At 59.1% G+C, this 223,468-nt stretch carries 237 protein-coding genes, 7 tRNA genes and 4 pseudogenes (1 of these 248 cut by a window edge); 135 read left to right on the top strand and 113 right to left on the bottom strand.

Annotation, left to right across the window (positions count from 1 at the left end):
* Window positions 1–846: the 5' end (the start) of an AAA domain-containing protein gene (locus OOF89_RS01880; RefSeq protein ID WP_266077945.1), read on the bottom strand. It extends 1,803 nt beyond the left edge of the window; the window shows 846 of its 2,649 coding nt (coding positions 1–846); the start codon lies at window positions 844–846; its stop codon lies beyond the left edge, outside the window.
* A gap of 197 nt (window positions 847–1,043) precedes the next feature.
* On the opposite strand from OOF89_RS01880, the gene OOF89_RS01875 reads away from it, so the two are divergent.
* Both OOF89_RS01875 and OOF89_RS01870 read left to right on the top strand, forming a co-directional pair.
* The gene (locus OOF89_RS01875; protein WP_266077943.1) at window positions 1,044–1,607 is read left to right on the top strand and encodes a hypothetical protein; all 564 of its coding nucleotides are present in this window, start codon (window positions 1,044–1,046) and stop codon (window positions 1,605–1,607) included.
* A gap of 189 nt (window positions 1,608–1,796) precedes the next feature.
* Window positions 1,797–1,985, top strand: a complete 189-nt coding sequence (locus tag OOF89_RS01870; protein WP_266077941.1) for a hypothetical protein — start codon at window positions 1,797–1,799, stop codon at window positions 1,983–1,985.
* A 33-nt stretch (window positions 1,986–2,018) separates the two neighbouring features.
* Here OOF89_RS01870 and OOF89_RS01865 read toward each other — a convergent pair whose 3' ends face one another.
* Window positions 2,019–2,975: a zinc-dependent metalloprotease gene (locus tag OOF89_RS01865; protein WP_266077939.1), complete on the bottom strand. Its 957-nt coding sequence runs from the start codon at window positions 2,973–2,975 to the stop codon at window positions 2,019–2,021.
* 46 nt (window positions 2,976–3,021) lie between these two features.
* Window positions 3,022–3,213 carry a hypothetical protein gene (locus OOF89_RS01860; RefSeq protein WP_266077938.1) on the bottom strand — a complete coding sequence of 64 codons (192 nt, stop codon included), beginning with the start codon at window positions 3,211–3,213 and terminating at the stop codon, window positions 3,022–3,024.
* A 111-nt stretch (window positions 3,214–3,324) separates the two neighbouring features.
* Here OOF89_RS01860 and OOF89_RS01855 point away from each other — a divergent pair, with 111 nt between their 5' ends.
* From OOF89_RS01855 to purF, 4 genes are all read left to right on the top strand, one after another.
* Entirely contained in the window at window positions 3,325–4,392 is a 1,068-nt protein-coding gene (locus OOF89_RS01855; protein WP_266077936.1) for a M20/M25/M40 family metallo-hydrolase, read from the top strand.
* Window positions 4,393–4,464: 72 nt separating this feature from the next.
* Window positions 4,465–4,647, top strand: a complete 183-nt coding sequence (locus tag OOF89_RS01850; RefSeq protein WP_049970133.1) for an LSM domain-containing protein — start codon at window positions 4,465–4,467, stop codon at window positions 4,645–4,647.
* On the top strand, window positions 4,644–4,820 hold the full coding sequence (locus OOF89_RS01845) for a 50S ribosomal protein L37e (protein WP_227775825.1): 177 nt from the start codon (window positions 4,644–4,646) through the stop codon (window positions 4,818–4,820). The genes OOF89_RS01850 and OOF89_RS01845 overlap by 4 nt, the downstream gene beginning before the upstream one ends.
* Window positions 4,821–4,978: 158 nt before the next feature.
* Entirely contained in the window at window positions 4,979–6,442 is a 1,464-nt protein-coding gene (gene purF, locus OOF89_RS01840) for an amidophosphoribosyltransferase (RefSeq protein ID WP_266077931.1), read from the top strand.
* 38 nt (window positions 6,443–6,480) lie between these two features.
* On the opposite strand, the gene OOF89_RS01835 is transcribed toward purF, so the two are convergent.
* The 4 genes from OOF89_RS01835 to OOF89_RS01820 all read right to left on the bottom strand — a co-directional run bounded on the left by OOF89_RS01835 (window position 6,481) and on the right by OOF89_RS01820 (window position 8,160).
* The gene (locus tag OOF89_RS01835) at window positions 6,481–6,786 is read right to left on the bottom strand and encodes a hypothetical protein (RefSeq protein ID WP_266077929.1); all 306 of its coding nucleotides are present in this window, start codon (window positions 6,784–6,786) and stop codon (window positions 6,481–6,483) included.
* Between the two features lie 397 nt (window positions 6,787–7,183).
* Entirely contained in the window at window positions 7,184–7,360 is a 177-nt protein-coding gene (locus tag OOF89_RS01830) for a hypothetical protein (protein ID WP_266077928.1), read from the bottom strand.
* 66 nt (window positions 7,361–7,426) lie between these two features.
* Window positions 7,427–7,987, bottom strand: coding sequence for a DUF420 domain-containing protein (locus OOF89_RS01825; RefSeq protein WP_266077927.1), 561 nt, complete (start codon window positions 7,985–7,987; stop codon window positions 7,427–7,429).
* Between the two features lie 32 nt (window positions 7,988–8,019).
* Window positions 8,020–8,160 (bottom strand): FmdB family zinc ribbon protein, encoded by a 141-nt coding sequence (locus tag OOF89_RS01820; protein ID WP_266077925.1) that lies wholly within the window; start codon window positions 8,158–8,160, stop codon window positions 8,020–8,022.
* A gap of 141 nt (window positions 8,161–8,301) precedes the next feature.
* Between OOF89_RS01820 and OOF89_RS01815 the strand changes: the two genes are divergently transcribed.
* Window positions 8,302–8,386, top strand: a tRNA-Leu gene (locus OOF89_RS01815).
* Between the two features lie 143 nt (window positions 8,387–8,529).
* Here the strand turns inward: OOF89_RS01815 and OOF89_RS01810 are convergent.
* From OOF89_RS01810 to OOF89_RS01795, 4 genes and pseudogenes are all read right to left on the bottom strand, one after another.
* Entirely contained in the window at window positions 8,530–8,865 is a 336-nt protein-coding gene (locus tag OOF89_RS01810) for a DsrE family protein (RefSeq protein ID WP_266077923.1), read from the bottom strand.
* A 52-nt stretch (window positions 8,866–8,917) separates the two neighbouring features.
* On the bottom strand, window positions 8,918–9,319 hold the full coding sequence (locus OOF89_RS01805; RefSeq protein WP_266077921.1) for an acyl-CoA thioesterase: 402 nt from the start codon (window positions 9,317–9,319) through the stop codon (window positions 8,918–8,920).
* 394 nt (window positions 9,320–9,713) lie between these two features.
* A pseudogene (locus OOF89_RS24595) lies at window positions 9,714–10,064 on the bottom strand (VOC family protein).
* A gap of 51 nt (window positions 10,065–10,115) precedes the next feature.
* Window positions 10,116–10,319: a TOBE domain-containing protein gene (locus OOF89_RS01795; protein WP_266077917.1), complete on the bottom strand. Its 204-nt coding sequence runs from the start codon at window positions 10,317–10,319 to the stop codon at window positions 10,116–10,118.
* Between the two features lie 131 nt (window positions 10,320–10,450).
* Here OOF89_RS01795 and OOF89_RS01790 point away from each other — a divergent pair, with 131 nt between their 5' ends.
* The 5 genes from OOF89_RS01790 (at window position 10,451) to OOF89_RS01770 (ending at window position 14,654) form a co-directional block, all read left to right on the top strand.
* Complete coding sequence (locus OOF89_RS01790) at window positions 10,451–10,960, top strand: helix-turn-helix domain-containing protein (protein ID WP_266077915.1); 510 nt, start codon at window positions 10,451–10,453, stop codon at window positions 10,958–10,960.
* Window positions 10,961–10,991: 31 nt separating this feature from the next.
* Window positions 10,992–12,188, top strand: a complete 1,197-nt coding sequence (locus OOF89_RS01785; RefSeq protein ID WP_266077913.1) for an alanine--tRNA ligase-related protein — start codon at window positions 10,992–10,994, stop codon at window positions 12,186–12,188.
* A 310-nt stretch (window positions 12,189–12,498) separates the two neighbouring features.
* Entirely contained in the window at window positions 12,499–13,623 is a 1,125-nt protein-coding gene (locus tag OOF89_RS01780) for an acyl-CoA dehydrogenase family protein (RefSeq protein WP_266077911.1), read from the top strand.
* Between the two features lie 61 nt (window positions 13,624–13,684).
* Complete coding sequence (locus OOF89_RS01775) at window positions 13,685–14,089, top strand: hypothetical protein (RefSeq protein WP_266077909.1); 405 nt, start codon at window positions 13,685–13,687, stop codon at window positions 14,087–14,089.
* A 46-nt stretch (window positions 14,090–14,135) separates the two neighbouring features.
* A complete protein-coding gene (locus tag OOF89_RS01770) occupies window positions 14,136–14,654 on the top strand; it encodes an HAD family hydrolase (RefSeq protein ID WP_266077907.1) in 519 nt (172 codons plus the stop codon).
* On the opposite strand, the gene OOF89_RS01765 is transcribed toward OOF89_RS01770, so the two are convergent.
* Together OOF89_RS01765 and OOF89_RS01760 are read right to left on the bottom strand one after the other, a co-directional pair.
* Window positions 14,651–15,301: a helix-turn-helix domain-containing protein gene (locus OOF89_RS01765; protein WP_266077905.1), complete on the bottom strand. Its 651-nt coding sequence runs from the start codon at window positions 15,299–15,301 to the stop codon at window positions 14,651–14,653. The genes OOF89_RS01770 and OOF89_RS01765 overlap by 4 nt on opposite strands.
* Before the next feature lie 249 nt (window positions 15,302–15,550).
* Window positions 15,551–15,793 carry a DUF5822 domain-containing protein gene (locus OOF89_RS01760; RefSeq protein WP_266077903.1) on the bottom strand — a complete coding sequence of 81 codons (243 nt, stop codon included), beginning with the start codon at window positions 15,791–15,793 and terminating at the stop codon, window positions 15,551–15,553.
* A 104-nt stretch (window positions 15,794–15,897) separates the two neighbouring features.
* Between OOF89_RS01760 and panB the strand changes: the two genes are divergently transcribed.
* Window positions 15,898–16,707 carry a 3-methyl-2-oxobutanoate hydroxymethyltransferase gene (gene panB, locus OOF89_RS01755; protein ID WP_266077901.1) on the top strand — a complete coding sequence of 270 codons (810 nt, stop codon included), beginning with the start codon at window positions 15,898–15,900 and terminating at the stop codon, window positions 16,705–16,707.
* An 8-nt stretch (window positions 16,708–16,715) separates the two neighbouring features.
* On the opposite strand, the gene OOF89_RS01750 is transcribed toward panB, so the two are convergent.
* Entirely contained in the window at window positions 16,716–17,492 is a 777-nt protein-coding gene (locus tag OOF89_RS01750; protein ID WP_266077899.1) for an alpha/beta fold hydrolase, read from the bottom strand.
* A gap of 174 nt (window positions 17,493–17,666) precedes the next feature.
* On the opposite strand from OOF89_RS01750, the gene OOF89_RS01745 reads away from it, so the two are divergent.
* Both OOF89_RS01745 and OOF89_RS01740 read left to right on the top strand, forming a co-directional pair.
* On the top strand, window positions 17,667–17,903 hold the full coding sequence (locus tag OOF89_RS01745) for a DUF7127 family protein (protein ID WP_266077897.1): 237 nt from the start codon (window positions 17,667–17,669) through the stop codon (window positions 17,901–17,903).
* Window positions 17,900–20,161, top strand: coding sequence for a CDC48 family AAA ATPase (locus OOF89_RS01740; RefSeq protein WP_266077895.1), 2,262 nt, complete (start codon window positions 17,900–17,902; stop codon window positions 20,159–20,161). Before OOF89_RS01745 ends, OOF89_RS01740 begins: the two co-directional genes overlap by 4 nt.
* Here the strand turns inward: OOF89_RS01740 and OOF89_RS24550 are convergent.
* The 4 genes and pseudogenes from OOF89_RS24550 to OOF89_RS01725 all read right to left on the bottom strand — a co-directional run.
* Window positions 20,157–20,332 (bottom strand): annotated as a pseudogene (locus OOF89_RS24550) (sodium:calcium antiporter); the annotation flags it as partial. The gene OOF89_RS01740 and the pseudogene OOF89_RS24550 overlap by 5 nt on opposite strands.
* A gap of 78 nt (window positions 20,333–20,410) precedes the next feature.
* Entirely contained in the window at window positions 20,411–21,241 is an 831-nt protein-coding gene (locus OOF89_RS01735; RefSeq protein ID WP_266077893.1) for a DNA replication complex subunit Gins51, read from the bottom strand.
* Window positions 21,238–22,410, bottom strand: coding sequence for a DNA primase small subunit PriS (priS, locus tag OOF89_RS01730; protein ID WP_266077891.1), 1,173 nt, complete (start codon window positions 22,408–22,410; stop codon window positions 21,238–21,240). Before priS ends, OOF89_RS01735 begins: the two co-directional genes overlap by 4 nt.
* A gap of 243 nt (window positions 22,411–22,653) precedes the next feature.
* The gene (locus OOF89_RS01725) at window positions 22,654–23,142 is read right to left on the bottom strand and encodes a GNAT family N-acetyltransferase (RefSeq protein WP_266077890.1); all 489 of its coding nucleotides are present in this window, start codon (window positions 23,140–23,142) and stop codon (window positions 22,654–22,656) included.
* A 104-nt stretch (window positions 23,143–23,246) separates the two neighbouring features.
* On the opposite strand from OOF89_RS01725, the gene OOF89_RS01720 reads away from it, so the two are divergent.
* From OOF89_RS01720 to OOF89_RS01710, 3 genes are all read left to right on the top strand, one after another.
* Window positions 23,247–23,657, top strand: coding sequence for an archease (locus tag OOF89_RS01720; RefSeq protein WP_266077889.1), 411 nt, complete (start codon window positions 23,247–23,249; stop codon window positions 23,655–23,657).
* A 79-nt stretch (window positions 23,658–23,736) separates the two neighbouring features.
* Complete coding sequence (locus tag OOF89_RS01715; protein WP_266077888.1) at window positions 23,737–25,194, top strand: RtcB family protein; 1,458 nt, start codon at window positions 23,737–23,739, stop codon at window positions 25,192–25,194.
* Between the two features lie 78 nt (window positions 25,195–25,272).
* Window positions 25,273–25,794 carry a hypothetical protein gene (locus tag OOF89_RS01710; protein WP_266077887.1) on the top strand — a complete coding sequence of 174 codons (522 nt, stop codon included), beginning with the start codon at window positions 25,273–25,275 and terminating at the stop codon, window positions 25,792–25,794.
* An 18-nt stretch (window positions 25,795–25,812) separates the two neighbouring features.
* Here OOF89_RS01710 and OOF89_RS01705 read toward each other — a convergent pair whose 3' ends face one another.
* Window positions 25,813–26,118 carry a hypothetical protein gene (locus tag OOF89_RS01705; RefSeq protein WP_266077886.1) on the bottom strand — a complete coding sequence of 102 codons (306 nt, stop codon included), beginning with the start codon at window positions 26,116–26,118 and terminating at the stop codon, window positions 25,813–25,815.
* A 97-nt stretch (window positions 26,119–26,215) separates the two neighbouring features.
* On the opposite strand from OOF89_RS01705, the gene OOF89_RS01700 reads away from it, so the two are divergent.
* Window positions 26,216–27,067: a translation initiation factor eIF-2B gene (locus OOF89_RS01700; protein WP_266077885.1), complete on the top strand. Its 852-nt coding sequence runs from the start codon at window positions 26,216–26,218 to the stop codon at window positions 27,065–27,067.
* Between the two features lie 13 nt (window positions 27,068–27,080).
* Here OOF89_RS01700 and OOF89_RS01695 read toward each other — a convergent pair whose 3' ends face one another.
* Window positions 27,081–28,181, bottom strand: coding sequence for a Gfo/Idh/MocA family protein (locus OOF89_RS01695; RefSeq protein WP_266077884.1), 1,101 nt, complete (start codon window positions 28,179–28,181; stop codon window positions 27,081–27,083).
* A 215-nt stretch (window positions 28,182–28,396) separates the two neighbouring features.
* On the opposite strand from OOF89_RS01695, the gene OOF89_RS01690 reads away from it, so the two are divergent.
* Both OOF89_RS01690 and OOF89_RS01685 read left to right on the top strand, forming a co-directional pair.
* A complete protein-coding gene (locus OOF89_RS01690) occupies window positions 28,397–28,579 on the top strand; it encodes an NUDIX domain-containing protein (protein WP_266079830.1) in 183 nt (60 codons plus the stop codon).
* Between the two features lie 21 nt (window positions 28,580–28,600).
* On the top strand, window positions 28,601–28,747 hold the full coding sequence (locus OOF89_RS01685) for a hypothetical protein (RefSeq protein WP_266077883.1): 147 nt from the start codon (window positions 28,601–28,603) through the stop codon (window positions 28,745–28,747).
* 4 nt (window positions 28,748–28,751) lie between these two features.
* On the opposite strand, the gene OOF89_RS01680 is transcribed toward OOF89_RS01685, so the two are convergent.
* Window positions 28,752–29,723, bottom strand: a complete 972-nt coding sequence (locus OOF89_RS01680) for a sugar phosphate isomerase/epimerase family protein (protein ID WP_266077882.1) — start codon at window positions 29,721–29,723, stop codon at window positions 28,752–28,754.
* A 77-nt stretch (window positions 29,724–29,800) separates the two neighbouring features.
* Between OOF89_RS01680 and OOF89_RS01675 the strand changes: the two genes are divergently transcribed.
* Window positions 29,801–30,811 (top strand): DUF2332 domain-containing protein, encoded by a 1,011-nt coding sequence (locus OOF89_RS01675; protein WP_266077881.1) that lies wholly within the window; start codon window positions 29,801–29,803, stop codon window positions 30,809–30,811.
* 1 nt (window position 30,812) lies between these two features.
* Here OOF89_RS01675 and OOF89_RS01670 read toward each other — a convergent pair whose 3' ends face one another.
* The 7 genes from OOF89_RS01670 to OOF89_RS01640 form a co-directional block, all read right to left on the bottom strand.
* Complete coding sequence (locus tag OOF89_RS01670; RefSeq protein ID WP_266077880.1) at window positions 30,813–31,880, bottom strand: Gfo/Idh/MocA family protein; 1,068 nt, start codon at window positions 31,878–31,880, stop codon at window positions 30,813–30,815.
* A 128-nt stretch (window positions 31,881–32,008) separates the two neighbouring features.
* Window positions 32,009–32,212, bottom strand: coding sequence for a hypothetical protein (locus OOF89_RS01665; RefSeq protein WP_266077879.1), 204 nt, complete (start codon window positions 32,210–32,212; stop codon window positions 32,009–32,011).
* A 1-nt stretch (window position 32,213) separates the two neighbouring features.
* Complete coding sequence (locus OOF89_RS01660; protein WP_266077878.1) at window positions 32,214–33,401, bottom strand: ABC transporter ATP-binding protein; 1,188 nt, start codon at window positions 33,399–33,401, stop codon at window positions 32,214–32,216.
* Between the two features lie 6 nt (window positions 33,402–33,407).
* On the bottom strand, window positions 33,408–34,349 hold the full coding sequence (locus OOF89_RS01655; protein ID WP_266077877.1) for a carbohydrate ABC transporter permease: 942 nt from the start codon (window positions 34,347–34,349) through the stop codon (window positions 33,408–33,410).
* Window positions 34,350–35,333, bottom strand: a complete 984-nt coding sequence (locus OOF89_RS01650) for a carbohydrate ABC transporter permease (RefSeq protein ID WP_266077876.1) — start codon at window positions 35,331–35,333, stop codon at window positions 34,350–34,352. It abuts the gene before it with no gap.
* Between the two features lie 12 nt (window positions 35,334–35,345).
* Window positions 35,346–36,812, bottom strand: a complete 1,467-nt coding sequence (locus OOF89_RS01645) for an extracellular solute-binding protein (protein ID WP_266077875.1) — start codon at window positions 36,810–36,812, stop codon at window positions 35,346–35,348.
* A gap of 239 nt (window positions 36,813–37,051) precedes the next feature.
* Window positions 37,052–38,038 (bottom strand): aldo/keto reductase, encoded by a 987-nt coding sequence (locus OOF89_RS01640; RefSeq protein ID WP_266077874.1) that lies wholly within the window; start codon window positions 38,036–38,038, stop codon window positions 37,052–37,054.
* 167 nt (window positions 38,039–38,205) lie between these two features.
* On the opposite strand from OOF89_RS01640, the gene OOF89_RS01635 reads away from it, so the two are divergent.
* Window positions 38,206–38,991, top strand: coding sequence for a hypothetical protein (locus tag OOF89_RS01635; RefSeq protein ID WP_266077873.1), 786 nt, complete (start codon window positions 38,206–38,208; stop codon window positions 38,989–38,991).
* A 35-nt stretch (window positions 38,992–39,026) separates the two neighbouring features.
* On the opposite strand, the gene trmB is transcribed toward OOF89_RS01635, so the two are convergent.
* Entirely contained in the window at window positions 39,027–40,088 is a 1,062-nt protein-coding gene (gene trmB / locus OOF89_RS01630) for an HTH-type sugar sensing transcriptional regulator TrmB (RefSeq protein ID WP_266077872.1), read from the bottom strand.
* Between the two features lie 126 nt (window positions 40,089–40,214).
* Entirely contained in the window at window positions 40,215–40,961 is a 747-nt protein-coding gene (locus OOF89_RS01625; RefSeq protein ID WP_266077871.1) for a proteasome assembly chaperone family protein, read from the bottom strand.
* A 130-nt stretch (window positions 40,962–41,091) separates the two neighbouring features.
* On the opposite strand from OOF89_RS01625, the gene OOF89_RS01620 reads away from it, so the two are divergent.
* Window positions 41,092–42,081, top strand: coding sequence for a mechanosensitive ion channel family protein (locus OOF89_RS01620; protein WP_266077870.1), 990 nt, complete (start codon window positions 41,092–41,094; stop codon window positions 42,079–42,081).
* A gap of 23 nt (window positions 42,082–42,104) precedes the next feature.
* Here the strand turns inward: OOF89_RS01620 and OOF89_RS01615 are convergent, their stop codons facing one another.
* Both OOF89_RS01615 and OOF89_RS01610 read right to left on the bottom strand, forming a co-directional pair.
* On the bottom strand, window positions 42,105–42,503 hold the full coding sequence (locus OOF89_RS01615; protein WP_266077869.1) for a universal stress protein: 399 nt from the start codon (window positions 42,501–42,503) through the stop codon (window positions 42,105–42,107).
* Between the two features lie 150 nt (window positions 42,504–42,653).
* The gene (locus tag OOF89_RS01610; protein WP_266079828.1) at window positions 42,654–44,009 is read right to left on the bottom strand and encodes a bifunctional metallophosphatase/5'-nucleotidase; all 1,356 of its coding nucleotides are present in this window, start codon (window positions 44,007–44,009) and stop codon (window positions 42,654–42,656) included.
* A gap of 77 nt (window positions 44,010–44,086) precedes the next feature.
* Here OOF89_RS01610 and OOF89_RS01605 point away from each other — a divergent pair, with 77 nt between their 5' ends.
* The 6 genes from OOF89_RS01605 to OOF89_RS01580 all read left to right on the top strand — a co-directional run bounded on the left by OOF89_RS01605 (window position 44,087) and on the right by OOF89_RS01580 (window position 47,256).
* Entirely contained in the window at window positions 44,087–44,326 is a 240-nt protein-coding gene (locus OOF89_RS01605) for a DUF5816 domain-containing protein (protein ID WP_266077868.1), read from the top strand.
* Between the two features lie 42 nt (window positions 44,327–44,368).
* The gene (locus OOF89_RS01600) at window positions 44,369–44,905 is read left to right on the top strand and encodes a hypothetical protein (RefSeq protein WP_266077867.1); all 537 of its coding nucleotides are present in this window, start codon (window positions 44,369–44,371) and stop codon (window positions 44,903–44,905) included.
* A gap of 113 nt (window positions 44,906–45,018) precedes the next feature.
* Window positions 45,019–45,336 carry a DUF7116 family protein gene (locus OOF89_RS01595; RefSeq protein ID WP_266077866.1) on the top strand — a complete coding sequence of 106 codons (318 nt, stop codon included), beginning with the start codon at window positions 45,019–45,021 and terminating at the stop codon, window positions 45,334–45,336.
* Between the two features lie 144 nt (window positions 45,337–45,480).
* Window positions 45,481–45,969 (top strand): DUF309 domain-containing protein, encoded by a 489-nt coding sequence (locus OOF89_RS01590; RefSeq protein ID WP_266077865.1) that lies wholly within the window; start codon window positions 45,481–45,483, stop codon window positions 45,967–45,969.
* A gap of 240 nt (window positions 45,970–46,209) precedes the next feature.
* The gene (locus tag OOF89_RS01585; RefSeq protein ID WP_266077864.1) at window positions 46,210–46,344 is read left to right on the top strand and encodes a hypothetical protein; all 135 of its coding nucleotides are present in this window, start codon (window positions 46,210–46,212) and stop codon (window positions 46,342–46,344) included.
* 105 nt (window positions 46,345–46,449) lie between these two features.
* A complete protein-coding gene (locus OOF89_RS01580) occupies window positions 46,450–47,256 on the top strand; it encodes a M14 family metallopeptidase (protein WP_266077863.1) in 807 nt (268 codons plus the stop codon).
* On the opposite strand, the gene OOF89_RS01575 is transcribed toward OOF89_RS01580, so the two are convergent.
* Window positions 47,257–47,706 (bottom strand): UPF0179 family protein, encoded by a 450-nt coding sequence (locus OOF89_RS01575; RefSeq protein ID WP_266077862.1) that lies wholly within the window; start codon window positions 47,704–47,706, stop codon window positions 47,257–47,259.
* 25 nt (window positions 47,707–47,731) lie between these two features.
* Entirely contained in the window at window positions 47,732–48,118 is a 387-nt protein-coding gene (locus OOF89_RS01570; RefSeq protein WP_266077861.1) for a DUF5820 family protein, read from the bottom strand.
* A 527-nt stretch (window positions 48,119–48,645) separates the two neighbouring features.
* On the opposite strand from OOF89_RS01570, the gene OOF89_RS01565 reads away from it, so the two are divergent.
* Genes OOF89_RS01565 through OOF89_RS01550 form a run of 4 tightly spaced genes read left to right on the top strand, consistent with a single transcriptional unit; the run spans window position 48,646 to window position 56,288 of the window.
* Window positions 48,646–50,718 (top strand): PrkA family serine protein kinase, encoded by a 2,073-nt coding sequence (locus OOF89_RS01565; RefSeq protein WP_266077860.1) that lies wholly within the window; start codon window positions 48,646–48,648, stop codon window positions 50,716–50,718.
* Window positions 50,719–50,722: 4 nt separating this feature from the next.
* Window positions 50,723–53,008 carry a PrkA family serine protein kinase gene (locus tag OOF89_RS01560; protein WP_266077859.1) on the top strand — a complete coding sequence of 762 codons (2,286 nt, stop codon included), beginning with the start codon at window positions 50,723–50,725 and terminating at the stop codon, window positions 53,006–53,008.
* Complete coding sequence (locus OOF89_RS01555; protein ID WP_266077858.1) at window positions 52,999–54,306, top strand: YeaH/YhbH family protein; 1,308 nt, start codon at window positions 52,999–53,001, stop codon at window positions 54,304–54,306. Before OOF89_RS01560 ends, OOF89_RS01555 begins: the two co-directional genes overlap by 10 nt.
* The gene (locus OOF89_RS01550; RefSeq protein WP_266077857.1) at window positions 54,303–56,288 is read left to right on the top strand and encodes a SpoVR family protein; all 1,986 of its coding nucleotides are present in this window, start codon (window positions 54,303–54,305) and stop codon (window positions 56,286–56,288) included. The genes OOF89_RS01555 and OOF89_RS01550 overlap by 4 nt, the downstream gene beginning before the upstream one ends.
* Window positions 56,289–56,295: 7 nt before the next feature.
* Here OOF89_RS01550 and OOF89_RS01545 read toward each other — a convergent pair whose 3' ends face one another.
* From OOF89_RS01545 to OOF89_RS01525, 5 genes are all read right to left on the bottom strand, one after another.
* Window positions 56,296–57,507, bottom strand: a complete 1,212-nt coding sequence (locus tag OOF89_RS01545; protein WP_266077856.1) for a DUF7504 family protein — start codon at window positions 57,505–57,507, stop codon at window positions 56,296–56,298.
* Between the two features lie 215 nt (window positions 57,508–57,722).
* The gene (locus OOF89_RS01540; RefSeq protein ID WP_266077855.1) at window positions 57,723–57,893 is read right to left on the bottom strand and encodes a hypothetical protein; all 171 of its coding nucleotides are present in this window, start codon (window positions 57,891–57,893) and stop codon (window positions 57,723–57,725) included.
* A gap of 89 nt (window positions 57,894–57,982) precedes the next feature.
* On the bottom strand, window positions 57,983–58,288 hold the full coding sequence (locus tag OOF89_RS01535; protein ID WP_266077854.1) for a hypothetical protein: 306 nt from the start codon (window positions 58,286–58,288) through the stop codon (window positions 57,983–57,985).
* Window positions 58,289–58,508: 220 nt separating this feature from the next.
* Window positions 58,509–58,583: transfer RNA gene (locus OOF89_RS01530), tRNA-Glu, on the bottom strand.
* A 118-nt stretch (window positions 58,584–58,701) separates the two neighbouring features.
* Window positions 58,702–60,666 carry a 3-hydroxyacyl-CoA dehydrogenase/enoyl-CoA hydratase family protein gene (locus tag OOF89_RS01525; protein WP_266077853.1) on the bottom strand — a complete coding sequence of 655 codons (1,965 nt, stop codon included), beginning with the start codon at window positions 60,664–60,666 and terminating at the stop codon, window positions 58,702–58,704.
* A gap of 115 nt (window positions 60,667–60,781) precedes the next feature.
* Here OOF89_RS01525 and OOF89_RS01520 point away from each other — a divergent pair, with 115 nt between their 5' ends.
* The 3 genes from OOF89_RS01520 (at window position 60,782) to OOF89_RS01510 (ending at window position 63,961) form a co-directional block, all read left to right on the top strand.
* On the top strand, window positions 60,782–61,936 hold the full coding sequence (locus OOF89_RS01520) for an acyl-CoA dehydrogenase family protein (RefSeq protein WP_266077852.1): 1,155 nt from the start codon (window positions 60,782–60,784) through the stop codon (window positions 61,934–61,936).
* Between the two features lie 70 nt (window positions 61,937–62,006).
* Window positions 62,007–62,372, top strand: a complete 366-nt coding sequence (locus OOF89_RS01515; RefSeq protein WP_266077851.1) for a DUF7344 domain-containing protein — start codon at window positions 62,007–62,009, stop codon at window positions 62,370–62,372.
* Window positions 62,373–62,614: 242 nt separating this feature from the next.
* The gene (locus OOF89_RS01510) at window positions 62,615–63,961 is read left to right on the top strand and encodes a S8 family peptidase (protein WP_266077850.1); all 1,347 of its coding nucleotides are present in this window, start codon (window positions 62,615–62,617) and stop codon (window positions 63,959–63,961) included.
* Between the two features lie 76 nt (window positions 63,962–64,037).
* Here OOF89_RS01510 and OOF89_RS01505 read toward each other — a convergent pair whose 3' ends face one another.
* The gene (locus OOF89_RS01505; RefSeq protein WP_266077849.1) at window positions 64,038–64,628 is read right to left on the bottom strand and encodes a DNA-3-methyladenine glycosylase family protein; all 591 of its coding nucleotides are present in this window, start codon (window positions 64,626–64,628) and stop codon (window positions 64,038–64,040) included.
* Window positions 64,629–64,703: 75 nt separating this feature from the next.
* Window positions 64,704–66,062: an ATP-grasp domain-containing protein gene (locus OOF89_RS01500; RefSeq protein ID WP_266077848.1), complete on the bottom strand. Its 1,359-nt coding sequence runs from the start codon at window positions 66,060–66,062 to the stop codon at window positions 64,704–64,706.
* Window positions 66,063–66,244: 182 nt separating this feature from the next.
* On the opposite strand from OOF89_RS01500, the gene OOF89_RS01495 reads away from it, so the two are divergent.
* The 5 genes from OOF89_RS01495 to OOF89_RS01475 all read left to right on the top strand — a co-directional run bounded on the left by OOF89_RS01495 (window position 66,245) and on the right by OOF89_RS01475 (window position 71,053).
* Entirely contained in the window at window positions 66,245–67,321 is a 1,077-nt protein-coding gene (locus OOF89_RS01495; RefSeq protein ID WP_266077847.1) for a succinylglutamate desuccinylase/aspartoacylase family protein, read from the top strand.
* A gap of 246 nt (window positions 67,322–67,567) precedes the next feature.
* Window positions 67,568–67,960, top strand: coding sequence for a succinate dehydrogenase, cytochrome b556 subunit (sdhC, locus tag OOF89_RS01490; RefSeq protein WP_266077846.1), 393 nt, complete (start codon window positions 67,568–67,570; stop codon window positions 67,958–67,960).
* On the top strand, window positions 67,960–68,325 hold the full coding sequence (locus OOF89_RS01485; protein WP_266077845.1) for a succinate dehydrogenase: 366 nt from the start codon (window positions 67,960–67,962) through the stop codon (window positions 68,323–68,325). The genes sdhC and OOF89_RS01485 overlap by 1 nt, the downstream gene beginning before the upstream one ends.
* Window positions 68,326–69,204 carry a succinate dehydrogenase/fumarate reductase iron-sulfur subunit gene (locus tag OOF89_RS01480; RefSeq protein WP_266077844.1) on the top strand — a complete coding sequence of 293 codons (879 nt, stop codon included), beginning with the start codon at window positions 68,326–68,328 and terminating at the stop codon, window positions 69,202–69,204.
* 16 nt (window positions 69,205–69,220) lie between these two features.
* Window positions 69,221–71,053 carry an FAD-binding protein gene (locus OOF89_RS01475; protein ID WP_266077843.1) on the top strand — a complete coding sequence of 611 codons (1,833 nt, stop codon included), beginning with the start codon at window positions 69,221–69,223 and terminating at the stop codon, window positions 71,051–71,053.
* A 339-nt stretch (window positions 71,054–71,392) separates the two neighbouring features.
* Here the strand turns inward: OOF89_RS01475 and OOF89_RS01470 are convergent, their stop codons facing one another.
* Together OOF89_RS01470 and OOF89_RS01465 are read right to left on the bottom strand one after the other, a co-directional pair.
* A complete protein-coding gene (locus OOF89_RS01470; protein ID WP_266077842.1) occupies window positions 71,393–71,593 on the bottom strand; it encodes a XapX domain-containing protein in 201 nt (66 codons plus the stop codon).
* A 42-nt stretch (window positions 71,594–71,635) separates the two neighbouring features.
* Window positions 71,636–71,815, bottom strand: a complete 180-nt coding sequence (locus OOF89_RS01465) for a DUF7556 family protein (protein ID WP_456071284.1) — start codon at window positions 71,813–71,815, stop codon at window positions 71,636–71,638.
* A 297-nt stretch (window positions 71,816–72,112) separates the two neighbouring features.
* Here OOF89_RS01465 and OOF89_RS01460 point away from each other — a divergent pair, with 297 nt between their 5' ends.
* Complete coding sequence (locus OOF89_RS01460; RefSeq protein WP_266077840.1) at window positions 72,113–73,147, top strand: DUF1616 domain-containing protein; 1,035 nt, start codon at window positions 72,113–72,115, stop codon at window positions 73,145–73,147.
* Entirely contained in the window at window positions 73,147–73,728 is a 582-nt protein-coding gene (locus tag OOF89_RS01455) for a metal-dependent hydrolase (RefSeq protein ID WP_266077839.1), read from the top strand. The genes OOF89_RS01460 and OOF89_RS01455 overlap by 1 nt, the downstream gene beginning before the upstream one ends.
* A 27-nt stretch (window positions 73,729–73,755) precedes the next feature.
* Here the strand turns inward: OOF89_RS01455 and OOF89_RS01450 are convergent, their stop codons facing one another.
* The 3 genes from OOF89_RS01450 to OOF89_RS01440 all read right to left on the bottom strand — a co-directional run bounded on the left by OOF89_RS01450 (window position 73,756) and on the right by OOF89_RS01440 (window position 76,667).
* A complete protein-coding gene (locus OOF89_RS01450) occupies window positions 73,756–73,941 on the bottom strand; it encodes a hypothetical protein (protein WP_266077838.1) in 186 nt (61 codons plus the stop codon).
* Window positions 73,942–74,052: 111 nt separating this feature from the next.
* Complete coding sequence (locus OOF89_RS01445) at window positions 74,053–75,069, bottom strand: lipid II:glycine glycyltransferase FemX (RefSeq protein WP_266077837.1); 1,017 nt, start codon at window positions 75,067–75,069, stop codon at window positions 74,053–74,055.
* The gene (locus OOF89_RS01440; RefSeq protein ID WP_266077836.1) at window positions 75,066–76,667 is read right to left on the bottom strand and encodes an alkaline phosphatase family protein; all 1,602 of its coding nucleotides are present in this window, start codon (window positions 76,665–76,667) and stop codon (window positions 75,066–75,068) included. The genes OOF89_RS01445 and OOF89_RS01440 overlap by 4 nt, the downstream gene beginning before the upstream one ends.
* 576 nt (window positions 76,668–77,243) lie before the next feature.
* Between OOF89_RS01440 and OOF89_RS01435 the strand changes: the two genes are divergently transcribed.
* Together OOF89_RS01435 and OOF89_RS01430 are read left to right on the top strand one after the other, a co-directional pair.
* Complete coding sequence (locus OOF89_RS01435; RefSeq protein WP_266077835.1) at window positions 77,244–78,677, top strand: hypothetical protein; 1,434 nt, start codon at window positions 77,244–77,246, stop codon at window positions 78,675–78,677.
* Window positions 78,674–78,883 carry a hypothetical protein gene (locus OOF89_RS01430; RefSeq protein ID WP_266077834.1) on the top strand — a complete coding sequence of 70 codons (210 nt, stop codon included), beginning with the start codon at window positions 78,674–78,676 and terminating at the stop codon, window positions 78,881–78,883. The genes OOF89_RS01435 and OOF89_RS01430 overlap by 4 nt, the downstream gene beginning before the upstream one ends.
* A 55-nt stretch (window positions 78,884–78,938) precedes the next feature.
* Here the strand turns inward: OOF89_RS01430 and OOF89_RS01425 are convergent, their stop codons facing one another.
* Complete coding sequence (locus tag OOF89_RS01425) at window positions 78,939–79,490, bottom strand: DUF7344 domain-containing protein (protein ID WP_266077833.1); 552 nt, start codon at window positions 79,488–79,490, stop codon at window positions 78,939–78,941.
* A 416-nt stretch (window positions 79,491–79,906) separates the two neighbouring features.
* On the opposite strand from OOF89_RS01425, the gene OOF89_RS01420 reads away from it, so the two are divergent.
* The 17 genes from OOF89_RS01420 to OOF89_RS01340 all read left to right on the top strand — a co-directional run bounded on the left by OOF89_RS01420 (window position 79,907) and on the right by OOF89_RS01340 (window position 96,628).
* On the top strand, window positions 79,907–80,485 hold the full coding sequence (locus OOF89_RS01420; protein ID WP_266077832.1) for an N-acetyltransferase: 579 nt from the start codon (window positions 79,907–79,909) through the stop codon (window positions 80,483–80,485).
* Window positions 80,482–81,558, top strand: a complete 1,077-nt coding sequence (locus OOF89_RS01415) for a DegT/DnrJ/EryC1/StrS family aminotransferase (protein ID WP_266077831.1) — start codon at window positions 80,482–80,484, stop codon at window positions 81,556–81,558. The genes OOF89_RS01420 and OOF89_RS01415 overlap by 4 nt, the downstream gene beginning before the upstream one ends.
* A complete protein-coding gene (locus OOF89_RS01410) occupies window positions 81,551–82,528 on the top strand; it encodes a Gfo/Idh/MocA family protein (RefSeq protein ID WP_266077830.1) in 978 nt (325 codons plus the stop codon). Before OOF89_RS01415 ends, OOF89_RS01410 begins: the two co-directional genes overlap by 8 nt.
* Window positions 82,525–83,880 carry a nucleotide sugar dehydrogenase gene (locus OOF89_RS01405; RefSeq protein ID WP_266077829.1) on the top strand — a complete coding sequence of 452 codons (1,356 nt, stop codon included), beginning with the start codon at window positions 82,525–82,527 and terminating at the stop codon, window positions 83,878–83,880. The genes OOF89_RS01410 and OOF89_RS01405 overlap by 4 nt, the downstream gene beginning before the upstream one ends.
* On the top strand, window positions 83,881–84,864 hold the full coding sequence (locus OOF89_RS01400) for a glycosyltransferase family 2 protein (protein ID WP_266077828.1): 984 nt from the start codon (window positions 83,881–83,883) through the stop codon (window positions 84,862–84,864).
* Window positions 84,861–85,922 carry a non-hydrolyzing UDP-N-acetylglucosamine 2-epimerase gene (gene wecB / locus OOF89_RS01395; protein ID WP_266077827.1) on the top strand — a complete coding sequence of 354 codons (1,062 nt, stop codon included), beginning with the start codon at window positions 84,861–84,863 and terminating at the stop codon, window positions 85,920–85,922. The genes OOF89_RS01400 and wecB overlap by 4 nt, the downstream gene beginning before the upstream one ends.
* Window positions 85,906–86,799 (top strand): polysaccharide deacetylase family protein, encoded by an 894-nt coding sequence (locus OOF89_RS01390; RefSeq protein ID WP_266077826.1) that lies wholly within the window; start codon window positions 85,906–85,908, stop codon window positions 86,797–86,799. Before wecB ends, OOF89_RS01390 begins: the two co-directional genes overlap by 17 nt.
* Window positions 86,800–86,888: 89 nt before the next feature.
* A complete protein-coding gene (locus tag OOF89_RS01385; protein WP_266077825.1) occupies window positions 86,889–87,962 on the top strand; it encodes a GNAT family N-acetyltransferase in 1,074 nt (357 codons plus the stop codon).
* The gene (locus tag OOF89_RS01380; protein ID WP_266077824.1) at window positions 87,959–89,032 is read left to right on the top strand and encodes a DUF354 domain-containing protein; all 1,074 of its coding nucleotides are present in this window, start codon (window positions 87,959–87,961) and stop codon (window positions 89,030–89,032) included. Before OOF89_RS01385 ends, OOF89_RS01380 begins: the two co-directional genes overlap by 4 nt.
* Window positions 89,033–89,181: 149 nt before the next feature.
* Window positions 89,182–90,105, top strand: a complete 924-nt coding sequence (locus OOF89_RS01375) for a glycosyltransferase family 4 protein (protein ID WP_407661620.1) — start codon at window positions 89,182–89,184, stop codon at window positions 90,103–90,105.
* The gene (locus tag OOF89_RS01370; protein WP_266077822.1) at window positions 90,105–91,157 is read left to right on the top strand and encodes a DUF354 domain-containing protein; all 1,053 of its coding nucleotides are present in this window, start codon (window positions 90,105–90,107) and stop codon (window positions 91,155–91,157) included. Before OOF89_RS01375 ends, OOF89_RS01370 begins: the two co-directional genes overlap by 1 nt.
* A 25-nt stretch (window positions 91,158–91,182) precedes the next feature.
* The gene (locus OOF89_RS01365) at window positions 91,183–92,979 is read left to right on the top strand and encodes a hypothetical protein (RefSeq protein WP_266077821.1); all 1,797 of its coding nucleotides are present in this window, start codon (window positions 91,183–91,185) and stop codon (window positions 92,977–92,979) included.
* A 357-nt stretch (window positions 92,980–93,336) separates the two neighbouring features.
* Window positions 93,337–93,540 carry a hypothetical protein gene (locus OOF89_RS01360; protein ID WP_266077820.1) on the top strand — a complete coding sequence of 68 codons (204 nt, stop codon included), beginning with the start codon at window positions 93,337–93,339 and terminating at the stop codon, window positions 93,538–93,540.
* Window positions 93,541–93,609: 69 nt separating this feature from the next.
* Window positions 93,610–95,196: an alkaline phosphatase family protein gene (locus tag OOF89_RS01355; RefSeq protein ID WP_266077819.1), complete on the top strand. Its 1,587-nt coding sequence runs from the start codon at window positions 93,610–93,612 to the stop codon at window positions 95,194–95,196.
* Window positions 95,193–96,146 (top strand): NAD-dependent epimerase/dehydratase family protein, encoded by a 954-nt coding sequence (locus OOF89_RS01350; RefSeq protein WP_266077818.1) that lies wholly within the window; start codon window positions 95,193–95,195, stop codon window positions 96,144–96,146. Before OOF89_RS01355 ends, OOF89_RS01350 begins: the two co-directional genes overlap by 4 nt.
* 109 nt (window positions 96,147–96,255) lie before the next feature.
* Window positions 96,256–96,340 (top strand) — tRNA-OTHER (locus tag OOF89_RS01345).
* Window positions 96,341–96,403: 63 nt separating this feature from the next.
* On the top strand, window positions 96,404–96,628 hold the full coding sequence (locus OOF89_RS01340) for a hypothetical protein (protein ID WP_266077817.1): 225 nt from the start codon (window positions 96,404–96,406) through the stop codon (window positions 96,626–96,628).
* Between the two features lie 133 nt (window positions 96,629–96,761).
* Here OOF89_RS01340 and OOF89_RS01335 read toward each other — a convergent pair whose 3' ends face one another.
* The 3 genes from OOF89_RS01335 to OOF89_RS01325 form a co-directional block, all read right to left on the bottom strand.
* Window positions 96,762–97,721, bottom strand: coding sequence for a polysaccharide deacetylase family protein (locus OOF89_RS01335; protein ID WP_266077816.1), 960 nt, complete (start codon window positions 97,719–97,721; stop codon window positions 96,762–96,764).
* An 88-nt stretch (window positions 97,722–97,809) separates the two neighbouring features.
* Entirely contained in the window at window positions 97,810–99,630 is a 1,821-nt protein-coding gene (gene glmS / locus OOF89_RS01330) for a glutamine--fructose-6-phosphate transaminase (isomerizing) (RefSeq protein ID WP_266077815.1), read from the bottom strand.
* 528 nt (window positions 99,631–100,158) lie between these two features.
* Complete coding sequence (locus tag OOF89_RS01325) at window positions 100,159–100,569, bottom strand: chemotaxis protein CheW (protein WP_266077814.1); 411 nt, start codon at window positions 100,567–100,569, stop codon at window positions 100,159–100,161.
* Between the two features lie 169 nt (window positions 100,570–100,738).
* Here OOF89_RS01325 and OOF89_RS01320 point away from each other — a divergent pair, with 169 nt between their 5' ends.
* The 3 genes from OOF89_RS01320 (at window position 100,739) to OOF89_RS01310 (ending at window position 102,169) form a co-directional block, all read left to right on the top strand.
* Entirely contained in the window at window positions 100,739–101,080 is a 342-nt protein-coding gene (locus OOF89_RS01320; protein WP_266077813.1) for an ArsR/SmtB family transcription factor, read from the top strand.
* Between the two features lie 18 nt (window positions 101,081–101,098).
* The gene (locus OOF89_RS24740; protein ID WP_456071283.1) at window positions 101,099–101,362 is read left to right on the top strand and encodes a DUF7521 family protein; all 264 of its coding nucleotides are present in this window, start codon (window positions 101,099–101,101) and stop codon (window positions 101,360–101,362) included.
* Window positions 101,363–101,539: 177 nt separating this feature from the next.
* Window positions 101,540–102,169, top strand: coding sequence for an archaellin/type IV pilin N-terminal domain-containing protein (locus OOF89_RS01310; RefSeq protein WP_266077811.1), 630 nt, complete (start codon window positions 101,540–101,542; stop codon window positions 102,167–102,169).
* Here the strand turns inward: OOF89_RS01310 and OOF89_RS24735 are convergent.
* A pseudogene (locus tag OOF89_RS24735) lies at window positions 102,145–102,507 on the bottom strand (DUF7500 family protein); the annotation flags it as partial. The gene OOF89_RS01310 and the pseudogene OOF89_RS24735 overlap by 25 nt on opposite strands.
* 148 nt (window positions 102,508–102,655) lie before the next feature.
* Between OOF89_RS24735 and OOF89_RS01305 the strand changes: the two are divergent.
* From OOF89_RS01305 to OOF89_RS01290, 4 genes are all read left to right on the top strand, one after another.
* On the top strand, window positions 102,656–102,877 hold the full coding sequence (locus tag OOF89_RS01305; protein WP_266077810.1) for a helix-turn-helix domain-containing protein: 222 nt from the start codon (window positions 102,656–102,658) through the stop codon (window positions 102,875–102,877).
* A 259-nt stretch (window positions 102,878–103,136) separates the two neighbouring features.
* Complete coding sequence (locus OOF89_RS01300) at window positions 103,137–103,307, top strand: hypothetical protein (RefSeq protein WP_266077809.1); 171 nt, start codon at window positions 103,137–103,139, stop codon at window positions 103,305–103,307.
* Window positions 103,308–103,347: 40 nt separating this feature from the next.
* Window positions 103,348–103,797 carry a thioredoxin-dependent thiol peroxidase gene (gene bcp, locus OOF89_RS01295; protein WP_266077808.1) on the top strand — a complete coding sequence of 150 codons (450 nt, stop codon included), beginning with the start codon at window positions 103,348–103,350 and terminating at the stop codon, window positions 103,795–103,797.
* On the top strand, window positions 103,794–104,093 hold the full coding sequence (locus OOF89_RS01290; protein WP_266077807.1) for a hypothetical protein: 300 nt from the start codon (window positions 103,794–103,796) through the stop codon (window positions 104,091–104,093). The genes bcp and OOF89_RS01290 overlap by 4 nt, the downstream gene beginning before the upstream one ends.
* 121 nt (window positions 104,094–104,214) lie before the next feature.
* Here the strand turns inward: OOF89_RS01290 and OOF89_RS01285 are convergent.
* The 5 genes and pseudogenes from OOF89_RS01285 to OOF89_RS01265 all read right to left on the bottom strand — a co-directional run.
* Window positions 104,215–104,474: pseudogene (locus OOF89_RS01285) on the bottom strand (macro domain-containing protein); the annotation flags it as partial.
* A 56-nt stretch (window positions 104,475–104,530) separates the two neighbouring features.
* On the bottom strand, window positions 104,531–104,923 hold the full coding sequence (locus tag OOF89_RS01280) for a hypothetical protein (protein WP_266077806.1): 393 nt from the start codon (window positions 104,921–104,923) through the stop codon (window positions 104,531–104,533).
* A 423-nt stretch (window positions 104,924–105,346) separates the two neighbouring features.
* Window positions 105,347–105,420: transfer RNA gene (locus tag OOF89_RS01275), tRNA-Thr, on the bottom strand.
* 17 nt (window positions 105,421–105,437) lie between these two features.
* Window positions 105,438–105,914, bottom strand: coding sequence for a GNAT family N-acetyltransferase (locus OOF89_RS01270; protein ID WP_266077805.1), 477 nt, complete (start codon window positions 105,912–105,914; stop codon window positions 105,438–105,440).
* Window positions 105,915–107,114, bottom strand: a complete 1,200-nt coding sequence (locus OOF89_RS01265) for a phosphoglycerate kinase (protein WP_266077804.1) — start codon at window positions 107,112–107,114, stop codon at window positions 105,915–105,917.
* A 210-nt stretch (window positions 107,115–107,324) separates the two neighbouring features.
* Here OOF89_RS01265 and OOF89_RS01260 point away from each other — a divergent pair, with 210 nt between their 5' ends.
* Genes OOF89_RS01260 through OOF89_RS01245 form a run of 4 tightly spaced genes read left to right on the top strand, consistent with a single transcriptional unit; the run spans window position 107,325 to window position 111,299 of the window.
* Complete coding sequence (locus OOF89_RS01260) at window positions 107,325–108,440, top strand: branched-chain amino acid ABC transporter permease (RefSeq protein WP_266077803.1); 1,116 nt, start codon at window positions 107,325–107,327, stop codon at window positions 108,438–108,440.
* The gene (locus tag OOF89_RS01255; RefSeq protein ID WP_266077802.1) at window positions 108,437–109,762 is read left to right on the top strand and encodes a branched-chain amino acid ABC transporter permease; all 1,326 of its coding nucleotides are present in this window, start codon (window positions 108,437–108,439) and stop codon (window positions 109,760–109,762) included. Before OOF89_RS01260 ends, OOF89_RS01255 begins: the two co-directional genes overlap by 4 nt.
* Window positions 109,759–110,592: an ABC transporter ATP-binding protein gene (locus tag OOF89_RS01250; protein ID WP_266077801.1), complete on the top strand. Its 834-nt coding sequence runs from the start codon at window positions 109,759–109,761 to the stop codon at window positions 110,590–110,592. Before OOF89_RS01255 ends, OOF89_RS01250 begins: the two co-directional genes overlap by 4 nt.
* On the top strand, window positions 110,592–111,299 hold the full coding sequence (locus OOF89_RS01245) for an ABC transporter ATP-binding protein (RefSeq protein ID WP_266077800.1): 708 nt from the start codon (window positions 110,592–110,594) through the stop codon (window positions 111,297–111,299). The genes OOF89_RS01250 and OOF89_RS01245 overlap by 1 nt, the downstream gene beginning before the upstream one ends.
* Before the next feature lie 174 nt (window positions 111,300–111,473).
* On the opposite strand, the gene sucD is transcribed toward OOF89_RS01245, so the two are convergent.
* Both sucD and sucC read right to left on the bottom strand, forming a co-directional pair.
* Entirely contained in the window at window positions 111,474–112,343 is an 870-nt protein-coding gene (gene sucD, locus OOF89_RS01240; protein WP_266077799.1) for a succinate--CoA ligase subunit alpha, read from the bottom strand.
* A complete protein-coding gene (sucC, locus tag OOF89_RS01235; protein ID WP_266077798.1) occupies window positions 112,340–113,482 on the bottom strand; it encodes an ADP-forming succinate--CoA ligase subunit beta in 1,143 nt (380 codons plus the stop codon). The genes sucD and sucC overlap by 4 nt, the downstream gene beginning before the upstream one ends.
* Before the next feature lie 109 nt (window positions 113,483–113,591).
* On the opposite strand from sucC, the gene OOF89_RS01230 reads away from it, so the two are divergent.
* From OOF89_RS01230 to OOF89_RS01210, 4 genes are all read left to right on the top strand, one after another.
* Window positions 113,592–114,878 (top strand): CDP-glycerol glycerophosphotransferase family protein, encoded by a 1,287-nt coding sequence (locus OOF89_RS01230; protein ID WP_266077797.1) that lies wholly within the window; start codon window positions 113,592–113,594, stop codon window positions 114,876–114,878.
* Between the two features lie 149 nt (window positions 114,879–115,027).
* Window positions 115,028–115,936: a glycerophosphodiester phosphodiesterase gene (locus OOF89_RS01225; RefSeq protein ID WP_266077796.1), complete on the top strand. Its 909-nt coding sequence runs from the start codon at window positions 115,028–115,030 to the stop codon at window positions 115,934–115,936.
* A 112-nt stretch (window positions 115,937–116,048) separates the two neighbouring features.
* Window positions 116,049–117,605, top strand: coding sequence for an HAD-IIA family hydrolase (locus OOF89_RS01215; RefSeq protein WP_303657565.1), 1,557 nt, complete (start codon window positions 116,049–116,051; stop codon window positions 117,603–117,605).
* Window positions 117,602–118,411 (top strand): sugar phosphate isomerase/epimerase family protein, encoded by an 810-nt coding sequence (locus tag OOF89_RS01210; RefSeq protein ID WP_266077795.1) that lies wholly within the window; start codon window positions 117,602–117,604, stop codon window positions 118,409–118,411. Before OOF89_RS01215 ends, OOF89_RS01210 begins: the two co-directional genes overlap by 4 nt.
* Here the strand turns inward: OOF89_RS01210 and OOF89_RS01205 are convergent.
* Window positions 118,399–118,548 carry a hypothetical protein gene (locus OOF89_RS01205; RefSeq protein ID WP_266077794.1) on the bottom strand — a complete coding sequence of 50 codons (150 nt, stop codon included), beginning with the start codon at window positions 118,546–118,548 and terminating at the stop codon, window positions 118,399–118,401. The genes OOF89_RS01210 and OOF89_RS01205 overlap by 13 nt on opposite strands.
* A gap of 83 nt (window positions 118,549–118,631) precedes the next feature.
* Between OOF89_RS01205 and OOF89_RS01200 the strand changes: the two genes are divergently transcribed.
* From OOF89_RS01200 to aroA, 8 genes are all read left to right on the top strand, one after another.
* On the top strand, window positions 118,632–119,588 hold the full coding sequence (locus tag OOF89_RS01200) for an NADPH:quinone reductase (protein WP_266077793.1): 957 nt from the start codon (window positions 118,632–118,634) through the stop codon (window positions 119,586–119,588).
* 185 nt (window positions 119,589–119,773) lie between these two features.
* Complete coding sequence (locus tag OOF89_RS01195) at window positions 119,774–120,478, top strand: SDR family oxidoreductase (protein ID WP_266077792.1); 705 nt, start codon at window positions 119,774–119,776, stop codon at window positions 120,476–120,478.
* 213 nt (window positions 120,479–120,691) lie between these two features.
* Window positions 120,692–121,996, top strand: a complete 1,305-nt coding sequence (locus tag OOF89_RS01190) for a sodium-dependent transporter (RefSeq protein ID WP_266077791.1) — start codon at window positions 120,692–120,694, stop codon at window positions 121,994–121,996.
* Window positions 121,997–122,278: 282 nt separating this feature from the next.
* Window positions 122,279–123,598 carry a sodium-dependent transporter gene (locus tag OOF89_RS01185; protein WP_266077790.1) on the top strand — a complete coding sequence of 440 codons (1,320 nt, stop codon included), beginning with the start codon at window positions 122,279–122,281 and terminating at the stop codon, window positions 123,596–123,598.
* A gap of 113 nt (window positions 123,599–123,711) precedes the next feature.
* Window positions 123,712–125,256, top strand: a complete 1,545-nt coding sequence (locus tag OOF89_RS01180) for an acyl-CoA carboxylase subunit beta (protein ID WP_407661619.1) — start codon at window positions 123,712–123,714, stop codon at window positions 125,254–125,256.
* Window positions 125,237–125,500 (top strand): acc operon protein, encoded by a 264-nt coding sequence (locus OOF89_RS01175; RefSeq protein ID WP_266077786.1) that lies wholly within the window; start codon window positions 125,237–125,239, stop codon window positions 125,498–125,500. Before OOF89_RS01180 ends, OOF89_RS01175 begins: the two co-directional genes overlap by 20 nt.
* Window positions 125,501–125,660: 160 nt before the next feature.
* Window positions 125,661–126,113, top strand: a complete 453-nt coding sequence (locus tag OOF89_RS01170; protein WP_266077784.1) for a universal stress protein — start codon at window positions 125,661–125,663, stop codon at window positions 126,111–126,113.
* 86 nt (window positions 126,114–126,199) lie between these two features.
* Entirely contained in the window at window positions 126,200–127,489 is a 1,290-nt protein-coding gene (gene aroA / locus OOF89_RS01165) for a 3-phosphoshikimate 1-carboxyvinyltransferase (protein ID WP_266077782.1), read from the top strand.
* 47 nt (window positions 127,490–127,536) lie between these two features.
* On the opposite strand, the gene OOF89_RS01160 is transcribed toward aroA, so the two are convergent.
* Window positions 127,537–127,929 (bottom strand): hypothetical protein, encoded by a 393-nt coding sequence (locus tag OOF89_RS01160; RefSeq protein ID WP_266077780.1) that lies wholly within the window; start codon window positions 127,927–127,929, stop codon window positions 127,537–127,539.
* A gap of 104 nt (window positions 127,930–128,033) precedes the next feature.
* On the opposite strand from OOF89_RS01160, the gene aroC reads away from it, so the two are divergent.
* The 4 genes from aroC (at window position 128,034) to OOF89_RS01140 (ending at window position 131,519) form a co-directional block, all read left to right on the top strand.
* Window positions 128,034–129,182 (top strand): chorismate synthase, encoded by a 1,149-nt coding sequence (gene aroC, locus OOF89_RS01155; RefSeq protein WP_266077779.1) that lies wholly within the window; start codon window positions 128,034–128,036, stop codon window positions 129,180–129,182.
* 43 nt (window positions 129,183–129,225) lie between these two features.
* Window positions 129,226–129,555, top strand: coding sequence for a HalOD1 output domain-containing protein (locus tag OOF89_RS01150; RefSeq protein WP_266077777.1), 330 nt, complete (start codon window positions 129,226–129,228; stop codon window positions 129,553–129,555).
* A 395-nt stretch (window positions 129,556–129,950) separates the two neighbouring features.
* A complete protein-coding gene (locus tag OOF89_RS01145) occupies window positions 129,951–130,856 on the top strand; it encodes a DUF7504 family protein (protein ID WP_266077776.1) in 906 nt (301 codons plus the stop codon).
* A 33-nt stretch (window positions 130,857–130,889) separates the two neighbouring features.
* A complete protein-coding gene (locus OOF89_RS01140) occupies window positions 130,890–131,519 on the top strand; it encodes a uracil-DNA glycosylase (protein ID WP_266077775.1) in 630 nt (209 codons plus the stop codon).
* 19 nt (window positions 131,520–131,538) lie between these two features.
* On the opposite strand, the gene OOF89_RS01135 is transcribed toward OOF89_RS01140, so the two are convergent.
* The gene (locus OOF89_RS01135) at window positions 131,539–131,739 is read right to left on the bottom strand and encodes a hypothetical protein (RefSeq protein WP_266077774.1); all 201 of its coding nucleotides are present in this window, start codon (window positions 131,737–131,739) and stop codon (window positions 131,539–131,541) included.
* 68 nt (window positions 131,740–131,807) lie between these two features.
* Here OOF89_RS01135 and OOF89_RS01130 point away from each other — a divergent pair, with 68 nt between their 5' ends.
* Window positions 131,808–132,575: a TIGR04282 family arsenosugar biosynthesis glycosyltransferase gene (locus OOF89_RS01130; protein ID WP_266077772.1), complete on the top strand. Its 768-nt coding sequence runs from the start codon at window positions 131,808–131,810 to the stop codon at window positions 132,573–132,575.
* 13 nt (window positions 132,576–132,588) lie between these two features.
* Here the strand turns inward: OOF89_RS01130 and arcD are convergent, their stop codons facing one another.
* A complete protein-coding gene (gene arcD / locus OOF89_RS01125) occupies window positions 132,589–134,034 on the bottom strand; it encodes an arginine/ornithine antiporter ArcD (protein ID WP_266077771.1) in 1,446 nt (481 codons plus the stop codon).
* Between the two features lie 146 nt (window positions 134,035–134,180).
* On the opposite strand from arcD, the gene OOF89_RS01120 reads away from it, so the two are divergent.
* Window positions 134,181–134,263: transfer RNA gene (locus OOF89_RS01120), tRNA-Ser, on the top strand.
* A 246-nt stretch (window positions 134,264–134,509) separates the two neighbouring features.
* On the opposite strand, the gene OOF89_RS01115 is transcribed toward OOF89_RS01120, so the two are convergent.
* Window positions 134,510–135,556, bottom strand: a complete 1,047-nt coding sequence (locus tag OOF89_RS01115) for a malectin domain-containing carbohydrate-binding protein (protein WP_266077770.1) — start codon at window positions 135,554–135,556, stop codon at window positions 134,510–134,512.
* Window positions 135,557–135,737: 181 nt separating this feature from the next.
* On the opposite strand from OOF89_RS01115, the gene OOF89_RS01110 reads away from it, so the two are divergent.
* On the top strand, window positions 135,738–136,397 hold the full coding sequence (locus OOF89_RS01110) for a helix-turn-helix domain-containing protein (RefSeq protein ID WP_266077768.1): 660 nt from the start codon (window positions 135,738–135,740) through the stop codon (window positions 136,395–136,397).
* Between the two features lie 48 nt (window positions 136,398–136,445).
* A complete protein-coding gene (locus OOF89_RS01105) occupies window positions 136,446–136,766 on the top strand; it encodes a DUF5785 family protein (protein WP_266077766.1) in 321 nt (106 codons plus the stop codon).
* On the opposite strand, the gene udk is transcribed toward OOF89_RS01105, so the two are convergent.
* A complete protein-coding gene (gene udk, locus OOF89_RS01100; protein WP_266077764.1) occupies window positions 136,767–137,519 on the bottom strand; it encodes a uridine kinase in 753 nt (250 codons plus the stop codon).
* A 197-nt stretch (window positions 137,520–137,716) separates the two neighbouring features.
* On the opposite strand from udk, the gene OOF89_RS01095 reads away from it, so the two are divergent.
* The 4 genes from OOF89_RS01095 (at window position 137,717) to OOF89_RS01080 (ending at window position 141,990) form a co-directional block, all read left to right on the top strand.
* On the top strand, window positions 137,717–138,475 hold the full coding sequence (locus OOF89_RS01095; protein WP_266077762.1) for a GTP cyclohydrolase III: 759 nt from the start codon (window positions 137,717–137,719) through the stop codon (window positions 138,473–138,475).
* Between the two features lie 79 nt (window positions 138,476–138,554).
* Window positions 138,555–139,115, top strand: coding sequence for a CBS domain-containing protein (locus tag OOF89_RS01090; RefSeq protein WP_407661575.1), 561 nt, complete (start codon window positions 138,555–138,557; stop codon window positions 139,113–139,115).
* 101 nt (window positions 139,116–139,216) lie between these two features.
* Window positions 139,217–140,551, top strand: coding sequence for an ABC transporter substrate-binding protein (locus tag OOF89_RS01085; protein WP_266077758.1), 1,335 nt, complete (start codon window positions 139,217–139,219; stop codon window positions 140,549–140,551).
* Between the two features lie 149 nt (window positions 140,552–140,700).
* Window positions 140,701–141,990, top strand: a complete 1,290-nt coding sequence (locus OOF89_RS01080) for an ABC transporter substrate-binding protein (protein ID WP_266077756.1) — start codon at window positions 140,701–140,703, stop codon at window positions 141,988–141,990.
* Here the strand turns inward: OOF89_RS01080 and OOF89_RS01075 are convergent.
* Together OOF89_RS01075 and OOF89_RS01070 are read right to left on the bottom strand one after the other, a co-directional pair.
* A complete protein-coding gene (locus OOF89_RS01075) occupies window positions 141,972–142,859 on the bottom strand; it encodes a right-handed parallel beta-helix repeat-containing protein (protein WP_266077754.1) in 888 nt (295 codons plus the stop codon). The two genes, OOF89_RS01080 and OOF89_RS01075, sit on opposite strands and share 19 nt — an antisense overlap.
* A gap of 153 nt (window positions 142,860–143,012) precedes the next feature.
* A tRNA-Val gene (locus tag OOF89_RS01070) sits at window positions 143,013–143,087 on the bottom strand.
* Window positions 143,088–143,181: 94 nt separating this feature from the next.
* On the opposite strand from OOF89_RS01070, the gene OOF89_RS01065 reads away from it, so the two are divergent.
* On the top strand, window positions 143,182–144,486 hold the full coding sequence (locus OOF89_RS01065) for a hypothetical protein (RefSeq protein WP_266077752.1): 1,305 nt from the start codon (window positions 143,182–143,184) through the stop codon (window positions 144,484–144,486).
* A 28-nt stretch (window positions 144,487–144,514) separates the two neighbouring features.
* Here OOF89_RS01065 and OOF89_RS01060 read toward each other — a convergent pair whose 3' ends face one another.
* Window positions 144,515–144,766 (bottom strand): DUF7553 family protein, encoded by a 252-nt coding sequence (locus tag OOF89_RS01060; RefSeq protein WP_266077750.1) that lies wholly within the window; start codon window positions 144,764–144,766, stop codon window positions 144,515–144,517.
* A gap of 112 nt (window positions 144,767–144,878) precedes the next feature.
* Here OOF89_RS01060 and OOF89_RS01055 point away from each other — a divergent pair, with 112 nt between their 5' ends.
* Both OOF89_RS01055 and OOF89_RS01050 read left to right on the top strand, forming a co-directional pair.
* Window positions 144,879–145,832, top strand: coding sequence for an MBL fold metallo-hydrolase (locus OOF89_RS01055; RefSeq protein ID WP_266077748.1), 954 nt, complete (start codon window positions 144,879–144,881; stop codon window positions 145,830–145,832).
* Window positions 145,829–147,538 (top strand): adenine deaminase C-terminal domain-containing protein, encoded by a 1,710-nt coding sequence (locus tag OOF89_RS01050; protein WP_266077746.1) that lies wholly within the window; start codon window positions 145,829–145,831, stop codon window positions 147,536–147,538. The genes OOF89_RS01055 and OOF89_RS01050 overlap by 4 nt, the downstream gene beginning before the upstream one ends.
* On the opposite strand, the gene OOF89_RS01045 is transcribed toward OOF89_RS01050, so the two are convergent.
* The 3 genes from OOF89_RS01045 to OOF89_RS01035 all read right to left on the bottom strand — a co-directional run bounded on the left by OOF89_RS01045 (window position 147,539) and on the right by OOF89_RS01035 (window position 148,846).
* A complete protein-coding gene (locus tag OOF89_RS01045; protein ID WP_266077744.1) occupies window positions 147,539–147,736 on the bottom strand; it encodes a hypothetical protein in 198 nt (65 codons plus the stop codon).
* Window positions 147,737–147,776: 40 nt separating this feature from the next.
* Complete coding sequence (locus OOF89_RS01040) at window positions 147,777–148,022, bottom strand: HalOD1 output domain-containing protein (protein WP_266077742.1); 246 nt, start codon at window positions 148,020–148,022, stop codon at window positions 147,777–147,779.
* 188 nt (window positions 148,023–148,210) lie between these two features.
* Complete coding sequence (locus OOF89_RS01035; protein WP_266077740.1) at window positions 148,211–148,846, bottom strand: helix-turn-helix domain-containing protein; 636 nt, start codon at window positions 148,844–148,846, stop codon at window positions 148,211–148,213.
* Between the two features lie 544 nt (window positions 148,847–149,390).
* On the opposite strand from OOF89_RS01035, the gene psmB reads away from it, so the two are divergent.
* Window positions 149,391–150,125 (top strand): archaeal proteasome endopeptidase complex subunit beta, encoded by a 735-nt coding sequence (gene psmB / locus OOF89_RS01030; RefSeq protein WP_266077738.1) that lies wholly within the window; start codon window positions 149,391–149,393, stop codon window positions 150,123–150,125.
* A 79-nt stretch (window positions 150,126–150,204) separates the two neighbouring features.
* Here the strand turns inward: psmB and OOF89_RS01025 are convergent, their stop codons facing one another.
* Window positions 150,205–151,728 (bottom strand): hypothetical protein, encoded by a 1,524-nt coding sequence (locus tag OOF89_RS01025; protein WP_266077736.1) that lies wholly within the window; start codon window positions 151,726–151,728, stop codon window positions 150,205–150,207.
* 221 nt (window positions 151,729–151,949) lie between these two features.
* Between OOF89_RS01025 and ligA the strand changes: the two genes are divergently transcribed.
* From ligA to OOF89_RS01010, 3 genes are all read left to right on the top strand, one after another.
* A complete protein-coding gene (gene ligA, locus OOF89_RS01020) occupies window positions 151,950–153,596 on the top strand; it encodes an ATP-dependent DNA ligase LigA (RefSeq protein WP_266077734.1) in 1,647 nt (548 codons plus the stop codon).
* A 154-nt stretch (window positions 153,597–153,750) separates the two neighbouring features.
* Window positions 153,751–154,500, top strand: coding sequence for an MBL fold metallo-hydrolase (locus OOF89_RS01015; protein WP_266077733.1), 750 nt, complete (start codon window positions 153,751–153,753; stop codon window positions 154,498–154,500).
* Window positions 154,501–154,591: 91 nt separating this feature from the next.
* Window positions 154,592–155,452: a zinc ribbon domain-containing protein gene (locus OOF89_RS01010; RefSeq protein ID WP_266077732.1), complete on the top strand. Its 861-nt coding sequence runs from the start codon at window positions 154,592–154,594 to the stop codon at window positions 155,450–155,452.
* Window positions 155,453–155,455: 3 nt separating this feature from the next.
* Here the strand turns inward: OOF89_RS01010 and OOF89_RS01005 are convergent, their stop codons facing one another.
* The 3 genes from OOF89_RS01005 to OOF89_RS00995 form a co-directional block, all read right to left on the bottom strand.
* Window positions 155,456–155,641 (bottom strand): hypothetical protein, encoded by a 186-nt coding sequence (locus tag OOF89_RS01005; RefSeq protein ID WP_266077731.1) that lies wholly within the window; start codon window positions 155,639–155,641, stop codon window positions 155,456–155,458.
* 86 nt (window positions 155,642–155,727) lie between these two features.
* Complete coding sequence (locus tag OOF89_RS01000) at window positions 155,728–156,816, bottom strand: DNA topoisomerase IV subunit A (protein ID WP_266077730.1); 1,089 nt, start codon at window positions 156,814–156,816, stop codon at window positions 155,728–155,730.
* Window positions 156,813–159,230: a DNA topoisomerase VI subunit B gene (locus OOF89_RS00995; protein ID WP_266077729.1), complete on the bottom strand. Its 2,418-nt coding sequence runs from the start codon at window positions 159,228–159,230 to the stop codon at window positions 156,813–156,815. The genes OOF89_RS01000 and OOF89_RS00995 overlap by 4 nt, the downstream gene beginning before the upstream one ends.
* Window positions 159,231–159,763: 533 nt before the next feature.
* On the opposite strand from OOF89_RS00995, the gene gyrB reads away from it, so the two are divergent.
* Complete coding sequence (gene gyrB / locus OOF89_RS00990) at window positions 159,764–161,680, top strand: DNA topoisomerase (ATP-hydrolyzing) subunit B (RefSeq protein WP_266077728.1); 1,917 nt, start codon at window positions 159,764–159,766, stop codon at window positions 161,678–161,680.
* Complete coding sequence (gene gyrA, locus OOF89_RS00985) at window positions 161,677–164,196, top strand: DNA gyrase subunit A (RefSeq protein WP_266077726.1); 2,520 nt, start codon at window positions 161,677–161,679, stop codon at window positions 164,194–164,196. The genes gyrB and gyrA overlap by 4 nt, the downstream gene beginning before the upstream one ends.
* Window positions 164,197–164,214: 18 nt before the next feature.
* On the opposite strand, the gene OOF89_RS00980 is transcribed toward gyrA, so the two are convergent.
* Both OOF89_RS00980 and rocF read right to left on the bottom strand, forming a co-directional pair.
* Complete coding sequence (locus tag OOF89_RS00980; protein ID WP_266077724.1) at window positions 164,215–164,373, bottom strand: hypothetical protein; 159 nt, start codon at window positions 164,371–164,373, stop codon at window positions 164,215–164,217.
* Window positions 164,374–164,494: 121 nt separating this feature from the next.
* A complete protein-coding gene (gene rocF / locus OOF89_RS00975) occupies window positions 164,495–165,415 on the bottom strand; it encodes an arginase (protein WP_266077722.1) in 921 nt (306 codons plus the stop codon).
* A 150-nt stretch (window positions 165,416–165,565) separates the two neighbouring features.
* Between rocF and OOF89_RS00970 the strand changes: the two genes are divergently transcribed.
* The 6 genes from OOF89_RS00970 to OOF89_RS00945 all read left to right on the top strand — a co-directional run bounded on the left by OOF89_RS00970 (window position 165,566) and on the right by OOF89_RS00945 (window position 169,457).
* The gene (locus OOF89_RS00970) at window positions 165,566–166,099 is read left to right on the top strand and encodes an Rrf2 family transcriptional regulator (protein WP_266077721.1); all 534 of its coding nucleotides are present in this window, start codon (window positions 165,566–165,568) and stop codon (window positions 166,097–166,099) included.
* 97 nt (window positions 166,100–166,196) lie between these two features.
* Window positions 166,197–167,588, top strand: coding sequence for a hypothetical protein (locus OOF89_RS00965; protein ID WP_266077720.1), 1,392 nt, complete (start codon window positions 166,197–166,199; stop codon window positions 167,586–167,588).
* A gap of 18 nt (window positions 167,589–167,606) precedes the next feature.
* The gene (locus OOF89_RS00960) at window positions 167,607–167,867 is read left to right on the top strand and encodes a C2H2-type zinc finger protein (protein ID WP_266077718.1); all 261 of its coding nucleotides are present in this window, start codon (window positions 167,607–167,609) and stop codon (window positions 167,865–167,867) included.
* A 75-nt stretch (window positions 167,868–167,942) separates the two neighbouring features.
* Window positions 167,943–168,419, top strand: a complete 477-nt coding sequence (locus OOF89_RS00955) for a GNAT family N-acetyltransferase (protein ID WP_266077716.1) — start codon at window positions 167,943–167,945, stop codon at window positions 168,417–168,419.
* 78 nt (window positions 168,420–168,497) lie between these two features.
* Window positions 168,498–168,875: a DUF555 domain-containing protein gene (locus OOF89_RS00950; protein WP_266077714.1), complete on the top strand. Its 378-nt coding sequence runs from the start codon at window positions 168,498–168,500 to the stop codon at window positions 168,873–168,875.
* A gap of 42 nt (window positions 168,876–168,917) precedes the next feature.
* On the top strand, window positions 168,918–169,457 hold the full coding sequence (locus OOF89_RS00945) for a CBS domain-containing protein (protein ID WP_266077712.1): 540 nt from the start codon (window positions 168,918–168,920) through the stop codon (window positions 169,455–169,457).
* A 103-nt stretch (window positions 169,458–169,560) separates the two neighbouring features.
* Here OOF89_RS00945 and OOF89_RS00940 read toward each other — a convergent pair whose 3' ends face one another.
* The 7 genes from OOF89_RS00940 to OOF89_RS00910 all read right to left on the bottom strand — a co-directional run bounded on the left by OOF89_RS00940 (window position 169,561) and on the right by OOF89_RS00910 (window position 176,088).
* A complete protein-coding gene (locus tag OOF89_RS00940) occupies window positions 169,561–169,761 on the bottom strand; it encodes a hypothetical protein (protein ID WP_266077710.1) in 201 nt (66 codons plus the stop codon).
* Between the two features lie 118 nt (window positions 169,762–169,879).
* The gene (gene purM, locus OOF89_RS00935) at window positions 169,880–170,854 is read right to left on the bottom strand and encodes a phosphoribosylformylglycinamidine cyclo-ligase (RefSeq protein ID WP_266077708.1); all 975 of its coding nucleotides are present in this window, start codon (window positions 170,852–170,854) and stop codon (window positions 169,880–169,882) included.
* A 74-nt stretch (window positions 170,855–170,928) separates the two neighbouring features.
* On the bottom strand, window positions 170,929–171,567 hold the full coding sequence (locus OOF89_RS00930) for a zinc metalloprotease (RefSeq protein WP_266079824.1): 639 nt from the start codon (window positions 171,565–171,567) through the stop codon (window positions 170,929–170,931).
* Complete coding sequence (locus OOF89_RS00925; RefSeq protein WP_266079822.1) at window positions 171,564–173,297, bottom strand: TraB/GumN family protein; 1,734 nt, start codon at window positions 173,295–173,297, stop codon at window positions 171,564–171,566. Before OOF89_RS00925 ends, OOF89_RS00930 begins: the two co-directional genes overlap by 4 nt.
* A gap of 408 nt (window positions 173,298–173,705) precedes the next feature.
* Window positions 173,706–174,011 (bottom strand): HalOD1 output domain-containing protein, encoded by a 306-nt coding sequence (locus OOF89_RS00920; protein WP_266077706.1) that lies wholly within the window; start codon window positions 174,009–174,011, stop codon window positions 173,706–173,708.
* An 81-nt stretch (window positions 174,012–174,092) separates the two neighbouring features.
* On the bottom strand, window positions 174,093–174,437 hold the full coding sequence (locus tag OOF89_RS00915) for a DUF7344 domain-containing protein (protein WP_266077705.1): 345 nt from the start codon (window positions 174,435–174,437) through the stop codon (window positions 174,093–174,095).
* A 46-nt stretch (window positions 174,438–174,483) separates the two neighbouring features.
* Entirely contained in the window at window positions 174,484–176,088 is a 1,605-nt protein-coding gene (locus tag OOF89_RS00910; RefSeq protein WP_266077703.1) for a bacterio-opsin activator domain-containing protein, read from the bottom strand.
* An 85-nt stretch (window positions 176,089–176,173) separates the two neighbouring features.
* On the opposite strand from OOF89_RS00910, the gene OOF89_RS00905 reads away from it, so the two are divergent.
* Window positions 176,174–176,653, top strand: a complete 480-nt coding sequence (locus OOF89_RS00905) for an acyl-CoA thioesterase (RefSeq protein WP_266077701.1) — start codon at window positions 176,174–176,176, stop codon at window positions 176,651–176,653.
* Window positions 176,654–176,657: 4 nt separating this feature from the next.
* On the opposite strand, the gene OOF89_RS00900 is transcribed toward OOF89_RS00905, so the two are convergent.
* Together OOF89_RS00900 and OOF89_RS00895 are read right to left on the bottom strand one after the other, a co-directional pair.
* Window positions 176,658–177,155, bottom strand: coding sequence for an NUDIX domain-containing protein (locus tag OOF89_RS00900; protein WP_266077699.1), 498 nt, complete (start codon window positions 177,153–177,155; stop codon window positions 176,658–176,660).
* Between the two features lie 37 nt (window positions 177,156–177,192).
* Entirely contained in the window at window positions 177,193–178,680 is a 1,488-nt protein-coding gene (locus OOF89_RS00895; RefSeq protein ID WP_266077698.1) for a DUF4397 domain-containing protein, read from the bottom strand.
* Window positions 178,681–178,869: 189 nt separating this feature from the next.
* Here OOF89_RS00895 and OOF89_RS00890 point away from each other — a divergent pair, with 189 nt between their 5' ends.
* Window positions 178,870–179,334, top strand: a complete 465-nt coding sequence (locus OOF89_RS00890) for a hypothetical protein (protein ID WP_266077696.1) — start codon at window positions 178,870–178,872, stop codon at window positions 179,332–179,334.
* Here OOF89_RS00890 and OOF89_RS00885 read toward each other — a convergent pair whose 3' ends face one another.
* Both OOF89_RS00885 and OOF89_RS00880 read right to left on the bottom strand, forming a co-directional pair.
* Window positions 179,335–179,715 carry an FAS1-like dehydratase domain-containing protein gene (locus tag OOF89_RS00885; protein WP_266077694.1) on the bottom strand — a complete coding sequence of 127 codons (381 nt, stop codon included), beginning with the start codon at window positions 179,713–179,715 and terminating at the stop codon, window positions 179,335–179,337.
* A 24-nt stretch (window positions 179,716–179,739) separates the two neighbouring features.
* Complete coding sequence (locus tag OOF89_RS00880) at window positions 179,740–180,546, bottom strand: extracellular solute-binding protein (RefSeq protein ID WP_266077692.1); 807 nt, start codon at window positions 180,544–180,546, stop codon at window positions 179,740–179,742.
* A gap of 123 nt (window positions 180,547–180,669) precedes the next feature.
* Here OOF89_RS00880 and OOF89_RS00875 point away from each other — a divergent pair, with 123 nt between their 5' ends.
* Window positions 180,670–182,307: a rhomboid family intramembrane serine protease gene (locus tag OOF89_RS00875; protein ID WP_266077690.1), complete on the top strand. Its 1,638-nt coding sequence runs from the start codon at window positions 180,670–180,672 to the stop codon at window positions 182,305–182,307.
* Here OOF89_RS00875 and OOF89_RS00870 read toward each other — a convergent pair.
* Window positions 182,304–182,981: an METTL5 family protein gene (locus OOF89_RS00870; RefSeq protein WP_266077688.1), complete on the bottom strand. Its 678-nt coding sequence runs from the start codon at window positions 182,979–182,981 to the stop codon at window positions 182,304–182,306. The two genes, OOF89_RS00875 and OOF89_RS00870, sit on opposite strands and share 4 nt — an antisense overlap.
* 66 nt (window positions 182,982–183,047) lie before the next feature.
* Window positions 183,048–183,446: an apurinic/apyrimidinic endonuclease family protein gene (locus OOF89_RS00865; protein ID WP_266077686.1), complete on the bottom strand. Its 399-nt coding sequence runs from the start codon at window positions 183,444–183,446 to the stop codon at window positions 183,048–183,050.
* A gap of 122 nt (window positions 183,447–183,568) precedes the next feature.
* On the opposite strand from OOF89_RS00865, the gene OOF89_RS00860 reads away from it, so the two are divergent.
* From OOF89_RS00860 to OOF89_RS00850, 3 genes are all read left to right on the top strand, one after another.
* Window positions 183,569–184,525, top strand: a complete 957-nt coding sequence (locus OOF89_RS00860; RefSeq protein ID WP_266077684.1) for a hypothetical protein — start codon at window positions 183,569–183,571, stop codon at window positions 184,523–184,525.
* A 49-nt stretch (window positions 184,526–184,574) separates the two neighbouring features.
* Window positions 184,575–185,483 carry a lipase family alpha/beta hydrolase gene (locus OOF89_RS00855; RefSeq protein ID WP_266077682.1) on the top strand — a complete coding sequence of 303 codons (909 nt, stop codon included), beginning with the start codon at window positions 184,575–184,577 and terminating at the stop codon, window positions 185,481–185,483.
* A gap of 76 nt (window positions 185,484–185,559) precedes the next feature.
* The gene (locus tag OOF89_RS00850; RefSeq protein ID WP_266077680.1) at window positions 185,560–185,952 is read left to right on the top strand and encodes a MaoC/PaaZ C-terminal domain-containing protein; all 393 of its coding nucleotides are present in this window, start codon (window positions 185,560–185,562) and stop codon (window positions 185,950–185,952) included.
* Between the two features lie 153 nt (window positions 185,953–186,105).
* On the opposite strand, the gene dph2 is transcribed toward OOF89_RS00850, so the two are convergent.
* Window positions 186,106–187,143, bottom strand: a complete 1,038-nt coding sequence (gene dph2, locus OOF89_RS00845) for a diphthamide biosynthesis enzyme Dph2 (protein WP_266077678.1) — start codon at window positions 187,141–187,143, stop codon at window positions 186,106–186,108.
* Window positions 187,144–187,873: 730 nt separating this feature from the next.
* Between dph2 and OOF89_RS00840 the strand changes: the two genes are divergently transcribed.
* Window positions 187,874–188,275 (top strand): YlbF family regulator, encoded by a 402-nt coding sequence (locus tag OOF89_RS00840; protein WP_266077676.1) that lies wholly within the window; start codon window positions 187,874–187,876, stop codon window positions 188,273–188,275.
* A 48-nt stretch (window positions 188,276–188,323) separates the two neighbouring features.
* Here OOF89_RS00840 and OOF89_RS00835 read toward each other — a convergent pair whose 3' ends face one another.
* The 5 genes from OOF89_RS00835 to OOF89_RS00815 form a co-directional block, all read right to left on the bottom strand.
* Complete coding sequence (locus OOF89_RS00835; protein WP_266077674.1) at window positions 188,324–189,295, bottom strand: Gfo/Idh/MocA family protein; 972 nt, start codon at window positions 189,293–189,295, stop codon at window positions 188,324–188,326.
* 62 nt (window positions 189,296–189,357) lie between these two features.
* Window positions 189,358–189,843, bottom strand: coding sequence for a TspO/MBR family protein (locus OOF89_RS00830; protein ID WP_266077672.1), 486 nt, complete (start codon window positions 189,841–189,843; stop codon window positions 189,358–189,360).
* A gap of 37 nt (window positions 189,844–189,880) precedes the next feature.
* Window positions 189,881–190,204 carry an EthD family reductase gene (locus OOF89_RS00825; RefSeq protein ID WP_266077670.1) on the bottom strand — a complete coding sequence of 108 codons (324 nt, stop codon included), beginning with the start codon at window positions 190,202–190,204 and terminating at the stop codon, window positions 189,881–189,883.
* 86 nt (window positions 190,205–190,290) lie between these two features.
* A complete protein-coding gene (locus OOF89_RS00820) occupies window positions 190,291–190,806 on the bottom strand; it encodes a GNAT family N-acetyltransferase (protein WP_266077668.1) in 516 nt (171 codons plus the stop codon).
* A gap of 321 nt (window positions 190,807–191,127) precedes the next feature.
* Window positions 191,128–191,769 (bottom strand): YbhB/YbcL family Raf kinase inhibitor-like protein, encoded by a 642-nt coding sequence (locus OOF89_RS00815; protein WP_266077666.1) that lies wholly within the window; start codon window positions 191,767–191,769, stop codon window positions 191,128–191,130.
* A gap of 146 nt (window positions 191,770–191,915) precedes the next feature.
* Between OOF89_RS00815 and OOF89_RS00810 the strand changes: the two genes are divergently transcribed.
* The 4 genes from OOF89_RS00810 (at window position 191,916) to OOF89_RS00795 (ending at window position 194,347) form a co-directional block, all read left to right on the top strand.
* Window positions 191,916–193,652 carry an ABC transporter substrate-binding protein gene (locus OOF89_RS00810; RefSeq protein WP_266077664.1) on the top strand — a complete coding sequence of 579 codons (1,737 nt, stop codon included), beginning with the start codon at window positions 191,916–191,918 and terminating at the stop codon, window positions 193,650–193,652.
* 86 nt (window positions 193,653–193,738) lie between these two features.
* Entirely contained in the window at window positions 193,739–193,903 is a 165-nt protein-coding gene (locus OOF89_RS00805; RefSeq protein WP_266077662.1) for an HEWD family protein, read from the top strand.
* Window position 193,904: 1 nt separating this feature from the next.
* Complete coding sequence (cutA, locus tag OOF89_RS00800) at window positions 193,905–194,210, top strand: divalent-cation tolerance protein CutA (protein WP_266077660.1); 306 nt, start codon at window positions 193,905–193,907, stop codon at window positions 194,208–194,210.
* Window positions 194,207–194,347, top strand: a complete 141-nt coding sequence (locus tag OOF89_RS00795) for a hypothetical protein (RefSeq protein ID WP_266077658.1) — start codon at window positions 194,207–194,209, stop codon at window positions 194,345–194,347. Before cutA ends, OOF89_RS00795 begins: the two co-directional genes overlap by 4 nt.
* Before the next feature lie 101 nt (window positions 194,348–194,448).
* Here OOF89_RS00795 and OOF89_RS00790 read toward each other — a convergent pair whose 3' ends face one another.
* From OOF89_RS00790 to OOF89_RS00770, 5 genes are all read right to left on the bottom strand, one after another.
* Complete coding sequence (locus tag OOF89_RS00790; protein WP_266077656.1) at window positions 194,449–195,126, bottom strand: HAD hydrolase family protein; 678 nt, start codon at window positions 195,124–195,126, stop codon at window positions 194,449–194,451.
* A 24-nt stretch (window positions 195,127–195,150) separates the two neighbouring features.
* The gene (locus tag OOF89_RS00785) at window positions 195,151–195,462 is read right to left on the bottom strand and encodes an arsenate reductase/protein-tyrosine-phosphatase family protein (RefSeq protein WP_266077654.1); all 312 of its coding nucleotides are present in this window, start codon (window positions 195,460–195,462) and stop codon (window positions 195,151–195,153) included.
* A gap of 145 nt (window positions 195,463–195,607) precedes the next feature.
* A complete protein-coding gene (locus OOF89_RS00780) occupies window positions 195,608–196,696 on the bottom strand; it encodes a hypothetical protein (protein ID WP_266077652.1) in 1,089 nt (362 codons plus the stop codon).
* Between the two features lies 1 nt (window position 196,697).
* Entirely contained in the window at window positions 196,698–198,248 is a 1,551-nt protein-coding gene (gene glpK / locus OOF89_RS00775; protein ID WP_266077650.1) for a glycerol kinase GlpK, read from the bottom strand.
* Window positions 198,249–198,555: 307 nt separating this feature from the next.
* Window positions 198,556–199,698 carry a Cdc6/Cdc18 family protein gene (locus OOF89_RS00770; protein WP_266077648.1) on the bottom strand — a complete coding sequence of 381 codons (1,143 nt, stop codon included), beginning with the start codon at window positions 199,696–199,698 and terminating at the stop codon, window positions 198,556–198,558.
* A gap of 186 nt (window positions 199,699–199,884) precedes the next feature.
* Here OOF89_RS00770 and glpA point away from each other — a divergent pair, with 186 nt between their 5' ends.
* The 4 genes from glpA to OOF89_RS00750 all read left to right on the top strand — a co-directional run bounded on the left by glpA (window position 199,885) and on the right by OOF89_RS00750 (window position 204,573).
* Window positions 199,885–201,555 (top strand): anaerobic glycerol-3-phosphate dehydrogenase subunit GlpA, encoded by a 1,671-nt coding sequence (gene glpA, locus OOF89_RS00765; protein WP_266077646.1) that lies wholly within the window; start codon window positions 199,885–199,887, stop codon window positions 201,553–201,555.
* On the top strand, window positions 201,545–202,825 hold the full coding sequence (gene glpB / locus OOF89_RS00760; protein WP_266077645.1) for a glycerol-3-phosphate dehydrogenase subunit GlpB: 1,281 nt from the start codon (window positions 201,545–201,547) through the stop codon (window positions 202,823–202,825). Before glpA ends, glpB begins: the two co-directional genes overlap by 11 nt.
* Window positions 202,822–204,117: an anaerobic glycerol-3-phosphate dehydrogenase subunit C gene (locus OOF89_RS00755; protein WP_407661574.1), complete on the top strand. Its 1,296-nt coding sequence runs from the start codon at window positions 202,822–202,824 to the stop codon at window positions 204,115–204,117. The genes glpB and OOF89_RS00755 overlap by 4 nt, the downstream gene beginning before the upstream one ends.
* Window positions 204,118–204,225: 108 nt before the next feature.
* Window positions 204,226–204,573, top strand: a complete 348-nt coding sequence (locus tag OOF89_RS00750) for a hypothetical protein (RefSeq protein WP_266077644.1) — start codon at window positions 204,226–204,228, stop codon at window positions 204,571–204,573.
* Here OOF89_RS00750 and OOF89_RS00745 read toward each other — a convergent pair.
* The 8 genes from OOF89_RS00745 to OOF89_RS00710 form a co-directional block, all read right to left on the bottom strand.
* Window positions 204,554–204,670 (bottom strand): rubrerythrin-like domain-containing protein, encoded by a 117-nt coding sequence (locus OOF89_RS00745; RefSeq protein WP_266077642.1) that lies wholly within the window; start codon window positions 204,668–204,670, stop codon window positions 204,554–204,556. The genes OOF89_RS00750 and OOF89_RS00745 overlap by 20 nt on opposite strands.
* A 94-nt stretch (window positions 204,671–204,764) precedes the next feature.
* Window positions 204,765–205,697: a DUF368 domain-containing protein gene (locus OOF89_RS00740; RefSeq protein WP_266079818.1), complete on the bottom strand. Its 933-nt coding sequence runs from the start codon at window positions 205,695–205,697 to the stop codon at window positions 204,765–204,767.
* Window positions 205,698–205,850: 153 nt separating this feature from the next.
* Window positions 205,851–208,910: an oligosaccharyl transferase, archaeosortase A system-associated gene (locus OOF89_RS00735; RefSeq protein ID WP_266077640.1), complete on the bottom strand. Its 3,060-nt coding sequence runs from the start codon at window positions 208,908–208,910 to the stop codon at window positions 205,851–205,853.
* Window positions 208,911–208,971: 61 nt separating this feature from the next.
* Entirely contained in the window at window positions 208,972–210,444 is a 1,473-nt protein-coding gene (locus OOF89_RS00730; protein WP_266077638.1) for an oligosaccharide flippase family protein, read from the bottom strand.
* A 19-nt stretch (window positions 210,445–210,463) separates the two neighbouring features.
* Window positions 210,464–211,780 (bottom strand): sulfatase-like hydrolase/transferase, encoded by a 1,317-nt coding sequence (locus tag OOF89_RS00725; RefSeq protein ID WP_266077636.1) that lies wholly within the window; start codon window positions 211,778–211,780, stop codon window positions 210,464–210,466.
* Window positions 211,780–212,352, bottom strand: coding sequence for a glycosyltransferase family 2 protein (locus OOF89_RS00720; RefSeq protein ID WP_266077635.1), 573 nt, complete (start codon window positions 212,350–212,352; stop codon window positions 211,780–211,782). Before OOF89_RS00720 ends, OOF89_RS00725 begins: the two co-directional genes overlap by 1 nt.
* 107 nt (window positions 212,353–212,459) lie before the next feature.
* Window positions 212,460–213,581: a glycosyltransferase gene (locus OOF89_RS00715; protein WP_266077634.1), complete on the bottom strand. Its 1,122-nt coding sequence runs from the start codon at window positions 213,579–213,581 to the stop codon at window positions 212,460–212,462.
* A gap of 96 nt (window positions 213,582–213,677) precedes the next feature.
* Window positions 213,678–214,820, bottom strand: coding sequence for a glycosyltransferase (locus OOF89_RS00710; protein ID WP_266077633.1), 1,143 nt, complete (start codon window positions 214,818–214,820; stop codon window positions 213,678–213,680).
* A 104-nt stretch (window positions 214,821–214,924) separates the two neighbouring features.
* Here OOF89_RS00710 and aglJ point away from each other — a divergent pair, with 104 nt between their 5' ends.
* Complete coding sequence (gene aglJ, locus OOF89_RS00705; RefSeq protein WP_266077632.1) at window positions 214,925–215,836, top strand: S-layer glycoprotein N-glycosyltransferase AglJ; 912 nt, start codon at window positions 214,925–214,927, stop codon at window positions 215,834–215,836.
* Window positions 215,837–215,857: 21 nt separating this feature from the next.
* Here aglJ and OOF89_RS00700 read toward each other — a convergent pair whose 3' ends face one another.
* Window positions 215,858–216,481: an RAD55 family ATPase gene (locus OOF89_RS00700; protein ID WP_266077631.1), complete on the bottom strand. Its 624-nt coding sequence runs from the start codon at window positions 216,479–216,481 to the stop codon at window positions 215,858–215,860.
* Window positions 216,482–216,504: 23 nt separating this feature from the next.
* A complete protein-coding gene (locus OOF89_RS00695; RefSeq protein ID WP_266077629.1) occupies window positions 216,505–217,143 on the bottom strand; it encodes a MinD/ParA family ATP-binding protein in 639 nt (212 codons plus the stop codon).
* Between the two features lie 82 nt (window positions 217,144–217,225).
* Here OOF89_RS00695 and pyrB point away from each other — a divergent pair, with 82 nt between their 5' ends.
* The 3 genes from pyrB to OOF89_RS00680 all read left to right on the top strand — a co-directional run bounded on the left by pyrB (window position 217,226) and on the right by OOF89_RS00680 (window position 219,440).
* A complete protein-coding gene (gene pyrB / locus OOF89_RS00690; RefSeq protein ID WP_266079816.1) occupies window positions 217,226–218,137 on the top strand; it encodes an aspartate carbamoyltransferase in 912 nt (303 codons plus the stop codon).
* The gene (gene pyrI, locus OOF89_RS00685; protein WP_266077627.1) at window positions 218,134–218,595 is read left to right on the top strand and encodes an aspartate carbamoyltransferase regulatory subunit; all 462 of its coding nucleotides are present in this window, start codon (window positions 218,134–218,136) and stop codon (window positions 218,593–218,595) included. Before pyrB ends, pyrI begins: the two co-directional genes overlap by 4 nt.
* A gap of 77 nt (window positions 218,596–218,672) precedes the next feature.
* Entirely contained in the window at window positions 218,673–219,440 is a 768-nt protein-coding gene (locus tag OOF89_RS00680; protein ID WP_266077625.1) for a hypothetical protein, read from the top strand.
* Here the strand turns inward: OOF89_RS00680 and OOF89_RS00675 are convergent.
* Together OOF89_RS00675 and OOF89_RS00670 are read right to left on the bottom strand one after the other, a co-directional pair.
* Window positions 219,437–220,066: a hypothetical protein gene (locus OOF89_RS00675; RefSeq protein WP_266077623.1), complete on the bottom strand. Its 630-nt coding sequence runs from the start codon at window positions 220,064–220,066 to the stop codon at window positions 219,437–219,439. The genes OOF89_RS00680 and OOF89_RS00675 overlap by 4 nt on opposite strands.
* Before the next feature lie 44 nt (window positions 220,067–220,110).
* Window positions 220,111–221,016, bottom strand: coding sequence for an FKBP-type peptidyl-prolyl cis-trans isomerase (locus OOF89_RS00670; protein ID WP_266077621.1), 906 nt, complete (start codon window positions 221,014–221,016; stop codon window positions 220,111–220,113).
* 94 nt (window positions 221,017–221,110) lie between these two features.
* Between OOF89_RS00670 and OOF89_RS00665 the strand changes: the two genes are divergently transcribed.
* Entirely contained in the window at window positions 221,111–221,875 is a 765-nt protein-coding gene (locus OOF89_RS00665; protein WP_266077619.1) for a helix-turn-helix transcriptional regulator, read from the top strand.
* Between the two features lie 50 nt (window positions 221,876–221,925).
* Complete coding sequence (locus OOF89_RS00660) at window positions 221,926–222,405, top strand: phosphopantetheine adenylyltransferase (RefSeq protein WP_266077617.1); 480 nt, start codon at window positions 221,926–221,928, stop codon at window positions 222,403–222,405.
* A gap of 36 nt (window positions 222,406–222,441) precedes the next feature.
* Here OOF89_RS00660 and OOF89_RS00655 read toward each other — a convergent pair whose 3' ends face one another.
* Entirely contained in the window at window positions 222,442–222,762 is a 321-nt protein-coding gene (locus OOF89_RS00655) for a transcription initiation factor IIB family protein (protein WP_266077615.1), read from the bottom strand.
* An 86-nt stretch (window positions 222,763–222,848) separates the two neighbouring features.
* Here OOF89_RS00655 and OOF89_RS00650 point away from each other — a divergent pair.
* Window positions 222,849–222,933, top strand: a tRNA-Leu gene (locus OOF89_RS00650).
* Window positions 222,934–223,468: the final 535 nt, after the last annotated feature.

Below are 223,468 nucleotides of genomic sequence, written 5' to 3'. Positions count from 1 at the left end.
CTTGGCGATGGAAAACTCCTTCGCGGGCGAGAGGTCACCCGTTTCCTCGGTCCGGTCCAAGGCGGAGTTTTTCGTATAGAGGAGGGTCCCCGTGTCCGCCGGAACGTCGCGTTCTTGCAGGAGCAGGGCGTAGCAAGCCGCCTGGATCTTGTCCTGGAACCGCGGGTCGCGGTTGGTGTTCTTCCCGGTTTTCAGTTCGACGGGCATCCCGCGCCTGAGGGCGTCGCATCGGCCTTTGATTCCGAACCGTTCGCTGATGAGGGTGTATTCGCTACGCCAGTCGTCCGTGTCGTCGAGCACGCCCTGTTCCAGCCAGCCTTCGATTGCACGAGCATTTTGGCGAACTTCGCCCGCGACTTCTTCCGCTTCACGCCCGAGCAGGCCGAGTTCCAACCCGGCTTCCTCGACGCGTTCGTCGATGGAATCGTCCAACTCGCGCCCGCGGAGCAGGTCACCGAACACCTCGTGGACGATCGTTCCCTTGACGACGGGGTAGTTCAGCGGGATTCCGGACAGTTTGTTCAGATAGTACATCCGCGGACACTGGACCCACGAGCGAACGTCGGTCACGTTCACCAGGAACGCGGGTTCGACTACGACGTAGGATTCCTTGCTCGTCGCGTAGGTCGTCTCGTCGTCGTACTCGGACTCCTCCGCATCCGTCACTAACAGTTCCATCCCCTCACGGAGGAGCTCGGCGCTCTCGGTCCATTTACCCCACAGCGTTACTGTCCGTGGCGCGTCGTCGTCCGGTTCGACGACCACTTCGGCAAGTTCTCGCTCACCGTACCGGGTAGTCACGGTTCGTACCTCGCCCGGGTCGGCGACAGTCCCCCGTATATTCACGAGATGTTGTATTGTCCGTCGCCGAAAAATTCTATCGATTACCACGTCGTGAGAGACGAACGGTGGACGACCGAACGGAGTGAACGAGGCACCAGCTAACGAATCAGGATCGAGGGAATATCCGACGATCGACTTCTATTCACTCCCGATCTCACTGAAGCGACACGTTAATCTCCTCGGCGTGTCACGGGGTACCCATGCGGGTTCGAGAGTGGCAGGAAATCCTACAGGACGTTATCGACCGCGACGTTGACCCGAGGGGGTGGCGGGCCGCGGGGGGGAGGCGAGCAAGCGGTGTCGGCGAGGACCTGTATCTCGGCCATCGGAAGGCGGGACTGTATCACCTGAAGACCTACGCGAAAAACCCCTATCAGGTTCGTGGGGTCGGTACCCGAGTCGCCAGAAAACTGGACGACGAAATCGGGAGCTATCTCCCGGAGAAGGACTCCCGCGAGGGCCGATTCGCGGTTCGAAATCCGACCGACGAACGACCGGAGGAAAAAGAAGCGAAAGCGCGTGCGAAACACCTCGAAGAAGTGCTCAAGGCGCACGCCGACGCGCCGACATCGGGTGCGGACCTCTTCGACGACGTGATGGAGGCGATCGAAAGCCCGGCGTTCGGACCGATGGACTTCGATGGCTACGACCGCCCCGAATCGGTCGGGAGCCTTTCGGAAACTTTCGAAGAGAGCGAAAAGTTACTGAATTCGGAACTGGAGGACCTCATCGACGAGGACGACGTGGGTCGCGGATTCCAGTAGCGGTCACATCCCGCGGGGGTTTAAGAACTTCCCAATCGCGCCCCTTTGTATGTGGGCAGCGAACCCGTCACGCGACACGCGGACGGCAGGCAGACGGCTAAGACGACGAGCATGGCGACTCGGCGCTAAACCGACCACGCGAAGTAGGTTCGCGACCGTCCGAAACCGGGTGCGCTGATGGTCGGACCGATGACCCGTCAGGATCGGTCGTCCGCGATGGCGCGTCTGAAAATCGCGATCGTCCTGTTAGTCGGTGCATCCGGCGGACTCATCGCGCTTCAGACCGGTGCAAGCGTGGTCGGTTTGGCCGCCGCTGTCGTGAGCGGTCTCGTCGTCGGCGTACTGTTGATGTGGTATCTGACGTGGATTACGCGATAAGTGACCACCGAGTCCGAAACTGAGCGTTCGCTCTTACGCCTCGATCCGCGTCAACCATCGTTCGGGATGATCGAGTTCGTCGTCGGTCGGCAGGTTCTCCGGTGACTCCCACACCCGTGTCGCGGTTTCGATGTCCGTGGTGGCGACGACACGTTCGAAGAACTCCTTGCCCCGTTCGTACTGCCGTCGCTTCATGCCGAGTCCGAGCACCCGCCGGACGAGTTTCGATATGGGGTTCATGCCTTTCCGCCGCGCTTCGATTTTCCGCCGCAGGTCCTCGTACTCGTCGTCGAACGCCTCGTCCATGAGGAGTTCGGCGTATCCCTCCACTGAAGTCATCGCGGCGTCGAGTTCGCGGAACGCTTCACGGTCCACTTCGCCGTGCGCCAACGCTTCGACGCCGGATTCCATCCGCGCTTCGAGATGGTCGGAGAGCCATGGGGCCGCGCCGAACTCCGCGGCGTGTGTCACTTCGTGGAAGGCGATCCAACGCCGGAACCGGTCGAAATCCACGTCCAACTTCCCCGCGATACGCTCGATGTTTGGGTGGACGAAGTAGAGCGCGTGGTCGTCCTCGCCATCCGCGAGTAAGAGTGGGTCGTACTGGCCGAGAACGTTGTTTCCGAGGAGGGCAAGCATGAACGACATGGTCCCAGTGTTGATGACGCGAGCGACGCCGGGGAGGATTGCCGGGCCGTGTTCCTCGATGGGTTCCATCACACGCTGGAACGTAGTGATATTCGCGTCTATCCAGTGGTGACGATTCTGGATTTCGATGGTGTCCGGCACGTCGAACGAAACGCCGGAAACGTCACGAACGCGAGCGCGGGCATCGCGTACGTCGTTCGCATAGCCCGTCTGCTCCACGGCCGAGAGGTCGATAGACCCGGGGTCCGTCGCCGACTTCGCGGCTTCAGCAACCGCGACCCAGTCGATGGGACCGTTTCCGGATGCGCCGGTGACGGCACGGACGCTACGATAGAGATTCACGGCGTTACGTTTGGTTCGCGCCGACAAAATCCTTCTGTCCGTCGTCCTACTCCCGACGTCGGTTTCGCAGGACTGCGAGCACGATGACCGCGAGAAGGATGAGAACGGGCCCGAGTTTTCCCGTAATCGGTGGCCGTTCCTCGCCGCCGTCGGTTCGCCCCCAGTCGAGTTGTGGTGATTCGCCGCCAGTGTTGAGTGTGACGTTCGGTTCGTGTAGGTGCAGTTCGAAGACCCCCATGTACTCCCCTTCAACCATCTGGCCCTTATCGATTCGGGATAAATGCAATCTCAACTATATTTTGTGACATCGTTCGAGGGGTTGAAGAGACGTCGGCGCGCGTCCATCGATATGAACGACGAACATCGCGCATTTCTAGAGACACTGCTCACGACGCCCAGTCCATCCGGATTCGAAACGCCGGGACAGCGCGTCTGGATAGACTACGTTTCCGAATTCGCCGACGACGTACGAACCGACGAGTACGGGAACGCCGTCGCTGTCGTAGACGGGGAGGGTCCGGAAATCGCTTTCGGGGGCCATGCCGACCAAATCGGTCTCATCGTTTCGGGGATCGACGAAAATGGATTCGTCCGCGTCGATAAGATCGGCGGCTCGGATAGAGCCGTGACGAAGGGTCAGCATGTCGAGGTTCACACCGACGATGGAATCGTTCGCGGTGTCGTTGGCCAGCGGGCGATTCATCTGCGCGACCCGGCGGACGACGAGTTCGAAGACATCGTGGACCAGCACGTCGATATCGGCGCGAAAAGTAAGGACGAGGCCGAAGAACTCGTCGATGTCGGCGACCCCATCGTTTTCTCCCCGACCATCGAGGACCTTCACGGCACGCGGCTGGCCGGACCGGGCATCGACAATCGCGTCGGGACGTGGGTCGCCGCGGAAGCGCTTCGGCGTGCGGCGGAGCGCGACACCGACGCGACGGTGTACGCCGTCAGCACGGTCCAGGAGGAGGTCGGACTCCAAGGTGCGAAGATGGTCGGATTCGACTTGGATCCCGACGCTATCGTCGCTGTGGACGTAACACACGCCATGGATAGCCCGGACGTGACGAGCGAAGAGCGGTTCAACGATATCGATATCGAACTCGGTGACGGACCCGTCGTCGCACGCGGCAGCACGAACCATCCCGAAGTCGTATCCGCAGTCCGTGAAGCAGGTCGCGAGACCGACATCCCGGTCCAACTGCAAGCGGCAGGAGTTCGAACCGGAACGGACGCAGACGCGTTCTACACTGCCCGTGGTGGAACACCATCCCTCAACATCGGTCTGCCGAACCGTTACATGCACACCCCCGTCGAAGTGATCGACACCGATGATTTGGAAGCGGCAGCCGACCTACTCGCCGAGTTTGCCGTACAGGCGAGCGGCCGCGATGGCTTCTCGGTTGACCTCTAACTTCCAGTCGAGCAGTACGTTTCCGACTCGCGTTCCGGTACGTTTATGAACGCAAACACTGGGTTTGTTGATATGAGCGGACGACCTCTCGACGTTCTCGAAGCGTCGCTGAACTCTGTCGTGACTGTGCAGCTAAAGGGTGGCGAAGAATACACCGGCACGCTTACCGGCTACGACCAACATATGAATCTCGTCATCGAAGACGAAGACACAACCATTATACGCGGCGATAACGTCGTTTCGATTAATCCATGACTGGCGCAGGAACCCCAAGCCAGGGCAAGAAGAACAAGACGACTCACGTGAAGTGCCGCCGCTGTGGCGAGAAATCGTACCACTCGCGAAAGAAGGAATGCTCGTCGTGCGGTTTCGGTAAGTCGAGCAAGCAGCGAAGCTACGAGTGGCAGAGCCGAGCAGGCGACAACTAAGCGTCTGCTGTTACATTTTCCCTCTTACCAGTTTTCCGGAGAGCCGTTGGCTCATTCATGGCCACCATATACACGTTCGTGTATATTTTTGAACGGTGGAATACCGAATACGACACGATAACGTGGGTTTTTACTACTGGCCCGCGCTATGGTCAACTATGTCAATAGGCCGGGACGGGAACCTCGAGGGGCCGACGGAGAAATGCGGCGTCGTCGGCGCGTCGCTCGCGGGTCGAGACGCGGCACGCCCCCTCTACTACTCGTTGTATGCCCTCCAACACCGTGGACAGGAATCCGCGGGAATCGTGACACACGACGGATTTCAACAACACGACCACGTTTCGATGGGTCTCGTCGGCGACGCCTTCGACGAGGAGGACATCGAAGAATTGACCGGTAGCGCCGGAATCGGTCACGTCCGGTACCCGACCGCCGGGAGCGTGGACAAGAGTTGTGCCCAGCCCTTTACCGTCTCGTTCAAGAGCGGGTCGCTCGCGCTCTCACACAACGGCAACCTCGTTAACTCCGGGGAGATTCGGGACGAACTCGCCGGGAAGGGACACGCTTTTACTTCGGACGGCGACACGGAAGTCATCGCGCACGATTTGGCGCGCAACCTGCTGGAGGAAGACCTCATCCGCGCCGTGAAGCGGACGATGAATCGAATTCACGGGTCGTACTCGCTGACCATCATGCACGACGACACCGTCCTCGGCGTGCGCGACCCGGAAGGTAATCGCCCGCTCGTTATCGGAAAAGTCGATGACGGCTACGTTATCGCCAGCGAATCGGCGGCTATCGATACCATCGACGGTGAACTCGTCCGCGACGTGCGACCCGGCGAACTCGTCGTCCTCAAAGACGATGGCGAGGGGTACGACACCTACCAACTCGTCGAACGCGAGCAAACCGCCCACTGCTTTTTCGAACACGTCTACTTCGCCCGACCGGACAGCGTCATCGACGGGAACCTCGTCTACGAAGTGCGGCGGGAACTCGGCCGAAAACTCTGGGAGGAAAGCGGTATCGAAACCGACGTCGTGATGCCAGTTCCCGACTCGGGTCGCGCCTTCGCGTCGGGGTACGCCGAGGCGGCACAGGAGGACGGCTCGGACGTGGAGTTCGCGGAAGGGATGATGAAAAACCGGTACGTCGGACGGACATTTATCATGCCGACGCAGGACGAACGGGAGCGCGCGGTCCGGCTCAAACTCAACCCGATCAAATCGACCGTCGAGGGTCGAACCGTGACCATTATCGACGACAGCATCGTCCGAGGGACGACCTCGACACAGCTCGTCCAACTGCTCAAAGACTGCGGGGCCGAGGAAGTTCACATGCGAATCGGCGCGCCGCCGATCGTCGCACCGTGTTATATGGGTATCAACATGGCCACCCGCGAGGAACTCATCGCCTCCGACAAATCCGTCGATGAGATTCGGGACGCCATCGCCGCAGACAGTCTCGCCTACCTCTCGAAGGAAGCCATCGCGGAGTCGCTCGCAGTCCAACAGGGTGACCTCTGTCTGGGCTGTGTAACCGGCGAATATCCCTACGACATCGAGGACGAGGAGACCGACCGCGACGTGTCGCGTCCGGTTATCGAGGGTGCGGGCGACTGAGAACGAGTTTTTAGAACGGTTTGTGAGCAGTGTGTCCCTCAGTTCGAGAGATAGAGCGGGACGACGACGAGATTGCTACGGGCCAGTCCTAATATCCCCGAGAGCCATTTCGGCGTAAAGTGGAGTTCGGCGACCGTAATCACCGTGGCCATAAGGACAAATCCGACGATAAGCACGAGAGCCGTAATCGCCATCGAGTTTTCGAACACCGCACTGATTCCCATTCCGAGTTGGGTGCAATACTGGAGCAAAGTCAGGGCACTGCCGACCAGTATACCGCCACCGAGCCAATATGGATTAACCGCGCTTTCCGGGACGTATTCCAGATAAAACGCCCATACCATCGCAAATCCCAACAAAGCCGAGAGAAAATGGTTGCCCACCTGACGACGAGTAATCACCGACATGGTTTCGATGCGGTGTTTGCTCCCTTTGCTGTATTCTACTTTGACCACTTCCTCGGCGGATGAAGGGCGAGAACGGAGCGAGTGAAACGAGCGGAGTTCGAAGGTTTCCGTTTGGAGTCGGCATCAGCTAGCGTCCCTGTAACCGTAGTTGAGAACGATACAAACTCAAACGAGGTGACTACAACTACCGACGCCAAACGAAGCCCTCAGTCGTCTCGAAAGACTCGTTTCACTCGTCTTTCTTCGACTCCTTCGCCCTTCATCCCCCGAGGCCCGCAGGTTAGTTGTGTAGATTTCGATCAAATAGAGACGCAGTCTGCTCCACGTTCCGAAATTACGCTTCGTCGTCCAACAGACGGTGAATATCGTCCTCGCTGAGGATGTCGAGGAGGCTACCGCCGTTGTCGTACTCCTCGCGCTGGCTCGGCGTGAGAAACGATTCGTCGCGCTCTTCCAGTCGCTCTTCTAACATCTCGTCCAAGTCGTCCTCGTCGTATCCCGGAATTGGCATAGGTGTCGTAGGTTGTGCTGGCGGAAATATCGTGTGGCCCGCTTGCACACCGTAAATCCTCGAAGCTCAGTAAAAGACGTAGAGGAGGGCGTAGACGACCACGCCGAGCGAGAACGAAATCAGCCAGAGCGTGGCCGCGACTCGCCCAACACGGGGATGGTTCGTTTGCGGAAGTTCACTGACTGGGTGTGAAATCGCCAGCAGGAGGACGTAGTAGAGCAGAGGGATGCAGACGATTGCCAGAAGCATATGAACCGCCAACACCGGCAGGTAGAGGAACTGATAGACGGTTTCGGGGCCACCGAAATCGGTCGGACCCTCCAACGTGACGCGGTAGAGGTAGAGACCGAGGAAGGCGACGAACAATACGACGCCGGTTAGCATCCCGGCGCGGTGTCGGTTGACGTTTCCGCGCCGGATGTCGTGCCACGCAGTGCCGATAACGCCGACCGCGATGAGACTGATGGTCGCGTTGACGTGCGGAATCGCTTCGAGAAACGAGTGAGGTGCGCGCGGAATCGACCCTTTTGGGACGATGCCGAGCACCGCGGCGAACACCAGTGCAAGCGACACCACCGTCAACAGCGCAGTCAGCGCCGGAACGTTGTTCCGAACTGTAGATTCCATACGCTCGCGTTAGGACTCTGGAGGCATACCAGTTACTTCACGATTCGATGGAGCGGTTCCGCCTCGCAGGATGGACAGGAATCGAGGGGTAAATCGAACGCTCGACCGCAATCCGCACAAACGTAGTCGATTCGGCTGTTTCGAAACCGATGGATGAGCCGTCGGAGGGGCATCTTTCGTTTTGACACGCTTCGCAATTATGAATGTAGTGGATCCACTCTGTCATATCTGTGGGACACCGTCCCGTCGCCGATGCAAATGAAAGGCCTTTTATTAGGCCACCAACTACGATTGAGTGCAGAAAGACGCAGCGAGCGTGGGTAGCCAAGCTAGGCCAACGGCGCAGCGTTGAGGGCGCTGTCCCGTAGGGGTCCGCCGGTTCAAATCCGGTCCCACGCATCGCAAGATGCAGGTGATCTCCTTCGAGGACATCACCCACGCACAATCCTACTGAAACAACATTTGCCAGCCTCGGCTGGTTTAATAGTTCGTAGTCGATACCGGTCAGCGATCGCGTGGTTGGTTTGAGACACGGACCGATGTTAGAGACGGATGTACGCATAGCCTCGCGATTGGAGGCGGGTCAGTTCGCCAATGCCCGATGAGACGGTTTCGACGCCCGCGATGAGATTCGACTCGTTCACTGCTGGGTTTCGAATCGCGTTACTGCAAACCTTGTACTCGACGTTCCAATCGATCAGTTTTCGGATATCGTCGGCAACGTCGGAATCACGTTCGAGCGTCGAAATGGCGTCGCCAGCGTCGAAGAGAACGGCGACAGTATTGATTTCGACCGTTTCGTCGGCGAGGAGGTTCTCGACCTTCGAAATCGAGCGGTTGGCTGCGTCAGACGTCGAAACGTGAAAGACGGTTTTCATGCGACTACGTCGCAGACGTAGAAAATAGCAGTTGTGGTTAGCGCAGTTGCCGTCAGCAGCCTCGGTGTGTTTCGATTCGGTCTCGCCACGTCGCCGGAATTGGACGTGGTTCGCCCGACTCCGGGTCGATGGAAACCTGGACGACTTCTGCGGTGGCGGCAACGTCATCTCCGGCCCGGATTTCGTGAACCATCGTGATACTGGATTCGCCGAGTTCCGAAACGCGCATGGCGACGGTCACCTCCTCTTCCAGGGAGATGGACCGTCGATAATCTATCTCCAGATGGGCGACGACGCCGCTGATATCGTCCATCGGGATGTCGACGACATCCCGAAAATACCGGAGTCGCGCCTGTTCCAGATAGGTGGCGTATACCGCGTTGTTCACGTGTCCCATCGTGTCGAAGTCGCGGTATCGGGTCTCGATCTCGGTTGTGTAGCCGAAGTGGTCCATGAAAACCGTAGCCGGAAGGGGGTAAATCCATCTGTCGATTCGGACCGGAAGTGACGGACGGGTTCGTCGGGTTTCAAATGGAACCCATCCCCCCGCACCGTTGCTGTTTTCTCGCCTGGGAGTCGAACGTTGCGGCACGACAGTTCGGTTGAGAATCCAAAAATCATGATCCCGTCGAACGGAATCGAGGGGCAACGATGCCTTCCAACCTCAGGAAAACATTTCTACTCGTCGAAACAGCCGCCATCGTAGTCGCCACGTTTGCATGCCGCGTCCTCATCGCCGTGTCGTTCCTATCGTGGTTCGCTATCGCAACTCCGCTACTGTATTTCGCGTGGCGACCGGTTCGAGCGGTCGAACGAATCGCGGACGCGATGGAAGAAGTGTGTTTTACTCACACCGACTTCGTTTCGTGGTCGAAGGTCTGCACTTCGACGGTTCGCCCTTCTGGGTCTTCGGCGAAAAAGTGGTAGATGTCGTAGTTCGGATTTGCGTCCGGTTTTTCCTGCGCCCATGCTTTTAGTTCGTCGTACAGCGAATCAACGCCCTCCCGGTCGTCGGTGACGAACGTGAGGATTCCGTCGGTGTCCGCCGATTCACGACTACAGAATCCAAAGAGCATGTTATCGAATTTGAGGATGGTGCAGTCGGTCTATTCGAGCCACACCTCGGCGCCGAGGCGGTCGGTATCGAACTCGACCGTGGTCTCACGATTTTCACTGGCCAAAAAGACGATGCCACTCATGACCGAGACGACACGACCTGGTGAAAAAGGTTTTCGTCCTCGTTCGACCACTCAGTCGGACCGAACCATCACGTCAGTCGCTTTGACCACTGCGGTCAGTTCCATCCCCTCCTCGATTTCGAGATTTTCGACCGATTCGCGGGTGATGACCGCGGTTATCGTGTCGTCGCCGACGTCGATCGTGACTTCGGCGGTTACGTCGCCGGTTTCGACTTCCACTACCTCTCCTGTCAATCGGTTTCGTGCGCTTAACATCCCACTCCCCCGGCAAGGGGACGACGACGCCGCGAATAAGCGTTCGGGGCGTTTGACGTATCCGGGCATTCGGGGACTTTGCTCCGGAATGCAAACGCGATATTGAAATGTTTCCCCTTCCTAACAGATGCATGGCCAAGTACTCGACCGGGAACTCCTCCGGCAGTGGTGGTGGCGGTTCCTGTGAACTCTGCGGCAAAGCGACCGACTCGCTGACAGAGGTGAGCGTGGCGGGCGCACGGCTGGAAGTTTGTGGGAACTGTGCGAGTCACAACGACGCTGCACAGCGAACCAAGACGGAATCGACCGAACCGAGCGAACAGGACCGAAAACGCCGAGCCGCCCAACGGACGGCGAAAATGGACGACGCACGCAAAGGTGATGCACGCCATTGGGAGGAAGAAGGGACGAACTACGACGACGACCCGCTACCGTATCTCGTTTCCAACTACGGCGATAACGTCGTCGAAGCACGACAGGACGCGGGTCTCCAGCGCGAGGAGCTCGCCGACGAACTCGGTATTCAAGAAAAGCATCTGCTCGCCGTCGAACAGAACCGCGCAAATCGTGCGGGCGTCGGCGGGTCGGTCATCGAGGCACTGGAAGATCGACTCGACGTGACGTTGTCCGAATCGGCGTAGCGTTTTTGTCCGCCCGTTTCGGAGAATCGGTATGACTCGCGCACCAGCGGAACCGTATCGAACGAGTTTCGAGACGACGGTCGAACGACGGGACGGGCGCGACGTGGTGCTCTCCGAGACGTATTTTTACGCCGAGAGCGGCGGCCAGCCCGCCGATAGGGGGACGATTGGGTCCACCCCGGTCGTAGACGTCCAGAAACGGGATGGAGCGGTCGTTCATACGCTTGCTACCGACTCCGACCCGGATTTCGATGCAGGTGACGCGGTCGTCGCCCACATCGACGAATCGTTTCGAACATACTGCATGCGAGCACACACGGCGAGCCATATCCTCTACGGTGCTGGCAGGCGTATTTTGGACGATCTCGGCTACGGTGGGTTCGATATCGGTACGGAGAAAATCCGTGTCGATTTCGAGACGACGACGGACATCGACGACGCCATTCTCGTCGAACTCGAACGCCTGACGAACCGTGCGGTCTGGGATTCGATTCCCGTGTCGTGGGAGGAAGTTGCCAAGGCAACTGCGATGAAACGGGACGACATCGCGTTCAACACGAAGACCGAGGAAGGCGTGTTGAGTGACTCGGACTCTGTTCGAGTCGTGGAAATCGACGGCTGGGACGTGGCGGCCTGTGGTGGCACTCACGTACGAAGCACGGACGAAATCGGTCCGGTGACCGTGCTCGAACGTTCGAACCCCGGCGAAGGGCTGACGCGCGTCGAGTTCGCCGTCGGCCCGTCCGCCATCCGGCAGCGAACCGATGAGAAACGCGCGGCGCTGGATGCGGCGCGAGTCGCCGGAACGAGCGTCGCGAGCCTATCCGCGGAAATCGATCGACTCACCGGCGAACTCGACGACATCGAAACGGAATTGCACGACGCGAAATCACGTCTCATCGATGCGAAAATAGACGACCTCGCGGACGAGACGACGTCCCGAAACGGTACCGAATGGCTGGTCGGTGCCATCGACGGAGTCGGTCCGAACGAACTCGCCGAGCGTGTTCGAGCGCTCTCGGGGCAGGTTGCGGATGTCGTTGCGCTCGCCGGCAGAGACGGGGCAACCTTCGTCGTGGTCGGCGCAGATGGCGGCGTGGAGGCAGGCACCGTGATAGACGAGGTAACTGAGACGTTCGGTGGTGGCGGCGGTGGCAGTTCGGCGTTCGCACAGGGGGGAGGGTTGTCGGCGGAACCGGAGGAGATCGTGACCTATCTGCGCGAGTAGCGTATGAGTGGCATCGATTCGGGACTTCCAACTGATCGAAGCGAAAGGTCCACTCGCCTCTCGTCTCGGAAAATCGTCTTCGACGGTAGCGACCAATCAGTAACGGTGCTGAAATTCCCTCAACGTTGTACTTTTGCCGTTTTTGACTGATGCCAATACGAAGTAAAACTTTGATTTCATGCAGTGCCACATCAACTGTCGGGAACAAGCAACACGACGGACTATCGACACCCGAAACGGATCGAAACGACGCCGAAACTGCACAATCGTGGAACGGGTATCTTTTTCCGCCGGCACACGAAGAACGCGTATGAACCTCTCCCCGGAACAACGGGCCATTCGAGACGTGGTTCGGGAGTTCGCTGTCGAGGAAATCCGGCCGACCGCGGCGGAGTGCGACGAGAAACAGGAGTTTCCCGAAGATGTGTGGGACGGACTCGCAGAACTCGATCTGACGGGTATGACGGTACCCGTTGAGTACGGCGGTATCGACGTGGACAAGATGACCTACAGTCTCGCCAACGAGCAGGTCGCCTACGGTTCACTGTCGGTTGCGACGGCACTGTCGGTTCACTGCCTCGCCACCTCGTGTCTCGCCGAGTTCGGCGACGAAGAACAGAAAGAACGGTGGCTTCCGGAAATGGCCGAAGGTCGCCCCGTCGGCGCGTTCGCACTCTCCGAACCCGAGGCCGGGTCGAACCCGGCCGAGATGTCCACCGAAGCACGGATGGAGGGCGACGAATACGTCATCAACGGCAAGAAGCAGTGGATTACGAACGGGAAGCGCGCGGACGTGATTATCCTGTTCGCCAAAACGGACCGAAACGATCCACGAAGCGTCACGCAGTTCGTGGTGCCGAAGGATGCGGGCGTCGAGGTCGGTAAGAAAGAGGACAAACTGGGTCTCCGTGCGAGTGACACGACCAGCCTCATCTTCGACGATGTGCGGATTCCCACCGAATACCAACTCACCGAGGAAGGTCGTGGCCTATCTGCGGCCTTCCACATCCTCACCGGTGGGCGTATCGGTATCGCCAGCCAGGCAGTCGGCCTTTCGCAGGCGGCACTCGACCAAGCGATCGATTACGCACACGAGCGAGAACAGTTCGGAAACCCCATCGCTGACATCCAAACTATTCGACACAAGTTCGCCGATATGCAGACGAAACTCCAAGCAGGACGTCTGCTGACCCGGGATGCGGCCCGTCTCGCTGATGCTGGCGAAGACCACGCGATGGCGGCGAGTATGGCGAAATATTTCGCCAGTGAATCCGCCGTCAAGATTACGAACGAAGCGGTCCAGATTCACGGTGGCTACGGATATACGACCGACTTCGACGTGGAGCGATTCTACCGCGATTCGAAGATAACGACCATTTACGAAGGTACCTCGGAGATCCAAAAGAAAGTCATCGCTCGGAATCTGCTCGGATAACCCCAGTAGCTTTATACCACATGACCGGGATGTGTGATTCGATACCCTCCCCTGTGATTCGATGACCATTTCCAACGATTCATCCCTCGTCTCGTTCGACGCAGATAGAGCGGTTTCCGCTCTTCGAGATGAAGCGGGCGATTCAGTTCATCTCTGCGTAGAATACGATACTGAAGATTTCAACACCCTCTATGCCGATCAGATGACGCTCGATCTGTACGACAGCGAGCGCGAAATGGTGGACCATTTCGAAGAAGTGCTCTCTTACGTCCACGTCGATTTCATGGAGAAAGACCTCTTCGAGGACGTGTTCCGAAGTGCGGGTGCGGTACGGTCGTTCGTAACGTTGATGGATTACGTGACGCTCATTCGAGTTCTCGTCGGCGAGGAAGGGTTGTTCTTCACCGTGAGTCCGAATTCCGACGTCACGACGCTGGTCGGGTTGGTCGAAGACGCAGTCGAGTAGTCCGCCGACCGAAGTCCCTTTGGCTCCAAACTCCCTACGCACCACCGTGACTGATGACGTTTCGGCGGTCGTCTACGACCTCGATGGGACGCTGGTGCAACTGCTCGTGAACTGGAAGACGGTGGCTCGGGACGTAACGGCGGAGCTAGCGACCCACGGCGTCGATGCGAGCGAGGCCGACCTCTGGGAGATGCTCGATCTGGCCGACGAGGCGAACGCTCGCGACGCGATAGAGGCGGTAATCGGCGAACACGAGCGCGACGGTGCGCGGCGTTCGATCCGTCTACCACATGCAAACGAACTGGTTTCCCGTGACGTCCCCGTCGGCGTCTGCTCGCTGAACTGCGAATCCGCGTGCCACGTCAGCCTCGAAACACACGGGCTCGCGGAGCACGTCGATGCAGTCGTCGGTCGTGACTCGGTTGCGACGCGAAAACCACATCCGGAACCGCTACGCGCAACGCTACGCGCGTTGGAGGCCGACGGAGATGCGATTTTTATCGGCGACTCTCCTCGAGACGAACTGACTGCGGAGCGAGCGGGAATCACTTTCGAGTACGTTTAGTTTCCCAGAACGAGCGTGTTCTTCACGAGGTTCTCGTGCCCACGACGAAGTCGTTCCGAGACGGACTGGTGTGTGACGCCGAGTTCGTCGGCGAGGGCCATCGCGGATGACTCCCGTGGAACCGAATAGTATCCTCGATCGTAGGCGAGTCGAAGCGTCCGCTGTTGGTTTTTGGTGAGGCCGAACTGACCGCTTTCCCCACCCGAGAACTCGTGGATGTTATCGATTTCGAGATCGATCCCGCGTGATTCACAGTAGTCGTAGGTCCGTGAGAGTGCGTCGTGATCGCCGAACAGTATCTGGAGGTTCCAAGTGTCCTCACTCCCCGTCGCCGCGAGAATCGCTCCCCGCTCTTCGAGGAGGATATGCGCCAACGCTTCGACGCCGGCGACCCACTCCAACTGATAAAGACATTCGGCGTCGAATTCAGCGATCAACTGGAAGTCGTTGACGCTTTCGTCGAGATCGAACGCGGATTCGACCGCCTCGGGGTCGGTCGTCTCGACCCAGACGAACGGCAATAGCCGGTTTCGACTGTGTGCAACGATTTGCTCGACGTCGAACCGAGCCGTCTCGAGCGCTTGAAGGGTCCGGTTCAGAGCGAATGTGTCGGCGGGAAACGTTACTTCAGCAATCGTCCCCGTCATGGCCCCTTCTCGGGGGTTCTCAGTAATACTTTTATTGGCCATATTCAAATAAATATCACAGATGACATCGAAACGATATCGATACGGGGTCGATAAACCGGATGCGGAGACGTGAAAACGCCACGAATCGAGTCCCTCATTCACCAACACATCTGGTCGATGTCGGTTCGATCCGCGCCGTGGTTTTCGCCTCACTTTCGGCGTCGGAGGTTCCGCTCTGTTTCATTCACTTCGACCGATCCGAGCGTATCAGTCCGTTTGCCGCCGTCGAGCGTAGAGAAACACACATATAGCGGTAACGAACCACACGATCGCACCGACGCGAACTGCGAAGGAGACGCGCGACGCCCACGTCGGTAAGGGGACGCCCGAAACGACGGCGATGAGCGCGACGATCGGCGCGCCGATGAGTATGGTCGTGACGAAGGTGACCTGCATCACCCACCCATAATCGACGCCATCCGGGTTGTATGTCTCGACTGGTTCGGGCACACGTTAACGCGGGAACCGGGTCGGCTTAAGAGTTATCAGGTTCGTTCTGGGTCGACTCATCACCGACCGGGCAGGTTAAGCCCCCCGAACGAAGAGACTGACGTATGCCAACGGTGAGGGATATCCGCGCCAAGGCGGGAACGGCGCCGATTACGATGCTGACGGCCTACGATGCGCCAACTGCGGCGATCGTTGACGACGCGGGCATCGACATGATACTCGTCGGGGATAGCATGGGGAACGCAGTGCTGGGATACGATTCGACGCTCCCGGTGACGGTGGATGAGGTCGCGAGTCGAACCGGGGCCGTCTCCCGTGGGGCCGAAGACGCGCTCGTCGTCGCCGACCTCCCGTTCTTGGGCTTCGGCTTCGACGAGAAGACCGCGGTCGAGAACGCCGGTCGGATGCTAAAGGAGGAGGGCGCGAACGCTGTCAAAATAGAGAGCGGAACGCACACTATCGAGTTGACCGAGACGCTGACACGGCTCGGAATACCGGTCATGGCACACCTCGGACTGACGCCACAGCACGTCAACGAACTGGGCTACGCCCGGCAAGGAACATCCCAGGAAGCAGCAGACGAGATGCTCGACCTTGCACGAAAACACGCGGAAGCGGGCGCGTTCTCGCTCGTCCTGGAACACGTCCCGGCGAACCTCGCGGCGACCATCACCGAGGAACTCGACATCCCGACCATCGGAATCGGTGCCGGGCCGCACACGGACGGACAGGTGCTCGTCATCAACGATGCGGTCGGGTTAGGTGAATGGAGTCCGTCGTTCGCCAAGCAGTTCGGCGACGTTCGAAGCGAGATGGAACGCGCAGTCGGAGCGTTCCGGGACGAAGTCGAGTCCGGTGAGTTCCCTGCGAGGGAACATTCGCACGTAGAAGAGGAATTAGACGGCGTGTACTGACGTTTAGATTATAGAACACCGTTCAAAAATCTCGTTAACATCCCGTTGAACGCGTCCGGGGTTTCGAGCATGGCGAGGTGTGCTGCATCTTCGATCTCTACGAACTGGCCGTCGCGAACGTTGTCGGCCAGATACTCGTGATACCATGGCGGCGTGAGCATGTCGTATTCGCCGACGGCGGCGAGCGTCGGGGCGGCGATTTCGTCCAGTCGGTCACGTACATCGAACGTGTGACAGGAGTGGAAATCCCGGCTAGTTATCCGCTGGCCGACGTCGTACATCGATTCCTTCGAGAGTTCGACGTACCGGTCGTCCGGGTCGTGAAAGAGACGGTCACCATCGTGGAGAAATTGGACGGCGCGGTCGAAATCCGAATCGAGCCACGTGAGCAAATCGTCCGACACGGAGAGTTTTGCACCGCTTCCAACGAGGGCGAGTGCGTCGGGGTCGAAGTCGCGTTCGATGACGAGATGGAGGACGACCGCGCCGCCGAGCGAGTTGCCGACGAGTGTTCGGGCACCGGTTTCCTCGGCGACTGCGAGTACGTCGTCCGCGTAGGCAGAGAGGGTGCTCCACCCGGGGTCTGCGTCTACATCCTCGGATTCGCCGTGGCCGCTCAAATCGATCGCGACGATGGGAATCGATGAAGAAAGACGGGACAGTTGTGCTTTCCAGAGTTCGTGGGTGCCACCGCTTCCGTGGACGAACAAGACGGGGTCACCATCACCCCCACGGTCCGCGATGCGATATGCCGTCGTTCGGTCGTGGTGAGTGACTGTTTTCATACTGGGTGTTGTTTACACGCACGAGGCATAAAGTTCCGGACGAAGGTAGCCGACGTCGACGGGAAACCGAATCGGAACCGCATTTCGACTGGATTCTCGAAAATCGCAGTACGGTAGTGTCTTCACTGGGGAAAGATTTATATAGATGTGTAACTAACCAAAGGTTAGCTAAAGATGACACTCGAACATCTCTCACAGCAAGGTATCGCCCGTCGATATAGCTACGACGACGGAGAGGTCATCGCCGCCGACTTCGGCACTGCGGACGTGTCCGTGGACGTGCTCGATGACGTGGCAATCGTCGTCGTAGCGCACGACGGCGAGCAGACTCAGTCGGAAGTCGAACTGCCGGCAGGCGAGGCGCAAGCGTTTATCAACAACGGCGTCCTCACTATCGAGGTGAGACGATGAAACTCACTGTCAAGCCGTTAAAGCAGAAGGACGCGGGTCGCGGACTCGCGGCGGTCGACCGACGCTCGATGGAGGAACTTGGCGTCGAGAACGGCGACTACATCGTCATCGAGGGTCGCGGTCAGGGACGTGCAGTCGCACGTGTCTGGCCCGGCTACCCCGAGGACGAGGGTCGTGGAATTATCCGTATCGACGGAAAACTCCGCCAGGAGGCTGGCGTCGGTATCGACGACAAAGTCACCATCGAGAAGGCCGACGTGAACCCCGCGAACAGGGTCACTATCGCGCTCCCACAGAACCTTCAGATTCGCGGCAACATCGCGCCCCACATCCGCGATAAGTTGAGTGGACAGGCCATCACGCAGGGGCAGGCGATTCCGTTCGGGTTCGGCTTGATGGGAATGGGATCCGGCCAGTCCATCCCGCTCAAAGTCGCCAGTACCGACCCTGACGGAACCGTCGTCGTCACCGACTCCACCGAAATCCAGATCAGCGAACGCCCCGCCGAGGAAATCGCTGCCGGAGGCAGTGCCGGTGGACAGGCCCGTCCCGACGTGACCTACGAGGACATCGGTGGTCTCGAGCGCGAACTCGAACAAGTTCGGGAGATGATAGAGCTCCCGATGCGACACCCCGAACTGTTCAGTCGCCTCGGCATCGACCCGCCGAAGGGTGTACTCCTCCATGGACCGCCCGGAACCGGGAAGACGCTCATGGCGAAGGCCGTCGCCAACGAAATCGACGCTTACTTCCGGACCATCTCGGGGCCGGAGATCATGTCGAAATATTACGGCGAATCCGAAGAGCAACTGCGAGAGGTGTTCGAGGAGGCGGAACAGAACTCCCCGGCCATCATCTTCATCGACGAAATCGACTCCATCGCGCCGAAACGCGAGGAGGCTGGCGGCGATGTGGAACGGCGCGTCGTCGCGCAACTCCTCTCGCTGATGGACGGCCTCGAAGAGCGCGGCGAGGTGACGGTTATCGCCGCGACGAACCGCGTCGATGCCGTCGACCCCGCGCTCCGCCGTGGTGGTCGCTTCGACCGCGAGATCGAAATCGGCGTCCCGGACCGCGACGGTCGCCTCGAAATCATGCAGGTCCATACGCGTGGAATGCCCCTCGCGGATAGCATCGATTTGGAGGAGTACGCCGACAACACCCACGGATTCGTCGGTGCCGACCTCGAATCGCTCGCTCGCGAATCCGCGATGAACGCACTCCGCCGCGTCCGTCCGGAACTCGACCTCGATTCGGAGGAGATCCCGGCGGACGTGTTGGAATCGCTGAAAGTCACGGAAGGGGACTTCAAGGAGGCACTGAAGGGCATCGAGCCCTCGGCGCTCCGCGAAGTGTTCGTGGAAGTCCCCGACGTGTCGTGGCAGGACGTGGGTGGACTGGAAGACACCAAAGAGCGCCTCCGCGAAACCATCCAATGGCCGCTCGACTATCCAGAAGTGTTCCAGTCGCTGGATATGCAGGCCGCAAAGGGTGTCCTGATGTACGGACCACCCGGAACCGGGAAGACGCTCATGGCGAAGGCCGTCGCCAACGAAAGCGACAGCAACTTCATCTCGATCAAGGGCCCCGAACTACTGTCGAAGTGGGTCGGTGAGTCCGAGAAAGGCGTCCGTGAAGTGTTCAGCAAGGCCCGCGAGAACGCCCCGACGGTGGTGTTCTTCGACGAAATCGACTCCATCGCCACGGAGCGCGGCCGCGACGGCGGTGGCGGATCGCAGGTCAGCGAGCGCGTCGTCTCGCAGTTGCTGACCGAACTGGACGGGCTCGAAGAGCTCGAAGACGTGGTGGTCATCGCTACCTCGAACCGCCCCGACCTCATCGATTCGGCGCTCCTGCGTCCGGGTCGTCTCGACCGACACGTTCACGTGCCGGTTCCTGACGAGGATGCTCGCCGGGCCATCTTCGAGGTTCACACCCGTCACAAGCCGTTGGCCGACGACGTTGACTTGGACGAGCTCGCGGAACAAACCGAAGGCTACGTCGGCGCCGACATCGAGGCCGTCTGCCGCGAAGCGGCGATGGCCGCGAGTCGGGAGTTCATCCAGAGCGTCTCGCCCGAGGATATCGGGGAAAGCGTCGGCAATGTCCGCATCACCGCGGAACACTTCGAGAACGCGCTGGTCGAGGTGACGCCGAGCGTCACCGAGGAAACCCGCGAACGTTACGCGGAGATCGAAAAACGGTTCGACAGCGCCGAACCCGAGACTCAGGAGCAGTTGGGACGGACGTTCCAATAGAGCCGTTTACGACGCTCGACAGCTCCGGAAAACTCGATCCGATAGCGACGATGGTGGCGCCTGTACGGTTGCGGGCAACCCGTAGTAGGCCGACAGGCGCTTGCTCGCGCGTTCCAGCGCGTCGCTCCCCTTCCAAACGACCGCCGTGCTCCCCACTGCAAGCACGACCAGTCACGCGCGTTCGGTGAGTATGGCTATCGGTTTTTAGCCAGCGGTCTTACAATCGAAGATTTGGTCGGAAAGCAGTTCCTAATCCAATTTCTCGGCCGCATCACGCTGGATGAGCGGTCCGGCGTTTTCGGCCGGGAGCGTCACCACGTCTTCGCTCGCGAGTTCGTACTCACGATCGTCCACACCGAGAATTTCGCCGACGTCGCGGGTAATTCGAACCGTCGTCCGTTCCTCGGAGAACGCCGGTTCAGGGTCGTTTTCCGCTCCTGCGACTGCGTCGCCGGTGCTCGTTTCGTCCGCGGTTGACGGTTCGTCCGTCGAGGATGTCGCGTCGTCTTCCCCTGGGTTTCCAGCGATTGCCGTCGCCTCCGCAGATGGACGAACAGCCTCCGACACCGAATCCGATTTCGCCGTCGTCGAATCGGTTGCGTCCGCCTGATTCGATGGGTCCGATGCAGTCGTGCCAGGGTCGGACGATGCCGTCGTGGATTCCGTCGTGTCGTCCGAACCCTCGTCGGATTCCGTACCGGACAACACGTCGAGCACGGTCGATTTGTTCGCCTCGATTCGGTGTACCAGGTCGGCGAACAGCGTTTGCTCCTCGTTCGTCAGTCCCTCCTCGTCGGCCGGGATTCCCGCCGCCGAGAGACTCGCGCGTTTGACGACCTTTCCGACTCGTCGTTCGTATATCGCTTCGACGACTTCCTCAGCCGTCTGAATCTCGTCGGTCAGTCGGTTGACCTCGGCGGAGTCGAACGGGTCGTCCGCCCGTTCGGCGGCCCGCTCTCGCTCCTCGCGTAGGTTACGGATGTAGCTCCCTACGTCTGCGTAGAAGGATTCCCGCAGATGTTGCAGGCTGTCCTTCGAACGCTCCTTGCTCTGGACGCTCCGGAGTTCGTCGAGGTTCATTCTTTCCCTTTTTCTGCCCGGCCACGCGCCATGAGAAATATGGCCACGTATTCGGGAGTTGATACATTGCCTTCCGGAAGCCTAAAGCTTTCGCCCCCGAGTTCGATTTCCACTTTCTCTTCCAATTCGACGGTCACGTCGTGTCTGGTGAACGTGTCCGGAACCGCGTCTCGAAGTGGGTCGAAATCGATCAGTTCGTCCCGCTCGATTCGAGTCACTTCCAGTCCGCTGCCTCCATGGAGGCTTCCGGGGAGTCGAATGAGTCGGTGGGTGTCCGTCGTCACCGGTTCGTCCACCGCTGCGGTTTCCGTCGAGAACACTTCCTCCGCAAGAACCCGTGCGAGTTGGTAGAACGCGGGGTGGACATCGACGTTCCCGCGTTCGACCTCTCGTCGATTGTTTTTCGCGGCATTGTAGGCACCCGTCGCTTTCCCCGACCCAATACCGTCGAATTCCTGTAAGCGGTCTATCGCGTCGGCTTCGTCCATCGCCAGGAGTTCGTCCACGAACGAACAGAGATGCTCGTGGACGCGGCCACCCCATCCACCGTCGGTCGGTAGGGTTCGTTTCTGCGTCGGATTTTTCAATCCGATTCCGGCGACTGCCTCCGATTCGACCACCGATTCGAATTCGACGTCCGTGGCCCGGATGTAATCCACAACCTCTCGGCGGGCTTCCCGGTCTAACTGCAGGATGGCTTCGTCTCGAACGTGGACGTGATAGCCTCGCCCCCCCGAAAAAACGACCGTCATGTCCTCGAATCCGAAATCCCGTTCGAGCAGATCCAGCAAGTCGAGTAGTTCCGTTTTCCCACGTGCCAGCATTTCGGCGTAGGGCGTGTCGGGAGTGACACCGGGGAGGTGGTCCGCGTCCAAGTCGAACACGAGATCGGCGTTCCGCCAGTCCTTTTCACCCATGGTTCCCGCGCTGGGATTTCTGTATCGTCCGGCGGAGAAATACACGTGGCGCGGCCGTTCGCTTTCGAGAAAACCGCCGAGCGTACCGAGGTCGAGGAGCGAGTTGTGGCGAACCATCGTCGTCCCTGGACCGGCAGTCCACGGAATGTAGCCCCACTCACGCTCGTCCGCGTTCGGCGGTAGTTCCGGCTGTACCGTCCGGTAGTGGTCGCGGAACCGGCCTCGAAGGTACGCTCGCGTCCGCTCTTCCATCGTCAGTTGATGAAACACCGAGCGGTTAAAGCGTTGTTTCTTCGGGTTACGGTTTCATTTCGATGCGGAAACCGCACGACTGGCGGAGGACGACGGCGATTCGTGGCGTTTTAACGAACTGCCACGTTCGAACCAGTCGGTCGAATCAATGAGGCGTCTCCTTCGAAAAGCGAAACCGAGCCAAAACCGATTGCTACGCGATTTACGTTAATGTCCTCGTCCAGTGATGTCCACGTCCGATCTTCATCCGCGCATGAAATCGGAAAGTCGCTTTGTGATGCTCTCTTCTTCGCCCAAGCGGAGATAATAGGCATCACCACCGTCTTCGTAGTAGTTGTCGATTCGTCGTTCGACGGCAAATCCGAGATGACGATAGAAATCGAGCGCGTTCTCGTTCGTACTTCGGGCATGGCAGGTGACGGTCGCGTGATTTTTTGCAACCCGTGCAACCAACCGCTCGCCGAATCCTTCGCCCCGAAAGTCCGGGGCAACCGCGAGAAAGAGAATGTAACCGTCCCGACGCACCGCGGCAAATCCGATGAGTCGCTCGCCTCCCTCTCCGTCCGTGAGATAGCAGTAGACTGTTGACCGCCGGTATGCGTCAGTAAAAAACCCTCGCCGCTGTTTCAGCACGCCTTCGGTTTGCCGGATCGCCTCCTTCAGCTGCCACGCTTCCTCAACGTAGCGATTGTCGCCCGGCGAGACGACGCGCGTGTCGATATTTACGCTCACTGGGAGGGAATAGCAGGCAGGTGAATATAATTCCACCGGCATAAGACGGGATTGACACGGCCGGTTTGGCAAGCCTGATACCGATAGCCACCGATAATCGAACAATGACCTACGTGCTTCGCGAGCACACCGCCGACATTGCAGTCGAGGCGACCGGTGATACCCTCGCTTCGGTCTTCGCCGCCGTCGCCGACGGGCTGGCCGCCGCGATGTGCGACGACATTCCGGCCGTCGGAGAGCGATTCGATCTCGAAGTTCGGGCCGAAAATAGGGAGGCGCTGCTGTTCGACTACCTCGATGAACTGATCTACGAGCGCGACGTTCGAAGCGTTCTTCCCGTCGAAAACGAAGCGAGCGTGCACGACGCCGACGGTGTGTGGACGCTCGCTGGAACCGCCCGTGGCGTCCCGCTTGACGGTCTCCGAGCGCGAGAAATCAAGGCCGTCACGTACTCCGAGATGTCGGTGGAGGAAACGCCGGCGGGGTGGCGCGCGTACGTCGTGTTCGATGTATAACGTCGGCGTGTGACTGGCACGGAGTTCATCCGCAGCCAAACCCCCAAACGTCTTCGGGGGGCAAAGCCAACGTTCGGGTATGGATACATACACTGCGGGGGACATCACGCTCGAACGGGTTCGAGAGTACGTCTGGGAGATCCCGAAGGAAGGAGCGATGGGCACGCCCGCACGGGTGTTCGCCAGCGAGGAGTTACTGGAACAGATCGCGGACGACAAGACGCTCGAACAGTTACGGAACACGACCCATCTACCGGGCGTCCAAAAGTACGCCCTCTGCATGCCGGACGGACACCAGGGATACGGCTTCCCGGTCGGCGGCGTCGCCGGAATCGACGCGGAAAACGGATGTATTTCACCGGGTGCGGTAGGGTACGACATCAACTGCGGAGTGAGAATGATGCGCACGAATCTCACCTACGAGGATGTCCGCGGGAAGGAAGAAGAGTTGGTGGACGCCCTTTTCGCGAACATCCCGTCCGGACTCGGTGGCGGTGGTGTCGTCGAGGGCGACATCGACGCCGTCAACGACGTTCTCGACCGAGGAATGGCGTGGGCACTGGACGAAGGCTACGCGACGGAGGCGGACCTTGCCCATTGCGAAGACGAGGGGGTCCGCCGAGAAAGCGACCCATCGGCGATCTCACAGAAGGCAAAGGACCGCGGGAAAAATCAGTTGGGGAGCCTCGGTAGCGGCAACCACTTCCTCGAAGTCCAGCGCGTGACCGACGTGTTCCGCGAGGATGTCGCCGACACCTATGGGCTGTCGGAAAACCAGATCGTGGTTCTCATTCACTGCGGGAGCAGAGGGTTGGGCCATCAGGTCTGTAACGATTACCTCCGGAAGATCGAGAAAGCCCATTCCGGCCTGCTGTCGAAACTCCCGGACAAGGAACTCGCCGCGGCCCCTGCCGGGAGCCAACTCGCCGAGGAGTACTATCAGGCGATGGGTGCAGCGATCAACTTCGCCTGGGTGAATCGTCAGCTCATCATGCACCGAACTCGGCAGGTGTTCGAGCGCGTCTTTGGGGAACCGTGGGAGGCGATGGAGATGGAACTACTGTACGACGTGGCGCACAACATCGCCAAAAAGGAGACGCACGACGTGGACGGGGAGGAAAAGGAACTGTTCGTCCACCGGAAGGGTGCGACTCGAGCCTTCCCCGCGGGCCATCCCGAGGTTCCAGGTGCGTATCTGGACGTCGGCCAGCCGATCATCATCCCCGGCAGCATGGGTGCTGGAAGCTACGTCCTCTGTGGCGGCGACGAGTCGATGAAGCTCAGCTTCGGTTCGACCGCTCATGGAGCGGGGAGAGTCATGAGCAGGACACAGGCGAAGAAGGACTACTGGGGCGGCGACGTACAGGACGAACTCGAGCAGGAACACATCTACGTCAAAGCCCAGAGTGGGGCGACGGTCGCGGAAGAGGCACCGAGCGTCTACAAGGACGTGGACGAGGTCGTGAAAGTGTCCGATGCCCTCGGAATCGGTGACAAAGTCGTCCGAACCTATCCCGTCTGTAACATCAAAGGATAACGAAAACGTCCTTTTCACTTATCAATATCTTTTGATACCTATCGCGACGAAGGAAGCGTATGCGACGGCGAGCGTTACTTGGCGCAGTGGGGACGAGCGCGACCGCAGGCTGTATTGGGAGCATCCTCGATTTGTCATCGAAGCGTCCTCCGCTTTTCCCTCGAACCGGATTCGATTCCGAATGGGTTGCCAGCGACGCTCGACACGAGTCTCGACGGCGAAATCACCGAAACACGTCCGGCAACAATCCGAGTGGCGTTCGAATGTACCGCCGACGACGCGCGGACGTTTCGGTTCGGCTATCCCTGCCCGTTCGCGGATACGGTCGGCGTCGAAGAAAACGGGTCGAGGCTCGTCCTCCAGTACGAAGCCAGTACCGCCGATAGAGATCGTGGCTGCTGGCAAACCGGAACGCTCGACGAACGAGGTGTGACCGAACGCCGAACGTTCGACCCCGGTAGCAGGGCGGTAGTAGAGTGGTCGGTTCTCAATTACGCCGAGAACGAGTCGTGTTTTCCGACGGGGCGCTATCGCTTTGAAGACGCGTACGGTGTCGATGGAAGAACGTACGAATGGGGATTTTGCCTCCGAGTAAGGTGAGTCCGCCGATCGAATCCGTCAGGTTCTGAAATCGAAGTTCGGTGCGTCTTCGGGTCGAAGTGGAACGTGTGGGTCGAGTTCTTCGCCATCCTCGAATTTGACGAAGTTGAGATAGTAGCATTCGCCACAACCGGCGTCTTCGGTCTCGCTCGCCCCACAGACGATTTCGACGCCATCCGCATTTTCGAACTCGTCGTAGGCGTTTGCGTACTCCCATCCATCCAACGGGTCGGCCGTCACGGACTTGTCGGCGAGGTTGGCGTCGCGCTCCAGCGTCGCGATAGCGCCGCAGTGGGGACAGTAGTAGCGGACGGGAACAGTCATGGTTGCTGGTTAGCGTCGAATAGACGTAAACTATGCGTCGGTCGTCCGGAGACACGAACCCAGAACAATCTTGTAGCCTGACGAACACCGTTAGCGCATGATAGACGAGACAGTCGAGGAGATACAGGAGATGCAAACACACAGCTCCTCGACCGTCGCGGTCAAGGCCGCCCGCGCGTTGGAGGACCTCCTCGACCGCGAGTTCGAGACGGTCGAGGAGTTCGAACGAGCGCTCGATCACAACAGCAACGCGCTCCGACGAGCGAATCCCTCCCATGCATCGCTCGTTACGACACAGCGAGCGATCGTGAAGATGGTCACCGACACCGAGAGCGAATCGGTCGAGGAGGTCAAAACGCAGATGGAGCAAGCCATCGACAGCGTGGTCGAACAGGTCGTCACCGCCAAACGGCGCGCCGCCGAGAACGCAGCCCCCCAGTTCGAAGACGGGATGACCTTCATGACTCACGACTACTCCTCGACGGTGTTGGAAGCGGTGGAGAACGCCGTCGCGACGGGTACGTATCTCACCGTCTACGTGATGGAGGCCCGTCCGCGCTACCTCGGTCGAAAGACCGCCCGTGTCCTCGGCGAAATCGATCAAGTCGATGCGACGCTCATCATCGACAGTGCCGCAGGCCATTACCTACCGGAGTGTGACCGTGTGTTCACGGGAATGGACTGCATCGTTGACGAAACCCTCTACAACCGCGTCGGCACCTTCCCGCTCGTCGCGACTGCGAACGAAGTAGACGTTCCCGTGACGACCATCGGCTCCAGCGCGAAAATTGTTGGCGAGGCGTTCCGCTTCGAGAACGACTTTCGCTCGGCGAGCGAAGTGATTCGGGAGCCAGCGGAAGGGTTTGCCGTGGAAAACCCTGCCTACGATGCGACACCGACCGATCTGCTCGATTCCGTCGTGACGGACGAGGGGACGTGGGAGTACTGACCCGTCGAACGGATTATTCTACACTCTCCCACTCGCCACGTTCGTCGCTTCGCTCGATAGCGTCGAGCGCCTTTTGAACCGCCAGACCGTCCGCGAAGTTCGGATGATACTCGTCCCCGTTTTCAACGGCAGAGAGGAACTCGTAGTTCTCGTGGACGAAGGTGTGCTCCCATCCGATGACGTGACCCGGCGGCCACCAGTGGTCGATGTAGGGATCGTCCTCGTCGGTGACGAGAATCGTCTCGTAGCCGCGATCACCCTCGCGTAGGAGTTCGAGTTCGTTGAGTCGTTCGAGCGAGAATTTTAGGCTTCCCTTCGAGCCGTGAATCTCGATTGAGTGGTCGTTTTTGTGCCCCGTCGCGAACCGCGAGGCTTCGAAGGTTCCCATGACGCCGCCCTCCAGTTCGGCCTGCGCGGAGTAGGCGTCGTCCACCGTGACGGGCTTGGTGTCGGCTCCCCCGTCGATCGGTCGTTCGTCCACGAAGGTTCGGAGATGACCCGAGACGCGTTCGATGTCGCCCACGAGGAAACGCGCGAGGTCGATGGTGTGCGCACCGAGGTCGCCGAGTGCGCCGCTGCCTGCCAACTCCTCGTCGTTGCGCCACGACCACGGCGCGTCGGGGTCAACCAGCCAATCTTGGAGATAGCGTCCGCTGAACTGGTGAATTTCGCCGAGTTCACCGTCCTCGATGAGTCCCTTCGCGTACTGGATGGCAGGAATGAACCGATAGTTGAACGCGGTTGCGGTCGGCACACCTGCTGACTCTGCGGCATCAGCCATCCGTTCCGCGTCCGAGAGGCTGGCCGCCAGCGGCTTCTCACAGAGGACTGGGACACCAGCTTCGAGCGCCGCGATGGAAGGGTCGGCGTGGACGAAGTTCGGCCCGAGGTTGTAGAACACGTCTACCTCGTCGATGACCTTCTCCCACTCCGTGCTCGTGGTCGCGAATCCGAGGCGGTCCGCAGCCTCTGTGAGCGCCTCCTCGTCGCGTCCGACGAGGACGTGACGTTCCACGTCCGGCGCGTCCGGGAAGAACATCGGCAGGCGAGCGAGTGCGTTCGCGTGAGCTTTCCCCATGAATCGATAGCCGAGGACACCGACTTTCAACGTCATATCTGATTTGGGGTTCTTCGTGGGGATGCTTAGTGTTTGATGGCTCCGGTGAAAAACGACAGCGGGGAGTAAGTGGTGTCGACACCAATCTACCGCAACCTACTTGATACGATCGTGACTCTTCTCACGTTTCACAACCTCCATGTCCGAAAACCACATTCCGCCAGCGGACTCGTCCGACGCGACGACGAACTACCCGTCGCACGTGGGACAAACTGGGAGCAGACGACCCGTTTTACTACCCGCTCGGCGGCAGTGTCGAGTTCGGCGAACACAGCGAGGACGCGCTCCGGCGCGAGTTCCACGAGGAGTTGGGCGTTTCACTGGAGAACGTCGCTTACTACGAAACGTACGAAGACGTATTCGCAAGTGGGAGCGTACGTTATTACGAGATCTGACGGGTCTACGAGGGTGAAATCGTGGCGCTATGGCCCCCCGAGCGGGACGGGTTTTCGGGCTACGAAGGCGAACGCGGAGAAGAAATAGACCGTGTCTGGAAACAGCCCTCCGTCATTTCGGACGGTGGCGAGACGTTCTACCTCGAAGCAACGCTCGCCGACCTATAAGGACTCATTCGGCCCAGTATGCTTCGCCGGGTTCGGTTCGGAACACGGCGCGGTTCAGCAGTTCGACCGCCTTTTCCAGCCCTTCCTTCGAGCTGGTCAGCGAATCCTCGTGTTCGATGGAGAGCGTGCCATCGTACTCTATCATTCGGAGCGCGCTCACGATGTCCTTCCAGTGTTCCTCGCCGTGACCGTAGCCGACGGAACGGAACAGCCACGAGCGGTTTGCCTCCTCGTCGTACGGCGTCGTGTCGAGAACTCCTTTGTAGCGGGCTTGGGACTCGTAGACTTTCGTGTCCTTCGCGTGGAAGTGATGGATTGCGTCGTGTTCGCCGAGGAATCGGATGGCTTCGACGACGTCGATGCCTTGCCAGTAGAGATGGCTCGGGTCGAAGTTCGTCCCGATTCGCTCGTTGGTCGCGTTGCGGAGTTCGAGCATTCCGGCGGGTTCGTGAATGAGCATGTTCGGGTGCATCTCGATGGCGATGTCTACGCCGTGGTCTGCGGCGTATTCGGCAACATCGCGCCAGTAGGGGATCGCGACCTCTTCCCACTGGTAGGTGAGCGCCTCGTCGTGCTCCGAGGGCCATGGAGCAGTGATCCAGTTCGGGACCTCGTCGTTCGGGCCGCCAGCGGGCAGTCCGGAGAAACAGGTAACCGTGTTGACGTCGAGCTGGTCGGCCAGTCGAATCGCCTCGCGGAGCTCCGTGTCGGCCTCGTCGGCCTGTTCGTCGTCCGGATGGAGCGGGTTGTTGTGAGTCGCCAGTGCACTGATGTGCATGCCGTGTTCCGACAGCAACGACTGGAGGTCCTCCTGTGCGTCGTCGTCGTCCAGATATTCGTCGCGCGGAAGGTGTGTATCGCCGGGATAGCCGCCGACGCCGGGTTCGATAGCGTCCACGCCGATATCATCGAGATACGCGAGCGCGTCTTCCAGCGATTCACCGTACAGTGGCGGAGTGTGAACGCCGATGTCCATAGCATGAACCATTACTTCGCTCGGGAATAAAATTTCGGTGGCAACGCTTACGCCGTCCGTCTTCGATCCCCCCTAATATGAGCCTCGCCGAGCAGTTCGAGTGGTTCGCCGACTGGTGTGTTGGAACGTCATCCCTGTACGAACGGATCGCGCGTGGAATCGCGAACGACCCCGAGGTGCTCACGCTCGCCGAGGAAATTCCGCCGAAGCGTGGCACGCCGAACATCCTGCTGGCCGCAGTTCACTGGCATCTGCTCGACGACGGTTCCCACCCGCTCGCCGACTACTACCCAAACCTCACCGACGACCCGAAAACGGACGATCCGTTTCCCGCGTTTCGCGATTTCTGCGTCGAATACGAGTCGGAACTCCTCCCGCTTCTGCGAAACCGGAGAACCCAGACGAACGCTGTCCGGCGCTGTACCGCGCTTTTTCCGGCGTTTTCCCATATCTCGAATGAAGTCGGTAACGAACCCCTCGCATTTGTGGAACTCGGCCCCAGCGCCGGTCTCAACCTCTGCTGGGACGAGTACACCTACGAGTACGGGGACGTGGGCACGTTCGGAACCGGGGAATGCGTCCTCGATGCCGAAGTCAGAAGTGAAAAAATACCGCCTGTCTCGGTCGATTTTCCTCCGGTCGCCTCCCGCATCGGCATCGACCTGAACCCACTCGATGTTCGCGATGAGGCCGACGTTCGTTGGCTTCGCGCCCTCATCTGGCCGGAACACGGGGACCGCCAACGACTGCTTCAGCGGGCCGCTAACGTCGCACGACAGCATCCCCCCGACCTCCGACAGGGTGACGCAATCGAGGACCTCCCTGCTGTGCTCATGGGGATTCCCGACGACGTGCCAGTCTGCGTCTTCGATACACAGATGCGCTACCAACTGCCCGACCCGGCACAGGATCGTCTCCGGGCGCGTATCGAGGCCGCCGCACAGGAGCGCACGCTTCATTGGTTGTCGGGACACGAAGCCACGGACGAGTGGGACAACGCGTTCACACTCGACTGGTTCGACGGCGAGGAGTATCGATCGCTGGCGGCCTACGAACAACACGGAAAATGGCTGCGATGGTTGCTGTAACTTACTCCAATTGCACTGCCGCCTCTTTTTCGGAGGAGCGATACACCGCGTCGATGACGCGTTGCACCGTCAGCGCCTGTTCGACGGTGTTCATTTTCGGTGCGACGCCGTCCCGCACCGCTTCGAAGAAGACACGTTGTTCCGCTTTGTGAGCGTCTTCTTGTCGCGTCCGGACGTTGGTGTCCGAGAAGTGGTCCGCGCCGACCATGCTCGTCTCGTATATCGTGAGCGAGTCGTCGCTTTTATCGAAGTTCGCCCCTGCGTTCGTTCCGCGAACGTGATATTTCTCACTCGATTCGCGGTTCGCGGCCCACGCGACTTCGAGCGCGATGGTCTTGCCGTTCTCACAGCGAATGAACGCGCTTACGGAGTCATCGACGGAGAACGTTCCGGATTCGGTGTCGTCGCCCCACATTTCGAGGTATGTGTAATCCTCCCGACTGCCAAATTGCGAGCGAACTTCACCGCTGACCTCCTTCACGTCCGGGAAATCGTGGAGATGCAGTGCGAGGTCGATGGCGTGAACACCGATGTCGATGAGCGCGCCCCCACCGGCCACGTCGCGGTTCGTGAACCACGAACCGCGGCCTGGAATCCCGCGGCGTCGGATGTAGTTCGCCTCGACGTGGCGCGTCTCGCCGAATCGACCTTCGTCTTGATAACCCTTGATGACCTCGACCGGATTCCGGAAGCGATTGTGGAAACCGACCATACAGAAGCCGTCGGCGTTCCGGGCTGCTTCCGCGATTCGCTCCGCGCTTTCCAACGTGTGTGCGAGCGGCTTCTCGAGAAGTACGTCGAGTCCCGCATCGAGTGCGGAGACGGCGTACTCCTCGTGGAACTTGTTCGGCGTCGTGACGATGACACAGTCGATATCTGATTCGTACAGTTCTTCGTAGCTCTCGAACGAACGGGTGTCGTACTTCTCGGCAAATCGCGCACGGGCGTCTGGATTTATATCCACTCCACCGACGATTTCGTGGCGCAAATCAGTGATTCTGTCCGCGTGATAATGTCCGATATTTCCGAGACCGACGAACCCGACTCGAACCGGCTCACTGGCACTCATACTAACGATTCACCTGTGAGACGGTGTTATTCTTTTCCTTTCCATCGCTCTGTCGGAGGGCGTTGGTACTTTCGTCTCGGAAACCTAACAGCAGGAGGACAGACGGTGGGAAATCACGGGGGGTCACGTCAGTACAACTGTTGTTTTTTCTCTTCTTGTTCGCGCTCGTACTCCTCGTCCGCTTTCTGCGCTCGCCGATTTTCGAGCAGTGTTCGGATGCCGGGGACGATTTTGTTCTTCAGATCGAGGGCGAACGAGACGATTCCGTAGGCCCAGAAGAAAAACAGGAGCGTTCCCGCCCCGAAGTACAGCAATCCGAACTCGACTCCCATCTCAGTCGTCCCCCTCCGCTTCGGTGCCGGTCGGACCGGCTTCGACGGACGCGAACTCCAATCCGTGGGCGATGGCGTCGCCGGTGTCGGTGTCGAAGAGGTGGATCCGCTCCCTGTCAAGGACGACCTCTACGTCCTGGTCGATGTCGATGTTTTCGTCGGGGTCAACGCTCATCAGGAGTTGATGCGCATCGTCAGCCTCGGCGTCCATTCCTGCTGTCTGCCCCTCGCCAGTGAGGATGTAGACGAAGATTTCGTCACCCATCGGTTCGAGCACGTCGGTTCGTGCCTTGATAGGCTGTGTCGGCTTCGCCACCTGGTCGGCATCCTCCACGAGATAGACGTCCTCGGGGCGAACACCCATGGTCAGCCGGTCGTCTACCGATATGCCGCTGAGCTGTCCGGTGTCGAACTCGACGTGATAGTCGGGCAGCTTCAATCCGTCCGCATCGACGACACCCTCCACGAAATTCATACTCGGCGAACCCATGAACCCCGCGACGAACAGGTTCTTCGGTTCGTTGTAGCACTCGAGTGGCGGTGCGAACTGCTGGAGTTCGCCTTTGTTGATGATGGCCACGCGGTCAGACATGGTCATCGCCTCGGCTTGGTCGTGCGTGACGTAGATGATGGTCGCGTCGAGCTCCTTGTGGAGTCGCTGAAGCTCGGTACGCATGTGGACACGTAGTTTGGCGTCGAGGTTCGCCAGCGGTTCGTCCATCAGGAACACGTCCGGTTCACGAACGATCGCACGAGCGATAGCGACGCGCTGGCGCTGGCCGCCCGACATCTCGTCCGGCATCCGGTCGAGCATCCCCTCGAGTTGGACGATTTCCGACGCGTTCTCGACCCGACGGTTGATCTCCTCTTTGTCGTAGCTTCGAAGCCGCAGGCCGAAACTGATGTTGTCGTACACGTCCATGTGCGGGAACAACGCGATGTTTTGGAACACCATCGCGATACCGCGGTCTTTCGGCGGGAGATTGGTTACCTCCCGGTCCGCGATGGATATCTTCCCCTCCGTGGGTATCGTGAGTCCCGCGATGGTTTCGAGGGTCGTGGATTTCCCGCACCCCGACGGACCGACGAGCGTGACGAACTCGCCGTCCTCGATTTCGAGGTTCATGTCGTCGACTGCCGTTACATCGTCGTACCGTTTCGAAACGTGTTCTAAGTTTACTTCACCCATTGTGTATCACTCCTTTAGCGCGCCAGCAGTGAGTCCGCTGACGATTTTTTCCTGTGCGATGACGACGAGGATGGCGATGGGCAGAACGCCCACGATGCTCGCTGCAGCCATCAAGTTGTAGAATTCGGCGTACTGGCCCTGGTAGCCGAGGATGCCCCACAGCAGTGGTGCCCAGTTCTCCGGTTTCCCGTTCGTCATCAGGAACGAGAAGAAGAACTCGTTGTACACCGAGATGAACGTCAGCACCCCTGCCGTCGCGACGCCCGGTGCCGACAGCGGTATAATGACCCGGAAGAGCGCGCCGAGTCGTGTCGTTCCCTCGATACGTGCGGCGTCCTCGAGCCCGTCCGGGATCTGGCCGTAGAACGTCGTCAGGATGAATATCGAGAGAGGCATGAACAGCGCGCTGAACGGGAGCACCATCGCTCCCGGTGTGTTGTACAGCATCGGACTACTGATGCCGAGTATCTCCACGTTTCCGGTGAATAGTCGGAACAGCGGTAGCAGGAACGCCGCCGGTGGGAAGTACGAGATGGCGAGGATGAGCAACATCAACACGCCTCGTCCCGGAAACGACAATCGCCCGAAGACGTAGCCTGCGAGGCTCGCCAGCACCAACACGATCGCCGTGGTGATGAGGGCGAGCACGAAGCTGTTGAACATGAAGATATGGAACGGTAACTGCTCGAATATCTCGATGAATACGCCGGGGTTGAACCCTTTCGGCACGAACCAGACGTTTATGATCGCCTCCCGCGGCGTCAGTGCGAGTACGAGGAGCCAGTAGAACGGGAACAGCGTGGTGAACAGGAAGAAGATGGTCACCACGTAGAACATGGCCTGATAGGTTCGCTCGGGGTTCTGAATCGACCCTTGCACCCAACGACGGAACGGTCCCTCGTTGGTGTCCGTCTGTCCTTCCGCCTGCGTTTGTTCTGCTTGTGCCATTTAGAACGCCCCCTGTGAGTCACGGAACTTCACGATGTAGATCGACACGACGATGCCGATGATGGCGGCCGTAACGAACGCGACTGCCGCTGCGGTGCCGTATCGCCGCGTGCTGAACGTCGTGACGACCAGACAGGACAGCGACGGAACCGTCGTACAACCGGAGACGGTTTCGATAAGCCCGTAAATTCGCATCGCCGCGATGGTGCGAAACAGCAGTGCAACGAGCACTGTCGGAAGCACGAGCGGGAGGGTGATCATCTTGAACTGTTGCCATTTCGATGCACCCGCGACTTTCGCGACGTCGTAGAGGCTCCGGTCGATGCTCTGAAGACCCGCGAGGATGAGCAAGGCCATGAACGCCGTCGTCTTCCAGATGTCGGCGATGACGATGATGCCGAGCGCGGAACTGCTGTTGGACAGCGGCGTGTTCGTCAGGCCGATCATATCGGTGAGGCTCGCACCGAATCCGATGCCGGGTTGGAACATCAGGTAGAAAATCATCCCCTGAATGACGATGGGAACCGCCCACGGGATGATGATCGCAACCCGAACCCAGCGCCGACCGCGGAAGTCCTGGTCGAGGACGAGCGCCTGTCCGAAGCCGATGACCGTTTCGATGGCGACGCTGACGATCGTGAAGATGAACGTCACGATGAGTGCGCTCTTGAACGGTTGACTGAAATCGATGAACGGCTGTGGCAGTGCCACCGTGTCCAATTTGCCGGTTAGCAGGGCGACGTAGTTCTGCAGGCCGACAAACTTACCGACCTGCGATGCGCCGCGGAGGCTGTCGGCTCTGAGGGACATCTCGAACGTGCTGATGAGCGGCCAGAAGGCAATGACGCCGAGCAACAACAGCGCGGGCGTCAACAGTAGATACGCGAACTGGGTCTCGCTCAGGTTTTCGATCCATCGAACCGCGCCAGCGTACGCCCCGGACTTCCCGCTTCGTCGCGTTTCCGTCGATTGTTCGGTTGACATACTTGTCCACCTCTACTTGTTGTACTCCTCGATTTCCGTGATCTGGCTGTTCAACGTTGACATCGCTTGTTGTGGGCTCTGTTGGCCCGCGTAGGCCGCGAAAACGCTCTGTGATATTTTTCCGGATTCCTGTGGCCAAACGACCGAGACGGGGCGCGGAAGTGCGTTCTGCCCTGCGACTTTCAGGGAGTCAACGTATCGTCCCATAATCGGAATGTTTCTCGCCCGTTTGGTTTCGAGGAGTTTCGGTTCCGGTGGAATCCACCCGATGATTTCGAACAGTTTGAGTTTGAAACTTTCCGTGGTCATCGCTTCGAGGACTTGTAACGTCTTGTCCCGCTTGTTGGTGTTCGGATTGATTGCGACGTTCCACCCACCGAGTGCGGACGCGACACCACCGAGACCCTGCTTGGCTTGGCTCTTTTTCACGCCGTACGGTATCGGCATCACGCCGAGGTCCTTCCCGAACCCACCCTCATCCTTCGGCGCGCCGTTGATGTTGATGGAGTAGGGCCAGTTGCGGTGCATGACCGCGTTTCCGTTGCTAAACGGCGCGCGCGAGGTTTCTTCCGTCCAGCTGAGGACCGCTCGCGGTGCGATATTGCCCGCATAATCGTTCAACGTGTTCGGGGCATCGTTACCGTGGATAAACGTCCGGATCATTCGTACCGAATCGAGGACGTTCTTCGAGTCCAGGGTCACCGGTCGGTTTCCGACCGGTCCGAGGAGGTTATCGACGCTCCCGAAATACGTGCCGCCCCAACTGCTGATGAACTCGTTGAAGTCACAGCAGGAAAGTCCCTCGTAGGCGCTCGCCTGGAACGTAAATCCGTAATCGATAGCATCGTTGTCTTGCTTTACTTTCTTCGTTACCTTCGAAAACTTCTTCCACGAGATTCCCTCGGTTGCCCAGTTTTCCGCATCCGGGCTGAATCCCGACTGCTTGACCAAATCCTTGCGATACTGTATCGTTCCGAAGTCCGAAAACAGCGGAATCGCATAGAGGTCGCCGTCGGTCGATTTGCCGGTGATAACGCTTCCTTGGAAATAGTCGTTGTTGACCTTCTTGAGTGCCTCACTCGACAGATGGTCGCTCAGGTTGAGCAATTGACGACGTGCGATGAACGGAATCGCCCATCCACTGTCGACCAGAAGGAGGTCGGGTTCCGAGAGGTTTGCCGACAACCATCGTTGATACTGCGATTGTCTGGCACCGGTCTGTTCGTTTCCTGCGAGAACTTCGAGTTTGATGTCCTCGTCCAGTCCCGCCTCGTGGAGTGCGTTCTCTATCGCGTCTTTGTTGGTTCTGACATCGTCGTCAGCCGCCCACTGCACGACGTTAGGGTTGCCGCTTGATCCTCGACTGGTACAGCCAGCGAGGCCAGCAGCAGCACCGGACGCGCCGACGGCTTTCACGAACTTCCGTCGTGAAACGCCGTCTCGCCGACGATTGTCATCACGCTCGCTAACACCCACCATGCTTTTATAGAACGGAAGGGCTCCATTTATAATTTTGGTGTAATTGACTACTCGCGTTGTTGTATTTTCTAATCACGAAATATCACTTTCGTGCGAATTGAGTATTGGGTGAGTAAAACTATTTATGGCCGATTGCGCTACATATTATTCGACAGTGTCGCAAAAATGGCACACCGACTGTTCGTTTTTCGAAACGATCGTTTCACGCAACGGGTCAGTCGATGACGATCGCAGCGTCCTCAGATATCCGCGATTTCACGCGACCAAACCGGTGATTTCGGCGATTCGAGACGTTCCAGTTCTTCGTTCGTGAGTGCTACATCGAGCGATTCGACGTTCTCTTCCAAGTGATCGATGGTTCGCGGGCCGATAATCGGCGAATCGACCACCGGTTTGTGGAGGAGCCATGCCAAGCTGAGTTGTGCTGGCGTCACGCCCTTTTCTTCGGCGATCGCACGCACTTCGCTCAACACGGCCCAGTTCTCGTCGGTGAACCGCGCCTCGGTGTGGGCGTCTTCGGCTGCTCGTCCGTCGGTCAGCTCCTCGCCACGGTCGTACTTGCCCGTCAGGAACCCTCCAGCGAGTGGTGACCACGGGATGACGCCGACGCCTTCCGACTCGCAGACCGGAAGAACGTTTTCTTCCTCGTGGCGATCGACGAGGTTGTACTCCGGTTGCATGCACGTAAATCGCTCGTAATCGCGGATGTCGCTCTCGTAAAGGGCCTTCGTGAACTGCCACCCCGCCATCGAACTCGCGCCGATGTAGCGAACCCGCCCCGTCTCAACGAGATAATCGAGCGCCGAAAGCGTCTCCTCTATCGGGGTTTCGTCGTCCCAGCGATGAATTTGATAGAGGTCGATATACTCCGTCCCGAGTCGGTCGAGACTGGCCTCCGCCTGGTCGAGGATGTGTTTTCGGGAGAGTCCCTGTCCGTTCGGATAGTCGCCCATCTTCCCGAACACCTTCGTCGCGATGACGAGTTCGTCGCGATTTCGACCCTCGATGGCTTTGCCGACGATTTCTTCGCTTTCCCCCGTCGAATAGACGTTTGCGGTGTCGAGGAAATTGATACCCATCCCCAACGCCTCGTCGAGCAGTTCGAGGCTCTTTGCCTCGTCGTTCATCATCCACGGCTGTTCGGTTCCGAAGTTCATACACCCGAGACAGAGGCGAGAGACTTCGAGGCCGGTATCGCCGAGTTTCGTGTACTCCATCTCCGTCATCGTTCGCTATTGTGTTCTTCGGATTCGGGTAAAGCGTTGTGGGCGATGGCCGTTTTGGGAAATAGAACGGGAACCCACACTACGACTCAGTCGTGTCACACTCATACAACCAAACCGATAGCTAGTCGCCCGAACACTGAAACGAGTCGCCGACAAACCACTCCGCAATGCTGACTCAACTCCGAAAGCCGGAGTACACGGGGGAGAATCGGTGCTGGCCCTGCACGGTCCTGAACGCCATTCTACTCCTCCTCGCGTGCGTAGTGATAGCAGTAGTACCGAAAAATCGTTCCCGGCGTCTCGGAGTCGCCGCAGCGCTCGGACTCGTCGGAGGGGCCGCAATCACCCTCCGTGGGTACTTCATTCCGGGGACGCCACGGATAGCTCCTCGTTTGCGTGATACCGTCGGGTTCGACTCTCGACGACCGACGGAACCCGGATCGATTGCAGGGGATTCCGATGCGGTGTCGGGCGAGTTCGTGATGGAAACGCTCCTCGATGCGGGTGTCATCCATGCAGTCGGAGAGAGCCTCCATCTGGACGAACCGTTTCGCCAGGAGTGGCGTTCGGAAATGACTCGCATCAGGGGTGACGACCTCGGAAAAGCAGTGCAAGACGTTACCCCCGACTCCGTGGATGTCGAACTCGTCGAGGACGGCGATTGGGTCGTCATCTCGGCAGGCGGACCGGAAACCGAACGATGGCTCTCGCGTTCTGTCGCAATCGCCGAAGTTGCGGGCGAACGGGCGTTGAGAGACCACGACATCGAACGAGACGTTCGAACGCAATCCGCGTCTGCTCTGCGGGCGTTCCTCTCCGACTGCCCGAACTGTGACGAACCGCTCGAAGAAACGACCGCCAGTCGATGTTGTGGAAGTGGCACGAGTCCCCTTTCCCCACCCGACGAAGTGCTTGCCTGTCCGGCTTGTCGTCAGTACGTCTTCACGTTCTAACCGATATCGTCACCGGCCGACGGCCCGCTGTCGAACTATCGTTCGTAGGCTGGGGGTTCGTCGGTACCGATTCGAATTTCGTGAGCCTCGATATCTTCGAGTGCAGCGACCTGCCCACCAACCGTCACGACACCGTTCTCCGTTTCGACCGACATACCGGCGACGCGCTCGCCCCCCTCAAACGAGAACCCGACGACCTTCCCACGAACGACACGTTCGTTGCCTCTCTCGATATCGCGGCCCTTGATGGTCGCGTAGAAGTCGCCCTCCATTCCCTGAATTTCCTTCACGCAGCGACGGATGGAGGCGTACCGACGGGGGAACGTTCTGCCGTCGCCGTCGGCCGAAAGGGTTCGCTCCGCAGTCGTCCAGAGGACGGTGCCGAAGAAACCGGAGACGAGAAAGCCGAGCGCCGAGCGGTTGAAAATGACGCCGTAGCGGTCGCGATCGTCGCGAAGGGCGTCCTGCGTGGCGTACATCGAATACTCACCATCCGCAACCGCGACGACGGGCGTCGTGATGCCGCGTCGTGCACGTGCCGTCGTCGCTACTGCTTCGTAATCGAACGCCTCGGGGTCGGGCGCCTCCGAGGCGGGCGTGACGAGCAGTTCGATGCTTACGCCGGAGTCGATCGCATCCTCGAGGTCGTCTTTGAACCGGACGAGAAGGTCCGGTGTGAGCGACAGCGCGATTTCGTACTCCGCGTTCTCGATGACGTCTTCGAGATAGCGGAGGATTGTCGAGCGCGATTTGACGAGGGAGACGGCTTCCGTATCCCGCGTCGGCGCGGTGTAACGCTCTTCGAGGTCGGTTATCATGTCGCTGAGCGACGATTGTACGTCGGAGAACGCCTCTTCGGGGTCGATTGCGATGACTTTCATCGGTCGGGACTCACGAAGTTCGACTAACCCCCGGTCGCTCAAACTCCGAACTGTATCGTACACCCGCGGTTGCGGGATGTCGGTATGGTCTGCGATTTGACTCGCAGTCAGTCGTCCGTGTTCGAGCACCGTCAGATAGGCGTCGATCTCGTACTCCCCGAGGTTGAACCGTTCTCCGACTCGTTCGAGCGTCAGATAGAGGTCGTCGGAGGCCATTACACAGAGCAAATCAACGGAGACCTATAGTACCACCTTTTCACGTCTAGCTTTGACGACGGTCGAGAGGCAGGGGCCGGTACGGTTCGTATCGGCCCCCTCCCGTCACCCTGTAAAAAGGTGGGATCACATGTACATTCTGTCGTCCGGTCTGTCGGCGTCGTTGGCCGCCTCGACGCGGGCCGCGAGTTCCGTGTAGTACTCGCTGACTTCGTCCGCGAAGGCTTCGAGAGGGCCGGTATCGACGGCCAGTTCGTACACGTCCGAGATGGCGTCGATGAGGCGCAACGCGGCCTCCACGTCCGGTGTTCGGGCGTGAACCGGGGTGACGAACACGCCGGTTTCGAGGTCGGAGTCGATACCACGCCCGACGAGGGTAGCGTTCGCCCCATCGAGGAATCCCCGTCCCATTCCCGGGACGTCGATTCCGTCGAGTCGGTTTCTTCGATAGCCCTCCGTCGCGATGTAGAACACGCGATGTTCCTCGGGACCGTGTGGCACCGGCACACCGGAGAGGACGGCGATTTCCTCGACGCCGTTCGCTCCCGTCCAGTCGAGAATCGCGTCCGCGAACGAATCCGCGGCCCACACGGGAACGAACAGTTCGCCGACGAGGATGGTCACGTCGAGATCCGGCCGAGAGAACAGTCTCGTGTGATGGCGTGGCTGGCCGTTTTCGAAGGGGGTGATGGTGGGCAGTTTCTCGGCGGTAATATGACCCGTTTGTTCGAGCGATAACTGTTCGACGAGATACTCGACTGCGGTCAGTCCGGCGAGACCGAACTCCGAAAATCCGGCGAGTAGGGTTACACTCGGCTCTTCGTCAGCGTTGATTTCGAACGACGCGCTGGGCGGATGCGATTCCCAAGACATACTACCTGTTCGACGTGCGGTGGCTTAGTTCGTACTCTCGTCGTTCGTCTTGCCTCGATTTCATCGCCGCGACGATACGTCAGCGGCCGAAATAGGGGGGTTTTACTAATCCGAGTGAGTGAAGAGATTCATGCCGACGCTCGAAGACCGTCTCGCCGGCTTTCTCCACTTTCTCGGAGGAATCGGCGGTTGGGAGGTGCTGGGACGGGGAACGGGAGATCCCGTCATCGTCACCGAGATCGTCCTCGCAGTGCTGTACATCCTCCTCGGGTGGTACGTCTCGCAGTTGGTCGTCGGCCTCATCGGACGACAGGTCGCCCGTCGGTTCCGGAGACCGAGCATCACGAAGACGATTCTTCGGGGCATCCGTGGCTTCGTTTTGTTCATCGCCGCCGCGGCTGCGGCGGCACAGCTTGGATTCAGAATGTCGAACATCCTCGTGTCGGTGACCGTGTTCTCCGCCGTGGTTGGTCTCGTTCTCGCACCCATCGTCGGGAGCGTTATCAACGGGCTGTTCGTCTTAGCCGACCAACCCTACGAGATCGGTGACCTGATAGAGCTCGTCGATAACGGCGCGCCGGATGGCGGTACACGAGGATACGTCGAAGACATCACGTTACGATACACGAAGATTTTCACCCTCCAGAACACGTTTCTCGTCATCCCAAACGCGACGATGCGCGAGCGCGACGTCATTAACTACTCCGCGGAGGACACGCGCTCCCGGCTTTCGCTCAAACTGCAGGTCACATACGAGGGCAACCTCGATGAAGCGCGAGCGATCATGGAACGGGCGGCCCGCGAGACACCCGAGGTCGTCGCAGGCGGACCGGACATCCGAATCGGGAGTGCCCGGTACCCGAGCGACCCGGTGGCACAAATCAGGGACTACGCCGACCACGGCGTGCTCCTCGAACTACGATATTGGGTGAAGGACCCGTACAACATGATGCGCGTTCGGTCGAAGATTCTGGAGCAGATTTGGACGGAAATCGAGGACGCGGATGTGGAAATCGCCTACCCTCACTCGCATCTGGTGTTCGACGACACGAGTGGAACGGCACGTGTTTCGGTCGAACCGGAACGAACACCCCACCCGGTCGAATTCGACGAACGGTAAGTGAGCTGACCGTCCGATAACAGTCAGTCGACCGTAATCAGTTCGCAGTCGATCTTTTCCCGGAGGAAGTTCTCGATGTTCGGGTCGTCAACCAGTCGGCGAATCGCTCGACGCCAGCGACCCATCTGTTTACGACCGATAACGACCACGTCGGCCCGCGCTGCGGCGACCTCCTCGAGAATCGTCTCCTCGACCAAAAACCCGTTTCTGACGACGTAACGTGCGTTTTTGATGCGACCAAACGTTTTCTCCACGGTTCGTTTGAGGTCGGTTCGCGTCGTTTCGCCCCCGCGGTGATACAGATTGATGTGGAGAATAGTGAGGTCCGCACCGCGCTCCTCGGCGATACTGATCGCTTCGGAGAGCGTCCGACGGGAGTGCTCCGAAAGCGGATACCGAACCGGAACGAGGACGCGAGTCATATCGTGAGGAACGGGTCGCGGCCGGGAGAACCTTACTATTCGGTTTGAGTCACTCGCTCACCGCTCGTGATACGTCACCGGGCATGGACGGAACGAAAGGGATGGACGGTATCCGATTTCCGCTTCGAACCGATCTCGGGCGGTCAATTCCTACTGGCGAGTGATGCGTCCCTCGATTTGCGGGTCGATGCCGAACTCTCGGGCGTAGTCGGCCAACACTTCGTATTGTATGTCGCCGGTTTCGACGCGATGTTCCTCGTTGAGTGTGGGAAATTCCTGGTTAGTGTACAGGAGATACTCGGTCGTGGCGACGGTGTACGTCGCGTCTTCGCGGACGGTGTCGCCCCCAACGGTTATCGATTCGACATCCCGTTCGGCCCGGTTCCAGACGAGTTCCGCTCCGCTGATGTGTGCGTGCCACCAGTCCGGTTCGCCGAACCCGATGGTGGCATCGTGAGCCTGTCGGAACACGTCGAACAGTTCCGCACCCGAGAGTTCCGCGACGGCGACGTCCTCCTGGAACGGGATGACGCTCACGAGGTCGGCGATGGTCACGTCGCCGACCAACGAATCGCCTTCGCGGATACCGCCGCTGTTCTGGAGGCCGATGTCCGCGTCGGTCGCCCAGCGATAGGCGTCCGCGACGAAGTTTCCGATGCGACTTTCACCGTGAAACGTCGTGGCCTCGGTACGCTCGATCGCGGTTTCGACGGTGCCGACGGTCGTGTCGAGTCCCGTCGTCAACATCGCGTCCCGCATCGCTTCCGTGATTTCGTCGTCCCGTGGTGCGTCCACGATTCGGTGGCGGCTGACGGTCGGTTCGGCACCGAGTTCGATTTCGAGGAGGACACGACCGTTCACACCGGGGCGAGTCACGAGCGTACCGTCGATCTGTTCGACTCGCTCGGAGTGAACGTGGCCCCCGAGGATAACGTCGATATCGAGTTCGGTTGCGAGTTCGCGGTCACCTTGTCCGAGATGGGAGAGGGCAACGATGTGATCGGCATCCAAATCGCGGAGTGTGGAGACGGCATTTCGGGCCGCTTTGAGCGGGTCGAGAAAGTCAAGGCCAGTCACGTTCGGATTCAGTGTCGGTGTTTTTGGCGTCGTCACGCCGAAGATGCCGACTCGTTTCCCGCCGAGTTCACGAATCACGTGCGAGGCGGTTCCAGCATCGACGGCGAATCGGGCACCGCTTTCACGGATGTTCGCGGTGAGCCACGTCTGCGGTGAGTTCCGAACCAGTTCGCGGGTTCGTTCGACACCGTAGTCGAAGTCGTGGTTTCCAAAGGTATCGAAGTCGGGTTCCACGGCGTCGAAGAAATCGAGCGCTTGCTTCCCCTCCGTTACGAGCGAAAGCGTTCCCGGTGCGGTGTTGTCGCCGGTTCCGACGACGAGCGTCGTATCGTCGCGGAGAGCGTCGATACAGCCGGCGAGTCGCCCGATATGGTCGGAATCGTCGTAGGCGTTTTCGAGATCCGAATAGTGGAGGAGACGGAGCGCCATCGGCGAGAAATCTCGGCCATGGCTCATGACTCCTTCGATGGACACCGATATACCGATGGGCCGATAATCGAACGTCGATGGACGAAACGACGACAGCGGACGACGAAACCGTGTACATCGACCGCTCCGAAGGAACTCGCGGATCGAACGGACCGTTTTTCGTCGTCTATCGCTCCCCCGACGGTGATCGACGGTACGGGTACTTCTGCGGGAACTGCGAGACGCTGGACAACGCGATGGATTCGATGGGGCGTATCGAATGCAATCAGTGTGGTAACCTCCGGAAGGCGACCGAGTGGGACGCTGCGCACGAATAGGTTGGGCAGTCTATTTAGGCACGTTCCGGCCCGAGTGCCGGCATGGGATCGACCGACCAGCGACTCGTGGCGGAACTGGAGAACAGGGTGGAGACACTACTGTTGGACGACGCTGTGCGATTGGTAGAGTTGCGACACGCCGATGAGGGACAGGGTATCCAGCGCGAGATGCTGGACGACTATCTGGACCAAATCGGCTACGGCATGGACGCGTTTCCGTCCTCGCTCGAGGATTTGTTGACCGAGTCGGAGTCGTGGCAGGGCGACAGGAAGATTTACCAACTGGACGGGGACCGAGTGAGTGTGTACCCCGCTCGATGGCACGACCGACTCCGTGATACGACAGATCTCCGTGAGTATCTCCGAGTCATCGATAGTGATGGGTTCGGAACCGACGACAGTTCTCGGGGGCAGATAACCGAGGATGGCGTCGCCGAGGAGTTGCTGTTGGACGTTGCCGTCGCCATCGGGGGGATGGACAGGGACGACGGCCGAGAACAACTCAAACAGCTTAGGGACGAGGGTGACGTGGCGGAGTATCCCTCGCAGCATGCGAACCCGTGGGTACAACTCACCTGACAGACACTCGTTTGTTCACGTTCGATGGTCCTTTCGAATTTTCCATATGTCCAGCTATGTCCGTCCAAACCCGCAAGAACATTTATTATGCGGTGCGTATTACGTTCAATTGGATGGCCCCTGTTAGCACACCACCCATGAAGGAGGCCAAGTCGATTTTCAACAACCTCGGTTACGAGGTCATTGATGATGGTGACGAATTCCGGGCCAGACGGAAGTGGCGAGAAGTACGGGTTACAGCATACGCGGACTCCATGAGCACGCCGAAACACGGCGAACTCCGGTGTTTCGTCGCGTGGAAAGAAAACGCAACACGTCTCAGTCGGCAGTTGCGCGATTCGAATTTGGAGTACGAATGGGCAGTCATCGCCGTTTTAGAGGGTGGCGATTATGAGGTCGCGAGAGCGCCACCCAGCAAAATAGCAGTGTAGACGGTTGTACCTCCCACGAGATTCGTACCCCTTTCCTTTTTTGACTATCTATAGAACTCCCAACGATACTAGCCACCTGAACGGTACTCGTAACGGGTTCGATACACCGTGGGAATTACGCCCTCTCGACCGGGATGTATAGCTATGGATGACCACACGCGCGACCCGACTGTCGGCCCGCCGCCCACTGACCGGAGTCCCGCCGGATGGTTGCCCCAGAAGGGGCTCTGGGAACACGGGACGCTCCGCAGGGCAGTGATTCACGGCGTCCGTCTGTTCAATTCCGGGGAGTTCCACGAAAGCCACGACTGTTTCGAGGACGAGTGGTACAACTACGGCAGTGGAACCACGGAGAGCGCGTTTTTACATGGAATGGTGCAAGTCGCTGCAGGTGCGTACAAACACTTCGATTTCGAGGACGACGACGGCATGCGTTCGCTCTTTCGAACGTCACTTCAGTATCTTCACGGCGTCCCGCGGGATTTCTATGGAGTCGGCGTGACGGACGTTCGGACGAGAATGACGAACGCGCTGTCGGACCCAACCGTACTACACGGATGGAAGATCCCGCTCGATGGGGCGGTCCCGACGGCGAGCGAGGAGGATTTCAGCTATGCGGAGGCGCTCGATTAGGACCGTTATCAGTCCCGGTCGTTTCTCCCGTGTCCATCGACGGGAACCGGTTCCGCACCGCTTTGAATCCTCTTGTGGTCTCCCTCGATTCGGAGAACTACCTCCCACGAAAGGTCGTCAGTGAATCGTCGTGGAGCGGAGAATCCGTCAGTTCGACGACCGCCTTCTCGGACATCAGCATCAACTGTGTTTCGGAGGACACGTTCGCATTCGACGCGCCCGAGGACGCAAGTGGTCGATATGACCGAAGACGGCTCGGAGGGCGACATGGGCGACGGTAGCTCCGATCGATCCGACTCGGCCGACTGCACTGACCGAGACAACGACGACGATAGCGACTGGAGTGACGGTGACTCGGACAGCGACGGCGCATAATCACCTCGTCTCAGATCGCTAATTCAGTCTCCCGAACGTGTCACCCTTTTTTGGCGGACCTGCGATTGTAAAGCGCTTTCAGGCTTCGACACCTGCCTTCGGTAAATGCGAATCGAGCAGTTAGGCGATGGAACGCCGGAGGTGGCCGTCGTCGCCGGAATTCACGGCGACGAACCGTGTGGCCCCCGCGCTGTCGAACAGTTGCTGGCGGAAGACCCGGACGTCGAACGACCGGTAAAATGTCTTATCGTGAACGAACCCGCGTTGGAACGCGGCGTTCGATACATCAACGAGGATTTGAACCGGGTGTTTCCGGGCGACCCGACCGCCGAGAACTACGAACGACGGTTGGCTCACGAACTGCTGGGCGAACTCCGGGACTGTACGGTGTTGTCGCTTCATTCGACGCAATCGTACGCCCGCCCGTTCGCTCTCGTGGACAGGGTGAACGCCGTTGCCCGTTCCATCTGTCCGTACCTTCCCGTCTCCGAACTGGTCGAAACCGACCGCTTTACGAAAGGCAAACTCATCTCGCACCCCCATACGTTGGAGGTCGAATGTGGATTACAGGGGACCGACGAGGCGGCCGAGAACGCCTACGACCTCGTTCGGGGTTTCCTCGCGGGAACCGGTGCGCTTCCGCTGCCGGACGGAGAAAACCCGGTGGAAGCGGGTCAACGTGACGAGGTTTCGGTCTATCGAATGGACCAGCCGGTGCTGAAAAACGGCGGCACGGAGTTCGAAGTGTTGGTCGAGAACTTCACGTCGGTGGACCGAGGTGAGCCCTTTGCCACGTCCGATGGAAGCCAGTTGGTGGCGGAAGAGTCGTTCATCCCGGTGTTGATGTCGGCGTATGGCTACGAGAACATGTTCGGTTACACGGCGGAACACATCGGCGTCTTGGGGAACTGATTACTCGTCCCGTTCCGCGAACTCGACCATCGTCAAATCGCGGTCCAATAGACAGTAGTCGTGAGGGGGGTCGCCGACGATTTTCGCGATTTGATACTCTTCGTCGAACGCCGCCCCAGCGGGTTCACAGAACTCGTGGCTAGGGCAATCGACGTGAGGACATGGCCCTTCGAGCTTCGCCTTACTCCCTGCGTAGGCGTTTCTCGCGGAGACGTTCGCACGAACCGTCGTGGGTTCGACTTCGACGGCGGTGACGCCATCGTCGTGGACGCCACACGGAAGCGTTTGTGCACCCTTTCGGACGCTCGTCACTTCGTATTTGACCCCCTTCGAGAGGTTGAGACACTGGTTTCTGTAGGGACAACCCTCACAGGCGCTCGCCTCACCGTGATAGACGAACTCCTGGCCGGATTCGGCGAGTCGGGTTCCGATGAGTGTGATGGTGGACATAGTCGGGCGTAGGGTTGGGGGTCGGTTAAGCCTCTCGTCCCGTCAACTCGTCGAGTTTGTCGAGGTACTCTTCACGTGGGATCTGATAGGCATCCCGATACTTGATTTCGCCCCGGTCGAACTCGTGGGCAAGTTCGACTGCGGCGGTCAGCGCCTCCTCGCGTGTCGAAAAGCGTGGCGTTCGCGGGAGCGTCACGTCCGGTTCGAGATAGAACGTGAGATACCACGAGTCAGTAGCTCGACGCTCCTGTGCCGGACGGTTCGGTGTCCCTTGCGTGAGATAGAGCGTTGGAAGGCACTCCGGAGGGAACTGTTTCGTGTCGAATACGTCCGGTCGATACGCGAGAATACATCGACCGTTGGGTTCATCGTTCCAGACGACCCACGACTCTGGAAGGGTTTCAAGCGCCACGTCCGGCGATTGGTCGTGGAAATGGGTAAGGCTTGTTAGTCGGAGATAGACCATGATATATAAAGGGTCGAAAAACAGTGCGTTCGTGGGAAGTGGGATTTTCGGTATTGAGACGCTAACGACCGTAACTTCGGTTGTTTTTGCTCATTAATACAAACCAAAAGAATCTTGCTCGTGGGCAACAGTTATATATTCCCTCGTCCTATCTATTAAACAGTATCGGGTGGTAGTTGCCCACACGATGCATGGTCTCGAATCACACACCTCGTCGATGAAATGCGCTGGAGATGCCGACTGGTTCCTGAGGTGGTGGATGGCACGCACATGAATTACCGACAGAGGCAGGAGTCTCTTTGGGCACGTTCGTCGTTGCCCGGTTTGCCCCGTGTGAGTGCCATCCCGGTGTTCCGACCGACACTACTTTGTGAGTGTGTGCCGACTACGTATTTCCCGCCGGTATCGGGCCGCCCGGTCGGTTTCTCTCACTTCCCCGGTCCATCTCATAGCCCCAAACAATGCGTGATACAATGAAAGGTGACATGGAAACGCTGGACGACCTCAGTCGAAGCTACCAGGAATCGATGCCGGAAGACCTCCGTGAAACGAAATCGTTCGACTGGTACCTACAAGAGGTGTACGAGCATCCGAAGATCGCTCGGAACGCCCACCAGCGCGTCGCCGATATGTTCGATTACTACGGCACCGAATACGACGAAGATACCGGTGTCGTCGAGTACCGACTCGCGTCCGAAGATCCCCTTCACGACGGGGAAAACACGTTTTACGGGCGCGAAATTCACCGAGCGATGCACGAGTTCGTAAACAAGGTAAAGAGCGGTGCCCGCGGACTCGGACCGGAAAAACGCATCAAACTGTTACTGGGTCCCGTCGGGTCTGGGAAATCCGACTTCGACCGACAGGTTCGCAAATATTTCGAGGATTACACGCTCCGTGACGAGGGGCGCATGTACACCTTCCGGTGGACGAACCTCTGTGACGTCATCGTAGATCAGGACCCTGCGGACGACGTGGTCCGCTCGCCGATGAACCAGGACCCGTTGGTCCTGCTCCCATACGAACAGCGCCAGACGGTCATCGACGACATCAACGAGGAGCTAGACGCTCCGTACACCATCAAAAACGAGCAGGCGCTGGACCCCGCGAGCGAGTTCTACATGGACGAACTGCTTGCGTACTACGACGACGACATCAAGCAGGTGCTCGAAAACCACATCGAAATCATTCGTCTCGTCGCCGACGAAAACAAGCGACAGGCAGTCGAGACGTTCGAGCCGAAGGACAAGAAAAACCAGGACGAGACCGAACTCACGGGTGACGTCAACTACTCGAAAATCGCCATCTACGGCGAAAGCGACCCGCGGGCGTTCGACTACTCCGGCGCGTTCTGTAACGCGAACCGGGGCATCTTCAGCGGCGAAGAACTGCTCAAACTCCAGCGGGAGTTCCTCTACGACTTCCTGCACGCGACGCAGGAACAGACTATCAAGCCGAAGAACAACCCGCGTATCGACATCGACCAGGTCATCGTCGGCCGGACGAACATGCCCGAGTACCGGGATAAGAAAGGCGACGAGAAGATGGAGGCGTTCAACGACCGAACGAAACGCATCGACTTCCCGTACGTCCTCGAGTACGAGTCGGAAGCCGATATCTACCGGAAGATGCTCCGGAACGCCGACGTGCCGGACGTGCATATCGAACCACACACCCTCGAAATGGCGGGCCTCTTCGGCGTGCTGACGCGCATCGAGGAACCCGACACCGAGATGGTGGACCTGCTCCAGAAGGCGAAAGCCTACAACGGCGAAACCGAGGACAGCGACGACATCGACGTGAAAAAGCTCCGCGAGGAGGCAGAGGAGAAAGCCGACATCGGCGAAGGGATGGAGGGCGTCTCGGCACGGTTCATCGGCGACGAAATCGCCGAGGCCATCATGAACTCCACCCATCGCAGCCGTGGGTTCCTCAGTCCGTTGTCGGTGTTCAACCACTTCGAGGAGAACTTGGAGAACCACGGTTCGATTCCGGAGGAGAACTTCGAGACGTACTACCGCTACCTCGAAGGTGTTCGCGGCGAGTACCGCGAGCGTGCCATCGAGGACGTGCGTCACGCACTCGCCTACGATATCGACGAAATCCAGCGGCAGGGCGAGAAGTACATGGACCACGTCATGGCGTACATCGACAACGCCACCGTCGAGGACGAACTGACCGGCCGCGAACAGGAACCGGACGAGAGCTTCCTCCGTGCCGTCGAGGAGAAGTTGGAAGTCCCCCGGGACCGCAAGGACGACTTCCGGCAGGAAGTGTCCAACTGGGTGTCGCGGCGTGCCCGCGAGGGGTCGCCGTTCAACCCACAGGACAACGACCGTCTCCGCCGAGCGTTGGAACGCAAACTGTGGGAGGACAAGAAACACAACATCAACTTCTCGGCGTTGGTGTCGGCCAACGAGATGGATAACGACGAACAGAACGCATGGGTAGACGCGCTGATGGAACAGGGCTACTCGCGTGAGGGCGCGAAGGAGGTGCTCGAATTCGCCGGGGCAGAAGTCGCCCGCGCCGAAATGGAGGAGTAACACAGTGTCCGAAGGAAGCGACTACATCACCGATGCCGACCACGAACTCCGCGAGACCTACGAGGAGCCGATGAGCCTCGCGGAATACGTAGACGCGGCGTTCGAAAACCCGACCATCGCCTCGCACGCGAGCAAGTACCTCTTGGAGGCCATCGAGTCGATGGGTACACGAACGGTCATCGAGGAGGGGGATGAGAAGGAACGCTACCGGTTCTTCGACGACCCGCACAACGGCGGCGAGCACGCAATCCTCGGCAACACCGAAGTGTTGAACGCGTTCGTGGACGACTTGCGTTCGATCGCCGCTCGTCGAGGGAAAGAGGAGAAGATTATCTGGTTCGCCGGACCGACGGCAACCGGAAAGTCCGAACTCAAACGGTGTCTAGTCAACGGGTTGCGCGAGTACTCGAAGACGCCGGAAGGCCGACGGTACACCATCGAGTGGAACATCGCCACCGCGACGGAGTCGCCGGGGCTCAGTTACGGCGACGACGTGACCGCGACGAGCGAGGAAAACTGGTACGCGAGTCCCGTACAGTCGCATCCACTGCTCGTCTTCCCGCCAGCGGTTCGCGAGGAGCTGCTCGAACAGTTGAACGGCGGACTCGACGACCACATCGACGTGCTCGTCGAGGGCAAACTCGACCCGTTCAGTCGGGAAGCGTACGATTATCTGGAGGAGCAGTATCGGCGCAACGGGGAGGAAGAACTGTTCTCGGCGATTACCGACCCGGCACATCTCCGGGTGAAAAACTACGTCGTAGACATCGGCGACGGTATCGGCGTCCTCCACTCGGAGGACAGTGGCAGACCGAAACAGCGGCTGGTCGGCAGTTGGATGCAGGGGATGCTGCAGGAACTCGACTCCCGCGGACGGAAGAACCCGCAGGCGTTCAGCTACGACGGCGTCCTCTCGCAGGGCAACGGCCTGCTGACCATCGTGGAAGATGCGGCCCAGCACGCAGACTTACTCCAGAAACTGCTCAACGTGCCGGACGAGAAGTCGGTGAAGTTGGACAAGGGCATCCAGATGGATATCGACACGCAGTTGGTCATCATCTCGAATCCCGACCTCGAAGCCCAGTTGAACCAGCACGCCGATGCCGGCGGAGCGGATCCGCTCCGGGCGCTGAAACGCCGACTCGACCGACGGGAGTTCGGCTACCTGACGAACCTCAGTTTGGAGGCCGAGCTCATCCGGCGTGAACTCACGAACGAGACTCCCGTGTGGCAGGCGGATACGTACGACGAACTCGAAGCGTGGATCCGAGAACCGATCTCGGTTCACGTCCGCGACGGTGACGCCGTCGCGGAACGCGAACTGTCGCCGCACGCGATCGAAGCCGCGGCGCTCTACAGCGTCGTGTCTCGCCTCGACGGGACCGACCTCCCCGCCGGACTCGACCTCGTGGACAAGGCGGTGCTGTACGACCGCGGATACTTGTTGGACGGCGACGAGCGCATCGACAAGGACGATTTCGACTTCGACGACGACGCGGCCGACGGGTCCGGCGGGATTCCGGTCACGTACACGCGAGATATTATCGCCGGATTGGTCAACGAAGTTCGCGACCGCCATCATCCCGAGTATCCCGTCGAACAGGTCATCATGCCACGGGACATCCTGAACGCGATGGCCGAAGGAATCGGGGACGCTCCGGTGTTCTCGACGGCCGAGCGCACTGAGTACGAGAACCGACTCGTGCCGGTGAAAAACTACATCTTCCAGCAACAGGAGAGCGACGTGCTCGATGCCATCATGCGCGACCGCCGGGTCGACGAGGAGACGGTCGCCGAATACATCGAACACGTCTACGCGTGGGCGACCGGCGAGGAGGTGGAAAACGACCGCGGTGAACGAATCGATCCCGACGGACTGAAAATGAAAGTGTTCGAGACGGAGCATCTCGGTCGATTCGGGCCGGACGCGTACGAAGTCGATCACGAGCCGGGCCCCGCGGTGGCCGAGTTCCGTCGGAACAAGGTCATCACCGCGCTGAACCGTCACGCCTGGGAGAGTCGTAACGACGAGTTCGAAGTGAGCGATATCGATCCGAAAGAGGTACCGATCATCAAGACAGTGCTCGCGAACAACGACTGGGACGACGTGCGCCGAGTGTACGAGGATTTCAACCCGAGCCAGTGGGAGAATCCACCGACGAACACCGAGACGGCCGAGGTGAAAGAGGAGACGATTCAGAACCTCCAAGAGCTGTTTGGCTATTCGGAGGCGTCGGCTGAACTGACGAGCCAACACGTCATGAATCAGGTGAGCTACAAATGGGATTGAGAGACGACCTCGAACGGTACCGTGAAGTCGGCGAAGATCGTCGGGAAGACCTCGCGGAGTTCATTCAGTACGGCGATCTCGGACAGAGTCTCCCCGACGAGATACACATTCCCATCAAAATCGTCGATTTGCCCGAGTTCCGTTACGACCAACGGGACAGGGGTGGCGTCGGCCAAGGCAATCCCGATGTGGGCGACCCGGTCGGTCAGCCCCAGCCCCAACCCGGCGACGACGGGGAAGAGGGTGAACCCGGCGACGAATCGGGCGATCACGACTACTACGAGATGGACCCCGAGGAGTTCGCCCAGGAACTGGACGACGAACTCGGCCTCGAACTCGAACCCAAGGGGAAGGAAGTCATCGAGGAAATCGAGGGCGACTTCACCGACATGACGAAGACCGGCCCCGACAGCACGCTCGATTTCGAACGGATGTTCAAGGAGGGGCTGAAACGCAAACTGGCGATGGACTTCGACCCCAACTACGTCCGCGAAGCGATGGGGGTGGAAAGCTGGGGGCCGGACGAGGTGTTCAACTGGGCCCGTGAAAAGAACATCACCGTCTCGAAACGGTGGGTCGAGGAGAACTACGACGCGCTGTCCGCCGAGGAGCGTACCAAGTGGGAGAGCATCGAAGAGATGGAGCGTCGGGTGACCCCGATGAGCACGGCCCAGAAGATTCGGGAACAAGGGATCCGCCACGTTCCATTCAGGCGGGAAGACGAACGCTATCGCTACCCCGAAATTATCGAAGAACGCGAGAAGAACGTCGTCGTCGTCAACATCCGCGACGTCTCCGGGTCGATGCGGGAAAAAAAGCGCGAACTGGTCGAACGCACGTTCACACCACTAGACTGGTATCTGACGGGCAAGTACGACAATGCCGAGTTCGTCTACATCGCCCACGATGCGGAGGCGTGGCGGGTCGAGCGAAACGAGTTCTTCGGCATTCGCTCGGGCGGCGGGACCAAAATCTCGTCGGCCTACGAACTCGCCGCCGCGATCCTCGAAGAGGAGTTCCCGTGGGCGGACTGGAACCGCTACGTGTTCGCGGCGGGTGACAGCGAGAACAGCCGAAACGACACCGAGGAGAACGTCGTTCCCATGATGGAGAATATTCCGGCGAACCTCCACGCCTACGTGGAGACACAACCGGAAGGAAAAGCCATCAACGCGACCCACGCGGAGGAAGTGGAGCGGCACTTCGCCGAGGCGGACAACGTGGCAGTCAGTTACGTCAACGGGCCGGAGGACGTGACCAAGGCGATTTACGAGATCCTGAGCACGGAGGCAGAATGAACGAACGAATCGAAACCAAGCGCGAGGCCGAGCGGGTGCGCGAGCCGGTCGTCGAAGCGCGAAAGCTCGCAAAAAAGCTCGGTCTCGACCCGTATCCCGTCAAGTACTGGATCATCGATTACGACGAGATGAACGAACTCATCGCGTACGATGGGTTCCAGGAGCGATACCCGCATTGGCGATGGGGGATGAAATACGACCGCCAGCAAAAGCAAGGCCAGTACGCGGGCGGTAAGGCGTTCGAAATCGTCATCAACGACGATCCAGCCCACGCCTTCCTTCAGGAGTCGAACAGTATCGCCGACCAGAAGGCGGTCATCACGCACGTCGAAGCCCACTCGGATTTCTTCGCCAACAACCGGTGGTACGGAATGTTCGCCGACGAACTCAACGCGGCGGCACTCCTCGAACGGCACGCGAATCGCGTTCGCTCCATCATGGCCGACCCGGAAATCGACAGGGAGGCGGTCGAAAAGTGGATCGACAACGTGCTCTGTCTTCAGGACAACATCGACCAACATCACGCATTCAAAAACCAGCACAGGACGAAAGAGGACGAGGAGCGTGAAACGGACGAAATCGCCGACCAGCTCGCGGAGATGAACCTCAGTGACGAGGTTCGGGACGAGGTATTCGACGAGGAGTGGCTCGAAGCACAGCGCGAAAAGCGTGCCGGAAAGCTCGAAGAACCGGAAAAGGACTTGCTCGCGTTCCTCCGCGACCACGGACGTGCCTACGATCCGGACGAGGGCAAAGCGGTCGAGATGGAGGATTGGCAGAAAGAAATCCTGGAGATGCTTCGAACCGAGTCGTACTACTTCGCGGCCCAGAAGACGACGAAAGTGATGAACGAGGGATGGGCCGCCTACTGGGAGTCGTTGATGATGGGCGAGGAGTCTTTCGCCGGAACCGACGAGTTCATCGAGTACGCGGACCACCAAGCACGCGTCCTCGGATCACCCGGTCTCAATCCCTACAAACTCGGCAAACAACTGTGGGAGTACATCGAGAACACGGAAAACCGACGGGAAGTCGTTCGAAAACTCCTGCGTGTGAAGGGAATCTCGTGGCGGAACTTCCACGATGTCGTCGATTTCGACGAAGTGAACGAACTGCTCGAACCACGACCGGAACTCGAAGTCGTGAACGCCGAGACGCTCGCCGACCTCGAATCGCTTGACTCCGCCAAAATCGACTCCGAAGGGTTGGAGCGTGCGAAAGCGGGCAAAATCGACGTGGACCGTCATCCGTGGAAGGTGCTCTCCTACGACGGATTGGCGGAGCGTCATTTCTCGCTCAACAAACTTCAGAACCGTGGGTTCCTCGAATCCATTAGCCAAGCCGACCTGGAGCAGTACGCTCGCTACCTGATGGACGACGAACGCTACGAGACCGTCGCGGAAGCCATGGCCGACGTTGACTACGCCGTCGGATGGAACCGAATGTACGAAGTCAGGGCCAGCCACAACGACGTGACGTTCCTCGATGGCTTCCTGACGAAGGAGTTCGTCACCGACAACAACTATTTCACCTACGAGTTCAGCCAGACGACCGGCGATTACCGCGTGACGAGTGCGCAGTACGAGGACGTGAAAAAGAAGTTGATGCTCCAGTTCACCAACTTCGGCAAGCCAACGATCGCGGTCTACGACGGTAACTACGACAACCGCAACGAGTTGCTGTTGGGACATCACTACAACGGCGTCATGCTCGACATCGGACAGGCCACACGAACGTTGGAACGCATCTACGACCTCTGGGGTCGCCCGGTGAACTTGAAGACCATCGTGAAGGAAGTGGACGAACGCGATGCTGAAATCGCCCGTCGTCGTGACCGCGAGCCGGAACCGGAAGAGAAAGGAAAACTCCTGCGCTACGACGGCGAGGAGTTCGAGATACACGATCTCCCGTGGAGCGACGTCGAGGACATCACCGCGACGGAAGTCGATTACAACACGAAACCGGACGAGTGGCTAGCCTGAGAACCGCTCAACTCGATTCGTACAACCGAATCTGGCCACCGTCCACGACCACTTCGTACTCCCCGTAGTTGAACATCGCGTAGACGGACGTTTCCTCGCGCTCGTCGAGTCGTTGCAGTGCGTCGATATCGATGATATCGGAGAGGACGGGTCGCAGCTCCGTCGGGTGGACGTCCAAAACGGCGCCGAGTGCACGGGCCAACATCACTACGACCGAATCCCGGGCGGTACCGTACACCGTCCAGTAGGTTTCGCTCGATTGGTCGTTCGGAACGTTCGTCGTCGGGAGCGCCGCAGTATCCGACATCGTCGGCTCCGTTTTGCGGACCGGGTCGCCGCCATTCACGATCCGGTTGTATCGTTCCAGATCGATGCTATCCTCGGCCGCGCTGACGGTTTCCCCGTCGAGTTCGACGACGCCCGCCTCGACCAATTTCGGGAGGTGGACGTGCCGAAGCGTGATGTGGACCCGTTCCCGCATCTCGCTGCTCGGCGTTCCCTCGACCTCCCACTCCGCGATCCGCTCCGCCACGGTCGCGACGGTCGCACGGTCGGCCACTTCGACCAGATATCGGCAGACTGAGCGCCGTCGAGAGGAGGTAAAGAGAGTCGAGAGTACGTCCGGCGAAACCGCTCGTTCAGGTTTCGTCTGGTCACCGACGACAGTGTCGAACAGCGGCCGAAAAATGGCAAGCGTCTCTTCGTCGTGTACGTCCGGATTCATGTAGAAATGTGCGGTCACGCCGAGTCGTCGGAGGGAATCGGTAAGCGAGTGAAGAAATCGAAACGCGGTCGTTCGATTCACGTAACGGAGCATCGCGGTAATGGAGTCGAAATAGAGCATCGACTGCTGGTCGTTCGCGGACCATTGGTCGAGAAAGAGGTAGACAGCAGTTTGGAGTCGTCCGAGACGTTCGGGGTTGGCTATCGAGACGATGTTTCGGTCGGTGTCCGAGCGAAGGACCTCTGCCTGAGGTGACGAACTGTACTTACCGACGGCGATAGCTCCGAACTCGGCCGGTTTTTCACCGACATGCGACTGCCAGCGCTCGAGCAGTTCCTCCGGTGGCCGCTCGTAGGAGAGGAACAACGCATTACACGTGGTCGGGTCGATGGGTGAACGTCGAGAGAGCCGTTTCGTGTCGGTCTCGTCATCGACAGCTGGGCAAAAAAGGAGCACGTTTCGCGCGGATGGAGTCGGGTCAGCGGTTGACTTCATGATATCGGTAGCATCGGTTTATTTCTTTTACTCCGGTGAAGGAGTTATCGTCAGACACTACAGGTGAAAGCGTTCCATAATAATAAAGATATCTACCAATCGAACTAAACTGTCGAGCTAGGGTCACTGCATTTTGACCATCTTTGTCCAATTCCCAACGTCTTTAATGGTTATACATTTCAGAACTATATTTGAACTTCTATCGAATGGTCTCATCATTTAGCCGGTTCGATGACGATATCGCCGTCCCGTTCCACGAATACGACTCTATCCCCTTCTTCGAGTTCGACACCCCGTTTCTCGAATATTTTGCGCACATCTTTGATGAGGCTAATTCGCCACCGTTGGGCGATTTTCGTCGTACCTAAGATTTCGTCGTCGGTCATTGGAGTTGGGTTCGAAATTGACGGAGTTATGGATTTGTAGCTATTTCACCGGGTGTGACGATATTGACGATAATCCCTTCGAACAGCTTCTACGCCTCATGGTTTCGTGACGGGTGGTTCGTGTATAGACCCTCGATTTCGACCCAAGTTACCTCGTCGCTCGGCTCGTCAACTGCAACGATTGGCGGGGACAGAAACACCGATTCGTTTCCCTCGCCCCCCACTGCAGTCCGTTCGGCCGGACTACTCATGCTCGACTGCGATTCGGGTTGAAAATGAGTCATGTTCGCTTCCGCGTACTGTCCCCGTTTATCAGTCTGCTCCGCCGTGCCAACACCGGAAAGAGCCAGTCCGACGACTGCCAGTGCGACGAGGAGCGTGGCAATGCGAGTCATCGATACCAAAGGAGCGACGAGAGGTCCCTTCAACCGGGGTTATCGTTTGCGTCGTTCAGGGGGAGAGTAATCGCCGTAATCGCAGCGAAACGAGGCGTGAAAACGAAGACGACGGGACCTATTGCAGCTTCCGTCGAACGAAAGTAACCCGGTTCCGTCACGACTCGAGGAGTGAGGAGCATCGCATAGCGGATGCTCTTCGATTCGTTCGTCGTAGAAATGCTCGGTAGGGGATTTGAACCCCTGTCCTCGGCTCGAAAGGCCAAGATGATTGGCCGGACTACACCAACCGAGCGTGCTGCGCTTCCTGCACTCACTGCTTTCTGCCGGACTAGTTTAAACCTTGCGTTATCGACCGACAGCGGGCGGATTTCACACGGTACACGGTGCCACTCACGGCGAGATGGGGGCGGTTACTTGCCCTCGAATTCGGGGTCGCGTTTGCCCATGAAGGCGGTGATGCCTTCCATCAGGTCATCCGTGCTCATCAGGTGGCCGAACGCTTGCGCCTCGATTTCGAGACCGGCGTCGGTGTCCTCCCAGCCTTTGAGCATCGCACGTTTCGTGTACTCCTGTGCGATCGGTGGTCCACCGGCGAGGCTGCTGGCGAGTTCGAGCGCGCGGTCGTCGAACTCGTCGTTCGGGACGACTTCGTTTACGAAACCGTAGTCGGCCATCGTTTCGGGGTCGAATCGCTCCGCGGTGAAGATGATCTCTTTCGCGCGACCCTCCCCGACGATGTGCTGGAGGCGTTGCGTGCCTCCCCATCCGGGGATGAGTCCGAGGTTGTGTTCGGGCTGGCCGAGTTCCGACCGTTCGCTTGCGATGCGAAGGTCGGCACAGGTCGCCAGTTCCATCCCGCCGCCGAGACAGTAGCCGTCGATTCCGGCGACGACCGGCATGGGGCAGGATTCGAGTTTGCCGAACGTCTCCTGACCTTTGCGCGAGAGATCGACTCCCTGAATCGGATCGCCACCGCCCGCGGCCATGCTTTGTACGTCCGCACCCGCGGAGAACGCCTTGTCACCCTCGCCGGTAATCAGGATGGCGCGCACCTCGTCGTCCTCGACGACCCGGTCGATGGCGACTGAAAGTTCGTCCAGCAGTTGCGCGCTGATGGTGTTCATCCGGTGGGGACGGTCGATGACGATGTTGCCCACCATGTCACCGGGCTTTTCGATCCGAACGGTTTCGAACTCGACGCTGTCCTCCCCGCTCCCCTCGTAGAACCCAACGTCAGCACGTTCCCGGAGGTACTCCGCCGGTTCGTAGCGTTCCGCACCCGTCTTCTCGTGGAGGTCTTCCAGGGTTTCGAGCAACACGTTCAGCCCGGCGTCGTCCGCCATCCGGGCGGGACCTTCGGGGAAGCCAGCGCCGAGCATTACTGCTTCGTCGATTTCATCCGCTGGCGCGACTTCATTGCCGACGAGTTTCGCAACCTCGTTGGCCATCACGGCCTGCAATCGATGGACGACCGCTTCGCTCCCGGCATCGGTCGGTACATCTGCGCCGCCGTCTTCGTAATCGTAGAACCCGTTACCGGTCTTCTTGCCGAGGTTCCCCTCCTCGACTTTCTCCGCGAGGAGTGGGCACGGTTCGTACGCGTCACCGAGCACCTCGTGCATGTATTCGAGGACGTGATAGCCGACATCGATTCCCACCTGATCGGCGAGTTCGAAGCTTCCCATCGGCAGGCCGATGTCGAACTTCGTCGCACTATCGACTTCCTCGATGGTCGCGTCGCCGGATTCGACCATCCATGCCGCTTCGTTCATCAAGGGAACGAGCACGCGGTTGACGATGAAACCGGGACTATCCTTGCGAACGCGCACTGGTGTTTTGCCCATCTCCTCGGCCAACTCCTCGGTGAGATCGAGGACGGTTTCGTTCGTGTATGCACCCGTGATGACTTCCACCAACTGCATCCGAACCGGCGGGTTGAAAAAGTGCATGCCACAGAACTGTTCGGGGCGGTTCGTCACTTCGGAGAGTTCGGTAATCGAGAGGCTGGACGTATTTGTGGCGAAAATCGCTCGATCGGGCGCGTACTCTTCGAGTTCCGAGTACACGTCTTTCTTTATATCCATCTTCTCCGGGACGGCCTCGATAACGAAGTCCGCGTCCGAGACGGCCTCTTCGAAGTCCACGATCGGCGTCACACGGTCGAGTGCGGCGTCGGCGTCGGCCTCACTAAGCTGGTCTTTCTCGGCGAGTTTACCGAGACTCCACTCGATTTGGTCGTAGCCGTTCTGGACGAACTCTTCTTTGATGTCGCGCAGGTAGACGTCGTACCCTGCGAGTGCGGCGACTTCCGCTATTCCGTGGCCCATGTTTCCGGCACCGAGAACCGCGACGGTGTTGATATCTTCGAGCTCCATGTACAAACCCTCAACATGAGGGTGTTTCAACGTTTCTCTCTCTGAATGAATAAACTGACCATGAGTTCATATCCGGTTACAAAACGATTTATCCGTGGCCCCGTAATTCGTTGCCATGGACTTCGAACTGACAAAAGAACAGCAGGCGATTCGAGACGAAGTGCGACGGTTCGCGGAGAACGAAGTCGCACCGATCGCCAAAGAGTACGATCAGGAAGAAAAATACCCGTGGGAAATCATCGACAAAGCGGCTGAGATGGGTCTGACCGGAGCGAACATTCCGATCGAGTACGGTGGCGCGGGATACTCGCCGCTCGAAGTCGCGATCATCGTCGAAGAACTGTTCGCCGTCGATGCAGGTATCGGCCTCTGTATTACCAGCACCGCCTTCGGTGGGGACGCCATCCGCGAGTTCGGAACGGAAGAACAGAAAGAGGAGTACCTCACCCCGGTCGCGGAAGGGGAGGCCGTCATGGGAACTGCCATCAGCGAACCCGACACCGGTTCCGACGTGTCGTCCGTCTCCACCTCCGCAGAGAAGGACGGCGACGAGTGGGTTATCAACGGCAACAAGATGTGGATCACGAACGGTTCCATCGGCGACTTCTTCGTCGTGATGTGCAAGACCGACCCAGAGGCCGAAGACCGCTACTCCGGCTTCTCCCAAATCATCGTGGAAGCGGACCGCGACGGATTCGAGGCCGACAAGATCACGGGTAAACTCGGGATTCGCGCGAGTGACACCGCTGAACTCATCTTCGACGACGTACGCGTTCCCGAGGAGAACCTCGTCGGAACACGCGGTATGGGCTTCCTCCAGCTTATGCAGTTCTTCGACGAAACCCGAACCGCAGTCGCCGCACAGGGAGTCGGTATCGCAAAGGGAGCCTGTGAACAGGCGCTCTCCTACGCCGAAGAGCGTGAGCAGTTCGGTCGCTCCATCAGTGATTTTCAAGCGATTCAGCACAAACTCGCCGACATGCACACGAAAACGGAGGCTGCACGCAACCTTACCTACAAATCCGCGTGGAGCGTGGCGAACGAGGGCGGTCAACTCACACAGCTCGCGTCGATGGCCAAGGAGTTCTCCTCCCGAATCGCGGTCGAATGCGCCGACGAAGCGGTACAGATTCACGGTGGAGCGGGCTACGTCAACGACTTCGACGCGGAGCGGTTCTACCGTGACGCAAAGATCACGCAGATTTACGAAGGAACCACCGAAATCCAGAAGAACATCATCGCACGCGAACTTCTCGGCAAAGGGTTCTGATCCGATCCGTTATCGGAACCTAATCACTTAGGCACTGCTCTTTTTGCGGTATGTGCCCAGTACACAGACAATGAGCTCTGACTCGCCAGACGTACCGAAAATGGGTGCGGAATCGAACGGCCTTGGGTCAGACGACCTCGACGCCCTCATGGAAGTTCTCGCCGACCATCGACGCCGCTATGCATTATACTATCTTCGGCGGCAGGACGATGCGGTGACGATCGGGGAACTGGCCCGGCAACTCACGGGTTGGGACTCGGACATGGATACGTCCGACGAAAAATACATCCTGGCCGAACTACACCACAAACATCTGCCGAAGATGGAGGAAGTCGGCGTCGTCGAACGCAGCGGCGACGAGATTCGATGTGGCGAGTCGGATATTCCATTCGACCAGTATCTCGACTTGGCGGGCGAGATAGAACGTCCACGGTAACGCTCACACACCGTTTCGTTCCCGACTCACATATCCTGCACCCGCTGCCGATTTCTCATCCTGTCGTCCGATCCCCATCGTCTCACCCCATCGATTTTCCTTTTAAAGTACACAATATCGAAGCGAATAGGATACAGCGTGGAAATAAATTTCCACCATTTTTGGAATTGTGCTATATCGATGGAGGAATATTTCTCTGCCTTCGATAACATTACCTATTTACGATTTTTTGGAAATGATGAATGCCAATCGATCACACGCGACGCTCTTTTCTCAAATCCGCGGGAGTAGCACTGAGCGGCCTTGCACTGACGACGCAGTCGGTTTCCGCGAGTTCGACCGAGAACAGATATATTATCGACCTTGCGGACGCCTCGGACGACGTACTTTCCGGGCTCACCGTCGTCCACCATCTCGACCAAATCGACATCGCAGTGGTTGAAGGGGAGGAAAGTCAGGTGAGCGGCACGCGCTACTCCAAAGACGTCGAGATGGAACTCGACCAAGCGGAAATCGAGAACAACGGCGACGGCGACGAACCCGGGCCACACAAGCTTTCGCAACTTCAGTGGGACAAGCAAGCGCAGAGGATTTCCGACGTTCACGGCACCACGCGCGGTGAGGGTACTCGCGTCTCGGTCATCGACTCCGGAGCCTTGGAAACACACCCGGACCTCGCTGGCGTCCTCAACACCGACCTCTCGAAGAACTTCACGGGCGACGGAGGCGACTACAACCCGATTATCAGCGACCACGGCACCCACGTCTCCGGTATCATCGCAGGGGACGACACGAACGGAACCGGAATCGTCGGCACCGCACCCGGAACCGACCTCGTCGCGCTTCGGGTGTTTACTGGGCCGTTCGCGACGTTCGGTGACATCATCGCGGCGATGGTGTTCAGCGCGGACATCGAATCCGACGTGGCTAATATGAGCTTGGGTGCCTACCCGCTTCCCATGGACGCCGATACTGCCTTGCTCCGGGACACCATCGAACGCGCAACCGACTACGCTAACGACCAAGGCACGCTCATGATCGCGGCGGCAGGCAACGACGGCGTGAACCTCGACACCGATGGCGACGTTATCAGCCTCCCGAACGAGGCGGACAACGTCATGAGCATCAGCGCGACCGGCCCGATCGGCTACCGCTGGAACGACCCGGGTAACGGCAAGTTCATTCGGAACTACCACGCGGCGTTCAACCACATCGACCAACCAACCACGACGCCCGCACCGTACACGAACTACGGATCCGAAGCTATCGACATCAGCGCCCCCGGCGGCAACTACGACCAGAACGCCTCGGATGACGAAAATTGGCAGTACGACCTCGTTCTCAGCACCGTCTTCGACTTCGGGGATGAATCGTTAGTCCCGAACTACGGCTGGAAAGCCGGAACGAGCATGGCTGCGCCGCAGGTATCGGCGACTGCTGCACTGGTCAAGAGTGTCAACCCGGACGCCACACCCGCACAAATCCGTAATCACCTCGAAGCGACCGCCGAGGACGTTGGGCAACCGACGTACAGCGGTGAAGGCCATCTCGACACCCATGCCGCGGTCGAGACCAAAATCGGAAACTGACCGTTCGATCGGCCAGTCGAACGTCGGTCAAACAACTCGATTCTTGGTGGTCGGACCCGACGACCTCGCTCGATACTCAGTTGGACTCGTACTCGGCCCAGATGTAGCGGGTCGCTACCGAACGATACGGACGCCACGCCTCGGCGATTTCGCGCATCTCCGCGCGAGTCAGCTCCTCGCCCTCGTTGTATAGCTGTTCGATACCGCGCCGAACCGCGAGGTCACCCAGCGGAAGGACGTCCCCCCGTTCGAGGACGAACAACAGATACATCCGTGCGGTCCAATCGCCGATCCCTTTGATTTCGGTCAGTCGGTCGATGACCTCCTCGTCGGAGCAGTCGGCGAGCCCGGACTTCGTGTAATCGTCGCGTTGGAAGGCGCGTGCAGCGTTCTTGATGTATTCGACCTTCGTGCGTGAAAGGCCCGCCTCCCTGAGTTTCTCCTCGCTCGCATCCAGCACGGTTTTCGGCGTCACCTCGTGGTCGAGTAGGTCGAATACCCGTTCTCGGACAGCGTTCGCGCTCGCCGTCGAGAGTTGTTGGTTGATGATGGAGATACAGAGCCGCTCGTATTCGCTCCAGTTCCGTTCGGTGTACGGATCGTGTCTCTCGAGCAAATCCGCCATTATCGGGTCGGTTCGAAGCGTGGACAGGGCATCGTCGTTCATGGCTGATGACATCGAAAACCGCGGTCAATCGTCGATAGGGACGAATCGAGAAAAGGTGTTGCGTTTTCGACGCCGTTACTCCTGTGTCTCTTCTTCCTCTTCCATCTCGACTTCGTCGTCGCCATCGACGCGACGACGGACGTCCACCTGATAATGTTTGAGGATGTCTCGCCCCAGGAGGACGGGGTAATCCATGTGACTCCGGTCTTCGATACTTGCAGTCACGGTGTGACGGTTGCCACCGACGCCGATGACGACGTCCACGACGGGGCGCGACTTGCTGGATTTTCGGCTTCCGGATTTTACCCGCGTCATGCTCTTTATCGGCCCTGCTCCGATCTTTGCCGCGAGTTTCGTGTCGATGCTCGTCCGGGTTGCCCCGGTGTCGGATTTCGCGACGATGGTTTCGGAACCGCTCGTTCCGCTCACGAGCACGTCCTCGGTGTAACCGATAACGATGGTTTCCGTCGGGTCGGGACTGGTACTGACGGGCTTGCACGACGGCACCGAATCATCAAGCGTTGCCGACAGTTCGTTGACCCGGTCGCGATCCACCTCGCCGCCCGCAGCCTCGATTGCGGTCTTCGCGATGTACGGGGCGGCGCTCCGTCCCGTGGCTTTGTACAGCCCCTTGAAGCCCGCGGTCGGGTTTACTTCCAGCACGTACCAGCCTTCGGATCCCTCGATGAGGTCAACACCGGCGTAGTCGAGACCGATAACCTCGGTCGCACGTCGAGCGATATCGACGACCTCGTCCGGCAGTTCGTGGGTCATGTCTTCGACGTCGCCGCCCAGCGCGACGTTCGTGCGCCAGTCGTTTTCGGGAGCGTAGCGATTCATCGCGCCAACGATCTGGTCTCCGACGACGTAGACGCGGAGGTCGCGGTGTCGCTCCCCATCCCGTTCGACGAGTTTCTGGAGGAACGCCTGTCGTTCACCCACTCGCGGGTTGACCATCTCGTCCGCACCGACCTTCCACGTTCCGCCCCCATGGGTTCCGATGGCCGTTTTGTACACCGCTTCCTCACCGAAATCGGGACGACCGTCGTTCAGTCGGTCCGGGTTGAGTGCGAGGAGCGCGTCCGGAACGGCGATACCCGCGTCGGCGAGCCTCGACGCTGTCGAAAACTTGTGAATCGCCGTCATCACTGCACACGGTCGATTGAGAACTGGGACGAGGGAATCGTAGATATTCGCTAAGCCGAGCGCCTCCGAGGGTTGCTCCGTGTTCGATAGGAGGAGACGGTTCGCGACGATGTCGATGTCCGGTTCAAGCGTGACCTCCCCGCCCCGAATCCCCACTGCCGTGTTCTCGTGGCGAAGCCATTCGGGCTCGTGGCCAAGGTCTTCGACAGCGTTGCAGATCGCCTTCGTTTCCTTGCTGTTATGTAAACTGAGTACCCCAACGCGAACAGGTGAGCCGTCAGAAGCCATTACAGTACATTTCGTTTCTCGGGTCTTAAAACGTTTCCAGTTGCGTTGAAGCGGAATCGTGGCTCGAACGTGAAAATATCAATCACCAAAAACCGAATCGGATCCCGACCGTCAACGGGGAGACCACGTTTCATCTATGGATACCTATCACCTTTTTACGTACCCGATTCCGAGAGACAGGCATGACCGGGACGGAGTCGGACGCGTTTACCTACAACGGTGGTATCGTAGAGCCGGGCGAGACACAGAACATCCGGTACGGAATCAGTGAGACGTATCTCGGCGACCCGGTACGCATTCCGGTGACGATAATCAACGGTGAGCATCCCGGACCAACGGTCTTTCTCTCGGCGGCGGCCCACGGCGACGAACTCAACGGAATCGAGGTCGTTCGCGAAGTCGCACACGATTGGAATCACGACGACCTCCACGGAACCATCGTCTGTCTCCCCGTCCTGAACGTTCCCGGGTTTCTCGCTCAACAGAGATACCTCCCCATCTACGACCGTGACTTGAACCGCTCGTTCCCGGGACGGGAAGATTCGACCAGTGCGAAACGGATGGCCGACCAGATTTATCGCAACTTCCTCGAACCGTGTGACCTCGGAATCGACTTTCACACCTCCACCCGTGGACGGACGAACATGCTCCACGTCCGCGCCGACATGGAAAACCCGGAGGTCGCTCGCCTCGCTCGTGCGTTCGGTTCGAACGTCATCATCTCCTCCAGCGGCCCGTCCGGCACGCTCCGACGGGAGGCCTCCGAGGCCGGTGCGCCGACAATCACCATCGAGATGGGCGAGGCACACCGGTTCCAGCGCCACTTCATCGACCGTGCGCTCGAAGGCGTGATGAGCGTCTTTGCGGAGTACAACATCCACCCCGACGACCCGGTGAAGTGGCCCGGCTGGCGGACGGTCATCGACGACGAGAAGGAAAAGACGTGGCTCCGCGCGGACGCGGGTGGTCTCGTGGAGATGCACTACGACCGGGGGTCGCTCGTCTACGAGGGGACGCCGATCTGTACCATCACGAACCCGTTCAAAACCGAAAACGAACACGTCGAAGCGCCCTTCACTGGTCTCCTCGTCGGTGTCCTCGAGAACCCGGTCGTGTATCCCGGCAACCCGCTTTGCCACATCGTCGAACTGAACGCGGATACCCGACGGGCACTGAAGCGTGACCGAGCGCACGCGGAAACCGAAGGGGACGTTCAGCCACCGGGATACGTCGGGACGCCGGAACCGACGGATCAGTAGTGCGACAGGGCTCACCATACCGATTTCTTTGTCGAAGAACGACGGGAGTAATCGTGCCGGTAGCAGAACTCCCCAGTTGTGACCTCTCTTTTCGTCTCCTAGCCTTCGAATCGACTGCGCGGAAAACAGAGAAATCGGCGGGAAATTCGTTGGTTACATTATTGTTCTCGAACTGTTCATTCTCCCGGCAAGACCGGCGGCAGGTAGTAACTTCTATTTGCCCCCGGTACCGACCATCCGACTGGAATGAGTCAATCGTACAACCGGGGCCTCGTCGAGGACTTCGGCCGATGGCGGGAATTTTCGGCCGGAATGTGGGCCTGGATTTTCCACAAATTCACCGGGTGGGTGCTTATCGGCTACCTGTTCACGCATATCGCCGTTCTGAGCACTGCCACTGCAGGTGCTGAAACATACACGTCCACTATCCAAGGCCTCGAAGGGCTTCTTCTCGTCCGAATTGGCGAAATCGGTCTGCTCGCCGTTGCTGTCTTCCATATCCTCAACGGCGTCAGACTGCTCTTCGTCGACCTCGGACTGGGACTCGAATCGCAGGACAAGAGCTTCTACGCCTCGCTCGTAGTGACGGCGATCATCGTGCTGGCGAGCGTCCCGACCTTCCTCGAGGGGGCGTTCTGATGGCGGAACGATACTCGTCGTTCCAGAGCGGGAGCATGACATGGTTCCTCCAACGAATTACTGCGGCGTTCCTCGTCGTGGTACTGGCGTTCCACTTTTTCATGCTCCACTTCTACCACCACGCGTACGAAGTCACATTCATGGGCACGCGGGCACGGATGTCACAGTGGGGCTACTTCCTCACAATGACGCTGTTCCTCATCACGGCGACGTTCCACGGCGTGAACGGCGTCTACGCTGCCCTCGTGAACCAGGGGCTGTCCGGTAGTCAGCAGACCGCCGTGAAGTGGGTGCTGGTGCTCGCTGGCGTCCTCCTCGCGGGACAGGGAACCTACGTCGCACTCGTCATGAACGGGATGATTTAAATGAGTACGCAAGTACCCGAAAAAACCGAATCCGAGACCGAAACCGAAACCGAAACGGAGCGCACAGAGACCCCCGGTGACCGACGGCGGGCCGAAAAACGTGCCCGACAGAAGGGTACCACCGAGGCGCAGGAGACGACCGAGACGGACGAAGAGTCGATTCACCTCAAAGTGTTCCGCTACGACCCCGAAATCGAGGGGAAGATGGAACCCCGTTTCGACGACTTCCACGTCCCCTTCACGAAGGGGATGACCGTTCTAGACGCGCTCATGTTGGCACGTGATCGTTTCGACACGACGTTGACGTTCCGACACTCCTGCCGACAGGCGATCTGTGGCAGTGACGCGTTGTTCATCAACGGCACCCAGCGACTGGGTTGTAAGACCCAGATCTCGGACTTGGAGGAGCCGGTTCGCGTCGAGCCGCTCCCACACGCCGAAGTCGTCAAGGACCTCGTCGTGGACATGGAGCACTTCTACGATCAGATGCACGCGGTCGAGCCGTACTTCCAGACGAACGAGGCTCCAAGCGACGAACTGCAGGAACAGCATCAGTCGCGCGAAAACCGCGAGAAAATCAAGATGTCCACCCGCTGTATCTGGTGCGGTGCCTGTATGTCTTCGTGTAACATCGCAGCAGGGGACAACGAGTATCTCGGACCGGCGGCGCTGAACAAGGCGTTCCGGTTCGCCATGGACAAGCGTGAAGGGGAGGATATGCGCGAACACCGCTTCGAAATCCTCGACCAAGAACACGGCGTCTGGCGCTGTCAGACCCAGTTCTCCTGTACGAACGTCTGTCCGAAGGACATCCCGCTGACCGAGCATATCCAGGAACTCAAACGGTCGGCAGTGAAGAACAACCTCAAGTTCTGGTAACCCTAATTTAGCTACAATGTACGAACACGACGTAATCGTCGTCGGTGCTGGCGGTGCGGGACTTCGTGCGGCCATCGCGGCCCACGAGGAGGGCGCGGACGTTGCCCTCGTCACGAAACTGCATCCCGTTCGAAGCCACACCGGCGCGGCGGAAGGTGGTATCAACGCGGCAATTCGAGACGGCGACTCGTGGGAGGACCACGCCTACGACACGATGAAGGGGTCCGACTATCTCGGCGACGCCCCGGCAATCGAAACGCTGTGTCAGGACAGTCCGAAAGAGACCATTCAACTCGAACACTGGGGGATGGCGTTCTCGCGCGAGGACGATGGAAGCGTTTCCCAGCGACCGTTCGGTGGACTCTCGTTCCCACGAACGACCTACGCGGGTGCGGAGACGGGTCACCACCTGCTCCACACGATGTACGAGCAGGTCGTCAAACGGGGCATTCAGGTGTACGACGAGTGGTACGTCACCCGTCTCGCCGTTACCAATCAGGACGACCCCGCGGAACGCGATTGCCACGGCGTCATCGCCTACGACATCAAGTCGGGCAAGATCGAAGGATTCACCGCGAAAAACGGCGTCATCTTGACGACCGGTGGTCTCGGACAGGTCTTCGACCACACGACGAACGCGGTGGCGAACACCGGCGACGGTGCCGCGATGGCCTACCGCGCTGGCGTTCCCCTGGAGGATATGGAGTTCATCCAGTTCCACCCGACGACGCTCCCCTCGACGGGGGTTCTCATCTCCGAGGGTGTGCGAGGGGAAGGTGGCATACTCTACAACAGCGAGGGAGAACGGTTCATGTTCGAACACGGCTACGCGAACAACGAGGGGGAACTCGCATCCCGCGACGTAGTGGCCCGTGCCGAACTGACCGAAGTGAACAACGGACGAGGAATCAACGACGAGTACGTTCACCTCGACATGCGCCATCTCGGCGAGGAGCGCATCATCGACCGCCTCGAGAACATCCTCCACCTCGCGGAGGACTTCGAGGGCGTCAACGCCCTCGAGGAACCGATGCCCGTCAAACCCGGCCAGCACTACGCCATGGGAGGCATCGAAACCGACGAGAACGGCGAAACCTGCATTTCAGGGCTCTACGCCGCGGGTGAGTGTGCCTGTGTGTCGGTTCACGGTGCGAACCGACTCGGCGGGAACGCGTTGCCGGAACTCATCGTCTTCGGTGCTCGTGCGGGACGACACGCAGCAGGTAAGGACCTCGGAACTCCCGAAATCACTACCGGGAAGACCGAGGACACCGAAATCGGCGAATTGGATACTCCCGTCGAACCCGGCGCTGTCGGCACGCCGGAGGACGCGGTCGCCGACGGTGGGACCACGATGGCACAACCATCCCAGACCGTCGAAACCGCGCTCGAGGCCGAGCGCGCTCGCGTCGAACGACTCCTCGAAAGGGACGAGGGCGTCCAGCAGGCCGAACTGCGCGCCAAACTCCAGAAATCGATGACGGCGAACGTCAACGTCTTCCGCAACGAAGAGGGCCTCAAACAGGCCCTGCGCGACATCCGTGAAGTGCGTGAGGAATACGAAAACGTGTATGTCAACGACCCGTCCCGTACGTTCAACACCGACCTCATCCACACGATCGAGATGCGCAACCTCATCGACCTCGCGGAGGCCATCACCCTCGGTGCGCTGGTTCGTGACGAGTTCCGTGGTGCCCACTGGCGACAGGAAAACCAGGAGCGCAGGGACGACGTGTGGCTGAAACACACGCTTCTCTCGTGGGAAGACGGCACGCCGGAACTCTGGTTCAAGCCGACCATCCTCGAAGGAGAAGACGGGGAGTACGAACCGAAGATCCGAAGCTACTGAACTCGGCGCGTTCTTTTCGTCTCGATCCAGTACGTAACTGTGGTTTTGAGAGGTGAGTGCCGATATCGGGGGTAAACACGCCTTCGACGTGAACATTAGGTCAAGTGGACGCTTCCTTTTCGAATCACGATAGCAGGTCGATCAAATCGCGGGACAAGGGCGCAGCGCGCCCTTGCCACCTTGCCTGGACAACGGGCGAGCGAAGAGCGAGCGATTGGAAGCGCGAGTGATGAATGCGGGCGTGGCTTTCGTCTAGCGACAGTACTCTCGGCATCACATCCCGGCTACAGTCCCGATGACGACCGAATGGCCCCGGACGAAAGTCCACCGTTCGAGTCGCTATCCGGAGATTCCGAGCTTGGTCAGGAGGTTCACCGTCCATCCCATCGTATCCACGATCTTGTACCCGAGATAGATGCCGATGATGCCCATGATGCCGGGAAGCTTCGGTGGAGCGGGTATCGGAACGCCGATCGAGTGAAACAGACCGCCGGTTATCACTCCGGTCAGGAGTGCGAGCGCAGTGATGGTCAGGTTCATCGTGGGTTCACTGCGAATAGAAGCGTGAAAAGTAGTTCGGAGTCACCGACACTGAGAGATCGTCCGCGATTCCGAAAGCGGCATGGAAATCCACGCGTCGTCGCGGGTCACGTCCGCGATGACTGCGAGTTCGTCACCGTCATCGTCCTCGTCGACGGCGAACATGACGTCATCGTCGGGGGCCTGTGCTTCGAAATCGTCGGCTGAGCGTGTCCAGTTCAGAGTAGATCACCGTAGTTCGACTCGACCTTCGGCGGGCAAGCTAATCGACTATCGAGCAGGATCCCCCTTTGTTATGACCTCCCTTCCACGTGACAGTGTTTGATTGACGCCGTGTTTCTCCGCCCATCGACCGATTCAACGAAACGAAGAATGCTGCGCAAACGATCGATGAAGGAGTACGCGCAGGATAACAAAGTACCATCCGAGAATACGCCAGTCACGGACTGATTTCATGGTGTCTGGAGAACCGACGACGAGACAGCATCGCGCGAAGATCGACACCGACTCGAGGCCGATATGAGCCACGGGACAAACGAGTCGTGGTGGTCGAAACTCACACGACCGGTACTCGAGTTTCCCCTCGACCTCGCGGGACTCGGAATCGCGGTCGGATTGGCCGCCTTCGCGCTCCTCCAACCGGTGGTTCGTGAGACCCCACTCGCAGTCGTTTTGGGCCTCCCCCTCGCACTGTTCGCACCGGGGTATGCTGTCGTTTCGCTCTTGTTTCCGGGAGAAGGACCACCGCGCACGTCGGACTGGAGTCGGCCCGATCATATTCGACGTGAAGGAATCTCGTGTACCGAACGAATGGCCCTCTCGTTTGGAGTCAGCCTCAGTCTCCTCCCACTGTTCGGGCTGACGTTCTCGCACCCCGACCTTTCGTTCGAACCGATCACCGTCATCACGGTTGTCGTCGGATTTACGCTCGTTATTGGCCTTTTTGCGGTGATTCGTCGATTCAAGGTCCCTGCTGACGATCGGTTTTCCGTCTCGATTCGGGGTGGCTTCTCCAGACTGTCCGGTGCCCTCTTCGACACCGAGACTGGGTTCGATGTCGTGTTGAACATCCTTCTCGCGCTGTCCGTCGTCGTCGCGATTTCAGCTGTGGGATACGCCTTCGCCGCACCGCAGGACGGTGAGGAGTTTTCCCAACTATCCCTGCTCACGAAGACGGACGACGGGGAGTTCGCTGCCGAGAACTATCCCGAATCGTTCACGCCGGGCGAAACGAAACCGGTGTACGTCTCGGTGACGAACCGGGAGGGTGAACGAGTCGAATACACCGTCGTCGTCTTGCTGCAGCGTGTCGAACAGCGACCGGATGGAAGTGCCCGTATCGTCGAACAACGGCAACAGGAACGATTCGAACACCGCGTTCCTGCGGGGGGTTCGTGGCGAACTCGGCACGAGATAGCGCCGACGATGGCCGGTGAAAACCTCCGTGTCACGTATCTCCTCTATAAGGGTGACCCACCGGCCGATCCGAGTATCGACACCGCCGACGAGCATGCATATTTCTGGACAACCGTCGGAACGAACGGCTCAGCATAATGTGGCCGTGGGAACACCTCGCGTTCGGCTATCTGACCTTCTCGGCATACAGCCGCCTTCGAAACGGAAGGCCGCCGCGAAGCGATGCGGTAGTCGTCCTCGGTGTCGCGACACAACTGCCCGACCTCGTCGACAAACCGCTCGCGTGGACGCTTTCCATCCTCCCGAGCGGACATTCGCTGGCGCATTCGCTTCTGACCGCGTTGCCGCTGTCGGCGGTCGCGCTGGTCCTCGCCCATCGCGCACGCCGGACCGACATCGGCGTCGCGTTCACCATCGGTTACCTCTCACACCTCGCTGGTGACGTGATTTACCCGGTTGCGGTCGGCAAGGAGACGTCTTTCGGCTTTTTGTTGTGGCCCCTCGTTTCGATTCCTCCCGACAGATCGACGTTCGGATTCGTCGCTCGCTTCCGGAAGTACTTCGAGAACTATCTGACGTATTTGAACGACCCCGAAATACAGAGCTATCTCGGCCTCGAACTCGGTCTTCTGCTCGGCGTCTTTTTCCTGTGGTTGCTCGACGGGATGCCGGGCATCCCGCGAAAGATCACCCGTCACGTGCCTGTAATCGGACGATAATAACTAGTATCCGAAGCAAACGGCTCGTTATTCGTTCGAAAACGTTGCATCGTCGTATCGACGAACGCCTTCGTTGCGGTCGGTCCGTTCCCCACAGGCGGAGCAGTTCGCTATTATCGAGCGTCCCGTTTTGTCCTGTGGGCCACTGCTTGTCAACCCGAGAACGGGGAGAACGAAGCCGACGACAAAAACCCCGATCTGACCGCCAGACATGACGCAGCTAGCGGCGAGTACCGGAGTATCCCGGCGGTGTCGAACTAGTCGTCCGTACCGAGTGTGATGGATAAAAGGAATGTCGGCGAACCGAAACGGTCGTTCAACCGGTTATCGGAACCGCTTGTATACGTCCGTCAGCAGGTTCATCATTCGTGTCCCGCGCTCCAAGCTATAGTAGCGCACGAGTTCGGGATTGAACTTCGCCTTGTAGCCACAGAGTCGGCGTTCGTTCGCGCCGACGAGGTCGTAGCGGGGGATTCCCTCGTCCATCGCATCGCGCATGATGGCCCAATCTACGAGGTCGTTGATCGGAACGTCGTGGTCGTGTTTCGCGCCGCCTTGCCAGCGGTAGATCCGTTCGTCGTCCGCTAGCGCTATCATTCCGCCCGCGAACTCGCCATCGACGTCACAGACGTAAGGCCGTACCGCACCGTCAGGGAGGCTCTGGTAGAGGTCGGCGACGAAATCGCCCGAGAGTCGGTACGGTTCGTCCTGTTCGTTGTGCCGAGCTTTGACCTGGCGGATGATTCGTCGGATGGCCTGTACGCCGCCCACGCGGATGTCGTACCGATCCTCGTCGGTTCGAGTGTTGCTTCTGGCATCGCTACTGAAACTCGACAGCACGTTCTCCTCGCCCGGTGTAAGGTCGACCTCGTAGGTGTGTCGTGGGAGTACCTCGAACTCGTTCCATTCGAACGGTCGAATGTCTTCGTACCGCCCGCCGGTTCGGACGTGGACGTACTTCGGACCGTACTGGCTGTCCAGCCAGTCGAGACAGCCGTCGATGAATCGGCGGTGTCTACGTTCCGCCTTTCGTCGTTTCAGCTTCTCCATGTTCAACAGGACCGGTCCGAGGTGTGGTAGCCAGAGGTTCGGCGGCGGGGAGAAGGCGGTCGTTACCCCACCCTTCGAAATCGTGAATGCGGGAAATAGGCCGACCGGTTCCTGTCCCTTGTAGCCGACGAGTGGATGAAGGGTCGCGCCGGTGTGCTCCGCCTGTACCCTGAGGGCATCCAGTCGGTGAAACACGTCGCCGTGTGGCGACCGCTCGACGTAATCGTTCCAGCGGTCCAAATCGTTCGCGCGCTCTACTCTGATGCCGTTTTTTTCGATGGTTACACTCATTCGAGATATCCGAGGTCCGCGAGTCGCGCTTCCACGCACTCGTCGTCGGTTTCGACCGTTTCGCCCGCTTCGTACGCGGGGTAGCTCTGCTCGCCTGCCGAATCTACGACCGGAAGGACGGATCCATCCATTCGGTCACTTGCGGGGACGCCGAGGGTCGCCAAAATCGTCGGTGCCACGTCGAAGAGGTGGGCATCCGCGCAGTCCGCCTCGACATCGATGCCCGACCCTGCGGCCGCGAAAATCCCGTTTAGCTTGTGATTCCACGGTTCCCGTGGCGCACCGAACTGTCGGCCGCGCAGCTGTGCGGAGAGGAACTGGTCGAAGTCTGTGGGAACACAGACCACGTCGACCGCGTCGTCGCTGTACGGCCCGTCGAAAAACGCCTCACGCGGCGCAACCGTGTCGAAGACGGGACGGCCGTCGGGGGTTCGAGCGGCCTGTAACTTCTCGACGAGTTCCGACCGAACCTCGTCGTACTCCTCGGGCGAAACGACCCCTTCGGGGTCACGTCCTTCGAGGTTGATTCGGACTCCGCATTCGATCCTGTCTCGCATATAAGCGACCGAGTTCGGGAAGTCGACCTGCTCGGTTGCGGCCCGGATGAAATCCTCCGGAACACGCTTTGCGACGAACTCCTCCAGACCCGCGCGGGAGAGGATGTCACCGATTCGTTGGCTCGTGATTCCGACTTTCGCGGCGAGAGCGAGGCCACGCTCCGCCACGCCCTGCTGTCGGGGTGAACTCTCTTCACCACGTTGGAGCTGGTTCCCTGCGATGGTTGACCACGAAGGCATTCCCTCGCCGCCGCGCACCGTTTTCACGTAGCCTTCGTCCCGAAGGAAATCGTTGACACGGAATTCATAGCCGTTGTATTCGCCGATTCCGTGGTCGCTAGCGACGATGACGGTCTCGGGGTCACAGTCACGCAGAATCGCGCCGACCTGTTCATCGACCGCCCGGTAAACGGAACGGATGATATCCTCGTCACCCGGATGTTCGTGGAACACCGTGTCCGTGCTCTGGAACTGGACGAACCCGAAGTCCGGGTCGAAGCGTCCTGCGAGATACCGAAAGGCTTCACCCCGCATACGCGTGAGTCGTCGATACCACTCGATGGATTCGCTCTCGGATAGGTTCCGCGGGGCATACACTCGATAGCCGCCGATTTCGTGTCGTACGTCGTCGAGCAATCCCTCCGGGTGACAGCGGGGATTCTCCGGCGCAGTATATCCCGGGAGTACCGCCCCGTCGATCGGCCGCGGTGGGTGTGTTACGGGAGCGTTGACGACGACACTCGAATAGCCGTGTTGGTCCAAGAGTTCCCAGATCGTGTGTTCACGGACTCGACTCGCGTTTACGACGTCCCAGTCGTAACCGTCGAAGTCGAGAAAGCCAAAGACACCGTGTTTACCGGGATTGACGCCGGTGTACAGCGAGGGCCACGCACTGGGTGTCCACGGTGGAATCTGTGATTCCAGCGGCCCGGATGACCCCTCGGCAAAAATAGACTCCAGGTGGGGAAGCTCGTCGTCCTCGAACAGTGGGTCGAGGACGGAGCGACACCCGGCGTCGATTCCGACGAGGAGCGTCTGCATCTGACAGTCCATGCTGTCAGCGAAAAATCCACCTGCGTCCTTTGTTATGCGTGGGTTTCTATCGAGGTAGACCGGTCGTACTATCGATACTCGAACGCCGGGGTGAACACGAGGCGGATGGTTCGAGAGCACACTACCAGTCGGTCACTCGCGGACGTTCGCTCGATTCGTCAGGGGGTTCCCGAACACACATCAATCGCATGGGCGCCCGTTTGTGGGTATCCGTGAGTTATCCTCGGCATTGATTCTCCGAGGAAAAATCGATACTTATATAAATTAGAAATATAACATTGAGTCCTAGATGATGCGTAGCGGGACGGACTGGAAGTAGTTTCGGAGAACCGTCCGTCCGGTCCTCTGCTGCGGCCTTGGACACGGCCGTACGTCACGCCTCCCGACGCAATTTTCTCACGAATTATCGAGTAAGAAAGGGCCAACCGAGGAGTAAGCCGCCATTTCCGAACGATATTCCGACGTTACTCGCGTTCGGATTCTCTACGTTCTACTTTTAAATTCTTCCTTTTGCATTGAGTTGGAATCGGAATCTACTTAAATCCGTAACGTCGCATTGAACCCATGGCACGCGACGAAGCGGCACGCGATTTACCGACCGATGGGCTTCTAAACCGACGTTCGTACCTGAAATTCGCAGGGGCCACAGCGGCGGCCTTTGCGGCGACGGGCACGAGCACTGGAAAGGAGTATCGGACGATTACCGTCCCCGCAGGACAGACCAAATCGATCACCGTCGGCGACGGCGAGACGTTCGAAAACGTCCTCATCGACATGACTGCCGACGGGGCTTCGGCACTCGTCAGAACGAGCGGTTCCGGATGGACGATCCGAAACGTCGGATTCAAAGGTATTCATCCCGGAGGCCACTACCTCCTGAACCCTGGTGTTTCGAGCACTGACGGCACGGGTCTGGTCGAGAACGTCTACATGGGCGATGGGCAAGTGGCAGGTTCGGACAGCGGTGGTGTCTGGGTCAACGCGAACCTCCCACATCGCGGAACGATCCAATTCCGTAACGTGCACGTTGCAGGGATGATCGACAACGGCCTGTACGGTTCGGGGCCCGGTGCACAGGGGTACGGTGGCAACCTCCACGTCGATTCCTCCTATTTCAAAGGAAACACGATCTCGAACGTGCGACTCAACGCGAAATCCCGACCGTGCAACGTCACGAACACCGTCGTCGATACGCGCGGGAACAAACCATGCCGTATCGGCTGTTCGTCCCCCGGTTCGACCACCACTCGCGCGGTCTGGTCGTGGTATGGTGAGACCCACGTACGCAACTGCGACATCGTTGGCCGTATCACCACCGCGAGAGGCGGTTCCGTGACGACAACTGACGTTCGAACCGGCGATCAGGCCGACCTGACGCCGCCGAAAGGCGTTCCGATGTCGGCGGAGCAAGCGGCGAGCGGTTCGGGTGGTAGTTCGGGCAACCGTAACCAAGCGATGAAGCAAAAGCAGAAACAGGCCGAGGGGCTTCCAAACGTCCTGAGTATTTCGAGCTCCGACGCCTCGACGACGACGAATTACGAGTTCGACGTGACGGGGACGGTTCGAAAATCCTCCGCGCGAGGTGCGTCGAAGAGCGACGAGGACACCATCCAGGACGGAGCCGTCTCCGGCGCGGTCGCTGGCGGTACGGATAGCTACCAGTTCGCCGGTACGCTGACGAAATTTGCGATCGACGGCAACGCAACGATCTATCTCAACGGAAAACGCGTCACTCCGGGCAAGCTCGGACTTCCGAAGACCCTCGTATTCGACGGCAGTCAAAGCGACGGTGCCAGCAAGTACTCGTTCGACGTGGGCGGGTCGGTCGCCAAAGACGACGACCTCGGCAGCGTCAACTCGTTCGATACCATCGACGGAACCCGAGTGACGGGCAAAGTCGTCGGCGGCAAGGACGCGTACCGCTTTTCGGGCGACTTGAAACGCATCGAAATCGAGGGCGGCGCGAAAGCGTGGGTTCGCGTGGGAGCAAACCAATGAACGGCTCCCTGTGGAAACAGCTCCCATCCGACCCCGACCTCGAGGGAGACCTCGGCTACGAAATAGACGAATGGGACGTGATTCGTGCGAAGAAAAACGGAACCGGTCGCCTCATGTTCCTCCCGAAGGACGAGGAACTCCTCCGCGACGACGCCTTCATCCTCGCGGGGTCGAACTCGGTCTGTAACGTCGAAGACCGAGTGTAAAAAACGTGGTTTTCTTTTCAGTTCGTTCCGCTGTAGAAGGGTTTCTCCCCCGTCGTCACTGTCCTTCGGCGCGCCGTAACTCCGGCGGCGTTCCTTTGACGGTTCGCCGCCGATAGTAGAAGTATTGGCCGATCGCCGAGAGTGCGTAGGCGACGAGAATTATCATCGCCGTCGCGATCCCCGGGAGAAGAACGAACGGATAGATTTCGAACCAGACGCCGAGTACGAGCAGGATACTTCCCAACGAGAGCGCGAGATAGTATCTGTCCCACGGAATTTCCGGGCGGGAGACGTCGCCAAGATAGGTATCCAGTTCCCGTGCGCGACGAGAAAGACTTACGACTCCGTCTTCGCGGTCGTACTCGATGATTCGAGCGTCATCTAGCTTCGGGAGATGCGTCTGATAGAGCGAGATGTAAACACGCTTTCGCTGGTCACTCGTCAGTTCTGTGGGCGTGGTATCGTTTTCCCACGCCGCAACTTGCTCGGTCAGGTCAGACAGTTCGACAGTTCCCCCTTCTCTTCGAAGGAAGTAGAGCGCGTATCGCCGACGCGGACTCTTGAGAACCTCGAACACCTGATCCTGCGAGAGTCCGGAGCTAGCCATCGTATGAAGACAGAGTTTGGCGACCGCTCATCGGAAACAATACACCCCCTTTCTGGTTCGTGACCACCCTGCAGTCACAGATGCCACCACCGCATATACCGGTTATCGCCCCTTCCTCACTTTGTTACCACGGTGCTGTTTCCGGGTAGTGTCGCCATACACTCCTCGAGCGAGTGTATACCACGCCATTTCGGCCGGATAATGTGAATTACGCCGATTCAAGTGACAGTGGAAGGGCTAGTCTCGAACTACCGTCGGCCAAGGTGTGTATAACAAAGAGGACAGGTAGGCATGGAGTCAATAATGCCTGTTCGCCGTCCTAACGGCCGAAACGGGCTATCCACGACCCAACCTATGAACTCACTACTAACCACTGACACGCCCTGCGACCCGTGTCCCCTCTGGGGTGGTCATCGGTGACCGAACCACGGAGTCGAGACCGGAGCGTCCACCCGGACGCAACTATCGGATACGCCTACGCGGATGATTCGGACGACCCTGTCATCGGCGAGGATGCAACTATCCGGTCGGGAACCGTCATTTACGACGACGTAACCATCGGTAACGGATTTACAACCGGCCACAGCGCGCTCGTCCGAGAAGGGACGAGCATCGGTGACGACGTCGTCGTCGGAACGAACACGGTTATCGACGGTCAAACGACGATCGGCTCCCGCGTGAGCCTGCAGACGAACGTCTACATACCGACGAACACCACGATAGACGATCAGGTGTTCGTCGGCCCGTCCGCGACGTTCACAAACGATTTGTATCCGATTCGACGGTCGTTCGAACTCGAAGGACCAACACTCGAAACCGACGTTTCGATCGGAGCAAACGCGACGCTCCTCCCCGGTGTCACGGTCGGCGAAGGTTCGTTCGTCGCCGCGGGTGCCGTCGTTACGGAGGACGTTCCACCCGGAATGCTTGCCGTCGGCGCACCCGCCGAACACCGTCCGCTTCCCGAATCGCTGAAAGGAGGGAACGACATTTGATTCCCATTGCCGACCCGAAACTGGGCGATGAGGAAATCGACGCGGCAGTCGACTGTCTCGAAAGCGGACAGTTGGCAGACGGTCCGGAAGTTCGGCAGTTCGAAGCCGAGTTCGCCGACTTCTGTCGCACCGAGTTCGGCGTCGCAGCGAGCAACGGGACGACTGCCCTCCACGCCGCGTTTGCGGCACTCGGAATCGGCCCCGGGGACCGGGTCGTCACCTCACCTTTCTCCTTCGTCGCCAGCGCGAACGCGATCCGGTTGGCCGGGGCAGAACCGGTGTTTGCGGACATCGACTCGGAAACGTACACGCTCGACCCGTACGCCACGGAGGAAGCGGTTCGGGAACACGAGGCGGACGCCATCCTCGCGGTTCACCTCTACGGGTTGCCCGCGAAGATGGACCATCTCCAAGATATCGCCGAAACGCACGACCTCGCACTCATCGAGGACGCCGCCCAAGCACACGGTGCGGCGTTCGATGGCAAACCCGCCGGATCGTTCGGCGACGCCGCCTGTTTTTCGTTTTATCCGACGAAGAACATGACGACCGGCGAAGGGGGAATGGTGACGACCGATCGTCGGGACGTCGCCGAACGCGCGACGAGTTTCATCAACCACGGTCGGACTGCCGGCGGTGGGTACGACCACGTTCGTCTCGGTCACAATTTCCGGATGACAAGTATGGCTGCGGCAATCGGTCGCGTCCAATTGTCGCGCCTGCCGAAGTACAACGAAATCCGTCGCGCAAATGCGGCGTATCTCACCGACCGACTTCGGGGTTCGGACGTGATCACACCGATCGAACCCGATGGCTGTCGACACGTGTATCACCAGTACACTGTACGGACGAACGACCGAGACGGTCTCAAACGCCACCTCGAATCGAAGGGTGTCGGAACCGGTGTATACTATCCGACGCCCATCCACGAACAACCAGCATACCAACACGTCGAGCACGACGCCCCCGTCTCGGAACGGGCCGCGGAAGAAGTGCTTTCCCTTCCCGTCCATCCGGGGTTGTCGGGTGACGACGTACGAACTATCGCATCTGCTATTACGAGCTATGAGTGAACCAGTCAACGCGGCAGTAATCGGCGTCGGAAGTATGGGTCGCCATCACGCCCGCGTCTACAGCGAGCTGCCGGAGGTAAACCTCGTCGGCATTCACGATGTGGACGAAACGCGAGCCGACGAGGTCGCTCGCAATCACGGGTCGCAAGCAGTCAGTATGGACGAAGCAATACGCGAGGCGGACGTCGCCTCCATCGCGGTTCCAACGCCCTACCATTACGAAATGGCGAAACAGTGCATCGACGGGGGCGTTCACATCCTCGTCGAAAAGCCGTTCGTCGCCGAACCGGAGGAAGGGCGGGATCTGCTCGCTCGTGCCGATACGGCAGACGTGATGATACAAGTCGGCCACATCGAGCGGTTCAACCCGGCGATTCGGACGCTTTCGGAAATCGTGTCCGAACTCGATATCATCGCGATCGACGCCCAGCGACTCGGTCCCCCACCGGAGGGGAGAGCCGTGGACGTGAGCGCGGTGATGGATCTGATGATTCACGATTTGGACGTCCTCCTCTCCATCGTGGACGACGATATCGCATCGGTCGCGGCAGTCGGAACGCAGGATAATCGGTACGCCAGCGCGAGCATCGAGTTCGAAGGCGGTATCGTCGCCGGTTTGACGGCAAGTCGAGTGACGCAGGAGAAAGTCCGAAAGCTTTCGATCACGGCACAGGAGTGCCGGGTAAACGTCGATTACACCAACCAATCCGTGGAGATTCACCGCCACTCCATGCCGGAGTACATCGAGGAAAACGGTGATCTTCGCTATCGCCACGAAAGCATCGTCGAGCGCCCGACCGTGGAAAACGGCGAACCGTTGAAAAACGAACTGCGGTCGTTCGTTCGCAGTGCGACCACCGGTTCGACCCCGGTCGTAACCGGCGAAGATGGCCTCCGCGTGTTGGAAGTTGCACGGGAAATCGACGGATTGGCCTCGGGACTGCGCGAACGGGAGGTGCATCTCGGGTGAGTCTGCGGGAAATTCAAACCCTCTACGGGAGCGATGCCTCGGTGGACGACCAACGAAGCGCGTTTCTGTCAGGCGAGATTCCGGTGGCAGTGTACGGACTCGGCAAGATGGGCCTCCCGCTCGCGGCGGTGTACGCAGAAACGTGTGGGAACGTCATCGGTGCGGATATCGACCCTGACGTGGTGGCGGCCATCAACCGGGGCGACTGCCACGTCAAGCGCGAACCCGGATTGGACGAACTCGTCTCCGAAACGGTCGAATCGGGGGCTCTCCGGGCAGTCGAATCGCCGGTCGAGGCGGCGGATCGGGCGTCGATTCACGTCGTTATCGTGCCGACGCCGATCACCGACGCGAACCAACCGGATCTCGCCATCCTCCAGTCGGTGATCGAATCCATCGCGGACGGTCTCGATCAGGGTGACCTCGTCGTGGTCGAATGTACGGTACCACCGGGAACGACCCGCGACGAACTGCTCCCGTTGTTGGAGCGAGAGAGTGATCTCTCACGCGAGGAGTTCGGGCTTGCTGTCTGTCCCGAGCGAACGTCCAGCGGGCGAGCGTTGCAGGACATTCGCGGCGCGTATCCGAAGGTGGTCGGTGGCATCGACGATGAAAGCACTCGGGTCGCGGAACTCGTTTACGGCGAACTAACTGACAACGACGTGATTTCGGTTCCGAACGCGACGACCGCGGAGGCGGTAAAAGTGTTCGAAGGCGTCTATCGCGACGTGAACATCGCGCTGGCGAACGAACTCGCCTCCATCGCCGATGACGCCGAAATCAGTATCAACGGCGCGATAGAGACGGCGAATACCCAACCGTTCTGTGATCTCCACAAACCAGGTCCGGGTGTCGGAGGGCACTGCATTCCCTACTATCCGTACTTCCTCATCGAGCAGTTCGAAGCGCCGTTCCCGCTCCTCCGTACCGCTCGCGAAGTGAACGATTCGATGCCGGGATTCACGGTCGAAAAGACCGTCGAGCTGCTGGCGGAGCACGGGAAAGCGGTCGCCGATTCGCGGATTCTCGTTCTCGGATTGACCTATCGTCCTGGCGTCGAGGAGACGCGGGCAACACCGGCACGGCCCATCTGTGCCGACCTGACCGAGCGCGGTGCCGACGTGTTCGCGGTTGATCCCATGCTGGACGACGCCGAGGGATTCGACGCGACGAAACTCGCGTTCGAGGACCTCGCCGAGCACGAGTTCGACGCCGCAGTGCTCGTCACCGACCACGACGAGTTCGCGGGTATCGACTGGGCCGGGTTCGACCCCATGGTGGTCGTCGATGGCCGTGATGCCCTCGACTTGTCGTGGACGGATCACCGCATCTACACCATCGGAGGCGACTGAATGTACGAGGGAAATACCGTCGCCGTCGTCATTCCGGCGTACAACGAGGAGGGACTCGTCGGGCGCGTCATCGATACCGTCCCGGATTTCGTCGATAGAGTGTATGCCATAGACGACTGTTCGACGGACGGAACGTGGGAGGAAATTCGTGCGCACGCCGGACGAACTGTCCCGATTACGGACGGCGGTGAGACGGATACCGCGTTCGACCAACGCGTCGTCCCGATTCGACATTCGGAGAATCGGGGCGTCGGTGCGGCCATCAAAACCGGCTACTGTCGCGCTCGTGAGGAAGATATCGACGTGACGGCAGTCATGGCCGGGGACGGCCAGATGGAGCCCGAAATGCTAGCCCGTGTCATTCAACCGATCGTCGATGGGCGTGCCGACTACACGAAAGGGAATCGCCTTTCGACGCCGGGATTCCGCGAAGGAATGTCGGCGTGGCGGAGTTTCGGCAACTGGCTCCTCACCTTCCTCACGAAGGTCGCCAGTGGCTATTGGGGAATGGTGGATCCCCAAAACGGCTACACCGCGATTTCCGAACGAGCGCTGTCGGAGCTAGCCATCGAGGACGTATACGACGATTACGGCTTCGCAAACGCGCTGCTGGTTCGTCTGAACGTCCACGACATGCGGGTCGCCGACGTGACCATGCCTGCGGTGTACGGTGACGAACAGAGCACGATTCGCTACTCGACGTTCGTCCCGAAACTTTCGGGACTACTATTGTGGGGCTTTCTCTGGCGACTGAAAGCAAAATACCTCGTTCGGGATTTCCACCCGCTCGCATTCCTGTACGGACTCGGCGCAGTGGGAACGGGTGCGGGCCTGCTCACCGTGCTTCGAAACCGTCGTGAAACGAGCGATGGCCTTTCGGCGACGCTCCTCGGTGGCCTCTGCCTCGTTCTTGCCATGACCTTCGATAGGCAGGCGAACGAAGAGCTGGAGATACGTGACGAATGGGAGGTGACTGACGAATGAAGGTCCTGACCGTCGTCGGTGCACGTCCACAGTTCGTGAAGGCCGCGGCAGTCTCGCGGGTGCTCAGGGACAGCCACGAAGAAGTGCTCGTCCACACCGGCCAACATTACGATGAAGAGATGTCCGAGGTGTTTTTCGAAGAACTGTCGATTCCACGCCCGGACTACAATCTCGGCGTCGGGTCGAACACTCACGGACGGCAAACCGCCGAGATGCTCGCCGGACTCGAAGCGCGAATCGAAGACGAAACCCCGGACGTAGTGCTGGTGTACGGCGACACCAACTCGACGCTCGCGGCAGCCATCGCGACGTCGAAGATGACTCCGCCACTTGCACACGTCGAGGCTGGAATGCGGAGTGGGAGCCCCATCCCGGAAGAAACCAACCGTGTGCTCACCGACCACGCCGGTGATCTCCTGCTCGCACCCTCGCTCGATGCGATGGAAAACCTCGAATCCGAGGGTATCACGGATGGGGTTCATTTCACGGGCGACGTGGGCTACGATGCCCTCCTGTGGGCACGGGAACGGGCGGACAAAAGCGTTCTCTCGGATTTCGGCGTAGTGGATGAGGAGTTCGTCCTCGCGACGGTTCACCGGGACACGAACACCGACGACCCGGACCGACTCGAAGCGATCGTCGATGCGCTGGCGGACGACCCGCGACGGGTCGTCCTTCCGGCCCATCCGCGAACGGTCGGCTGTCTCGAAGAGTTCGGCCTGTACGAACGCGCGGACCGCGAACTGACCCTGACCGACCCCGTCGGCTACCGGCAGTTCGTCGCCCTACTGGATTCGGCGGCGGTCGTGGCAACGGATTCCGGTGGTGTCCAGAAGGAGGCCTTCTTCCTCGATACTCCATGTGTCACCCTCCGCGAGAAAACCGAGTGGGTGGAGACGGTCGAAAGCGACTGGAACACGCTAGTCGGTGCTGACGGGGATGCGATCCGGCGCGCGATGCGAACGACGACGAAACCCGAGGAGAAGCCCACGCCGTACGGCGATGGGAACGCGGCAGAAACGATCGTGGAGGTGCTCGAAGATGCTACCGGAATATGAGTTCGAACTCTGTTTGACACACGACGTTGACCGACCGTACAAGGGATTACAGGCACCCTATTACGCGATCGCCGATAAAAACCCTCGACACCTCGGTGCGCTCCTGCCGGGCGTCAACCCGTGGTGGCAGTTCGAGGAGATCATGGACCTCGAAGATTCGTTGGGCGTTCGGTCCGCGTTCTACTTCCTGCAAGAGGAGTCGATTTTCCAGAAACGGCCGAACGAGTGGCTCACTCCACGCTACTGGATAGAGCATCTCGGTCGGTACGACCTGTTCGACACCGACATTCTGGACGTGCTTCACGAGTTGGACGACGGAGGGTGGGAAATCGGACTTCACGGATCGTATGACTCCTACGACGACCCGGAGGCGCTCCGCGAGCAGAAAGCCGCGCTCGAAGCCGCGTTGGGACATACGATTCGCGGCGGTCGTCAGCATCATCTCAACCGTGGCGACTCGACGTGGAGCCACCACCGCGATATCGGACTCGACTACGACGCGACGCTCGGGTCGAGCAGCGAATGTGGCTTCCAGCATGGCTACGAGGTGAAACGACCCTTCGACGACGATTTCCTCGTCTTCCCGTTGACGATGATGGACATCGCAGTGCCGAACCCGGGAACCGATTTCGATCGAGCGTGGGAACGGTGCGAAGAACTGCTGGACGAAGCCGCGGAAAACGATGCGGTCATGACGGCTCTTTGGCATCCCCGAATGTTCGCGGCTGAGTACCCCGGTCATCGCCGACTCTATCGCCAGCTCATCGAGGGCGCATTGGAACGTGGTGCCTGGGTCGGCCCGCCGGGTGACCTCGTCGATAGGATTGCGACTCCGTCGCGTACACCGACCGGCACGGCGGGCCTGCACGGGTCGTAGCCACTCCCTGCTTCGGGGTTGGGTCTCTCTTTTTCGAGACAGGCAGGGGATAACAAAGTGAAAACCAGCACTATCGACTGGCGAGACGAATGAGAGTCGAACGTCTAGACCTCGAAGAATGGGAAAACGAACTCCCCTCGAACGGGTTTGAGGTGTTTCACCTCCCCGAAGCGCTCGCCGTCATCGAGCGCCATACGGTAGGGGAGCTTCGCCTGTATGGGGGATTCAAAGGACAGCAAGCGATCGCCCTGCTTCCGGTCGTCGTCCGAAACGGACCGCTCGGGACGGCAGCGCTCTCGCCACCACCGGGGTTAGCGATACCGCGACTCGGGCCGATTTTGATGCCGACGAGTCCGAAACGACGAAAGCAGGAAAAAGTAAACCGGGAGTTCACCGAAACCGTCCTCGACCGGATCCGAGCCGACTACACCGAGCAGCTCGCTCAGGTCGGGTTCGATTCTCCGGTTGCACGGCGTGTGGGCGAACAGATGGAGTCGGGATTGACCCTGTTCCGCATGCTCTGTGGCACTGCCTACGGGGACCCGCGACCGTACGTTTGGGGGAATCTCGATGTCGAACCGTACTTCACATACCACTTGAACCTCGAATCGACGACGCCGGATGCGGTGAAAAAGTCGTTCAGCAAGAGCCTTCGACGGGAGATTCGGGACGCGGAAGAACTGGAGGTTACCGTTTCACGCGAGGGAATCGAGGGCGCGCGTGAGGTGTACAGGGATACCGTCGCACGCTACGATGAACAGAACGAAACCCTCGGCCTGTCGTGGGAGTACGTCCGTGACCTCTGGGAAGGACTCGACGACCACGCCCAGACGTACGTCGCCCGCGACTCGTCGGGGAACTATTTGAGTGGCATCACGGCGCTCTACTCCAACGACGCGGCGTACTTCTGGCAGGGTGGTGCACGGGCTGTCTACGAAGGGACGAGCGTGAACAGTCTCGTCCATTGGCACATCATCGAGGATATCGTCTCAGGGTCGCCGGTCGAATCGGTGACTACCTACGACCTGATGGGGGCGAACACGGAACGGCTCTGCCGATACAAAGCCAAGTTCGGTGCCGACCTCGTTCCGTACTATCTGGTGGAATCGAGTGGCAGAACGATGGACGTCGCAAAACGAGCATACCAGTTTGTCAGGGGATGAAGTACCTATTTTTCACCAACACGCCCGCGCACGTCCACCTCTATCGACACGCGGTGGAAACCCTGCGCGAGCGTGGACACGACGTGTTCATCCTCGGGCGCGATTACGGCTGTACTCGCGCCCTACTGGAGTATTACGACTTGCCACACGAAATCTACGGGAAGTGTGAGACGACGAAGTTCTCGTTGTTCCGCGAACTGCCCGAACAGTACTTCGAAATCTTCCGGCGTGCCCGTCGATATCGTCCGGACCTCATCTTCGGTGTCGGGTCGTACGCGGCCCACGCCGGAGCGTTCACACGAACCCCGGTCGTCGTCGTGGCGGATTCCGAACCGACGACCATCGACCACGTCGTCGCCCGCCCGTTCGTGGATACGTTCCTCACGCCACACACGTTCGGCAAGGATCTCGGCGAGAAACATTACGAGTTCCGCGGTTTCAAGGAACTCGCGTATCTTCATCCCGAGGTGTACGACCCCGACCCGATCATCCGGAATCGACTCGGCGTCGGGCCGGACGAGGAGTTCGTCATCGTCCGGTTCAACGCATTCGGGTCACACCACGACGTGGGGCATTCCGGATTCTCGCCCGCGAAACGACGGCAGCTCATCTCCGCGCTCTCCGAACAGGCGACGGTGTTCGTCTCGGACGAAGGGGGTAATCCGGCACCCGGCGACGCCCGGTCGTTCGACCTCCATCCGGCACTGCTTCACGACGCGCTGGCGGAAGCGTCCCTGTTGGTTGCGGATACACAGACGATGGTCACGGAGGCCGCATTGCTCGGAACGCCCGCGATTCGGTCGAACTCGTTCGTCGGCGAATCGGACATGGGAAACTTCCTCGAACTCGAACGCGAAGGGCTCATCCACAACTTCCGCGATTTCGAGGACGTGCTGGCAAAATCGCTGACGATTCTCGCGGACGATTCCGCGAAAGAACGGCTGTGTGAGAAACGGGACGCGTACCTCGCGGACAAGGTGAATCTGACCGACGTTATCGTAGACGTTGCCACGAAAGCCGTTCCGACGGCGAAACCGATAGAGCGGACGGTGGCGGTTTCGAGACGATGAGGGGGGACCCATCCCATCGGTACGACCGCCCTGTCGCGCTGGAACGTTCGATAAAGCGGTGGATAACAAAGCCGTTCTCGGGCGAGTCTCAGGACACTGTGACGAGGGGAGTTATTCAATCGAGCACCAGCACCGAATCTTCGCTACGAGTGCTAAACCTCGTGACGAATGCCGATGCCCGCTTTTTCAACGAGCAAATTCGCGTTCTCGGTGAGCACGGCGTTCGCGGGGAGACGCTCTCGCCGCCAGGAATGCACCGTGCCTATGACGAGTCGGTTACGCAGCGGTCACCGAGCGACTACTTGCGCTTTTTCCCGACCGTCTTCCGAAATTCGCTCGGGGAATACGATCTCATTCACGCGAATTACGGGTTGACAGCGCCGATGGCGCTCGCTCAACCTCGTTTGCCAGTCGTCCTTTCGCTGTGGGGGTCGGACCTCCTCGGCGAGTATGGCTGGCTGAGCAAACGCTGTGCCCGCCACTGTGATGCGGTTATCGTGATGTCCGACGAGATGGCTGGCGAACTCGACTGCGACTGCCACGTCATCCCCCACGGTATCAACCTGACCCGGTTCGCGCCGATGTCGAAATCGGATGCACGCAACGAGGTCGGATGGCGACAGGATGCCAAACACGTGCTGTTTCCGTACCCCCCGACTCGGGACGTGAAGGACTTCCCACGAGCGGAGCGAGTCGTCGCCGCGGCCGCGGAACGCATCGAAGGGACGGTCGAACTCCAGAGCGTTTTCGGCGTTCCACACGAGGAGATGGCGAACTACTACAACGCCGCGGACGTTCTCTTGCTCCCCTCGAAAAGCGAGGGGTCGCCGAACTCCGTCAAGGAGGCGATGGCCTGTAACCTGCCGGTCGTCACGACCGACGTCGGCGACGTCCGGGACCGTTTGTCGGCGGTTTCACCTTCGCGAGTCTGTGTCTCGGACGCCGAACTCGTGGCCGGACTGGTTGACGTACTTTCGGATCCTCGACGGTCGAACGGCCGTGAAAACGTCCGTGACATCAGTCTCGGACGAATGGGCGAACGAATCCGCGGCGTGTACGAAACCGTCCTCTGATGAAAGTCGTCATCACCATTCAGCACCCGGCGCACGTCCACTTCTTCCGTCACGTCATTAAAGCGTTGGAGGAAGATGACCACGACGTTCACGTCTTCGCTCGGGACAAGGACATCGCGCTCGTCCTGCTCGATCACTACGACATCGAGCACACCGTCCTCGCCGGAAAGGCGAACTCCCTCTCCGGGCTGGCCCGGGTGCAAGCGACCTACGAAGCGCGCCTGCTCCACGAAACGATGCGAATCCGTCCGGACGTTATGACCGCGATCGGCGGGGTTGCGGTGTCGCACGTCGCCCCGTTGGTCGGTGCACGGAGCGTCGTCTGGATCGACAACGAGGGTGCACAGTCACACCGGCTGACGACGCCGCTGGCACACGTCGTCTGTACTCCTCGTCGATTTCGTGACGATTTCGGTTCGAATCACGTCCGATACGACGGCTACCACGAACTCGCGTACCTCCACCCGGACCGGTTTGCTCCGAACCCCGACCGACTACGGGAATACGGCGTAACTCCCGACGAACCGTATTTCCTCATCCGGTTTCGGCAGTGGTCGGCCCTGCACGATGTGGGCCAGAACGGGTTCTCGCGGGAGGCAAAACGCGATCTCGTTTCGTTTCTTTCCAACCATGGTGACGTGTACGTTACGAGCGAGTCGTCGCTTCCGGAGGAGTTCGCGGAGTATCGACTGCCGGTACCACCGCATCTCGTACACGATTTGCTCGCTTTCGCCGACCTGTACGTCGGTGATTCGGCGACGATGGCGACGGAGGCCGCAGTCCTCGGAACCCCCGCAGTGCGAGCGCAGTCGTTCGCCGGGGAGAACGATATGACCAACTTCCTCGAACTGGCCGAGTACGGACTGCTCTATTCGACCGCGGACGACCGCGATGCAGTGGAACGGGCCAAATATCTCGTCAGGGATGCGGACCCCGAAACCTTCGCGCGACGGCGAGATCGTCTCATCGAGGACAAGATCGACGTCGTTGATTACGTGACAGACGTACTCGTCCGAACTGGACGCAGACAGGAAGTCCATAACAAAGGGTGAACCGGCCGACGCGGGAAACGAGCGAATGGCACGAACTGTTGCACACCGACTGGAGAAGAGCGTGCTCGTCGTCGGATTTTTGGCACTCACAGCGGGTGTTTGGATGGCACACGAATCACCGGCGCAGGCGTACGAGCTGTCGATTTATCGGGCAACTCCTCTGCTCTTCTGGGTCGGGGTCGGTATCGCTTTGCTGGCGGGAATTGGCGTTGCAGTGTCGTCCCCGGATTGGTACCGGTTGATTGGCCTGGTTTTGAGTGGGACGGCAACGCTCTCGATCGCGTCACTTCCGGTGATTCGCGGGTATCATTTCTACGGGCCGGGCGATGCATTGACCCATCTGGGATGGGCGAAGGACGTCGTTGCAGGGAGGATGGAACCGTACGAGCTGCTCTATCCCGGAACGCACACCGTGGGAATCGTCATTAGCGAATTAACGGGAATACCGCTCCGTCGGTCACTCCTGCTGATGGTTTCCGCGTTCGTCCTCGTCTATCTGCTGTTCGTCCCGTTGACGGTACGCGTCATCGTCAACGAAGATCGCGCCGTGACGTTCGCGGCGCTGGCCGGATTCCTGCTCCTCCCAATCAATGCCATCAGCGTCTTCGTCATGCCACACCCGACCTCGCAAGCGATCCTGTTCCTTCCGCTCGTCATCTATCTGCTGGCGAAGTACGTGACAGCAACGGACGGGCGACGACTCCCGCTCCTCGGCTCGTCGGCGGGAACGCTGCTCGCGTTGGCGTCCGTCGCCATCGTTTTCGTCCATCCACAACAGGCCGCGAACGCCATCTTGCTTTTCGGCGGGGTGGTCGTCGTTCAGTTCATCTACCGACTGTTCCGGAACGGACACGTCATCTCCCGCCACCGCGCATTGTACGGCCAAACGATGTTCCTCGCGGCGGTGTTCTTGCTTTGGACGCCGTTTCACGAACGGTCTGGTGGGGCAGTGACGGCACTCATCACGAGTCTGCTCGACGACCCGGCAGCGGCGACCGATACGACGCAAGCGGCGGCAAGCCTCTCGCAACTCGGTGGAAGCATCAAATTGCTGTTCGTAAAACTGTTCCTCGTCGGCCTGATTCTCAGCGTCTTCGCGGGATTCTTCATGCTCGGCGGACTGCTCGACCGCGTTCGAGGGACGAACACCAGCGCTTTCACGAAATACGTCGCGGTCGGGATGATTCCCTTGACACTCCTGTTTGGGGCGTTTTTCGCGGCGAGTCTGGGACAGTTCCATTTCCGTGTGCTGGGATTCATGATGGTCCCCGTGACGATTCTCGGGGGTGTCGCAGTCGCTCGCGGTGTCGATGCGATCGAGACGAGGGTACCGAACGGTAGCCTCGTCTCGATGTTCGCCGGTGGACTGTTCGCCGTCCTCCTCGTCTTTTCGCTGCTGACGGTGTTCCACTCGCCGTACATGTACCAGCCGTCCGGACAAGTCTCGGAATCGGGGATGGCGGGCTACGAGACGGCGTTCGAGAATCGCGGTGACGTCCTGTTCACCGGACTTCGGTCACCGGGAGAGCGATATGCGGACGCGATCTTGGGCTACGAGGCGAGCAGAGCGGCTGACTGGCGAGCCGAACCGATTTATGGGAGCGATATGAACGCGACCGAGGACAATTTCACCGCGAAACGCCTCACGACCGTCTTCGAGGAACCACACTATTTGCCGGTAACCGACGCCGCCAGGGAACGCGAGTTGACGGTCTACAAGGGACTCCGGTTCCCGAGGAAAGGGTTCCGAACGCTGAACAGTCAGCGGGGCGTTTCGCGGGTGCAATCCGGCGGTGGTTTCGACCTATACTACATCGAATAGGTTCGGATTCGATTTGGAGACGGTTTTGCGTAATTGGAGGTCGTCGTGACGATCAACGCCTGCTGAAGAACGAAGTTCCTTCGCTATTTCTACGGACGAGGATTTCCCGTCGCTCACGGCCGATTCGTGAGTTTTTTCGGCCGCCCGTTCCCGGCTTCTCCACTGGAAGGCACGTCGATGGCCTGCCCGTCGGATCCTGCCGACGTGCCGCTTTCTGGAGGAATTCCGTGTTTCCCTACAATCCCGACTTCCACCGCCGGGTGATATACCCCGGAATCACGTGACGGACGAGTTCGTCGACTCGCCCGCCTGGGGATACGGCCACGAACGGATGGGCGCAGACAGAAGCGAATAGTCATGCCCGAGCGACTGTCGGGGGTCGGCCGTCCGTATCAAACCATTGCGGAAGCGCGGTCGTTGCAACAACGTCTCGAGGGGGCCGGGTTCGTTCTGATGGGAGTCCCACCCGTCGCCTCCCCGTCCAAGCCCCAGCAAAACGAATTCCTCAGCCCTGCCCTACCGGACGTAGCCACGCCCATATTTGCCGAAATCAGCCCATAACAAAGCGATTCCCGATGGTGTGAAGGGACAGAGCCACGGGCAGGTCGGCCTGCCCCGGCGACGATACATATGTCGATGGAAACTTCCAACCCGGTGAGGGCGTTCGTTCTCGGATTTGACGGCGTCCCGTGGGGATTGATTCGCCGATGGACAGAGGAGGGACAACTACCGAATTTTGCTCGGTTGATCGAAGAGGGGGCTTCCGGCCCGCTTTCGAGCACGACACCGGACGCCACGCCGCTCGCATGGCCGACGATCGCAACGGGAGTATGGCCGGACAAACACGGACTGTACGATTTCCAGCATCTGGAATCGAGCTATTCCCACCGAATGAACACCAGCGCCGACGTTCGACGGCCCGAGCTGTGGGATATCATCTCGCCGTCAGCCGTCGGCAACGTTCCGATGACCTATCCCGCGAGCGAAATCGACGGAACGCTCGTCACGGGGATGATGACGCCGGAGATGGACAAGCGGTTCACGCATCCGACCGAGTTCGGCGCTGAACTCAAAAAGACGATTCCGGATTACAAGATCGGTCTCTCGTGGGACGAGTTCCGCGACCGACCGGACGAGTTTCTGGAGGAACTGTCCACCCTGCTCGACAACAGACGAAAGCTGATGCGTCGGCTGATGGAAGAACAATGGCGACTCTTCTTTTTCGTCTACACCGCGCCGGACCGACTCCAGCATCTCATCTGGGAGGACGACATCCTCCTCGATCACTATCGCGAGTTGGACGATATCCTCGGCGAAGTGATGGAATACACCGAATCCCGCGATGCCGCCCTGTTCGTCGTCTCCGACCACGGATTCGGGCCGATCTCCCAGTTCGTCTTTCTCAACACCCTGTTGGAGCGCGAAGGATTGCTCCACCGAAAAGGCGGGGACGGAACACGGGGTGCACTCGCACGCCTCGGGCTGACGAAAGACCGTGTACAGGGGCTTCTTTCCCGGATGGGCGTGAGCGAAAAGTTGCTCGTCGAACATCTCCCACGTTCCGTCGTCGATTCTGTCGCCGCACAGGTGCCGGGCGAGCACAACCTCTACGACGTCGATTTCGAAGAAACGGTCGCGTTCGCTCACGGGTCGGGCAACGTGTACATCAACGATACGATACGGTTCGACCCCGGCGTTGTCACCCCCGAGGACGTTCCCGCGATCAAAGAGGACCTCCGCTCCATGTTCGAGGGGTTGACCGACCCACAAACGGAAGACCGAGTGCTCAAAGTTCACGATGGCGACGAACTGTTCCCCACCGACCCACGCTCGCCGGATCTGGTCGTCAAAGGACGCGACGAGTACGAAACTGCGGTGTCACTGACGAGGGACGTGTTCCGGGACAGCGGGAGTAAGGTCGCCAGCCATCGACCGGAAGGAATCTTCTTCGCGTGGGGACCGAGCATCGAACAAGGGACGACAACGACGGATGCGAACGTTACCGATATCGCTCCGACAGTCCTCCACTCGCTGGACGAGGCGGTTCCCTCGGACGCCGACGGTCGAGTGTTGAAAGAGATTTTCCACAGCGGTTCGAAACCCGGTCACCGAGCGGTTTCACAGCGTGAATACGGCGAATCGGGAACCCCTGCGGCAGTCGAAGCGAACTTCGACGATGTGGAGGACCGACTCCGAGGGCTGGGGTATATGGAATGAGCACCCCGAGCGAATCGGACGGTGGGTCAGAAATCGGACCGCATGGGAAGACCGTACTCGTCACGGGTGGTGCGGGTTTCGTCGGAAGCCATCTCGTGGCCGCATTGATGAAACGAAACGATGTTCGTGTTCTCGACGACTTCTCGTCCGGAAGTCGGGAAAAGCTCCCGAGAGGGGTCGATATCATCGAAGGCGACGTACGCGACCCGAAAACCGTTCGGGATGCGATGGCGGGCGTCGATATCGTTTTTCACGAAGCCGCGATGGTCAGCGTCGAGGGTTCCGTCGAGCACCCGCTTCGAAGCCACGCTGTGACCTGCGATGGAACGCTCGCCGTCCTCGACCGTGCTCGCCGAGAGGACGCACGAGTCGTCCTCGCATCTAGTGCTGCGGTGTACGGACCTCCCGAGTCGGTGCCGATTCCGGAATCGGCGCGAAAGATGCCGACGTCCCCGTACGGCATCGACAAACTGACGGCTGACCAGTACACACGGCGATTTTACGACCTCTATGGCGTCGAGACGGTGGCACTCCGATATTTCAACGTCTACGGGAAGGGACAAAATCCGGAGTACAGCGGCGTCGTGCAGGTATTCATGCAGCAGGCGCGCGCAGGCGAGGACATCACCATCGAAGGTGACGGCACCCAAACCCGGGATTTCGTCCACATCTCGGACGTTGTGCAGGCGAACCTTCGCGCCGGGACGACCGACCGAACGGGCGAGGCGTTCAACGTCGGCACCGGCGAGAGTGTCACGATTCGAGAACTCGCAGAGACGGTACGCGACGTGGCCGACTCGAAGTCGGATATCGTCCACGTCGACCCCCGTCCGGGTGACATCGACCACAGTCGAGCCGACGTGAGTCGAGCGAAGATGGCGTTGGGCTACGAATCGACCGTCTCGCTGTCGTCGGGACTCGGGTCCCTCATCGACGAACTGACGGTCTAACTCGACCCCCGGTGACCGGTGTTGTTACTGACCCTTTGTGTCGAAGATGTCGATTGACTGGTTTCAGCCTGCCCATAACAAAGATAGCTCCGACCAACCTATGGAACGTGGAAGGGTGGCTCAGTGGTAGAGCACCACCGATTCGTCGGTGGGAGCCTGATAGGCTTCGCGTGGTTCGAATCCCGCCCCTTCCGTTTTCTTCGACGAGCGAGGGCGAGGAGTGAAAGCGAGCGTGGCGTTGTCTTTCAGGACGTCGAGTGGAGAAAACTGATGCAAACGTCGGAGTCACTACGACCGTCGGTGCGGCCGTAACGGATGTCGTTCCTCAGGCCATATCTACGAAAGATGGCACGTGGTTTCCGGCCGTGGACATCGACGGTTTCTCCCGGCGCTCGCTCGCGTACGAATTAGCCGCTACATTTTCCGCCGCTCTCCGGTCCCTTCAAGCCACGAGCGACCCCCCTCGGCCCCACGATGCTTGATACACTGAGTGAATAATCGTCCTGCCGCAGTCCGTCGGTATCTCCGGAAAAAGGAACTCCGAATTTTTCGGGCGGATCGGAAACGGGTCAGACCGAAACGATTCGCCGTTGATTGATGCCAACCTCGAGTCCGTCAACGCGGGCCGATCGGGGTTCGCGTCGTCGCAGGATCGGCTTCCCGAAGTTGGTTGGCGATTTCCCCCATCGTCAGCACTTGCACTCTCGCCTCGTCCCGACGCTTGGCGAGGTGTTCCAGCACGACGCGTAGCCGCTCGAAGTCACGCTCCTCGGTGAAGTTGTTGGGATGCATCCAGAGGTGGAAGATACCCTCGTCGGCGTCCGCGGCGCGGTCGATTCCGCGTTTTGCCGACCGAATGAGTGGGTCTTCCCAGATACCTTCGGTGATGGTTCGAACTCGACCTTCGTAGCCGAAGAGGAACATCGACGCGGGGATGTTTATCAACCCGTATTCGTCCGGTTCGGGGGTGACGAGTGGTGGACTCGTCTTGCTCACGGTCAAGTCGATAGCCTTGGCGAGCGACCGGAACCGGCCCCTATCGTACCAGAGCTCGGGACGGGTCCCTCGATAGCAGGTAAAGCCGTACGCTGCGAGCACGTCCCGATGGCCGATATTGTTCCTCGGGAAGACGAACGATTCTAAATCGTAACCGACATCATCCGCGATTTCGAGACTGGCTCGAGTCTCCGCGACTGCCACCTCCCGGGTCGTTCGTTCGTCACCGTATTCGACATGGGAGAACGTGTGACAGCCGATTTCGTGGCTCGCCTTCGCGTCGGAGATATCCTCGATGAGGCCGTCCGCGAACCAGAGTGGATGTCGTTCCGCGACGCCGCTCGGGTCGCGGTCGAACCAGTCATCGGTCGGTGCTACGTGGCTGGTGTGTTCTCCGTCGCACGAATCGAGAAAGAGGTGTCCGACGACGGCCCACGTGGCCGGAACGTTGTACTCGTCGAAGAGTGCGAGGAGACGAGACCACGACGTTCGTGCACTCTCGACGTGTTCCGGAACCTCCGCGAGGTCGTGGTACCCCCAGGCAAGCTCGGCGTCCAGAGAGAGTACGACGGCGTTCATTCCTGTCGAAACTGGGGTTGGACAGCGATTAAACCGCGCTGACCGTTCAGGTTGGTTCGGACGGGTAAGCTTCGATTACCCGTCCGGTTCATTCGACGGTCACGCTCTTGGCCAGGTTACGCGGTTTATCGATGGGCCGGTCGAGTTGCTCCGCGGCGTGATACGAGAGCAGTTGGAGTTGGACGTTGGCGAGGATACCCGCGACGTCGGGATGCGTCTCGGGAATCGTCAGTACGTCGTTCGCATGCTGGACGACCGCTTCGTTCGCATCGCTCGTCACTGCGACGACCGGTGCACCGCGGGCTTCGACCTCCTTTACGTTGCTCAACGTCTTCTGATCGTGGCGGCCAGTGAACACCGCGAAGACGGGCGTTGCGGGCGTAACCAAGGCTAGCGGTCCGTGTTTCAACTCTCCCGCTGCGAAGCCTTCCGCGTGTTCGTAGGATATCTCTTTGAATTTGAGCGCACCTTCGAGTGCGACCGGGAAGACCGACCCCCGGCCGATGAAGAAGTACGCCTCACTGTCGTGGTACTGTTTTGCGATCCGATGGGCTTTCGAATAGTCGAGAATCTGTTGGACGTGGTCAGGGAGGTCCGAAAGCGCGGACAGCACATCCGTTATGCCTTCGCTTCTGTGGCCGACCACGTCACGGACGAGTCGCTCCCCGAGCAGGGAAAGCGAGACGACTTGTGAGGAGAACGTCTTCGTCGCGGCGACGCCGATTTCGGGTCCTGCTCGGATGAACAACGCGTCATCGCATTCGCGGGCGGCCGTGGACCCGACGACGTTCGTCACCGCGAGCGTTCGTGCGCCGCCGTCTTTCGCCTCCCTGAGTGCAGCGAGCGTGTCCGCCGTCTCACCGCTTTGGGTGACGCCGATAACGAGCGTATTTTCATCGACTGGCGGTCTCGAAACGGCGTATTCGCTCGCGAGGAACGTCTGGGAAGGGAGCCCCCGACTTCCGATGAAGTTGCTCCCGACCAAGCCTGCGTGATACGACGTCCCACAAGCGACGAACTGGACTCGTTCGACGTCCTCGAACGTCCCCGGTGGAAAATCTTCGAGGTGGATGTCACCTGTTACGGGGTCGGCTCGCCCTCGAAGCGTTTGGCGGAGCGACGTGGGTTGTTCGTGAATTTCCTTGAGCATGTAATGGTCGTAGGCACCCTTCCCTGCATCCTCAGGGTCCCAATCGATAGTCTGCGTCGGGCGTTCGATCGGTTCGCCGTCGAGCGTCGTGATTTCGTGGTGGCCCGGTTCGAGGACGACCACATCGCCGTCGTCGAGGAAGATAACTTCGTCAGTGAAATCCAAGAAGGCGGGGACGTCACTGGCGAGGTAATACTTCCCCTCACGAACGCCGAGTACGAGCGGCGACCCGGAACGGGTCGCGTAGATGGCGTCGCTCTCGTCGACCAACATGGCGATGGCGTAACTTCCCGAAAGTCGCTGTACCGTCCGTCGGAACGCTTGTTCCGGCGTTGCGCCATCTGCGAGGTGTTCTTCCACCAAGTGAGGGATGACTTCGGTGTCGGTATCACTCTTGAAATAGTGACCTCGTTCACTGAGCTCCGTCCGGAGCGCGTCGTGGTTCTCGATGATACCGTTGTGGACGACTGCAACGCGATCGGAGCAGCCGGTATGTGGATGAGCGTTCTCGTCAGTCGGAGGACCGTGAGTGCTCCAGCGCGTGTGACCGATTCCAAGCTCCCCGGACGGAACCTCGTTCGCCAGCAAATCCTTGAGGTTCGAGATCTGTCCCTCGCGCTTGAAAACCGTCGGACCACGGCCGTTTTTCACCGCCAATCCTGCCGAATCGTATCCTCGGTATTCGAGATTTTCGAGACCGACGAGCAGTTCGTCCACCGCGTCGTCGGTTTCGCCGATCCGAGCGATAATACCACACATTAGTGGGATACCTCCCACAGTTCGTTTGTACTCATTGCTGACCGAATGAAAGATAGCGTTCGTTCTGCTGTGCGTTACGACTTTTGTCTACTGTTCGCCTAGCGTTCGGAAATCTCATGGGTAACTCGCCTCCACCACTGTCCTGCGCACCTCGACGGAACCGCTATCGAGGGCTGAACTGTATCTACGAATCCCCTGATTCCCTCTTTGTTATACAGTCGCTGAACAGTGTGAAGGATTGTCTTATGTCCCGCTAAGACGGTCGTACTTCCGCTCTATCGTCAAAAAACGATGGATGGGAATTCTACGAATAAATTTCAGAAACAAGGGATACCGACTGGTACGACCGAACTACTTTCGAATCAGTAGATGGGAAAGTGACTGACTAATCATCATTTAAAAAATATTTTTGATATGCTTCGACTACTCATGAGGGCACCAGATCGCACATACGTGGTGTGGGATGGACCAACTAATTCATCACTACGCTCCGATAGCGGTCGGCGACGCATTTCAGTACGTTCCAGCTCAGTTGTTGATCGCTGACGGCTTGACCCAGATGACGAACTCATCGTTCTGGCGGATAACGCCGTGTACCGATTTGCTTTCGACGGAGTCATCAAATTCGGTTTCGTCCACGCTGACGACCTGATTCACTTCGTCGATAAGCCACCCGATGCGTCGTTCGTCCTCCGTCTCGAAGACGACGACACGATTACCAGTCACCGAATCGTTTAGTCCGAGCACCGTCTTCGGGTTGACGATGGTTGTCGTCGCCCCGCGAAGGTCCATCACTCCCTCGACGTGTCGAGGGGAATCAGGAAGTGTGGTCACCTCGTGTCTATCGACGATTTCGTCGATATGTGCGATATCGACGCAGTATCGTTTGTTTTCGAGTCGAAAGACCAAAACTTGGAGTTCCGAAACTCTTTTTGACATAATCCCTTCTCTTCCGTGAACTCACTTTACTGTTCCGTAGAACGGTGTCGTGGACGATCCCGTTTTACAGCTTTCGAAACCACTCTATAATACGATTATTTTCTCTGTAAGTTTCGATGCAATTCGGTACGGTATCTTTTTATGGTCTTGTTATCAAACCCGATAACCGATGGGGTCCCTGGAACTGCTTCGCGTGCTCGGCAATAAGTACAACGCCGAGATACTCGACGCGACGCATAAGCCGAAATCGGTGCAGGAGCTGAGTGAGGAACTCGGCATTCCGATAGCGACCAGCTATCGAAGAATCGAGGAACTCACGGAGGCGAACCTGCTCGAACTCACCGGGCGGGAGTTCTCCAACGAGGGTCGCCGGCCGAAAGTATATCGTCGGGATATCGATGCCGTTTCGATCGCTTTTTCGAGCGACGGCATCGACGTCGCCGTCGATGACCGCCCCGAAGTCGAAAACTCGTTGGTGGATGTGTGGCGTGATTTGAAAGAGGAGCGATAAGATGGGGGGACCGAACTCCTGTACATCGCTTTCAGTCTTACCGTGGTTGTCGCAGGTCTATCGATGGTTGCGTTCGCAGTACGGGCGTATTATCGAACGTCCCGTCCAGCGCTTTTTCACCTCTCTGTCGGGTTCACGTGTCTCGTTTCGGCGTCCCTTGCAACGACCATCAGCGCGTTTTTGCTCGATTTTCAGGGGATTCGCTATCTGTTGTCGGTTAACTATCTTATCTCGACGATCGGATATCTTTTCATTATTTTTCAATTATGGAAAGATGACTAGTACTGTCTCTACCCATTCATACTGAGAACCCAATGTGCTGATAAGAGACTATAAATGCCTGGGTTTGTCGATATCACGTCTGATAATTGAACACGTAGATTTAATACATTCCTTTGATTTGTCTCGAATAGAGTCCGGGTTGTGATACATATCTTCTCGGACATGATGTGAGAAATCATGAAAGACGCAATTCAAGAACGCCTCGACAACCGAGGCCAAGTCGGTATCGGAACGCTCATCGTGTTCATCGCGATGGTGCTGGTCGCCGCGATCGCGGCCGGTGTGCTCATCAACACGGCGGGCTTCCTGCAGTCGAAGTCCGAACAGACCGGTCAGGACAGCAGCGCACAGGTCTCGAACCGCGTGCAAGTCGTCAGCGGTTTCGGTAACGTCACGAACAACGAGAGGGTCGATTACATCAACCTCACGGTCATGCGTGGCTCGGGGTCCGACGATATCAACCTCTCGACGGCCACCATCGAGTGGATCGGCCCGAACAAGGCAACCACACTCGTGTCCGGAAACATGAGTGAAGTTGACGCTACTTTCAACGGTAGCGGCGGTGCAGGGACGAGCACGCAGTTCAACGTCTCGGACATCAAAGATCAGGACAACTCCGTCCCCGTACTCAACAGTCAGGACGATCGATTCACCATCTCGATGAACGCGGGAGCAATCGGTGGAAGCAACCTCGGCGAGGGTGAGACGGTCGAACTCAAACTCAGAAGACTGTCGAAAACCGTCCCGACGTCGTCGGAGAACATCCGCTGGTGGCTGATCGCTCCTTCCGACTTCGCAGAGATGTGAAACCCGTAGCGGGAGTCAACGTCGTCGAGGTCGTCTTCGAGCCATCGGTGGACCTCACGGGAGTCGATCCGTGAATCTGGTTGTGTTCGGCCGTTTGCCTCCTCCGACTCGCCCGATTGCGATGTGGACGAGAATGTCGATGGTGATACAGTTTCGGTCGTCGTCTCCGACGCGGAGTCGAGCACCGGCCGATCCGGGACGGACGGCTCACCGTGCGACCCGATGACGTACCGGCCCTCATCCAGTGCGACGACGTTGTCACTTCGTTCGATATCGAGTTCGTCGGCTGAAAGGACTGCCCCCGTCTCCTCGTCGGCCTCGTCCCGCGCTGGACCCATGAGCGACCGCTACCACGGGCCATTACATAAAATCACCGGCAGTTCAGCTCCGAGAGAACACTGGTCGAAAAAGTGATATCACAGGTGTTTTCGACAATTGTCGTCACGAGGCTTTATTATTGTCGAATGTTTTCCCTGCAATACCAACATGAGTATCAGAACGGCACCTTCGACACCGATACCTGACGAACTGGCATCTCCCCGTGCAAAACTCGTGTATCTCTACCTCACGACCACACGAGAGGCGACTATCGATGAACTACAGACCGGTTTGGGACTTCCAAAAATCGCGCTGTACACTATCGTCCGGACCCTTCGAGAGCGCGAACTGGTCGAAAAGGACGGCGAGCAAGTTACGTTGCGGAAGTAGTCCGACCGTTCGTCTTTGCGATGATGGAGCAGGTCCGACTCAGCGTGTCCTGAACAAGAACCGATCGGTGGCACTCTGCTATTGAACCAACGCCACCGAGTACCGAATCGTTGTTGACCGGTTCCCAACCGATGGATATCCCCGTCCGATTCGGCACGCTTTGAAACCGAATGCAAGCGCGTTTCGGGATCCGATACGACCACGTTCACTTTCGCTCCACTAGGCTTGCTTTCATTAGTCAACCGGACAAATACTGAACATGAACGTCGAAACGAGTGCGGAACGACCGGGCGTTCGTCCGGGAAACGCAGCGGACGTATCGGGATTGTCCGCCAGCGAAGTCGCCGCATACGTCCGAACTTCCACCGAAGACGGCGCTATCCACCTCGAACGGAAAGGTGGGCGCACGTTCGTCGTGGCTGGCGAATGACTCCGTAACGCAGTTCTTCGCTCGCTTCGAAGCGAGAGTCATGCTCGATCCCGGCCAACAGGCACCAGCGTTTGAACTTCCAAACCACGCAGGAGAACCCGTTTCACTGGACGATTTCGACGGTAGAGTGGTCGTTTACTTCTACCCGCGTGCCGACACCCCTGGCTGTACGACCGAAGCGTGCGGTTTTCGCGACACGTGGGACGAGTTCGCCGAGCGTGGGGTTCCCATCATCGGAATCAGCGATGACTCAGTTTCGGATCTCGAAAAGTTCCGCGACAAATACGACCTTCCAATCGAACTGCTGAGCGACGAATCCGGCGAGGTAGCGAGTGCGTACGGCTCTTACGGCGAAAAGAACATGTTCGGAAAGACCTTCGATGGCGTTTTCCGGAACACGTTCGTCGTCCGGAACGGCACCATCGAGCACGTGTTTACGGACGTGTCACCCGACGGCCACGCCCAAGAAATCCTTTCGAGGCTCGAATGACCTACCTGTCCCACCCCGTGCGCAGAATACGCGATAATCCGCGAGACGAAACAGTCTCCCTCGTGCTCCGACTCGGTGACGCGGACGCCGGCCGAATCAAAAAGCGAGTGGAAGCACTTGACGGCGAAGTCGATGCAGAACTGGCGTTCGAGACGCTTCGAGTCGTCGTTCCACAGCGGGTCGTCGCAGAGCTCTGCGAACTCGATGTCGAGGCCATCGAGACCGCCGCGACGCTCGGAATCGGGTCGGGAGATGCGGAAGAGGACATGGAACCAAACGACTCCTCAGCCCGGTGAGAGACGAATTTCATCGAGAATATGACTGTTTTCCGGCCTTTAGTCGGGCGTTTTTGGCCGATTCCAAAACATAACGAACCGTCCGGAGTTCGTCGTCACCGTAGGCGATGAGTCGAACGTCCGTTGCATGCCCGTCGCCGTAGTGAGGCATGGCCGCAGCGTGAACGACGTACTCCGTGTCGAATTCGTACGCACCGGTTACTGCGGCGCTGCCGAGTTCGATGGGACCGTTGGAAATCGCGTCGTCGTGTATCGGCCCGTTTGCTCCGCGCCGGAGCGCACCTGCCACTCCGCTTCCATTCTGAGACTGGTCCCTGCGGCGTTGACGAGCACGTCTGTACTCTGTTCCGCGATGTCTCCGTGGACGACGGTAAACTGCATGTTCTCGATTCTTCCGTCATCGGCACGGTCTTCGGGGCGATCACGTGCTGTTTCGATCAGTCGGGACGCTCTTCCACGTGTGTTACCTCGACCATCAGGTCCGGATGGTCTGCCTCGGGGTATCGAAGAGTCCAGGAGCGGTCGAACTCGATTCCACGATGATGCCCTTTCAGTAGGAGGTCACCGAGCACGTCGCGGAAATCCTTGACGACGGCTTGTTCGGGGGGCTTCGTCGGCTGGGGTGGATTCATCATCACGCTCGTTCCACCTTTCTCTAAATGCGTGATCTCGACCATCAGGTCGGATAGGTCATCGTCTGGATAGCTGAACGTCCACGAGCGGTCGAACCGGCGGTCGTTTTTGTACGCCGTACTCAACACCATCTTGAGCGTACTTCGAAACTCCTCGGGAGATGCCATCCAGAGGGGGACGCTCTGGGTGCGGCTCATGCAAAACGGACAGGCACCGTACCGGTATAAAACCGCGCGATAGTTGTGGCCGGTCGGACGGCCAACAACAGTTCACAACCCGGGATTCGGAGTTAAGAGCCGGTTAATCCTGTCCGATGAAGGTCGTGTCGCTGAAATTAGTCGCTTTTGTGGTATTCGAAATACCGATTGTGTACCACAGATAATGTGTAAACAGTTCAAAATCAAACACAACTATTCGTTTACTATCGATGATACGAGAAATCATCGTAACAACGGGTGCAGAAATGACAATTCGGATGATAGTTGTGGCGATAATCGACATTCAACACGGGTGTTTCGAAGGCAGGTATGTCGAACAGACGGTGTCAACCCGTCTTTTCAACTATGGTAACTATCGTTCATATCGCCACGCGGACTCCGCTCGCACGAAAACAATCGAAAAGCCAAGGGTGGGATTTGAACCCACGTATTCTCGATTACAAATCGAGTGCTTGAACCACCCAAGCTCCCTTGGCGCAGATGGGAATTGTGGCTACTCCTTTGAGTGGTTATCGTTTTCGACCGATTTTTCCAACTCGATACGATGCGGTTCGTATCCCCGGTTTCGATACAGTCTCCGGGCGTCTTCGTTTCCCGCCATCACTTCCAAGGCCAACCGCTCCGCACCACGCTCGACCAATGTGTTTTCCGCGGCATCCAGGAGCTTCGTACCGATGCCAGAATCCCGTCGTTCGGGCTCGACGTAGATGTTCTGAATGACGCCGCGGGTTGTCGCCTGTTCGTAGACGCCGGACTGGAGTTCGAACATGACGAACCCGACGACAGCCGGGTCACGTGCGACGAGCAGCGTGTTTTCGATTACGTGTCGAGCGATACTGTTGCGGACGTTATTTCGGTTTTCGTCCGGAAGGAGATGTGAACCGTGCGCGCGTTGGTCACGAGCGAGTTCGACCCAGAGGTCGGCGAGGTGATCGATATCCGCACTCGTCGCCGCCCCTATCGTGACCATCTATCTGGAGAGCGCGTCCACTGCTGGAAGTTGGTCACCCGTCAACATTCGGAGACACGCGCCACCGCCGGTGCTGACGTGGTCGAAGCCGGAAAGGTCGAACTTTCGAATCGCGGCCGCAGTGTCTCCGCCACCGACGATGCTGTACTCGGCGTTCACCGCTTCGGTGTACAACTCCCGGGTTCCGTCGGCGAACGTATCGTCCTCGAACACGCCTGCTGGACCGTTAAGGATGACAGTGCCCGCCTCGCGGAGTATTTTTGAATAGGCGGTGATGGTGGCTTTGCCGATGTCCATCGCGGCCTCATCCTCTTCCGGCGGGAAGTCGTCGCGGGTTAGTTCGGCGCGTTCGCCGTTTCGCTCGACTGCGGCGTCCTTCGGCAGATGGATTTTGTCGCTATAGGCTTCCAACAGATCCGCGGCATCGTCGATGTAGTCCCAGTATCCTTGATCGTGGATGAAGTCCGCACTCGCGTCGCCGAGGTCGGCACCGTCGGCGAACAGAAAGACGTTGCCGACGACGCCCGCCGTCAGCACGTGGTCCGCGAGGTCGCGTTCCAGCACGTTCTCGGCGACAGCGATGGAGTCGGAGACTTTTGCACCACCGACAACGTACACGCGTGGGCGCGGGGTCGCATCGATATCACCGAGCACGTCGAGTTCCTGCTCCATGACCCTGCCGACGTAGCCCGGAAGCCGCGTCGGAAAGCCAACGAGCGATGGCTGTGACCGGTGGGCGGCCGCAAACGCGTCGTTGACGTACGCGTCGAGCACTGGAACGAGCCGGTCGACGAGGTGTGTTTGAGCGGCCTGCTCCGCAGGGAACTCCATGTACTCTTCGCTGTAAAAGCGCGTGTTCTCGAGCACGACGGCTTCGCTTTCCCGGAGGTTTTCCACCGCGGTCCGTGCGTCCGCGGAGAACGTCGCATCGCAATGTGAAACGGGATACGGCAGTAGTTCGTCCAATCGGTCCGCGTGGGGAGAGAGGCTCGCGAAATCGTCGCCACCGGGTCTGCCTTGGTGAGCGAAAACCGCCACTTTACCGCCGCGTTCCAACAGTTCCGAGAGGGTATCGACGTGGGCCCGAAGACGCGCATCGTCGGCGAGGTCACCGGACTCGGTCAACGGGCTGTTGATGTCGATGCGCACGCCGAGGGTCGTCCCTTGGACGGCGAGGTCGTCCAGGGTCTGAATAGGCATACGTGTGGCTCCAACACCGCCCGGCATATGTGTGTCGGTAGTAGATAATGAAAATAAACACACTTTCGAGTAAACAGTGAGAAAACAAAAGAATCGGACACAACCTTCGAACAATAGGGAGTATGCCGTCATTACCGAAATTCACCCGAAGACTCTGTCGGAAAGGTTTAATAGCCTGACCTGAACCGATTATCGTGTGGAGAGTTACCAATGGACGGCGTAAATGAAACCTATTCACGTGGACGGCGCCTCGTGGTCGAGCGACCACTGCTCGTGGTCGTCGGCCTCTTCGCGGCGCTTCTGGTCGTGGATTTCCTCAATCGACTGTTGCTCGGAAACCTACGTGTGTCCGACGTCGGGTCGCTCGTCTGGAGCGGTCTCATGCGCGGACTCATCATCGGTCTCGCGGGTATCGGGCTATCGATGACGTACAGCATTCTGAATTTCGCGAACTTCTCACATGGCGACTACATCACGAGCGGCGCGTTCACGGGATGGTCCGTCACCTACCTCGTGGCCGGGTTCGGTAAATCCGGACTCGCAGGATTATTGCTGGTCGGTGCCGGCGGGACGGTATACGCGAGCGACCTCAACATTACGATCGCGACGACGACGATCGCAGTGCTCGCTGGACTCGTACTCGCCGGACTGGGAACCATCGTACTCGCCCTGTTCATCGACCGCGTCGTCTACAAGCCGATGCGTGATTCGGGCGGAATCGCGCTTCTCATCACGAGTATCGGTGTGGCTTTCATGCTCCGATACCTCATCGTGTTCGTCTTCTCAACCGCGAATCGTGGAACCACTGCGTCCCAGGAGATTCCGACGTGGAGCCTCCTTCTTTGGGACGGGACCGTTCCCGTGACGGCACACGACCTCACCCTGCTCGTTTCGACGGTCGGATTGATGCTCGGCGTTCATCTTCTCCTCCAGCGGACGAAACTCGGCAAAGCGATGCGGGCGATGGCCGACAACGAGGATCTCGCACAGATTACGGGGATTCCGACCGAACGGGTCATCCGCTGGACGTGGATTATCGGCGGTGGACTGACCGGCATCGCGGGCTACCTGATGGTGCTTTGGACGGGAACCATCGATTTCCAGTTCGGGTGGCTTCTCCTCCTCCCGATTTTCGCGGCGGTCATCCTCGGCGGTATCGGGTCGATTTACGGTGCGATTCTCGGTGGGTTGGTCATTGGACTGACGTGGGATTTGGCAATCATCTGGATTCCGGGTGAGTTCGGACGGGCCGCCGCGTTCGCGATGATGATCCTCATCCTGCTGTTCAAGCCGCAGGGATTGTTCGCAGGGAGGACGACCGCATGAGCACCAGAATGCGCGACCTCGAGATCAACGACACGGTGCTCATCCTCGGCGCGTTGTTCGGTCTCTACGCGTTGTACATCCTCGCGGGGTCGGCCCTGGGATACTCGTTCCGCGGGCAGATCAACTCCCTCGCGCGCCTCACGTTCCTCATCGGCGTGTACGGGATGCTGGCGCTGGCGTTGAACCTTCAGTGGGGATACACCGGCCTGTTCAACATCGGTATCGCGGGGTTCATGGCCGTCGGCTTGTACACGATGGCGATCGTTTCGAAACCACCCGCGAGTGCGACCGCGGGGGCCGCGACCGTCTCCGGTCTCGGACTCCCCCTCTGGGTCGGTATTCTCGCCGGAATGCTGGCGGCGGCACTACTCGGTTTGTTGGTTGCACTTCCGGCACTTCGGTTACGTGCCGATTATCTCGCGATCGTGACCATTGCGATGTCGGAAATCGTCCGGTTCATCGTAATGTCGAGTCAGTTTCAGAACGTCACGCTGTTCGGCAAAAACCTCGGGACTGGCGGCGGTCGCGGTTTGCTGTTGAACTACGATGACCCACTACAACCGCTGTTCGACAGCGGGCCGTATGGCGCGATAGAGAATGCGCTGGAACCGCTGGTGGACGGGAGTGTCGGTCCGGTGCTCGATTCGCTCACCTACGCGCTCATCCTGATGGGCTTCGTGGCGGCCTTCTACTGGCTTCTCAAGCGAACCGGCGAATCACCGTTCGGCCGGGTGCTCAAAGCCATCCGCGAGGACGAGGAGGTTGCGAACGCGCTCGGTAAGGACACCGACCAGTTCAAAATCAAGTCGTTCATGCTCGGTTGTGCACTGATGGGGCTGGCAGGCATCCTCTGGCAACTTCGACAGGGTGCCATCACGCCGACGGCGTTCAAGCCGCAGGTGACGTTCTTCGTCTGGTTGGCGCTCATCATCGGCGGCGCGGGGTCCAACACCGGAAGTGTTCTCGGCGCGGCAGTGTTCGCGGGGCTGCTCTTTCAGGGACCCTTGTACCTGAAAAACATCATCCGACAGGTGTACAACGTTTCCGCAGCACCGAACACGTTCGCCGATGCGATCGGACCGATATTCGCGGGCAACATTACGCCGTTCGTTGCCTACGCCATCAACAACATCAACGCCTTACAGCTAGTCATCATGGGTGCGGTACTCATCTGGATAATGCATCACCGACCCGAAGGTGTGCTCGGTCACAGAAAGGAAGAAGCGGCGAGCATCCCTCTCTCGCGTCCACGTAGCGGCGGTGGTACGCCGGAGCCGAAACCAGCGACGGATGGCGGCGTGAACGGAGGTGACCGCGAATGACTGCGAGCGAGTCCGAACGGACTGAAACACTCAGCCTCGGTCGTGAGGCGGTGGAATTGAGCGAAACACCGCTTCGCGTGGAGAACCTCCACAAAACGTTCGGGGGGATCACCGCGGTCGATGGTGCGACCTTCTCCGTCGAACAGGGGTCGTTTACGGGACTCATTGGTCCGAACGGGGCCGGAAAGTCCACGACCTTCAATCTCATTACCGGCGTGCATCAACCCGATAGCGGGGCGGTGTACTTCGACGACAAGGACATCACTGGCCTTCGTCCGTACGAAATCGCGAACCGCGGACTGGTTCGAACGTTCCAGATCGCCCGCGAACTCGCTGAGATGACGGTGCTCGAAAACATGATGCTCGCCCCGAAGGGACAGGAAGGCGAGAAACTCTGGCGGTCGGTGACGCCGGGACTGCGAAGCGAGGTACGGAAACAGGAAGAAGACGTCCTCGAACGCGCGTGGGAGATGCTCGATTTCTTCGAAATCGACCATCTCGCGGAGGAATATGCGGGTAATCTCTCGGGCGGCCAGCGAAAGCTGCTGGAGATGGCGCGGGCGCTCATGACCGACCCGCAGATGGTTCTGCTGGACGAACCGCTGGCTGGCGTCAACCCGTCGCTCGAAAAGAAACTGCTCAAACACGTTCACCAACTTCGTGAGCGTGGCTACACCTTCCTACTCGTGGAACACGATATGGACGTCATCATGAACAACTGCGAACACGTCATCGTCATGCACCAAGGAAAAGTGCTCGCCGAGGGCGAACCGGCCGCGATTCGTGCGAACGACCAAGTCATCGACGCCTATCTCGGGGAGGAGATCTGATGGCACTCCTCAAAATCGACAGCCTCGATGCGGGATACGGCGAGGACCTTCAAATCCTGTCCGACGTCGATATGCACGTCGACGATGGGGAATACGTTACGATCGTCGGCCCGAACGGTGCGGGGAAATCGACCGTGATGAAATCCGTCTTCGGATTGACGACCTACATGGGTGGGTCGATCACGTTCGACGGAACCGAGATTCAGCGGATGAGTCCCGAAGACATCATCCACCTTGGACTCGGCTATGTGCCCCAAAACGACAACGTGTTCGGGTCGCTCTCCGTGCAGGAGAACTTGGAAATGGGCGCGTACATTCTGGACGAGGTGCCGGAGGACGCGCTCGCCGAAGTGTTCGACCGCTTCCCGATATTATACGAGCGTCGGGACCAGAAGGCGGGAACGATGTCGGGTGGCCAACAGCAGATGCTCGCCATGGGGCGAGCGCTGATGCTCGACCCCGACCTGCTGATGCTGGACGAACCCAGCGCGGGCCTCGCCCCCGACCTCGTCGCCGAGATGTTCGACAAGGTGGACGAAATCAACGACAGCGGGACGGCCATCCTGATGGTCGAACAGAACGCAAAAGAAGCGCTCCGGCGCTGTAACCGCGGCTACGTCCTCGTGGACGGTGGGAATCGGTTCGTGGACTCCGGCGACGCTCTGCTGGCCGACGAGGAAGTCAGACAGGAGTTCCTCGGCGGATAGCGGGACGCGCGACGAAGCGCGTCGTGGTCACGTCCGACTCGTTCCGACCCGCCATTTTTCCGACGAATTACTCCACAAACGACGGTCGGAGTGAATTCGCAGCGAACCTCGGCGAGGCGAGAGAAATGCCGTCTCCGTTACAGAGAAAAAATCAAAGCCGCAAAACTGGACGACTTACAGGAAGTCTTCGATGTTGTCCGCGACTTCCTCCGGCGTATCGCCAACCGGGACGCCAGCATCGTTCAGCGCGTTGATTTTGCTTTCCGCGGTACCCGTGCCGCTACCGGAAACGATCGCACCGGCGTGGCCCATGCGTTTTCCTGGTGGGGCGGTTCGACCCGCGATGAAGCCAGCGACGGGGGTGTCCATGTTCTCCGCGATGAACGCCGCCGCTTCCTCTTCGTCCTCGCCGCCGATTTCGCCGCACATGACGACTGCGTCGGTGTCGGGGTCGTCCTCGAAGAGGGAGAGCGCGTCGATGAAGTCCGTCCCGATGATGGGATCGCCACCGATACCGATGGCGGTGGTCTGACCGATACCGCGCTGGGTGAGGTTATCGACCACTTGGTAGGTTAGCGTCCCCGATCGTGAGACGAGACCGACGTTTCCGGCCTCGAAGATGTTGCCGGGGAGGATGCCGAGTTTGGCCTCGCCGGGCGTGATGATGCCGGGGCAGTTCGGGCCGAGCAGTCGCGTGTCGGTCTCCGAGAGGCGCTTGTACACCTTCGACATGTCCTGCGTCGGGACGCCTTCGGTGATGGCGACCGCGAGGTCGAGGTCGGTGTCGAGTGCCTCGAAAATGGCGTCTCCCGCGAAGGCGGGCGGGACGAAGATGACCGATGCGTCGGCGTCTTCCTCCGCGACGGCTTCGTGGACGGTGTCGTAGACGGGGACGTCCTCGACTTCTTGCCCGCCCTTGCCGGGAACAGCACCGGCGACGACGTTCGTACCGTACTCCATCATCTGTTCGGTGTGGAACCGTCCCTCACCGCCAGTGATACCTTGGACGACTACTCGGGTGTCGTCATCGACGAGAATGCTCATTGTTCTTCCTCCGCGTTTTCGACGGCACGCTGAACCGCGTCTTCGAGCGTTGCTTCGACCTGAACGAGGTCGGTGTTCAGGATCTCCATTCCTTCCTCGGCGTTCGTACCGGCGAGTCGGACGACGACCGGTTTCGGAATCTCGTCGAGCGATTCGAGCGCTTCGTTGATCCCCTTGGCGACTTCGTCACCACGGGTGATGCCGCCGAAGATGTTGAAGACGACCGAATCGACGTTCTCGTCCGAGAACACCATATCGAGCGCGTTCGTCACGCGTTCGGCTTTTGCGCCGCCGCCGATGTCGAGGAAGTTGGCGGGTTCGCCGCCGTAGTAGTCCACGAGGTCGAGCGTCGTCATGACGAGGCCGGCACCGTTGCCGATGATGCCGACGTTCCCGTCGAGTCGGACGTAGTCGAAGCCGTACTCGCCAGCCTTGCGTTCGAGGTCATCCTCGTAGGAGTCCTCTTCCATCTCGGCGAGGTCGGGGTGGCGGAACAGCGCGTCACCGTCGATGTTCAGCACTGCGTCCGCGGCGACGATTTCGTCGTCGCTCGTGACCATCAGCGGGTTGATTTCCGCGTCGCTCGCGTCCTTGTCGTCCCACAGGTCGTACAGCGTCGTGAGGACGCTCGCGACGTCCATGGCGATGTCGCTATCGACACCTGCGTCGTACACGGCTTTTCGGGCCTGATACGGGTGCATCCCGAATGCCGGATCGATGTGTTCCCGTGCGATCGCGTCGGGGTCTTCCTCGGCGACAGCCTCGATATCGACGCCACCTTTGGTGGAAACCATGGCGACGGGTTTGCCCTCGCCGCGGTCCATCGTCACGCCGACGTACAGTTCGTTGACGAAGTCGACGGCTCCTTCGACCAACACCTGCTCGACCGTGTATCCCTTCAAATCCATCCCGATGATGGATTCGGCGGCCTCTTCGGCCTCGTCGCGGTTCTCCGCGAGCTTGATGCCGCCGGCCTTTCCGCGGCCGCCGACGTGTACTTGCGCCTTCACCGCGACAGGGTAGCCGATATCCTCCGCCGCTTCGACGACCTCGTCAACGCTCTCCGCGAGCGCCGAATCGGGCGTCGGAATCCCCGCGTCGGAGAATACCTCCTTCGCCTGGTACTCGTGTAGCCTCATGCACTCGAAAGGGGGTCGTGGCGCCGCTTAAATCCCGCCGGTTCACTCCCGGCGAGGAACCCCCTTGCGGGCAGGTAATTTTTGCCATGGGAGGACGTTCAGTTGCATCGTGAAAGTCGGCCAATCGATTCTCGCCACAGTGAAACAGTCACTCCATCGACCACTCTCCGAGATCGCCGAACGATGGTCCCCCATCCTCCTCGTTCAGTGGATGCTGTACGCCCTGTTGAAACGGCTGTCCGGAGTGTGGACGCGTGACGACTCCCTTTGGGTGTTCGGCGCGCGTGACAGCGAGGCGTTCGTGGACAACGCGAAATATCTCTATTTGCACGTCGCAAACGAGCGAACCGGCGTTCGTCCCGTTTGGCTCTCGAAAAACCGGCGCGTCGTGCGGGAGTTGCGGGCGTCCGGCTACGAAGCGTACCACTGTTATTCGATTCGGGGACTAGTAGTGAACCTCCGGGCGGGCGTCATCTGCCTGACGCAGGGGCATCGAGACGTCACCATGGCGTGTTGTGCAGGTGCGAAAACGGTTCTGCTGTGGCACGGGATCCCGCTGAAAACGATCTCGTGGGATGCCGAATTTTCGGACGAATCGGCACCGGTGAAAGCGGTACTCGAGTATATGGCCGACGAGTTCGACAGGCTGGTCGTCCCCGGTCAGAACCTGATCGAAATATTCGAATCCGGATTGCATCTCGACGCCGAACGAACGACGATTGTGGGGTATCCGCGCCTCGATGCGCTCTTTCGTCCCCCTCGAGGGAGCCACATCGGGACGGACGAAACGGCTCGAAAACGGGTGGAGCGTCTTTCCCGGGACCACCCCGTCCTTTTCTACTTACCGACGTTTCGGGACGGGACGGATGGAAGTTCCGCGGACCACCTCGACTTTCGAGCACTCGACGAATTTCTGGCGGAGAAGGACGCTTTTCTCGTCATCAAGACGCATCCCCGGGAACAGTTCGAACCGCCGCCGAACCTCTCACGGATCGTTCGACTCCCGGAACGATGTGACGTTTATCCCCTGCTCCGGCACGCCGACGTGCTGGTTACGGACTACTCGTCGATTTACTTCGATTATCTCGTCCTCGACCGACCGGCCGTCTTCTATCCATACGACCGCACGCAGTACGAGGAAACGCGGGGGTTCTACTTCGACTACGATACGATCACAGCGGGACCGGTCGTTACCGACTTCGACGAACTGCTCGATGCCTTATCTAGGACGCTCGAAAACGATCCGTTCGGGACGGAACGACGGAACATCGTGAACGAGTTACTGACCGACGTGAGCCACACTGGCCGACAGTCAGCGGCCGTATACGACGCGATTCGACGGGAATTGATCCAAGGGAATGCCAACCGACCCGACGACACTGTTCGAACTATATAGGATACTGTGAAAATCGTTGTCACAGTGGAGTTCAAAGATAGGCCATATATTAAAAAAGAAACCTTCAAGTTCGACTGGGCGTATTCGGACTCAAGGGTGGCAGCACCGTCATACCGGTCCCGAATGTGCGGAACTGCCCGAATTATCCTATGGCACGCACGAGCGGAACGACGGAACGACAGTCTCCGAACGTCGAACAGCACGCTACCGACCTCGACCAGGCCACGGATGTGGATCTCTCGGTCATCGCCCATCGCGGTTTCGCCGGAGTGTATCCCGAGAACACCATCGGAGCAGTCCGGCAGGCGACGGCTGCACCGGATGGTGGACCCGAAATGATCGAGATCGACGTGCATCCGACCGCGGATGGGGAGATAATCGTTTTTCACGACACCCGACTCGACCGACTGACGGACGCTCCGGAGTCGATCGCGAGCCAACGCGTCTGGAACCTCCCCTACGACACGCTGAATGACGTATCGGTTCTCGGTACCGACGAAACGATCCCGACGTTAGAAACCCTCCTCGATGCGATTCCGACGGACGTCGGTGTAAACATCGAGTTCAAAAACCCCGGAACGCTCGACGTTCGCCCCCGTGAAAACCTTCCACCCGAGGCGAGGGAACAGCAGAAGGAGTTATGGCTCCCGTTCACGGACCGGGTTCTCTCGACACTCGCGGCGTACGACCACGACATATTGATCTCGTCGTTCGCGGAGGGGGCGCTCGCGGCGGTTCGAGAACTCGACGCGACAATACCCATCGCGGCAGTGTTCGCCGAATCCATCGTCGATGGCTTCGAAATCGCCCGTCGATACGAGTGCGACGCGATTCATCCCCCGTGGAACATGGTCGCCGGAACCGAACTGTTCAACGACGAGTACGGCTCGCTTGGGCCATACGATGACATCGACATCGTCGATATCGCACACGAGGAAGGATACGACGTGAACGTCTGGACCGTCGAAAGTTGGTATCAAGCCACCCAACTCGGTCAGGCGCGCGTCGATGGTATCATCACGGATTATCCCAACGTCCTCCAGTTTCACGGTCGGTAACCCGCTGACGGGAACCGACCGATCGGCACGTATCGAGGGAACTATAGACCGACTGACCGCTAGCCAGCAAGACTATACCAAACTACGTCGCGGTATTGGGTCGGTGAATTTCATGAGGGGGGTAATTCTGTCAGCAGGGATTGGGTCTCGCCTTCGACCGCTCACGCTTCACAAGCCGAAATGTTGTGTGACAGTGGATGGAGAACCGATTCTCGCGCGACAGCTACGAGCATACGACGATGTGGGTGTAACGAACGTCACGGTCATCGCGGGCTATCTCGCGGACCATGTCGAAACGGTCTGCGAACGGGTCGAGAGTCAGCGACCGAACCTCGAAACAACCGTCAGAACCAGCGAGGTGTACGCGAATACCGACAACATGTATTCGTTGTCGCTCGCGAGTGAGGACGTCGCTGGCGAGGAGTTCATTCTCAGCAACGGTGATGTCGTCTTCGATCCGGGGTTGCTCAAGACGCTGGTGGAGTCCGACGCGGACAGCGCGGTAGCTTGCGATACGGGAGCGTTCAGCGAGGAGGCGATGAAGGTCTCGGTGGACGATACTGACCGAATCACGCATATCGATAAGGCGATTCCGGAGGAGGCCGCCCACGGGTCGTCAGCGGACGTGTACCGGTTCTCAGCGGACTTTTCGACGATGCTGTTCGACGAGATTACGAAAACCATTGACCGGGAGAACGACTACTGTGAGTGGACCGAGGTGGCCATCGACAGAATCGTTCGAAACAGGGACCACGACCTGACAGTGGTCGATATAAGCGACTATAGCTGGGTCGAAATAGACGACTTCGACGATTTACAGGCCGCGGACGTGCTGTTCAGTTCGCTCTCGTCGCTCGATTCGAAGGAGGCGATTTTCTTCGACCTCGATGGAACCGTCTATCTGGACGACGACCTTGTGGACGACGCGAAAGCACGCATCGAAACACTGCGGGAGTCCGGCGTCGATGTCTACTTCCTCACGAACAACTCCTCGCGGTGGAAGGACGATTACGTGGCGAAACTGAACGAACTGTCGGTCGGGGCCGACGCCGAAAGCGTGCTCCTTTCGACCGATGGCGTCATCACGTATCTTTACGCGGGCGACGACGTCTACGTGCTCGGAACGTCGGCGATGCGGGACGCACTCGCGAACCACGGTATCGACGTTACCGCCGACGACCCTGACCACGTGGTCGTCGGCTTCGACACCGAACTCACCTACGAGAAGGCACGCAAAGCGACCCTTGCCATTCGGAATGGGGCGACCTTCCTGCTCGCACATCCGGATGCGGTTTGCCCGACGGCCGATGGAATGGTTCCCGATTGTGGCTCCATCGGCGCACTCATCGAGCGGGCGACGGACAGGAAACCGGACCGAGTCTTCGGGAAGCCGAACGCCGAAATGATTCAACACGTCCTCGACGACAACGGTTACGCTCCCGAGGACGTGCTCGTCGTCGGCGACCGATTGGAAACCGACGTGCAGTTGGCCGAAAACGTCGGCTGTGAGTCGATCTGCGTGTTGACGGGCGATGCGACTCGTTCCGCCATCGAGCGAAGCGATATCACCCCGACGCTCGTCGCACCGAGCATCGCGGTACTCGACCAGTTCATCTCCGCATCGTCCGATGCGAGCGCGCAACGAATAATCGACGAGGGAACGTCGTGAGCGAGGTACGGACGGGGTTCGTAACCCAAACCCATACCGGGGAAGTGTCGTGGAAGGAGGCCATCGAGCAGGGGTCGAACCTCGGTTTCGATTTTGCGGAACTGTACATGGACGGTGCGACCGAGCGAACGAAACTCGACCCCGGAGCGGTTCGATCGCTGGCGGACGCGGAAGGAATCGACCTGCTGGTTCATTTACCGTTCGTGGACATCGAAATCGGTTCTCCCCGAGCGGGCATCCGTGAAGCGTCTCGCGAGGAACAGAAGGCGTGTATCGAAACCGCCGAAGTAATGGGTGCCGAAAAGGCGGTTCTCCACGCGAGTTCCCACGCCACTCCACCCGAGTGGACCGTCGAGGATGTAGAACCACACCTGTTGTCGGCGATACGTGAACTCGATTCGTTCGGTGACGAGCACGGCGTGGAAATCTGCGTCGAGAACCTCCCCGGAATCCTGTTTACGGTACGCGATTTCGACCGGATTTTCTCGGAGACGAACGCCGCAATGACGTTCGATACGGGTCACGCACGTGTGGACGGGATGGATGCCGAGGACATCGCAGCGTTTCTGGACGACCACCGGAACCGAATCTCACATATCCACGTCAACGACGCTCGCGGCCCGACGGACGAACACGTCCCGACGGGGTCCGGAACGCTCGATTTCGATATCGCGCTCGAACCGGTTCGGGACGGCTGGTCCGGAACCGTCTCCGTTGAGGTGTACTCCTTCGATTTCGACTATCTCGAACTCAGCAAGCGCAAATTGGACGGCTATCTCGGCGAGGACAAAGCTCAATCGGCATAAAAACGAACCAGTCGGCAGTCGGGACAGAGATACGCGTTCAGATACTCCACTTTGAGACCGAGGCTGCTCAGCACGCCGCCCGACGGCTTGATTTGGATCCGTTCCTCGCCGAACGTCTGGTGATCCACTGCGTCCATCGACACGTCGCAATCGGGGCAGGTTGGCATACACCGATTTCGATCCCCACGGACTTATTTTCCCGCTTCCCGTGAATTCAGCCATGCGTGCCGTTCGATACCACGAACACGGCGGACCGGAGGTACTTCGAGTTGACGACATCGACCGACCGGAACCGGACGACGACGAACTGCTGGTGGCGGTTCGCGCCGCCGGAATAAACCCCGTGGACACCTATTTCCGCGAAGGTTCGTACCCACCCGGCGACCTCCCGTGGATACCTGGGTCGGACTTCGCGGGAGTGGTCGAAGCCGTCGGCGCGGATGTCGAGGCGTTCGAGCGCGGCGACCGTGTGTTCGGTACCGGCCTCGGGAACGACCGACAGGGTACCTGCGCGGAGTACCTTACGGCGCCCCTCGATAAAGTGGCTCGTCTGCCCGACGGTGTCGCATTCGATGAGGGCGCGGCGGTCGCTCTCGTCGGCGTGACGGCCTGGCGCGCCCTCATCGACCATGCCGGACTCGAACCGGGCGAAACATGTCTCGTCCACGGCGGGAGCGGGGGCGTCGGCCACGTCGCGGTGCAGTTGGCCAGCGCGACTGGCGCACGGGTAACGACCACCGCGAGCGAGAGCTATCACGACCGCCTCGATGCTCTCGGGGCACGAACCGTCCTCGACTACGCCCGCGACGACCTCGTGGACGCAGTCCGCGAAGAGGGCGAACCGGATGTCATCCTCGATCATCGGTTGGACGACTATCTTCAGATCGACGCCGACGTGGCGAAACTCGGCGCTCGCGTGATCGGCATCGGGAACGAAGGTTCTGCGGCAGGGTTCGACGACATCTCCGGGGCGCGCTCCAAGGAACTGTCCATCACGCTGATGAGCATGTTCAACACCCCGGATATTTCGACGGTGTTGGATCGTCTGGCACGGTTGGTCGCTGACGGGGAAATCGCCCCCGAAATTGCCGGGGTGTACTCGCTCGAGGAGGTCGCCGACGCACAGCGGGACGTCGTGGACGAGAGCTTCCTCGGAAAGCTGGTCGTGGAGCCGTAGGGGCCGATTTTGTGGTTTGAGGTTCCTGAGCGGAGGCGGTCGAACGGGGATGTTTCGGATACCGGAATACGGTTCCCAGTCGCTATCGACATTATACATTGTCCCGGTCGTTACCTGCGGAAAAATCGAACGTGGACTTCGTATCCTCATCCGATTTTAAGGTGTTCGAAGCCATCACACTAGTCATGAACGTCGAATTCGATTTCACCGACGACGTTGCCCTCGTCACGGGGGCGAGCGGTGCGCTCGGACGTGCAGTCTGTACGGCCTTCGCAGACGCAGGCGCGACGGTCTGCGCGACAGACGTGGTCGAACCGGACGACGACACGTTCCCGGACGACGGCCGAGTCCACTTCTATCAGGGCGATTTCACGGACGAATCCGAAGTCGAATCGGTAATCGCCGAAATCGTGGACGACCACGGTGGCATCGATCATCTCGCCACCATCGCGGGAACGTGGAAGGGCGGGTCGCCGGTCGAGGAAACCGACGCCGACACGTTCGATTTGCTGTTCGACGTGAACCTGAAAACGGCGTTTCTCGCGTCCAAACACGCCCTGCCACACCTCCAGGACCGCGACGGGGCAATCGTCGGCGTCAGCGCGCGCTCGTCACTCGAAGGGGGCGAAGGGGACGCACTCTACCGTGCGTCGAAGGCAGGCGTTCGATTGCTCATCGAGTCGATAGCCGAGGAAAACACGGGTGTCGTCCGTGCCAATGCCGTCATGCCGAGCGTCATCGACACGCCCGCGAACCGGGAGATGATGCCCGATGCCGACCACGAAAAGTGGGTCGCCCCTGCGGACATCGCCGAGGTCATCTGCGTCCTCTGTAGCGATGCGACGAGCGTGACCAGTGGGGCGGCGGTTCCGGTGTATGGTGAGGCATGATTTTGTCCGGAACGTGATAGTGTACTATGAGATAACGGCAAAATAATCGCCACATCGGGGTTCGCTATCGGATGACACGAATTCGGATTTCCGGCAGAGATTGCCTAATGATATTTTTTACATCGTCTTTTAGACAATCTATATTGGGACGTTCATGCGGTTAATACACACCGGTCAGCTTATAACTAAGAATTTAGAATGCCACGTACAAGCATGTCACAAAGAGAAACGTGGACATCCCGGTTGGGTTTCATCCTGGCCGCTGTCGGTAGCGCAGTCGGCCTCGGAAACATCTGGCGATTCCCGTACATGGCGGCTGAAAACGGCGGTGCGGCGTTCCTCGTCGTGTACCTGATCGCCGCGGTCCTCATCGGACTGCCCGCGATCCTCGCGGAGTTCGTCGTGGGTCGTGAAACGAAGAAGAACGTCGTCGATGCGTTCCGAAACCTTGGTGGTCCCGGTGCGGCCCTCATCGGAATACTCGGCCTGTTCACCGGATTTTGGCTGCTCTCGTACTACAGCGTCGTCGGTGGCTGGGTTATCCAGTACGTCATCGGAAGCCTGACCGGTGCGTACTTCGGTGACCCCGGCACGTATTTCGGTCAGATCGCATCAGGAAACGGGACGATCCTGTTCCATGCCATCTTCATGCTCTTCGTCGTCGGTATCGTCGCCGCAGGTGTCGAGAAAGGTATCGAAGTCGGCACCAAAATCATGGTTCCCGCGATCGCCATCCTGATGATGGGGATGGCTGCGTGGGCGTTCACCCTCGAGGGGGCCGGTGCAGGCTACCAGTACTTCCTCAATCCCGACTTCAGCGTTATCGTGAACAACTATCAGACGATCATCCCGGACGCGGTGGGGCAGGCGCTGTTCTCGCTCTCGCTCGGTATGGGTGCGATGGTGACCTACGCGTCCTACTTGGATGGCGACGACAACCTCATCAGCGACGGCATCAGTATCGCCGCGCTAAACACCTTCGTCGGCGTTCTCGCCGGATTCGTCGTGTTCCCGCTTCTGTTCGCACAGAGCATCGAACCCGGTGATGCCGGTGCAGGTGCGGTGTTCGTCACCCTCGCGGAGGCGTTCGGTACGCTGCCAGCGGGCGGAATCATCGGCTTCGTGTTCTTCGTCGTGCTTCTCATCGCGGCACTCTCGTCGGCCATCAGCCTCCTCGAAGTCGTCGTGTCGTACTTCGTTGACAACTTCGACGTGAGCCGTCCGATTCTCACGGTCGGAATCGGAACCTTGGTGTTCGCGCTGGGCGTCCCTTCGGCACTCAGCCTCGAGACGTTCACCTTCTTCGACAACATCGCGTCGAACATCCTGCTTCCGCTCGGCGTCGTCCTCACTATCCTCTTCGTCGGGTGGATTTACGGTGGCGGTTCCGTCCGAGAACTCCGTCGCGGACTCGGCAATGCCAGCAACATCGGCCCGGTATGGCTCTGGCACATCAGAACCGTCGTTTTCGTCGCCGTCCTCGGAACGCTCTGGCTGAGTATCCAGACGTTCCTGTAGGCGTTCAGCGAATCGACCGCACGCGATCGTCGTTTTTTGTCACCCTCCCCTTCACACAAGGCCCCGCGTTTGCTAACCATCGATCGGGACGGAACTGTCGGGTTATCGCCCCGTACTTAAATAGCGGGGCTTTCTTCTGAAGGATCGTAACCTCCCAAGCCTATTTCGCACTAAACCGGTCTCAAAAATCCGTGTTTTACCCCTCATCGAGCTTGTTTGCAACAGTTTGATCGTTTCTAATCTCGAAACTCTCATAACCCGTCGGCGGGCGAGTGCATAGCAATGGCACGTGAATCGTGGACGAGTCGAGTGGGGTTCATCCTCGCCGCCGTCGGAAGCGCGGTCGGACTCGGGAACGTATGGCGTTTCCCGTGGATGACCGCCGAATACGGTGGGAGCGCCTTTCTCGTCGTCTATCTGTGTATCGTCTTGTTGGTCGGTGTCCCCGGCCTGCTCGCGGAGTTCGTCATCGGACGACGCGCAAAACGAAATCCTGCGGGCGCGCTTGCCCGCCTCGCGCCGGGAACGAAGTCGTGGGGATACGTCGGCCTGTTCGGGGTCGTAACCGGGCTCGTTCTGTTATCGTTTTACAGCGTCGTTGGCGGATGGATCGTTCGCTACTTCGTCGCGAGCTTCACCGGGTCGTACTTCGCCGAACCCGGCGCGTACTTCGACGCGATCAGCTTCGGTCGGGAGGCCGCGGCGTTCCAAATCGCGTTTCTCGCGCTAACCGCTCTCGTCGTCCTCGGCGGCGTTCGCGGCGGTATCGAGAAAGCGACGAAAGTGATGATGCCGCTCATCGTCGTCCTGCTTGCGGTGCTGGCAGGGTGGGCAGTCACCCAACCCGGTGCTGGTGCGGGCCTGTCGTTCTATCTCGACTTCGATCCGACGCCGATCAAGCGGAACCCTATCGACATGCTCCGGGCCGCCGCCGGACAAGCACTGTTCACCCTTTCGCTCGGCGTTGGTACGATGATAACATACGCCTCGTATCTCGGCGAGGACAACAGCCTCGCGTTCGACGGGAGCACCATTTCTGTGCTCAACACCGGCGTCGGTGTCCTGGCCGGTCTCGTCGTGTTTCCCCTCCTGTTCGCGTTTCAGGGAGGTCTCAGCGACACTGCATCCGGTGGCGGTCCGGGTGCACTGTTCGTCAGTGTCGCAGGAGCGTTTCAGCAGGTACCCTACGGAGAAATCGTTGCTGTCGGCTTCTTCGGCGCTATCCTGTTCGCCGCGCTGTCGAGTTCCATCAGCATGTTGGAAATCCCTGTCGCGTACCTCGTGGACGAACACGATGTTTCGCGGCGGAACGCGACGGTGGGGCTGACCGGACTCGTCCTCGTCACGGGCGCTGTCTGTGCGTTCAACCCCGGCATTTTCGGGTTCGTCGCGGGGACGCTCGTCGACTTGATGCTGACCGCGGGTCTCGCCGGATTCCTCATCTTCACTGGGTGGGTGCTCGGCGCGGACGCACTGGCGGAGTTCGACTCCGGCGCGGGTGGAGTCGCCCGCGCACTCGGAACGCCGTGGCTATGGAGCGTTCGGACGATACTGCCCCTCTTTTTGCTGGTGACCCTCGCGGTGAACCTCTACGCGCTATAGTAGATAGAACCCGAGGCGACCCATCCCGTTTTCCGTCGTAGTACGGAAACCTTTTGCGCCCAGTCGTACTGCAAACGCGCAATGACAATGCGTCCAGGTGTTCGGCAATGACGATGGACGAGCGCATCGACGAACTGCGCGAAAAGCGCAGCGAAGCCGAAAAAGGCGGCGGTGAGGACCGAATCGAAAAACAACACGAGAAGGGGAAAATGACGGCGCGCGAGCGCATCGATTACTTCCTCGACGACGATACCTTCAACGAGTTCGACCAACTGCGAACCCACCGAAGCCACAACTTCGGCATGGAGGAAAAACAGATTCCCGGTGACGGCGTCGTGACGGGATACGGCGAAGTAAACGGTCGAAAGGTGTTCGTCTTCGCCCACGACTTCACCGTCTTCGGAGGGTCGCTCGGCGAAGTGTTCGCCGAGAAGGTGACCAAAGTGATGGACAAGGCGATGGAAGTCGGCGCGCCCATCATCGGACTGAACGATTCGGCCGGGGCGCGGATCCAGGAAGGTGTCGCCTCGCTCGCAGGCTACGCGGACATCTTCCACCGCAACCAGCAGGCCTCCGGCGTCATCCCGCAGATTTCGGCCATCATGGGACCGTGTGCTGGTGGCGCGGTGTACTCGCCCGCTATCACGGACTTCATCTTCATGGTGAAGGACACCAGCCACATGTTCATCACCGGTCCCGACGTCATCGAGACGGTCACGGGCGAGGAGGTCACGTTCGAGGAACTCGGCGGCGCGAAGGCCCACACCAGCGAAAGCGGGGTCGCACATTTCGCCGAGGACAGCGAGGAGGAAGCATTGGACGACATCCGGCGACTGTTGTCCTACCTCCCACAGAACAACGTCGAAGACCCACCGCGCGTCGAACCGTGGGACGACCCCGAACGACGCGACGAAGCGTTGGAATCGGTCGTCCCCGACCAGCCACGGAAACCGTACGACATCACCAAAGTCATCGGGGGCGTCGTGGACGAGGATTCCTTCTTCGAGGTGCAGGAAGGCTACGCGAAGAATATCGTCGTCGGGTTCGCCCGCCTCGACGGGCGTTCTGTCGGCATCGTGGCGAATCAACCGCGCGTCAACGCGGGGACGCTCGACATCGAATCGTCCGAGAAAGGGTCACGGTTCGTCCGCTTCTGTGATTCGTTCAACATCCCGATTCTGACGTTCGTGGACGTGCCCGGCTTCATGCCCGGCACCGACCAGGAACACGGTGGTATCATCCGTCACGGTGCGAAGTTGCTCTACGCCTTCTCGGAGGCGACAGTTCCGCTTCTCACCGTCATCACCCGGAAAGCGTACGGCGGGGCATACGACGTGATGTCCTCGAAGCACATCGGCGCGGACGTGAACTACGCGTGGCCGACCGCCGAGATCGCGGTGATGGGTCCACAGGGCGCGGTCAACGTCCTCTACAGTTCGGAACTCGCGGAGGCAGACGATCCAGAAGCACGTCGTGAGGAACTCATCGACGAGTACCGCGAGCAGTTCGCCAACCCCTACACCGCGGCGAACCGCGGGTTCGTTGACGACGTTATCGAACCGAAGGACACCCGCCCACGACTCATCGACGACCTCGAAATGCTGCTGAGCAAGCGAACCTCGCAACCCGAAAAGAAACATGGCAACATCCCGCTCTGAGGACGTGAAGCTCTCGATTCCCCCCGACGCCTCCGAGGAGGAGGCCGCCGCCATAGCCGCGGCGATAAATGCGCATCTTCAAGACCAGCGGGCCGCCGCGGAAGCCGACGAGGAACCGGACTGGGACGGCCAGCGATGGCAGTTCGCCGGAAAGGTTTCGCGGCTGCAGAACCGAACCGTTCGCGTGCCGCGCGATGCACCGACCGACGCGTGGTCTGCGGCAGGGCGGACGACTCGATTCTGAGTCGCTACGCGAGTCGAGTGTCGATACAGCGATTGCGATGCAGAGGGATGGGTTGGCTGGCTGCGAAATCCATCCCCGGCCTTAACGTAATCAGACGCACCGACTTCCCATTTTCGTAGCCGAAATTCACATCCAGTTACAAAACCTATCTACTATCGTTATGGGGGGATACGTAGTCGCGATCGATGGGTCACCGTCGAGCATGGACGCGCTCCGGTATGCCGCGAACCTCGCAAAGGACACGGGGGCAACCATCACGGCGATTCACATCGTCGTGCCGAACCAGCAGTTCACGGCCGGTGACACCGCACCGACGAGTTTCGCGGAGGCAGAACGCGACATCCTACTGTCGAACATCGAGGATGCCGAAACGCGTGGACAGGAACTGCTGGACGAGGCGTCGGCAGTCGCCGAGCGTGCGGGCGTCGATATCGACACCGGATTGTTGTACGGCGAACCGGTCGAACGGATCACGGAATACGCCGGCGAGAACGACTTCGAGGCCATCTTCGTCGGCCACCGCGGAACGTCCGAACGATACGAAGGACTGTTCGGGAGCACCGCGAAACAGGTCGCAGGGCGGGCGACGATTCCCGTAACCATCGTTCGATAGGAAATCAGCAGTCGGAAACCCTCAGATAGGTGGCGATATTCTCGGGAGGCGGTATTCTATTACCCCTCCCACACGACGAAAGACACATGGACGTCGAAATCACTCACTCGTCACTTTCGGGGACGGCGCGGGCACCGTCGTCGAAAAGTTACACCCATCGAGCGATTCTCGCGGCGGGATACTCCGGCGGCGCGCTGGTGTACGACCCGCTCATCAGCGCCGATACGAAAGCCACGATGCAGGCCGTCGAGGCCTTTGGCGGCGACGTAACCGACACCGGGGAGGCAATCCAAATCGACGGGTTCACCGGGGAACCACACACGCCCGCGGACGTTATCGACTGTGCGAACAGCGGGACGACGATGCGGCTCGTTTCGGGAACGACCGCACTGGTGGACGGACTGACGGTTCTTACCGGTGACTCGTCACTTCGCTCGCGTCCCCAAGGGCCGATGCTTTCGGCAATCGAACAGCTCGGTGGGCGCGCCGAGAGCACTCGCGGAAACGGAACGGCACCGCTCGTGATGAAAGGGCCGGTTTCGGGCGGTACGGTTTCGATTCCGGGAGACGTTTCCTCGCAGTACATCTCCGCCCTGCTGATGGCTGGTGCGCTGACCGAGGATGGCGTCGAAATCGACCTCGAAACGGAACTCAAATCGGCGCCGTACGTGGATATCACGCTCGAACTGCTCGACGAATTCGGCGTCGAAGCCGAAACGGATGGACGTCGCTTTCACGTTCCGGGCGGGCAGTTCTACGAACCGACTGACGGCGAGTACCACGTTCCCGGCGATTTCTCGTCCATTTCGTATCTACTCGCCGCAGGCGCGGTCGCTGCGGAGGAGGACGAAGACGTCCGAATCGAGGGTGCATATCCAAGCGCACAAGGAGACACGTTCATCGTCGAGGTGTTAGAGCGGATGGGTGCGAACGTGACCTGGAACCGAAGCGACGGTGTGCTCACGGTTCGACGTTCCTCGCTCTCGGGCGTCGAAGTCGATGTCGGGGATACGCCCGATTTGCTCCCGACCATCGCCGTCCTCGGCGCAATCGCGGACGGCGAAACACGAATCGTCAACTGCGAACACGTCCGATACAAGGAAACCGACCGCGTGGCGGTGATGGCGAACGAACTTGCGAACCTCGGTGCGGTGGTCGAAGAGGAGGAGGATACGCTCACGATTCGAGGTGACGAATCAGAATTACAGGGTGCGGTCGTTGACGGCCACGCCGACCACCGAATCGTCATGTCGCTTGCAGTCGCCGGACTCGTGGCGGACGGGACGACGATGGTCGCCGACGCGGAACACGTCGATGTCTCGTTTCCGGACTTCTTCGAAGTCCTCTACGACCTCGGGGCCACAGTGGAGCGGTAACGACACCGACGATGTGATATCTCACGATAGCGATCTGATAGTCTGTGTCACCCCTTAGTAGTACCCTGACACGTCGCAGTGATGCCGATACCGTCCATCCCGACATCGATCAATATCGTGTTGGTGTCACACCCCCACATGTTCCACTCCGCGACGCGCCACATGCCGTTGTCTACTTCGACTCGTACCTCGTATCGGCCCGCCTCGAGGACGTTCCGTCTGTTACCGACCCAACTCGGCCACAGGGAGAACTTCGTCTCGAACTCGGAATCGGAATCCAACCCGTGAATCGAGACGGAGACGGTTCGCTGTTGCTCGAAGTAGTTGCGAACGCGGAGGCTAACCGGATTCTCGGGGGGGCCGTTGGAGGGCAGACGACCGATACAGCCGGAGAGACCACCTGCGAGACCAAGCAGGGCGGCGAAGCGACGCCGTTTCATCGGGTTTCCATTCACTGCCGGGGTATAAATTTTCTTTTGGCGACGGGTGGCGAAACGTACCGCCTCCTACAACACCTAAATGGCCGGCACGCGGAACAGCGGGTATGAACGGGAATCGGTTTGGACGGCTGTTTCAGCTCACGACCTACGGAGAAAGCCATGGAGAGGCGATGGGCGTGACGATAAGTGGCTGTCCGGCAGGACTCGAACTCACGGCGGAAGACGTACAGCGCGATTTGGACCGGCGAAAACCCGGCCAGTCGATGATAACGACCAGCCGGGGTGAACCGGACGAAGTTACGATCAACAGCGGTGTTCAAGACGGATATACGACGGGGACGCCGATCGGGATGGTCATTCAGAACAAAGACGCCCGGTCGGGCAAGTACGAACCGTTCATCACCGCACCGCGCCCGAGTCACGGCGATTTTACCTACTCCGCAAAGTTCGGGACGCGAAACTGGGGTGGCGGCGGACGTTCGTCAGCGCGCGAGACGGTGAACTGGGTCGCAGGCGGAGCCATCGCAAAGAAAATTCTCGCCGAAAACGGCGTCGAACTGAAAGCACACGTCAATCAAATCGGCGACATCCGAGCGGATGACGTGACGTTCGAAGCGATCAAACGAGATAGCGAAGAAAACGAGGTTCGGTGTGCGGACCCGGCGGCCGCCGAGGCGATGCGCGAACTGATAGACGAATACCAGCAGGCTGGCGACTCGATCGGTGGATCGATATATTTCGAGGCTCGCGGTATCCCTCGCGGGCTTGGTGCGCCGCGCTTCGATTCGGTCGAAGCGCGGCTCGGACAGGCACTGATGGCTGTCCCGGCGAGCACTGCCTTCGAGTTCGGACTCGGCAGGGAGGCACGCGAGTGGGCCGGACACGACAGGAACGATGAGTGGGAGTTCGATTCGAACGGCGACCCGAAACCGGTCTCCAACCGACACGGTGGGTTGCAGGGCGGAATCACCACCGGCGAACCGATTTACGGCGAAGTAACCCTCCACGCACCGACCTCGATTCCGAAAACGCAGTCCACCGTGGACTGGGAAACCGGGGAGAAAGAAGACGTCCAGGTCGTGGGACGACACGATCCAGTACTTCCGCCACGCGGTGTGCCGGTCGTTGAAGCGATGGTGGCACTGACGCTCGTGGACTTCATGCTTCTCGGCGGTCGCATCAACCCCGATCGGATGGACGGTCAACCGGGCGAATACGACACGGACTACCACCCGAGCCGACCCGAGACGTAATTTTATAGCTCTCCATCCCATACCGGTAGCACGGTATTGCGACATGCACTCTAACGGGGGGACAGAAGCGAGTGAACCGACACTCGTAGCGGGCGAACCCCGGGGCTACCACGTATACCACGATTCGGCGAGTCTGTACTCAGTCAGCGAAACCATCATCGAAGCGATTGCGGCGATTCGAAGCAGTGACCCGACCGACGACTTGATCCCGTTGACGGATGTCGTCGATCCGGACGCACTCAACTCGTTGTTCGCCGACACACACACCGGCTCGAAACGGAATGAAGGACATATCGTCTTCTCGGTTAACGGGTTTGATGTGTTTGTCCACGCCAACGGACATATTTTCATCCGCGAACGACAGGGCACGTGAGTAGATGCAACGGTGACTCCTCCCGTGAAATGAGCGTAACAGATTCGATTCCGATATGCCCGTCTTTCGAGCGTCCGTAAACGGACACAATCTTTTTACTCTTTTCCTCCCCAGTGTAATTACAGCACCTCATGAGTTGGATGAACACGGGATTCGGTGACCGCAACACGCGTCCGACCCCCGTTGCCAACGAAACCGGTTATCATGTCCATCGCGATACGACGAAGGATACGTCGTGTTCTCCGTCTCGAATCCCGAGATGGTCGCCAACGCCAACGGACATATATATCCGCAACCGAACGATAGGGGAAAAACGATGACGGTATATCGATGAAACCCACAATTCGACAAACCCTCCGCATGATTTCATTCGACCCAAACGCGAGTGAACGACTATGACCGGAACCAGTGTGGACTCCGACGGTAGCGTCCTCGTTTCCGTTTCCTCACTTCATCGAGATAGCCGCGAGAACAGTCTCGAACTTCTCTCGGCCGCGAATGCGGAATCCATCGTCGCCGTAACCTACGACTGTTCTGCGGACTCCTTCCTTCGAACCTGGCGAACCCGAATCGGAACGGTTCCGGACAACCTCCAAATCATCGACGTCGGTCAAACGGTTCGGTCTACGACGAGCGAACCGACGACCTGGTCCGACGCCAACGTCGTCCAGACTGTACAACGACTCGATGACCTGCTCGGGGTGCAAAACGGTATCGAATCGGCGCTCAAAGCAGCGAGTGGGGAGACCACGCTCATTTTCGACTCGCTTACCGCACCGCTCGAACACGTGTCCCTCTCCGAGGTCGTTCCATTCTTCGCCCGCGTTTCGACCCATCTCCGTGAACAGAACGCAGTCGGGTACTTTTATTTCGAAACGTGTGCCCACGACAGTCGGACCATGACGGCGTTTCGTTCACTGGCCGACCGAGCGGTCGAAGTCGACAACGACGGCACCGAATGGTCGATACGACCGCGACAGGAGTTGGTCCGTACTACACCCTCGCTCGACGTGCTGTTCGAGGCACTCCGGTCTCGGCGACGGCGAGACGCGCTCAGATATCTTCTTCAGCGGACTGAACCGGTCGATATCGAGGACCTTGCCACGGCCGTTGCGAGCGACGAGCACGGGGTTACACCGATAGAGAACCGACATCGCCGGTATAATACGACGCTGTATCAACTTCACCTGCCGAAACTGGATAAAGCGGGTGTCATCACACACGATGCGTCGAATCATCGAGTTTCGATCCGTGACTCCGCGCGATGGATTGCGCCGTTCCTCGCCGTCGCCGAGGAGTAGTTCCTTTTTACCGTCGCGCCACTACCGACCAGCATGGACGCGAATCAGGAGGAGCGCTCGAACCCGTTCAGTATGGACGAAGAGTGTACCAACTGCGACCTGTGCGAACGCCGAGAACAGGTCGTTCACGGATACGGGGACGTGGGTGCCGAGTTCCTCTTCGTCGGCGAGATGCCGAGCGCAGGAGCGGACGAAACCGGTGTCCCATTCACCGGTGATCAGGCCGGGGAACGGTTCCAGGACATTCTCTATCGACTCGGACTGAGCGAGTCCGACCCGGCCGCCGAGGAACCGGTACTCGAAAACGCGTTTATGACGTATCTCGCTCGGTGCTACCATCCCGAACGCCCCCCGAGCGACGGCGAAATCATGACCTGTGAACCGTATCTGAACGCCGAAATTCGGATGATCAACCCCGAAATCATCGTTCCGGTCGGCGAGCGCGCGCTCACCGAAATCGCAACCGAATACACCACGAGGCCTGCAAGCGACATCGACATCGTGGACGACCACGCGACGACGATTCGCGGACGGGGATTCGAACTCGTGCCGATGGTACACCCCGAAAATCAGACGAACGAACAGACGGAGACGTTCGTCGAGGCGTTTATCGACCTCTTGGGCACGGATTACCGTCAGACAAAGGGGCGGCAGGGACGGTAGTGAATCGTATCGCTGTACGTCACCAATAGGCGTTTTGTCGCCACTGCTTCGATTTCGCGCCGAGGACGGCGAGTCCGCCGACGAACGCGACGACGAGCGCGACGGTGGCGATGGCCGCAACGTCAGCGAGAAGCGTCGTCACAAAGAGCGCGAGCGCGCCAAGCGCGAGCACTGCGAGAACGATGACGCTGAGCAGACCGAGTGGTTTCGTCCAATGCATACCGGGACTGCGTGCAGGCGGGGCATAAAATGGTGGCTTTCAAGGCCGTTCCGCGCCCAGTGGCGGATATGACTACTATTGCCGTGTTGGCCGACCCGCCGCGCGAGGGATTCGTGTTACCTGAACTCGTGGAATCGTCGCCGCTTTCCGCATCCGAAGTAGCGGAACTGTACGCCCAAATGCTGAAAGATACGTTTCTTGCCGCCGCGAAAAGCGGCGGCGAGCTGCTCGTCAACTACCGTCCCGACGATGCCATTCCGAGCGAATTCGTCGGGGATGCGAGTTCGGAGGAGGAACTCCGCGCACTGGCGGAGGATGCACTGGCGGACGTGACGCTCGACGATGACGAGACGGTGCGTTTCGAGGTGCAAGTCGGTGAGACGTTCGCGGGTCGGGCCGGAAATACGGCAACACACCTGCTTCGGGAGGAGGGTGTGGATTCCGCCGCAGTCGTGGACGGAACGGCCCCAATGTTGACGCGCAAGGAACTTGACAGTGCGGCGATGAAACTTCGACGGAGCGAGGTCGTCCTCGGCCCTGCCGAGGACGGACGAGCCTACTTCGTCGGCCTCACCGATACCATCGATTTCCAGGACGCTTACACGACGCCGGAACTCGAAACGCTGACTCGACGAGGAGTCGATGCGGGTCACGAAGTGGATTTCCTGCCGACGATGACGAGCGTACGGACGGGAGAGGATCTGCGCTCGCTCGTTCCGCTGCTGAACGCGCGAATCGCCGCCGGTCGAATCGTGCCGGTGAACACGGCGACGTATCTCCACGAACTCGGTTTGCGAGTCGAAGAAAGGAACGGCGACCGTAAACTCGCCCGATAAGCGTCCGTAGAAATCAGTCCGCAGTCGAAGCGGTTCCGTTATCAGCGGACGGGGTGCCGATTCCCAACCCGGATGCGGCCATCGCGAAGAGGATGAGTGGAGAGAGGAATCCGAAGAAGTAGTACGGAGCGTACTCCAGCGTCGGCACCTTGAGCGCGGTCGCCATGTACACTGCTCCGGCGTGCCACGGAATGAGTGCGCCGGTCGGTGTCCCGGCTGCCTCGACGGCCCGTGAGAGGTCCTTGCTCTCTAACCCGTACTCCTCGTAGAGGTTTCGTAGCGTCATTCCGGGGACGACGATGCTCATGTACTGCTGTGCCGTGAGGACGTTCGTGAGCGTCGCCGACGCGCCGGTTCCGGCGACGAGTCCGCCGACACTGCTGACTTTCTTGGAGAGGTGGTGTGCAAGTACCGCGAGCGTGCCCGTCGTCTCCAGCAGACCGCCGAGGGTTAGCGCCGCGACCACGACGCTGATGGTCCACGCGGAGCCTTCGATACCACCGCTCGCGAGGAGGTTGTTCACCATCTCCATGCCCGTTTTTGGGCTGGTTCCGCCGAGGAGCACCTGCCATCCCTCGGTGAACGACCGTCCCTGAACGAGAATGGTCGTTGCGGCACCGGAGAAGACGCCCGCGATGAGTGACGGAAGGGCAGGGTAACCGCGTAGTGCGAGTCCGAACGTCACGAATAACGGAAGGAAAACGACCAGCGAGAGGGAGTACGTGTTCGTCAGTGCGGTCTGAATTTGACCGACGGACCCGGTCGAACCGCCTCCAACTGATTGTAGCCCGAGGAAGGTGTAGCCGAGGACGCCGATTCCAAACGCGAGGACGGTTCCCGTCCGCATTCCTCGGATGTGGTCGTAGAGGTTGGTGTTCGTCACCGCCGCGGCGAGGTTCGTGGTGTCGGAGAGCGGCGACTGTTTGTCACCGGCGTAAGCGCCCGAAAGAATGGCACCGGCCGTCATCGCGTCAGGGACGCCGAGTCCGGAACCGATGCCGATGAACGCGACGCCGAGCGTTCCGACGGTGGTCCACGAGGAACCGATCGAGAAGGCCACGAGACCCGACAGTATCGCCGTCACGGGAAGGAATACGGTTGGGGAGAGAACTTCCAATCCGTAGTACATCAGTCCCGGAATCGTGCCCGAACTGATCCACGTGGCGATGAGCGCGTAAATCGTGAACAGAATGAGGACCGCCTGTAACCCCATGAGGAGGCTGTCAGCGACACCCTCGTACAGATCGTCCCACGACATTCCCAATCCGTAGTAGCCGACGAGGCCGGTGAACACGATGGCCCACAGCAGGGGTATGTGTGGGTCCATCTTCAACCAGGCCGAGCCGACGCCTAGAAACACGACCGTGGCAAGGACAGGTAAAAGCGCCTGTCCGAGTGACGGTCGCCGATTCTCCGGTAGCTCCGCGTATGTGAGTGGCTCGAAATCCAGCGATGCCATCGTACGAGGACGAATGCACCTTGGGAATTAAACGGTTATGGTTCATTCCTAAAGGTAATATCTTGGTCGTTCAATCTATTCGTACGGACACGTCGGCGAGCGAATACCGACAGTTCTTAAACCCGGTGTCGAGTACTGTTCGGTGAGGTGGGATGGCAGAGCGGCCTATTGCGCCTGCCTTGAAAGCAGGTGGCGTCATGCCTCATGGGTTCAAATCCCATTCCCACCGTTTTTTACGCTACGAGCGAACGCTCCGCGGAGCGTTCGCTCGTGAGCCGGAAATGAAAAAACAGTATCCCGATTTAGGTAAAAATGACACACGCTCGCGGAACGAACGGTGTGGGCGAGCAAGAACGTCTTTCAGTGGTTTAAACCCCATTCCCACGGTTCTCTTCGCTCACGACGTTGTTCGCGACGAGCAGGGCGTATCGAATGTTTCAGTAAATCGAGCCGGTGGCGATGGCGAGCATTCCCGTTACGTCGGTCGAAACGTCGGCGACATCTGGAACTTCTGCGTCACTGCCGAGCGAACGCCGAGAGACGGTGTATCGAGTGTAGCGTCGCTGAGTGTGAGCGTCGGCTCCGAAAGCGAAATCTCGCTCCAACCGTTCGCGTTAAAACCGTCGCTATTACCCAGGTCACCGTTTCGCTGTCTGTCCTTCGATTTGCCGTTCTTTTTCCCGTCCACGCGAACGATTTCGATACCTGAGAGCATCGGGTCCTCTTCCTCGTGAAGGAAGCGCACGTCTATCGTGCCGTCTTTCGGCTTCACGGTGAACGACTTCATCGTTCCCTTGTCATGGCCGAGCTCTTCGTACATGTCGTAATTGTTGAGCACGCGCTTGTCCTCGATTTCGACATCGAACGTACGCGGTCCCTTCTCGTCGTAGTCGTTCCACTCGGAGTTGCCGAAATACGATTCGACGAAGTAGAGTCGAACCTCGTACGTCCCCTTTTCGACGGGGAACCGATACTGCATCTCGGTGTTGTCGGCCAAACTCCCCGCGTTGTCGGCATCGTACCGTCTGCTCTGGAACACCGCTTCGGGCGTTCCGCTCGGTACCGCGGCCGTTCTGGCGATCCGGTCGTTCGTCGAGTTCGTGTGGCTCCCGCTCTTGCGTGCGTTTCCGAACCGCGATGGCCGACGCTCGGTATCTCGCGTCCAGTCAGGCCCACCGTCCGCCATCGATAGTCGCTTTCCACCGACGTTGACGCGATAGACGGCCGTCGCCTTCGGAGCGGTCGTCGTGGTCGTCCTCGTAGTCGTCGCTGGCGTCGTCTGGCGTGACTGTGTCGTTTCCGGTGATTCCGTCGTTACCTGCTCGGTGGAGGTCTGTGTCGTTTGCGTGCTGGTTTGTACGTCCGTCGTCGATACGACGGTCGTTTCGTTACTCATCCCACCCACTGATGGACCCAGGACTCCCGGTATCCCGGAAACGATGATCATTCCAGCGACGAAGAAGACGACACCACCTCCGATGAGCGCACCGTGGACGAATCCACCTGAAGACGTGCCTGACATGTTTCTCAAATCCCCCGCTCGTACAGCGCCATAACCCGGGTTCGCCGTTCCACGGAGTTAATTATACACCTGCTAAAGTGCAATTCCGACGGGATATTCCGACCGAAACTACAATCTCCTCTTAAAGTGGCATGAATGAGCAAGCAAAAAACGCAATTGGGTACTCTCGGTTCACACTGAGGTGAGTACGATTGCCGAGATTACGCTCCCGGCGAGCGAATTTGCGCTCCGCGAAACCTTCTCACAGCAACCCGGAGCCAGGTTCGAAGTCGTCGGAGTAGTCGCACACGGTGTGGAACACGTTATGCCGCAGATTCGCGCGACAACGTCTGATCTTCCTTCTGTTCGATCGTCGCTGATAGATGACCCCTCAGTCACCGACGCGAAACTTCTCACGGACCTCGGTGACCGTGGTCTGTTTGCTATGAAATGGGATGGACGGGTCCACGAAGCAACGACACTTCTCACGAAACTCGACACGAGCATTCTCGCCGCACGAGCAGCGAACCAGACCTGGCGATTTCAGATCCAATCCGACGACCGAAAAACGCTATCTACGATTTACGAATCGTGCCACGATGCCGACCTTCCCGTCGAGGTTCAAAACGTGCGCGAACGGACGACGCTCCTCAAAGAGTCACACAGGCTTACCACACAGCAGTACGAAACGCTGCGAAGCGCTATCGACCGGGGGTACTACGACATCCCGCGAAAAGTAACGACGGAGGATCTCGCGGACGAATTGGGGATCTCGCATCAAGCTATCTCGGAACGACTCCGTCGAGGTCATCGAAGTCTCGTCGAGAGCGGTCTTTCCTCTCCCGACAAAGACCGCACGTAGCGTCCGTGGAAGGGAATCCTTTTCGTCCCCCCGGACAGACGTGGGTACATGGACTGGCCCCACGACCCGGACGGTGAGCAAGGGAGCGAGGGTGGACGGAAGTACGGTCTCGCAATTCTCGCAAAGAAACTGGACGAAGATGAGGACTTCCCGCTTTCGAGCGAGGAGTTCGCCGAGGAACACGCCGACGAACCGATTCGAATCAACTACAAGAAAGTAGTGAGCGTCGGTGACATCTTCGAACACGTCGAACCGACGGAGTTCGAGACCATCGTGGATTTCCACCGCGGTGTCGGTTCCGCGATGCGCTCGGGTGGTTTCTGGGATTACCATCCAGTCGGTGAGAACCCAGAGAAAAAGCGAGCCTGATCACTCCCTGTTTTTGGCCGAATGCCACCGTTCCCCGCTACCGTCAGGTGTCGGGACGGACGGTTGGCGTCCGCGTTCCGATTCGTGTCTGTTTTCTGATGGGAGCTGTAGTTCTTCTTCGACGTTCCACGTTGGGTGCGAGTGAGTTTCCGCCTGTACCTTCTCTTCCAAAAGGTTGACTGCCACTCGATTCGCACCTTCGGGGATGATGAGGTCGGCGTGCTTTTTCGTCGGTTCGACGAACTGTTCGTGCATGGGCTTTACCGTCGAGAGATACTGGTCGATGACGCCTTCGAGGCCGCGTTCGCGGTCCACCACGTCGCGCTCGATTCGGCGGAGGATACGAACGTCGGCGTCCGTCTCGACGTACACTTGCAAATCGAGCATCTCGTTGACTTCGGAGTCGTAAAGTGCGAAAATCCCTTCGATAACTACCACGTCGGTCGGCTCGACCGTGACGCGCTCGTCTTTTCGATTGTGAACTGTAAAATCGTACTGCGGCATTTCGATCGATTGGCCGGACAGAAGGGCGTCGAGATGATCCCTGAGCAGTTCCCACTCGAACGCTGACGGATGGTCGTAGTTGACCTCCGTGCGCTCCTCGAAATCGAGGTGTGAGAGGTCTCGGTAGTAGTTGTCTATCGGAATACGGGTAACGGCGTCGCTCACGTCCTCAGTGATTTCACGGGCGACCGTCGTCTTCCCCGCGCCAGTACCTCCTGCGATGCCGATAACGAACGACGGGATGGTCATTGTCGGGTCACTCTCGGGCAATCGCTTCAATTGCTCGGAATGGAATTTTGAGATTCGTGTTACATTTCCAGACCCCGTTCGGACATACGCATCAGCAGGGACGATGAATTATCGCGCCGTACTACGGTTCTCACTTTTGAGATGCGAATCACGATTAGGACAACTTATAGGCCAGTATCTCGAACCCATTGCCAACAGTGACGAACGCCCAGATCACGTTGGTTCAAATCGACAACTACGGTCCATGGACCGTAACGCCGGAACCGCGCCGGGAAGTAGACCTCCAGACGCTCCAATCGCGTCTCTATGCCGACCTCTCGCAACTCATCGGCAATCGGCAGGGCTCCGTCTTTTTCACCCGGTTCGACAACATGGTCGCCGTAACGAACGGCCTCTCGATGGACGACCACGCGCTCGTACAGGAATCGATCAGCAACCGCTATCCGGTAACGGTTAGTCTTGGTGTCGCCACCGGGACGAGTCCGGTCGAGGCGCTCGCCGATGCGACCGAACAGTTGCAGGCCGCCGGAAGCGCACAGGACAAGGCACGGCGGGAAATCCTCCGCGGCCGAACCATCGACGAGGAGTTCCGAACGGACGACGACATCCAGATCGCCCATTTCGACGTGAACGATATGACCGGCAACTTCACGGATGAGGTGAACGCCTTCGATTCGTTCATCCACATCGAACAGGGGTACGCCGAACTAATGAAGTACATGCGGAAGGCGTACGATTCGCTCTCGTTCTTCGTGGGGGGCGATAACGTTATTGCGGTCTGTCCGGAGCTAGACGAGTCGGAATACGAAGACGCCATCCGGCACGTCGAAGAGACGGTCGAAGTCGAATTGAAAGTCGGTGTTGGCAACGGTCGAGTTCCACAGACGGCGGGAATGGCCGCGAAGCATGCATTAGAAACGTGTCGGGCGGACGGCAGTAGAATCGAGTTCGAATAGCTGACCGTACATATTCGTTGGACGCGGGAATAAAGGTGCCGGGGATACCTTTTAGAAGAGTTGTGTCAAACGTTCACATATGGAAGCGGAAGTTACAATTCGAGATATGATGACCAGAGAATACGTGGGGGTCAGTGAATCGGACTCCGTTCTGGGTGCAGTGCAACTCATGCAGTCAGAGGGGGTCGGGAGCGTCGTGGTTCTTCGCGGGCGTGAACCGGTCGGAATCATGACTGAGTCCGACGTCCTCGACCTCATCGCGGACGAGCGCGACCCCGCCGAAACGACCGTCGCCGATGTGATGACGAGTCCCGTCGTCTCGATGCGTGCGGACCGCAGCCTAGCCGATGCGGCGGGCATGATGGCCCAGCAGGGTATCCGGCGAATCGTGGTTACCCGTGACGATGAACTGGTCGGGGTCCTCACCGAACGCGACGTTATTTCAGCCTCGGCGTCGCCGTCGAGTATTTCGTCCGCCCGCGAACCGGATATGGACGACGAACTCGGTAGAACGATGAAGACGAACGGTGGTGACGCCGAATACACCGGACAGAGTATCTGTGAGGTCTGCGGTAAACTCACCCGTGAACTGACGAACGTCAACGGTCAACTGGTCTGTACGGATTGCCGCGAGTTTTAATTCAACGCTCCTATCGTTCCCCGAATAGAGTAGTTTTTGACGAATTTTAAAAATCTCGAAAGGTAGATTTATATTGCAAGAGTTGATACCCCTCCCTGTCCATGCGATATGATATCGAACGGCGTGACGTTTTGAAGGGTGTCGGAACGGCCGGAATTGCCGGCCTCGCCGGTTGTATTGGCGGTGGCGGTGCTGGTAACGGAGACGGTGGAAACGGCGATGGAGGTGGCGACAAGAGTGGTGGTGGCCCCGACGTTATCAACGTCATCGGCTACCCACAAAGCGGGATCCAACTGTTTCGTGACTACTACAAGAATACGGACGGGAACCACAAAATCATCGTCCCCGACGGACTGCTCGATACCGAGTTACCGAAGCAGGTCAGCAACGATATGCAAAACATCACTGGAACCGCTCCCGCAGCATCCGGGCCGAACAAGAAGGCGTTCACGGAGATGTACAAGGACCAGTACGGGAGCGCGCCGGGCGTGTTTACCTCACATTCCTACGATGCGGTCGCGGTCCTCATCCTCGCTAACGCAGCGGCAGGTGCAAACGATGGCACGAAGATCCGCGACCAGATGCGTCGGGTCGCCAACGGCGGCGGCCAAAAATACGGTCCGGAGAACTTCGTCGAGGCGGTCAAAGCGGCCGCTCGTGGGGAGGACATTAACTATCAAGGTGCGTCTAGCGTCGTCGATTTCAACGATAAAGGCGACCCGGCGTCGGCGGCCTACGATGTCTGGAAGTTCGCTCCGGACACGGAGGACGGCTACAAAACCATCGATACGATCGACTTCGAGGGCAGTGCCGGTGGGAAGATGGCCGACAGTTCGCCCGGTGGTAAGAATCGGGAGGTCAAAGTCGGAATCCTTCTGCCGGAAACCGGCGACCTCGGTTCGGTCGGGAGCCAAATGATTCAGGCGGCAAAAATCCCCGTCAAGCAGGTCAACGACGCGGGAATCGACGTGACCGTCGATTCACAGGTCGAGGATACCCAGACGACGAAGCAAGCATCGATGTCCGGTGCGAATGCACTCGTCAGTGCGGGGTATCCGGCCATCTGTGGCCCTGCTTCGTCCGGGAACAACATCCCGGTGAGCAAACAGGTGTATGCCAAACAGAGCGTCGTCGGTTGTTCACCGTCGAGCACGGCACTCACCGTTACGAACCTGAAGGACAACGATTTCGTCTTCCGGACGGCCCCGAGCGACCTGCTGCAGGGGAAAGTGATGGCACAGGTCGCCGCCGAACGACTCAGCGGGAAGACGGCGTCCACGCTCTACGTGAACAACAGTTACGGCCAACAACTATCCGATAAGTTCTCCAGCGCGTTCACGGACAAGCACGGCGGCGAAATCATGAACAAAGTGTCGTTCAACAAAGGCGAAAGCTCTTACACCTCCGTCATCAACAAAGCGGCCGGTTCGAAGTAATCGGGTTTCCCCGCTCGAACGTCCCACCTCGAAAACGGTCGTCCGTTCTGTCACCTATACTATCGACCATCGAGTGATGAACCGACCAAAATATATAATGATAATTTAAAATAGACTTTTGACGCAGAACGACGAGGGTTTCCCCGGGTATGAGTCCAAAAATCGACAGGCGAACCTACCTCCGTGGGGTCGGGGGGATGGGTGCCGCGACGACCGTTGGTTTGATGGGGAACCTCCAACAGGGTGGTGGGCCGGACATGCTGACGGTCATCGGCTATCCACAGAGCGGCATACAGCTGTTCCGTGATTTCTACGCGATGGGAGGAACCCAAAACCTCGACGTGCTCGTTCCGGACGGGCTACAGGACCCGTCCCTGCCACAGCAGGTCGGGAACGACATGCAGAACGTCACCGGAACGGTGCCCGCTGCTGCCGGGCCGAATCGGCAGGCATTCGTCCGACTGTTCAAGAACCAGTACAATCAGGATCCGGGCGTATTCACCTCTCAGTCGTACGACTCCGTCGCCATCCTGATTCTGGCGAACGCCGCTGCTGGCGAGAACAGCGGACCGGCGATCCGCCAGCAGATGCGTCGGGTCGCCAATCCACCGGGGAAGGAGTTCGGACCGCAGAACTTCATCGAGGCCGTCAGAGCCGCTGCAAATGGCGAGGACATCAACTATCAGGGTGCGTCGAGTACGACGAACTTCGACGACCGAGGCGGTCCAGCGTCGGCGGCCTACGACGTCTGGAAGTTCGCGCCGCAAACCGAAGCCGGCGTTCGAATCGTCAACACACGACGATTCGAAGGGAACGCGGGCGGTCCGAGCGCGAACAGCGCGCCCGGCGGTTTGGGGCGAACGATCAGGGTCGGCATTTTGCTTCCAGAGACGGGTGACCTCGGTTCGGTCGGTGGGCCGATGATTCAGGCCTCACGAATTCCGATCCAACAAGTGAACCAGGCGAACATTGACCTCCAGGTCGAAACACAAGTGGAGGACACACAGACCGACCGACAAGCCTCCATCAGCGGGGCGAACGCACTCGTCAACGCGGGCTATCCCGCCGTTTCGGGGCCAGCATCCTCCGGGAACAACATCCCCGTCTCGACCGAAGTGTTCATTCCGAACGAAATCGTCGGCTGTTCACCGTCGAGCACGGCGATTACCGTCGCACGACTGCAGGACAACGACTTCATCTTCCGGACGGCCCCAAGCGACCTGCTGCAGGGGAACGTGATGGGTCAGGTCGCCGCCGAACGGTTCGGTGCGCAGTCCGCTTCGACGCTCTTCGTCAACAACGACTACGGCCAGCAGTTATCGAATCAGTTCGCCACGTCGTTCCAGGAGGATTACGACGGCCAAATCCTCAATCAAGTCGCGTTCAACATCGGGGAGTCGTCGTACACGTCCGTCCTCAATCAGGCGCTCCAACGGTAGCGAAGCGAGTCGTTGGTAGCGTTCACGACGCTGTTTTTTCGCGCCCCGTTTTCCGAGCGGGGCGTCCAGTGGCCACTCGTCTCGGCAAGTCGGTTTTCGCTCGCGTTCGAGAACAGGACCGTCGCAGGACGACTGCGGTTCGAAACCGTCGTGTTTGAAACCGTATTGCCACGCGAATCGGCAAGCAACAGCGCGGATTCCCCGGTTTTCCGAACGGTGCTATCGGTTACGCGCCCCTGTCGACTTCCAAGGAGCGCGATGCCGGTTTCGCTCCGTGTGATCGACGTGTCGGATACGGTCACCTCCTTCGAGTCAGCGACGAGTACGCCGGTCGAACTCTGAAACCGAACCGTGCTGTCGCGGAGGACAACCGCATCCGAGTCCACGAACACGAGCCCCGACACCCCGTTCGTCGCCGACACCTCTCCGATATTCGCCCCCGGTGACGACGAGAACGTCACGCCATCGACGGTACGCCACGTCGTCACGTTTCGGACGGACCCGTTCGGCGCGGACTCGTACCGAATTCCGAACGTCCACTGGCGGACCGAGAGGTTCCGGACGGTGACGTTGGAGCCCGTCACCACGATACCGGTCGTGTTCTCCCGGAATACGCCACCGTCGATGCTGTGGCCCCTCCCCGAGACGACGACATCGTCGGCAGTCACTCGAACACATGTGTTCGTGCGGGATTCGATATCGTGGGTGAGAACGTAGTGGCCGGACCCCGCAATCGTCGTGCAGGTGTCGATCGGCGTGGATTCTTCCGCGGGAGGCGAGTAAACCGCCCCCGAGACTCCCGGAGCGACGGCGGAAACGACGACGAGTCCGAGAACGACCACGGGAACGCCCCATCGGAAAATCTCCATGAGGGACACACGCGGAGCTGGCGTTTGTGAGTTGTTGCCAAGACAGGACCGTGTCCCGTCCTTCGTTCGAACAGCCCTCCATCCGACCTCGTGGCTCACTGGAGCGCAAGCAGGGTGCACACACCATTTACGGAGACGTCACGACAGAAACAGTGGGTCGGGGCAGATTCGAACTGCCGATCTGCTCCGTGTGAAGGAGCTGTCATAACCGGACTAGACTACCGACCCGTGCATCTTGTCGTTTCCCTGCCCAAGACTTAAGGCTTGCTTTCGACAGCGGGCGGCCACCACGACCAAGACCGGCGAATGCCGAGTCCCGACCATGACCGACTGGAACGTGGTGAACGTCGCCGAGGTAGCACCCGGCGTTCAGAACGCCGAAAAGCCGCTGAATCGCGTCCTCAGCGAACACGCGGGAGCACGGACGAAGTTCGTCCTCCCCGAGGGACGCTACCACCTCGACGGTCGGTTCGAGCACAACGACTGCAAGGCGATCGCTATCATGGGGGATCCACACGCCACGCTGGTCGTGACCGACCCCGGCCAACAGTACGGTCTGGACGTGGGTGGGGGATGGGGCGCGAATCCCGAAACGTCCGCCGAGTCGGTCGAAGTCAGGAACCTGACTTTCGATATGACCGCGGAGGGGGTCGGTTCGCAGGCGGTTTCGGCACGGGCGAGTCACGACCTTCGACTCGAGAACGTTGCTATCGAGGGGGAGTGTGCATCCGCGGGTAAGGGAGCGCTCGGCGCGATTTACGCGGCGGTGACGCACCCCGACGGGTCGGGAACCGTGTCCGTCTCGCTTCCGGATGGGTGTGATTTTCGCCCCGACACGTATCCCGACCAGTCCGCAGTCGATTCGCAGACGAGCCATCCCATCGGCGTCAGCGTGACCGACGACCATCGCGGGGAGCTGACCTTCCGGGACTGCCACGTGGAGGGGTGGGTCAACAACGGCGGCTATTTGGCCGGTGGGGACGGTCCGTGTATCGTGGACGGTGGTCTCTGGAAGGACAACGGAAACGCGAACTTACGGCTGGGTGACGGTGACGTCGCCCGCGACGTTCGAATCGAGATGGACGAGACCGAATACACCGGGTGTGGTCTGTGGTTGCAGGACGGCAATGTCCAAGTGTCCGACGGCGAGATATGGTTGCCGAACTGTGACAACGACGGCTTGCGTGTGTCGAGCGAGTCGGCCCGTGTACACGATCTGAAAATCGACTGCAAGTCATCGTCGCGGGCGCTCAAAGTCAACGATGGGGATGGTTCGGTGCTGTTGGACGGGGTCGAGTTGGACGACTGGGGAGATGGGTCGAAACACGCCTACGGTGCCGAAATCTGGCGTGAGGGGACGACGCTTCGGAACTGCCGCCTCGCGTTTCACTCCGGTGAGGAAAACAGAAACGGAATCAATCTCGTCGCCCCCGGAATCGTCTTCGACGGTGTCACCGCAATTCACGACGCGGCCGACAGAACGACGGTGCTCGTCAAAGGAGACGGCGTCGAACTCCGAAATTCGACGTTTCGCGGGCGCGTAGACGTCGACCGAAAAAATGCGGCGTCGCCCCGGATCGAGGGCAACGACTTCATCGATTGTGACTGTGTTGGCTTCGACCCCTGACGGAATCAGGGGAGTGGTCGAATCGTACCTAGCTCATTCGGATGCGCTTTCGGGCGTCTTTCACGGCATCACGCGACCGTCGTTTGACTTTCCGTTCCACTTCTCGGACATTCGTGCGCATTTTCTCTCGACGTGTCGCTTCCGATTCTGAAGGTCGCTCCTCACCCGTCCTCGCTCGAATCTTTCGCTTCCCGGTTTGAAATTCCGCTCGAACACCACGTTTGAGATGATTCCCCGACCGTCTGAGATAGTACCACGCGTCTTTGAAATGCTTGTTCATCGCACTCCCCAATCGTGTCCTTACGTGAGCAACAAATAAAATCGTTGCGTCAGATTACGGACGAACGGTCGTTCAAAAACGGTATTATCCCGGGCAAACAAATCACGGGTGTATGTTCACGCGGCTTTCGATTCCGACGCCGTTCCAAATCGGTCCGGTGAACGCCTATCTCGCCGGGCGAACGCTGGTCGATCCGGGGCCGGGGAGTGAGGAGGCATGGACCGCACTGCTAGAGGGGTTAGAACGACATGGGGTTGGACCGACGGAGATAGACCAAGTGCTCATCACGCATCCACACCCGGACCATTTCGGGTTGGCCGCACGCCTCCGAGAAGCAGGTGCGCGCGTCATCGCGAGCCACGACACAGCGACGATAATTCGTGATTTCGCATCCCGACTGGAGTACGAACAGTCCTACTTCGCCGATTTTTTCGACAAAAACGGGATGGCGAGGACGACCGCGGAAACGGTGACGAACCTTCCTGAAGCATATCTCTCCGTTTCTCCCGGCGTCGAAACCGACTACGAACTCGGTGACGGCGATTCGGTAACCGTCGACGGGACCGAACTGACCGCGGAGTCGGTACAGGGACACGCCCCTGGCGAGACCATCTTTACGTTCGAAACGGGGACTGAGTCGAAAGCGATCGTCGGCGACCACGTCCTCGCCGATATTACGCCAAACCCGCTTCTCCAACCGCCGATGGAAACGGGCGGCAGTCGTCCCCGCGTTCTTCCGGCGTTCAACCGCTCCCTCTCAAACCTCCGTGAACACGGACTCGATCACATCTTCCCGGGGCACCGCGAGGAAATCACGGACCCCGAGCGGCGAATCGGGGAAATACTGGACGCACACGAGGACCGAACCGAGAACGTTCTCGGTCTCGTCGATGGGCCGACGACGGCGTTCGACGTAATGTCCTCCCTGTTCGACGACCTGCCTGCGACGGAGTATTTTCCGGCTATGAGCGAAGCGATCGGGCACCTCGACGTGCTCGAAGAGCGCGGCGAGGTAGAACGACAGGAACAAGGGGGCGTCGTGATGTACGAAGAGGTATCAGCATGAACGACCTGCAACCGGTCGCGCTCGGCGACGAACCCGCAGACCTCGTGATTCGAAACGGGCGCGTACTGCTTCCCGAACCCGGCGAGTTCCAAGCTCGTGACGTGCTCATCACCAACAACCGTGTCGCCGCACTTCCGGAGGATGGGACGGATGCGATCGGCGACGACACGAAAGTCATCAACGCCAGCGACCGGGTCGTCTCCCCGGGATTCATCGACGCGCACACACATATCGACCTCCACCAGACGTTCGAGAACGCCTACCACTACGCGCTCGAAGGCGGGACGACGACCGTCGTAACGGAGGTGACCGGCTTCGGTCCGATGTTCGGCCCGGAAGGGGTAGAGCAGATGCTCGCCGCGACATCGTATCTCCCGATTCGGGTGTTCGCCACCGTCCCACCCCAGCCGCTCATCGATACGTTCCGACCGGCGCATGGCGATTCCGAGTCACTCGCAAATCTGCTAGATGACGCCCGAATCGTCGGGGTCGGGGAAACGGATTGGATTCACGCAGTGGGTCGCGACACGCCCGCAGAATCCCTATACGACCGGGCGGAACAGGTCGGAAAAACCGTCTCGGGACACGCCGCAGGCTGTTCGGGGGAGAAATTGCAGGCGTTTGCGTCCATCATCGACGACGACCACGAGGCAATCAGCGGGGAGGAAATCATCGAGCGGGTGGAAAACGGGATTCACGCGATCGGTCGATGCGGTTCGATTCGAGACGATATGGCCGCGGTCGGCGAGGCATACGAGGAAATCGGTGCCGAAGAAATATCGCTCTCGACCGACGGCATGTGGCCCCGCGAACTCATTCGTGAAGGGTACATGGATGTGGTCGTCCGCCGGGCTATCGAGGAGGGGATTCCACCCGCCGACGCGATTCGGATGGCAACCCTCAACCCGGCCCGTCATTTCGGCCTGCGGAACCTCGGCTCGCTCGCACCAGGCAACATCGCTGATATCGTTCTCATCGACGATTTGGAGACCGTCAACGTCACGACCGTTATCAATGGCGGTGAAGTCGTCTACAACAACCACGAGATGAATGTCGCACCACGTTCCTACGAATATCCGGAACACTTCTACGACAGCGTCAACGTCAGCACCGACTCTGACCAGTTCCGAGTGTCCGCTATCGACGAACCGGTTCGCGCAATCGAATATCGGGAAGGGTTGCTCTCGGGACAGACCACGGTCTCCCCGCCGGTCCAAGACGGCGAACTCGTGGCCGTTCCGGATGAGGAACTGTTGAAAGTCACCATGCTCGACCGGCATCCGGAGGGCGACGGTGCCGGGTTCACTGGATTCCTGACGGGGTATGGCGCGTTCGAAGGGGCAGTCGCGACCAGCGTCGTCTGGGAAACGCCGGGGGTGCTAGCGGTCGGCAGCGGTGACGACCTTCGTCGTGCCGTCACGCACGTCAACGAGATGGGCGGCGGATGGGCAGTCGTTAGAAACGGTGAGGTCGTTGCTGAGCTCCCCACGCGAGTCGCGGGTGTCTGTTCGGACCTCGAAGTCGAGGAAACGGCAAAACTGTACGATGCCGTAGAAAGCGCCCTGCGAAGCCTCGGAGCAAACGTCGAACGGCCGATGCTCGCGGTGCAGACGCTCACGTTCCCCGGTGTTCCGTCCCTCAAAATGACGCCGTCGGGCTATGCCGACATTTTCGCTCGCGAAGTAGTCGGTCTCGAAACCGTATAACTACGGTCTCTCGCCGTCGTGTTCCCGAATCGTTCGTATCTGTTCGTACGGGAAGAAGTTCCGCCCCCCTTTTCGCCGTAACCAGACCCCAGTGTCGTAGAACTCCAAATCGTTTCCCTCGACAGGTGAAACGATGTTCTGTTCTCCCCCACGCTTGCCGGACGGAACGAGGTACACGTCGTACTGTTTGTCGGGCATAGCAATGGTCTACGCCAAACGTGAGCAAAAGCGTGCCGGCTCAAGGGGGATCATAGATGATGATTCGCCCGTCACGGTGAACGACGATTTCGAACCCCTCGTGTCGAAATTCGACTCGCGTCGGGACACGGGCGTGGGACGGTCGGTCGAAGAGATCCTCCAATGCATCCGGACTGACACTCTCGTAGAGGGGTTCTAACTCGGTCGGTGAATCGTCTGACACCGTCGCAATCGCGGTGATGACCTTCTTCGCAATGGGACCGTCGTCGTGTTCCGTTTCGTGCAAGATCTCTCTTTCACTCGTTTGGTGCTCATCACGCGGTTCTCTACACATTCCGAACACCTTTGAAACGATGAATTTGTGGGGTGGAAGTTCGTAACTGCACAGTGTAGGAAGTTGTGAACCACGGGTTGATTCCTTGGGGTTTACTGGTTCACGTCTTTATTACCCCCCGAATGGGTTTGTCGTTTCGCTTAGGGGAAAAGCGTCGAATCGAGCACTCGGTCCAGTCCTCGTCGAAGCCGACCCGATGCGGCTTGCGGGGAAATATCGAGTGACTCCGCGAGTTCCGACAGTGACGTTTCACGCGGGACACGAAAGTAGCCGGATTCGAACGCGGTCACGAGTGCCTCTCGCTGTTCGTCGGTGAGGTCGTACTGTTTCACTCGAAGTTCCGGAAGGGAATCGATTCGCCGGACTTCATACGAAATCGATGCCTCGTCACATGCCTCTCTGAATCGGCTCGCGCATTCGTGGTCGGGAAACCTGATGCGGAAAAGCCACCCGTCGCAGTTTCCTTCGGCGTGAAGAAGGGTCGCACCCTGCCTGACGAGTATCGCGTGGATATCATCTTCATCGGACCACTCCGCTCGACAAAGGGCACCAGTTTCAGTTTCACTGATCATTTCGACGGAATCGATAGTCGTGACCCTGGAAGGGACATCTGTAACGAACGACGGGTCGTCTCCGAGCACCCAGAAAAACGGCATCGTTCCTTCACCCGTGGGAACGATGCGCTCCAGTTCGATACGAATGTCGAGACGCGTGGAGACCAACTCACCGAGTGCGAATCCATCGGTCGGAAGTTGGATTTCAACCACGATGTTCACAGTTCGTGGTCGGTGTTGGGATGTATCAACCCTTCGGGCCGATATGGTGCGCAAGACACGCTGATAATGTCTATAACTTACGCGTATTGGCGGCGTTGGAAATCCAGTTCTGACGACGATACGCCGTCGAATCCATCCCCAGTTGTTCAGCGAACAATCGTAGTTGAATCGGAAGACGGCGCGGGGTTATTTGGACTGGGTTAAATAATTATGAATTAAATATGGCATAAAAGCTTTTATATTGGTGTAGCTCAGCCACGCGTGAGGTACCAGATGTTCGCACCGCTACGACGCATGACGCTGTTTGCCCTGTACCAGATGAGCGTCTTGACCGGAATCCTCCTGCTCCCAGTGGCTGTCATGGCCCGACGAGTGGGAGTGCCGTTCCCGATGCACCGCATAATGGAGTTCATCTCGAATGCATATGACGAATCTATAGAACCACGGCCGTAATACCGCCCTGCCTTTTCACCAGCCGTTTTGTCACCCAGTCGCACACCCGAAAGGGTTGGTTTTATCAGTGCTGGCGGACTACGGTCGGGTAATGCGTAGCCCAATGCACGACTCCGAATTTTCACGCAATATGGAGCGATTCGGCGGCGGCCAGAGCAATCCGTACGAGCCGGAAATCGGGTCGCTTCCCGAGAACAATTTCTCGCAGGACGACATGAAGAACGTCAACAAAACCGGAACCACGACGATCGGTCTAACGACCGCGGACGGCGTCGTCATGGCGACGGATATGCGCGCTAGCCTTGGCGGTCGCTTCGTCTCCAACAAGAACGTCCAGAAGGTCGAGCAGATTCACCCGACCGCCGCACTCACCATGGCTGGTTCGGTCGGTGGTGCCCAATCGTTCATCCGAACGATGCGTATCGAGTCGAACCTCTATGAATCCCGCCGCGGCGAGCAGATGAGCATGCAAGCCCTCTCCACGCTCGCGGGCAACATGCTCCGTGGAGGCCCGTTCTTCATGGTCTCTCCCATCCTCGGCGGTATCGACGAGGAAGGCGCACATATCTACAGCCTCGACCCGGCCGGTGGTGTCATGTCCGACGATTACACCGTTACGGGAAGCGGTATGCAGCTCGCCTACGGTGTCCTCGAACAGGAGTACGAGGAGGGCCTCTCGAACGAGGAGGCGAAAACCATCGCTGCGCGCGGTATCAAGAGCGCAGTCGAGCGAGACACGGGCAGCGGAAACGGTGTCTTCCTCGCCGAAATCACCGACGAGGGCGTTACTATCAACGGTCACAAAGACTTCGACGACGTTCTCTAATCCGCCCCGATTCTTTCTCTTCGTTCGTTTCTCCGACAGCGGTGCACGCATCGAATTTTTGCGAACGGTTCGTCGATTCTTACACTTCCTTTTTCCCTCGCCCAACCCAGTTGGCGAAGCTTCCGTCGATAAGTGTGTGCACCTGCTTTTCGATGTACGTGCTCTGCATTCCCGTTATCGCATCCTCAAGGTTCGCTCCGTCCTCGATTCGCTCGCGTACTTCGCGCTTTTTCCATCCGGCCGGGGTGATGCCGTGACGGGCCCGCTGTCGAAGGGGCCAGAGATATTTTGCGGCCTGTTCGTCCGACAGGCCGCGCGATTGGAGGCCGTCCTTCGCGTGAGCAAACAGGTCGGTGTATAGCTCTTCAGTGTCGGTAGTCTCCTTGCCGTCGTTCGTAATCCAGTAAAGGTCGGCGTCGAGTCCGTCACGCATGGCTGCGTAGAAGTTGTCCCGAGCGACGACCCAGTCGAGGTGTGTGACTGGATGCTCCCTTCGGAACGTGCTTTCGAGCAGTCCCGCAAAGGCGGCCTGAAACGCGATGGAATCCCTCACGGTCGGCTGAGCGGCGATCGGTCGGAACTCGATTCGTGCGTTCGCGTCGGAGCGAGTCGCTCCGCCGAACACCGGTCGAACCCACCGCCAGTAGGTGCCGTGTTTCAACCGGAAGTGGGCGAACCCGTCGTCGAACCGGTCGGAGCGAGACACCGGCATCGGGACGATGGTTCGGTCGTCCGCGATGTTATCGACGGCATCCTCCGTCGATTCGAAGTCCTCGGGAAAACGAACTTTCCCGGGGTCTTCCGCGTTCAATACCGACTCGAAGACGCCGATTCGGTTCTCCATCCACGCCTCGTCAACGATTTCGGTCGCCGGGGCATCGTCGTAGAGGTCCGGCGGGAAAAACGGCGAGTTGACGCCAAGCGCAAGCAACGGGGCCGCGATTCGCGAGGCATAACGGAAATACGCTGGAAGATCACGGGCGTGTGGCACCTGATAATGCGGCTGGATAGAGGTGATGAGGCTCTCGGGCATCACCGTGTCCGCCGAGAGCGAGACGTGTGGCGCATCGAGTTCCATCCCGACGTCGGCCTCGGAGTTCGCCATCGCATGATATCGAACCGAATCGCTCATGTTCGAGGCGATTCGGGTCCCGTCGTCCTCGATGCTGTCGGTGAGATACCCTCGGGTCGTCTCACCCTCCGGCGGAATCGTCCAGAGACCGTCGCTGACGAGGAGCATCTTCTCGGCCGTCGTCCGCTCTTCGGCCGCTGAGAGGCGGGCTTTCACCTCGGCTTCCTGTGCGGCCAGGCCATGCTCGTTCAACGGTTGGGGACTGGTGGACATCTCGGCGTTGTGGAGGCCGAGTTCCTTTTCGAACCCGATGAGTTCCAGCAGTCTGCGCGGAACGCGGGCGAGGGCGTTCGTCTCCCTATCCACGGCGTAGAACTCGTACTCGAACCCGACGATAGCTTGCGGGTTGTCGAATGTTCCGTTCGCGAGTTCCTCCTTGATGACCTCTGCGTCCTCTTCGACGCGAGTTTGGAACTCCTCGCGGTCAACTGTGAGCACGTCTTTTACCTGCGACGCAAGGTCGTCTGTCATGCGCAGGAATGGGCGTGCCAAGGGCTTCAATCCACGGGCTTCGTCGTGGTCGTTCGTTCTGGTTTTCATCGCGTCCGCCAGCCACGACCGTTTTCGAGAGCAAACATCGAAAGTCGATCTTGTGCTCGTAGTGTCTGCACGATACAAACGACTACTCGAGCCACGACTTCCCGGAAATCGAAAGCCGTGGCTTTAACTCCAGGCATAGGCAACCGCCGGTAATGGAGTTCGCGGAGTTCGCCGAGCGTGCCGGAACCATCGAGGAACTGAGTGCCGACACCGACATCATCGAGGCCGTCACCGACCTCCTCGCGTCGGCGAACGACGACCTCGAAGTGCTCGCCCGATTTGTACAGGGACGGATGTTTCCGGCGTGGGACTCGACGACCCTCGACATCGGTCCGAACCTCTGCTACGCCGCCATCGCCCGCGCCGCCGGGCAGAACGTCTCGGCAAACGACGTGGAGGACCGACTCGCCGAAATGGGCGATATCGGCGCGGTTGCGTCGAGTTACGAGTTCGGCGGCCAACAGGGGTTAGCCGCCTTCGGGGCAGGACGAGCCGAGTTGACCGTCGCGGAAGTCGCGGACGAGCTCGAAGCGCTGGCTCACACCGAGGGGCCGGGCAGCCAGGACACGAAAATCGACATCCTGTTCGGACTGTTCAACCGCACCAGTTCGCAAGAGGCACTCTATCTCGCGCGCCTCGTCCTCTCGGAAATGAGAATCGGCGTCGGCGAGGGGACGGTTCGAGACGCCATCACGGGTGCCTTCGACGTTCCCGTCGAGACCGTCGAACGCGCCCTCCAAGTGTCGAACGACTACGGCAGGGTCGCCCGAGTCGCTCGCGACGAGGGCGAGTCCGGACTGGATGAACTACAACTCGAAGTCGGCAGGCCGGTACAGGCCATGCTCGCACAGGCGGGAACCGTCACGGACGCACTGGAGGATTGGAACAGGGCAGGTATCGAGTGGAAATTCGACGGCGCACGGGTACAGATACATTACGATGAGGACGATGTCAGCATTTTCTCGCGGAATATGGAGGAAGTGACGGACGCACTCCCGGAAATCGTGGAATATACGGAAGAGAACCTCGACGTTTCCGCGATCATCGACGGCGAAGTCGTGGCGATGAACGACGGCGAACCCCTTCCATTTCAGGAAGTCCTCCGCCGCTTCAGGAGAAAACACGACGTGGCCCGTGCCCGCGAGGAGGTGGCGGTCGAACTTCGGGCGTTCGACTGTCTGCACGCAGATGGCGATGATTTGCTCACTGCACCACTCACCGAACGCCACGACCGGTTGCAGTCGATACTGTCCGGCGGCGTTTCCGCGCTCACAGTCACCGACGATACGGACGATATCGCAGACATCGAAGCCAACGCACTCGATGCCGGTCACGAAGGCATCATGCTGAAAAACCCGGATTCGACGTATTCGCCGGGTCGGCGTGGGAAGAACTGGTTGAAACGCAAACCCGACGTAGAGACGTTGGACCTCGTCGTCACCGGTGCGGAGTGGGGAGAGGGGAGACGGGCGAGTTTCCTCGGGACCTTTCTGCTGTCGGCCCGAGACGAGAACGGCGAGTTCGAAACCCTGGGCAAAGTCGCGACCGGCATCACCGACGAAGCGTTGGCCGAACTGACCGAACTGCTCGAACCATACATCTCGACGCAGAGCGGACAAGTCGTCGATATTTCGCCGAACGTCGTCTTCGAGGTCGGCTACGAGGAGATTCAGCAGTCGCCGACCTATTCGGCGGGATACGCCCTTCGATTCCCGCGATTTCTCGGCGTTCGCGACGACAAATCCCCCGATGACGCGGATTCGTTGGAACGCGTAATTCGACTCGCAAAATCGCAGTAGCGAAACCCCGGGAGGAACAACACGTATTTTCGACTGTTTTTGCTGTCGAGTTTCGAAACGCTTGACCCCGTTCTGGCATCCGATCGAGACGAGTGACGCTCGAATCACTCCCTTGCCCGAACCCTTTTGTTCGAAACCGACCCTATCGACGTACATGACCGTTTCCCACGACGAGTTGACGGTAGATTGGTTCGGCTACGCGACGGTCCGATTCGAAACCGACGACGGCTTGGTTGCCTACATCGACCCCGGACGATACGGCGTACTGACGGGCGACTGGGAACCCGACAGTCCGGGTGTGGGCCATCCGGAACCGGTCGATTACCGGGCGCGGGACGGGGACGTCGTCTTCGTCACACACAACCACCATTACGATTCGGACGCTATCGAGCGAGTTGCGGCCGACGACGCGACCATCGTCGTGTACGAGGGCGTGAACGCGGATGACATCGACCGCGAAGTGAAATCGGTCGATGATCTTCCCTTCGACGTTCGACGTATCGGGGAGGAAGACCACCTACCGGTCGGCGACTGCGACGTCTGGTCGCTTCCAGCCTACAACGAACCGGATGGTCCGCACACACGGACGAACGGCGAACCGTTCCATCCGAAGGGGTTCGGCGTCGGATACCTGCTCTCACTGGGTGGAACGACCGTTTTCTGGCCCGGCGATTCCGACGTATTGCCGGGTCATCGAGAGCTAGAAGTCTCGGTTTTCCTCCCACCGATCGGTGGGAGTTTCACCATGGACAGACACGAGTCGGCGGATATCGCGGAGGATCTCGATCCCGATCTCGTGGTTCCGATTCATTACAACACGTTTTCGGCGCTCGAAACGGACTCCGATGCGTTCGCTGACGATATGGAGAGTCGAGACGTCGCCGTGGCGTTGGACGAAGAATAACGGGACGGCGGAACGGTCCGAGATTCGTTCACCGTGCCGAATCGGCCACCCCAACACAATATTCTTGGTGGCTGGTGGACACGTTTCAGATATGAGTCCCCGAAGTACCTCCAACTTCTGCTCGCAGTGCGGTGCAACACTCGGTTCCGGTGCGTCGTTCTGTTCGCAGTGTGGGACGGCAGTCGAACCCGGTTCCGAACGCGGATTTGGTTCCGATGTCGGATCTGATCGTATGTCGGGGACGGGTCGCAGCAGCACCGCGTTCCGCCGACGCATCGAAGACCTCTCCGTCGAGGGCTGGGACGTAAAACACGATTACGGCGACCGTGTCGTCATGATAAACCGAGGGTTCGGTTCGATTCCACTCCACGTCCTCCTGCTTCTGTTCACGAGCGGGGTCGGCAACCTCCTCTACGCGTGGTACAACTACTCCCCGGGTGCCGACCGCGTCGAACTCCGGGAGGATGGCTCGGAAGAATACATGGCGAAGGACGGCTTTTCGACGGAGTGGTCGCTACGGAGTGTGGCGAGTTTTTTCATCGCTTCGGCACTGGGCGTCTTCACTACCGTGTTTGGCCTCCTCGCTCTCCTGACGACGACGGATCTCGCTGGAACGGCGTTCGGGGTCACGTTTTTCCTGCTGGGCTTGTTTTCGCTCCTGCTCGCGCCACAGCACGTTCCCGGGTTCGAATCCCCGACGACGTTCGGAACGGTTCGCTCCACGGACGAAAGAACCATCTTCGAACCGACGGTTCCCTGTACAGTCTGTTCCGCACCGGTCGGGACGGGGGTCAAACGGACGTTCAGCAAGAAGCGGTACGTCGCTGGCATCCCGGTTGAGACGGCAAACGCCGGTGTGAACCACTACTGTCGGTCGTGTGCTCGCGGGGATGTTAGGGGCGTCGAATACGGATCTGATGACCAGTTCGACTTCGAGTCCGAGGTCGCATAGCGGTCAATCCGCAATACCACCGTTCAGTGCATCGGCAACCGCAATCACCGCGAGACAGATCGCAGTGATCCCCGCTAGTTTGGTCAACAACGGATTCGAAACCGCCATCGAATAGTTGGTTAGCGCCCAAATCACCGCGAAAATCATCGCGCCGATGCCGGTCAACTTGAGGTTCAACCAGTTGCTCATCGTCGCTAGTATGCACGCTACCGGCATGATGTTTTCTCATACGATGTTTTGGAAAATACACCGATCCGGGAGTACCCGACTCCGACTCAGATGATTCCCATGTCGCCGAGGCGATCGGGCAGATACGTATCGGTCACGAAATCGAGTCCGTGCGATGCGAGTGCCTGCTGTTCGGATTTCTTCTCGATTTCGAGTTGGAGTTCGATCTGCTCTTTCCAGTAGTCGGTCTGATAGCGCGGATCTTCGAGTTCGCTCTCGAGCGCGTTCCTGTCTGAGTCGCTCAGGGGGTCCGTCGGTAGGTCGTACTCCACGATGTCGGCCGGTTGGATGCCGATGAACTTCGCATCAGGGGTGGCGAGATAATCGCTCAAATGCGCGCTCTTGATTGACCCATAGGCGACGGATCCGTAAATTCGGTAGCTCCACGGGTCGCCGTCGGTAAAGACGGTGACCGGGAGGTCGAGTTCTTGATGCAACCGTCGCGTGATGCGCCGCGTTGCGCGTGCCGGTTGTCCCTTCAGATGGACGATGAGTGCGTTGTGTTCGTCGTCGAAGCCGTTCTCGACGAGTCGGTCGCGCATACCACCGGTCTCGACGCAGAGGATGAAATCAGCATCGTGGTCGAGAAACTCGATGGTGTCCGGATTGTTCGGAATCTGGTAGCCACCTTCGCCGACGTCCTCCTGACAGTGGATGTCGCGCTCGCCCCGCCGAGTTTGTTCGCGGAGGTAAAGCGGCCCCATGATGGTCGCACCCGACTCCTCCGGGCGCATGTGGAAATCTTCACGAGTGACGTCCGAAACGATCTCCAAATCCTCGATGAGTTGGTTCGATTCGTCCTGGTCGGAGAACTGTGCTTCCTTCGTGTCCCACGACTCGGAGAGGTAGTACAACTCACGAAGGGTCGAAGAACGGTCCTCTTCCAACTGGTTCGAGAGGAAGTCGATGGTGTACACTGCTTTTAGCAGCTTTCTCGCTCCGCGAACACTGTTCGCACTTCGGGTACTCTTCCGGTCGCCGTACACCCAGACTCGGTCTTCTTCGTCGTATTCGATGTTGCTTTTCGTTCGGGTCGGGATGGACATCTCCGGGATTCGCCCACCCGCGAACTGGTCGTAAAACTCCGCGGCGAGGTCGATGAGTTTCGCTCGTGCGTCGTCGTTATCTGCGCTCATGTGTTGTTGGTCAGTCGTTCGTCTTCGATTCCCTCGACCGTCACACGGTCGAACGATACGTCATCGGCTATCTCGTACGTGAGAACGGCTTCGTCACCGCTCTCCACGGTTGGCTCCCATGTCACGAACCATTCGCCGTCCATCTCGACAGCAGTCGCACCGTTGGAGAGGTTTTCGGGCCTCGTCGCAACGATCTCGGTCAGTTTTGGCGACTCATTCGTGCCGGAGTGGTTCTCGACGACGAGCGAGACGGTATCATCCTCGATTTCACGTTCGACGAGCACGTTGTTCATGATACGTGCCAGCGAGTCGCCGATGTCGAGGTCGTCTCGGCCAGTGACGTCCGAGAGCTTTTCGGCCATCTCGGGGAGAATGGTCGCGATGACGCTTTGTTTCTTCTGGCGTTTCTTGAGCGACTGGCGCTTGTTGAGGTAGGATTTGAGTTCGCGGGCCGCCTCTCGAATCGCCAGTTCGATTTCGTCTTCGATGGACGGAACGTTCGCGATCGCGTCTTTCGACTCGCTCGTGAACGGAACGTTCGTCGAGGCGACGTGAATCATGATGACGACCGGTCCGTTCGGAATGCCGCGCCCGCCGGGTTGGTCCAAGTTGTAGTTCCGCCAGCCGATGGACTTCACCACGTCGGTCGTCGCACACGCGCCACGCTGATAGACGAGCGGGACGCGGTTGGCGAACCTGAGGAGTTCCGCAGGTCCCTCGGCTTTGAGTTCGCCGCCGTAGGCGATGCCAGCCTCGACGATAAACGGATCGCCGCCGTGAACGTCGGCATCGCGGGTCGCCGCGGCGTAGAAGTCGGCATCGTACTCCTTTCTGAGCCCGGCTTCCACGAGGTTTGCGGTGATCGGCGACAAACAGTTCGTCGGCGGCGAGATGATGTCCGTCTCCTTCATCGCATCGAGGAGCTCGCTCGCGGTGTCGCGGCTATCGGCGACGGCTTTTACCTTCGGTACCTCGTCCGGGACGGTCACCATCGAGTTCCAAACGCCCTCGAAGACGTTTTCGCGGGCCGTGTCGCCGATGGTTGCGTCCTCGCGCTCTTCGGTCATGTCCGCGGCGCGACTGACGTACTCTCGGAGGCGTTTTTCGGTTGCGCGGTCGTTGCCGTCCTCGCTCTCGAACTTCGCGGCGATTCGCTCGGCGAGTGCACGGACGGTTTCGTCGTCCTTCCGAGTGCTCGTCGCCTCGTCTACGAGTTCGTACAGGTCGGTGACTCGGTCGTCGGTCACCGCGCTCCACGCTGCATCGACGGCGTTTTGCTGCACCGTATCGCCGAAAGACGTGCCGAACTCGTCTTCCGTCTCTTCGGCGGCGAGTCTGACGACTGCACGCACCTGATGGTGGGAGATTCGGTCGCTCTCGTCGATTTTCGTGGCGATTTGCTCGGCGAACGAGGCGGTCGCGTCAGCCCCTTTGTTCGCGACTGCTTCCTCGACTGCCGATTTCACGTCAGCTTCGTCGTGAGGCTGTGGTCCCCGCCACGCTGCCTCCCGTCCGTAGTGCCTGTCGCGGAAGTTCTCGAGGACGTTTTCCGCTGTCTTCTTCCCGACTCGGGTGAATTCGGTTTGGAGAAACCCTGAAACGCTGTGCGAGTCGGTTTGATCGAGCATCTTCAGCAGGGTACCGAGTTCGACGCCGTGTGGGTGCGGGCGAATTTCCTCGGTTTCCGCGGGGAGGTCGGCCCCCTCCGCTCGCTCGAAGACCATCTCTTCCCCGTCTTCCATCCCTGGCTCCTCGAAGACGATTTTCGCGTGCGGGTTGACGACCGCGGTGTGTTTGATGTAGCGGATGAGTTGCTGGCGGGCGCGCATGTTGGCCTCCATCTCGAGTTCGATGCGCGTTCCGTGCGTGCCGACGAGTTCCCGACCGATGGGCGGGGTGTCGGATTCGGTCTGGATTTCCGGTTCGTTCTCGTCGGTGTTGATGATGAGTTCGAAGTATCGTTGTCGGTCGCTCCCTTTCGGCCTGCTCGTGATTTTCGCCGGTTTTCCGCTGGTCAACTGGGAGTAGAGGACGGCGGCCGAAATCCCGATCCCCTGCTGTCCGCGCGACTGTTCGCGCTTGTGGAAGCGTGACCCGTAGAGCAGTTTCCCGAACACTTTCGGAATCTGCTCGCGGGTAATTCCCGGCCCCTCGTCCTCCACGATGAGGCGGTAGTACTCACCGACCTCCTCGATTTTGACGCGGACGAACGGCTTCAATCGGGCTTCTTCGGATGCGTCGAGGGCGTTATCGACGGCCTCCTTGACCGCGGTGACCAACCCCCGGGCACCGCTGTCGAACCCGAGCATATGCTTGTTTTTCTCGAAGAACTCGGCAATGGAGATCTGTCGCTGGCTTTCGGCCAACTCTTCGGCGATCCCCTCGTCGCCGAGCGTAGACTGCATCGAAGGCATTCTTCGCCAGTATTTATCGGCGGGGACGTTAAAACTGCCCCGATGGGGCGGAGTGAAAGTGAAAGTGGTCGTCCCTGTGACTGGAGCCGGACGAATCGACCGTTTCCCGGTATGATGGGAACCGAATTCGAACGCGGTGTGTCTCCTCGGTCGGGGGAATAGCTATCGGTATTTCCCATCTGTACGAACATGCCCTCCAACTCCTCCGCTCGTTCCTGTGTGAAATGACGATCGTGTCTGCCTGTAATGGCGTCCATGATCGTACAACATTCGCTCCGCCGCCGGAGGATGGGCTTTTGCAGGCGATATCCTCCATGAGATTACCATCAAGCATACGCGAGCGACCGGCATCGAGCGAGGCCTCGAAGCGGGAAAAGATACGCCGGTTCAGTTTCCATCGGCTGGCGGTGAAACGGAGTTGGTCACCATCGCTACCGATTTTGCATCCGTGGTTCTGACATTATATTTAAGTTGTCCTACGCGCGCGTGCGTGAGCTTTATCAGTGGTGCCTTCCTACGATAAATCAGAATTTATGAGCGACGGAAATGAGTATAGCGCCGGGCAGATACAGGTTCTCGAAGGGCTTCAAGCCGTTCGAAAACGTCCGGCAATGTATATCGGTTCTACCGACACTCGTGGGTTACATCACCTCGTCTTCGAAGTGGTCGATAACTCCATCGACGAGGCGTTGGCCGGGTACTGTGACACGATCGACGTGACGATTCACGAGGACGATTCCGTCAGCATTTCCGACGACGGACGCGGGATTCCGGTGGACCACCACGAGGAGTACGACATGCCCGCCCTCGAAGTCATCCTGACCGTTCTCCACGCGGGCGGGAAGTTCGACAACAAATCCTATCAGGTGTCCGGCGGCCTGCATGGCGTCGGTATCTCCGTAGTGAACGCCCTGTCCAGCAGACTCGAAGTCGAAGTGAAACGCGACGGCGGCGTCTGGAAACAGGAGTTCGAACGCGGCGAACCCGACGGCGAAATGGAGCGCGTTCGTGACCTCGAGAACGACGAGGAGACGGGCACGGATATCCGATTCTGGCCCGACGCGGACATCTTCGAGACGACCGAGTTCACCTACTCGACGCTCGAAAACCGTCTCCGAGAACTCGCCTTCCTCAACTCCGGCGTCGAGATCGATCTCGGCGACGAGCGCGACGAGGAGAAAGGCGACACGTTCCACTACGACGGTGGCATCCGAGAGTTCGTCGAGTACCTGAACGAGACGAAAACGTCGCTCCACAACGAGGTCATCTACTTCGAGGATGAAGACGACAACATCCAGGTCGAGGTGGCGATGCAGGCCACCGACGAACTCCAAGGCTCGATTCACGCCTTCGCCAACAACATCAACACCCGCGAAGGTGGCACGCACCTGACCGGGTTCAAAACCGCCCTCACACGAGTCGTCAACGATTACGCGAACGGGAACGACCTGCTCTCCGATATCGACGAGAACCTGCGCGGCGAGGACATTCGCGAAGGGCTGACCGCGGTTATCTCCGTCAAACACCCCGACCCTCAGTTCGAAGGACAAACGAAAACGAAACTCGGCAACAGCGAAGTCCGCGGTATCGTCGAGAGTGCCGTCCACGAGGGATTATCGGTCTATTTCGAGGAACATCCGGACACGGCACAGGCGATCATCCGAAAGGCCGTCGAGGCGGCGAAAGCCCGGAAAGCAGCGAAGAAGGCAGAAGAACTCACCCGCCGAAAGAGCGCGCTCGAATCGAGCGCGCTCCCCGGCAAGCTCGCCGACTGCCAATCACGGGATCCCACCGAATCCGAACTGTTCGTGGTGGAGGGTGACTCCGCAGGCGGGTCGGCAAAGCAGGCCCGTGACCGCAAGTTCCAAGCCATCCTACCGTTGTTCGGCAAGGTGCTGAACGTGGAAAAACACCGTCTCGATCGCGTCCTCGAAAACGAAAAGATTCGGGATTTCATCACCGCGATCGGAACCGGTGTCGGCGAGGAGTTCGACATCGAGGAGACGCGCTACCACAAGATCATCATCATGACTGACGCGGACGTGGACGGTGCACACATTCGAACGCTCTACCTGACGCTCCTCTATCGGTACATGAAACCACTGTTGGAGGCGGGCTACGTCTACGCGGCCCAACCGCCGCTCTACCGCGTTCGCTACCGTGGCGAAACGTACGACGCGATGACGGAGGAAGAACGCGACCGGATCGTCGAGGAGAAATGCGACGGCAACCCCTCACAGGTCCAGCGATTCAAAGGACTGGGCGAGATGAACCCCGAGCAGTTGTGGGAGACGACGATGAACCCCGAAAACCGTATCCTCAAACAGATCACCATCGAGGACGCTGCTGCCGCGGATAAGATGTTCTCGGTGCTGATGGGTGACGCCGTTGGACCACGGAAACAGTTCATTCAGGACCACGCCAACGAGGCGGAATGGGTTGACATATGAGTTCAGACACACCAGACGTACCAGACGAAGTCGCAGAGCGCGTCCAGACCGTCCGGGTCGAGGACGAGATGGAACAGAGCTACATCGACTACGCGATGTCGGTTATCGCGGGTCGTGCCCTCCCGGACGTTCGTGACGGTCTCAAACCTGTTCACCGCAGAATCCTCTACGCGATGCATCGCAGCGGCGTGACGAGCGGTGCAGGCCACCGAAAATCCTCGAACATCGTCGGGGACACGATGGGTGACTTCCACCCGCACGGCGACCAATCCATCTACGACGCCCTCGCGCGTATGGCTCAGGAGTTCTCGATGCGCAACCCGCTCATCGACGGGCAGGGTAACTTCGGGAGCGTGGACGGCGACCCACCGGCGGCGATGCGTTATACGGAGGCGCGAATGGCCTCCATCGCCGAGGAACTGCTGGAGGACATCGAGATGGATACGGTGGATTTCAAATCCAACTACGATGACCGTCTGCAGGAACCGGAAGTACTGCCCTCGGCGGTGCCGAACCTCCTCGTCAATGGGTCGTCGGGTATCGCGGTCGGAATGTCCACCAACATCCCGCCACACAACCTCGGCGAAATCATCGACGCGACGGTCGAACTCATCGACAACCCCGAGGCGACGGTCGAAGACCTGATGGAGTACGTCAAAGGTCCCGACTTCCCAACCGGCGCAAACATCGTCGGACGCAACGACATCCATCAGGCGTACAAAACAGGTCGCGGTCGCCTCCGTGTTCGCGCCGAGTACGAGGTCACCGACGAACGAATCGTCATCACGGAACTGCCGTTCCAGACGAACAAGGCGCGACTCATCGAGCGAATCGCCAACCTCGTCAACGACGGCACTATCGAGGGAATCCGTGACCTCCGCGACGAGTCCGACCGTGATGGGATTCGCGTCGTAGTGGAACTCAAGCAGAACGCCATTCCGGAGGTCGTCGAGAACCAACTGCTCGACCACCGTCTCGAACGAACGTTCAGCATCATCTCGCTCGCGCTGGTCGATGGCCAACCGAAAGTGCTGACGCTGAAGGAACTCCTCCAGCATTACGTCGACCATCGACGTGACGTCGTTCGACGCCGGAGCGAGTACGAACTCGACGAGGCCGAAGAACGTGCACACATCCTCGAAGGCCGTCTTCGAGCGCTCGACCACATCGACGACGTGGTGGAACTCATCCGCGGTTCGGACGACCGAAACGGCGCACGGACGGGCTTGCAGGAGACCTTCGATTTCTCCGAAAAACAGGCCGAGCACATCGTTCGAATGCAACTCGGCAGCCTCACTTCGCTCGAATCCGAGGAAATCGAGGAGGAGTACGAAGGGGTCACCGCACGCATCGAGCGTCTCGAAACCATCCTCAGCGACGAGTCGGAACTGCTCGATGTGGTCAAAGAAGAACTGCAGGAGATGCGCGAGGAGTACGCCGACGACCGACGGACGAAGATCGTCGAAGACACCTCGGAGGTCACCCGCGAAGACCTCATCGCCGAGGAGGACGTGTTCGTCGTCGTAACGGAACAGGACTACGTAAAGCGAATGCCCGTCGCCAATTTCGAGGCACAGGGCCGGGGCGGCAAGGGTATCATCGGCGCGGACGTGAAGAAGGGCGACAGGATTTCGAAGGTGTTCCGCGCGAACACCCACGACTACCTACTCTGTTTCACGAACCACGGGCAGGTCTACCGCCTGAAAACCTACGAGATCCCCGAGATGTCGCGCACGGCGCGGGGTAAATCCGCGATCAACCTCATCGATCTGGACAAAGGTGAGGACATTACCGCCGTCGTCACGACCGACGAGTTCGAGGACGACGAATGTCTGAGCATGATTACCCGACAGGGGTACGTCAAGCGCACGTCGGCGAGCGACTTCGAGAATATCCTTTCGACGGGTATCATCGCCGCTCGACTCGAAGATGGCGACGAACTCGTTGACGTGGCAGTTACGAACGGGACGAAAGACCTCCTGGTCGGCACGAAAAACGGGATGACCATCCGATTCGATGAGACGGAAGCCCGTGAAATGGGTCGCAGTGCCCGGGGTGTCCGCGGTATCGACCTCGAAGGGGACGACGAAGTGGTCGGGATGGTCGCTTCCGACGGCGAAGTCCACGACCTTCTGACCGTCACCCGCCGCGGATACGGGAAACGAACGCCACTCGCGAAATATCGTTCACAATCACGAAACGGGAAGGGTCTCATCGACATCAAGACCGGAGACCGAAACGGATCGGTGACGTCCGTCAAAAGCGTCGCCGAGAACGACGAGCTCGTCTTGATGAGCGAGGCGGGACAGATCATGCGTATCCGTGCCGAGGATATCTCGGAAGTCGGTCGTAACACGATGGGCGTCACCGTGATGGACGTCGCGTCGGACGACCGTGTAGCAAGTGTGGACGTGATTCCGAGCCGAGTCGCCGAAGAGGTATCCGAGGGAGCGAGTGAAAATACCGTTGACGACGAAACCGACGACGTCGGTGCGGCGGAAGTCAGCGAAGAGTAAGACGCGGTTTTCGCTTCTTTATTTGCAGTACGGAGAGTCGAGCGGTTGCATTCGATTCTCCGGTTCAACCGCGAGTCCGGTTTCCTCGCGGCTTCGTGGACTGCCGTGTCGGCAAACGATTCGCCGGGTCCACAGCCATCGGTCGGCAATGTCCACACCCGCCACGGTCTCGCTCATCTCCGTGAGCGAGGAGCACGATGACGAGTGAGCCGTCCGAGTGTCGAAAAACGGGAAGGGTGGACTTTCGGTGCAGTTTCGCCAGTGCGCGCGGCGTCGCCGCGCGAACGCAACAAAAGTGCTAGAGGATGCGCTTGCCCAGCGCGCTCGCCGCGAGTTCGGTCGCCAGTTCGGCGGTTTCGTTGTGTTCGTCCAGAATCGGGTTGACCTCTACGAGTTCGAGCGAGCGCAGAACGCCTTCCCGTTCGTCACGTTCGGCGACGATTTCGAGCGCCGAGTGAGCCTCACGATAGCTCGCCCCGCCGCGAACCGGCGTTCCGACGCCGGGAGCCTCCTTGGGGTCGAGCCAGTCCAAGTCGAAGCTGACGTGGATGCCATCGACGCCATCGGTGGCGATGTCGAGGGCTTCCTCGACGACCTCGGTGATACCATGCTCGTCGATGTCGGACATCGTGTATGTGGTTACGTCGCTCTCACGGATGGCCTCGGTCTCGGTCTCGTCCACGCTCCGAAGGCCGACGAGAACGACGTTTTCCTCGGACAAACCGGGCGCGTTCGCCCAGTCCGTCTCGGCGAAATCCTCGACACCGAGCGCGCCCGCGAGCGGCATGCCGTGAACGTTCCCGCTCGGCGAGGTTTTCGGTGTGTTGAAGTCGCTGTGTGCGTCGAACCAGATCGCACCGATATTTGCGTCACGGGCGGATCCACGGAGAGTACCCATCGCGATGGAGTGATCGCCGCCGAGGACGAGTGGGAAGGCGTCTTCGTCTATCGCACCTGCGACTTCGTCGGCGAGGCGGGAACAAACGTCCGCGGTTTCCCGGAGGAACTTCGCTTTTCCCTCCGCCGGTTCTTCTGTTTCCGGGTCTCGCTCTTCCGCGCGCGGAACGGGGAGATCGCCGGTGTCGATAGCGGTCACTTCGGCCTCCGCGAGCTGCTCTGCGAGTCCGGCGTAGCGAATCGCGGACGGGCCCATGTCCACGCCACGTCGGTTCGCGCCGTAGTCAACTGGTGCGCCGATTATTTGGACGGGCTTTGTCATACGGGGAGGGAGGACACGAGGGGATTTCAAATCCTGCCATTTCGACCGACAAACGGTGTGTTTAAACCTGTCCAGTTTGAGGCATGAACTACCACGATTCTCCCAGCATATTCGTCGGGTTTAAGGAAATCTATTACCAAGATTCATCTAATGTCGAGTATTGAGTTGACGCCAAGTCAGGAAACGATACTGACGGCACTCGTAAACCTCCACAGAGAAGCCGAAGATGCGGTCAAAGGCGAGGATATCGCCGAAGAAGTCGATCGCAACCCCGGCACGATTCGAAATCAGATGCAGAGTCTCAAGGCCCTTCAGCTCGTCGAAGGTGTACCCGGGCCGAAAGGCGGGTACAAACCGACGGCAACGGCCTTCGAAGCGCTCGATATCCAGGAGTTGGACAGCGCCGCCGAGGTGCCACTCCAGCATAACGGTGAGGATGTCGAGGAGGGTAACGTCGAGGGCATCGCTTTCACGAGCGTTCACCACCCCGAACTCTGCCGTGCGGAGATCCACCTCCGTGGGTCGGTTCGGGATTTCCACGAGGGTGACGAAGTGAAAGTCGGCCCGACACCACTGTCGAAACTCGTCGTAGAGGGCATCGTCGATGGGAAGGACGACACCCGGAACATCCTCATCCTGAAGATTTCCGGAATGGAAGCACCCACCGAAGAGCCGAACCACTAACTCCGGCTGAGTCGTTTCAGTCTCGAATTTCAACAGTTTTCTACGCTCGCCGCCCGATTTCAAAAGGTATTATCCACGGACAGCCCTAGCTTCACTGATGAACCGCCGAACCGCGATTCGACGCTCGCTTCGCCCGGTTTCCGTGCTGTGGCTCCTCGGCACGTTCACCGGTCATGCGGTCGCACACGGCGGAAGCCTGCGGGGGTCGTCGGAATCGCTCTCGGTTCCGCTCTGGCTGTTCTTGCTCACCGGCGGCGGCGTCGTGAGCGCGTCGTTTCTGCTCGCCAGTTTCGTCACCGACCGAACGTTCATTCGGGAGATTCACGACTGGCGACGACGGTTCTCGTCGCTGTCCCCCGACCCGCTCGTGACGGCCACGCGCGCGTTCGGCGTTCTCGCGCTCGTCGTCATCGTCGCCGGGGGAGTGCTCGCCCCGGTAGATCCTCGAGAAAACGTCGCCATCCTCGTCGTCTGGGTTGGGTGGTGGGCCGGGTACACCGCGACGGTGTATCTCGTCGGCAACACGTGGCCCGCGTTGAACCCGTGGCGAACTATCGCGGACGTGGGTTCAGCCGTACTTCCGGTTGGAACTGCTACGTATCCGAAACGATTGGGAGCGTGCCCCAGCGTCGTCGGTCTGTTGGCGTTGGTTTGGCTGGAAGTGGTCAGCCCACTGGCCGACGACGCGGAACTGCTGGTCGGCGTCGTCCTCGTGTATTCGGTGATTACGCTCGTCGGAGCGTTGCTGTTCGGTTCCGACCGATGGTTCTCGACGGTTGACCCGGTCGCGCGCGTTTTCCGCTATTACGGACGTGTCGCTCCGATTCGACGAACGAGCGCCGGATTCGAGTTCCAACTCCCCGGCGCGCGATTGATCGAGACGAAACTGGTCACCGGCCGTGACGAAGTCGCGTTCGTCGTCGCTATTCTGTGGGTGACGACCTACGATGGATTCGTCGCTACGTCGCTCTGGGCCGACATCGCGGGCGTCGTGGTTCGAGGCGGTGTTCCGCCGTTACTCGTCTATATTCTCGCTCTTCTCGGTGGGTACGGCCTCTTTTTTGGCGTCTATCGACTGGCTTCCGAGCTGACCCGAACCACCGCCGAAACCTATCTGACCGCGGGCGAAATCGCCCGCCGCTTCGCGCCGTCGTTGCTTCCGATCGCGGCAGGCTACCACCTCGCGCATTATCTGAGTTACTTCCTCTCGCTCTCCCCTGCCCTGTTCGGCGCGCTATCGAATCCCCTCTCTCCGCCGACGCCGATGATGATCATCCTCCCGTCGTGGTTCGGCGGACTGAACATGTCGTTCGTCCTGCTTGGTCACCTGCTCGCGGTGTGGGTCGCCCACGCGATAGCCTACGACCTGTTCCCGAGCCGACTGCAAGCCATTCGGAGTCAGTACCCCCTCGTGGCCGTGATGATACTGTACACGATGACGAGCATGTGGATCGTTTCGCAACCGACCATTACTCCACCGTACCTGTAGCACGACCCCATACCATCCATGACCCTCGAAACGTCCGTTCCGTCCGGTGAACCGTCCTACGAGTGTGCGTACTGCGGGCAACCGTTTAGCCACCGGGAGTATCTCGTTCTCCACCGGGGCTTGAAGCACGGCGATGAACTCAGCGATGAAGAGGTGAATGCGTTTCACGAAGCCTACGAGGAAGAATCCGAAGAGCTGCGACTGTTCCGTCTCAAGGCGCTCGCATTGCTCGTACTGTTGTATTTCGGCTTTCTCTTCATGTACTCCATCGTCCCGTAGTCGGTTGCAGTTCGCCATCGAAAACCGACGCGTGCCGCCGATGGGATTACAACGACGACCGTCGTCTCGGTTGCTATGCCGTCGATTCGTTCCGCAACCGAAGCCGACGCCGAGGCCATTCTCGAGCTTCACGTCTCGTCCATTCGAGCGTTCGGTCCCGAGCGATATCACGACGAGCAGGTCGAGGCGTGGGCGACGAAGCCGCTCGGGAGCGCACTATACCGCGAATCGGTTCGAAGCCGCTCGGAGGAGATCGTCGTCGCCGAGGTCGATGGTGACATCGTGGGGTTCGGTCGTCTCGACCATGAAAACGAGGTCGTTACTGCGGTATACGCTCACCCCGATTACGCACGCGAGGGTGTCGGATCGGCACTGCTCACCAATCTCGAAGCGAAGGCCATCGAGCGGGACATCGACTCGCTTTCGCTCCGTGCCTCGTTGAACGCCGTCCCGTTTTACGAACAGGCGGGATACGAACGATCCGAGACGGTCGCACACGAGACCACTGGGGGCGTCGAACTCACCTGCCTCGAGATGACGAAACGGTTGTGACTGCGAAAAATCAGTAACTACGCCGATGCTGACCGGGAAACCAAAAGACACGAAACCCTCCAGCGTCTCGGTTGGGATATGAGCAATTACCTCGTTGCGATGGAGGCGGCATGGTTGGTACGCGATGTCGGCGATATCGACGATGCTATCGGCGTTGCGGTCAGCGAAGCGGGAAAGCGATTGAATCAGAAGAACATGGATTACGTCGAGGTGGAAGTCGGCGCGACGGGGTGTCCGGCCTGTGGCGAACCGTTCGACTCGGCGTTCATCGCGGCACACACCGCACTCGTCGGTCTCGTCCTCGAAATGAAGGTGTTCAACGCGGATAGCGAAGAACACGCCCAGCGAATCGCGAAGAGTGAAATCGGTGGTGCGCTCCGTGACGTTCCGCTTTCGGTGGTCGAGACGATAGAGTTCGAAGACGAGGACGACATCGACTTCGACGAAACTGCCTGAAAAGTCGAACGATTTATGTCATAACCCACGGTAATTTCCAGTATGGAACTCCCGACGCCGCAAGACCTGAGGGAACGCAGAACGGACCTCGGGTTGACACAGAGCGAACTGGCAAACCGAGCCGACGTTTCACAGCCGCTCATCGCCCGAATAGAAGGTGGTGACGTCGATCCACGTCTCTCGACGCTTCGACGAATCGTGAACGCACTCGAAGAATCGGAGGGGGATATCGTTCGCGCGGGCGACTTGATGCACGAGGACGTGGTCAGCGTCGCACCGACCGACCCCGTCAGTGCGGCGGTGAAAAAGATGCAGGAGGCGGGCTACTCCCAATTGGCAGTCATCAAGGAGGGCGTTCCAGTCGGGTCTATCAGCGAGAGTGACCTCGTTCACGCTGGAGAGGACGCACGTGGCGAAGCGGTCCGCGAACTCATGAGCGAGAGCTTCCCGACCGTTTCGAAGTCGGCGACGCTGAACGAGATCAGCAACCTTCTCGACCACTACAAAGCCGTAATGGTGACCGAAGAGGGCGAAACCGTCGGCATCGTGACGGAGGCCGACATCGCCGCACGATTGTCCTAAATCGACAGTCGGGGCGTCCCTATTTTCACGGAGTTCTCGTTGCCAGTTCGACGCTCCTCGAGTGACCATGAAAAAGGATTCGCACGAACCGATTTTCCGTCCGTTAGCCGCTCATATATTCGACCGATTCCGCCTGCACCCGACGGATATCGCACCACCCACACTCACATTTCGCCCAGATTATCTGCCGTGCCTGTTCCCCTTCGACTCGCACCATCGACCCCGTTCGCAGCGCGTGAGATTCCTCTGTACCGCCTTCTTTGGGGCACCTGCCTCGCGAAATGTGCACTTCTTGGAGGGCCATATTCGACGGAACAGGGTGCAGCAGTATAATTATATTGTAGTCACTGAATCATAATATTATTTTGATACGAGTGTGCCAGCCGAATCGACGCCGTTCGGATTCCGAAACTGCGTCCCCCTCAATCCAAACTCAGTCCACGGATTTCCACGTGATCGCCCTCCGAAACGGAACCGATGATCTTTCCGTCGGTCGCTTCGACCAGCGATTCTGCGTCCTCCTCGGGGAGGGCGACGACGAACCCGGTTCCCATATTGAACGTCCGGTGCATCTCCTCGTCCGAGACGTTACCCTCCGTCCGGATGAACTCGAAGATCTGCTGAACGGGGAAGGGGTCGGTAATCTCGTAGCGGTGCTCGCCCATTCGAAGGAGGTTCGTCCACCCGCCGCCGGTTACGTGGGCCGCAGCGTGAACGTCGCGCTCGCGTAGTTCGGGAAGGAGAGAGGTGTAGAGCCTCGTCGGTTCCAGCAACTGCTCGCCGACCGTTCCCTCGCCGAGCGGGAAATCGTCCGTGTAATCGTGGTTTTTCGTCGCCGCTTTTCGGGCGAGCGTCAGACCGTTCGAGTGGATTCCGGAGGATTCGAACCCGACGAGCAGGTCGCCGACTTCGGCCTCGCCGGGGAAGATCGCGTCTTTCGGTGCGAGACCGGCGCACGCCCCTGCGAGGTCCAGGCCGGAAATCACGTCGGGCATGACCGCGGTTTCGCCGCCGACGAGGGCCATGTTCGCTTCGTCGGCACCCGCCGCAAGTCCCTCCCCGACCTGCTCGGAGAACTCCTCGCTCGGTTCTTCGACGGCGAGATAATCCACGAACGCGACCGGTTTGACGCCGCTGGCCACGAGGTCGTTCGCGTTCATCGCGATACAGTCGATACCGACCGTCGAGTAATCGCCCATCGCCTCCGCGACGAGTAGTTTCGTTCCGACGCCGTCAGTTGCCAGCGCGAGGTACTGATCGCCGATATCGAGTAACCCCGCGTAATCGGTCGTGTTGTCGATGTCCGAAACCGCGCCGACGAGCGCCGCCGTCGCCGCCTCGCTCGCGTCGATGTCTACTCCGGCATCCGCGTAGGTCAGTTCCTCCTCCTCGCTCATGGTCGAACCCGCGTACTGGGTGAGTAAAGGTTTGCCGTTCTAAAACAGGACGTGAACCGCTTGCCGTTCGACGATCAGAATCGCGGGAACGGCATGAACAACAGCGCGTACACTGCGAGCAGGAGGAGCGGAACGAACGAACAGACGAAAACGACGGTGCTCCATCCTTGCACCTTCTTCCCGTCGAGCGGACCCCACGGGAGCATGTTGAATCCCGCGAGGAGGAAGTTGATTTGCACGCCGAGGTGACCGACGAGGCCGACGAACGAGGTTTCGGGCGCTATCAGCCAAATCGGGAAGAAAGCGGCGCCGAGCGCGACGTTCGTGACCGGGCCAGCCAGCGCGATGAGTCCGTTTTCCCGCTCCGTCGTCATCCCGCGGTGATACACCGCACCGGGTGCAGCGAACAGGAATCCGGCGAGCGCGCTGACGATGGCGAGAAACAGCATGCCGTAATCCGCACGGAACTCCGCGATTTGGCCGAACCGAATCGCCGTCACTTTGTGTGCGAGTTCGTGTAGCAGGAATCCAACGCCTGCCGTGAGGAGCGAAATTCCGAGCGCCCTGGCAAAGCGACCGGGGGAGGTGTTTCCACCGGGTTGTATCAACGACTGCACGAGTTCCGGTTGAAGGAACAGCGTGAACGCTACCCCGAGGGCGACCCACGCGACGATGAGGTCACGTATCTCGTGTGTGCTGAATCGAACGTTCATGTCAACGTCTCCCATATGATATCCGCGCTGTTCTGTGCACCTTTCACCATGAGCCGAGTGATTTCCTCGACACCGCCGATTTCCGGCCCGAGAATCGGGAGGACGACGAACGGGAAGAGGAAGGTCGCAATCATGCTTCCGATGTTCGTCATGGCGACGACGGCGATGAGACGGAAGAGAGGTACGTCGAGCATTCGCGACATGAGGTCCGAGAGCGGACTCTCCTCGTCGCTCATTATTTCGTTTAGCTTTGCGATGTCGCCGATGTTTACCTGTGTGTACTTCAGCTCGACGTAGCCCGCAAACCATCCCGGTGCGAGGAGCGGATTGATGCTCGTCAGCCATGCGATCGCACCGCCGACGAGCGCACTGATCCAATGTGCACCGGCGAGTTTCGCTAGCGTGAATGAGAAGATTCCGTTAAACAGGAACCATGCTGCGAACACCTTGATGAGGAACTCGTTCCGAACGCCCGCCATCGCCAGAAGGATGAAGAAGGCGAGGAAGACGACGGTGACGAGGTAGCCGAACAGCTTGAAGAAGGAAAATCGGCTTCCCGACTCGGTCCCCACCAGCGAATCCATCGGTGGGAGGGTGTTCGGGTTGCGGAGATACCCTTCGATTCCGGCTTGGTGACCAGCGCCGACGACGGCGACGACGTGGTGGCCCGCCTCCCGGAGCGCGACGAGCCGGTGCGCGATAAAGGCGTCACGTTCGTCGATGAGTGCTTCTGCCCCGCCCGGCGAGAATCGTCGGAACTCCTCCATCATCGCAGTAATGACGTCGCCGTCGGTGAGGTCTTCGATGTCGAACTCCTCGTCTAGCTCGTCCTCCGCCGGAGCGCCGCTCCCGAGGATGACCCCACCAGCGAGCCCAAGGACTAGTCCGCTTCCGACGCCGATTGCGAGGGCCGAAAGGAGTCGAATCGAAACCGAACCGATGGTTTCGAGCGTTCCCGTATCGAGCATGGGAACCGCGCTCGCGGCGACGACGCCGGTTCCCAGTGCAATTCCGGTGACGACACCGAGGAGGAGTCCGCCACCGAGAGCGATATCGTACCGCCTCGTCAGGCCGAACGAGAGCACGAGGGAACCGAGGACGAGGCCCGCAATCGTACCACCCGCGAGGGAGCCAATGAGTTGGAACGCGCCTGTACCCGCACCGAGTGTCAACGCTTCGTTCAGTCCGAAGAGTGGGGCGACGAACAGACCGAATATCATGGCGAAAAAGACACCAGCCATCGCACCGCCGAGCAGTCCGAGGGTAAGCGGGTCGGTCACACCGAGGGCGAGGCTTCCGACCATTCGCATCTTTTCGCGGAGCGTCATCCGTGCCCAGAATCGTTGAATCGTCATCTGGATATCGCGGTCGACCAATGCGACATCGCTCCCTGTTCGCTCCGCCACTTCGATGGCGGCCTTCATATCCGCTCCGGGTTGGATATCGAATTCCTCGCCCATTCGCGCTTGTACGTACGAGAGCATCCAGTACGCTAGAAACTGAAAGACGGTGTTTCCGTGGAGCAAATCGGATGGTTCGAGATCGTCCGCCATCTCGCCCTGCATCTGCCGATATCGACCCTCGTCGAGTTCGACGGCGACTGTATCCGGTCGCTCCGCTTCGACGGCCTCCTCGACTCGCTCGACACTTTTCTCGGAGACGTGGGCTGTCCCGACGACTCGTACGCTCCCCTCGCCGTCTACGGACGGCGGTGGGTCCTGTTCGGTCATCATTGTCGTTACTCACCCTCCGTTTTTACCGTTATCGGTGGCGCGGCAATTTTTTCACGCGAGAAATGGGACATGATATTTCAGCAGAAAGTGTGGATTCGTTGGTACGCGGTGGTTGGTGCTGCTCGATACGGATTCCGATCTCACGTGATAAAACTGAACGGACTGAAATGAAGTCTGCTCCGCTCGAATGTGCTTCGAGTACTTCACAACCCTCCCGTCGACCGTCCGTTCCCGCCCCCTCGCGATATGCTTGCTTTGATCGCTATCGGTTCGACAGAACGGCCTTTCCGTCAGTAAAGGGTGGTTCACAATCCGTTGTAAATGCGATTGCGGTGTCACTATTTGGATACTACTCGGAGTCAGCAGGGAAGGACGGACGACGGCCGACGCTACACTGGGGTGAATCTACTCAGCAAGGCGAACGACGACGCGACCGTGGCTTTTGACGACGACTTCGTGATTGTCCACGTGGAACGATATCTCGCCGGTAACGGTTCGCAGTTGACCGTTTCCGCGGGGGCCGAAGATCGATTCGAGGGCATCGACGTCCACGGCGTTGTGCAACGGAGGGAGCTCCTCGGCCGACCGTCCGGTTGCGGAGGACAACGTCTCGACGATGGTGTGGATGAGTGTCATTTCTCCACCCCACGAATACTGGGCGGACGCGAGTGGTTCGGGTTCTTCTCGTAGCACGGTTTCGTTCACGCTCATCGGATATTTCATTCCGACGTCTATCGAACTATGCGTTCAATAGTTGCGTTTTTAAGTAGGTACCGATAAATCCGAAAAATATCATCTCATCTCACGGTCGATGACATCGATCAGTCGGCGGTATCGACTCGGAATGGCGTCGAGCGCGACTGAATCGCGTTTTGGGTTCCACCGAACCAGTCCGGCCGCATCCAACATCGGGAGGTGGATGTGGACGAGCGAGAGTCGAACCTGCTCGGTGTCGTCGCTCAGTTCGGTAGCGAGTTCGGTCAGTGAAATCGGGTCGTCTTCTGTTCGCAAAACGACCAGTGTCTCGCGACGAACCCGCGCGGCGCAAACCCTGAAAATTTCGTTCAGGGAGGATTCCGATGTCGCGTTCCATCGGTTCACAGCAGCGTCGGTTCCAGGGCGAGTTTCGGATGGCATACTCGAAACCATCCACCGGATCACATTGAGCAGTGGGGCTAAACGATTAGCCACTGTCCGCATCATCGAAAATCGCGGCGAGTAGTTTCCCCTCCGCGAGTCGAAGATGTTTGTGAAGAGTCGGGGCAGCGATGTCGAGTGATTTTGCGAGTTCTTCGCCGGTACTCTCCCGTGGCCAATCGAAATACCCACCTCGATACGCGGCGACGAGAACGGTTCGCTGACGGTCGGTCAACGCCTGATCGAGCGTGTCACGGAACTTCGAACGTGTTTCGATCGGCCGTTCCACCGTCTTTCGTGAGACGAGTTCCACGGTATCGAAGATGCCATCGAGTGTATCGACCACCTCGCGGACGGTTTCTCGTTCCGGCAGATCGATTTGCAAGCGTGCAACCCCATCTTCGGCAACCGCCGACCTGATAACGCCACCGCGGTGTGAAAGCGTTCTCAGCACCATCGGTTCGCCATAGCGAATCTCCAGCGAGCATTCGTCCTCCCGCTTGCTGATGACCCGAAGATGAGTGACACCCTCAAAACGGTGGCAGAATTCGACCACCCGTTCCGGGTCTCCGCCGAAAACCGAGACGTACAACAGTAAAGAACCATCCGGGTGTAACACAGCGTCTTCCAGCGTGACCGTACAGTCTTCTCGTGCCGAGAGGGCAGTGAAAACGTAGTCCTCGTCAGCGAGTCGAAACTCCAGTTCGACGACCCGCTCAGCGACGAGCGCCTGTCGGGTTTTGATCGCGAAAAGCGCGTAGCCAACCAGTTCTGCGAGTTCGGCCAGTAGTTCTCGCTCGGCATCATCGAACGCATACGGGCGTTCGGAGTAAACCGCCAACACGCCGTATACGACCTCTTCGTGTGCCAACGGGACCGCCGCAAGCGACTCGAAACCGCATTCCAACGCGGCCTCGCTCCAGTCGTGCTCGTCGCGGTCGATGTCCTGTATCGCTTGTACGGACCGTGTTTTGATCGCCTTCACACCTGGTCCCTCGGAAACGTCGATATCGGATTCCCGAAGGTACTCGACGTACTCATCGTAATTACCGGCCCACGTCTGGGGGATGAGTTTCTCGAACTGCGGGTCGAAGCGGACGACGAGAGCGAACCGGAAGGTGTCGGCTTCGGCGAGTCGGTCACACACAGATTGTTCGACTTCGCTGACAGTTTCGGCCCGGACGACGGCGCGGTCGATGCTTCTGATGACGGCGTTGATGCGACGTAGTCGGTCCAGTTCGTCACGCTGTGCCCTCAGTTCCGCGTCGTGTCGCTTTCTGCGCGAAATGTCGCGGACGACGCCGACCGTCCCGGCGAACTCACCCTCGGATTGCACCGCTGAAAATCGGATCTCACATGGAATCGTTCGACCAGTCGCGGTCCGAATCGGTAACTCCGTCAGTCCCACCTCATCCCGGCCGTTTGCCAACAGCGCCTTGATCTCGTCTTCGAATCGAGCCGCATCCGTCTCGTTGACCAGCAGTGAAACGTGTGAGCCGAGCAGTTCGTCGCGGTCGTATCCCGTCGCAGCGACGACCGCGTCGTTGACTTTCAGAAAATACCCGTTCGAATCGAGTTGATACACCGCATCCCCGACGGTCGAGGCGATGGTTGCGTCGGTCAGCGGTCCATCCTCCAGCTCTCGACTCATTAGTAGTATACGGTTGGCGACGAGGATAACTCTGACGCGGTCCGAACTGTGACGAACTAAGTAGCCTTGCCGACAATCACCGGATATGGCAGACACTGCGACTTTGATGGATTCGTACACCGAAATGACCGAACTGCTCCTGCCCAACGACACGAACAATCTCGGGCGGGCACTCGGTGGCGCAGTGCTTCATTGGATGGACATCTGCGGTGCAATCGCGGCGATGCGATTCTGTGGCAATCAGTGCGTTACCGCGTCGATGGATCACGTCGATTTCATCTCCCCCATCGACCTCGGCGAGGTCGCCGTCGTGGAAGCGTTCGTTTTCGACACCGGACGAACCAGTATCGACGTGAAGGTGAACGTTCGCGCAGAGGACCCGAAACAGGGTGAAGCGCGCGAAACGACCACCTCATTTTTTACCTTCGTCGCGCTGGACGAGGCGGGCAAACCGACGCCCGTTCCGAAATTGGATTGTCCGGACGAGAATCAGCAAGCCCTCCGTGATTCGGCACGAACCGAACGGATCGATCAGTTGCGTGCCGTGGCCGAGCGAATCGATTGAGGGGCTACCCTCGAAACGCCTCGATTTCCGCCCGGTAGTCGATTGTCAGTTCCGGAAGGGTTGTGAACCACCGTGCATCGCAAATCGTCTCACCCTCGACGCCGAGGTCGGAACCGATTTCGGCCTCGTCTGCAGTCCCGCCGAACAGGACGAAATGACCCGAAACCGCCTTTCCATCGTGCGTGAACGTCTGACGCTCGACGAGAAGGGGTCCATCGAGTTCGATTGACACGCCGGTTTCCTCCGCAACTTCCCTGACCGCGGCCCCTGCGAGCGTTTCGTCTACTTCGACCGTGCCACCCGGAACGACCCACCCATCGCTCCACCCGTTTTCGACCAACAAAATACGCCCATCTTCGTTCGTTACGACCACACCGGCCCACTGGTCGCGCCCGGATTCGATGGTCGATTTGACGGTCGCGAAGTTATCCGCCGGTAGCGAAAACGTCCGCGTTCCCTCCCTCACGTCGTTCCGGTGACGAATGGCGGATATCCCGTTCACGGGTGACGTTCGATTTCAGCAAAAAAGAAACCTCGGTTTAGCTGCTGTCGTCGGAACTGCTCTTTTTGTGGTCGTCCGTAGTGGTTTCCCCTGCTGTGGTTTTCTTCGCGGGTGTTTTCCTCGGAGTGTGTTCCTTTGCGGTCGTCTCCTTCACCGTGGTAGCTTTCGCCGTCGTTTCCACGGCTTTCGTCGGCTTCGCCGTCGCCGTTGCTTTCACCGTCGTTTGTTGTCGTGTGGTCTCCTTCGCCGCGGTCGTTTCGGTGACCGTGGTTTCCGTCCCCGCAACGGTCGTCTCGCTAACCGTGGTCTCCTTTTGCGCGGTCGTCTTGTTGGCCGTGATTTCCGTCTCCTTCGCAGTCGTTCTGTTGACCGTCGTTTCTTTCGGCGGCGCCTTCTTCGCCGTCGTTTCCTTCGCAGTCGTCTCTTTCGGCGCTTTCTTCGCGGTGGTTTTCTTTGCCGTCGTGGCCGTCGCTTTGGCCGCGGTCGTTTCCTTCGCGGCCGTCTCCGCCGCGGTCGTCTTTGTCACTTGCTCGAACACGAAGTCCTCGACGAGGATGAGTTCGAACGGGTTGTTCTGTCCGCTTTCGGGCGCAGCAGCCGGGTTGATGTAGCCTGCCGCGAAGGCGGAGTACGCCGTACTCTCGTTGAGCGTCACGTTGAACGTCCCGACGACTTCACCGTCGTCGTTCGCGGTCGCGGGACGGACTTCGAGCGTGTAGTCGCCCGCAGGAACCTCTTCGTACGCCGTCGCGTTGCCGTACGAGACGTTGTCGAAGAGCGTGGTGTTGCTTCCAGCGACGGTTACGTCAACCGGTGGCGCGTCGGGCGAGACGTGAACGAGCCGAACCGAGGCGTTACCCGCGCCGGGTGCGGTGAAGTCGTCCTCGAGGATGTTGACTTCGAAGGGCCGGTTCGCGTTCTCCGAAATTTCGCCCTGTGCGACGGCGGTGTAATTCGTATCAGCCTCGAACGTCACGTTCTCCGAGAAGACGACCGTACTCGGGTCGCCCGCGGCGGTGATCGTGACGTTGTGCTCACCTGCCGAAAGGGCTGCATAGTCCGTGACGTTGCCGTACGAGAGGTTCGACACCACCGTTTCGCCGTCCACGAGGACGTCAACCGGAGGTGCGTCCGGCGACATATGGGCGACACGAACCTGTGCTTTGCCCGCTTCCCCAGCGACGGTCGTCTCGTTCGCTGCGGCGGTTGTCGTCTCGTTTGCCGCAGCAGTTGTCGTTTCGTTCGCTGCGGCGGTTGTGGTTTCGTTTGCTGCGGCGGTTGTCGTCTCGTTTGCTCCAGCGGTTGTCGTCTCGTTTGCCCCGGCAGTCGTGGTCTCGTTTAGCCCCGGAGATGTCCCCTCCGCCACGACGGTCGTCTCGTTCGTTCCGGCAGTCGTCTCGTTAGTCGTCGTTGTCGTCGTATCCTGGACAGCCATCGCTCCCATACCTACGGCGCCGACGCTAACTGTCAGCATCAGTGCTACCAATCCGACTGTCACTATCCGTGTCGGTTTTGTTTCCCTCATTCCTCACGTATCGTCGGCCAGAACCAGTATAAATGGATTAGACGGTTCATGGGCCTAGTGAGGGTCGTCGGGCGTAGTAACGCTCGTTTCGTCCGGCTTTTTGCCTCCCCTATCCACCGAAATCGGCCCGTAACACGGTTTTCAGCCCCCGTGAGAACTCTTATCAGAGCACCGTCCCTATTCCGATTCATGGGACTCAACGTACCAGCCCCCGACGCACCGACTCTGCGTCCGGAGGCGGACGTACAGGAGTACGACGACGTATCAGTCCACGGTGAAACGAACTACCGACGGGACGAATTGGAGACGTTTCTCCACGAGGGGGCTTGGGAAGAGTCGTTCAATCAGTGGGCAGAACACACCGAGTTGGAGGAACGCGAGTTCGAAACCGCATTAGATTTGGACCTCTTCGACGAGTTCGATTTCTTCTGGGACGACTTCGCCGATCGCGTCGGCTATCACGCACCCGGTATTCCCGAGGATTGGAAAGAACGAGCGCTTCACCCGAACATCGACTCGTGGAACGCCGTCTCGTCCATCAACGCCTCGCTGACCGAACTCGGCCAAGTCGTCTGTGACGTTCTCGAAGCGGACTACGTCGATTGGGAGGCCGAGTTCGAGGCTCCCGACGATTTGCCGGACTTCGGGGAGTAGCTACCGAAAAATAACACCCTCCGTCTGCCCATCGAGAACGACTTCTCCATCTTCGTTCCGGCAGGTGAACGATGCGACCATCTCGTGACGCGTTTCGTGGGACTCGAACGCCTCGACTGTCGATTTACACGTGACCTCCTCGCCGACGTACACGGGCCGCTGGAATTCGAACGTCATCGTTCGAGCGACGTAATCCATGTCACCGCCGATTTTCGTCGGGAGCGTCGCGGTCAGTAATCCGTGTACCATCCGGTCTTCCCCCGCCGACGCTTCGTGGTGGCTCCCTCGGTCTCCTGAAAGGTCGGCGAACTGTTCGACGTCTTCATCCGTGAACGTCCGCGTGTACGTCTCCGTGTCGCCTTCCGCTGGAACGTCTGACATGTTTTGGTTTTCATCCCGAGCGAATTAATCCCTTACCCTCGTTCGGGTTGGATACGACGCTGGGACCGAAAACCCGGCCGAACGAAGCCGCCTCCGCCCGGAGACCAACTGTTCGACCCACGGTTTTCCTGCCTCCGTCAGCGCCGTCGCGGCGTACCGAATCGGCGCGCCGCGAACGGTTCGTTTCGGGAGTTCGACGCTTGCGGTGGCGTAGTGGTCGCCGAACTCGGGATTCGAGAAATCGAGTTCGTCCGGGAGTGTAACGAAGGGAAGGCCGTGTTCGACGGCCATATTCCGGTACGCGAACACCGCATCGAACGCACCACCTTCCAAACTTCGGAGGAGTCCAGTTTCGGGGACGACGCGTATTTTCCCGAGCAGGTCGCGCTCTCCGGCGAGTTCCAGTGCCATCACGGTTCGGTAACCGAGGGGGTCACGGTCGGGGTCCGTCCGCCCGACGACGATTTGCTCCCGGCGCATCGCGCTCCGCCATTTCCGTTCGACCTCCTCGGCAAACGGCGATTCAGGGTCGTACGCGATGACGAGTGCGTTCGTCGCAAACAGGGACGCACGCGCGGAAAGTCCTGAAAGGAGTGTTGGGTCCGCGAGCGCAACCGCGTCCGGTTCGCGCGCACCCGAGACGATGAGCCGTCGAGCAGCGACGCTTCCGTGGGCTTCGACCGACGCACTACCGACATTCGAGGCGAGCCGCTGAAGGCTTCCAGCGACGAGCGCTGAGGTACCATCGTTCCCCGCGAACGTGACGGAGGCTACGCCGCTTCCGAGGACGAGCGAACCGCCAGCGTACCGAAGAAATCGCCGCCGTTCCATCTATCGTAACCAGAATCAACTTCATCAAAACGATTTCGTAACGAGTTGTGGTTTCAGTCCCCCTCATCTCACTCACGGAACAGGACGGGTTCATTTATACCATCGTGGTCACACACTCCGACTATGGTGTCGTTGCTCGACGGGTGGCCGATTCGGGTCGCAATCCCGCTCGGCTTGGTACTCTCGATTCTCGTCGTCTGGTCTTTGGATCGTCCGCAGGGGAAATGGGGAACGGCACTTCGCAAACGGTTCCTGTTCGGTGTTCCGTGGGGGACACTCGTCTCCGTCGTCGGCGTCGTCGCCGTCTACCTGTTCGTGCAGGGAGGGTGGGACCACTGGCGCAATCCCGTTACGGTCGCGTTTGCGTCGTGGTCGTATCTCTACCCGTTGGGGATGCTTCTCGGATCGTTTTCGCACGCCGGACCGGGGCATCTCATCGGCAACATGACGAGCACGCTCGCCCTCGCGCCGCTGGCGGAGTACTACTTCAGCCACTATCCGACCGAACGCGGCGAGGAGTCCGGGTCGTCGTGGCGCACGAACCCGTGGATTCGTGCATTCGTGCTGTTCCCGCTCGGCGCAATCGTCATCGGCCTCGGGACGAGCGTTTTGGCGTGGGGGCCGGTTATCGGATTTTCCGGTGTCGTCTTCGCTTTCGTCGGATTCGCGCTGGTTCGGTACCCGTTGGGGACCATCGTCGCGCTCTCGGCACAGGGAGTCGTCAGCACGCTCTACCAAGCGTTTCTCGATCCACGAATACTCGGCGAGGCGTCCACGTCGTTCTCACGCCCGTGGTGGTTCGGCATCGCCGTGCAGGGACACACGCTCGGGTTCTTCCTCGGCGCGGTTGCGGGCGTTTACCTCCTTCGGAAACGGGACGTTCGATCGAGTGCCCTCCGGACCTGGACGGGGAGTTTCGTCCTCCTGATGTCGCTGTCGCTGTGGGCGCTCTGGTGGTACCGTGGGTTGGAAAAATACGTCCTCTTTCGCGGCCTCGGCGTCTTGTTCGTCCTCGCGCTTTCGATACTCGTGACAGTGGCGGTCCGAACGACCGACCGGGAAGCGTTCGGGCCGACCGTCAGACAGGCGGGGACGGTCCTGTTGTTGATTCCGCTGGTTGCGATGGCCGGAATCGCGGTTCCGATAAATCTCACCACTGTCGATGGCGACGGAACCGCGGATGTCGGTTCCGCCGTCGAAATCGACGGCTACACCGTGATGTACGCGGAAAACGTGCCGAACCAAAAAGTGTCCGTCATCGACGTTTCGCTCGGTGGCGAGACGACGCAAGTGAACACGAGCGGCGTCATCGTCGTCAACGAAAACCGAGAAATCTGGTCCCGTGAGGTGTCGAAGGGGCAACTCGCACATGCCGGTCGGAGAACGGTCAGGGTCGGCGGTGTCGGATGGCAGAAAGCGGTTCACGTAAAACGAGAGGGTTGGAGCGCGAGCGGCGGTGGAACCGCCTATCAGGTGTGGTTGCGTTCGGATTCGAACCGGTGGAAGCACGTGTTTTCCTCCGACGCTGTGACCGCCGACCCCGTGCTCGCTGGTAAGCAGGTTTCGATCGCCGTACATCGTGATCGGTTCACCCTCGAACTGTCGGCAAACAATTCGACAGTCGCAAGCGGTCCGCTTCCGGCCCCGAGCTCCTCGATTACGCTTCGAGGAGTTACGTTCGAGCGAACCAACGACCGCATCGTCGCCGTCATCGACGATACCCGCGTTCAGGTGGCAAAGAAGGAAACGTATGGCAGCTAACGCCACTCGATTCTGAACACTTCCACGTCGATTACTTTTCGTTCCTCCCGCTGGAACTCGAACTGCCGCGAGAGCGGCAGTTCCGCTCGAAACGCGTGTGTTACATCCGCGGCAGCATCTTCGGCGAACGCCTCGACGAAGTCCAAACTCCCTTCGTTGTGAATGGAGTAAGAGACGTCCGCGATTGCCGAAGTCGTTTCGAGAAACGCGCGGTCCGCATGTTGGTTGCCCGTCTGAGCGCCGAACGGCGGGTTCATCAGCACCGTCACGGATGATGCCGATTCGGTCAGTTCGGTCGATTCGGCCGAATCGACCGATTTCGCCCGAAGATTCTTCCGACACAGCGGTGCGCGGGTCGCATCCCCGACCACCCATTCGATGGGCGTTTCGGGTGCGACGTGGGATTCGTTTTCGCGTGCCTGCTCGATGGCGGTTCCATCTCGGTCGAGTCCCACGACACGTCGGGGACTACGAGTCGCGGCCCCGATCGCGAGCATCCCGGTTCCGGTGCCGAGATCGAGAACCGTCCGTCCGGCAACGTCGTGGTGAACGTCGGCGAGATGAACGAGATGGGCCGCGAGGTCCGCGGGTGTCGCGTACTGCTCCAGTTCGACCTGCGGATCGGCGAAGTCGGCGACTGCGGAAAGCCGACGTTCCAGCGCACGTTTCCCCATGTGAGGGGAGACGAGGTGGGGAGACGTAAGAATGGGGTTTCGGCGTTCGAAATCGGAGTTCCGATTTCAGTCGTCGAACGAGAGCGGGCCGTCGAGTTCGAGCGTAACGCCTTCTCGATCGGCACGCTCTTTCAGGGCCGCGAGGGAGGGACGAACTTTCGATTCGTCAGCGACGTTGCCGAATTCGACGGTAACGGTACCTGCACCGAGGAACGCCGCGGTTCGAACGCACTCGCGGATCCGGTCCGCCTCGTCCTGCGTGGCAAAGGAGCAATCCGCGTCGAAGCAAGCGTCAACCGTCACACCCGCGGGAACGAGGTCGTTCGCGTCGAGTTCGTTCTGCAGTTCGCGGAGGTCGGTTCGTGCGCTCGGAAGCGCGGATGCGTCGAGCGTCACGGGCGTTTTGTCGGTCGGTCGGCAGCATTCGATGGCGGATTCGATAGTCGAGGGACGAGTTGCGCTCATACTAACACCATACCTACTGGGAATACAAAAAGGTTTGTGTATGCTTCATAGTAATCTCAATGGGTGAAACAGGCTTTTCAGTCATCTGAAAGCATTTGGCGGAAAACTACGATGGCAGACGTATGAAGCGCCGAACCGTTCTCACCTCCGTCACCTCCATCCTCCTCGCAGGCTGTCTCACCGAATCGTCACCGGGCGGTTCCGATACGAGTGTTGCGAAGACATCGACCCCCGGAACGACGCAAGCGAGACGGACTACGGCCGGAAGAGCGGCCGACACACCAGCACCGCCAAACCTCGAAACTCCGAACGAAAACCATTGTCCACCGTTCGACGACGACGTGAGACGAGTCGTCTGCTACGAGGACGTCGACTCGGAGACGAATCTCCTGATGACGCCATCGAAGCAACGGATCGGGCTCCCGAAAGCGACCGTCTCGTTCGAACTGACCAACGAAACTGGGACGACGTTTACCACGAACTACTACGCATGGAGCGTCTGGAAGTACGTCGATTCCGAGTGGTTCTACGTTGGCCCCCAGATGATTCCGGAGCCGGCCATGATGCTCGAATCGGGTGGATCACACACGTGGACTCTGACTGTCGACAATACGATTCTCGGGGGAGCGATCGGTGGGGCACAGGGTACAGGGGAAATCACCCTACCCGGACTCGGCGGCGGAACCTACGCATTCGGCATCGATGGGTGGTTCCGGGGGCAAAAATACGACAACGGAACCGGGGTCGCTACCCGATTCGAACTGGTCGGCGATTCGCTGTCGCTCACGCCGACGGATGACCTTCAGGTGGTCGGTCGGGATGGCGACGAAAAACACGTTCGGGCCGGTCAAGCCAGTACTACGTATCTGGCCACGCGCGTCGAAAATCCGAACGGTGAGACGATCCGGAAAATCCCGGAACAGGTGATCCGTCTCACGCGGATTCGAAACCTCCTCGCGTCGTTCGAAGACGGGGTTTCCCGGGTTCGACTCGACGGGCGTGACACCTCTTTCGGGAACTCGACAGTGCTCATCGAATACGAGGGACGTACCTACCGAATCGAGACTGCAGAATACTGATTCAATAATTTTACAATAGAATTAAATATTCATGACCAAAAACAAATCCATGGTAGACGATACCACCAGTGACACAGGTCAGACTCACCGAGTAAGCCGTCGAGCAGTCCTTCGTGGCACGGCTACCGCCGCGGTCGGACTCGCCGGCGTGGCCGGAACCGTTGCCGGGTTCGAGGGTGACGACGGGGACATCGTCGGCCCGTCAGATTTCCCCCGTGCGACGACGCGCGGTCATTTCGACATCCACTGGTGGTACGGTGACCAGTTGACGGACGGTCACACCGCCACGGACTACAGTACCGTCGGCGACATTCCAGGCTACGGAAGCGTGAATCCCGAAGAGGTGATGATTTCCGTTCACGGGTGGCTGGTCGAGAAGGATGCCGCACCCGACCATTTCGAGACGGTGAAAACGTCGCTCCGAAACAACGGCTACGACCATCCCGTCATCGGATTCAGCTACGATTCCGACACGAGCCTCGATAACTGGTGGCCCGCCACCGACATCGCCGAGCGGAACGGCGCGAAACTCGCTGACTTCATCACCGACTATCGCGCTCGAACCGGCGCTCGGGTTCGCCTCATCGGTCACTCCCTCGGCGGGCGCGTCGTTCCCGCGACGATCGAGGCGCTCAATTCGTGGGGGTACCGCGATCATATCGAGTCGGCCACCCTGCTCGGCGCGGCGGCGGACAACAATTCCGTCGCAGTGGACGGCGAGTACGGCGACAGCATCGCAAACGTCGTCGGGTCGATGGACAACTTCTGGAAAAGCGACGACAGCGTCCTGAACTGGGCGTACTCCGTCGGCGAGTTCGACTCCGCCGTCGGCGAGGAAGGCTGTGAGGGCACTCCGCCCGTAAACTACACCGACCATAACGTGGACTACGTCCCCGACCACTTCTCCTATCACGAACCCGGTGACGGCTGTATGTCCGAAGTCGTCGCGCAGTTCTGACGGGAGTCACCGACTCTGCTGCATTCACCGCGCCGTAGATTTTAACTGCACCAGCGACATCGGTGATTTGGTACCCATGTCGATGTCGTTACCGCCAGCGGAAGGCTCTGTCTACACCTACGAACGGACGTTTACCGAAGCGGACGTCCGCCAATTCGGCGAGGTCTCGGGGGACCAGCAGGCGATTCACACCGAACCTGACGAGGAAGGCCGTCTGGTCGTTCAGGGGCTGCTCACGGCCACTCTCCCGACGAAAATCGGGGGCGATTTGAGCTATATCGCCAGGACGATGGAATTCGACTTCCTCGAACCGGTACACACAGGGAACACGATCGGCTGTGAATGGACGAACGAAACAGTCGAGGAACGGGATGACCGCTACACGCTCACGAGTTCGGTCGTATGTCACAACCAGGAGGATGAAACGGTGATGAAGGGACACATCGACGGGCTCATCTGGAAGGAGTAGTCCTCGAACCAGCCGATCACCCTCACAGCAATTATACGCTGATAGAAACAGTAGGGAACGTTACCATAGAATGCGGGGAGAGAAGACTATCGCGTTGGCTGTCAGGAGGGCAGGACATGATAGAAGGGAGAAATAACCGCTACAAAAATTGTACTACCACGTACCGTGGAAGGTGTCGAATTCGAGCGAGTCGAGTGGTTCGTTGCCGACCGCGATTTCGTATTCGCCGGGGGTCAACATCGGCTTGTGGAACTGCGGTCCGTCGTCGGTCGTGATGCGTGGGCATCCCGTGTTGACGAAGGCATCCATGTTGAAGTTCCGGAGGCGGTCGGGCGTCACCTCGTCCATCGTGATGAGGTAGGCGTTGTCGTTCTCGTCGAGGATGTCCTGTGCCACGTCCCATCGACCCTGTCCGATTTTGGTGCAGAAGATGACGCCCCACTTCTCGGCGTCCATCGCGCGGTGAACCGCGCCGTAGCGTTGTTTCAGGAATTTTTCGGTATCCGCAACCGTGACGACGTTGTTCACCGGGTCGGCGATGACGACGGTCTTGTCGGGATGTTCCATCGCCAGTCCGAGGGGGTGGAACTTGCCGCCGCCGACGTAGAGCACTTGGTCCGCGTCGATATCCGCGGAGGCGTAGTTACAGCCAAGGACCTGTCCCTCGTGGGTCAGTCGATCGTCGCCCTTTCGGGTGTGAACGGTGAATCCGCGGTCTTCCAGCCACTCTTTCATCTCCTCGAAGCGGTTCATGTGTTGGGCGGTCGTGACCAGCCCCACGTCACCGACTTCGAGTTCTTCCACCGATTCCTCCATGATGGGGAAGACATCGACGTTCGAGAACAGCGGGACGTAGATGACTTTGTCCGTGTTCTTCATCGGGGAGTGGCCGAAGTGGACGAACACGTCGGTTCGCTTCATCAGATAGGTATCCAAGTCACAGGCACCGTAACACGGCTGTCCCGAGAGCAGAATCGTCACATCGTCGGGGAGTAGCTCCCGGAGGTCGTCGGCTACGCTCGGTCCCCTTCGCTTGAGTCCCTCGGGGAACTGCAAGCCGACCTTCTCCGCGTCACGCTCCTCGACAGCTTCGATGATACGGTCGAGTTCGTAATCCCACTCCCGATCATGTTTGAGGGCCATTCCCGTCTTCCGCAAATCCCCCTCGCTGTACTCGCTCTCTTGGCTCATTGGAGATGCTTTATTGGTGAATACGTTTAAGCACGGTGTTCCCGGTTTTCGCTGGACGGGGCTCGTTGAGCGGTTCAGAAACATAGGAGCCGTGCTGTATATCGAGGATGGGTTCAGCACGCCGTATTCGAGGTTGAACAGCAACCTACCGGCTTTGCAACTCACCATCGACCCAAACGTAATGGCAATCGAATGTCAAGTACATTCGTGGATATCCGGCCTATCGCTCAAGGATTGGTGTTCTATACTGTAATTGCGGGAGCTATCACGGTCGGTTGCATATTTCCTGACTCATTCGGGACTCTACACGTTAGTTGCCGCAGGTGTCGGTGTGCTTTTCGTAGTACTCAGGGGCGCAGCGAGCGGACCGGTAGGTGCATCCGCTATCGAGACAGGAGACGCAGAAGTTAGCGGGATAACGATCGACGATATACAATCGAGTCTATCCCCGAAGGAATTCGGTACTCGTGCGGTTCTGATTTTCTATGGGTCAGGACTGGTTCTATGGTCAGGTATCGTTCTCACCTTCTTTCGTTCGGGATTACAGTAAGAGAAGGACGCTACCGACCGGTTGTTTCGTCACTGACGGAGCGGAGCGAACGGTGACCGTTTGCTGAATACGCGCTTTCTATTCAATACGCCCACTGAAACCAAACATCATCCGCGGAAAAACGCGTCGCCGACTTCCACATTCGGCAGGCCTAAACCCCTCGAGTCCGAACTATCGTCCATGAGCGTAGACACGAAAGCCGACGTGAGCGACGAGGGAACCAGCGTGGAGGAGATGGCGACCGAACTCGGCGAAGCGATCGTGAACACGACGGAGTACCAGCAGTTCGAGGAGGCCAAATCCGCAGTCGAGGCGGACGAGGATGCCCAGGAGAAAATCAAGAAATTCGAACGCCTCCGACAGGAGTTCATGCTCGCGCGTCAGACCGGTGAAGCGACCCAAGAGGACGTAACGAAGGTCCAGGAAGCACAGGAAGACCTCCACTCGCTTCCCGTGATGGCGGAGTATCTCGATGCACAGGACAAGCTTTCCGCCCGACTCGAAGACCTGAACCGAGCGATTTCCGACCCGCTCGCGGTCGATTTCGGTCAGCAGGCAGGCGGTTGCTGTCAGGACGAATAACCCTCCCTCTTCTCCGGACGGCCCTTCGAAACTCCCATTTCTGACCACTCAGCCCGAGACAGCGACCCACCCTCCGGTTTCATCGCTTTCCCGAAGCGCGTCCACTACGGCCAGTGTCCTCTCCGCCTCTCGGGCGTCAGTTCGTGGACGCTCACCGTCTTCGACGTACTCCGCGAACCGCTCCAATTCGAGAGCATAGGGGTCCGCGGACGCGAACGATTCAGTGACGTGTCTTCCCGGAAACTGCAGTTCGAACTCGCTTGGGTCACGACCGACCGAGAACGCTCGGTCGGCGTGAAGCAGTCCCTCGGTTCCTTCCACCCGGCAGTACTGGGCGTCTTGTAGACGAAACGAACAACCGATTTGCGCGGTTCGCCCGCCCGAATACGCGAGGATGCCTGACGCCTGTGTTTCGACGCCCATCCCATCGGGGTCACCGACCTGAGCGACGACGCGTTCCGGCTCACCGAAAAACAAACGTGCGACTTCGATGGCGTAGACGCCCACATCGAGGAGGCAGCCACCGCCGAGGTCGGGGTCGTACCGTGTTCCCGCGGGCCACCGACGGAGCGACGAGTGAAACCCGGCATCGACCGACCGAACGTCGCCGAGTTCGTCCGCGACTTCCGCCATTCGCTCGGTCCGGGGATAGTAACGAAACATCATCGCTTCCATCAACGTGACGTCCCGGTCGTCGCAGTAGTCGCCCATCTCGCGTGCCTCCTCGGCGTTCACTGCCAGCGGTTTTTCACAGAGTACGTGGAGGTCGTGGTCCGCGGCGCGTTTCGTCCACTCGGCGTGAAGCGAGTTTGGCAGCGGAATGTACACGGCGTCCACGTCGGATTCGAGGAGTTCCTCGTACGAGCCGAAAGACCGTGAAATCCCGTGCGTTTCTGCGAATTCTTTGGCCAGTCTTTCGCTCCGCGACGCGATGGCAGTGACTTCGTGGTCCGTGGACTCGACCGCCGGAACGAACGAATGATGCGCGATACGGGCGGTACCTAACACCCCCAGATTCATGCCTCTGGAAACATCGTGGCCGTGCAAAAGTGTGGTTGCTCGGCGTTGGTAACGAACGCCGGTCAGTTCAACCGCCAGAGTTCGTAGTTCAGTACGGTTGCGAAGCTTACCCAGAGGGCATAGGGAACGAGCAGGAGGCCAGCACGGCGGTCGACTCGGGTGAACGCGACGATCGTCGCGCCGATGGCAACCAGCAGTGCGACGATGACGACGAGTCCGCCAGCGGGCCAACGCATGCCGAAAAAGACCAGCGTCCACGCCGCGTTGAGCGCGAGTTGCACGGCGAAGATGACGAGTGCACCTCGATTACCCCGTCGCCACACCAGATAGAGCGCGATCCCCGTCAGCAAGTAGAGGGTCGTCCACACCGGACCGAACACCCAACTCGGCGGCGTAAATGCCGGTTTTTGGAGCGTCGTGTACCACGTTGCAACGTCGTTTGCGGTGAGAATCGACGGGACGATTCCCGCGAGTTGGCAGACGACGATACTGGCGAGGAGGGCGGGCACGTCACTCCACGAAAACGATGGACGGCGGACTGTTTCCATGAACCCATTACGCCGTCCAAAACCGTTTTCCTTTCGGTTATTCGAGGTCGTCTACTTGAACTGTCTCTTCGAGAATGAGCGTCGGTCCCTGCTCCATGTCGAGGAACTCGGCGGCGTCCGCCATCACTTTCTCGCCCTGTTCGGAGTCGAACGCCGCTTTCATGTCGGCCGTCGAGTCGAAATACAGTTCGAGAACGCCGTCGTACCCCGCCTTTTCGGGGTCTTTCGAGACGGAGGTGACGTACTTTCGCAGGCCGGGAAGCTCCTTGGCGATGTCCGAGTGTTCGTTGAGCCAGTAGTCTTCGAACTCCTCATGGGTCATTCCGTCCTTACGAACCAGCAGATCGACCATCTTTATCATAGCACCTGAACCCGCGTCCCCCGCCGACTTTGTTGTATCGACTGTGGCGCGACGGTTTCCGTTATGAGGTGGTATTCGATACCCGTTCACGCTCGAAACGGGGCCGGATAGGTGAGCGTTCCGGCAACATCGTCCAGCGTCCCTTCCGTGAGGTCACATACCTGAAAGCTTTCGTCGGGCATATCGAACGGGTTCTCGAATTCAGCATCGACGGCCGACGTGAATCCGAATCGTTCGTAGTAGTCGGGGTCGCCGTGGAGAAAGACGAGTTCGTAGCCTGCCTCTCGTGCTTTTTCCAGACCGACGTGGACGAGTCGGGTTCCGACGCCCATACGTTGATGGTCGGGGTCAACCGCGAGTGGAGCGAGGACGAGCGCCTCCTTTTCGGGGGCTTCGTCCAGTGTGACTTCAGCGAACATGACGTAGCCGACGATATCGCCGGTGAGATGCGCAACGAGCGATGGATTCGAGCAGTAGGCGGGTGATTCGCGGAGTGCGTCGACGAGCTCGGCCTCGTCATTTCGACCGAACGCAGCGGTAACGACATCGCGGACTGCGTCGGTATCCGCGCTATCCTCGACGCTCACGCTGATTTCGGGCATCGTTTCGCTTTGTCACTGGAATTCCAAGTCGGTTTTGGGTCCCCGTCCGCTCGACGCACCTCCGAGGGAACGGACTCTCCGAGAACCCTTCGAAAACGGCGAGGAGGCTGATTCAGCGACCGAGAAGAACGTTCCAGTATCGGGGGATAACGGTCTGTCATCCTGCCCCCGTTGCCTCGACGACCGGAACGAAACCCTCAGCCAGGATAACGGCGACACCGAACTGCTGGACATGTATTTCGTTCACGCGAGTCACTCAGAGGTGGAACGAATCAGTGAGAAAACTACATGCGGCACCGAATCAACGGGCGGGTTTCCGACTTACCCTCGCCCGAACTTCCCCGTAAACTGACGTTGATCGAGCCGAATCCCACCCATCGCATCCAGCAGGGCATCTTTGGTCGCACCCGCCCCGAGCCGTGGTTGTTGTTCGAGCAGATAGAGCGTAAACCGGTACGTGTGTGGTCCATCCCCTATCGGAGGACACGGGCCCATGTAGCCGAGTTCTTCGGCACTGTTTTCGCCCTGCTTCGCTCCGCCAAGGTCGGAGATGACCTCCATCTGTGGAACGTCCTTCGGTATCCGCGTCGTATCCGGCGGAACGTCCCAGATGAGCCAGTGAGTAAACGTCCCGCTTGGCGCATCCGGGTCGTCTACGATGATCGCGAGCGACGTCACGTCGTCCGGTACCGACTCGATTTCGAGCGGTGGCGACGCGTTTTGCCCCTCGCAGGTGAACTCCCTCGGAATCCGGTTCCCGTCCTCGAACGCTGGTGTGCTGAACGTAGCCATCGTTTTCCCCCCTCGTGTTTGCTCCGCCGTTTGCATCCGTCTCCTTCGACTCCCCAACGTGGCGACGCCGGACCCACCCATCGCCCGGAGAAGCGTGCGTCTTCCGAGCATCCCGTGAACGTTCGACGCCAGAGGAAATAGGCTCTGTTGTTCGACTGGGACTTCGTTCATCGAGTATTTCGACTGTGGCTGAAATTGACATACTAAAATCACTTAGTGACACATTTAACCCCGTTCTGCATATACGAAATCGTGTCCACCCTGCAACCCGCAACTGGTGAATTCGTCCCGACCCACCCCCCCATCCGGAGGCCACAATGAAGGGAGCAGGTACGCGACGAGCGTTCATCGGGACGGTTTGCGGTGTCGCTGGCGGTGCAATGGCGGGCTGTCTCGGTGCATCCGTGGAAGGCAACGACTCCGAACGAACGTTTCGAATGATCGGAAGCCCGATTCGGACGCTCGACCCCGTTGCCGCGAACGATGGCGCATCCTATCGCGTCATCACGCAACTGTTCGATGGGTTGCTTCAGTATCCGAAAGGGAATCCGGAGCCGGAGCTTCTCCTCGCCGATGACGTGACCGTTTCCGACGACGAGCGAACGTACACCTTCACGCTGAAAGACGACGTCACGTTCAACGATGGTTCGACGTTGTCCGCGAGCGACGTCGTCTATTCGTTCGAGCGCGTCGCCGTCTCGCCACACTCGACACACGCGTCGTTACTGTTCGACCATCTCGGCGTCGAACACGAGCGGAAGGGCGACGAATATGTCCCCGGAACGCTCGGGGTCGAAGCCATGGACCGAAAGACGGTCGAACTCCGACTCGAGTCGCCATTTTACGCGACGCTCGATGTGCTGGCGCTCCCGTCGCTGGCTATCGTTCCCGAGGGAATCGTCGGCGACGTTCCGGGCTACGATGGGCGGATGCCCCGGAAGGAGTTCGCAACTGAAACGCCAGTCGGGGCAGGTGCGTTTACGTTCGATTACTGGCAGTCCGACGCCGAATACGCGGTGACTGCACGTGACGATTATCACGGTGACGGACCACACGTCGACGGAATACATTGGCACGTGATGAGCAACCCCACGGCAGGGTACACCTACGCTACGAACGAGAATGCGGACGCGTTCTGGGTGCCAAACTCGAAGTTCGACCCGGCGAAAGTGACCATCGAAACGATCGACGAACAGGGTCGGAAAATCGGGACCTATGGACCGTTGCCGGAAAACGGCCGAACCGTTCGCTACGTCCAAGTTCCGCTCGCGACGACGTACTACATCGGGTTCAACACGCAGCGCGTTCCGAAACCCGTCCGGAAAGCGGTCGCGCACGTGATGAATCAGGAACAGGAAGTCGAGGATGTCCGAAAAGACAGGGGCGAATCGGCCGTCCATCTCACGCCGCCGAGCATCTTCCCCGGTGGGGTCGAGTCGGCCATGGAACACGCAACGTCGTATCCGTACGGGCGGGACGAATCGAAACTCGACGAGGCTCGGGCGGTAATGGAACGTGCAGGCTACGGTTCGGACGATCGGGAGCGATTCACCATCACGACCTATCAGTCCTCGTCGTGGTCCCAGACCGCGAAGTTGCTCCAAGACAAGCTTCGGGCGGTGTATATCGACCTCGAAATCGAGCAGGCATCGTTCCCCACGCTGGCCGAACGCGGACGAAACGGTACGCTCGAAGCGTTCTCCTACGGATGGGTGATGGACTATCCGTCACCGGAGACGTTCCTCAAACTGCTCGCCCCGAGAAACACGACCGACTCGTTCCTGTTCTGGGAGGACACCGCGGCGGCGAATCGGGCGAAACGAGCGTGGAATCGGGTTCTCGACCATCGTTCGTCGAGCGAAGCGGATGCAAAAGCGCGCCACGAGGCGTACATCGAAATGGAGGAAGCGAACTGGGAAGACGTGGCACTGATTCCGACGTTCTACCCCGTTGGCGAGGGGTTCTACTACCAATGGGTGAACATCCCGAAGACCGGTGCGGCAGGGTTCGCGAAGCATAAGTACACCGACGTGACTATCGACCGACGGCCGTGAACTGAATCCGGAGGTGGGGCGACCTCGGCGGTAAGCATTCGCTTGACCACAACCGTTTACAGTGTGTGATGCATCAGTTCACTTCGATGGCGGAACTCAACCGGCCCGACAGACGACAGTGCACGCGGTGCGGACGCGAAGACGAGTGGAACGAGTCGAGCCACAACTGGACGATTACGGGCAGTGAAGGGCGACCGTTCTGCCTCCACGAATGGGACATCAACGGACGCCACAACCCCATCGCGGAGTGAGATGCCGACCGCGTATATCACCGCGCCGAATAACGGCGCGAAAAGGCTCGCCGAGCTGTTAGTCGAGGAGCGACTGGCGGCCTGCGTAAACCGATTTCCCTGTACCTCGGTATACCGCTGGGAAGGGGAGGTCGTCCACGACGAGGAAGTCGTCCTGTTAGCGAAGACGACCGAAGCGGCGTGGGAAGCGCTGGTCGCACGAGTCGAAGACGAACATCCATACGACGTCCCCTGTATCGAGCGATTCGACGAATCGGCGATGACGGATCCGTTCGCGACGTGGATTCGCGAGGAGGTGGACGGATGAACGAGGAAAACGACGTTCGACGGGGCACCCGACAGACGGGTCCGTGGGTGTTAGCGCTCGGTGTGTTGGCAGTCGGAACGGTCGCACTGGTTCGGGAACGGCGACGGAACGGAAACGAAGTAACCGAACGTCCGTAAGGTTTCGTCTTACTGCTGCGTCGCGAGTCCAATACCACCGTCCATGTAATCGTGGAAACGAGAGGGTCGCGGCCGCGAACGTCTCACTTTCCCACGAGGTCTCAATCGAAACCGCTTCGGAGTTCTTCCAGTACCGAAATCGTCCCTTCGGAGTACGACTCCTCGACCACCGTCTCGGCGGCTCGTTTCGCCTTCTCGTCGGCGTTCGCAACCGCGTAGCTCTCGCGGACGACACCGAAGGTCGAAACATCGTTTTCCGAATCGCCGATGGCGACGAACTCGGCCGGGTCGCGGTCGAGTAGAGTGGCGACGGCTTTCAATCCCTGTCCCTTGCTCACGCCGGAGGATTTGACGTGGTACGCGAAGCCGGTGTCGACGACTTCCAACCCGTGTTCGCTGGCGAGTTCGGAAAGCGGTCCGAGTGGTTGGTCGCGTTGAACCGCGATTTCCGTCTCACGCCAGCGATTGGTCAGGTCGCTCTCGCCCCACCCGAGTTCGTAGCCATCCGCGACGTACTCCTCGGCGACGTGGAAAGCGGCTTCGCCGTCGCCGTTTCGCGTTATTTCGTCCTCCACGAGGACGATACCGCCGTTTTCGGCGATGACGTATTGTGGTATCTGCAGGAAGTGACAGAGCGCAACTGGGTAGGGAAACGCCTTCCCGGTCGCGACAACGATCGGGGCCTCCCAGTCGGGAAGCAGGTCGAAAAATCGCGGATCGATGGAGTCGTCTGGCCGGGTCATCGTGCCGTCGATGTCGAGGACGAGCGGCGGAACCATGAGGGAACTTCGCTCGTCTAACACTTAGTCCCGCTGCTCCGACTCGACTTCGTCGAACAGGTCGCGGACGTTCACCGGTTTCTCCGCTTCGCTCAGGTCCAACGTCGAACGGCCCATCGTGGCGACGTAGTCGCACGAAACCAGTTCGTTAGTCGTGATCTCTCGGGGCGTTTGACCCCCCACGTCGATTCCGATTTCTGCCACCGCCTCGACGACGATATCGTGGACGTCGTCCGCTGGATGAGTGCCTCCCGTCAGGACTTCGACGTCGGACGACCGTGCGTCGGCTTCGACCCGCGTTCTGCACGCAAACGAACGCGATTCGGTCGGTGTCACGCACCAGCCATCTCCAGCGCTGCCAGCAGTCGTTGCGGTCTATCGTCGGTCCGAGTCATCGTTGGACGGTTTAGAAACCGCTCATGTGATTGTTTCGCTGGCTCGGTGTTCACGCCGGAGTGTGCGAAAAACAGTGGTCGTCGCGCTACAGTCCGAGCGTTGCGACCCACGAACTCTGCGGGAACACGCCGAGGATTGCCAATACGGCGATGAGGAGGGTTCCGAAGACGATCGCGGCAGCGGGCGGGTCGATGTGCGTGTCGGCGTGGGCGTAGAAAACCCGCTGGAACGTTTCCCCGAACAGGGCACTAATCATCCCGAACACGGCACCGACTGCGAGCACGGTAACCATCGACACGGAGGTGATCTCCCCGCCGACCGGGGCCAACGCGAGGGCAGCGGTGCTGGCAGGAAGACTCATGTGGTGTGTAACCGGGATTTTCTCGACGCCGCAGTTCAAGAACACGAGACTGGCCGCGCTGATACCGAAGGCGAGGAACGGGCTTCCGGTCTCGTAGGCGATGTACGCCGCGAGAACGCCGACGACCAGACCGATGGTCGCGACGTTCGCCCATCTGTACTGGTGTGGAAGCCACGGTTCGACGATGAATCGGCCACGTGCGGTACCGCCGTCGGTGGCTGCGTCGCCGATGACGCGCCGCTCCTCCGACTCGAACGGTTTCATGTTCAGCAGTCCACGATTCGCGCCGCCGATGAGGTCGTAGCCGAAGACCAATCGGTGGAGGAGTGCCGAAAGGACGACACCCATCGCGATGGGGTCGTACGGCATGGCGAAAGCGACTGACAGTTCGGTCAACCAGTAGCCGAGAATACCGAACAAGCCGCCGACCGCGAGCACGTCCGGTTTGGTCCCCTGTGCGAACGCGATGTTTTTCGCCTCGTGGAAGTCGAAGCCGGTTTCCATGTACCCTCGTTTCGCGGCGTACGCGGCGGCGGCCGCACCGCCAGCGAAACTGATCGCGGGAGAAAACACCGGGCCGAAAGCGATCGACCCTGTGATGCCGACGGCATCGAGTTGGTTCGCGGAAACGCCACCGGCCTCGGCGACCGCCTCACCTGCGAGGTTCGCGGCTTCGCCCGCGATGACCATGAAGCCGGTGAAGATGAACGCTGGGAGCGCCCCGATGGCGGCACCGAAGGCGCCACCGGCGAACGCCGCGATGAGCATCTCGACGGCGAACAGAGTGGAGAACAGTGACGATACGTCCACCATCTCAGTCGCTCCCTTTCTGTGCCCAATCGAGCGACCGTTCGACTGCGTCCTGCCAGCGGCCGTACTTTTCGTCGGCCTCGGCGTCGTTCAGTTCCATCGCCGTTTCGAACTCGCGGTCGACCTGCCAGTTGTTTCGGAGTTCGTCCACGGTTTCCCAATAGCCAACCGCGAGCCCGGCGGCGTATGCCGACCCGAGCGCGGTTGTCTCGTCCACGACCGGGCGAACGATATCCGTGCCGAGGATGTCGGCTTGGAGCTGACAGAGGAAGTTGTTCTTCACCGCACCGCCGTCCACGCGCAGGGATTCGACCTCGATGCCGCTGTCGGCCTCCATCGCCTCCGCAACGTCACGCGTTTGGAAGGCGATGCTTTCGAGCGTGGCTCGCACGACGTGCTCCTTTCGGGTTCCGCGGGTCATTCCCACGAGCGTCCCGCGAGCGCGCTGATTCCAGTGGGGTGCACCTAATCCGGTGAACGCTGGCACCATGAAAACCCCATCGGTCGAATCGACGCTTCGGGCGAGGTTCTCCGTCTCGATGGCATCGTCGATGAGGTCCATATCCACGAGCCATTCGATCGCCGCGCCCGTAACGAAGATGGAGCCTTCGAGGGCGTACTGAACCGGCTCTCCGGACCGCTGGAAACCGACCGTCGTCAGGAGGCCGTGCTCGCTCTCGACCGCTTCCTCACCCGTGTTGAGCAGGAAGAAACTTCCCGTCCCGTACGTGTTCTTCGCGTCGCCCGCGTCGAAGCAGGTCTGTCCGAACAGGGCAGCTTGCTGGTCGCCGAGCGCGCCTGCGACGGGGATTTCCGCTCCGAGGAAGCTTTCGGCGTCGGTCGAACCGTACGTTTCGTGGTCGCTGGACGGGCGAACCTCGGGGAGCATCTCTCTCGGAACACGAAACTCGGTGCAAAGGTCGTCATCCCACTCCATCTCGTGGATGTCGAACAGCATCGTCCGCGAGGCGTTCGTCACGTCCGTGATGTGCTCCCCGGTCAGGTTGAAAATCAGCCACGAGTCGATGGTTCCGAACAGGACTTCGCCGGTTTCGGCTCGATCCCGCAGGTCTGCAGGGCGAGCGCGCTGTGTCTTGATGGGTTCGGCGTTGTCCAGCAACCACTCCGCCTTCGTTGCCGAGAAGTACGCGTCCGGTTCGAGACCCGTTTTCGCACGGACGTCGTCGGTTCGTCCGTCGTCTTCCAGCCGTTCGATTCGGTCGGTCGTCCGCCGGTCCTGCCAGACGATGGCGTTGTGGACCGGTTTTCCGGTGTCGGCATCCCACAACAGCGTCGTCTCACGCTGGTTGGTGACACCGATAGCGGCGAGTTGGCTGGCCTCGATTCCCGCTTCGGCGAGCGCGGATCGGATAACCGATTTCGTGTTTTCCCAGATTTCGGTCGGGTCGTGTTCGACCCATCCCGGCTCAGGATATATCTGTTCGTGCTTTTCGTACGCGTTCGCCACAACTGTCCCGCCGTGGTCGAATACCATGAACCGGGTGCCAGTCGTCCCTTGATCGATGGAACCGACGTAGGTTTCGTTCTGTTTCATTCGGATAGCCTCCTGGTGCTGATACTGAATGGCCGGTCCATCCAGATTGGCCCACCATTTTTACTGGTTTTGGGCCACTACCTGTAAACATCAAACACTTTCGTTATAAAATTTCCTCTCCGACGAGTGGGGCATCACACTGCCAATTACCGGTAGTAGATGTCGGGGAGGTCTACTCGCCGACCCAACATTCGCTATGATATTGAATAGTTTCCAACCCCGAACCTATGTTCTTTACTCGTGTCCACGTCGTTTTCAACCATCGTCGTAGTTCATCGCGGAGATACTAGGTTCTGCAAGAATCCACTCATTCCTCGTGGAGCGCCCGAAATGCGAACGTCGGAAATCGTGGTTCGAGCTTGCTGGGGTGCCGACCGCTCCGTTCCGAGTTGGTGGCCGCGACACGTTCGAGGATACCCGCTTCAGCGAGTTCGTAGAGGTACCGAGTTACGGTTCCCGTCGAAAGGTTCGTATCGTCGGCGATCGCCGTCGCGCTGGTTTCGACCGAGCTACGTTCACCGCCGTCGAGTTCGAGCAGTTTGGCGAGCACGCAGCGACGGTTTTTCGGCAACGAAAGTACGATACCGAGCGGGACACCGTCCCGCGGTACCGCCTCCATCGCCGTCTTCAAGTACTGGTCGTGAATCCGGTTCGAATCCGATTGTACCGCCACCGTAACAGCGCCGAACAACGCCGCGAGGGCGTCGTGAGCGTCACCTTCGGCCCACTCCGCGAGGGTTTTTACTTGCGTGTGCTCGAGGACGCCCTGTTGCAGACCCTGTGACGCACGTTCGGTGATGATATCCGCGAGTTCGTGCGTACTGTAGGCGGCAATACCGAGCGTTCGGTCGGCGGTAGCGGGTTCACGCCCCACCGTCAGGACGGACAGTGATTCGCTCATTTCGTCGAACAGTTCGAGTACCTCCCCGCTCGCGAGCGTTTCGTTCTCGTCCACGTGGTCGACGGCGACGACCACGTCCGGATCGGAGTGTGTCACGGTGGCTGCGAGTTTCTGCCGCAGGACGCCGGTTCCGACGCCACGTTCCGGAACGTGTTCGTCAGTCAACGCATCGAGGATGGAACGGTACAGGCGGAACACGGTGCTTGACCGACGGGCATCGATGTAGACGAAATGGAAATTCCCCTCGTTGCCGCCCCGCGTCGTCGTCTGTATCGTCCCGTGCATCGGCGAGAGTCGGTCGGAAAGGTGGCTGAACAACGCGGAAACGAGCGCGGATTTTCCCGCTCCAGGGGGGCCGTGGAGATGAATATTCGGCGGGAGTCGGTCGTCGAATAGGGGGTCGAGCGCATCGAGTAGTTGTTCGAGGGTCGACCCACGGCCGACCGGATTCGAAACGTGGATAACCGGACTGAGTGCGCTCCACTCGACGACGAGGGTGGAGACTGGTGTCGTCACCCGGCGGCGCTCGATGCGCGCTCCAATGTCCATTATCGCCGTCTAATTGGTCGCGTGTAGATAACAGTTGTCTCTCCGTCGTAGAAATCGGTCGCGTACGGATGGGTTCGAAATCGACATCGGTCGGTTCGAACGGGCGATTCCGAATGAGGGCCATATTTTATCTATACTACCCCCACCGTCGGTAAACTCAAGTGGACTCCAACCAACTATCGAAACATGGCAATCGACGCCGAAGTGCTCGTCGTGGGGGGTGGCTCGACGGGCACGGGAATCGCCCGGGACCTCGCGATGCGAGGAGTCGACGTAACACTGGTGGAGAAGGGAAACCTCACCCACGGCACGACGGGCCGGATGCATGGGCTTCTCCATAGCGGAGGCCGGTACGCCGTTTCCGACCAAGCCAGTGCGACGGAATGTATCGAGGAAAACCGCATCCTACGGGATATCGCCAGTCACTGCGTCGAAATGACGGGTGGCCAGTTCGTGCAGTTGGAGGGGGATGACGATGACTACTTCGAAGAAAAGCTCCGGGGCTGTCGCGAGTGTGGCATCCCCGCGGAAGTCCTCACTGCAAAGGAAGCCCGCGAACAGGAGCCCTATCTGACCGAGGACGTAAAACGTGCCATCGCGGTACCGGACGGGGCTATCGACCCGTTTCGACTATGCGTGGCCAACGCGGCCGACGCGGAGATCCACGGTGCCCGAATCGAGACGCACGCGGAGGTGACCGACGTGCTCGTGGACGGAACTGACGTCGTCGGCGTCGAAGTACGCCACGAGAGCGGACCGGGGAAGCGAAACCACGCGAAATCCGGGACGACGGAGAAAATCCGGGCGGAGTACGTAGTCAACGCATCCGGCGCGTGGGCCGGACAACTCGGCGAAATGGCGGGTGTGGATATCGAAGTTCGCCCTTCGAAGGGTGTCATGGTCGTGATGAACTGCAGGCAGGTGGACACGGTCGTCAACCACTGCCGACCGAAAGGTGATGCGGATATCATCGTCCCACACGAGACGACGGCGATCCTCGGGACGACCGACGAGGAGGTGGACGACCCGGAAAACTACCCCGAAGAGGAATGGGAAGTGGACATGATGATAGACGAGTTGTCGAAACTCGTCCCCATCCTGCGGGACTCACGAACGATTCGGTCGTTCTGGGGCGTCCGTCCATTGTACGAACCGCCGGGAACCGGAACGACCGACCCGACAGATATCACGCGTGACTTTTTCCTCTTGGACCACGAGGAACGCGACGACCTGACCGGGTTGACCAGCATCGTCGGTGGAAAGTTCACGACGTATCGGGCGATGGCCGAACAGATTTCGGATCACGTCTGTGAGCAACTCGGCGTCCGTGGTCGATGCAGGACCGCCGACGAACCGCTCCCCGGAAGCGATGATTTCACCGTCCTCCGCGATTACATGGACGATTTCGGTATTCGATCGCCGATCGGTCGGCGGAGCGTCCAACGACTCGGCAGTCGGGCCGACGAGGTGCTCATGACCGATGGTCCGAATCCCGTCCTCTGCGAGTGCGAGGCCGTCACCCGCGCCGAAATCGGGGACGCAATCGACCAGTCCGGAACCGACCTGAACGCGGTTCGTATCCGAACCCGCGCCTCGATGGGCAACTGTCAGGGCGGCATCTGCTGTCACCGAATGGCGAACGAACTCCACCCGAAGCACGACGAACCGACGGTTCGGGACGCTTTGGACGAACTGTTTCAAGAACGCTGGAAAGGCGAGCGTCACGCTCTCTGGGGCGAGCAGCTCTCACAAGCCGCATTGAACTACGCGCTTCACGCGACGACGATGAACCGGGATGCGCCGGACGAGGATGCTATCGATTTCGCGGCGTTCGATGGAGGACAGCATGGCGATTGAGGACGACGTCGTCGTCGTCGGCGGTGGACTGGCGGGGATGGCGACCGCCCTATCGGCGGCACAGGATGGGTCACGGGTCAGACTGCTCTCGCACAAGGAGAGCACACTCCGGTTTGCGAGTGGCCTCATCGACGTATTGGGCTACGTCGGGAGCGAGATCGTCTCGAATCCGTTCGAGACGATCTCGCAGTTACCGGACGAACATCCCTATCGGCGAGTGGGCGAGGACGGCATCCGCGATGGCCTCGCCCTCATCGATTCCGTCACTGACTACGCGGGCGGTCACACCGACCGCAACGCCCTCGTCCCCACCTTCGGCGGGACGGTAAAACCGACCGCACGCTACCCGAAACACACCGCACCTGGATTGGCCAGTGACGAGCGAGACGCTTTGCTCGTCGGGTTCGAGACGGTCGTCGATTTCGACGCGCCACTGGCCGCCGAACATCTCGCGGAAACGGTCCCGTTCGACGTTCGCGGCATCACACTCCAATTTCTGGGCGATTTCCGAACCGACGCTCGGGTTACGCGTCTCGCACATGCACTCGACGAAAACGAACGCATCGAAGTGGGCGGGCGGGGGAGCGTGTCGGAATCCGTTCCGGCCCGAATCGCCCTCGCGGAGCGGGTGAAACCCCACCTCGGGGATGCGGAGCGTGTCGGTTTCCCCGCGATACTGGGTGAGGAACATCCCGACGAGGTTCGAGCGACCATCGGACGCAAGTTGGGCGTCGAGGTGTTCGAAATACCGATGGGGACACCGAGTCTTCCGGGGATGCGACTCGAAGCGGAGTTCGAAACTGCCCTTCGAGAGGCAGGCGTCCGAACCACGACCGGAAATCCGGTCGTTGATTTCGAAGGGACGGACGAGATTTCAGCGGTCATCGTAGAGCGAAACAGTGCGCGGATTCCGTTCCACGGCGAGCAGTTCGTATTGGCAACGGGCGGTTTGGTCGGCAAAGGTATCGATTCGGACCGTAGTGGCGTCCGCGAACCCGTCTTCGACTGTCACGTTCCCGCGCCAGAAAACCGATACGACTGGTTCGAGGACGGGGCCTTCGACGATCATCGGTTTGCTCGATTCGGCGTCAGGGTAGACGACGAACTGCGTCCACTCGATTCTGCGGGCAGTCCGGAGTTCCATAACCTCCGTGCTGTTGGCGGCGTTCTCGGTGGCTATGATTTCGCGGCCGAGAAGTCAGGAAGCGGTATCTCGCTGGCGACCGGCGTCGTCGCGGGACGAAACGCAAGCGACGAGGTGAATCTATGAGCGAAAAGGAAGTAGAACGACGAGACCCAACCGAACTGCAAGACGTATTCACTGGCGAATCGATGGACCTCAGACCCGGCTCTGACGACTGTTACAAATGTTCTACCTGCGATACGGAGTGTCCGGTCGCCGAGGTGGACGACGATTTCCCCGGACCGAAGTTCCAAGGCCCGGAGCAATGGCGACTGAAGCGCAAGGACGACCACGACATCGACGATTCGGTGATGTCCTGCTCGAACTGTATGCGCTGTGACAACGTTTGCCCTTCGGAGGTACCGTTGTCACAGATGCACAACACCGCCCGCGGTGAGTACGTCGAGTCGCAAATGTCGAAGTTATCGCGGGAGTACATCCGAAACCGAATCCTGTCCAACTACGGCAGACTCGCCCCGCTCGCGGCGCGATTTCCTCGACTCACGAACTTCGTGATGGGGCTGTCGGTGACGAAGTTCGTCAACGAGAAGGTGATGGGAATCACGGGAGAACGCGAGTTCCCCGAATTTGCGACGGAGACGTTTACGGACTGGTGGACGAAGAGGGGTGGAGCGAACGTCCAAAACGAGGAAAAACGCGTCGCCTACTTCCACGGCGACTACTCGAATTACAACACGCCGGAAGTAGCAAAAGCCATGGTTCGTGTGTTCGAGTCGTTCGGTTACGAAATCGTCGTCCCCGAACAGCGATGTTCCGGCACGCCGATGTTCGCCAACGGGATGATGGACGACGCGCGCCGCGCCGCGAAGTTCAACATCGAAACCTTCGCCGCGCTCGTCGAACAGGGCTACGACGTGATCTGTTCATGTACGTCCTGTTCGATGGCGCTCCGACAGGAGTACCCCGAACTCTACTCGTTCGATGGGACTGCGAAAGTCGCCGCAAACACGTTCGAAGCGCTGGAATATCTTCGGATTCACGAGGATTTGGAGGGCGAACTCGCGGACTCCTCCGTCCCGGAATCGGAGTTCGGGGAGTTGGCCTATCACGCTCCCTGCCACGCCAGAAACCAGGGACTCGACGGACAGGCCGTCGAACTGCTCTCCGCACTCGACGGTACCGACCCGGTGGACGTGGGCGATTCCTGTTCCGGCATCAGCGGAACCTACGGCTGGAAGTCCGAGAAGTACGACACTTCGATGAAGATCGGCGAAGAGATGTTCGAACACATGGAGGACGTCGAAAACGAAACAGGGATGACCGAATGTCCGACCTGCGCGATGCAGATGAACCACGGAACGGGGTACGAGATTCGACACCCGTTAGAGGTGTTGGACTCGGCGCTCGTGGACGCCTGAAAAGCCTCCCGAACGTTCCCCCGTTCTCGAATCAAATAGGGAGACCTCCATACCCATACACATCAATACACAGGAAGATTTTAGCCGGATCGGTTACTGTATGCTCCCGTGTTCGATACCCTTCACCACGAACTGGCACTGTTCGAACGGGCGCTCGGAATTCTCACCCTCGTCCGCGAGGACAACCCGATAGGCATTCGACGCCTGTCACGTGAATCCGGTCACGAACATCACGAAACCCGTGCAGCGCTTCGGCTCCTCGAGGACGAGGGATTCATCGAAGCGACCCCGGACGGTGCAGTCCCGACGAACCGAGCGGGAACGTTTCTCGCGAGATTGGACGACTCACTCTCCGAGATTGCAGTGCGCATCGAAGCACTCTCCCGCCACACCCCCGCGGAGTCGACTGATTGCGAACGGTCAGCCAGCCCCGAACTCACTCGCGCGAAACGCTGACGTTCCGCATCTCGCCACCACATTCCGGACACTCTCCAGGGTGCTGCAGTGCACTCACCCGGTTGCCACAGCTTTCACATTCGTAGGTTGCAGTCATCTCAGAGGAGTTACGCCGGGAACCCAGTTAACTCTGATTCTCAGTTGAACAGTGGTCCTCGCTGAAACGTCGGGTCGGTGCGATCTAAATCGCGTCAGTAATCGAGGTCGTCGGTGTAACGGTCGAGAAGGAGCACCGCACCGCCGCCGACGATTGCCGCGAGGACTGCACTGCCGAGTACCGTTGGCGTCCACGCGAACGCATCTGCCCGGAATATTTCCTCGACTGGGAACCGAAGTGCGCCGACCATCAGACTAACGAGGAACGTGAGCGTCGCCGCCCGGTAGTGGTCGAGCGCCCACGAAACGATTTTCGAGATCGTCAAAACGCCGACACCAGCGCCGAGTACGAACGTAATAACGACCGTCCCGGAGGCGATGAGGGCGTCAAAACTGCCGCCCTCAAGCAGAGCCACGACGGCATCTTTGAACCCATGCAGGTTGCGCGAAAGGTACTCGTACTGTCCGAGGAGATAGAGGATGAGCGCTCCGGAGATACCCGGAAGCACCATCGCGCTGATGGCAATCATGCCGGTGAAAAAAACGAGCGGCAGTGGTGGCGACCCGCCACCTTGCTCGACTGCACCGGCCACGAAGAACGCGAGAGCGAATCCCGCGATGGCAGCACCGACCTGTCCCGGCGTCTCGACCGAAACCTCGTCGTAGAGGACGATAGCCGATGCCGCGATGAGGCCGAAGAAAAACGCAAAGAGGAGCACGGGAACCCGTTCGCTCGCGGCCGTCACTAATCCCGTTACGGTCATGATCGCGGTTGCGATCCCCGCACCGAGCGCGAGCAGAAACGGCAGATCCATTTCCGCGAGCATCTCCCGAACTTTCGCACGTTCTTCCGGTTTGTGGACTTGGAGGGCACTCGTCACGATTCTGGGATCGAACGACGCGACTGCCGAGATGAGTCGCTCGTAAATCCCCGTGATGAGGGCGATCGTTCCGCCTGAGACGCCGGGGACCGCGTCGGCGGCACCCATACAGACGCCCTTTAGGTAAATGGTCAACAGGGAACGCATCGCTCCCGAGTTTCCGGGCCAGCCAAAAAACGATTCCCATCCGTCTTCAACACCGGCGCGTTCTCGCTCGTCTCCCGTCACTGTTCCTCGCTACGTGGGGCGTGAATATGAGGATAGGGGAGGAGTTTAAAAGAGGACGGAAACGAAGGCGGTTCAGTCGCGGCGTGCGACGACCAACGTTGCGGCGTATGCACCGACGAGGCCGACTCGGGTCAAGGGCGATGCAGGGCTGGGAAGCGAATTCGACTCGTTACCCGTCGAGTTGTTACCGACCGACCCGTTTCCGGCGGACGAGTTGCCGTTCGTTCCGTTGCCGGGCATCGTTGGGCCTGCGGAGTCGTTTCCGGTGGAGTTGTTCGCGCCTTCGACCGGAATCGTCTGCTGCTGGTCAACCGAGACCGTGACGGGGTTATCGTTCTCGCCGAGCACTTGTCCTTCCGAGACCTGTGCCGTTCCGTTGGTGAACTGGAACCCATCGCCACCGGCCTTCGTCGGCGTTCGGAACTCGTACGGACCGGTTGCGCGGACGCTGACGTTCGTGTACCCCTTCTCTGTTCCCCATTCATCGTAGCCCGTCGTGGAGTACGGCACGGTCATCGTGAACTCACCATTGCCGTCCGTCTTGGCTTTCTGCGTGTAAGTGAACGTGCTTCCCGTGTCCGCTTTCATCTGCACGGAGGCCGTGATGGTAGTGTTAGCCGGGCCCGTCCCCTTCACCGTCGCACCGGGGACTCGTTCGAACGCCTTCACCCACGATGGCGAAGTACGGAAGTAATCCTGCCCCGTAGCTCCCGCCTGTTGGAGCAGCCCCAGTCGCTGACGGAGGATCTGAACGTGCGACGGGTCTTGTGTCGCCTGTGATTGACTCTCTTTCACGACGCGGTAGTGTTCGAGCGCCGGAACGCGCTCGCTCGGATACGGTCCGATTCCGCCGATCTGTGACGTCGGATCGTTTTTGACGTACTCTCTGGCCTCCTGCATCGTATCGAACTTTTTCACGACGGTCGCGTTCGGCGGTGCCGTCTTGTACGATAGCGTCTGACCGTTCTGTCGATAGGATTGAGAATTCCAGTCGAGAACGATGGGTTTCGGCTCGACCGCGCTCCCGTGATACTGGTACAGTCGAACCATCATGCTCTCGTAGTACGGCTGTTTGTGTTGTACGATATACTGGTTCTGTCCGAGCACGATGTAGTCGGTGAACGTCGATTGTGAGACGTTTTTGTTGAACACCGTCGGCGCGAAGAACTTCGCGTTACCCGATCGTCCACGGGTTTCGACCATCTTCCAATCGACCATGACGTAGCGCGTCTGCTCGCTCTTATCGCCGAGGGTGTTCAGGATTTGATTTGCCTCGGACTCGTTCTGGGCGAGCAGGTAGTTCGCGGCCGTGATCGCGCCCTCCTGGAACGGATTGGCGTTCGGGATCCGCTCACCTTCGACCGTAATCCAGTGACCGTAGTCCCACCACGACATGACGCCGTAGCTTCCCTTTGGATAGTCGTAATCACCGTCATCTTCGGTGTAGGTGCCGTAATACTTCATCGAGTTTCCGGCACCGCCGTAGTTGCCTTCCTGCGGCGTGTTCGTCTGCATCCAGTTCAGAGTGCCATCCCACTGCGTCACGTCGCCGGGAGCAGTGCTGTTACCCATCTGGGTCGCGGTTGCCGTCCGCGTATTACCCACCTGGACGGGCATGACCAGTCCCGGGATAACGAGCATGATGACGAAAACGACTGCCAGCACCTGGTAGATTTCGACGTTCTGAATCGCTTCACGCGACGAACTGTCGAATCCGACGAAGCCGAGAACCCAGCCGAGGAGGTAGGCGTTCAGCACCGCGACCGGAACGGCGAGGTAGTAGTTAAATCGAACCTGTGTGAACGCGGCGGCCGTGATGAAGGCCGCCCAAACCAGCACGAGAAGCTTTTCGGCTTGGTGCTCGTCGGCCGAAACGGAACGCCAAACCATCACCAGCGCGCCGATGATGGCGGTGAAGAAGGTCAGGCCGTACTGTGGGATGACCGCAGACGCGAGCGACTGTCCACTCTGCAAGAACGGTTGTGCTTCACCGATGGTCCGCTGGGCCGCGCCCGCGTTGAACCCGACAAACCTGACGAGGTTGGTTTGAATGAGGCCGAACAACCTCGGAAGCGCGACGTAGACGACGAGCGTACCCACGGCGAGAATCCCAAAGATTGCAACGGGATAGAGCGCCGTCGAGAGGTCACGGTCGTCCCACTCACGGGCCAGCCACGTCATGAACCCTGCGCCGACGGAAATGGCGAAGGCCATGAACGGTTGGAGCAGGGAGAACTTCGTCGCGCTGAACGAAACGGTTCCGAGCGGAACGAACAAGAGGAGTCCCGTCACGCCCATGCTGACCGACGCGACGAACGCGAGGTGGTCCGGGCTGATACCACGAACGTAGTCCGCGGTCAGTTTCAGCAGGAAGAATACGCCGAAAATACCGATGAGGAGGACGCCCGGAGGCCACGTCCAAAGGTAGAGAGCGGTCGCGATACCCGCGAGAACGCTATATCCTAGCGGCCGGCGAACCGAGTCGAAATCACGGTCAGCCAGCAGTTCGAAAACCGGACGTTCCCGTTCGGCGACGGAGACCGCAACCATCATCGCCAGCACGGCGAGCGTCTGGAAGAACGGCTCGACGATGTTGTGGTCGGAGAACCCGACCAAGCCACGACGGAGGAACTCGCCCGGAATCAGTACCAGCACGAGAACTCCGAATAGCCCGCCGAGACGGCCGCCAAGTCGCTTTCCGACGAAGTAGGTCGGGATGGCGACGAGCGTTCCGAACACTGCTGGAGCAACCAATAGCGTCAGTGCGACCGTTTTCTGCGATGGGTCGCCGAGGCCGACGATCAGCGCGGCAGTAGCGACGAGTTGGTCATAGAGCGTGCCGAACTGACCGACACTCGTTCCGAAGGGATAGAACGTCCACGGATCGAACGGCATCGTCGCGGGCCAGTTGTTGACTGTATACTGTACTTGACGGAGGTGGTACCACGCGTCGTTTCCGGAGAAAAATACCTCTCCGTTGACGATGAATCTGTCGTAGGATTGCAGCCGTACCCACAACATGAATCCCAACAGAAGTGCGAGTGCAGGGACATGATACCAGTCTTCTATCTGATCGAGGACGGAATCGGCGATATTGGAGGATTCCTCGACCTGTTCTGTACCTTGGCTCATCGAGTGAAAGGTCTGTCAAAGTGGGGATAAGCCTTATGATAGCGCAACGAGTCGATCTATATCACCAGTCCAATATTTGATGTGGCACAAACCGTTCGATTTGGGAGCCACGAAGAACGCTTCCGATTGTTTGTCGTAATCGCGAGCTGACGAGAAGGAGTGTCAATATATAGATAGCTGCGCCGATAGCGAGCAACGTGAAGAGGTCAGGCCACGACCGAACGGGAACTATTCGATGAGCCAATGAAACGATGAGAAACATGATCACTCCGGCGCTGAACTGTTCCAGAAGTGTCCGGGGGAGGAATCTAACGCCGGGGATGCGCCCTCGAACTACCGTCAAAAGCGATAGATAGCGTGCGCCTTCGGCAATTAACGTGGCAACAGCGACCCCGACTGCTCCAATCTGTAGTACCAATACTACACCTAGAACGATGTTGATCGCGAGCGTGCCAGCCGAAATACGCATCGTAGTCTCCGGACTATTCAACCCGTTTATAGTCTGTGTGAGGGGTGCATTCTGGGATTTAAGCAAGCGGTAGGCAGCGATAAAGATCAGTAACGCTCCTGCCGGTGCATACCTCGGTCCATAAAACGTAACGACTAGAGATTGTGACAGGGCAAGTGCCCCGAAAAATATTGGAATAGCGAGTATGCTCGTAAACGACAAGGCATTATACACATCCGCCGAAACGTCCTGGTTCTTACTTCGACGGTTGCTCACACGTGCCATCAACCCGCTGGCGGCGGCGTTGCCGACGAATATCGCGGGAAGCGTTAGTTTCGCAGCAACCTCGTAATATCCCGCGGCGGTCGGCGTCAGCAGTAGACCGAGTAACAATACGTCGAACCGGTCGTAGATAGTGCCGAAGAAACTCGATGGAACGCTATATTTGGCATATCGCCAAAGACTTCGCAGAACGGATATCGTGGGAAGAGCCGGCGGTGTGTGAAGATAATAGAATATCGCAGGAAGGGATAACACGGTTGCACCAGCCAATCCATAAACTAGTCCTGCTGTACCGAAACCGGCGAGAACTAACCAAATCTGAAATGGCAGCGTGAGATAGGAGCGAAGCGTATCGAGCCAAGTGGCAACACCGATTTGACCACGTGCCTGTAGCAACTTTTCGAAGGGTTCGTACAGCGGTTCGGACGCTAAGAGGAGCAGAAATAATAGCGGTGCGGTCGTCAGTTTCGTATATTCTCTCAACCAACCAGAGAGGAAAAACGAGATTGCGGCGACGAAAACGAGCCAAACTATAATGAATACGATTTGTGCGCCCACGATAGACTCATCCCGAACATCGTGCTCCGAAAATCGCTTTTTTGCGGCGATTGCCCATCCATGGATCGGTCTGTCCGCTATTTTCACTAACCCCAGAAGCAGGTAAAACCCGCCTAACAACGTGGGATCGAGCAATCGGGCAAATAGGATGGTCCCCACGAACCCACTCGCCGCCATTGCGAACTTGGCAACTGTTGCGTTTACCGTTTCACCGCCAAAGCTGACTTCGGATGCGTCTGTCGACATGTTGAATATATTGTCAGTTTTAGGCGTATCCCAAATCTTCCAACTGTTGTTTCACCGAATCCGAAAGGTCGACGTCGTCTCGTGTCTCTATCACGGCAAGTTGTGTTATGAGGTCTTTGAGTCGATCGCGTGGGTCCCCTTCTACTCCACTCCCGTGTTCTTCGAACCCATCGAACGTTTGATGTCCGTAATACCCATCCTTTGCGAAACCACGCAGTTCGGTTTTGAGATAGTCGATGTCCTCGTATCCATTATTTTTCAAAGCATAGTAATGACGATCAGAAAGGCCGTGATACTCGGTAAGAACCTCCCTTGCTTCGATTGGCTTTCGGAGGTCACGACCACGGCTATCGGCATCGATTTTTGCTACTTCTAGAACTGTCCTGTGGACGTCTAGAATGCTGACCGTCTCATCACTGGAGGTCGTATCGTTCTCCCCCTTGTACACGCACAGAGGGACATGAGTCAGCTCGGGATAGATCCCGTACATGTGTTCCCAGGCGTCGTGTTCCCCCAGCAGTTCTCCGTGGTCGCTTAGCGTGATAATAACTGAGAACTCTTTTTTCAACTCCTCAAATATCCTTCTGTACATATTGGACAGATATCTGACCTCGTCGTCGTACGCTTGGCGTATTCGGTCCGGGTCGTCTGTGGGTTCATCCATTGTCGCATTCAAACCACTGATATTCGGCGGTGTCACGGTTTGATACTCCTCTGGAGCGGAGTACGGGGAGTGCGCTTCCATTAGATTCAAAAATAGGAATTCCTGTTCGCCGAACTCGGTAGCTTGGACGAACGATAGTGCTTCACGCGCACCGTCGTCGACGCTTTTGCTACCGTATCCCATATCACGGAGCTTAAGAATGACTCCCCGCCGCAACGACGGTACTGTACTGCAGTCGCCGCTAATGCATTTCCAGAGCGCGAGCGGAAACCGTTGTGGACCCATTCGTTCGGTCTTTGCAATGAATTTGTCCCAATCGAACAGATTTCGGTCTATTGCCTGAAGTCGCCAACTCCCTTCAAACTGGCTGAACCCGCGATGGAACTCGAACTGTCGTGAGATATTTGGGTTTCCGCTGAACGCTCGTGTGGTATATCCTGTGTTACGAAGGCGTTCCGCAAGAACAGAATCATCGCAATTAAGCATTTCTGCATGCCTATAGACACCAGCCTCGCTCGCATATTTGCCGGTAAATAGCGACCCATGTGCCGGTACTGTCCAGTGGCTGGTACTCCATGCATTCTCGAAACGTTTCCCCGGCAGCCATTCGAAATGTTTATCGAATGCGTCCTTTCGGAGCGTATCCAGAACGACTACTGCTATATTTGTCATTATTTCAATCCTCCGTCTCTAGCGCTGTCGACGTAATCCCAAATTCCGCGCCTCCAGAGCCAGTCATTCAGTTTGCCGATAATTGTATCTGGAACAAGGATTTTTTTATATCGAATTGGATACTCTGCTCTGAGTTTCCGTTCGAGATCTTCGTCGATATTTGCGCGGGGATGGTCCGGATGGCTCATCCGGACTGCGGCACAAAACTGACTGCGACCATCTGTGTCCCGCTCCATTCGCCAACCGAATTCGGTGTCATCTCGCCATCCAGCATATTCGCTTCGAAATCCTCCAATCATGAGCGCCGTCTCACGGTCAAACGAAAGGTTACATCCTACATATTTTCGCGTTCCCGTATAAGTTCGTCCTCCTTGTACTGCCCCTTCCAAACAGACGAGATCCGAATTCCTCTCAAATTCCGTCCAGATGTTCGTTAACCACTCTGGACCCGGTCGACAGTCGTCATCAGTGAGTGCTACCACGTCACCGGAAGCAACCTTGATACCGGCGTTTCGTGCTTCACAGATATCGAGGTTCGCATCGTTTACCACGATGACTTCGAATGAATTCATCGTTTGTGTTTCGAGACACTCGATGACATCCGTGTGACTATTCGACGGAATTGTCGGTATAACGACAGAAATTATCGGCTTATCGGACGAAATGGGTTTTTCAATCGTCATTCATCCTCGGGAACATATCCGGCGACGTTTTGAAGTCCTTCTTGAAACGCATCATGTCGGTATTTTTCAGCATACTTCTGAATCACATCGCAGTCATACTTGCCCGAATCGAATTTCCGGACTTCATCTCGAATCGATTCAACCGCCGGTTCAAACAACTCGCCAGTCACACCTTCCTCGACCTGATACTTCGTAAAACCCTCATTTACGCCAAGGAGCGGCTTTCCAGCCATCAATGCCTCCGCACCTACGAGTCCGAAGTCTTCCTGCACTGGTGCGTAAATCACACCTGTCGAACGAGCAACGAGCGACTCGATATCCTCTACGAATCCCAGTATCTCGATGTTATCGTGATCACGTGCGATGCGTTCGACTTTCTCCCTATCTGCACCATCCCCGGCGATGATAAGGCGTTCATCCAATTCGGTGAACGCCTCCGCAAGGAGCGGCATCCTTTTTTCCGGAGCGAGTCGTGACCACGTCACAAAATAGCCCTCGTCGCCTTCGTTGCGCCAATCACCGGTGACGGGGGGATAGACGACTTCCGCGTCGCGATGATAGTATCGTCGAATTCGGTCGCGGATGAGTTCGCTATTTGCGACAAATGTGTCCACGTAGTCGTTCGCTTCCTTGTCCAGTGCGCGCCACCACTTCGCGTAGGCTTTCAACACGAAACGAACACCAGGATAGTCGAACGATTCCATTCGATCACGATAAAGGTCGTACAACCACCGAGGCGGACTATGTGGATAGTGAATAATCGTCTGATCGACTGTCGGAATATAATGCTTGGACAACGGAGCACTCCCCAGAATTACATCGTATTCAGTGAGTTCTGGATGTGCGTCGGTCATATCCATCGCCACGGAGAGTGTCTCTAGTGGGTTCGACCCTTCGTTTTTCCACGCCAGGATATGTTTCGACAACCCTCGTGCGTACTTCCCTTGTTTGATCGGAACAACACGTACATCATCCGGAATCTCTGTTCCAGGATAGACGTACATCGTGTAAATCGGCGCATCAAGCGTCCGGGCCGCCTCGATGGCGAACTTCTCGCCGCCGCCGATTTGCGGAAATCGATCGTGCAGGATAGCGACCGAGGGTGAATCATCCGACATTCCTTATGACCTTTCAGTCCTCTTTGAATACATAAGCTTTCTCACTCACTTCACTCAAAGTATCGGGTGAAATGACACAGTTATTCAGTATCGTGTTTACTCAAAAGCTTCCCGCAGTTCTTCATCGATCTCCCATGTCCCATCACCGTCTCCGCGCAACAACTCCAGGCTGGCTCGGAACAACGAGACTTGCGCGTCGAAAATAGCGTACAACGGTTGCAGCGAACCCAACCGATCACTCCCGCCCAGTCGAACGAACAGCCCGAGCCCTGCAGGAACGACGAGCCCGAACGGCCCGGCCGCAACCAGCGCAGCGCCCGTCAACAGCCCGATCGACAGCGCCACCAGCCACGGCGAGACGATCATGAACCACCAGTTGAACGGAAGTACGAGCCCACCGTACTTTCCATACCGGCCGAGTGCATCCCGATGTTGCACCAACAGTCGAATCAACCCCATTCCACGCCGGTCTTTCTGCAATCTGCGCTTCGTGAAATCGGAGTGGGATGCCTCGCTGTACCGGATGTTCGGGTCGAAGACGACACGCTTTCCGTTGCGACGTATCTTCAGTGCGAGTTCGGTATCGTCCGCGAGCGAGTTCGGGTCGAGAGGAACGATGGCGTCGTTTTCGAACGCCGAGAACGGACCGTGGAAGATGAGCGTCGAATCGAGGTGGGATTCGAGCGTCTGGATATGGGCCTGTATGCCGCGGTACCCTTCCTCGACTTCGCTCCCGCCGAGCACTTCGGCGTTCTGCCCGGTCACTGCAGCGACGTCCGGGTCTGCGAGGTTCGTCGCCGCAACGTGGAGCGCGTCGTTCGCCACGAACGAGTCGCAGTCGGTTTTGACCACCATCTCGTTTGCTGCCGCGGCGTAGGCGTCGTTGAGCGCAGGAGCGAGGCCGCGGCGCTCCTCCTCTTCGATGAGATTCAACGACGGGTGTTCGTGGTCGGCGAGATAGTCACGAATCAGGTAGGGGGTCTCGTCGTCGCTCGAATCGACGACGACGAGTTCGATCGCTTCCATCGGGTAGTCCAGTTCGAGAAGGTCGTCCAGTTTTTTCTCGATGATGTCCGCTTCGTTGTACGTCGGAAGCACGATACTCACGCTCGGTTTATCGTCCCGTTTCCGTGCGGGTGACCCCGACGGGCGTATCAACCCGTACAATGCGAGAAACACGAAATACGGAACTGCGGCGACCGCGATAACGACCGCGGACGCTTTCGCAAGCCGGTTCATATCGGTGGTTGGGCGGTTCGTTTTAAACATCTATGGATTGTCCGGTTCGGAAATCCGAGAGGAAAAGGTGGGGCTTTTAGCCCCCCGTGTCTATCTCCCCGACAATGCCCGACTCCGAGGACGTGTGCGTGCTCATTCCGACGTTGAACGAAGCCGAAACTATCGGCAACGTTATCGACGGTTTTCAAGAGCAGGGCTTCTCGAACGTTCTCGTCGTGGACGGCAGTTCCGAAGACGAGACGCAGGACGTAGCGGAGTCTCACGGTGCTCGCGTCATCGAACAGTCGGGAGTCGGTAAGGGGCAGGCAGTTCGTGAAGGAATCGAGAACATCGAGACGGAATACATCCTGATGCTCGACGGGGATGGAACGTACAAACCCGGAGACGCAGATCTGATGCTCGAACCACTCGATAACGGGTTTAGACACGTCATCGGCAACCGGTTCGCGAACATGGAAAACGGGTCGATGACGCGGCTGAATCGCTTCGGTAATCGGCTGATCAATAAGGCATTTGCCGTCATTCACGGACAGGATTTTCAGGATATTCTGAGTGGGTATCGTGCGTTTTCCCGAAAATCCGTGGAACGAGCATATCTAACGTCGGACGGGTTCGGCGTCGAAACCGAACTGGCGGTCGAATGCGTGAAACACAGCGTTCCGACGACAGTCGTGCCGATCACCTACGAGGAGCGTCCGGACGAATCGGAGACGAACCTCCATCCCGTCTGGGACGGTGGGGATATCATCATGACGCTCTATCAACTCGCGAAGACGAACAACCCACTGTTTTATTTCGGAAGCATGGGGGTACTCAGTGGTCTCCTCGGCGTGATTCTGGCGGCGTACGTCGCTGTCGAGTGGTTCATCCCGCCCCGCGTCTCGCACGAAGTTATCGCCGTCGTCGCCGGAGTGTCGATCATTTTCGGCGTGCAGTTGCTCATGTTCGGCGTCCTTTCGGATATGATAGTGACGCTCCACCGAGAACAGATGCGTCGGATAGACGAGCGTCGATAGGTCACTGTATTCGTCGAGACTTCACGCGATATCCCGACTGGTGTCGATAGCGACCGATTCGGTGAGTTCGAGTTTGATGGTCTCGGGGAGCGCACGTCCGCCACGGAACTTCGGCACTGTCAGTCGGTTTTCGACCCGGTCGCCCGAAATTTCGGTGTGCAGTTGGAACACGATATCGACGGCGTGTTCAGTGATGTCGCGTTGCTCGGGAACGCTTCGCCCGTCGAGACAGTGAAGAACGGCAAGGCTGTCGGTACCGCGAACGTGTCCTTGAAGGTCGTGGAGGAAATTACGGTACCGAGTCGCATCCTCCCGTTCGAGCAGGTTTACCGGGTCAACGACGAGTGTCGAGTCGCTCGGTAGTCGTCGGAACAGCCGTCGTGCGTGGTCGAGCGGCGCATCACCGGGAATATAACGCACTTCGGGCGTTCGCCGACCGGGTGCGCGACGGAATCCCGCGCTTACGGACTCCTCGTCGCGGTCGGTCGTGAGGTATAGTGTGGGGCGACTGACGGTGAACTCCGACAAGAGGAGTTCCGCCTGACTGGCAGGCGGGGCACAAAGGGCCACCGTACATCCCGGCGGAAGTCCACCGTCGAGTTTCCGGTCGAGGACCGGAATACCAGTCGAAAGTCGCGTTCCCATAAATTCGACAACTCCGACAGCGTTCATAAGTGTTTGGACAGGATCGTCGAGGCGAGGGCGTCGTATGCCCGAGCGACCGATTCTTCGGGGAGGACGGGGGTTTTCGTCGGTGGAACCGTTATCAAAACCGGACAGTCGAGCAGTCGCTCGACGCCGGATGGGACAGAGTCCGCACGGGTGAGAACACAACCGATGATGGTCGTGTCAAGCGTGCGTGCCATCGCGGCCGTTTTCGCGGTATCGCGGAGGCTTGCTGGGTCAGGCGTCGTCACGAGCAACACGTGTTCCGCGACTCGAAGTGGCGTCGCCGCATCGGGTCCCGCTCCGGCGGGACAGTCTACGAGAACGTGATCCGCGTAGCCAGTCAGTCGAGTGAGTGCGGTGGGAAGATGGACGCCCTCGTTCGCGGACTGTGGCGCTGGAACGATTTCGACGCCCGAGAGGGATTGTGGGGGATGCGTGGCGTCTTCGACGCGCCCGCCCTGTTCGATCGTCGGAAGTCCGGGACTGCCATTCACTTCGGCGAGCAGATGCAAATCCGGCATATCGATATCCGCGTCCACCGCGAGTACCGTTCGGCGTGTCCGACCGAGTGCACCGGCGAGTCCGAGAGTAGTCGTCGTCTTGCCGCATCCCCCTTTTCCACCAGCGATGGCAAGCATAGCGGAACTGGTTCCGTTCTCCCGTTTAAACTTCGGGGACGACCCGTGCCTTTCAAGACTGGCGATGACTCGTGTCTACATGATGCGGCACGATCACCTCATCGACACGAAACAACTCTCTCGCGTGGACATCGAGGACGTTCTCGACCGCGCGGCCGAGATCGACGCTGACCCGACGGCGTTCGCGGACCGACATATGGGGAAGCTTCTCGGCCTGATGTTTTACGAGCCGAGCACGCGGACGAAGATGAGCTTCGAAACCGCGATGAAGCGCCTTGGCGGAGACGTCGTCGACATGGGCTCCGTCGAATCCTCCAGCGTGAAAAAGGGCGAAAGCCTCGCCGACACGACCCGAGTCGTCGAAGGCTACGCTGACGCGCTCGTCCTTCGCCACCCGAGTCAGGGTGCGGCGAAGATGGTGAGCGATTTCGTCGATGTCCCCTTACTCAATGCTGGCGACGGAGCGGGCCATCATCCAACGCAAACCTTGCTCGACCTCTATACGATTCGGGAGAACGCCGGACTGGACGGCATCACGATCGGTATCATGGGTGATCTGAAGTATGGACGGACGGTGCATTCGCTCGCACACGCGCTGACGAATTTCGACGTACGCCAGCATTTCATCAGCCCCGGAAGCTTGCAACTCCCACGAAGCGTCCGATATGACCTCCACGAGTCGGGTGCGAGTGTCCGCGAGCACACCGATCTCGAGGACGTGCTTCCAAACCTGGACGTGCTGTACGTCACGCGGATTCAGCGAGAGCGCTTCCCGGACGAGAACGAATATCGCGAGGTCGCTGGTGAGTACCGCATCGACATGGAAACGCTCGAAAACGCGAACGACGACTTGACAATCATGCATCCGCTTCCGCGCGTCGATGAAATCGCGCCGGAAGTGGACGACACCGAGTATTCGACCTACTTCGAACAGGCACACAACGGAGTCCCGGTGCGCATGGCACTGCTGGATTCCATGCTGGAGGAACAATGAGCGATCACGAACTCCGCGTCAGTAAGATTCGAAACGGCACGGTTATCGACCATATTCGCGCCGGACAGGCACTCAACGTCCTCGCAATCCTTGGCATCGACGGCAGTGATGGCGAGGCGATAAGCGTCGGGATGAACGTTCCGAGCGACCGAATGGGCCGAAAGGACATCGTGAAGGTCGAAGGCAAAGAGTTGAGCCAGAACGAGGTAGACGTACTCTCGCTCATCGCACCCGATGCGAGCATCAACATCATTCGTGAATACGAAGTCGCGGAAAAGCACCGCTTAGAACGCCCCGTGGAAGTTATCGGTGTACTCTCCTGTCCGAATAGCAACTGTATCACGACGAAAAACGAACCCGTCGAGTCGAAGTTCGAAGTGTTGGAAGACGGCGTCAGATGTGAGTACTGCGAGACGATCATCCGTGATGACCTGGCTGCGCATATCAGTGTGAAGTAAGAAATGGCGGCCTAACCCGCCAAACTGATGGAAACGGTCGGGCCGGTTTATGTCGTCACTCGAATTCGTGGACGTGTATGAGAACCCTAATCGGCCGGCGCGGCGCAGTCGTTTCGGCTGTCGTCTTGTCGTTTCTCCTCGTCTTCTCCGGAGTTTTACCGCTGGCGGGCAGTGTCGATTCAAAGCCGGGTTCGAAAACGAACCTTGGACCCGATGTGCAAGCGAACAGCCACGTCGAACAGTTTGGACAACTCGGACAGTACAAGGTATCCGTCGACAATACGACGATTCGAACGTGGGCACTGCGAAACGTGACGGTACGGAACGCAACCGTCGATACCGTCCGCGTTCGGAGACTTCGGACAGACGGGGAGGTTCGCCGGAACGTCACCCTTCGAGACGTCGATATTGCCACCCTCGAAATCGACAACGGGACCTTGCGGAACGTGACTGCACGACGGATCGTCGTCCGAAACCGCACCATCTTCGACGTTCCGGGAGGCGATCTCTTCGATCCGGGCGTCAGGGACCGCGTCATCGAACGGACGGTGCTCGCTAACGTCGTCGTAGAAGGTTCGAACCTCGACACGTTGGTCGTACGGAACATGACCGTTCGGAACACGGACGTTCCGGAGGACTCCGACCGATCGCCCGTGGGGCCTGGAGTAACGGACCCCGCTTCAGCACCGAGACCCGCGGTCGTAATCCAGAACGGAACTGCCGAATCTGCGGCTGTTCGAAACGCGACGGCTGGAGAGTGGTCGGCGAACGAGGTCGATAGGGGAACGGTGAGTCAGGACGTCGTGACGAACCCACCCGAAAACGGTTCCAATTCGGACGACTAAAGCAGGTCCGCTGTTTCGATACGTGGCTCAGTGGTTCGCGTATCGTCTGAAAACGCACTACCCGCCAGTCGGAATCTGGGAATCCAAGCATCATCTCCCTGTCGAATCATAACCCCGGGGACATCTCCGAACACGCTCTCGAATTCGTGGGTCGCGTTCTCGTCCTCGTCCGTAGTCGGGATCGTGAGTTCGACCGTTTCGAAATGTGCGTCGTCCCACGCCCCGAGAGCGTCCTCCACGTCGCTCCCATACGGTTGTAGTTCGACCCGGAAACGCCACGGCGTCATGATAAACGTTCGTCTCCCATCCCGGTCACGAACCGACCAACCCGCGTCCTCGGCACGGTTACAAATCACATCGAACGCACTCGTACAAAGTCCGAGATGGTCGAAGTGCGGACGTTGTCCGGGTGCGAGCGTAATGTTCGCATAGCCTCTCTCTGCGTCCTGAAGACGAAGGCGAAAATTCTCAGGAACCCGGTCGTCTGCATCCAACGCGTGAAATTCGCCATCGACGTAGCCGAACCGATTGTTCAGCGGTAGACCGCAGTTCGCCAGTCGGCGTTCCGCTCCTCGTACGTCTGGCGTGTTGAAGTGAAGATGGAACAGTCTCGTCGGGGTATGCATACCCGATAGTCGTCGACCTGTCAAAAAACTGTTCGCGTAGGGGACTATTCTTCGACGTCTTCGGCTTCGTCGTCCGCTTCGAGTTCCTCGACGATTTCGTCCTCGTCGATGTCGGCGTCTTCGAGCGCTTCTTCGAGGTCAGCACCGCCCATGCCGCCCATGCCCATTCCGCCCATCATTCCGGCACCAGCGCCGTCGATGGTCTCCTGGACGATGACACGGTCGAGGTCGAGTCGGTCGATAACGTCCTGTGCGATCTGCTGTTTCTGGAACATCCACTGCTGGTTCATCGAGAGCTGTGGTGTCGCCTCGATGTAGAGCGTCTCCTTTTCGACCGTCTCGGTTTCGTCATCTTCGTCCTCTTCCTCGACTTCGTCCGTCTGAATCCACATGTCGAGGTCGGCGTCGATGTACATCGAGAACAGGCCTTTGGCCTTCTCGTCCTGGTCTTCGACCTCTTCGAGCACTTCGTACTCGTATTCGATGTCCTCTCCTGCGAGCGGGTGGTTGAAGTCCACGCGCGCGCGCCCACCGATGATGGTCTCGACGTAGCCCTGCTGACCGTCGACGTTGACGCGCGCACCGGGGTAGCGGTCGTCCTCATCAATCTTGTCGGCGCTGACGGTTCGAACCTCTTCGTTGTCGTACTCGCCGAACGCGAGTTCGACCGTCACGTCGCCCTCTGCACCAGCCTCTTTGCCGTAGATGTCTTCTTCGACATCCTCGAAGATGTGACCCGCACCGAGAACGATGGTGCGCGGACCGAACTCTCGGCCTTCGGCTTCGACGCCTTCCTCTTCGGCGACGTCTTCGCTCGTCGTATCCACCAGGTCACCGTCTTCGACGGTTCGCGCGGTGTAATCGAGACTGATGAAGTCCCCTTCTTGCAGTCCGTCCTGCGATTCTGTCTCTTCTTCGTCGGCTACTTCTGCCTCTTGTTCGTCACTCATACACGAAACGACACCCGTTCGCCCCTTAAGAATCACGTTTCGCCCGCGAGATGAAGGGGGACGTTTACATCACCCCTCCGAGTAGTTTCGTCCGATGGATGTGCCGGAGAGCGTCGCGTTCCTCGCGGGGTCGCCGGAGCGACTTCGCTTGCTCACCCATCTTCGTGAACAGCCAGGCTCCCCGCGGGATGTGGCGGAGGCAACGGACGTTTCTCACCGGAGCGTTCAACGGAACCTCTCGGAGTTCGCCGAGCGGGAGTGGGTAGAAAAACGCAACGGCGTCTACGAACTCACCACCAGCGGCGACCTCGTCGCGCGAACCCACGCGAACTACGTCGAAACACTCGGTGTGATTTCGGAGTTCGATTCCTTCTTCAGACACCTCCCCGACCCGACCCACGCGCCGGACCTCGCGTGGGTTGCCGACGCGACGGTCGTTACCGCATCCCCGGACCAACCACAGGCACCCGTGAGCCACTACGTGAACCGATTGCGCACACGAGGAACCGAAACGATTCGGATGCTTGCCCCGGTGTTGAGTCGGTTGTATCACGATGCACACGCCGAACTCGTTCTATCGGGCGTCGAGACGGAACTGATCATGTCTCCGGGGCGAATCGAAACCGCCCGGTCGAGCAACCCGCTCGAGTTCCGACTCGTCAGCCGCGTCATCGATATTTACGAACACGACGGAGTGGTCGAATTTGGTCTTACGATCGGCGACGAGTGGGCGTTTGCGCGCGCGTACGACGACGCTGGACAACTCCAAGCAGTGCTCGAATGTGACCATCCCGAGTTCCTGGAGTGGGCGGAGACCCTGTATCGGCGATATCGTGATCGTTCGTCAGCCATCGGATGACCGCGGGTTGTTCCGAAGGTGATAAACCACGCCGAACCATTCGCCGGAGTATGGACGTGGCGTTGGGTGGGACGTTTGACCCGGTGCACGATGGTCACCGGGCGTTGTTCGAGCGAGCGTTCGAACTCGGAGACGTAACTGTTGGACTGACGAGCGACGACCTCGCGCCGAAAACCCGTAACGTAGACCGGACCGTTCGGTCGTTCGAGGACCGAAAGCGTGATCTCGAATCCGAACTCAGGCCGTTCGCCGAGGAACACGACCGCGAATTCGACGTTCGAAAACTGACCGAACCGACCGGTATCGCCACTGAGGAGAAATTCGACGTTCTCATCGTCTCGCCGGAAACCAAAAACGGCGGCGAGCGAATCAACGAAATCCGGGAGGAACGCGGGTTCGGCTCGCTCGAAATCGTGGTCGTCCCGCACGTCGAAGCGGAGGACGGTGACATCATCTCCAGTACACGAATCGTCGAGGGAGAAATAGACGAACACGGTAACCTGACCCCCGCTCGCGACGGACGTAGCTGAGCTATCGTACGGCTAATTCATCGCATCCGCAACGGTTTACCACGACGGCGGTTGAAGTCCTGCTTCCTCGAGAATCGTTTTCCAGCGCTGTTGAATCGTCAGGCGAGCGACGCCGACTGCGTCGGCGACCGCCTTCTGTGAGCGTTGGTCGCCCTCGATGAGCGATCCGGCATAGAGGCTTGCCGCCGCAACCGCGCGTTTCGACCTGTCTTCTGGGTCGTCCACGTCGGAAATCGTGGTGAGGAAGAGGTCGGCAGCACGGGAGCGAGCCCTCGTTTCGAGTTCGAGACGGTCGGCGGCCTGTTGGAGTTCGGCAAGCCACGCTTCGTTTTCGACTTGATCACGTGCCCGATACACGACACGAGGTAGCGCCCCATCCGATATAAACGCTCGTCCGACGAGAGCGACAGGTTCTTATCGCAGAGTTCGAAAGTTGATGTTGCGTGCGGGTAGCCAAGCTAGGCCAACGGCGCAGCGCTTAGGACGCTGTCCTGTAGAGGTCCGCCGGTTCGAATCCGGTCCCGCACATTCTCAATGAACGACGTTCGTGAGCGGAGACTGTGTTCAGCGGATTCGACGTAGAGGGGACGCACGCCCGGGAAGCGAAGCGATCCGGAACGACTCGGCGTGGTTCGAAGCCGGTCCCGTATATTTTGCGACGAGCAAACCCGCGAGCGGCAGGACTGAGACGAGCAGATTCGAATCCTGCGAGTCACGATCTGCAGAGCGACCGGTGAAAACGTGGAAAAATCGTCGCCGTTCAGCACGCCGAGCGTTTAATGTGCGGTGAAACCGTCGATAACGCCGCCACAATCCGGGCACGACACCATTTCCGTCCCGGTACTCTTGTGACCGGTTGGGTTTCCGTTTCGAGTCGTTTGGGAAGTACTACCGCCGAGTAGTTCAGAATTACAGTATGGACACTCTTGCATGATACTCACTCACGCTCGTCGCGTGGTAACGTCCAACAACACAGTGGGAACCATGATATACTTTGTGTCGGATTATTCGAAGAAGGTGTAAATTAAGTACGGATTACTACCGCTTCACGACCGAAGACGAG

The organism is Haladaptatus caseinilyticus (genome assembly GCF_026248685.1).
Classification (GTDB): Archaea; Halobacteriota; Halobacteria; order Halobacteriales; family Haladaptataceae; genus Haladaptatus; species Haladaptatus caseinilyticus.
Note: the sequence above shows the minus strand (reverse complement) of the source record. Positions and strands in the feature narration are given on the sequence as shown.

Bases quoted from the DNA above. Each gene is read 5' to 3' on its own strand.
- OOF89_RS01875 (WP_266077943.1), top strand. From the start codon at position 1,044: ATGCGGGTTCGAGAGTGGCAGGAAATCCTACAGGACGTTATCGACCGC.
- OOF89_RS01870 (WP_266077941.1), top strand. From the start codon at position 1,797: ATGACCCGTCAGGATCGGTCGTCCGCGATGGCGCGTCTGAAAATCGCG.
- OOF89_RS01860 (WP_266077938.1), bottom strand. From the start codon at position 3,213: ATGGGGGTCTTCGAACTGCACCTACACGAACCGAACGTCACACTCAAC.
- OOF89_RS01855 (WP_266077936.1), top strand. From the start codon at position 3,325: ATGAACGACGAACATCGCGCATTTCTAGAGACACTGCTCACGACGCCC.
- OOF89_RS01850 (WP_049970133.1), top strand. From the start codon at position 4,465: ATGAGCGGACGACCTCTCGACGTTCTCGAAGCGTCGCTGAACTCTGTC.
- OOF89_RS01845 (WP_227775825.1), top strand. From the start codon at position 4,644: ATGACTGGCGCAGGAACCCCAAGCCAGGGCAAGAAGAACAAGACGACT.
- purF (WP_266077931.1), top strand. From the start codon at position 4,979: ATGTCAATAGGCCGGGACGGGAACCTCGAGGGGCCGACGGAGAAATGC.
- OOF89_RS01835 (WP_266077929.1), bottom strand. From the start codon at position 6,786: ATGGTATGGGCGTTTTATCTGGAATACGTCCCGGAAAGCGCGGTTAAT.
- OOF89_RS01830 (WP_266077928.1), bottom strand. From the start codon at position 7,360: ATGCCAATTCCGGGATACGACGAGGACGACTTGGACGAGATGTTAGAA.
- OOF89_RS01825 (WP_266077927.1), bottom strand. From the start codon at position 7,987: ATGGAATCTACAGTTCGGAACAACGTTCCGGCGCTGACTGCGCTGTTG.
- OOF89_RS01820 (WP_266077925.1), bottom strand. From the start codon at position 8,160: ATGCCCCTCCGACGGCTCATCCATCGGTTTCGAAACAGCCGAATCGAC.
- OOF89_RS01810 (WP_266077923.1), bottom strand. From the start codon at position 8,865: ATGAAAACCGTCTTTCACGTTTCGACGTCTGACGCAGCCAACCGCTCG.
- OOF89_RS01805 (WP_266077921.1), bottom strand. From the start codon at position 9,319: ATGGACCACTTCGGCTACACAACCGAGATCGAGACCCGATACCGCGAC.
- OOF89_RS01795 (WP_266077917.1), bottom strand. From the start codon at position 10,319: ATGTTAAGCGCACGAAACCGATTGACAGGAGAGGTAGTGGAAGTCGAA.
- OOF89_RS01790 (WP_266077915.1), top strand. From the start codon at position 10,451: ATGGCCAAGTACTCGACCGGGAACTCCTCCGGCAGTGGTGGTGGCGGT.
- OOF89_RS01785 (WP_266077913.1), top strand. From the start codon at position 10,992: ATGACTCGCGCACCAGCGGAACCGTATCGAACGAGTTTCGAGACGACG.
- OOF89_RS01780 (WP_266077911.1), top strand. From the start codon at position 12,499: ATGAACCTCTCCCCGGAACAACGGGCCATTCGAGACGTGGTTCGGGAG.
- OOF89_RS01775 (WP_266077909.1), top strand. From the start codon at position 13,685: ATGACCATTTCCAACGATTCATCCCTCGTCTCGTTCGACGCAGATAGA.
- OOF89_RS01765 (WP_266077905.1), bottom strand. From the start codon at position 15,301: ATGACGGGGACGATTGCTGAAGTAACGTTTCCCGCCGACACATTCGCT.
- panB (WP_266077901.1), top strand. From the start codon at position 15,898: ATGCCAACGGTGAGGGATATCCGCGCCAAGGCGGGAACGGCGCCGATT.
- OOF89_RS01750 (WP_266077899.1), bottom strand. From the start codon at position 17,492: ATGAAAACAGTCACTCACCACGACCGAACGACGGCATATCGCATCGCG.
- OOF89_RS01745 (WP_266077897.1), top strand. From the start codon at position 17,667: ATGACACTCGAACATCTCTCACAGCAAGGTATCGCCCGTCGATATAGC.
- OOF89_RS01740 (WP_266077895.1), top strand. From the start codon at position 17,900: ATGAAACTCACTGTCAAGCCGTTAAAGCAGAAGGACGCGGGTCGCGGA.
- OOF89_RS01735 (WP_266077893.1), bottom strand. From the start codon at position 21,241: ATGAACCTCGACGAACTCCGGAGCGTCCAGAGCAAGGAGCGTTCGAAG.
- priS (WP_266077891.1), bottom strand. From the start codon at position 22,410: ATGGAAGAGCGGACGCGAGCGTACCTTCGAGGCCGGTTCCGCGACCAC.
- OOF89_RS01720 (WP_266077889.1), top strand. From the start codon at position 23,247: ATGACCTACGTGCTTCGCGAGCACACCGCCGACATTGCAGTCGAGGCG.
- OOF89_RS01715 (WP_266077888.1), top strand. From the start codon at position 23,737: ATGGATACATACACTGCGGGGGACATCACGCTCGAACGGGTTCGAGAG.
- OOF89_RS01705 (WP_266077886.1), bottom strand. From the start codon at position 26,118: ATGACTGTTCCCGTCCGCTACTACTGTCCCCACTGCGGCGCTATCGCG.
- OOF89_RS01700 (WP_266077885.1), top strand. From the start codon at position 26,216: ATGATAGACGAGACAGTCGAGGAGATACAGGAGATGCAAACACACAGC.
- OOF89_RS01695 (WP_266077884.1), bottom strand. From the start codon at position 28,181: ATGACGTTGAAAGTCGGTGTCCTCGGCTATCGATTCATGGGGAAAGCT.
- OOF89_RS01680 (WP_266077882.1), bottom strand. From the start codon at position 29,723: ATGGACATCGGCGTTCACACTCCGCCACTGTACGGTGAATCGCTGGAA.
- OOF89_RS01675 (WP_266077881.1), top strand. From the start codon at position 29,801: ATGAGCCTCGCCGAGCAGTTCGAGTGGTTCGCCGACTGGTGTGTTGGA.
- OOF89_RS01670 (WP_266077880.1), bottom strand. From the start codon at position 31,880: ATGAGTGCCAGTGAGCCGGTTCGAGTCGGGTTCGTCGGTCTCGGAAAT.
- OOF89_RS01665 (WP_266077879.1), bottom strand. From the start codon at position 32,212: ATGGGAGTCGAGTTCGGATTGCTGTACTTCGGGGCGGGAACGCTCCTG.
- OOF89_RS01660 (WP_266077878.1), bottom strand. From the start codon at position 33,401: ATGGGTGAAGTAAACTTAGAACACGTTTCGAAACGGTACGACGATGTA.
- OOF89_RS01655 (WP_266077877.1), bottom strand. From the start codon at position 34,349: ATGGCACAAGCAGAACAAACGCAGGCGGAAGGACAGACGGACACCAAC.
- OOF89_RS01650 (WP_266077876.1), bottom strand. From the start codon at position 35,333: ATGTCAACCGAACAATCGACGGAAACGCGACGAAGCGGGAAGTCCGGG.
- OOF89_RS01645 (WP_266077875.1), bottom strand. From the start codon at position 36,812: ATGGTGGGTGTTAGCGAGCGTGATGACAATCGTCGGCGAGACGGCGTT.
- OOF89_RS01640 (WP_266077874.1), bottom strand. From the start codon at position 38,038: ATGACGGAGATGGAGTACACGAAACTCGGCGATACCGGCCTCGAAGTC.
- OOF89_RS01635 (WP_266077873.1), top strand. From the start codon at position 38,206: ATGCTGACTCAACTCCGAAAGCCGGAGTACACGGGGGAGAATCGGTGC.
- trmB (WP_266077872.1), bottom strand. From the start codon at position 40,088: ATGGCCTCCGACGACCTCTATCTGACGCTCGAACGAGTCGGAGAACGG.
- OOF89_RS01625 (WP_266077871.1), bottom strand. From the start codon at position 40,961: ATGTCTTGGGAATCGCATCCGCCCAGCGCGTCGTTCGAAATCAACGCT.
- OOF89_RS01620 (WP_266077870.1), top strand. From the start codon at position 41,092: ATGCCGACGCTCGAAGACCGTCTCGCCGGCTTTCTCCACTTTCTCGGA.
- OOF89_RS01615 (WP_266077869.1), bottom strand. From the start codon at position 42,503: ATGACTCGCGTCCTCGTTCCGGTTCGGTATCCGCTTTCGGAGCACTCC.
- OOF89_RS01610 (WP_266079828.1), bottom strand. From the start codon at position 44,009: ATGGCGCTCCGTCTCCTCCACTATTCGGATCTCGAAAACGCCTACGAC.
- OOF89_RS01605 (WP_266077868.1), top strand. From the start codon at position 44,087: ATGGACGAAACGACGACAGCGGACGACGAAACCGTGTACATCGACCGC.
- OOF89_RS01600 (WP_266077867.1), top strand. From the start codon at position 44,369: ATGGGATCGACCGACCAGCGACTCGTGGCGGAACTGGAGAACAGGGTG.
- OOF89_RS01595 (WP_266077866.1), top strand. From the start codon at position 45,019: ATGGCCCCTGTTAGCACACCACCCATGAAGGAGGCCAAGTCGATTTTC.
- OOF89_RS01590 (WP_266077865.1), top strand. From the start codon at position 45,481: ATGGATGACCACACGCGCGACCCGACTGTCGGCCCGCCGCCCACTGAC.
- OOF89_RS01585 (WP_266077864.1), top strand. From the start codon at position 46,210: ATGACCGAAGACGGCTCGGAGGGCGACATGGGCGACGGTAGCTCCGAT.
- OOF89_RS01580 (WP_266077863.1), top strand. From the start codon at position 46,450: ATGCGAATCGAGCAGTTAGGCGATGGAACGCCGGAGGTGGCCGTCGTC.
- OOF89_RS01575 (WP_266077862.1), bottom strand. From the start codon at position 47,706: ATGTCCACCATCACACTCATCGGAACCCGACTCGCCGAATCCGGCCAG.
- OOF89_RS01565 (WP_266077860.1), top strand. From the start codon at position 48,646: ATGAAAGGTGACATGGAAACGCTGGACGACCTCAGTCGAAGCTACCAG.
- OOF89_RS01555 (WP_266077858.1), top strand. From the start codon at position 52,999: ATGGGATTGAGAGACGACCTCGAACGGTACCGTGAAGTCGGCGAAGAT.
- OOF89_RS01550 (WP_266077857.1), top strand. From the start codon at position 54,303: ATGAACGAACGAATCGAAACCAAGCGCGAGGCCGAGCGGGTGCGCGAG.
- OOF89_RS01545 (WP_266077856.1), bottom strand. From the start codon at position 57,507: ATGAAGTCAACCGCTGACCCGACTCCATCCGCGCGAAACGTGCTCCTT.
- OOF89_RS01540 (WP_266077855.1), bottom strand. From the start codon at position 57,893: ATGACCGACGACGAAATCTTAGGTACGACGAAAATCGCCCAACGGTGG.
- OOF89_RS01535 (WP_266077854.1), bottom strand. From the start codon at position 58,288: ATGACTCGCATTGCCACGCTCCTCGTCGCACTGGCAGTCGTCGGACTG.
- OOF89_RS01525 (WP_266077853.1), bottom strand. From the start codon at position 60,666: ATGGAGCTCGAAGATATCAACACCGTCGCGGTTCTCGGTGCCGGAAAC.
- OOF89_RS01520 (WP_266077852.1), top strand. From the start codon at position 60,782: ATGGACTTCGAACTGACAAAAGAACAGCAGGCGATTCGAGACGAAGTG.
- OOF89_RS01515 (WP_266077851.1), top strand. From the start codon at position 62,007: ATGAGCTCTGACTCGCCAGACGTACCGAAAATGGGTGCGGAATCGAAC.
- OOF89_RS01510 (WP_266077850.1), top strand. From the start codon at position 62,615: ATGCCAATCGATCACACGCGACGCTCTTTTCTCAAATCCGCGGGAGTA.
- OOF89_RS01505 (WP_266077849.1), bottom strand. From the start codon at position 64,628: ATGAACGACGATGCCCTGTCCACGCTTCGAACCGACCCGATAATGGCG.
- OOF89_RS01500 (WP_266077848.1), bottom strand. From the start codon at position 66,062: ATGGCTTCTGACGGCTCACCTGTTCGCGTTGGGGTACTCAGTTTACAT.
- OOF89_RS01495 (WP_266077847.1), top strand. From the start codon at position 66,245: ATGACCGGGACGGAGTCGGACGCGTTTACCTACAACGGTGGTATCGTA.
- sdhC (WP_266077846.1), top strand. From the start codon at position 67,568: ATGAGTCAATCGTACAACCGGGGCCTCGTCGAGGACTTCGGCCGATGG.
- OOF89_RS01485 (WP_266077845.1), top strand. From the start codon at position 67,960: ATGGCGGAACGATACTCGTCGTTCCAGAGCGGGAGCATGACATGGTTC.
- OOF89_RS01480 (WP_266077844.1), top strand. From the start codon at position 68,326: ATGAGTACGCAAGTACCCGAAAAAACCGAATCCGAGACCGAAACCGAA.
- OOF89_RS01475 (WP_266077843.1), top strand. From the start codon at position 69,221: ATGTACGAACACGACGTAATCGTCGTCGGTGCTGGCGGTGCGGGACTT.
- OOF89_RS01470 (WP_266077842.1), bottom strand. From the start codon at position 71,593: ATGAACCTGACCATCACTGCGCTCGCACTCCTGACCGGAGTGATAACC.
- OOF89_RS01460 (WP_266077840.1), top strand. From the start codon at position 72,113: ATGAGCCACGGGACAAACGAGTCGTGGTGGTCGAAACTCACACGACCG.
- OOF89_RS01455 (WP_266077839.1), top strand. From the start codon at position 73,147: ATGTGGCCGTGGGAACACCTCGCGTTCGGCTATCTGACCTTCTCGGCA.
- OOF89_RS01450 (WP_266077838.1), bottom strand. From the start codon at position 73,941: ATGTCTGGCGGTCAGATCGGGGTTTTTGTCGTCGGCTTCGTTCTCCCC.
- OOF89_RS01445 (WP_266077837.1), bottom strand. From the start codon at position 75,069: ATGAGTGTAACCATCGAAAAAAACGGCATCAGAGTAGAGCGCGCGAAC.
- OOF89_RS01440 (WP_266077836.1), bottom strand. From the start codon at position 76,667: ATGCAGACGCTCCTCGTCGGAATCGACGCCGGGTGTCGCTCCGTCCTC.
- OOF89_RS01435 (WP_266077835.1), top strand. From the start codon at position 77,244: ATGGCACGCGACGAAGCGGCACGCGATTTACCGACCGATGGGCTTCTA.
- OOF89_RS01430 (WP_266077834.1), top strand. From the start codon at position 78,674: ATGAACGGCTCCCTGTGGAAACAGCTCCCATCCGACCCCGACCTCGAG.
- OOF89_RS01425 (WP_266077833.1), bottom strand. From the start codon at position 79,490: ATGGCTAGCTCCGGACTCTCGCAGGATCAGGTGTTCGAGGTTCTCAAG.
- OOF89_RS01410 (WP_266077830.1), top strand. From the start codon at position 81,551: ATGAGTGAACCAGTCAACGCGGCAGTAATCGGCGTCGGAAGTATGGGT.
- OOF89_RS01400 (WP_266077828.1), top strand. From the start codon at position 83,881: ATGTACGAGGGAAATACCGTCGCCGTCGTCATTCCGGCGTACAACGAG.
- wecB (WP_266077827.1), top strand. From the start codon at position 84,861: ATGAAGGTCCTGACCGTCGTCGGTGCACGTCCACAGTTCGTGAAGGCC.
- OOF89_RS01390 (WP_266077826.1), top strand. From the start codon at position 85,906: ATGCTACCGGAATATGAGTTCGAACTCTGTTTGACACACGACGTTGAC.
- OOF89_RS01385 (WP_266077825.1), top strand. From the start codon at position 86,889: ATGAGAGTCGAACGTCTAGACCTCGAAGAATGGGAAAACGAACTCCCC.
- OOF89_RS01380 (WP_266077824.1), top strand. From the start codon at position 87,959: ATGAAGTACCTATTTTTCACCAACACGCCCGCGCACGTCCACCTCTAT.
- OOF89_RS01370 (WP_266077822.1), top strand. From the start codon at position 90,105: ATGAAAGTCGTCATCACCATTCAGCACCCGGCGCACGTCCACTTCTTC.
- OOF89_RS01365 (WP_266077821.1), top strand. From the start codon at position 91,183: ATGGCACGAACTGTTGCACACCGACTGGAGAAGAGCGTGCTCGTCGTC.
- OOF89_RS01360 (WP_266077820.1), top strand. From the start codon at position 93,337: ATGCCCGAGCGACTGTCGGGGGTCGGCCGTCCGTATCAAACCATTGCG.
- OOF89_RS01355 (WP_266077819.1), top strand. From the start codon at position 93,610: ATGTCGATGGAAACTTCCAACCCGGTGAGGGCGTTCGTTCTCGGATTT.
- OOF89_RS01350 (WP_266077818.1), top strand. From the start codon at position 95,193: ATGAGCACCCCGAGCGAATCGGACGGTGGGTCAGAAATCGGACCGCAT.
- OOF89_RS01335 (WP_266077816.1), bottom strand. From the start codon at position 97,721: ATGAACGCCGTCGTACTCTCTCTGGACGCCGAGCTTGCCTGGGGGTAC.
- glmS (WP_266077815.1), bottom strand. From the start codon at position 99,630: ATGTGTGGTATTATCGCTCGGATCGGCGAAACCGACGACGCGGTGGAC.
- OOF89_RS01325 (WP_266077814.1), bottom strand. From the start codon at position 100,569: ATGTCAAAAAGAGTTTCGGAACTCCAAGTTTTGGTCTTTCGACTCGAA.
- OOF89_RS01320 (WP_266077813.1), top strand. From the start codon at position 100,739: ATGGGGTCCCTGGAACTGCTTCGCGTGCTCGGCAATAAGTACAACGCC.
- OOF89_RS01310 (WP_266077811.1), top strand. From the start codon at position 101,540: ATGAAAGACGCAATTCAAGAACGCCTCGACAACCGAGGCCAAGTCGGT.
- OOF89_RS01305 (WP_266077810.1), top strand. From the start codon at position 102,656: ATGAGTATCAGAACGGCACCTTCGACACCGATACCTGACGAACTGGCA.
- OOF89_RS01300 (WP_266077809.1), top strand. From the start codon at position 103,137: ATGAACGTCGAAACGAGTGCGGAACGACCGGGCGTTCGTCCGGGAAAC.
- bcp (WP_266077808.1), top strand. From the start codon at position 103,348: ATGCTCGATCCCGGCCAACAGGCACCAGCGTTTGAACTTCCAAACCAC.
- OOF89_RS01290 (WP_266077807.1), top strand. From the start codon at position 103,794: ATGACCTACCTGTCCCACCCCGTGCGCAGAATACGCGATAATCCGCGA.
- OOF89_RS01280 (WP_266077806.1), bottom strand. From the start codon at position 104,923: ATGAGCCGCACCCAGAGCGTCCCCCTCTGGATGGCATCTCCCGAGGAG.
- OOF89_RS01270 (WP_266077805.1), bottom strand. From the start codon at position 105,914: ATGGTCACGATAGGGGCGGCGACGAGTGCGGATATCGATCACCTCGCC.
- OOF89_RS01265 (WP_266077804.1), bottom strand. From the start codon at position 107,114: ATGCCTATTCAGACCCTGGACGACCTCGCCGTCCAAGGGACGACCCTC.
- OOF89_RS01260 (WP_266077803.1), top strand. From the start codon at position 107,325: ATGGACGGCGTAAATGAAACCTATTCACGTGGACGGCGCCTCGTGGTC.
- OOF89_RS01255 (WP_266077802.1), top strand. From the start codon at position 108,437: ATGAGCACCAGAATGCGCGACCTCGAGATCAACGACACGGTGCTCATC.
- OOF89_RS01250 (WP_266077801.1), top strand. From the start codon at position 109,759: ATGACTGCGAGCGAGTCCGAACGGACTGAAACACTCAGCCTCGGTCGT.
- OOF89_RS01245 (WP_266077800.1), top strand. From the start codon at position 110,592: ATGGCACTCCTCAAAATCGACAGCCTCGATGCGGGATACGGCGAGGAC.
- sucD (WP_266077799.1), bottom strand. From the start codon at position 112,343: ATGAGCATTCTCGTCGATGACGACACCCGAGTAGTCGTCCAAGGTATC.
- sucC (WP_266077798.1), bottom strand. From the start codon at position 113,482: ATGAGGCTACACGAGTACCAGGCGAAGGAGGTATTCTCCGACGCGGGG.
- OOF89_RS01225 (WP_266077796.1), top strand. From the start codon at position 115,028: ATGGCACGCACGAGCGGAACGACGGAACGACAGTCTCCGAACGTCGAA.
- OOF89_RS01215 (WP_303657565.1), top strand. From the start codon at position 116,049: ATGAGGGGGGTAATTCTGTCAGCAGGGATTGGGTCTCGCCTTCGACCG.
- OOF89_RS01205 (WP_266077794.1), bottom strand. From the start codon at position 118,548: ATGGACGCAGTGGATCACCAGACGTTCGGCGAGGAACGGATCCAAATC.
- OOF89_RS01200 (WP_266077793.1), top strand. From the start codon at position 118,632: ATGCGTGCCGTTCGATACCACGAACACGGCGGACCGGAGGTACTTCGA.
- OOF89_RS01195 (WP_266077792.1), top strand. From the start codon at position 119,774: ATGAACGTCGAATTCGATTTCACCGACGACGTTGCCCTCGTCACGGGG.
- OOF89_RS01190 (WP_266077791.1), top strand. From the start codon at position 120,692: ATGTCACAAAGAGAAACGTGGACATCCCGGTTGGGTTTCATCCTGGCC.
- OOF89_RS01185 (WP_266077790.1), top strand. From the start codon at position 122,279: ATGGCACGTGAATCGTGGACGAGTCGAGTGGGGTTCATCCTCGCCGCC.
- OOF89_RS01180 (WP_407661619.1), top strand. From the start codon at position 123,712: ATGGACGAGCGCATCGACGAACTGCGCGAAAAGCGCAGCGAAGCCGAA.
- OOF89_RS01175 (WP_266077786.1), top strand. From the start codon at position 125,237: ATGGCAACATCCCGCTCTGAGGACGTGAAGCTCTCGATTCCCCCCGAC.
- OOF89_RS01170 (WP_266077784.1), top strand. From the start codon at position 125,661: ATGGGGGGATACGTAGTCGCGATCGATGGGTCACCGTCGAGCATGGAC.
- aroA (WP_266077782.1), top strand. From the start codon at position 126,200: ATGGACGTCGAAATCACTCACTCGTCACTTTCGGGGACGGCGCGGGCA.
- OOF89_RS01160 (WP_266077780.1), bottom strand. From the start codon at position 127,929: ATGAAACGGCGTCGCTTCGCCGCCCTGCTTGGTCTCGCAGGTGGTCTC.
- aroC (WP_266077779.1), top strand. From the start codon at position 128,034: ATGAACGGGAATCGGTTTGGACGGCTGTTTCAGCTCACGACCTACGGA.
- OOF89_RS01150 (WP_266077777.1), top strand. From the start codon at position 129,226: ATGCACTCTAACGGGGGGACAGAAGCGAGTGAACCGACACTCGTAGCG.
- OOF89_RS01145 (WP_266077776.1), top strand. From the start codon at position 129,951: ATGACCGGAACCAGTGTGGACTCCGACGGTAGCGTCCTCGTTTCCGTT.
- OOF89_RS01140 (WP_266077775.1), top strand. From the start codon at position 130,890: ATGGACGCGAATCAGGAGGAGCGCTCGAACCCGTTCAGTATGGACGAA.
- OOF89_RS01135 (WP_266077774.1), bottom strand. From the start codon at position 131,739: ATGCATTGGACGAAACCACTCGGTCTGCTCAGCGTCATCGTTCTCGCA.
- OOF89_RS01130 (WP_266077772.1), top strand. From the start codon at position 131,808: ATGACTACTATTGCCGTGTTGGCCGACCCGCCGCGCGAGGGATTCGTG.
- arcD (WP_266077771.1), bottom strand. From the start codon at position 134,034: ATGGCATCGCTGGATTTCGAGCCACTCACATACGCGGAGCTACCGGAG.
- OOF89_RS01115 (WP_266077770.1), bottom strand. From the start codon at position 135,556: ATGTCAGGCACGTCTTCAGGTGGATTCGTCCACGGTGCGCTCATCGGA.
- OOF89_RS01105 (WP_266077766.1), top strand. From the start codon at position 136,446: ATGGACTGGCCCCACGACCCGGACGGTGAGCAAGGGAGCGAGGGTGGA.
- udk (WP_266077764.1), bottom strand. From the start codon at position 137,519: ATGACCATCCCGTCGTTCGTTATCGGCATCGCAGGAGGTACTGGCGCG.
- OOF89_RS01090 (WP_407661575.1), top strand. From the start codon at position 138,555: ATGGAAGCGGAAGTTACAATTCGAGATATGATGACCAGAGAATACGTG.
- OOF89_RS01085 (WP_266077758.1), top strand. From the start codon at position 139,217: ATGCGATATGATATCGAACGGCGTGACGTTTTGAAGGGTGTCGGAACG.
- OOF89_RS01080 (WP_266077756.1), top strand. From the start codon at position 140,701: ATGAGTCCAAAAATCGACAGGCGAACCTACCTCCGTGGGGTCGGGGGG.
- OOF89_RS01075 (WP_266077754.1), bottom strand. From the start codon at position 142,859: ATGGAGATTTTCCGATGGGGCGTTCCCGTGGTCGTTCTCGGACTCGTC.
- OOF89_RS01065 (WP_266077752.1), top strand. From the start codon at position 143,182: ATGACCGACTGGAACGTGGTGAACGTCGCCGAGGTAGCACCCGGCGTT.
- OOF89_RS01060 (WP_266077750.1), bottom strand. From the start codon at position 144,766: ATGAACAAGCATTTCAAAGACGCGTGGTACTATCTCAGACGGTCGGGG.
- OOF89_RS01055 (WP_266077748.1), top strand. From the start codon at position 144,879: ATGTTCACGCGGCTTTCGATTCCGACGCCGTTCCAAATCGGTCCGGTG.
- OOF89_RS01050 (WP_266077746.1), top strand. From the start codon at position 145,829: ATGAACGACCTGCAACCGGTCGCGCTCGGCGACGAACCCGCAGACCTC.
- OOF89_RS01045 (WP_266077744.1), bottom strand. From the start codon at position 147,736: ATGCCCGACAAACAGTACGACGTGTACCTCGTTCCGTCCGGCAAGCGT.
- psmB (WP_266077738.1), top strand. From the start codon at position 149,391: ATGCGTAGCCCAATGCACGACTCCGAATTTTCACGCAATATGGAGCGA.
- OOF89_RS01025 (WP_266077736.1), bottom strand. From the start codon at position 151,728: ATGACAGACGACCTTGCGTCGCAGGTAAAAGACGTGCTCACAGTTGAC.
- ligA (WP_266077734.1), top strand. From the start codon at position 151,950: ATGGAGTTCGCGGAGTTCGCCGAGCGTGCCGGAACCATCGAGGAACTG.
- OOF89_RS01015 (WP_266077733.1), top strand. From the start codon at position 153,751: ATGACCGTTTCCCACGACGAGTTGACGGTAGATTGGTTCGGCTACGCG.
- OOF89_RS01010 (WP_266077732.1), top strand. From the start codon at position 154,592: ATGAGTCCCCGAAGTACCTCCAACTTCTGCTCGCAGTGCGGTGCAACA.
- OOF89_RS01005 (WP_266077731.1), bottom strand. From the start codon at position 155,641: ATGAGCAACTGGTTGAACCTCAAGTTGACCGGCATCGGCGCGATGATT.
- OOF89_RS01000 (WP_266077730.1), bottom strand. From the start codon at position 156,816: ATGAGCGCAGATAACGACGACGCACGAGCGAAACTCATCGACCTCGCC.
- OOF89_RS00995 (WP_266077729.1), bottom strand. From the start codon at position 159,230: ATGCCTTCGATGCAGTCTACGCTCGGCGACGAGGGGATCGCCGAAGAG.
- gyrB (WP_266077728.1), top strand. From the start codon at position 159,764: ATGAGCGACGGAAATGAGTATAGCGCCGGGCAGATACAGGTTCTCGAA.
- gyrA (WP_266077726.1), top strand. From the start codon at position 161,677: ATGAGTTCAGACACACCAGACGTACCAGACGAAGTCGCAGAGCGCGTC.
- OOF89_RS00980 (WP_266077724.1), bottom strand. From the start codon at position 164,373: ATGAGCGAGACCGTGGCGGGTGTGGACATTGCCGACCGATGGCTGTGG.
- rocF (WP_266077722.1), bottom strand. From the start codon at position 165,415: ATGACAAAGCCCGTCCAAATAATCGGCGCACCAGTTGACTACGGCGCG.
- OOF89_RS00970 (WP_266077721.1), top strand. From the start codon at position 165,566: ATGTCGAGTATTGAGTTGACGCCAAGTCAGGAAACGATACTGACGGCA.
- OOF89_RS00965 (WP_266077720.1), top strand. From the start codon at position 166,197: ATGAACCGCCGAACCGCGATTCGACGCTCGCTTCGCCCGGTTTCCGTG.
- OOF89_RS00960 (WP_266077718.1), top strand. From the start codon at position 167,607: ATGACCCTCGAAACGTCCGTTCCGTCCGGTGAACCGTCCTACGAGTGT.
- OOF89_RS00955 (WP_266077716.1), top strand. From the start codon at position 167,943: ATGCCGTCGATTCGTTCCGCAACCGAAGCCGACGCCGAGGCCATTCTC.
- OOF89_RS00950 (WP_266077714.1), top strand. From the start codon at position 168,498: ATGAGCAATTACCTCGTTGCGATGGAGGCGGCATGGTTGGTACGCGAT.
- OOF89_RS00945 (WP_266077712.1), top strand. From the start codon at position 168,918: ATGGAACTCCCGACGCCGCAAGACCTGAGGGAACGCAGAACGGACCTC.
- OOF89_RS00940 (WP_266077710.1), bottom strand. From the start codon at position 169,761: ATGGCCCTCCAAGAAGTGCACATTTCGCGAGGCAGGTGCCCCAAAGAA.
- purM (WP_266077708.1), bottom strand. From the start codon at position 170,854: ATGAGCGAGGAGGAGGAACTGACCTACGCGGATGCCGGAGTAGACATC.
- OOF89_RS00930 (WP_266079824.1), bottom strand. From the start codon at position 171,567: ATGAACGTTCGATTCAGCACACACGAGATACGTGACCTCATCGTCGCG.
- OOF89_RS00925 (WP_266079822.1), bottom strand. From the start codon at position 173,297: ATGACCGAACAGGACCCACCGCCGTCCGTAGACGGCGAGGGGAGCGTA.
- OOF89_RS00920 (WP_266077706.1), bottom strand. From the start codon at position 174,011: ATGAGCGTGAACGAAACCGTGCTACGAGAAGAACCCGAACCACTCGCG.
- OOF89_RS00915 (WP_266077705.1), bottom strand. From the start codon at position 174,437: ATGCCATCCGAAACTCGCCCTGGAACCGACGCTGCTGTGAACCGATGG.
- OOF89_RS00910 (WP_266077703.1), bottom strand. From the start codon at position 176,088: ATGAGTCGAGAGCTGGAGGATGGACCGCTGACCGACGCAACCATCGCC.
- OOF89_RS00905 (WP_266077701.1), top strand. From the start codon at position 176,174: ATGGCAGACACTGCGACTTTGATGGATTCGTACACCGAAATGACCGAA.
- OOF89_RS00895 (WP_266077698.1), bottom strand. From the start codon at position 178,680: ATGAGGGAAACAAAACCGACACGGATAGTGACAGTCGGATTGGTAGCA.
- OOF89_RS00890 (WP_266077696.1), top strand. From the start codon at position 178,870: ATGGGACTCAACGTACCAGCCCCCGACGCACCGACTCTGCGTCCGGAG.
- OOF89_RS00885 (WP_266077694.1), bottom strand. From the start codon at position 179,715: ATGTCAGACGTTCCAGCGGAAGGCGACACGGAGACGTACACGCGGACG.
- OOF89_RS00880 (WP_266077692.1), bottom strand. From the start codon at position 180,546: ATGGAACGGCGGCGATTTCTTCGGTACGCTGGCGGTTCGCTCGTCCTC.
- OOF89_RS00875 (WP_266077690.1), top strand. From the start codon at position 180,670: ATGGTGTCGTTGCTCGACGGGTGGCCGATTCGGGTCGCAATCCCGCTC.
- OOF89_RS00870 (WP_266077688.1), bottom strand. From the start codon at position 182,981: ATGGGGAAACGTGCGCTGGAACGTCGGCTTTCCGCAGTCGCCGACTTC.
- OOF89_RS00865 (WP_266077686.1), bottom strand. From the start codon at position 183,446: ATGAGCGCAACTCGTCCCTCGACTATCGAATCCGCCATCGAATGCTGC.
- OOF89_RS00860 (WP_266077684.1), top strand. From the start codon at position 183,569: ATGAAGCGCCGAACCGTTCTCACCTCCGTCACCTCCATCCTCCTCGCA.
- OOF89_RS00855 (WP_266077682.1), top strand. From the start codon at position 184,575: ATGGTAGACGATACCACCAGTGACACAGGTCAGACTCACCGAGTAAGC.
- OOF89_RS00850 (WP_266077680.1), top strand. From the start codon at position 185,560: ATGTCGATGTCGTTACCGCCAGCGGAAGGCTCTGTCTACACCTACGAA.
- dph2 (WP_266077678.1), bottom strand. From the start codon at position 187,143: ATGAGCCAAGAGAGCGAGTACAGCGAGGGGGATTTGCGGAAGACGGGA.
- OOF89_RS00840 (WP_266077676.1), top strand. From the start codon at position 187,874: ATGAGCGTAGACACGAAAGCCGACGTGAGCGACGAGGGAACCAGCGTG.
- OOF89_RS00835 (WP_266077674.1), bottom strand. From the start codon at position 189,295: ATGAATCTGGGGGTGTTAGGTACCGCCCGTATCGCGCATCATTCGTTC.
- OOF89_RS00830 (WP_266077672.1), bottom strand. From the start codon at position 189,843: ATGGAAACAGTCCGCCGTCCATCGTTTTCGTGGAGTGACGTGCCCGCC.
- OOF89_RS00825 (WP_266077670.1), bottom strand. From the start codon at position 190,204: ATGATAAAGATGGTCGATCTGCTGGTTCGTAAGGACGGAATGACCCAT.
- OOF89_RS00820 (WP_266077668.1), bottom strand. From the start codon at position 190,806: ATGCCCGAAATCAGCGTGAGCGTCGAGGATAGCGCGGATACCGACGCA.
- OOF89_RS00815 (WP_266077666.1), bottom strand. From the start codon at position 191,769: ATGAACGAAGTCCCAGTCGAACAACAGAGCCTATTTCCTCTGGCGTCG.
- OOF89_RS00810 (WP_266077664.1), top strand. From the start codon at position 191,916: ATGAAGGGAGCAGGTACGCGACGAGCGTTCATCGGGACGGTTTGCGGT.
- OOF89_RS00805 (WP_266077662.1), top strand. From the start codon at position 193,739: ATGGCGGAACTCAACCGGCCCGACAGACGACAGTGCACGCGGTGCGGA.
- cutA (WP_266077660.1), top strand. From the start codon at position 193,905: ATGCCGACCGCGTATATCACCGCGCCGAATAACGGCGCGAAAAGGCTC.
- OOF89_RS00795 (WP_266077658.1), top strand. From the start codon at position 194,207: ATGAACGAGGAAAACGACGTTCGACGGGGCACCCGACAGACGGGTCCG.
- OOF89_RS00790 (WP_266077656.1), bottom strand. From the start codon at position 195,126: ATGGTTCCGCCGCTCGTCCTCGACATCGACGGCACGATGACCCGGCCA.
- OOF89_RS00780 (WP_266077652.1), bottom strand. From the start codon at position 196,696: ATGGTGGACGTATCGTCACTGTTCTCCACTCTGTTCGCCGTCGAGATG.
- glpK (WP_266077650.1), bottom strand. From the start codon at position 198,248: ATGAAACAGAACGAAACCTACGTCGGTTCCATCGATCAAGGGACGACT.
- OOF89_RS00770 (WP_266077648.1), bottom strand. From the start codon at position 199,698: ATGGACATTGGAGCGCGCATCGAGCGCCGCCGGGTGACGACACCAGTC.
- glpA (WP_266077646.1), top strand. From the start codon at position 199,885: ATGGCAATCGACGCCGAAGTGCTCGTCGTGGGGGGTGGCTCGACGGGC.
- glpB (WP_266077645.1), top strand. From the start codon at position 201,545: ATGGCGATTGAGGACGACGTCGTCGTCGTCGGCGGTGGACTGGCGGGG.
- OOF89_RS00755 (WP_407661574.1), top strand. From the start codon at position 202,822: ATGAGCGAAAAGGAAGTAGAACGACGAGACCCAACCGAACTGCAAGAC.
- OOF89_RS00745 (WP_266077642.1), bottom strand. From the start codon at position 204,670: ATGACTGCAACCTACGAATGTGAAAGCTGTGGCAACCGGGTGAGTGCA.
- OOF89_RS00740 (WP_266079818.1), bottom strand. From the start codon at position 205,697: ATGCGTTCCCTGTTGACCATTTACCTAAAGGGCGTCTGTATGGGTGCC.
- OOF89_RS00735 (WP_266077640.1), bottom strand. From the start codon at position 208,910: ATGAGCCAAGGTACAGAACAGGTCGAGGAATCCTCCAATATCGCCGAT.
- OOF89_RS00730 (WP_266077638.1), bottom strand. From the start codon at position 210,444: ATGTCGACAGACGCATCCGAAGTCAGCTTTGGCGGTGAAACGGTAAAC.
- OOF89_RS00725 (WP_266077636.1), bottom strand. From the start codon at position 211,780: ATGACAAATATAGCAGTAGTCGTTCTGGATACGCTCCGAAAGGACGCA.
- OOF89_RS00720 (WP_266077635.1), bottom strand. From the start codon at position 212,352: ATGAATTCATTCGAAGTCATCGTGGTAAACGATGCGAACCTCGATATC.
- OOF89_RS00715 (WP_266077634.1), bottom strand. From the start codon at position 213,581: ATGTCGGATGATTCACCCTCGGTCGCTATCCTGCACGATCGATTTCCG.
- OOF89_RS00710 (WP_266077633.1), bottom strand. From the start codon at position 214,820: ATGAACCGGCTTGCGAAAGCGTCCGCGGTCGTTATCGCGGTCGCCGCA.
- aglJ (WP_266077632.1), top strand. From the start codon at position 214,925: ATGCCCGACTCCGAGGACGTGTGCGTGCTCATTCCGACGTTGAACGAA.
- OOF89_RS00700 (WP_266077631.1), bottom strand. From the start codon at position 216,481: ATGGGAACGCGACTTTCGACTGGTATTCCGGTCCTCGACCGGAAACTC.
- OOF89_RS00695 (WP_266077629.1), bottom strand. From the start codon at position 217,143: ATGCTTGCCATCGCTGGTGGAAAAGGGGGATGCGGCAAGACGACGACT.
- pyrB (WP_266079816.1), top strand. From the start codon at position 217,226: ATGCGGCACGATCACCTCATCGACACGAAACAACTCTCTCGCGTGGAC.
- pyrI (WP_266077627.1), top strand. From the start codon at position 218,134: ATGAGCGATCACGAACTCCGCGTCAGTAAGATTCGAAACGGCACGGTT.
- OOF89_RS00680 (WP_266077625.1), top strand. From the start codon at position 218,673: ATGAGAACCCTAATCGGCCGGCGCGGCGCAGTCGTTTCGGCTGTCGTC.
- OOF89_RS00675 (WP_266077623.1), bottom strand. From the start codon at position 220,066: ATGCATACCCCGACGAGACTGTTCCATCTTCACTTCAACACGCCAGAC.
- OOF89_RS00670 (WP_266077621.1), bottom strand. From the start codon at position 221,016: ATGAGTGACGAACAAGAGGCAGAAGTAGCCGACGAAGAAGAGACAGAA.
- OOF89_RS00665 (WP_266077619.1), top strand. From the start codon at position 221,111: ATGGATGTGCCGGAGAGCGTCGCGTTCCTCGCGGGGTCGCCGGAGCGA.
- OOF89_RS00660 (WP_266077617.1), top strand. From the start codon at position 221,926: ATGGACGTGGCGTTGGGTGGGACGTTTGACCCGGTGCACGATGGTCAC.